Raw genomic sequence first — 226176 nt, forward strand, 5'->3', positions numbered from 1 at the left:
TTTCTGCTCGATAACCCACAGGTTCGCCATGCTCTGATCTACAACGAACAATCAGCACCGTTGCGAGCGTTTGCAGGGTTTGCTCAGGAAAACGCGCAGATCAGCCCGACGCCATTGCCCAATTCACAGCTCATCGGGCAGGTGATGGCGAGAGTCGAAGCTTGCGACGAACGCCAGGCAGCGCCTGACGCCCACGCATCGTTGCGCCATGCCAATGCATAAAAAAACAATCTGCACAACTGTCAGACCTGACAGGTGATTCTCTTGCTCATCCATGTAACAGTGCCGGCGCAGCTACCGACTCCGGGACAGACTGTTGCGGTGTCTTCGATTTTGCAGGAGTACCAATGAAGTCAGCGCTGATCGTCGATGATCACCCAGTCGTGCGCGCGGCCATTCGAATCGTCCTGCAGGCTCAAGGCTTCACGCAGATTCATGAAGCGTCCAATGGCAATGAAGTCGTGCCGTTGATCTGCGCGCATGATCCGAAACTGGTTGTGCTCGATCTGGGGCTGGGATCGATGGACGGGCTGGAAGTGCTGACGCGAATCCAGATCAAGGCGCCGACGGCGCGCTGCCGGGTTCTGGTATTCAGCATGCATGAGCCCACGCATTACCAGGAGCGCTGTCTGCGCGCCGGCGCACGGGGCTACGTGACCAAGAGCAATCAACTGACTCTGCTGCACGAAGCCATCAAGGCATTGATGTCCGGCCACACTTATTTCTCCGCATTGCCCAATACCAGCGGTCTGTACAACGCCGTGCAACGCACGGAAAAGGAGCTGATCGCGCAGCTGTCCGATCGAGAGTTATGCATTTTCGTGAATCTGGCGCTGGGCAAACCGAACAAGGCCATCGCTCTGGAAATGCACCTGAGTCACAAAACCGTCAGCACCTACAAGACCCGCATGATGGCGAAACTTGGCCTGGGTTCGCTGGTGCTTCTGCGTGAGTTCGCCAAGCGCAATCACTTGATCTGAGTACCCCGACATGACGCAGGGACTGCGGGTTTTATTGCTGTGGCTGGGGCTTGTTGCCTCGGTTGGGGCGAATGACCAGCCGCAGACGCTGGAGGTGCTGGCGCGCCTCGAACCGGGAAGTATCCAGGTGCGCCTCGATGATCGGGAGCGCCAGTGGCTGCGTGAGCATCCAGTCTTGCGCATGGGCATCTCCGGCCCGGACTACCCGCCTTTCGAAATCACCCGCCATCAGCATGAGCTGGAGGGACTGACGGCGGATTACGCCGACCTGTTGGCACAACTGCTTGGCATCAGGATCGAAGTGCGGCGTTTCGTCGATCGTCCCGCACTGATGGCGGCACTCAAGCGCGCTGACGTCGAACTCCTGGGCACCTCGAACAGTTTCGAAGCGGCGGATCCGGCCTTTGTTCTGTCGCGGCCGTATGCTGAAGATCAGCCGATGCTGGTGACGCGTCATGACGAGAAACTGCCTGCTGACCTTGCAGGCAAACGCATCGCCATGGTCGAGGATTACCTGCCACTGGCCCATGTTCAGGCGTTCTACCCCGGCGCCCACGTGCAGCTTTACGCTTCGGCCATGGATGCACTCGGCGCGGTCGCCTTCGGTGCCGACGACGTGTACCTGGGCGACTTCATCAGCGCCAACTACCTGATCAACACCAATTATCGCAACGACCTGCAACTGGCCGGGCCGTCGGGGCTTGATGCCAATCCGTTCGCCTTTGCGTTGTTGCGCAGCGATGTGGTGCTCAAACGCATCGTCGACAAGGCCTTGCTGGCCGTGCCGATGGAGCGTCGCCATCTGATCGAACAGCGCTGGAGCGTCGGCCTCGCCGAGATGGCCGAACAGTCGCGGGTACAGCTCAGCGCCGCCGAGCAGCAGTGGCTGGATCAGCACCCGGTGGTGCGGGTCGGCGCTGTCGAAGACTTCGCGCCGTTGGCGTTTTTCGATGCTGATGGGCGCTTCAACGGCCTGGCAGCGCAGTTGCTGAGCCTGATTGCGCAGCGCAGCGGGCTGAATTTCGAGATCGTGCGTGGCACCTCGCTGAACGACCAGTTCGAACAACTTCAGGCCGGCGCACTCGATATTTTGCCCGTGGTAACGCCGAGCACCGAGCGGGAAGCGCAGCTGCAATTCACCCGCGCCTATCTGAACAATCCGTTCGTGCTAGTCAGCGCAGCGAACGGACCACATCCATTGCCGCTCGACGAACTGGCGGGCAAACGCCTGGCGATCTATCGCGGCCACCCGTTGCGCGAATACCTCCTGCAACGCGTGCCCGGACTACGTCTGGTCGAAGTCAAAAGCCCCGCCGAAGGCATGGCGCTGATTGCCCGTGGACAGGTCGACGTGACGGTAAGCTCGTTGCTGGTGGCGCGTTTTCTGATCGCCCGCCAATACCGCGACCGCCTGCGTATTACCGGCACCGTAGGCGATCAGCCGGCGCGCATCGCTTTGGCCACGGCGCCGCAGTCGGCGCTGCTGCACTCGATCCTGAACAAGGCGTTGCTGAGCATCGCGCCGCAGCAAATGGATGAACTGGTCGAGCGCTGGAGCCACGATGTGGTGGTGGAGGACAGCTATTGGTCGCGCCATCGCCGCGAGATTCTGCTTGGTTTTGCCGGCGCCGCAGGCTTGCTGCTGCTGGCCCTGATCTGGATCGGCTGGCAGCGTCGGCAGATCCATCAGCGCCAGCAATGGTTGTTGCAACTGCAACAGGCCAAGGACGCAGCGGATGAGGCCAATCGGGCCAAAAGCACCTTCCTGGCGACCATGAGCCACGAGATCCGCACACCGATGAACGCCTTGATCGGCATGCTCGAACTGGCGCTCAAGCGCGCAGAGGAGGGCGTGACTGATCGACTGGCAATTCAGGTGGCGTCGAATGCCGGCCAGCAATTATTGGCGTTGATTGGCGACATTCTCGACATCGCCCGTATCGAGTCGGGGCATTTGTCCCTTTCGCCCGAGCGGGCCAACCTGCGCGAGACGGTGTTATCGGTGTGTCGGGTTTTCGAAGGGCTGGCGCGGCAGAAACGGCTCTTGTGGCGCATCGAACTTGATCCGCGCGCCGACGTGGATGTGCTGATTGATCCGACGCGCTTCAAACAGGTGCTGTCGAACCTGTTGAGCAATGCGATCAAATTCACCCAGTCAGGTGACGTCTGCCTGCGACTGCAGATCGTTGCGATATCGCACGAGCAAGTGAGTGTGCAAGTGCTGATCGAAGACAGCGGCATCGGTATAAGTGCTGAAGATCAAAAGCGCCTGTTCAGCCCGTTCGTTCAAGCGAGCAATAGCCTTCAAGCGGCGCGCAGCGGTTCCGGCCTGGGGCTGGTGATCAGCCGTAACCTCTGCGAAATGATGGGCGGCACGCTGGGTCTCGATAGTGATCTCGGGCAAGGCACGCGCGTGGAAATGAATCTGTCCTTGCCGCTGTTGACAGCTGTAACGACCACACTGGCAACGCCCGAGGCGGCGGCCGCTACCTGTGTATTAAGCGTGTTGGTGGTGGACGATCACCCGGTCAACCGCTTGCTGATGTGCTGGCAACTGAGCGAACTGGGGCATCGCACGGTAGATGTGGGCGATGGCGAACAAGGGCTGGACCGCTGGCGAACCCAGGCCTTCGATGTGGTGATTACCGACTGCAACATGCCGCGACGCAATGGCTATGAGCTGGCGCGCACCATTCGCGATGAAGAGGCCGCCAGCGGCCGCAGGCCTTGTCTTATCCTCGGTTTTACGGCCAATGCACAGGTCGAAGAGCGTTTGCGTTGTCTGGACGCTGGCATGGACGGCTGCCTGTTCAAACCGATTCGCTTGCATGATCTGGCTGAAGCCCTGGAAGGCGCTCATCGTTGCGAGCGCCACGAAGATGAACCGCCAAATGCCGAGCCCGTCGAGATTGATCTGAGTGCCCTGGAGCAGATGGCCGGTGCCGATCACTCGTTGATCGAGCGTTTGCGCAAGGAAGTCGGTAATAGCTTGCGCGACGATCTGCAGGCTTTGAATCAGACCCACGTCGGCGACCGCAACGGCCTGCGTGAGCTGGCCCATCGCATCAGGGGCGGTGCGCAAATGGTTGGGGCTGCGCGGGTTGTTGCGGCGTGCGCAGATCTGGACACGGCGTGCCGAGACGGTGAAAACGCGTTTATCGAGCGTGCCATCGGCAAGTTGCGCGAAGCCATGCACGGCCTCGCACGGTGCCTCTGAACCAATGCAGTCTGCTGTGGGAGCGAGCCTGCTCGCGAAATGCGCGCCGCTGCTCAATTGTTCTGCATATGGAACACTCAAGCCGATTTCCACCCTCTATTCGAATATTCGATATGCCTTTAGGCTTAATCCAATGCATTTACCCATTGGAGACCCCATGAAAAACATCATCGGCATTTACACCAGCCCGCGCGGCCATTGGGTCGGCGATGGTTTCCCGGTGCGCACGCTGTTTTCCTACGACAACCTGGGCAAGCACATCAGCCCGTTTCTTCTGCTCGATCACGCCGGTCCCGCCGAATTCACCCCGACCACTGAACAGCGTGGCGTCGGCCAGCACCCGCACCGTGGTTTCGAGACCGTGACCATCGTTTACGACGGCGAAGTGCAACACCGCGATTCCACCGGCAGTGGCGGCACCATCGGCCCGGGTGATGTGCAGTGGATGACCGCAGCGTCCGGCATCCTTCATGAAGAATTCCACTCGGAAAACTTCGCCCGAACCGGCGGCAAGCTGGAAATGGTCCAGCTGTGGGTCAACCTGCCGGCCAAGGACAAAATGGCCGCGCCGGGTTACCAGACCATTCTCGACCGAGACATTCCGAGCATCGCGCTCAAGGACAACGCCGGCAGCCTGCGTCTGATCGCCGGTAAATTCGATGGGCACACCGGACCCTCGCGGACTTTCACGCCAATCGACGTCTGGGATTTGCGCCTCAATGCCGGCAAGCTGCTGGCGCTTGAGCTGCACGAAGGACGCAACACCGCACTGGTGGTGTTGAAAGGTTCGGTGCAGGTCAACGGTGCGGAATCGGTTGGGGTAGGCCAGTTGGCGCTGTTCGAACGCGACGGTGATCGACTCACCCTCCAGGCCAGCGAAGACGCGGTGGTATTGCTGCTCAGTGGCGAGCCGATCGACGAACCGATCGTTGGCCACGGCCCGTTCGTGATGAACACCGAGCAGGAAATCCATCAGGCCTTCGCCGACTTCCAGTCCGGGCGCTTTGGCCGGATGCACGCCTGACCCCGAGCTTTACCGCCAACTGAAGCTTCACTGTGGGAGCGAGCCTGCTCGCGAATGCTCTGATTCGGTCGAAGAAGTAGTGACTGACATGACGCCTTCGCGAGCAGGCTCGCTCCCACAGGTTTTTCAGCGTCTGATCGTTCCCACGCTCTGCGTGGGAATGCAGCCGGGGACGCTCCGCGTCCCACAGCCTCAAGATCGCAGCCTTCGTCAGCTCCTACAGGGTTTCGCAGTGTTTTCAAGCGGCGGTTCATCCGCCGAAATCAATTGCTCCTACACTGTGCCAATCTGTGCGATCTTCTCGCGATTGGCCTTTGTCGGAGTTGTTTGATGCTGTCTCTGCTGACCGAACACCCTTTGTTTAGCGCGTTGATCCTGATCCTGCTCGATCTTGGCCTGTGGCGGCTGATCAGCTCTCGCGGCAGTGAATGGAAGCTGTTGGTGCGGGTGCTGATTTTTGCCCTGTTCAGCATTGTGCTGTTCAACGAAGGTCTCAACCCGATGGAACCGGCACCGTGGGCCGACAACGTGCCGCTGCATCTGGCGGCGACCGGGTTGCAGATCGGTTGGTGGCTGTTTGGTGCGCGGACCCTGACGGTGCTGATCGGCGCGGTGATGATGCAACGGGTCGGCCATACCGGCCGGCTGTTGCAGGACTTGCTCGGCGCGGTGATTTTCCTCATCGCGATCATTGCGGCGCTGGCGTACGTGCTCGATCTGCCAGTCAAAGGTGTGCTGGCGACGTCCGGCGCGTTGGCGATCATCGTCGGCCTGGCCTTGCAGAGCACCTTGAGCGACGTGTTCTCCGGCATCGTCCTCAACACCACCAAGCCCTATCAACTCGATGACTGGATCTCCATCGACGGCACCGAGGGCCGCGTCACCGACATCGACTGGCGCGCCACGCGTCTGCAAACCAGCCAGGGCAGCATGGCCGTGATTCCCAACTCGCTGGCGGCGAAAGCCAAAATCATCAACTTCAGCCGACCGAGCAATATGTTCGGCGTTTCCGTCAGCGTGCCCGTCAGCCCCCATGCCCGGCCCAGTTCGGTAATCGAGGCGCTGGAGCGAGCGATGCAGGGTTGTCGGCAATTGCTCGACACACCGGCGCCGAGCGTGTCGTTGAAGAGTTCTGCCAGCGGCGGCGCGGAATACGAGATCAGTGGATTTGTCGCTTCGATGGGCGAGAAGCGCGTGGTGCGCAATCAGTTGTTCGACCTCGCGTACCGGCATTTGCAGGCCTCCGGGGTCAACCTGCTGTCGAGCAACGAGACCAGCGCCGCACCACAGTTGTCGCGGCCACGGGCGCTGCTGGAAAGCTCACCGATCTTCTCGACTCTGCGTGAAGAAGAGAAAGACACCTTCAGCCAGAACATGACCCTGCAAACCTTCCGCGCCGGCGAAACGATTCTCGCGGGCGGGGAGGTCAGCGATCATTTGTTCATTATTGAGTCCGGCGTGGTATCGGTGACGCTCAAGCGCCATGGTGCGCCACTGGAATCCGGGCGCATGGGGCCGGGCGAGGTGATCGGTGAGGCCGGGATTCTTTCCGACACCGCGCTGCCGGCGGATTTTTCCGCGAAGACTTTCTGCGCGCTGTATCGCATCGAGAAGTCCTACCTGAAACCGTGCCTGGATGCGCGCCATGACATCCACGATGCGATGCAGGCATTGCTCGATTTCCGTCTGCACAAGGCGCAGTCGCTGACCGAGGAAACGCCCGTGGTCGCGCCGAAAAGAGGCTTTCTGCAATGGCTGCGTAACCGAGTCTGAGCTGGCGCTTTGTGATTCGATGCAACCTGCGCGGCGTTCTCGGGGTCACAATTTGCAATCCCACCGGGCAGGAGTTGCAGACGATGAAAAACCTGCGAATCGCCACCTTCAACGTCAACGGCATGCGCGCGCGGCTGCCGAATCTGCTGGAATGGCTCAAGCGCGAGCAACCGGACATCGTCTGCCTGCAAGAGCTCAAGTCAGTCGACAGCGCATTTCCCGCCGCCGAACTCGAGGCCGCCGGTTACGGCGCGATCTGGCAGGGCCAGGCGTCATGGAATGGCGTGGCGATTCTGGCGCGCGATGCACAGCCGCTGGAGAGTCGACGCGGTTTGCCCGGCGATCCCGATGACACCCACAGCCGTTATATCGAGGCGGCGGTGCACGGTGTGCTGGTCGGTTGCCTGTATCTGCCCAACGGCAACCCGCAGCCCGGGCCGAAATTCGATTACAAACTGGCCTGGTTCGAGCGTCTGATCAGTTACGCCAAAGACCTGCAAAGCAGCGATCACCCAGTGGTGCTGGCCGGTGACTTCAATGTCGTGCCCACCGACATGGACATCTACAACACCCGCTCCTGGCTCAAGGACGCCTTGTTGCAACCTGAAAGCCGCGAGTGCTACCAGCGGCTGCTGGATCAGGGCTGGACCGATTCCCTGCGCCACGTGTATCCCGAAGAGCGCCTCTACACCTTCTGGGATTATTTCCGTAACCATTGGCAAACCAATTCCGGCCTGCGCATCGACCATTTGCTGCTCAACCCGGCATTGAGCCCGTATCTGCACGACGCCGGTATTGACGCCTGGGTGCGCAACGAACCGCACGCCAGTGACCATGCGCCGACCTGGATTCGCATCGCTTCGCGGAAAAAGCGCTGAACGGGCGATTGGCGAAATCAATTGTCGAAAGCCGTGCCTGATCCCGTATACAGGGCAACATCAACGCAGTGTTCTGCGGCCCATGCATAAGGATCGAGCAATGAGTGTGGCACGGCTGACCAATACCAATCTGTACCTGCAACGTCTGGGTTTCGATGCGCCGCCGCCACCGACACTGGATACGTTGCGCCAGTTGCAACTGCGCCATACCGCCGAGTTTGTTTTCGAAAATCTGGCGACGATCAGTGCAGAGCCGGTGTTGATCGACTTGGTCTCCATCGAAGACAAGGTGTTGCAGCAGGGGCGGGGCGGCTACTGCTATGAACTCAATCATTTGTTCTATGCGCTGCTGCTTGAATTGGGCTTCGACGCACGGGCGATCAGCGGGCGCGTGGTGATGAATCAACCGGAAGGCAGCTGGACGGCGCGAACCCATCGTTTGAGTCTGGTGACCATCGACGCAGTGCGTTACATCACCGATGTCGGCTTCGGCGGCATGGTGCCCACCGCGCCGCTGTCGCTCGACAGCGAAGATGAGCAACCCACCCCGCACGAACCTTACCGCATCGACAAGCAAGCAGATGGCTACCTGCTGCGCGCCAAAGTCGCAGGCGAATGGCGGCCGATGTACCTGTTCGATTTGCAACGCCAGGAAGACATCGATTACAGCGTCGGCAACTGGTACGTCTCCACCCATCCCGAGTCACCTTTTGCCCAGCGCCTGATGGTCGCGCGCACCGACCCTGGCTGGCGCAAGACCCTGAACAACGGCAGTTTTGCCATTCATCACATGGGCGCGGACAGTGAGCGGCGCGAGGTGGCGGACGTCGACGAGCTGATGGAGTTGCTGCGGCGCGAGTTCGACCTTCAGGTGCCTGATTCACCGCGTCTGCGACAAGCGCTGGCTCGGGTCATCGCGCCAGCCTCCATCTAAGGCTTTACATCAGGCTCCAATACGCGACGGATTTCGCCGATGGCCGCTGACAGCTTTCGCTCGAGACTCTTGAGATCGGTGGCGGTGATGCCTTTCTTGAATTGCCCCGTCAGACCTGAATCGTCAGCGCTTTCCTGCTGGCGTGGGCCATCAAGCAAAGCATGGCGCAGGGTGTTGTTGATCACAGTCTGGTAGCCAAAGCCCTCGGTTTCTGCGGCAGTACGCGCTGCTTCGATCACCGCGTCATCTAGCATGATGGTGATGCGGGTCTTGCCCTTGTTCGGCGCTACTGCGCCGCGTTTACCTGTGGAAAAGTCATATTCGTCTTTCATCGTTCAAGCCTCCTGAAAATACGCGCGCTGTTCGCTGGGTGTGGCGAGACGTGCGGAAATGATTCGAACAACATTGGCTTCGCGATAGCTGTAGGCAACGGCAAGCACACGACCCTTGGCATCGAGGCCGAGGGTGATCCAGCGTTGTTCGTCATGGTCGTTGTCCTCAAGTGTCAGTGCGCGTTCGTCATGGAAAACCGGTTTGGCTTCGGCGAGGCTGATGCCTTTGTGCTTGAGTTTGTTGGCTGCGTTTTTGCTTTTGTCGTACTGAATCTTGAATGACTTCATTATGCATACTTTATATGTATAACAAAGAGCGCGACTGCACCGTCGGTCGCCGTGAACACTTCAGCCTAGTGGGCACTGGCGCGGACGCAGCGGGGATGTGTTGCCGGATTTGTTGGGGCAAGAAGCGCAGGCTAGAAGGTTGGATGGCTACCTAACCATTATGTGACTGACAAGTTGTATACAACTCTATGGACATTTGTCCTGAGTATTGAATACAGTGTGCGCATAACAAAAACCAGGGAACCCCCCACCATGAAAACGCCCCATGTTTCACACCAACGGCCCGAGGACGAAAACCTCGGGGTCGGCGCGAATATGGCTTACGGCCTGCAACATGTTCTGACCATGTACGGCGGTATCGTTGCGGTGCCACTGATCATTGGCCAGGCGGCCGGTCTGTCGCCGGCGGACATTGGTCTGTTGATTGCTGCTTCATTGTTTGCGGGGGGGCTGGCGACGTTGCTGCAAACCCTGGGTCTACCGTTTTTTGGCTGTCAATTGCCGCTGGTCCAAGGCGTATCGTTCTCCGGCGTGGCGACCATGGTTGCGATCGTCAGCAGCGGCGGGGAGGGCGGTTTCCAATCGGTGCTGGGTGCGGTGATTGCCGCCTCGTTGATCGGCTTGCTGATCACGCCGGTGTTTTCACGCATCACCAAGTTCTTTCCGCCGCTGGTCACCGGCATTGTGATCACCACCATCGGCCTGACGCTGATGCCGGTGGCCGCACGCTGGGCGATGGGCGGCAACAGCCACGCGCCGGACTTCGGCAGCATGCAGAACATCGGTCTGGCGGCGGTCACGCTGGTGCTGGTGTTGCTGCTGAGCAAGGTTGGCAGCGCGACTATCTCGCGGCTGTCGATTCTGCTGGCCATGGTGATTGGCACGGTGCTGGCGGTATTCCTCGGCATGGCCGACTTCTCCAGTGTCACCACCGGTCCCATGTTCGGCTTTCCGACACCGTTCCACTTCGGCATGCCGACCTTCCATTTCGCCGCGATCCTGTCGATGTGCATTGTGGTCATGGTGACGCTGGTTGAAACCTCGGCGGACATCCTCGCCGTGGGCGAGATCATTGACACCAAGGTGGATTCCAAACGCTTGGGTAACGGCCTGCGTGCCGACATGCTGTCGAGCATGTTCGCGCCGATCTTCGGATCGTTCACGCAAAGTGCGTTCGCGCAGAACGTCGGGCTGGTGGCGGTGACCGGGATCAAGAGCCGATTCGTGGTCGCTACCGGCGGCTTGTTCCTGGTGGTGCTCGGCCTGCTGCCGTTCATGGGCCGGGTGATTGCTGCCGTACCGACTTCGGTCCTTGGCGGCGCCGGGATCGTGCTGTTCGGCACCGTGGCGGCGAGCGGCATTCGCACCTTGTCGAAGGTGGACTACCGCAACAACGTCAACCTGATCATCGTTGCCACCTCGATCGGTTTCGGCATGATCCCGATCGCCGCGCCGAACTTCTACGATCATTTCCCGAGCTGGTTCGCGACTATTTTCCATTCGGGCATCAGTTCGTCGGCAATCATGGCGATCCTGCTCAACCTGGCGTTCAACCACTTCACGGCCGGCAATTCGGATCAGCAGTCGGTGTTCGCCGCAGCGGAAGAGCGCACCCTCCGTTATCGCGATCTCGCCGCGCTGCGTGAAGGCGATTACTTCAGCGACGGCAAGCTGCATGATTGCGATGGCAAGGAAGTGCCGGTGATCGAGCCGGATGACCACGACCATGGCCACGGCGCGCCGAAGGTGCAGGTGAAAAGCAGCGAACATGTCTGACCGCTGCGTCTGAAACAGAAAAGGCCGATCTGCCCAAACAGATCGGCCTTTTGGTATTTTTCGTGCACCCACAAAAAAGCCCCTGAACCTTGCGATTCAGGGGCTTTGCTATTTGGCTCCACAACCTGGACTCGAACCAGGGACCCAGTGATTAACAGTCACTTGCTCTACCAACTGAGCTATTGCGGAATTGGTGCGTATGTTACTGATTCAAAAAGAGAAGTCAAGCATCGCCTGGCAACTTTTGCGATTCGTCGGGACGGACGGCATTTTGTCAGCGATTGGCGGTTACCAGAAAGGCCTCAGAGGTCTACCATGGCAGCCCGGAAGTGGTCACACGCGCTGCCGGCCATTCGCCGCAAAGGTACGCGCCATGAATCAAATCACCCGTAACACCGAGGTGCTCGCATGAGCACTGCACAGATCAGCCTGCCCAAGGGCCTCGGCCCGCACGCCGAAAAACTCTTCGATGCAATCGCCGGGGCAAGCACCGCCGAAGAATTGAACCGCGCTGGCGGCAAGGCTGAAGGTTTCGTCCTTGGTCTTGAAAGCAGCAAGGCCATCAAAAGCCAGGTCGCCGAATCGCTGTATGTGATTTACGACGATGCTGCCACTCAACGCTCGGCCGAGCTGGCTTAACTGCCGAAGGTAATCGTGCCGAGCATCAGCTTGGCATAGACCGCCGTCGCCGCCAGTTGCACCACCCACAGGGCCAGGCCACCGAGGAATACCCCGGTGGCGACTTGCAGCACCAGGCTCTTTTCACGCTTGGCCGGAGCGCGCGGGATGAAATCATCCAGGTCGTCACGGTCAGCGCGCAGGTTGTCGTTTTTCATGTGGGTTCTCTTCAAAAATCTCGGGTGTACACAAAACCGGTAGGAGCTGCGGCACGCTGCGATCTTTTGATCTTGATCTAGAAACAAGATCAAAAGATCGCAGCCTCGTTGCACTCGTCAGCTCCTACACTTTGAATTGTGTGCAGTCTAGAGGTTGCAAGGCGTTCGCAGAGACAAATAAAAACGGGAAGCCCAAAAGGCTTCCCGTTTTTCATCACTGGCCGAAATCAGATGACCTGAACGATCGCGTCCGTCACAGCCTTGATGTTGCTCTGGTTCAGCGCGGCCACGCAGATGCGGCCGGTGTCCAGGGCGTAAATGCCGAACTCGTTGCGCAGGCGATGCACTTGTTCAGTGGTCAGGCCGGAGTAGGAGAACATGCCGCGCTGACGGCCAACGAAGCTGAAATCGCGGCCCGGGGCTTTTTCCGCCAGCAGGGCAACCATCTGCTCGCGCATGCCGCGAATACGCAGACGCATTTCGGCCAGTTCGGCTTCCCACTGCGCGCGCAGTTCCGGGCTGTTCAGCACCGCAGCAACGATGCTGGCGCCGTGGGTCGGCGGGTTGGAGTAGTTGGTGCGGATCACGCGCTTGACCTGCGACAGCACCCGCGCGCTTTCTTCTTTCGATTCGCTGATGATCGACAGCGCGCCAACGCGTTCGCCGTACAGCGAGAACGACTTGGAGAACGAGCTCGAGACGAAGAAGGTCAGACCGGATTCAGCGAACAGGCGCACAGCGGCGGCGTCTTCATCGATGCCGTCGCCGAAACCCTGGTAAGCCATATCGAGGAACGGCACGTGACCTTTGGCCTTGACCACTTCCAGCACCTTGTTCCAGTCCGCCGGGGTCAGGTCGACGCCGGTCGGGTTGTGGCAGCAAGCGTGCAGGACAACGATCGAGCCGTTCGGCAGGGCGTTGAGGTCGTCGAGCATGCCGGCACGGTTCACGTCGTGGGTGGCAGCGTCGTAGTAACGGTAGTTCTGCACCGGGAAACCAGCGGTTTCGAACAGCGCGCGGTGGTTTTCCCAGCTCGGATCGCTGATCGCCACGGCGGCGTTCGGCAGCAGTTGCTTGAGGAAGTCGGCACCGATTTTCAGTGCGCCGGTCCCGCCGACGGCCTGAGTGGTGATGACGCGACCGGCGCTGATCAGCGGCGAGTCGTTGCCGAACAGCAGTTTCTGCACGGCCTGGTCGTAGGCAGCGATGCCATCGATCGGCAGGTAACCGCGCGAAGCGTGTTGCGCGACTCGAATCGTCTCGGCTTCGATCACCGCGCGCAGCAGTGGAATTCGCCCCTCTTCGTTGCAGTACACGCCCACGCCCAGGTTGACTTTGGTGGTTCGGGTATCGGCGTTGAATGCTTCGTTGAGGCCCAGGATTGGATCGCGGGGTGCCATTTCGACAGCGGAGAACAGGCTCATTATTACGGCGGCTCTGAATGGAGAGTGGAGGGACGTGTCGCGCTCCAGCCGAATGCACTAGAGCGGTGCACAAACGGGGAGCTAGTATAGAGGCCATCACCGCGCAATGGCGACAGGCGAATCGGCTTTTAGGGTAAGTTTTTCCGATTATTTCTTGACCGTTAGTCGATTGACTTTGTCAGACTCTTTACCGGATGTAGGACGTTTGCCTTGAAAGGTCAGGCAATCGCCACCACATTCAGCACAATCCAGGTTTTTTCTTGCGCGACATCGGTCGTTTGCGGTCGTCCCCGTGGTGCTCCGTCTGACGCGGAACGCCGCGATTCCAGAGGTGTGTATGTCGGAATTCCAGCTAGTCACCCGCTTCGAGCCTGCCGGCGATCAGCCGGAAGCCATTCGCCAGTTGGTTGAGGGCATTGACGCCGGGCTGGCGCACCAGACACTGCTCGGTGTGACCGGTTCGGGCAAAACCTTCAGCATCGCCAACGTCATCTCCCAGGTCCAGCGGCCGACGCTCGTACTGGCGCCGAACAAGACCCTGGCCGCGCAGTTGTACGGGGAGTTCAAGGCGTTCTTCCCGAACAACGCCGTTGAATACTTCGTTTCCTACTACGACTACTACCAGCCCGAAGCGTATGTGCCGTCGTCCGACACCTTCATCGAGAAGGACGCCTCGATCAACGACCACATCGAGCAGATGCGCCTGTCCGCAACCAAAGCGTTGCTCGAGCGCAAGGACGCGATCATCGTCACCACGGTCTCATGCATCTACGGTCTGGGCAGTCCGGAAACCTATCTGAAAATGGTCTTGCACGTTGATCGCGGTGACAAGCTCGATCAGCGCGCGCTGTTACGGCGCCTGGCCGACTTGCAATACACCCGCAACGACATGGATTTCGCCCGGGCGACGTTCAGAGTGCGCGGTGACGTGATTGATATCTTCCCGGCGGAATCCGATCTGGAAGCGATCCGCATCGAGCTGTTCGATGACGAGGTCGAGAGCATTTCCGCCTTCGACCCACTGACCGGCGAAGTCATCCGCAAGATGCCGCGTTTCACTTTCTATCCGAAGAGTCACTACGTGACGCCTCGGGAAACCCTGCTCGACGCCATCGAAGGCATCAAGGTCGAATTGCAGGAGCGCCTCGAATACCTGCGCAGCAACAACAAACTGGTGGAAGCCCAGCGTCTTGAACAGCGCACCCGTTTCGACCTGGAAATGATCCTCGAACTGGGCTATTGCAACGGCATCGAAAACTACTCGCGCTACCTGTCCGGGCGTCCGGCCGGCGCGGCGCCGCCCACCCTTTACGACTATCTGCCGGCCGACGCCTTGCTGGTGATCGACGAATCCCACGTCAGCGTGCCGCAGGTCGGCGCGATGTATAAGGGCGACCGCTCGCGTAAAGAGACGCTGGTCGAGTACGGCTTCCGCCTGCCTTCGGCGCTGGACAACCGGCCCATGCGTTTCGACGAGTGGGAAGGGGTCAGCCCGCAGACCATTTTCGTCTCGGCAACGCCCGGCAATTACGAAGCTGAACACGCCGGGCGGGTGGTTGAGCAGGTGGTGCGGCCGACCGGCCTGGTCGACCCGCAGGTTGAAGTGCGGCCGGCGCTGACTCAGGTCGATGACTTGCTCTCGGAAATCACCAAGCGCGTGGCGATCGAAGAACGTGTGCTGGTCACCACGCTGACCAAGCGCATGGCCGAAGACCTGACCGATTACCTCGCCGACCACGGCGTGCGCGTGCGTTATCTGCACTCGGACATCGACACCGTCGAGCGCGTCGAGATCATCCGCGATTTGCGCCTGGGCGTGTTCGATGTGCTGGTCGGGATCAACCTGCTGCGTGAAGGCCTCGACATGCCGGAAGTGTCGCTGGTGGCGATTCTCGATGCCGACAAGGAAGGCTTCCTGCGTTCCGAGCGCTCGCTGATCCAGACCATCGGTCGCGCGGCGCGTAACCTCAATGGCCGGGCGATTCTCTACGCCGATCGCATGACCGGTTCGATGGAGCGGGCGATTGGTGAGACCGAGCGCCGTCGCGAGAAGCAGATCGCCTTCAACCTTGAGAACGGCATTACCCCGAAAGGTGTGATCAAGGACGTCGCCGACATCATGGAAGGCGCCACCGTGCCGGGTTCGCGCAGCAAGAAGCGCAAAGGCATGGCCAAGGCCGCCGAAGAGAACGCCAAGTACGAAGCCGAGTTGCGCTCGCCAAGCGAAATCACCAAACGCATCCGCGCGCTGGAAGAGAAGATGTACCAACTGGCGCGGGATCTGGAGTTTGAAGCGGCGGCGCAGATGCGTGACGAGATTGCCAAACTGCGCGAACGGCTTCTCACCGTTTGATCTTGATCGCCTTGCCGGGCCTCTTCGCGAGCAGGCTCGCTCCCACATAGCAATTGCATATTCCTGTGGGAGCGAGCCTGCTCGCGAATGGCCTTCACACAATCGGAAGGCCTTAGGGCTTCCGGCTTAAATACCCTGCCCGCTGGAGCGGGGCGGGTGTCGCCTGTTACCATTCGCCGCTTGATTGTTCTGCTCTTCATTTTTTCGAGACAAGCCATGACCACCGTCCGCACTCGCATCGCGCCATCGCCTACCGGGGACCCCCACGTAGGTACCGCTTACATCGCATTGTTCAACTACTGCTTTGCCAAGCAGCATGGCGGTGAGTTCATCCTGCGCATCGAAGACACCGATCAGTTGCGTTCGACCCGCGAGTCCGAACAGCAGATCTTCGACGCCCTGCGCTGGCTCGGTATCGACTGGAGCGAAGGCCCGGACGTCGGCGGCCCGCACGGCCCATATCGGCAGAGCGAGCGCGGCGACATCTATCAGAAGTACTGCCAGCAACTGGTCGACATGGGTCATGCGTTCCCGTGCTTCTGCACCGCTGAAGAACTCGATCAGATGCGCGCCGAGCAAATGGCTCGCGGCGAAACTCCGCGCTACGACGGCCGCGCGCTGCTGCTGTCGAAGGAAGAAGTCGCCGCGCGTCTGGCCGCTGGCGAGCCGCACGTGATTCGTATGAAGGTGCCGAGCGAAGGCGTCTGCGTGGTGCCGGACATGTTGCGTGGCGACGTCGAGATCCCGTGGGATCGCATGGACATGCAAGTGCTGATGAAGACCGACGGCCTGCCGACGTACTTCCTCGCCAACGTGGTCGACGATCACCTGATGGGCATCACCCACGTGCTGCGTGGCGAAGAATGGCTGCCATCGGCACCGAAACTGATTTTGCTGTACGAATACTTCGGCTGGGAACAACCGGAGCTGTGCTACATGCCGCTGCTGCGCAACCCGGACAAGAGCAAGCTGTCCAAGCGCAAGAACCCGACCTCGGTGACGTTCTACGAGCGCATGGGCTTCATGCCGGAAGCGATGCTCAACTACCTCGGGCGCATGGGCTGGTCGATGCCGGACGAGCGCGAGAAGTTCTCGCTGCAGGAAATGGTCGACAACTTCGACCTCAAGCGTGTCTCCCTCGGCGGGCCGATCTTCGACATCGAGAAGCTATCGTGGCTCAACGGCCAGTGGCTGCGCGACCTGCCGGTGGAAGAGTTTGCCGCCCGCGTGCAGAAGTGGGCGTTCAATTCCGAATACATGATGAAGATCGCGCCGCACGTGCAGGGCCGGGTTGAAACGTTCAGCCAGGTCGCACCGCTGGCGGGGTTCTTCTTTGCCGGCGGCGTGAATCCGGATGCCAAGCTGTTCGAGTCGAAAAAGCTCTCCGGCGATCAGGTTCGCCAGTTGATGCAGTTGATCCTGTGGAAACTGGAAAGTCTGCGGCAGTGGGAGAAGGACAGCATCACCGCGACGATTCAGGCGGTGGTCGAATCTCTGGAGCTGAAGCTGCGCGACGCGATGCCGCTGATGTTTGCTGCGATCACCGGGCAGGCGAGTTCGGTGTCGGTGCTCGATGCGATGGAAATCCTCGGCCCGGATCTCACCCGTTTCCGCTTGCGCCAGGCGATTGACCTGCTGGGCGGCGTGTCGAAGAAAGAAAACAAAGAGTGGGAAAAGCTCTTGGGCGCCATCGCCTGATTGCTTTTGCTTCTTTGTAGGAGCTGCCGCAGGCTGCGATCTTTTGATCTTGTTTTCAAAAGGCAAAGTCAAAAGATCGCAGGCTGCGCCAGCTCCTACAGGTCTGCCCGCGTTGCAAACCGCCCAGTTTTACGGGGGAGGGCGGTAAGTGATTGTTATCCCGGCAAAAAATTTTGAAATTTTTCAAAAATAAGTTTGACAGGCTTTCGATACGCCCTTAAGATTCGCCCCGTCCTCAGCGATGAGGGGCTATAGCTCAGCTGGGAGAGCGCTTGCATGGCATGCAAGAGGTCGACGGTTCGATCCCGTCTAGCTCCACCAATTTACACTTCGAGGTCTGGCCACACCGGCCTTGAAGCGATCAACACTCAGCGTTGATCAGTTGTATAGAAGGGTTTGCGTCCCCTTCGTCTAGTGGCCTAGGACACCGCCCTTTCACGGCGGTAACAGGGGTTCGAGTCCCCTAGGGGACGCCAGTTTTACAGAAGTGATGTTGCAAGAGATCACTCCGCCGCGAGGCGAAAAATCCGGGGCTATAGCTCAGCTGGGAGAGCGCCTGCATGGCATGCAGGAGGTCAGCGGTTCGATCCCGCTTAGCTCCACCAATTTTACAGTTCAAGGTCTGGCCACACCGGCCTTGAATCGATCAGCTCTCAGCACTGATCAGTTGTATAGAAGGGTTTGTGTCCCCTTCGTCTAGTGGCCTAGGACACCGCCCTTTCACGGCGGTAACAGGGGTTCGAGTCCCCTAGGGGACGCCACGATTACCCGCTCTGCGGGATTTTATAAGGGTCATTCAATTGTTGAATGGCCCTTTTGTTTGTCTGGCGTTTGGCCAACTCTCCTTTTTCCTTACACTGTGCTTCAGACCAGCGGTCATATTCATGACTTGCGGAATATTATTATGCGAATAATATTCTAGTCGTAATATTCGGAGGCAACGATGAACGATAAAAAAGCTCAAACCCGCGAACGCATCCTCAAGGCTGCCAGCGCCGCGTTGATTCAGCGCGGCCCGGCAGACCCGAGCGTGGGCGAAGTGATGGGCGCCGCCGGCCTGACCGTCGGCGGCTTCTACGCACACTTCGAAAGCAAGGACGCGATGATGCTCGAAGCGTTCAAGCAACTGCTGGGCCGCCGTCGCGACCTGATTGCCGACATGGACGCCGATCTGACCGGCGAAGAGCGTCGCGCTTTGGTCGCTGCGTTCTACCTGTCGCGCAAACACCGGGATTCCAGCGAAGCCGCATGCCCGATTCCGGCCTCGATTGGCGAATTGGGTCGTTTGCCGGAGTCGTTCCGCATCGCGCTGAACGAGCATCTGGAGCTGATGGTCGCGCAACTGGCCGCCAGCCCTGAAGACACCGACAAGGCTCTGGCCGATGTCGCGTTGATGGTCGGTGGTCTGGCCTTGGCCAGAGCGCTGGGTCCGGGAGAGTTATCCGATCGATTGCTGCGCGCCGCCAAGTCGGCGGTGCGTTGACCTGAAGGCAACAAGCCTGAGGAGAGTGCGATGAACGCGTTGAAGTGGGTTCGTGGCGTTAACGGTACCTTGGGCTGGTTTGCACCGAAGCTGGTGGCAAGCAAAATGCGTCTGGCATTCATGACGCCCCGCGCGCTACCGCTGCGGGATTGGGAGCTGCCGCTGTTGGCCAGCTCCGAACGCATCACGTTGCGCTTCGGCCTGTCGGCGCTGCGCTGGGGCCAAGGCCCTACGGTGCTGTTGATGCATGGTTGGGAAGGGCGGCCAACGCAATTCGCCTCGCTGATCAATGCTCTGGTCGATGCCGGTTATACCGTCGTCGCGCTCGATGGCCCGGCCCACGGTCGCTCCCCTGGGAGAGAAGCCAATGTAGTGCTGTTCGCCCGCGCCATGCTCGAAGCCGCTGCCGAATTGCCGCCGCTGCAAGCGGTTATCGGCCATTCCATGGGCGGCGCCAGCGCGATGCTCGCCGTGCAATTGGGTCTGCGCACCGAAACCCTGGTCAGCATCGCCGCACCGTCGCGGATTCTCGGCGTGCTGCGCGGTTTTGCGCGAATGGTTGGCATGCCGCCGCGCGCGCGTTCTGCGTTTATTCGTCAAGTCGAGCAGGACGTCGGCATGCGCGCCGCTACGCTGGACGTGGCCCACTATCAACTGGATATGCCCGGTCTAATCGTGCATGCCGAGGACGACAATTTTGTCTCGGTCAAAGAATCGCAATTGATTCACGAAGCCTGGTTCGACAGCTGCCTGCTGCGCTTGGAAAGCGGCGGCCATCAACGCGTGCTGGCCGACCCTCGAGTGATTGATGGCGTGTTATCACTGCTCGCCGGTCGCAGCCTTCAGGCGCGCCAATCGGCCTGAGCTCCGTTACACTGCCCCGGTTGAATACTTTGACCGGGAGTGGGGCATGGGCTGGGATCGGGCAACGCCGTTTACCATTGATCTGCAAGTAGGCGCCGAAGACATCGACGGGCTCGGGCACGCCAATAACGCCGTTTACGTGACCTGGCTCGAGCGCTGCGCCTGGCGCCATTCGCAGCGCCTCGGCCTGGACCTGGTCGAATACCGGCGGCTGGATCGGGCGATGGCGGTTGTCCGCCACGAAATCGATTACCTGGCCGCCGCCTATGAAGGTGATGAACTGCAACTGGCGACCTGGATCGTCGACTGGGATCAGCGCTTGAAAATGACCCGGCATTTCCAGCTCAAACGCCCCAGTGACAATGCCACCCTGTTGCGCGCGCAGACCACGTTTGTGTGCATCGAACTGTCGACCGGCAAGCCCAAGCGCATGCCGGCGGAATTTATCGAAGGCTATGGCCCGGCGATCCAGATTGCAGAGGCGATGTAAATCTCACCCTGTGGGAGCGAGCCTGCTCGCGAAAGCGTCAGGTCAGTCACGCATGCATGAACTGACAGACCGTCTTCGCGAGCAGGCTCGCTCCCACAGAGAGATGTGTTGTCCTGCGGTCTTCCACGATATCCAGTAAACTGCCGCACGTTTTTTCTTCAAGTAGTGTTTCCCATGCAAATTGCTCTGGCGCCCATGGAAGGGTTGGTCGACGACATCCTGCGCGACGTGCTGACCCGCGTTGGCGGCATCGACTGGTGCGTGACCGAATTCATTCGGGTCAACGACCAGTTGCTCACCCCGGCGTACTTCCACAAGTTCGGCCCCGAGCTGCTCAACGGCGCTCGCACCGCGTCCGGTGTGCCATTGCGCGTGCAATTACTTGGTTCCGATCCGGTGTGCCTGGCGGAAAACGCCGCGCTTGCCTGCGAACTCGGTTCTGAGGTGATCGACCTCAACTTCGGCTGCCCGGCCAAGACCGTCAACAAATCCCGCGGCGGCGCCGTGCTGCTCAAGGAGCCGGAGCTGCTCAACCAGATCGTCGAACATGTCCGTCGCGCCGTACCGGCGCACATCCCGGTCACCGCGAAAATGCGCTTGGGTTTCGACAGTCCTGACGGCTCGCTGGTCTGCGCCACGGCGCTGGCCGAAGGCGGGGCAGAGCACATCGTCGTACATGCGCGGACGAAAATGGACGGCTACAAACCGCCGGCTCATTGGGAGTGGATCCCGCGCGTGCAGGACGTGGTCAAGGTGCCGGTGTTCGCCAATGGCGATATCTGGAGCGTCGAAGACTGGCGCCGTTGCCGCGAAATCAGTGGCGTGGAAGACATCATGCTCGGTCGGGGTCTGGTCTCCCGCCCGGATCTCGCTCGGCAGATCGCTGCGGCGCGCGCTGGCGAAGAGGTCGTCGAGATGACCTGGGCCGAGCTGATGCCGCTGATTCAGGACTTCTGGCTGCAGGCCAAAGCGCAGATGACCGCCCGGCAATCGCCCGGTCGCCTCAAGCAATGGCTGGCCATGCTGACACGGAACTACCCGGAAGCCGCCGAGCTTTTCACCGTTCTGCGCCGTGAAACCGAGCCGGATCAAGTCTCGCGTCTGCTCGGATTGCCGCTCGTCGAAGCCGCATAAAAATCTCAAAATAATCTCTTGAAATCAAAACAGTGGTCCCTATCTAAGGGTTACGCGATGCCGAATTCGGGTCGCGGAGACACAAAACCTTGCTGATTGTTTTCAGGAGATTTGAACCATGAGTACTGCATTTTCTCTCGCGCCACTGTTCCGTTCCTCGGTAGGTTTCGACCGTTTCAACGACCTGTTCGAAACCGCCCTGCGCAACGAGCCAGGCAGCAGCTACCCACCTTACAACGTCGAAAAACACGGTGATGACCAATACCGTATCGTCGTTGCGGCCGCCGGTTTCCAGGAAGAAGACCTGGACCTGCAAGTCGAAAAGGGTGTGCTGACCATCAGTGGCGGCAAGCGTGACACTGACGAAAGCGTCACGTTCTTGCATCAAGGCATCGCCCAGCGAGCCTTCAAGCTGTCGTTCCGTCTGGCCGATCACATCGAGATCAAGGACGCTGCCCTGCGCAACGGCCTGCTGAGCATCGACCTGCTTCGTGTGATCCCGGAAGAAGCGAAAGCCAAGCGCATCCCGATCAATGGAGCGCAGCAGCCGGCGTTGCAGCATTGATTCATGTGCTGACACACAATCGCCCGAACCGGCGATGAGCCGCTGAACGAAAGGCCCCGATACGTCGGGGCCTTTTTTGTGCGCGCAGTCAAAGCGATGCAGGGTTTGCCGCTGTTGGCGGGGCTCTTTACAATCGGCGCAGTTTTGCCGGCCCCCATTTCCCAGCGGTCGGCCTGGAGCCTTTTTTCATGGACGAGATTCAACAGCGCTGGCTGTGCGCGTTGTCCGCACCAATGGCCGCGCTCAACACCGGCGCCGGGTATGACGACCCGGCGTTCTGCAACGATCGTTACATCAACCTCAAGGAAAGTTGGGGTATCGATGATCGGCAACAGTTGTTCGACATGCTCGGATGGATGACCGACGACGGCCATGCCAAACACCTCAGTGCGGCCTATCTGGCGTGGCAGCGATGCCTGCCGAGTGAATGGCAGTCGTTGCTCAATGAGCTGAGCCCGCGCGAGCGCGTCCTGCATGAATTTGCCAGCCGTACCTTCGGCAGCTGTGGTCCCGGCGGCATCTTGTCCTGGGATTACGGCCGGATGGGCTTTCTGTTGCGCTGCGCCGTACGTAATCAATGGATCGATCTGGCCGAGAGCAACTGGTTGCACAGTCGTCTGGCGTTGAGGGCGCAGTTTCATTACGGCAGCTGGATGGCTTACTTCAACGGCTTTCTGGTGGGACGAACCTTTTGGTGCTGCATGAGTAAAAGCGATGATGAACTGGCGGTCGAGATGAGTCGTGAGGGCACCAGCGCTTTCAACACCAGGATTGCCCGAGGTCTTGCGCAAAACATTCCACACTTTCTCGCTGATCTGCCTTGGCACATGGATATTGATCCGCCGTCTCGTCCGGCATCGCTTGGGGAGTTCGACTGGTCATGAGTTGCTGGATTCGACTGGGCATTGAACCGACTACTGACGAAACCCTGATTCGCAGCGCCTATCGCGCCCGTTTGCCGGCGCACCATCCGGAAACCGATCCGGAAGGTTTTCAAGCGCTACGCATGGCCTACGAGAGTGCCCTGCGTCTGGCCCGTGAAGAGGAGGAAGAGGCTGGAGACGAGATCGACGCTGCACAAGCCAATGTCGTTCGGGCGCCTCAAGCTTTCCTGGATTTCTGTGCGCTGCTGGATGATCCCGCGCGACGATTCAATCACACGGCGTGGCAGGCATTCGTCCGGACGCTGGATGAATTGTCACTGGAGGTTTTAGATGACCTCAACTGGGGCTTGTACCACCGACTGTCCGGCGCCGGTCCGTTGTCCTACCGTTGTGCGAATCTGTTGGCGCAGCGCATGGCCTGGGACCAGCAATTGCTCGATCTGGCATTCGACGATGCGCAAGCGGTAGAAGGCTTTTTGCAGCGCATCAAGACGCCCGACCCGTTCGACACGGATCTGATGAGCGCCTGGTCAGAGCCGGCACAGACCGAGTCGCTGTGGTATGCCCGTAGCCTCGATTTCATCTTTACTCAGCGTCCGCTTCACGAGTTCGCCGAGTTCGCCAGTCGGCACACGTGCTTGCCGTTGCCCAACGATGCCGCGTACCTCAAGCGGTTGCTGGTGCAGTTCACCCAAGCGGGGATGGGCGCGCCGACGTTCCTGCAATGCTGTGCCGAACAGCACGATGCCGCGCCGGATAACGTCGACTGGCTGTACCTGCTGGCGTGTCAGTACAGTCTGTTGGGGCACGACGATCAAGCGTTTCCATGCTGGATTCGGCTCTGGAGCGAACATCGCCATCCCGCGGCAGAGAGTCGCTTGCTGGAGCTGTGTGCCAAGCGTCAGCCGACCTTTCTGCCGTTGCTGATTCAGGCGTTCGATCGTCTGGAGGACTGCGCCGTTTGGCCGGACGAACTGGGTGCTGAGTGCCAAGTGTATGGCAGTCCGTCACAACGGCCCGAGACCTTGACCCGTTGGTTGGGTGTCGGACGGCTCAAGCTTGATGCACTGGCGCAAAGCTTTGTTGATTGGCGCATGGCGGGCGACGAGTTGCCATTGCTCGCGCAGTTGATCGGCGAAAACCACGACAGCCGTTTGCTGCGTCTGTACCGGCACGCCTGGGCGCTGCATCGTGGTGATTCGGCCTTGTTGCAGCAGATTGTCGACGAACCGCTGCCGGTGGACGCGCTGGAATGCCTGGTTTTGAGCGGCCTGAAGTATCAGGCCAGGCAACATCTGCATTGGCTGGCCAAGGCGCCTGTTGCGCAGGCCATGAGCGCTTTCACTGACTCGCAAACACTTTCACCGCAATTGCCGCTCGCGTTGTCCGAAGGTGCGCTGCACAAGGTTTGTCGTCTGTGGTTGCAGCGCTTACGGCCCTATAGCGACACGGCGCTTGCACGCATTGCCGACGCGTTCGAGCTGAGTGCGGTCAAAGACGGCAATGACCTCTCGGAGCTTGATCTCATGCTCCAGTTGAGTCGGCGCGCGACAGGTTTGCCGCCGATCGGGTTGGGAGCGGCCATCTGGGATTGGCACGCTCAAACCGTGTTTTTTCTGGCATTGCTGGAACAACCCGAGCGCTGGTTGCAATTGATTGATGCGCAGTGTCTGGAGCGTTTGCCGTTCAATCCTGCGCATCCTTTGAGCCGACTGCAGCCGCTATTGCGGCGCTTGCTGCGTGAGCAGGGCAATTGCGCCGGTTTGCTCGGCTGGCTGCAGGGTGACGATCCTGTGCACGGTTTGCTGGTGCAACAGTTGTTCAGTGTCGAGCAGGCTCTCGACAGCGCCAGGCTGCCCGCCAATACCCTGCTTTACACCTGCGTCGAAAGTGACCGTGCGGCGTGCGGCGATGACCTGCTGGGCTTGTTGATGTTCTGGGGCGTGCTCTACCACGATCCAGGCCTGAGCGCCGAGCAGCACCGGGCGTTGTTGCAGTCGATTGAAGCGGTCAGTTGCGAGGATAACTGGTTCGAAGGCTTTCGCGACGGTCTGATCAAGGGCGAACCGGTGTGGCCACCGCGCAAGGTGTTGACGGATTTCGGTGTCGACAAACTATTGGCCTATGAGGCGCTGGATGCGCTCAAAAGCTTGATTCGCTACGGCGCTGCCGGTGTGCCGAAAACGCGAGTGTTGCGGCAACTGCAGCAGGGTAAGGATGACGTGCAGAACAGCGTCGGTTTGCGCTTGGCACTGTGCGCGTTGCTGTCGTGGTCGGAGCGGTTGCTGTTAGCCAACAGTGATGTCCAGCCAGTACCAGCGAAAGCGTTCTGGCGCCTCGGATCACGGCTGGGGCGCAAGGCTTTCATCGCTCAGGTCCTGGGATGCGTAGTGGTAACCCCAATAGCCGGGCTGATAACGGGCACGACGATTGGCGGGATGGTCATCTTTTTGCTTGGCGTGCTGCTGTTGTTCGCGGCAGTTCTACGGCGGTTGCACGATATGGGCCGGGGCATACCGACACTGCTGATATTTCTTGGATTGTCGCCGTTTCTGCCATTCCTGCCGCTGGTGTTGTTCGGCTTTCCGGGAGACAAACTGCCTAACCGCTATGGCGTGCCGCCGGACAGTGGGGCAGATATGTTGTCCGGCGGGTTGCAGGCTGCTTTACGGCAACTGAACGGTTAAAGACGCATCTGATCCAGCGCATCATTCAGCGCTGAGCGGTGGCTGGCGATTTCGCTGGCTTGCTGGCCGGCAAGCACGGTGTTGAAGGTGTCCATCCACTCGGCAATGCGCGCACGCTCGTCGCCCAGACTTTGCATCCATGCTCGCTCCAGCCGTGCGAGCAGGGTGCGGTTGGGCAGGGCGTCGCGAGGGTGAACTTTGAGCGTCGCGAGCCGGGCATGGCTGTCTCTGCGCGCCTGTTCATCCAGTCCGGTCGGGCTGCGGTCGATGCTGTGGCCGTAACGTTCGCCGGTTTCCAGAAGCGTGACGTCTACTTCCAGCAGGCCGTTGATGTCATAACTGAAACGCACATCGAGGCTCTGCAGCTGCTCACTAGGGGTGAACTGGATGTCGAAAGAATCGATGAAGATATTGTCGCGTACCCACGGGCGTTCCCCTTGATACACCGCGATCCGGATTTCAGTCTGTTGCGCAAACGTCGTCGAGTAACGCTGCACCCGTGACGTTGGAATCACCGTGTTACGTTCGATGATCGGCGAGAACGCGCCACTGACGCCTTCGCCACGATTGGTCGAAATCCCCAGCGTATACGGACAGACATCCGTCAGAATCAATTCCTCGACCGCACCATCCCGCGCCTTGCATGCTGCCTGCGTCGCTGCGCCCAGAGCCACGATGGTGTCCGGATCAAGATGCCGATAAGGCAGGCGTCCAAACAACGTGGCGACCATTTGCTGTACCGCCGGCATGCGCGTGGCGCCACCGACCAGCACCAGGCTGTCGAGGTCGCGCGGTTTCAGTCGGGCATCGCGCAGAGCCTGTTCGATCGGCGCGCGCAAGCGGGCCAGCAACGGCTCCCATATTTTCACTGCAGCGGCTTCATCCAGTTCCCATTCGAATGTCTGCTCGGCATACCGCCAGCTCAAGTGCTGCGCGCCTTCGCCGAGTTTGCACTTCAGCTGCTCCAGGGCATCACCGAGGCTGGCCATGGCTTGTGCATCGATCGTTGAGGGTGTGAGTTGCCAGTGTTTCAGGCAGGCCTGCAACAGGGCGGCGGTGAAGTCTTCGCCGCCAAGAAAGTTGTCACCGGTGGAGGCGTGCACTTCGATCAGCGGCAATGCGTATTCGAGCACGGTGACGTCGAACGTACCGCCGCCGAGATCGAATATTAGCGTGCGTTCGAACTTCTGTTCGTGCAGGCCGTACGCCATGGCGGCAGCGGTCGGTTCATTGATCAGGCGCGTCACGGACAGCCCGGCCAGTTCGGCGGCGAACAACGTGCGCTTGCGCTGCTCGTCACTGAAATATGCCGGTACGGAAATGACCGCTTCTGTGACCGCCTGGCCGAGAAAGGCTTCCGCGTCTTGCTTGAGTGAGCCAAGTACCAGCGCCGACAACTCTTCCGGGCTGAACTGGCGAGAGCCGAGCTGGATTTGCCTGTCGCTGCCCATGAAGCGCTTGAACGCGGCGGCAGTGCGTTCCGGGTGCGTGGTCAGGCGGGCGCGGGCGGCTTTGCCGACCAGAATCGTGTCGTCTTCATCAAGGCTGACCACCGACGGTGTCAGCACATCGCCGAGGGCGTTGCGGATCAGTTCGGCGCGGCCTTCACGCCAGACGGCGATCAGGCTGTTGGTGGTGCCAAGGTCGATGCCCAGCAGGGCCGGGCGGGGAAGGGATGCATCCTGCATGGTTGATCTCGAAGCGGCGCAAAAAACGCGACCCTACAGGCTGACGCAAACCGTGGCAATTGTTGCTCTGTTGCCAGGCTGTGCGACCACCGATTCAGGGCAGCAGTTTTTTCAGATCCTCCAACCCCACTGGCCGACTGTGCAGATAACCCTGATACAAATGGCATTCCAGCCCTTGCAGAAACGCCAGTTGCGCTGGCGTCTCCACGCCTTCGGCAATCACTTCCAATTCCAGGCTGCGGGCCATCGCGACAATTGCGCGAATGATCTCCGCGACATTGGAATCGGTGGTCGCATCGCGGATGAACGACTGATCGATTTTCAAAGTGTCTACAGGCAGACGCTTCAAATAAGTCAGCGACGAATAACCGGTGCCGAAGTCGTCCATGGCGAAGCTCACGCCGAGCTTTTTCAGGCGGCGCATTTTGCTGATGGTGTCTTCCAGATTCTGGATGACGATGCCTTCGGTGATTTCCAGTTTCAGCAGCGAGCAGGGCAGGCCGTGGCTGGTCATGCTGTGTTCGATGCGTTCGACGAAATCGTTCTGGCGGAACTGCCGGGGGCTGATGTTCACGCACAGGCTGAAGTTGAGCGGGTCGACCAGTTTCAACGCGATCAGTTGTTTGAAGGCGTTGCAGGCTTCATCGAGGATCCACGTGCCGACTTCGAGAATCAGGCCGCTGTCTTCCAGTACCTTGATGAACTCGGTGGGCGATTGCGCGCCGAGTTCGGGATGATTCCAGCGCACCAGGGCTTCGGCGCCAATGATGCGGTTGTCGCGGGCATCGACTTGCGGCTGAAAGTGCACATTGAACTCGCCGCGCGACAGCGCCAGGCGCAGGTCGGTCTCCATGCGCAGGCGCTCGCTGGCCGCTTTCTGCATGGTGTTGTGATACATCTGCGTGGTGTTGCGCCCGGAATCCTTGGCCCGGTACAGGGCGATGTCGGCGCGTTTGAGCAGGTCGGTGGGGGTCGAGCCGTGATCGGGAATCAGCGCGACGCCAATGCTCGGCGTCACTTGCAGGCGCTGGCCATCGAGGAACATCGGCTCCGAGAGCAGTTCGCGAATGGTGTCAGCCAGCGCGCGCACTTGCTCGCTGACTTCACTGCGCGAACCTTCGAGGCCGCTGAGCAACACCACAAACTCATCGCCACCGAGGCGCGCCACCGTGTCTTCCATGCGCACGCTGGCTTCGAGCCGCGCGGTGATGATTTTCAGCACGGTGTCGCCGACCGGGTGGCCGAGGGAATCGTTGATGTGCTTGAAGTGATCGAGGTCGAGAAACAGCAAGGCGCCGCGCAGATTGTGGCGCTTGAGCAGGGCGATCTGCTGACTCAGGCGATCCATCAGCAGGGCGCGGTTGGGCAGGTTGGTCAGCGGGTCGTGATAGGCCAGGTGACGAATCTGCGCTTCGGCGTTCTTCAACAGGCTGACGTCGCGCGCGGTCAGCAGCAGGCACGCGGTTTCATTGAGGGTGATCGGCTCGACCGAGACTTCCACCGTGAGCAACTCGCCGCGCTTGTTGCGCCCGAGCATTTCCTGATGATGCACGCGGCCCTTGATCTGTAACTCGGCGAGTAAGGTCGAGCGCTGTTTCTCTTCGGCCCAGATCCCCACCTGATAAACGGTTTTGCCCACCACTTCGTCAGCGCGGTAGCCGGTAAGGCGACAGAAACCGTCGTTGACCTCCAGATAACGCCCGGTGTCGCGCTCGGTGATGGTGATGGCGTCGGGGCTGGAGTGAAACGCCTTGGCGAATTTTTCTTCGCTGGCCTTCAGCGCTGCTTCCGAGCGTTGTTGCTGGGTGATGTCGCGCAGGGTGGTGACGATGCACGGCTGATCGCCGACGCTGATCTGCCGGCTGGAAATCACGCAGGTCAGCGACTGGCCGTCCTTGTGCTGGACGAGAATGGCCACGTTGCTCAGGCCTTGTTCGCGAATCACCCGTTCGATGCGTTGCAGACTTTTCGCCGAGGCGTCCCACAGGCCGATTTCCTCGGCGGTGTGGCCAATCACATCGGCGGCGCTCCAGCCAAAGGTCTGGCTGAAGCTGGAATTGATCTCGATGAACTCCCCGGTTTCCTGGCGCGTGACGCAGATCGGATCGGGGCTGACCTGAAACAGCGTGGCGAATTTCTCTTCCGAGGCGACCAGACGCTGTTCGCGCTCGACCTGATCGGTGATGTCCAGCAACGTACCGGCCATGCGCAGCGGTGCGCCGTTGTCGTCGCGATAGAGACGCGCGCGGCTTTCCAGATAGCGCGAGCTGCCGTCAGGCAATTGCACGCGGTAGGTCAGTTGATAATTGCCGGCGGGGCCTTCGCGCAGGCTGCGGTAGGCGTCGCGCATGCTGTCGCGTTCCTCGCCCGGCACGCCTTCGAAAAACTCCTCGAATGATTCATGGAATGGAATCGGCTCCAGCCCGTGCAATTGCGCAGCGCGCGCCGAGCCGTAAAGCATGCCGCTGGGGATGTGCCAGTCCCAGGTGCCGAGTTGCGCCGAATCCAGCGCCAGGTCGAGGCGTTCCTGGCTGTCCTTCAAGGCCAGTTCGGCGGCTTTGCGTTCAGTGGTGTCGAGAAACGTGCTGAGCAGATAGGGCTGGCCCTCGAGCTCGACCTTCTGCGCGCTGAGGATGCCGTCGTGCACTTGGCCATTGCTGGCGCGAAACTGCACTTCCATGCTGATCAGCTCGCCCTTGGCTTTGGTTTTCTTCACCAGTTCGGCGCGTTGCTCGGGGTGCACCCACAGGCCCAGTTCCAGGGTGGTGCGGCCGATTGCGCTTTGCACCGGCCAGCCGAACAGGCTTTCGAAATACTGGTTGGCCTCGCTGATCAGACCGTCATCCTGACGGGTCAGCAGAACCATGTTCGGGCACAGGTGGAAAAGTGTCGCGAAACGTTTCTCCGAACTGCTCAGGGCCTGCTCGCGCTGGCGTTGGTGGGTGATTTCGCGAATCACCCCGATCATTCGGGGCCGGCCGTTCTTGTCTGGCAGCAGGCTGCCGCTGATCTCCAGCCAGTGCAGGCTGCCGTCGGGCCAGCGGATGCGGTGATGCATCGCCTGCTCCAGCGGCGCGCCGGCGATGACCGCGTGGAAGGCGCGCACGGTTTTCGCGCGGTCCTCCGGCGGCAACAGGTCGAGGTATTCCAAATCGGCGGGCAACGGCTGCCGTGGATCGAAACCGAACAACGCCTGGGTGCCCCGCGACCAGCTGATCTGCCCACGCTCGATGTCCCAATACCAGGCACCGAGCCGCGCGCCGTTGAGCGCGGCGAGCAATTGCGGCGCGCTTTCCCAGCTCTGCTCGGAATGGCGCGGATCGACAGCCTGGATTCGCGGCATCGGCGGAGTTCGGTCAACAGATTTCGGCATTGTCAGCGGGCCTTGAGCTGAGTGGCGTTAGGCACAGGAGCGGCTCTATAGGAGTAGCACAAGTCAGGCCGGAGTCCCTGGCCGATCGATTTGTGCGTCCAGCAAAGCCATGAAGGCTCGTGCTGCATTCGATAGCGTCCGTTCGGTGTGCAAGATATAGCCTAGCTGGCGAGTGAGCTGTATGCCCGGCAATGCGATGCTTGCCACTTGTTCGTCGAGCATGGTGCGCGGCAGCACGCTCCAGGCCAGGCCGATGGAGACCATCATCTTGATGGTTTCCAGGTAGTTGGTGCTCATGGCGATGTTCGGCGTCAGGCCCTGGGCTTCGAACAAACGCTGGACGATGTGGTGGGTAAAGGTGTTGCCGCCGGGGAAAACCGCCGGATGGCCGGCGATGTCCGCCAGACTGACGGCACCGTTGTTGATCAGCGAATGCTCCGGCGCCACGACAAAATCCAGCGGGTCGTCCCAAACCGGGGTGGCTTTGACCAGCGTGTGCGGCTCCGGCGCCAGCGTGATAACTGCCAGTTCTGCACGGCCGTGGAGAATTTCCTCGTAGGCCACTTCCGAATCAAGAAACTGAATATCCAGCGCAACCTGTGGGTAGCGGCGGGTGAACTCCCTTAATAGAGGCGGCAAGCGGTGCAGGCCGATGTGGTGACTGGTGGCCAGCGTCAGGCGACCGCTGACCTCGCCGGTCAGGTTGGTCAGGGCGCGGCGGGTGTCGTCGAGCACGTTGAGAATCTGATAAGCCCGTGGCAGCAGGGCACGACCGGCCTCGGTCAGGCCGACTTCACGGCCCAAGCGGTCGAACAGGCGCACCTTCAATTGCTGCTCAAGACCGGCGATGCGCTTGCTGATCGCCGGTTGGGTCAGATGAAGGCGTTCGCCAGCGCCGGAGAAGCTGCCGGTCTCGGCGATGGCAATAAAAGCGTTGAGGTTAGCCAAGTCCATGTCGCATTCCAGTTGGTTATCGAAAGCATAAAAAATATGAATTTGAGTTATTTAATCTAACCCCATAGGATCGGCCTCACAAGCCAAAGGGTTATCGATAAGCCCAAGGCATAGAAACAAGCTGATGAGGAACCGTCTGATGGCCGGCAAAACGCTCTACGACAAGCTCTGGGATTCGCATTTGGTCAAGCAGCGCGACGATGGCTCGGCGCTGATCTACATCGATCGTCACATCATCCACGAAGTGACTTCGCCGCAAGCTTTCGAAGGCTTGCGTCTGGCCGGACGCAAGCCTTGGCGCATCGATGCCAACATTGCGACCCCGGATCACAACGTACCGACCACTCCGGAGCGCAAGGGCGGCATCGAAGCCATTGCCGATCAGGTTTCGCGTTTGCAGGTGCAGACCCTCGACGACAACTGCGATGAATACGGCATCGTCGAATTCAAGATGAACGACGTGCGTCAGGGCATCGTTCACGTGATCAGTCCGGAGCAGGGCGCGACCTTGCCGGGCATGACCGTGGTCTGCGGTGACTCGCACACCTCGACCCACGGCGCATTCGGTGCGTTGGCCCACGGCATCGGCACCTCCGAGGTCGAGCACGTCCTCGCCACGCAGTGCCTCGTCGCGAAGAAAATGAAAAACATGCTGGTGCGCGTTGAAGGGCAATTGCCGTTCGGCGTGACCGCCAAGGACATCGTTCTCGCGGTGATCGGCAAGATCGGCACCGCCGGTGGTAACGGCCACGCCATCGAATTTGCCGGCAGCGCGATCCGCGATCTGTCCGTTGAAGGCCGCATGACCATCTGCAACATGTCCATCGAAGCCGGCGCCCGCGTCGGCCTGGTGGCGGCGGATCAGAAGACCATCGACTACGTCAAAGGTCGTCCATTCGCGCCGAAAGGCGAGCAGTGGGACATGGCCGTCGAAGCCTGGAAAGACCTGGTTTCCGATGCCGATGCCAAGTTCGACACCGTGGTCGAGCTCGACGCCGCGCAAATCAAGCCGCAAGTCAGCTGGGGCACTTCGCCTGAAATGGTCTTGGCCGTGGATCAGAATGTGCCGGATCCGGCCAAGGAAATGGATCTGGTCAAGCGCGACTCGATTGTCCGCGCCTTGAAATACATGGGTTTGACCGCCAATCAGGCGATCACCGACATTCAGCTTGATCGCGTATTCATCGGTTCCTGCACCAACTCGCGCATCGAAGACTTGCGCGCCGCTGCGGTGATCGCCAAGGGCCGCAAGGTGGCCTCGACCATCAAGCAGGCGATCGTCGTGCCGGGCTCGGGTCTGGTCAAGGCGCAGGCGGAAGCCGAAGGGCTGGACAAGATTTTCCTCGAGGCCGGTTTCGAATGGCGTGAGCCGGGTTGCTCGATGTGCCTGGCGATGAACCCGGACCGTTTGGAGTCCGGCGAGCATTGCGCCTCGACGTCCAACCGTAACTTCGAAGGCCGTCAGGGCGCCGGTGGCCGTACCCACCTGGTCAGCCCGGCGATGGCAGCGGCGGCAGCAGTGAACGGCCGTTTCATCGACGTTCGTGAATTGATCCAAGGAGCACAGTAAAGATGAAGGCATTTACTCAGCACACTGGTCTTGTCGCGCCTCTGGATCGTGCCAACGTCGACACCGATCAGATCATTCCCAAGCAGTTCTTGAAGTCGATCAAGCGCACCGGTTTCGGTCCGAACCTGTTCGACGAGTGGCGTTATCTGGATGTCGGCCAGCCGTACCAGGACAACTCCAGGCGGCCGATGAACAAGGATTTCGTCCTTAACGCCGAGCGTTATCAGGGTGCCAGCGTATTGCTCGCCCGCGAGAACTTCGGCTGCGGCTCGAGCCGTGAACACGCGCCGTGGGCGCTGGAAGAGTACGGTTTCCGCAGCATCATCGCGCCGAGTTACGCCGACATCTTCTTCAACAACAGTTTCAAGAACGGCCTGCTGCCGATCATCCTCAGCGATGCAGAAGTTGATGAACTGTTTAAGCAGGTTGAAGCCGAGCCGGGTTATCAATTGCAGATCGACCTGCAAGCGCAGACCGTGACCCGCCCGGATGGCAAGGTGTACAGCTTCGAAATCGATGCGTTTCGCAAGCACTGCCTGCTCAATGGTCTTGACGATATCGGCCTGACCTTGCAGGACGGCGATGCGATTGCGACGTTCGAAGCCAAGCATCGGGTTAGTCAGCCGTGGTTGTTTCGCGACGCTTGATTCGGGATTGATGTAGTCAGGGCGGGCCTCTTCGCGAGCAGGCTCGCTCCCACAGGGAATGTATTTCAAATAACACTGCTTACAGGATGTGATCCATGACCAGCACCGCCCAGCACACCCAGGTCGTCCAGAAGCAATTCGGCGAACAGGCCGCCGCTTACCTGAGCAGCGCGGTTCACGCCCAAGGCAGCGAATTCGCGCTGCTACAGGCTGAACTGGCCGGGCAGGGTGGTGCGCGGGTGCTGGATCTGGGGTGTGGCGCCGGTCATGTCAGCTTTCATGTGGCGCCGCTGGTCAGGGAGGTGGTGGCTTACGACCTGTCGCAGCAAATGCTTGATGTGGTTGCCGGCGCTGCCGTCGATCGCGGCTTGAGCAACATCATTACCGTCAACGGCCCTGCCGAGCGCTTGCCGTTCGTCGATGGTGAGTTCGATTTTGTGTTCAGCCGCTATTCGGCGCATCACTGGAGCGACCTCGGTCTGGCCTTGCGCGAGGTGCGCCGGGTGCTGAAGCCGGGCGGGGTGGCGGCGTTCGTTGATGTGTTGTCACCAGGCAGTCCGTTGTTCGACACTTACCTGCAAAGCGTTGAAGTGCTGCGCGACACCAGCCACGTGCGCGACTACTCCGCCGCCGAGTGGCTGCGCCAGGTCAGCGAGGCCGGACTGCATGTGCGCAGTACCACCCGTCAGCGCCTGCGTCTGGAGTACAGCAGTTGGGTCGAGCGCATGCGCACACCTGAGGTGATGCGCGCGGCGATCCGCCAGTTGCAGCAGTCGATGGGCAACGAAGTGGGTGAATATTTCGAAATTGATGCCGACGGCTCGTTCAGTACCGATGTGATCGTACTGATGGCTGAGCGATAAGAATTTTTCCCGGCGCGCCGTTCACTGGCGCACCGCTTGAAGACACGAGGAAAGCATGAGCAAGCAGATTCTGATTCTCCCGGGTGACGGTATTGGTCCGGAAATCATGGCCGAAGCGGTCAAGGTGCTGGAATTGGCCAATGACAAGTACAGCCTGGGCTTCGAGCTGAGCCACGACGTGATCGGTGGCGCGGCCATCGACAAGCATGGCGTGCCGCTGGCCGACGAAACCCTTGATCGCGCCCGCGCTGCCGACGCTGTGCTGCTGGGCGCTGTCGGTGGGCCGAAATGGGACACCATCGAGCGTGACATCCGCCCTGAGCGCGGCCTGCTGAAAATTCGCGCGCAACTGGGCCTGTTCGGCAACTTGCGTCCGGCGATCCTCTATCCGCAACTGGCCGATGCGTCGAGCCTGAAGCCGGAAATCGTTGCCGGCCTGGACATCCTCATCGTCCGTGAGCTGACCGGCGGCATTTACTTCGGCGCGCCGCGTGGCACCCGTACGCTGGACAACGGCGAGCGTCAGTCCTACGACACCCTGCCGTACAGCGAAAGCGAAATCCGCCGCATCGCCCGTGTCGGTTTCGACATGGCCATGGTTCGTGGCAAGAAGCTCTGCTCGGTGGACAAGGCCAACGTCCTGGCATCCAGCCAGTTGTGGCGCGAAGTGGTCGAGCAGGTGGCCAAAGATTACCCGGAAGTCGAACTGAGCCACATGTACGTCGACAACGCCGCCATGCAACTGGTGCGCGCACCCAAGCAGTTCGACGTGATCGTCACCGACAACATGTTCGGCGACATCCTCTCCGACGAAGCGTCGATGCTCACCGGTTCGATCGGCATGCTGCCGTCGGCCTCGCTGGACTCCAACAACAAGGGCATGTACGAGCCGTGCCACGGTTCGGCGCCGGACATCGCTGGCAAAGGCATTGCCAACCCGCTGGCGACGATCCTGTCGGTATCGATGATGCTGCGTTACAGCTTCAATCTGCACGACGCTGCCGATGCCATCGAAAAAGCCGTCAGCGTCGTGCTCGATCAGGGCTTGCGCACCGGTGACATCCACTCGGCCGGTTGTACCAAAGTCGGTACGCAGGAAATGGGCGACGCAGTAGTCGCCGCGCTGCGGAATCTGTAATCTCTCGGGCCCGCTGCGAAATTCAATACAAAGCAGCGGCCCACTTTTCAAGAAGGTGTAGTTGCGATGAAACGTGTAGGTCTGATCGGTTGGCGCGGGATGGTCGGTTCCGTGCTCATGCAGCGGATGCTGGAAGAGCAGGATTTCGATCTTATCGAGCCGGTGTTTTTCACCACGTCCAATGTCGGTGGCCAAGGCCCGTCCGTGGGCAAGGACATTGCTCCGCTCAAGGACGCTTACAGCATTGACGAGCTGAAGACCCTCGACGTGATCCTGACCTGCCAGGGCGGCGACTACACCAGCGAAGTATTCCCCAAGCTGCGTGAAGCCGGCTGGCAGGGTTACTGGATCGACGCGGCGTCGAGCCTGCGCATGAACGATGACGCGGTGATCATTCTCGACCCGGTCAACCGCAAGGTCATCGACCAGCAGCTGGACGCGGGCACCAAGAACTACATCGGCGGCAACTGCACCGTCAGCCTGATGCTGATGGGCCTGGGCGGTCTGTTCGAGGCCGGTCTGGTCGAGTGGATGAGCGCCATGACCTATCAGGCGGCCTCCGGTGCCGGCGCGCAGAATATGCGTGAACTGATCAAGCAGATGGGCGCGACGCACGCCGCTGTCGCCGATCAACTGGCCGATCCGGCCAGCGCGATCCTCGACATCGACCGTCGCGTGGCCGAAGCCATGCGCAGCGAAGCGTACCCGACCGAAAACTTCGGTGTACCGCTGGCCGGCAGCCTGATCCCGTGGATCGACAAGGAGTTGCCGAACGGCCAGAGCCGCGAAGAGTGGAAGGCCCAGGCCGAGACCAACAAGATCCTCGGTCGCTTCAAGAGCCCGATCCCGGTCGACGGCATCTGCGTGCGCATCGGCGCCATGCGCTGCCACAGCCAGGCGCTGACCATCAAGCTGAACAAAGACGTACCGATCGCTGATATCGAAGGGCTGATCAGCCAGCACAACCCTTGGGTCAAACTGGTGCCGAACAACCGCGAGATCAGCATGCAGGAGCTGAGCCCGACCAAGGTTACCGGCACCCTGAATGTACCGGTCGGTCGTCTGCGCAAGCTGAATATGGGTTCGCAATTCGTCGGTGCCTTCACCGTCGGCGACCAACTGCTGTGGGGCGCGGCCGAACCGCTGCGCCGCATGCTGCGGATCCTGCTGGAGCGTTGATCGCTTGAAGCAATGAAAGAGCCCGTGCCTTGTGAGAGGTGCGGGTTTTTTTATGCCAAGGATTTCTCCGGTATCTGTGCCGCCTTTTTTGCGAGCAGGCTCGCTCCCACATTGAAATGCGGTCCCTGTGGGAGCGAGCCTGCTCGCGAAAGGGCCGGCACAGCCGCCGCAAATCCCGCAGAAATTGCCTGTGCGCCACCCACCCGGTAAAGTGCCGCTCCCCCCGTTTTGCCAGAGGTAGCTCCATGACCCAGACTTTCGATATCGCCGTTATCGGCGCCACCGGTACTGTCGGCGAAACCCTCGTACAGATTCTCGAAGAGCGCGACTTCCCGGTCGGCAATCTGCACCTGCTGGCCAGCAGCGAATCGGCCGGCAGCTCGGTGCTGTTCCGCAACAAAAACGTCCGCGTGCGCGAGGTCGACGAGTTCGATTTCAGCAAGGTCAGACTGGTGTTCTTCGCCGCTGGCGCTGCGGTGTCGCTGAGTTACGCCGCCCGCGCCCATGCTGCCGGTTGCTCGTTGATCGACCTGTCCGGCGCGTTGCCTGCCGATCAGGCGCCGCAGGTGGTGCCCGAGGCCAATGGCGATATTCTCGCCAGTCTGAAAAGCCCGTTCCAGGTCAGCAGCCCAAGCCCGTCGGCCACTACGCTTGCCGTGGTGCTGGCGCCGTTGCTTGATCTGCTCGATCTGCAATACGTCAACGTCACCGCCAACCTGGCCGTTTCTGCGCAAGGTCGCGAGGCGGTAACCGAGCTCGCGCGGCAGACTGCCGAGCTGCTGAACATGCGTCCGCTGGAGCCGACCTTCTTTGATCGGCAGATGGCGTTCAACCTGCTGGCGCAAGTCGGTACGCCTGATGCGCAGGGCCACACGCTGCTGGAAAAGCGTCTGGTGCGCGAGTTGCGCCAGGTGCTGGCAAAACCTTTATTGAAGATTTCTGCCACTTGCGTTCAAGCCCCGGTGTTTTTTGGCGATAGCTTTAGCGTGACCTTGCAGTCGGGCAGCGCTGTTGACCTGGAAAAAGTCAACGCCGCGCTCGAGGCTGCACCGGGCATCGAGCTGGTCGAGGCCGGCGATTATCCGACCGCGGTCGGCGATGCGGTGGGGCAGGACGTGGTCTACGTCGGCCGCGTACGCACTGGCGTCGACGACCCGGCGGAACTAAATCTTTGGCTGACGTCAGATAACGTACGCAAAGGCGCGGCGCTCAATGCCGTGCAACTGGCTGAGTTGTTGATAAAAGACCTGCTGTAAAAGATACTTGGCAACAATTTGTCGACTGATTCTAGGTGAGCGCTATGCTTGCCCGAAGCGCGTCGATGACGAGTCACCCTCCGGGACTTTCCGGGGCAGCACCGAAATGATCGCGCGCGGCGACCCCCGTCGTCGCGCGCAATGCCTTACGGCAGCGGTATTCAAAAGCTTCTCGCTGGCCGAGGAACGTTCAAACAAAGGATGAGGCTATGGTTCAAGTTCGCAAACTGGTGTTAGCAATAGCGGCCGCCTCGGCGCTGTCCTCCGGTATGGCGCATGCCCTCGGGCTCGGGGAGCTGACCCTGAAGTCGACCCTGAACCAGCCGTTGGTGGCTGAAATCGAGCTGCTCGACGTCAAGGATCTCACCGCCGCCGAGGTGGTGCCGAGCCTGGCTTCCCCTGAAGATTTCGCCAAGGCCGGCGTTGATCGTCAGGCCTTTCTCAATGATCTGACGTTCACCCCGGTACTCAACGCCAGCGGCAAAAGCGTGTTGCGCGTGACCTCGAGCCAACCGCTGTCGGAACCGATGGTGAAGTTCCTCGTGCAGGTGATGTGGCCCAATGGCCGCCTGCTGCGTGATTACAGCGTGCTGCTCGATCCGTCGAAGTTCTCGCCGCAGACCGCTGACGCCGCCGCGCAACCGGCGCCGTCGCAGACCATCACCGCGCCAACCACTGGCGCCACCCATCGCAATCAATACACCACCACGCCGCGCGACACCCTGTGGGAAATCGCCGCGAAGGCGCGCAACGGCGGCTCGGTGCAGCAGACCATGCTGGCGATTCAGGCGCTCAATCCAAATGCCTTTATCGACGGCAACATCAACCGTCTGAAAACCGGTCAGGTGCTGCGTCTGCCGGACCCGGTACAAAGCACGGCGCTGCCGCAGTCGGCAGCCATCGCTGAAGTGGCGGCGCAGAACGAAGCCTGGCGTCAGGGCCGTCGTTACGTGGCCAAGCCTGGCACCGGTCAGCAGCAGTTGGATGCGACCAATCGTGGCCGTGGCAATACCGGTGCAGCGGCCAACACTCAGGACAACCTGAGCCTGGTCTCGGCGGAAAGCGCCAGGCCCGGTGCGAAAGGCCCGGCCGGCGACGCCAAGGCGCTGAGCAACAAACTGGCAATCGCTCAGGAAAACCTCGACACGACCCGTCGTGACAACGAGGAACTGAAAAGCCGCATGGCGGATCTGCAGAGCCAGTTGGACAAGCTGCAAAAGCTGATCGAGCTGAAGAACAATCAACTGGCGAAGATGCAGGCCGACGGCGCCGGCGCTGCGCCTGGCGCCACCGCTGCTGTGCCGCCGGTGCCGGCGATCACTGCCGAACTGGCCGCAACACCGCCAGCCACCCCGGCCGACGCCGCAGCGGCTTCACCGACTCCAGAGTCGGCCATCGCGCCGCCAGCGGAAACCCCGGTTGAGCCAGTCGTCGAGCCGGTGGTTGAAACCACGCCTGCTGCCGCCGATGACGACAAAGCCTTCAATGAACTGCTGACCAATCCGATTCTGCTCGGCCTGATCGGCGGCGGTGCGGTGGTTCTGCTGCTTCTGCTGTTGCTGCTGGCGCGTCGTCGCAAAGCCCAGCAGGAAGCTGAAAAGCACCTGCGCATGGCCCGCGCTCTGGCTGAAGAGCAAGAGTTCTCTGCTGAGCAGGATCTGCCGGAAAGCAGCTTCTCTGGTCTGGAAACCCCGGCGGCCAGCGTCAAACTCAATACGCCAGCTCCAGCTCCAGCTCCAGCGCCTGCGCCAACCCCTGCACCGGTCGTTGCTCCGGTGGTGATGGCCACGCCTATCGCCGCGCCTCTGGTGGCCCCGGCCGGCGAGCGTTCGGACGATGTGCTCGACAAAGCGCAATCGCACATCAATGCCGGTCGCCTCAATCAGGCCTCCGCGCTGTTGGAAGAGGGCGTCAGCCTTGAGCCGGAACGCAGCGATCTGCGCCTGAAGTTGATGGAAGTCTACGGTCAGCAGGGCGACCGCGATGCGTTCGTCGCGCAGGAGCGTCAACTCGTGGCCAATGGCGATAACTTCGCCAAGGTCGAAGCACTGAAAAGCCGCTTCCCGGCCATGGCCGTGGTTGCTGCCGGTGGACTGGCGGCTGCCGCCGTCGCTGCCGAGCTGGACGCGCAGTACGTCAAGGAACTGCTGCAAGACGAGCCGCAAGCGCCCGAGACCCCTGCTGACGACCTCGACACTGCGTTCGATTTGAGTCTGGACGATCTCGACAACATCACCCCGGTCGATCCTGCACCAGTGGCCGAGCCAGAAGCGCCGGTCGAGCTCGACGCGTTTCCGGCCGAAGACGATCTGAGCTTCGCCTCGGTGCTGCAGGAACAGACCGAGATGAAAGACAATCTCGACGATCTGTCGGACTTCGATCTGGATATGGATCTCGGCGCCGAACCATCGCCGGCCACGTTGGCTGAAGATGACTTCCTGCTGGATCTGGACGACGGCGTGAAGGACTTGCCGCCGGTCGAGACGCCGGTTGTCGCTGACGTGCCGCAGGACGATCTGGAGCTGCCAGCTGATTTCGACCTGTCGCTGGCGGACGAAATGGACAGCAATCCGGCTGCTGAGCCGGATGCCTTCGCGGCCGAGCTGGACGACGTCAATGCCGAGCTGGATCGCCTGTCGCAGAGCATGGCCGAACCGAGCTTCACCGAAGCGGACGCGGCGATGGGTGACGATCTGGGCGAAGACGATTTCGACTTCCTCGCCGGCACCGACGAAGCGGCGACCAAACTCGATCTGGCCCAGGCCTACATCGACATGGGCGACGCCGACGGTGCGCGCGACATCCTCAACGAAGTGTTGACCGAGGGTGACGAGAAGCAGCGGGGCGAGGCCAAGGAAATGCTTTCCAACCTGGCGTAAGTTCAGCGGTAAACAACAAGCGGCAGCCCGGTGGGGCTGCCGTTTTTGTTGGTGCCGGATTCGGCGGTGTCTGATCGATTGCTTTCGCGAGCAGGCTCGCTCCCACAGTGGGATGCATTGCAAATGTGGGAGCGAGCCTGCTCGCGAAGGCGGCGGTACTGCCGATAGAGAACTCTGGCATCCCCGGCCCACCACCTTATAATGCCCGCCTTTGCAGAATCAGCAGGCTGTCCCACCTTGGCAAACATAGATAACCCGGTCGCCGAAATGGCGCCCGATGGCTTTTACCGCGTCGCGCTGGGCGTTGAGTACAAAGGCTCGCGCTACAGCGGCTGGCAGCGTCAGTTGACCGGTGTGGCGACGGTGCAGGAAGAGCTTGAAAAAGCCCTGTCGAAAGTCGCCAATTCACCGGTTTCCCTGCAATGCGCCGGGCGTACCGACGCCGGCGTGCATGCCTGCGGCCAAGTGGTGCACTTTGACACCCAGGTTGATCGCTCGCTGAAAGCCTGGGTCATGGGCGCCAACATCAATCTGCCCCACGACATCAGCGTCAGTTGGGCCAGGGTCATGCCGGCACATTTTCATGCTCGGTTCAAAGCCATTGCCCGGCGTTATCGCTATGTGATCTACAACGATCAGATCCGCCCGGCGCACCTCAATGAAGAAATCACCTGGAATCACCGTCCGCTCGACGCCGAGCGTATGGCCGAGGCCGCGCAGTACCTGATCGGTACCCACGATTTCAGCGCGTTCCGGGCTGGTCAGTGCCAGGCCAAGTCACCGATCAAAAAGATGCATCACCTGCGCGTGACCCGTCACGGCAAGATGATCGTGCTCGACATTCGTGCCAACGCGTTCCTGCATCATATGGTGCGCAACATTGCCGGTGTGCTGATGACCATTGGTGCCGGGGAGCGCCCCGTGGAGTGGATGAAAGAAGTGCTGGAGAGTCGCGAGCGTCGCTCCGGCGGGGTGACGGCGCATCCATATGGGCTCTATCTGGTGCAGGTCGAGTACCACGACGAATTCCCGTTACCCGAGCGCTTTATCGGGCCACATTTCCTTACGGGTTTCTCCGAACTTGACGGCTGACGCTGTCGAACGCTTTTGTTACCATCCGGGACGTTTTCGGATTTTGCCTTGAGGTTTTCCTGACATGTCAGCTGTTCGCAGCAAGATCTGCGGCATTACCCGCATCGAAGATGCGCTGGCCGCCGTCGAAGCCGGCGCCGATGCGATCGGTCTGGTGTTTTACGCCAAGAGCCCGCGAGCGGTGAACGTGCAGCAGGCGCGGGCGATCATCAAGGCGTTGCCGCCGTTCGTCACTACCGTGGGGCTGTTCGTCAATGCCAGTCGATGCGAGCTGGGAGAAATCCTCGATGCGGTGCCGCTGGATCTGCTGCAATTCCATGGCGATGAAAGCGCGCAGGAGTGCGAAGGCTGGCATCGTCCATACATCAAAGCGCTGCGGGTCAAGGCTGGCGATGACATTGCCGCTGCCTGCGATGCCTTTCCCGGCGCCAGTGGCGTACTGCTCGACACCTATGTCGAAGGGGTGCCCGGCGGAACCGGCGAGGCGTTTGACTGGTCACTGATTCCGCAACACCTGAGCAAGCCGCTGATTCTGGCCGGCGGCCTGACGCCGGATAACGTTGCCGACGCGGTAGCACGGGTCAAGCCCTACGCGGTGGATGTCAGCGGCGGGGTAGAAGCGAGCAAAGGCATCAAGGATCACCACAAGATTCGCGCATTCATCAACGCGGTGCGCGGCAATACATCGTCGATGTGACGGCTGGCAGTCTGCCGCCGTCCATCAATGCACTTGCACAAAGCAGGCGCGGCTGAGGGTTGCTGAATCGTACGCAGGTCATGTTCCGCGCTGACCGCGACTGTTCAGCAACCATCGCCACACACATGAATTTAGCTCAAGGGCATACGCGGGGCTGCGAACCAGAGCGTTCGGGCCGCCGGTACTGGAGAAAGAAAGCATGAGCAACTGGTTAGTAGACAAACTGATCCCTTCGATCATGCGCTCGGAGGTCAAGAAGAGCTCGGTGCCTGAAGGTCTGTGGCACAAATGCCCGTCCTGCGAGGCGGTGTTGTACCGTCCGGAGCTGGAAAAGACCCTGGACGTTTGCCCCAAGTGCAACCACCACATGCGCATCGGCGCACGTGCGCGTATCGACATCTTCCTCGATCCGGAAGGCCGCAACGAACTGGGTGCTGACCTGGAGCCGGTTGACCGTCTGAAATTCCGCGACGGCAAGAAGTACAAGGACCGCCTGGTCGCTGCGCAGAAGCAGACCGGCGAGAAAGATGCGCTGATCTCGGTCAGCGGTACCCTGCTGGGCATGCCGGTAGTGGTTTCGGCATTCGAATTCAACTTCATGGGCGGTTCCATGGGCGCCATCGTCGGTGAGCGCTTCGTGCGCGCTGCCAACTACGCACTGGAAAACCGCTGCCCGATGATCTGCTTCGCCGCTTCCGGTGGCGCGCGCATGCAGGAAGCGCTGATCTCGCTGATGCAGATGGCCAAGACCTCGGCCGTGCTGGCGCGCCTGCGTGAAGAAGGCATTCCGTTCATCTCCGTACTGACCGACCCGGTCTACGGCGGCGTTTCCGCCAGTCTGGCGATGCTCGGTGACGTCATCGTTGGCGAACCGAAAGCCCTGATCGGCTTCGCCGGTCCGCGGGTAATCGAGCAGACCGTGCGCGAAAAACTGCCGGAAGGCTTCCAGCGCAGCGAATTCCTGCTGGAGCACGGTGCAATCGACATGATCATTCACCGTCAGGAGCTGCGCCCGCGTCTGGGTAACCTGCTGGCACAGATGACTGGCAAGCCGACGCCGAAGTTCGTCGCCGCGCCGATCGAGCCGATCGTGGTTCCGCCGGTGCCTGCCAACGTATGACCCAGCGCACCCTTGGTGAATGGCTCGCCTACCTCGAGCAGTTGCATCCTTCGGCCATCGACATGGGCCTGGAGCGTTCGCAACAGGTAGCGTCCCGCATGGGGCTGGGCCAGCCGGCGCCTCGGGTGATCACGGTCACCGGCACCAACGGCAAGGGTTCGACCTGCGCGTTCGTGGCTTCGTTGCTGCGTGCGCAGGGCCTGAGCGTTGGCGTCTACAATTCTCCGCACCTGCTGCGTTATAACGAGCGGGTGCAACTCAATGGCGTCGAAGCCACTGACGCCCAGCTGTGCGAAGCCTTTGCTGCGGTCGAGGCGGGCCGCGGCGACACTTCCCTGACTTACTTCGAAATGGGCACCCTGGCGGCGTTCTGGCTGTTCCAACAGTCCGCGCTTGATGCTGTGGTGCTTGAAGTGGGTCTGGGCGGGCGTCTGGATACCGTCAATGTGGTGGATGCCGACATCGCGCTGGTCACCAGTATTGGTGTCGATCACGCCGATTATCTGGGCAATACCCGCGAATCCGTAGCCTACGAGAAGGCCGGAATCTTCCGCCAGGGCAAGCCTGCTCTGTGTGGCGACCTGAATCCTCCGCAACCGCTGCTCGACAAGGCGCACGAACTGGCTTGCCCGTTCTTCCTGCGTGGACGCGATTTCGATCTTGGCATCACCGAGCAGCATTGGCAGTGGCGCGGCACCGATGCCCTAGGCCAGGTGGTCGAGTTGCGCGACTTGCCGCTGCTCGATCTGCCGATGGAAAACGCCGCGCTGGCGCTGCAAGCCTATCTGCTGACAGGTTTGCCGTGGAATGCCGAACAGATAGTCCCTGCATTGCTGGCGACGCGCGTGGTCGGACGCCTCGATCGTCGTTCGTTCGAATGGAACGGCAAGCGCCTGAACCTGTTGCTGGATGTCGGTCACAACCCGCATGCCGCTGAATATCTCGCGCGACGGCTGGCTGCGCGGCCGCCGGTTGGCAAGCGTCTGGCGGTGTTCGGGTTGCTTGCGGACAAGGATCTGGATGGTGTTGTTGGCGAATTGAATGCTAGTGTCGCGCATTGGGCTGTCGCGCCGCTGGATTCGCCGCGCGCGCGTCCCGTGGCTGAGATTGAGACAGCGCTGCAGAACCTTGGCGCTTCGGTTACGTCCTATGCCAGCGTTGCGGCCGCTCTGGAAGGGCAGTGCGCCATTGCGACCAGCGACGACGAGATTCTGTTGTTTGGATCATTTTATTGTGTCGCCGAGGCCCTTGTATGGCTGGCCCGGCGCTCCACGGAGGAAGCGGCAAATGGCTTTGCTGGATAAAGCGTACAAGCAGCGCATGGTTGGCGCGCTGGTGCTGGTGGCGCTGGCGGTGATCTTCCTGCCGATGCTGTTTTCCCGTCAGGACGAGCAGCGTCAGGTGACTGTCGAGGCCCCGGCTGCTCCTCAGCCTTCGGCCATGCCGCAAGTGCAAATGGACCCGGTCGCCGTGCCTGAGCCCCAGGCTTTGCCGCAAGAGCCGGTGCCAACGGACGAAGAGGTCGCTGAAGAAGTGGTGCCTGCTGCTCCGGCTGCTGCTCCGGCCGCCCCGGCACCGACCATCCCGGCGCAGATTGCCCGCCCGGCGACGCCGCCACCGGTGGCCAAGCCGATTCCGGCGCCGGCTCAGCCGATCACCTCGGCAACCAGCAAGCCTGACACCACGCAGAGCCGCGTCGATGCCAACGGTCTGTCGGTGAGCTGGTCGGTGCAACTGGCCAGTCTGTCGAGCCGCGCCAGCGCCGAAAGCCTGCAGAAGAACCTGCGCAGCCAGGGTTATAACGCCTACATTCGTTCGGCGGATGGCAAGAATCGGGTTTTCGTCGGTCCGCTGATCGAACGTGCCGAAGCCGATCGTCTGCGTGATCTGCTGAGCCGTCAACAGAACCTCAAGGGCTTCGTTGTCCGTTTTCAGCCTGAACGTGGCTGAAATCTATCACCTCGATTGAAAAGCACTGACAATCGCAGCTTACCGACAGCCATGCGCTCTGCTAAAATGCGCCGCCTTATCCGTCTGTAGGCTGCACTGTGCCATTTACCTGGGTTGACTGGGCGATCGTTGCAATCATCGCCATCTCCGCATTGATCAGTCTGAGCCGCGGCTTCGTAAAGGAAGCGTTATCGCTGCTGACCTGGATCATCGCAGGAGCGGTTGCCTGGATGTTTGGTGGCTCACTGTCCGAGTACCTCGCCGGATACATCGAAACCCCATCGGCTCGCGTGATCGCGGGCTGTGCCATCATGTTTGTCGCCACACTGATCGTGGGCGCAATGATCAATTATCTTATCGGCGAGTTGGTTCGCGTCACCGGGTTGTCCGGGACCGATCGATTCCTCGGCATGGCCTTCGGCGCAGCGCGTGGCGTGTTGCTGGTGGTCGTGGCGGTCGGGCTGTTGAGCCTGGGGCCGGTACAGCAGGACGGGTGGTGGAAAGAATCACAGCTCGTGCCCAAGTTTCTATTGGTCGCCGACTGGTCCAAAAACCTGATACTCGGGTGGAGCAGTCAGTGGCTTGCCAGCGGAATCAGCGTACCCGCTGAGATTCCGTTCAAGGAGCAGCTCTTGCCGACGGCGAAAACGCCTCAGTGAGTGCTGTTCAGTTCAGATCCATTAAGTAGGGGTTGCGTCGCATGTGTGGCATCGTCGGTATCGTCGGTAAGTCGAACGTCAATCAGGCGCTGTATGACGCGCTAACCGTGCTCCAGCACCGCGGCCAGGACGCTGCCGGTATCGTGACCAGCCATGATGGCCGGTTGTTCCTGCGCAAGGATAATGGCCTGGTGCGTGACGTGTTCCAGCAGCGTCACATGCAGCGTCTGGTCGGCCACATGGGTATCGGCCACGTCCGTTACCCGACTGCCGGCAGCTCGACGTCGGCCGAAGCCCAGCCGTTCTACGTCAACTCGCCGTACGGCATAACCCTGGCGCACAACGGTAACCTGACCAACGTTGAACAGTTGGCCAAAGAGATCTACGAATCCGATCTGCGTCACGTCAACACCAGTTCCGACTCGGAAGTGCTGCTCAACGTGTTCGCCCACGAGCTGGCCCAGCGCGGCAAGCTGCAGCCGACCGAAGAAGACGTGTTTGCCGCTGTGACCGATGTGCACAACCGCTGCGTGGGTGGTTACGCCGTTGTGGCGATGGTCACGGGTTACGGCATCGTCGGTTTCCGCGACCCGCACGGCATTCGTCCGATCGTGTTCGGCCAGCGTCACACCGACGAAGGCGTCGAGTACATGATCGCCTCGGAAAGCGTTTCCCTGGACGTGCTCGGTTTCACCCTGATCCGCGACCTCGCGCCGGGCGAAGCGGTTTACATCACCGAAGATGGCAAGCTGCACACCCGTCAGTGCGCAACCAACCCGTCCCTGACCCCGTGCATCTTCGAACACGTCTACCTGGCGCGTCCGGATTCGATCATCGACGGCGTGTCGGTGTACAAGGCGCGTCTGCGCATGGGCGAGAAGCTCGCCGAGAAAATCCTGCGTGAGCGTCCTGAGCACGACATCGACGTGGTCATCCCGATTCCGGACACCAGCCGTACTGCCGCGCTGGAGCTGGCCAATCACCTGGGCGTGAAATTCCGCGAAGGCTTCGTCAAGAACCGCTACATCGGTCGCACCTTCATCATGCCGGGCCAGGCGGCACGCAAGAAGTCGGTACGCCAGAAGCTCAACGCCATCGAGCTGGAATTCCGTGGCAAGAACGTGATGCTGGTCGATGACTCGATCGTGCGCGGCACCACTTGCAAGCAGATCATTCAGATGGCCCGCGAAGCCGGCGCGAAAAACGTCTACTTCTGCTCGGCGGCACCTGCGGTGCGCTTCCCGAACGTCTACGGTATCGACATGCCGAGCGCCCACGAACTGATCGCGCACAACCGTTCGACTCAGGACGTGGCCGATCTGATCGGCGCTGACTGGCTGATCTATCAGGACTTGCCTGACTTGATCGAAGCGGTCGGTGGCGGCAAGATCAAGATCGAGCACTTCGATTGTGCGGTGTTCGACGGCAAGTACGTGACTGGTGACGTCGACGAGGCTTACCTGAACAAGATCGAACAGGCGCGCAACGATGCCTCGAAGGTCAAGACCCAGGCAGTCAGTGCGATCATCGATCTGTACAACAACTGAGTTTCCACCGGCCCTGAGGGGCCGGTTTTGTATCTGATATTTATTGTTCGTGAACAAAGGAGAGACAGCATGAGTCAGGAATGGGATGCCGGTCGGCTGGACAGCGACCTCGAAGGCGTAGCGTTCGATACCCTGGCCGTGCGTGCCGGTCAGCACCGCACGCCGGAAGGCGAGCACGGTGATCCGATGTTCTTCACCTCCAGCTATGTGTTCCGCACCGCTGCCGATGCGGCGGCGCGCTTTGCCGGCGAAGTGCCGGGCAACGTCTACTCGCGTTACACCAACCCGACCGTGCGCGCATTCGAAGAGCGCATTGCTGCGCTTGAAGGCGCCGAGCAGGCCGTCGCCACGGCCACCGGCATGGCCGCGATCATGGCGGTGGTGATGAGCCTGTGCAGTGCGGGCGATCACGTGCTGGTGTCGCGCAGCGTGTTCGGCTCGACCATCAGCCTGTTCGAGAAGTATTTCAAGCGCTTCGGCGTCGAAGTCGATTACGTCCCGCTGGCCGATCTGTCGGCCTGGGGTGCGGCAATCAAATCCAACACCAAACTGCTTTTTGTCGAATCGCCGTCCAATCCGTTGGCCGAACTGGTGGATATCGCCGCACTGGCAGAAATCGCGCACGCCAAGGGCGCGCAGCTGGTGGTCGACAACTGCTTCTGCACTCCAGCGTTGCAGCAGCCGCTGAAGCTCGGCGCGGATATTGTCGTGCACTCGGCGACCAAGTTCATCGACGGTCAGGGCCGCTGCATGGGCGGCGTTGTTGCCGGTCGCGGTGAACAGATGAAAGAAGTAGTGGGTTTTCTGCGGACCGCCGGGCCGACTCTCAGCCCGTTCAATGCGTGGATCTTCCTCAAAGGCCTCGAGACCCTCAACCTGCGCATGAAAGCGCACTGCGCCAATGCTCAGGCGCTGGCCGAATGGCTGGAGCAGCAGGACGGCATCGAGAAAGTCCATTACGCCGGCCTCAAGAGCCATCCGCAACACGAGCTGGCCCAGCGCCAGCAGAAGGGCTTCGGTGCGGTGGTCAGCTTCGAGGTCAAGGGCGGCAAAGAAGGCGCCTGGCGCTTTATCGATGCCACGCGGTTGATTTCGATCACCGCCAACCTTGGCGACAGCAAAACCACCATCACCCATCCAAGCACCACCTCCCACGGCCGTCTGGCGCCACAGGAGCGTGAAGCGGCGGGGATTCGCGACAGTCTGATCCGCGTCGCGGTCGGTCTGGAAGATGTGGCTGACCTGCAAGCCGACTTGGCGCGCGGTCTGGCGGCATTGTGATCGAGTTGTCCACACCGGCGACCAATACCCATGGCCGCGTGGCGCTGGTCACTGGCGCTGCGCGCGGTATCGGCCTTGGGATTGCCGCCTGGCTGATCAGCGAAGGCTGGCAAGTGGTGCTGACCGATCTCGATCGGGCGCGTGGTTCGAAAGTGGCGAAGGTGCTCGGCGAGAATGCCTGGTTCATCGCCATGGACGTTGCCGACGAAAACCAGGTCGCGCTGGGCGTGGCCGAAGTGCTCGGGCAGTTTGGTCGCCTCGATGCGTTGGTCTGCAACGCGGCGGTGGCCGATCCGCACAATATCACTCTGGAAAGCCTCGATCTGGCGCATTGGAATCGGGTGCTGGCGGTGAATCTCAGCGGGCCGATGTTGTTGGCCAAGCACTGCGCGCCGTACCTGCGTGCGCATAACGGTTCGATCGTCAACCTGGCCTCGACCCGCGCGCGACAGTCGGAGGCGGACTCCGAGGCGTATGCGGCGAGCAAGGGCGGGCTGTTGGCGCTGACCCATGCGCTGGCAATCAGCCTTGGGCCGGAAATCCGCGTGAACGCAGTCAGTCCGGGCTGGATCGACGCGCGTGATCCCTCGGTGCGTCGCGCCGAACCTTTGGCCGATGCCGATCATGCTCAGCATCCGGCGGGCAGGGTGGGGACGGTCGAAGACGTGGCGGCGATGGTGGCGTGGTTGCTGTCGCGCAATGCGGGATTTGTCACCGGGCAGGAATTTGTCGTCGATGGCGGCATGACCAAGAAGATGATCTACACGGAATAACAAGCGAAGCCGCGTCCTGTGGGAGCGAGCCTGCTCGCGAATGCGGTCCATCGGTCGATGGCTTCTTCAGGAATGAAGCAATTTCGTCTTTTTCAGAAAAACTCCAATCCTGCTATTGACTTAGCTTCGCCACCTGCGTAAATTTCGCGGCCTCGGAGATGCAAACGGGTGATTAGCTCAGCTGGGAGAGCGTCTGCCTTACAAGCAGAATGTCGGCGGTTCGATCCCGTCATCACCCACCACTCCCGAGAAGCTTGCGCAAGCAAGAGAGTAGGCTGAAAGTGCCTGCACCGACGCGCAGCGGTAGTTCAGTCGGTTAGAATACCGGCCTGTCACGCCGGGGGTCGCGGGTTCGAGTCCCGTCCGCTGCGCCATATTTTACGAGTCAGATTCATCTGGTTCGTGATTGCCAGGCACCGAAGCCGGCAATCAAAACGAGTTACTTGAGCGCAAGCTCAAAGCGATACGCAGCGGTAGTTCAGTCGGTTAGAATACCGGCCTGTCACGCCGGGGGTCGCGGGTTCGAGTCCCGTCCGCTGCGCCATATCTGTTTCAAGGACCACTGAACGCCTTGAAGCGCCGAAACCAGTCATAGGCTGGATCGGATCGATAGCAAAGACCCTGGTCGAAAGACCGGGGTTTTTTGTGTCTGAAATTTGGTTATTCCTCTTCCTCTCTCCTTAAGTCCACGCGAATCCCTGTGGGAGCGAGCCTGCTCGCGAAAGCGCCGGCACATTCAAAATCTGTATTGCCTGGAAAAACGTTTTCGCGAGCAGGCTCGCTCCCACATAGGCTCGCTCTGTTATCTCGGCGGATCGGATGCGGTGCCACGTCGCATTGATTTTTTTGATTATTTAGTCAGGTTTTTGTAACTGGTTGTTTGCTGTGGGCGCAGAAACCTTTAAAGTTAACCTTTCGGTCAGCTTTGCACTGGCAACACAGCTCTTTGCGTCGCCAGAAAGAGCTTCTGCACGACTCGAGATCCCCAGTAGATAACCACAAGGGCGGACCTATAACCGCCCAGAGGATGATCCATGTCCAACCGTGAAATATCCCGGCGCTCGTTCCTCCAGGGCGGGCTGGTGGCGGGTGTGAGCGTTACGCTTACGCCGCTCAGCAGTCAGGCGCTGGCTGCCTTGATGGAAAACAGCGTCACCGTGCCGTCCGAGAAATGGCTCGGCAATAACGGCAAGGCGCGCCAACGCAACGATGCCTTGTCCAAGGTCTGCGGCAGCAAGGTTTTTGCCCGCGACATCCGTGCCAAGGACATGCCCGGCTGGCCTGAACAACAAGGCCACGCGATGCTGCTGAAAACCATCAAGGCCGACCGTATCTACGCAGGCTACGACCTGTCGTGGCTCGGCGCCGATCTGCAGCCGGACCGCATCGTCACCGCTGCCGATCTGGACAAGGACGGTATCGTCTTCCCCGAAGAGCACGCGCCTGATCCATTGCTGCCGGAAGGTAGAGTGCCGATGTTCATCGGTCACCCGGTGGCGATCCTGATCTGGAACGATTTCGAGCGTTTCCGTCAGGCCAAGAATCAACTCAAATTCAATGACAAAGCGATTCGGTACGGCGCCAAGGTGCCGTTCTACGAAGGCGACCCCTACGGCAGCTTCCGCTACGTGCGTGTCGGTGGCGCGACCTCGGCGGACGAAGACGAATTCGCCAGCCTCAAGGATTCGATTCTGTTCCCGATGCTGAAGAACCGCCGTCCAGTGTGGAATGCATCGCCGAACCTGCATGGCAACCTCACCGAGCGCGGCCTGTTCTACGCCGACCGCATGAAGCAGGAAATCGACACGCCGCCAGACAACTGGCTGGTGTTCGATGAGCGCTACAAGACGCCGTCGATCGAACCGGCCGCCCTCGAGCCGGACAACGGCAACGGCTGGTACGACCCGAAAACCAAAGCCCTGCATTTCGTCGTGGCGACGCAGTGCCCGCTGGAAGTCGCGACCGAGACCGCGAAGATGATCGGGCCATCGCGTTTCGGCCTGGCCAACCTGAACATGCACCCGGGCTATACCGTCGGCTATGGCTCCAAAGACCACAACATTTTTGTCTACTACGCAGCCTTGGCCGCACTGTACGGCGCCGGTGTCCCGGTGCGTCTGGCCAACGACCGCTACGAGCAGTTCCAGAGCGGCATCAAGCGTCACCCGTTCGACATCCGCTACCAGTTGGCCGTGGACAAGAACGACTACACCTTCAAGATTTTCCGCGCGGAAATGAGCGTCGACGGCGGCGGTCGGGTCAACTACAGCCCATCGGTGGCGGCGGTTGGCGCCACGGCTGCGCAGTCGATCTACTACATGCCGCAGAACGATCTGCAAGTCACCGCGTATCACTCGCGCGCGGTCGAGGCGGGTTCGATGCGCGGTTACGGCACTCTGCAAAGCATGGCGGCCACCGAAATGATGGTCGACGAGATCGCCAATCGCCTGGGTGTCGACGCCATAGACTTGCGCCGCAGAAATGCCCTGCGTTCCGGCATGAAAAACACCCAGGGCGCAATCCCGGCCGGTGCACTGCGCCTGCACGAAATTCTCGACAAGGCCTCGGTGCACGAAGTCTGGAAAAATCGCGACACGATCAAGCAGCAACGTGAAGCGGCAGATCCGGATAACTGGTACGGCGTCGGTTTCGCCATCTGCCAGAAAGACTTCGGCACCGGCTCCGAAGCGCCGATGGCCAGCATCGAATTCACCGCAGACGGGCGCATCACCCTGCGCCATATCGGTATCGAAATCGGCACCGGCATGTCCACTTCGCAAGCCTTGGTTGTCGCCGATTTCCTCGGCAGCCCCGCGCACGAGGTGAAGACCGGCGAAACCGAATGGCAGGAAATGCAGCTGATCACCAGCGGCAACCCGTACATCATGAGTCAGACCGAGCAGGACAATCTGCTGCGCAACCCGCGCTGGGTCGGCAAGCTGGCGTCGGCGTCTTCGGCGACCAACTCCGCCTATTACTTCAGCCACGCGACCCGTGAAGCGGCGCGTGTGCTGTTCAACCACGGCTTGTGGCCGGCGGCGCTGGAGATCTGGCGTCAGGGGCCGTACGGCGGCCAGGCCAACCCGTACGTGGTGCGCCGCGAAGATGCGCATTGGATCGACGGCAAGCTGACCGCCAACGGCATGCAGCCGCTGAGTTTCGAAGAGCTGGCCAAGCGCGCCCACGAGCGCGGTCTGGTGACGGGCGCTACGGTGCATGGTTTCAACCGCTGGAGCTGGGCCGAGGCTGAATACAGCATCGACGGCGTGCGCGAGCGCCTGCCGCTCGACGGTCTGGCGGTGAAATACGGCGATGGCGCGCCGCAAGCGAAGAAAGCGCAGATGAACAGCGCCGGCTTCCACTTGCTTGATCGGCAGAACGTCAACTACCCGGTAGTGCAGTTGAACAACGCTGCCGTGACCTATTACAGCCCGGTCGCGACGCTGGTCGAGTTGAAGGTCAATAAAGGCTCGGCGGAAGTTCAGGTGCTCAACCACCATTCGTGGATCGAGTGTGGTCGGGTACTGGTTGAAGAGTTGGTCAAGGGCCAGCTCGAAGGCGGTATCGCCATGGGTATTGGTCATGCGCTGATGGAAGAGATGCCGTTGTACGAAGGCGGGCCGGGGGAGGGTGACTGGAACTTCAACCGTTACCGTCTGCCGATGGCGCGTCATGTTGCCGTGTGGAGGCAGACTGCGGAGATCCTGCCGCCGCTGTCGCCGAGCGATCCGTCCAAGGGCATCGCCGAAGTGGTGATGATCCCGATTGTCGGTGCCATCGGTAACGCCGTGGCGCACGCCATCGGGAAACGTGTTCGTGACCTGCCTATCACCGCTGCGCGCATCAAGGAGGCCCTCAATGGCTAACCGTCCGCTTCAACTGACCCTCAATGGTCAATCCGTCGGCCCGGTGGACATCCCTGATGACCTGCCGATGATCGACTACCTGCACGAATACAAAAACCTCACCGGCTCGCGGCTGGGCTGCGGTCAGGGGATCTGCCACGCCTGTGTGGTGATCGTCGATAACCCCGACGGTACCAGCGAAGAAGTGCGCACCTGCATCACCGGCGCGCACTACTTCGAGGGCAAGAAAGTCCGCACCATCGAAGGCCACGCCACTCGCGACGAGCAGGGTCAGGTCACCGAGCTCAATCCGATCCAGCAGCGCTTTGTCGACGAGTTCGCCTTCCAGTGCAGCTACTGCGCGCCAGGCTTCGTCAACGCTGCCACCGTGCTGGTGGAGAAGCTGCAACGCCAGCCAACCGTACAGAGCAAGCTGGAACAGGTGATCGAGGACAGCCTCGGCCATCACGTCTGCCGCTGCACCGGGTACGTGCGTTATTACAACGCCACGCGCAACGTGCTGACCGATCTCGGCCTGGTCAAGGAGGGTTGAGCATGAAGCATTTACTGACCCGCCTGACTTTTGCGGTCGGACTGGCTGTGCCGCTTTTGGCGGTCCAGGCTGATGATCAGGTCAAGCGCGGCGAATACCTCGCCCGCGCCGCCGACTGCATGGCTTGTCACACCGCACCCGGTGGCGCGCCCTATGCCGGCGGCCTGCCGATCGTCTCGCCATTCGGCACGATCTACGGCACCAACATCACCCCGAGCAAAGAGCACGGCATCGGTCTGTACAGCGATGACGAGTTCTTCGCTGCGCTGACCGAAGGCAAGCGGCGCGACGGTGCGAATTTGTATCCAGCGATGCCGTACACCTCTTATCACCTGATGCCGCGCGCCGATTCCGATGCGATTCACGCGTATCTGAAAACCATCGAGCCGATCGAACGCGCCGCGCCGGTGACCAGTCTGAGCTTTCCGTTCAATGTGCGTCTGGGCCTGACGGGCTGGAACATGCTCTACGGCAAAGACGTCAAGCTGGAACCGGTCGAGGGCAAAAGTGAAGCGTGGAAGCGCGGCCAGTATATGGTCGACGTTCTCGGTCACTGCGGCGAATGCCATACGCCACGCGGCCTGCCCGGCGCGATGCAAATGGACAAGCGCATGACCGGCGGCATCCTCAATGGTTATCTGGCACCGAGCCTGCTGGCCACCGACCTGGCCGCGCGCGGCTGGAATCAGCAGGATCTGAGCACGTTTCTCAAGCATGGCATGAGCGCGCAAGGAACGATGTTCAACGAAATGTTCCCGGTGTTTCACAACAGCACTCAAGGTCTGAGCGATGCTGACCTGGCGGCAATGGCGACATTCCTCCTTGGCGAGCAACCGCCGCCAGCCAAAGAGCTCGTCGAGGTGCCGCTCGACAAGCTCAGCGCGAGTGCTCAGCGCGGCCGTCAGGAATATCTGAACGTCTGCGCCGGTTGCCACGCGGCTGGCGGTGAGGGCAAACCGCACATCGCAGTGGCCATGCGTGGCAACACCACGTTGCGTCTGGAAGATCCGCGCAACCTGTTGCGAGTGATCGAGGATGGCATCGGCGAACAGAAGTTCTCCGGGTTCGAACACATGCAGCCGATGCCGGGGTTTGCTGAAAAGCTCAGTCCTGAGCAATTGACCGATCTGCTTAACTACCTGCGTCAGGGTTGGGGCGGGCAGGGCGCTGAACTGGCGGTGAGCGAAGTGCAGAAGCTGCAAGCCGACGCGCCGAGCGTCGAGCACAAGGCCCACTGATATGCAGCATCTCGATCTGCAAGTGGTGCGTCGGGCGCTGGAATGGTCGGTGGCCGGGCAGCGAATCTGGCTGTGCACCGTGCTGGCCACCTACGGCTCGGCACCGCGCGCGCCGGGTTCGCTGCTCGCGGTGAACGAAGGCGGGCAGTGGATCGGTTCGCTGTCGGGCGGTTGCGTCGAGGAGGACTTTCTTCAGCGCGTCGCCGAAGGTGCGTTTCACGAAGCGGTCAGCGTCGTGCGTTACGGCGAAGGCGATGATCCGCGCTCGCGGGTCAGTCTGCCATGTGGCGGCATTCTTGATGTGCTGGTTGAGAAGCTTGATGCCGACTGCGCGGTGCAGGCGCACCTGCGTGAACTGGGATCGGCGCTGCTGGGTCAGCGTCGGCTGCTTCGCGAAGTCGATCTGGCCAGCGGTGCGCGCGCTCTGTTTGCTGATCGCGAGCAGGGCGCGCGGATCGAGCGTGAGATCGATCGGGTGCGCATCCGTGTCGGTGCAGCACAGCGCTTGTTGCTCGCTGGCTACTCCAGTGTGGCGCAGGCCTGTGCCGAGTTCGCGGTAGGGCTTGGCTTCGAAGTGATTCTCTGCGATCCGCGCGATGAAGTGCTTGAAGGTGTGGTGCTCAATGGCGTGGAAATCCGTCGGCAGTTGCCTTCGGTGTTCATTGCCGACGGAGGCTGCCATCGCGACACGGCAGTGGTGGCGCTGACCCATGATCCGCGCATCGACGATTTGGCGATGATGGAAGCGGTGCGCACCGAAGCGTTTTACATCGGTGTGATGGGATCGCAGCAGACGTCGCAGAAACGCTTCGAGCGCTTACGCCGCATTGGTGGCTTGAGTGAGGCAGAGCTGGCGCGGGTTCATGCGCCGATCGGCCTCAACCTCGGCAGCAAGACACCGGCGGAAATTGCGCTGGCGGTGCTGGCGGATATCCTGCGCATTCGCACCGGGATCGCTCGGGATCAGCTCTGATCCTAAGCCTTGCTGAATCTACTGTGGCGAGGGGATAAATCCCCTCGCCACAATGGTGTTTATAGGCCGTACTTATCGCGCAGCCCGTAATACCAGGCGCCCAGCGCGGCAAACGGTGTGCGCAGCAATTGCCCTCCGGGGAAGGGATAGTGCGGCAGGTCGGCAAAGGCATCGAAGCGCTCGGCCTGACCACGCAACGCTTCGGCGAGGATCTTGCCCGCCAGGTGCGTGTAGGTGACGCCGTGACCGCTGCAGCCCTGCGAGTAATAGATGTTGTCGCCCAGGCGCCCGACCTGCGGCAAGCGCGAAAGGGTCAGCAGGAAGTTGCCGGTCCAGGCGTAGTCGATCTTCACGTCCTTGAGTTGCGGGAAAGCCTTGAGCATCTTCGGGCGGATGATCGCTTCGATGTTCGCCGGATCGCGAGCGCCGTAAACCACGCCGCCACCGAAGATCAAGCGCTTGTCGGCGGTCAGGCGATAGTAGTCGAGCAGATAGTTGCAGTCCTCCACGCAGTAATCCTGCGGCAAAAGCGCCTTCGCCAGCTCATCGCCCAGCGGCTCGGTGGTGATCACCTGGGTACCGCACGGCATCGATTTGGCCGCCAGTTCCGGTACCAGATTACCGAGGTAGGCGTTGCCGGCGACGATGATGAACCTGGCCCTGACCTTGCCCTGCGGCGTATGCACAACCGGATTGGCGCCGCGCTCGATGCGCACGGCAGGTGATTGCTCATAGATGGTGCCGCCGAGAGACTCGACTGCCGCGGCTTCACCGAGCGCCAGATTCAGCGGATGGATGTGGCCGCCGCTCATATCGAGCATGCCACCGACGTATTGATCGCAACCCACCACTTCACGAATGCGGCGTTGATCCATCAGTTCCAGCTGGGTGTGGCCGAAGCGTTCCCACAGGCGCTTTTGCGATTCCAGGTGACCCATTTGTTTGGCGGAAAGGGCGGCGAATACACCGCCGTCCTTCAGGTCGCACCGGATGTTGTATCTGGCCACGCGCTCGCGAATGATCCGGCCGCCTTCAAAGGCCATTTCGCCGAGCAGTTGCGCCTGCTTGGGGCCGACCGTGCGTTCAATGACGTCGATGTCGCGGCTATAGCTGTTGACGATCTGCCCGCCGTTGCGGCCCGAGGCGCCAAAACCGACTTTCGCCGCTTCCAGCACGGTTACGCGAAAACCGTTCTCCAACAGGAACAGGGCGGACGACAGCCCGGTATACCCGGCGCCGATCACACAGACGTCCGTCTCCACATCATCCTGCAGCACAGGGCGTGGTGGTACGGCATTGGCCGACGCAGCGTAATAAGACTCTGGGTATTGGGTGTTCGCCATCCTGCCGCCTCTGTTTAATATATTTTACGAGTGCGTCGATCCTACCCGAGTTGAAAAACCTCCGCCAGCCACCGGAAACTCTTCGTCGCTGAGGCGAAATTAAATATTTTGCATATTCATAGGGTTAGGTGAAAAAAAGGTGTTGACACCCCTCCGGAATTCCGTAGAATGCCGCCTCACAGCAGGCACGTAGCTCAGTTGGTTAGAGCACCACCTTGACATGGTGGGGGTCGTTGGTTCGAGTCCAATCGCGCCTACCAAACAAAATCCGCTCTGCTGGGCGGTCTAGAAGGGCTCACCGAAAGGTGAGCCCTTTTTTGTTGTCTGCGATTTGCAAAACTTTTGCAAAACTTTTGCAAAACCCCCACCTCAGAACGCCAGTTCGGCACTCACCTCAACATAGTCGATCGTCTTGTCGCCGTGTCCCTCCTGGTAGTGCTTCGTCATCTTCTCGTCCGCGTGGCCCAGCAGCGCCTGGATGTATTCCTGTGGGAAGTTCTGCTGCTCGTACAGCCACGCGCCTAAAGCGCGGATCTCGTGAAAAGTGGGGCGCTCACCGGCCGGCACATGGTCATATGCGTGCGCCGCGTCCCGCGCCTTGCTGAACTCCTTGGTCAGGTAGTCCGGCGTTACCGACGTCCAGTGATCCTTCGCGTCGATCTGTTCCCTTCGCCGGGCCTTCGGCTTGTAGTGGATCAAATAAGGCGACACCAGCGGCGATCGCAGGCACTCACCGACGACTTCGCGCAGCGCTGCACCCATGGTGATCTTCAGGTGGACCGGGTTGTCGTAGCCCTGGGTCTTGCCCGGCGACACCGTCAAGGTGTTCTTGTCCATGTCGGCCGCCGACTTCAGCCAGGTCACGATATCCTCGCGGCGCTGAAGGCTGGCCAGTGCCAGGCGGATTGCCCGCTTCAGCCAGGGCGGCGTGGTCGCCGCGCCGATGATCGTCTGTAGTCCTTCCAGCGTGTGCCGCTGGCGCTTCTTCTCGGCTTCCTTCTTGACCAGCGTCAGCTCGGCGCAATTGCGCTCGGCCAACCCCTTGGCCACGGCGAAAGCGAAGATCTGCACCCACAGCCCGCGATGCTTTGTGTAGGCGTTGTTGCTGAACTGGTCCAGGTATTCAGCCATGGCCAGCACATCCATCTGCCCGATCAGTCGGTCGCCGAGATCCTGCCGGTACCGCTCGAGCTTGAATTTGATCTCTTCCAGTGTCCGCGCCGCATAGCCCTTGTCCACCAGCCATTCGTCATTGAACCGCTGCAGCAGGTTGCTCACCGTTGGCAACCGGTCGCCGGTCAGCAGGGTGAGCAGCGCCCCGTCATCGACGACCAGCGCCGCTACCTTGAGGTTTGCGGCGTGTGCGAGCTTGATTGCCTCCTCAAGTGGGCGGTTGATGCTGGTCATCAAGCCGGTAATGGGATTCCGGTACCGAAAATATTTACCATTCGGGTAAAGATTTGGCGGTAGCTTCCTGTTTTTGAGCGTGCGCGGCCGGGCAGCCATCAGCCTATCTCCAACATCTTGGCCAGCAGGGGATCATCTGACCCCATCACGGCCGCCTGCACATCCACGAAATACATCCCGCCTTTTACTTCTCCTACCACTTCGCCTTCCTCAATCCATTTTTTCAACTGCTGCAAACTCGGCTTGCCGCCGACGTAGCGGAGCTTTCTGTATTCGCCTGCCTCCATAAGGCGCGGCAACTTGACCGTGATCTGGGCCAGAATTTTTGCCATTGTGATGCTCCATGCCGCGCGTGGCGGCAGAAGGTGGTGTGGGCTACAGGTTCACTACCTGACTGTTCGGATCGAAAGGTTTGCCGTCGGGATCTACCACCAGGCGCGGCACGTTCTTTTGAAGAAACTCATCGAAACACTGAGGGCAATAACTGGCCTGAGTGGTCTGAAGCTGAGCGTGCCCGGTGTAGCCGCACTTCGGACACTTGAGTGCTGTGGGGATGATGAAAGCCATGAGGAATCCTCGCCCGCCGGACACCGGCAGGCTGTTGAGTTGGGGGAGGGGTTAGGCGGTGCCGAATAGATCGAGCTGATCAGATTCCGCTTGCAGCTCTTGCTGTCGGGTGACTTCGTGATCGATACGCGCCCGGGCGATCGCCGCGTACTGCTCGTCGATCTCGCACCCAATGAACTGGAAACCTTCGCGCACGGCGGCCTTGCCTGTGCTTCCGCTGCCCATGAATGGACCGAGCGCAACGCCGCCGGCCGGTGTCACCAGGCGCAGCAGGTAGGCCATCAGGTCAGTCGGCTTCACCGTGGGATGGCTGTTGCCGTTGCGAGTACTCCACTCAGCGGTTTCGCAGTCGCGCATGGTTGCATCCTTGGCGACAGCGGGAGCGTTCGAGCTGAGCAAACCTTCGTTTCTATCTTTGCGACTGGTCTTGGCGCAGTAGAAAAACCGCGCGGCGCTGCCGATATCGGCGTGGAATGCACCAGGTGCCCGGGCTCGCATACCGCTGTACTTCACGGATCCGCTGAATCCGTTGGCTGTCGGTTCGTTGCCAGGCACGGGCGCCGCTGCGCCAGCTTGAGCAGGGAACAGCGCGACCACCTCCGCGCTGCCGTCATGGATCAGGTTGGCAGGCCACCGCCCAGATGCCGCTGATCCACCACCAGCGCGAAGACTGGTTACACCCTGAGCATCAGCTGGTCGAGTACCCGCGGCCATGCGATCACCAGAGCAGTTACGCGCGTAATCTGCGTCGACCACGCCGACACGGCAGGCCTCAATGTTCAGCGCCCCTGTGCCATGGTTGAGGACGTTCGCCGCGACTGTGCCGGTGAAAGGTTTCCGCGCCACGGTAATTGGCTCCATTGCTGGTTTCAGCGCAGTGCCCCAGCCTTCCCATTGGGCGGCCTCGTCGGTGGCTGGCGCGGTGATAGCGGATGTATCAATGCGACTGGAAGGGTTGTTTGCGTAGTTTCCGCCGCGCATGTCCGCAACCGGTGTTGCGGCTCTGCCGCTCTTCCGGCCAACAGTTTCACGCTCAGCACCGGCAGCCTTGTCGATCGCCTTGCTCACATCCATTGACTTAGGAAATCCAGATCCATAGACCCATGCAATCATGTCGCGGATCTCGAAACCGGCGTCTTCAACGCGCACCGCCATGCGGTGCTGAGTGCGAGTCCCGGCGAATGCCAGCAAGTGCCCGCCGGGCTTGAGTACGCGCAAACACTCTACCCAAACCTCGGTTGCTGGAACGTCGTAGTCCCATTTCTTTCCCATGAAGGAAAGGCCGTACGGCGGGTCAGTGACGATGCTGTCGACGCTGCTGTCCGGCATTCGCCGGAGGAGCTCCAAGCAATCGCCGACCATGATGGTGTAGGCGCTCATCCGATCACCGCCTTTATGGTCAGCACCAATGGAAGCCAGAAGAAGAGGGTGCAGCCGAGTAAGCACTTGGTGATCATGGCGTCACCCGTTTGAACTCGACGACCCAGACCCACGGGTTGGCGTTCCACGAATCGGCGCCGTTCACCGACACCCACAACTCGCGCCAGGCGTCGAACGGGTCAGTCCAGCTTCCCGGCCCCGGCTCGCTTTTGAATGGGTGAAATGCGTACTCGCCGTCGCCTTGGTGAATTCTGTTGATGCCCTCGGCAACGTAACGGCTTTCGAAGGCGGTCTCGCCTTCGCCGTCCTGCAACCGCTCGACGCGCACGTCGGTGATCTCCAGCAGGATGCGACTGGCCCACCGAGGCATGTGGATGCTCGGCCGCGATCGTCTCGGGTAGTCCCAGTGAGCCACTGATCCGTTGTATTCAGGGTCTTCGCTGCCGGCGTACAACACGGGCGCCCGGTCAGCGGCATATCGCGAAAGAGCCACCGTGTCGCCGCGGTCCTGGTCCGCTTCCGTCGTCTCGCGCACCCACAGCCGTTCGCCGGGCTTGCCGAAGGGACAGTCTTCGATTATTTGCTGCTTGGCGTTTGGGTAAAGCCAGTGGCCGCCGCGTTTGTTTTTGAAGGTCAGCATTGGGCCGATCATGTCGACCATGCGCACTTCAGGCTGAGGCTTTACCGGTCGCCGCGTGACCGTCTTCCGGCCATCCAGAATGGCGCGCACCATCGGCGCCGAGAACAGGATTGGCCGTTCCTTGATAGCAGTCATGGCGTCACCTCGCGGCGTGCCCACCAGCAGACTGGGCCATCGTCGGTATCGTGGATTGAAAGGCAGAACCACCCTTCGCCTTCCGGTTTATCCGGATCCCAGTAGCTGCAATCCGGATCATGGGAGTCGAAGTAGCGCTCCGATATCTCGTCCGGCGCATCCTCAATACTTGTCATCTTCACGACCAGGTGCTGCTCGGCGAGCCACTTCTTGCACTTCTCACCATCACCTTCATCGAATGGCGGCAGTTCCGGGTGCCAGAACATGCCGTTTTCATCGCGCACAACCGGTACCGGCTGAATCAGTTTTATCTTTTCCATGGTCGAGCTCGTCCTTGCCGCTATAGCGGCTGACTTTGAAGGGGGAGGGAGTGGCATTGGCACTTGAGTGAATGCCGATAAGTTGTACAAAATCCGTGCTTGTGTATAGGTATGTGCCACACTGCATGGAGGAGCTTTCAATTGATAAACCGGCCCACTCCACTGCCATTGCGAATCGAGCATTACCATGGCTTCAAACGACGAATTCAGATTTCAATCACATGCGCATCTCGTTGAGCTCGACGCCGCAACGAACCAGCTGATGATGTTGGTAGTAGCAGGCGAGCTCTCAGGCAACCGCTGGAATGAAGCGCTTGCGCGGCAAAGCGCCGCCTATTCGGCTTGGTTGAGCGTTGTTGCTGGTGTTCAAATCGATCCGATGCCAGCTCTTGATGGTCGACCGCCAGAAGGTGGCAGCCCCGCTATCGAATAAGCTTGCTGCCTTCTTCGCAAAGTCTTCTGCGCATACCGCCCCCTTTTATCGGGGGCGGCTGGGTGTTGGGCGGTCGCCGGACAATCAGCTACAGTTTTACGTCTGCCAACGGAGGACGTATGGACTGTTTGATCTGCGGAGCATCGGCTCGGAAGCTTGAGACCAACTTCCACGGAGATGTTTATGACTGCGTTGAATGCGGGAGCTTTGTCGTAAGCGCTGACGTGTTGAAAGAGAGAAAATCTCTCGGAAGAGTTATGTCAGTTGAGCAAACCCGCTTGTGGCTGGTCAGCCAGAGGCTGGCGAACAAGCATCGTCCGGTGATCAACGCCGGCAACGTCCGCTGGGAAAGATAGCCTGGCTCGCCAAGACTTGGCTGTCACTCGAATGCATGTCGCTCATCACGCAATCTCCATCGATACCAGATCATTGGCGTTCACAAGCTTCATGCCGAGTTCCTTGCCGATATGAACTTCAAGGCTGGCGCAACGCGCCCTGTACCGCTTCCACCACCCGGCGCAGATAGTTGAATTCGTGATTCTCCTCGACCGCCTTGTCGCCAACCGGGTAGTGCCACTCATCGCCAAACAGTTCAGTCAGCAGCCTGTCGTGATGCCAGCATTCGTTTGGTGACTCGACGCTTCGTAGAGCGTCGATGTCGTGCCAGAGCTCACGCGCCTCATCCTTGCTCAGCTCATCCAGCTCCCAGTCATGTCGGCCGGTCTGTTGCCGGCGGCGCTGGACGATGCATTTTTTCGCTAAGGCGTGAAGGGCATTCCCGCTGAACCGCGTGCTGCTGATAGTGCGATCGAGGCAGTTCAGGACGTAGTGCCAATCACAGTCGGCCACGAACTCGGCCACCGTGCGCGGACCCATTCCACCCCAGTAGGCGTTCCAGCTGTTGTCCCAGCAATTGACCGTGATCTTGCCCTGGGCGCTCTGATAGCTCGGGTCGGATTCAGTAGGGCAGTCGCGGCGGCCGAAGTCCTCGAGGAACACGGTAATAGCGTCGAGACGCGGCGCGCCGGTGATCACCAGCTTGGTCACAGTCGAGCGCTCAATCTTCAGCGGCTCGGCCGGTTTGTTTTCTGTGGGCATGGGGCGTCCTATGCCGGGGCATGCCCGGGCGGTGAAGGGAAAAGGGTGTGCCACAACTAATCACGCAAATCGCCTCCCGCTGGTTAGCCATTGGATTAACATCGGCGGTCGCCGGTAATACCGGCTTGCTGATAGGCGAAATGCGATGATGTTTCGACTTCTCGAAGACCTGCTGTTACAGCTTGTGGCTGATCAATTGGTGAACCTTTTGGCTCGACTCATCGAGTGGATAAACGCAATGCCGTGGCAGTCTTGGTTCACGTGATTACGCTGCTGCGGCCCGGCGTTCAACTGCACGCCACGGGTCATTGGCTCGTGCCAGTGCAGCCATCGGCGGCGGGCTGACGCTATTGCCGCACATGTGAACCTGCTGTGTTTTGGTGAATGGCTTGCCGTCGGCGCCGTGGCAGATGATGTAGTCGGCGGGGAAGCCTTGAGCCTTGTACAGCTCTGCCGGTTGCAGCATCCGGAGGCAGATATCGACGATCACGTAAGGCGTGCCCTTGATGGTGACGGTGACCAGTCCCAGCCGATCCTTGGTGGTGATCGTTGGCGCTGGTGCGTCGGCGGCGCTCATGTTCTCTGTTCCGTAGTAGCTGATCAGGAATGCCGCGACCCGCAGTGCGCCGGCTTCGACCTCTGGCGAGAGCTGCAGCTCGACCAGTGAGCTCTTGCCACCGCCGCCCGCCGTGATGGTTGGTGCTGGCTCGTCCACACCCTGGCCGACGCTGGCGCCGAACTGGCGTTCCAAGAAAGCAGTGACCAGTCCGTGATGAGTGCCGCCGGCGCTGATGGTATGCAGCGGATCGTCCGCGTCTCGCGCATCGCAGTTGCCGCGCAGGTGCACCCGGTTTGCCGTCACCAGCTGCTGCTGGCTTCCGGTGTTCGTCACCGTGGTCATCGGATCGTCGACGCTCTTGGCGTCGGTGGTGTTGAACCCGCCGTTCATCTGGGCCATGAATACGGTTGAGATACCCATGGCGTGAGCGGCACCGGCCGGGCGCTTGTAGTCGCCGCCGCTGGTGATGGTCGGCAGCGGTTCGTCGAGTGCCTTGCCTTCGTCCGAGAAGCGAAACTTCACCAGGTGCGCAGCGGCGAGCGCGTGTTTCACGCCGCCGGCGACCACGGTGCCCAGCGGTTGATCGAGACCGGGCACGCGTGGCACCTGACCTACGCGCTCTCCGTAGCCTGTTTGAATCAGGGTAGGGCTGATCAGCGTCAGCTCGCCGCGATTTGCGCAGGTCACCGTTGGCAGCGGGGCGTGTGGATCGTTGACCCGGTCGCTGCCCTGATGGGTTGCTGGTGCGATGATCGGGCTCGCCATGGCGAACGATCCGCCGCGTGGCCAAGACGTCACGGTGCGCAGTGGATCATGCGCAGACTGGACACTTTCGCCGGACCAGTTCGCGATCGGCACGATGAATGGGTCAGCAGCATCAATCACGAACTTCTTCATGCCCTTGGCGATTCGGCGCAGGGTTGCCGGTGCCAGCGGTTTTGCCCGGTCGAAAATGCTTTTGCTCAGGATGGTCCAGTCGATGCACTCGGCGGCGGTGCGCCACTTCTTTTGGCCCTTGGCCGGGTTCTTCGCGTGGGTTGGCTCTGGCCACATGATCGGCTGGCCGTCGCAACGGGCGATCATGAACAGTCGCTCGCGGCTGGTCGGCGCGCCGAAGTCGCAGGCCTTGATGACCCGCCATTCAACGGCGTAGCCCAAACGCTTCAGCTCAGCGACGAATACATCCCACGTTTGCCCGCGGCGTTTCGGGTCAGGCACCAGGAACTGCTGGTGAACCGGCACGACTTCGCCAGGCTCGGCAATGGAACCGTCCAACTTCATCACGCGGCCGGTCGACTTGCAGCGCTTGGCGATCAGTGGCCCCCATTGGAGGATCTGCTTCACGTTCTCCAAGCTGATGACGCGAGGCTTTTTCTTGCCGGCCCACTTCAGGCCGATCCACGACAGGTTCCGGATCTCACGCTTGCGCGGCTGGCCGCCGGCGGCCTGGCTGTGGTGCGTGCAGTCCGGCGACATGTGGAACCAGCCCACGGCCTTGCCGCCGCACTCGGTGTCGGGGTCACCGTCGAACACGTCGGTTGTGTAGTGCACGGCGCCAGGGTGATTCACTGTGTGCATGCTGATCGCTTGCGGGCTGTGATTCTTGGCGACATTCACCGCGCGGCCCAGGCCCATCTCCAGACCGGTACCGGCGCCGCCGCCACCGCAGAAGAAGTCGACAACGATCTCATCGTCCTGAGTGCTGAAGCCGAGTCCGTATTGAGTTTTGAAATCGAAGGGGTGTTTCTTCTGTTGTGCGGACATGAGGTATCCTCAAATTAAGTTATCAAACCATTGGAATTAAAGGCATGGCGAAACAAGAATTTATCGATTCGATTAATCCTGCTGAGGCTAAAAAGGTAGGAAGAATTGACGCGGTGCTGCGGTCTGGTATTGCAATCCTTGTGATAGCTTTGGTGATATCCGGCATATTTTATTTCTGGGTGTTCAGATACGGATTGTCTAGTAATCCCGATAACTGGTCCGCATTTGGCTCTTTCTTTGGAGGTATCTTCGGACCATTGATTTCCGCTGTTACGCTTGTCGCGCTATTGAAGACTATAAGTCTTCAGAGGGAGGTGATCGATACTCAGCGTGAAGAGTATCGAAAGTTGCAGAAGCAACAAGAGTTCTCGCTTTCAGAGCAGCAACAGCAGACTGAGCTTGCTCGCATGGCTCTGATGAGTGCGAGGGTTGCAGACTATCGTGCTGGGATTCTTCAGATGCTAGAACAGCAATGTAATTATCAGCACAGCGCCGCTAATGCCTACAGTGGCAGGATTAATACATCCTTATCAATGCTTGGGCCTCTGGCTAAAATGGAAGACTCTCCTGAAAATATTAAGGCAGTGAGTGATTTAAAGGTGCTTGCAGAGCGGATGGGTGAAAGCGAAAAAAGCGCGCAAGAAATAAGTAAGCTGTCGATGAGACTCGCAATTAAAGAGTTTGAAACTGTCGATGAGTTAAAATCTTATATTGAAGTGCATATTTCAAAAATAGTCTCTCAGCGCGAATTAACAAAGTAAATGATCGTCGCCGACGCAAATACACCTGACTGGTGACACGTCTCACGATATCTAGGGGAGACTGTGCTGTTTTAGCGGACGATTAGTGAGTCGGCGATGGGCGGCCTTGCGAGCACATTGGCGACTAGGCGCCACATTAGCTGGGACATTAATAGCCTCGGCGTTATATTGAGAGATGACTTCACAAAGGGGATAGGGATGTCGATTTGTTTTGCGATCACGGATACGGACTGGGCGCTTACGAAGGATGTCTTCAGCGTAATTGGTACAGTGGTAAGCGCGGTGGGCGTAGCAGTGGCCGGTTGGGTTGGTTTCTCCGGTCTAGCGACATGGCGCAGGCAGAACAAAGGAACAGCAGATCATGACCTCGCCAGGCGTCTGTTGATGGATCTCTATCGGCTACGCGATGGTATCAGCCACGTTCGCAACCCTGTCATGCTTGGGAATGAGGGCGCCACAGGCGAGGAAGAGCCTCAGAACCTCAATTTCCAGGAGAGAAACTACAGAAACACAGCGCGCGCCTATCAGAGTCGTTTTGCGCCGATAGGCGAGGTTCGGGCACGTATTAGCACCTCTCTGTTAGAGAGCGAAGCGGTCTGGGGTAGAGAATTGAAATTCCGCTTCGATCCAATCTTTAATCTCCAGCATGAACTGTGGATCAACGTTAACGCGTACGTGACATCGATCAATCCGGATGAAACAGAAAGCCGATCCCGCTCGTATCAAAAGATTCTTGCTGAGAGAAGGGAAGTTTTGTATGAAATGCCGCCAGGAATGGATGATGATTTCCGAGATGAATTGGATGCGGCTCTTGCTCTTGTCGAAGACTATCTAAGACCCAAACTCATAAGGTAAGTCACTCGCAGAGCCCGTAGGCTGAAGAGCAACTGTTCTGGCTGTCAGAGCGTGCAATTAGGTCAACCATGTCGAACTGGCGGCCACCGCGCGCGGTGTTGCTCCAATCGACTATTCGGTCAATGCCGTGTGTGACGGCGCTGACCTTGTCATCCGATCGTACGGTAGGGTCGGTGACGGTAGCGAAGAACGTAGCCGCTCCGCGCTTGCTGGCGATGCTCACCAGTCTCTCCCACTCGCGCACCCGGTCAACTTCCGCTGGCCACCTGGCCGCAATCTGCCGCAGTTCGTCCTTCGCGCACATTATGCAGGGCATGCAGCCAACGCGATTGCAGCCTTGCAAGTACAACGGGTTCGGCTTGATACCAGCCGCGCGGTGAGCTTCGAACACTGAGTCGACGGTCCATTTCAGGATCGGCCGGTAGTTGAACAGGCCGCCTCCGACCTCATCGCACTCTGGTAAGTACTTGCGGGCCGGCGACTCATCAGCCCGCACGCCTTGCCAGGACAGCAGCATGTTCTCGCCGTCCATAAGTGGCAGGTACACCTGCTCGATGATGGGGTTGCGCTTCAGTTCATCGGTGCAGAAGCGGGCTTTGGTGCTCGGGAATCGGCCTTTCCATAAGCACAAGTCCAGGAACGGATTACCGGTTGGGTGCAGGACTTGCAGAGCGCCAAGAACCACAGATTCCGGCACACCCTTTTCGCGCCATTTCGTTTCGATGAATTTGCGCTTGCCGGCGATCTGCTTGGCGAAGTCTGCCTTCACCCACCGGATGGGTACGCCAGTGGCTTCGGCCAGGTAGTGGATGTAGTCGTACGTTTCTGGATGCTCATGCCCGGTATCAGCCACTACTGCGCTGAGGTTCGGCACCTCCAGCTCGCGAGCGACCAGCAATGTAGCCGTGCTATCTTTACCGCCGCTCATGCTGACGATGTTGTGAATAGGCATAGGGGATCCTCGCCGGCTGGCGTGATTCGAAGAAGTGGGGTATTTGTGTTCGGCCCGGCATGGAGCCGGAAGGAGAAAAAAGTGGGAAAAATCAAGATAGAGCGTCTGACTATCAGCTCTGGATCAAACCTCGCTACCTACGACCGCGAGAAAAGCACTGAGGATCTTTTCTTGGAGGACACCGACGAGCTCAATGTTTACAAGGTGACTCTTCGAGAAGGTACCTACGGTCACACTGGAGAGGTGCGCGCACAAGGTGAGTTCGAAGCAACTCTATCAATCGGCAGCAGCATGCATGGCCAAGTAGTTTCGCAATTGCCGGGCCTTACTCAGGAAGGTGAGCCGGAGACAATCATTCTTACGCTTGAGGCTGAGCGTTAAGGCTCGATGATTTCGTCGTCAGGCTCTGGCGGATCATCGGCGAGCGACTTCATGCCGGCGGCCTGAATAATGCGCGACACCTTTTCCGTAACAACAAAAGGTGTCGTGACACAGCGAAGCATCTTGGCCTGGGTTTCGAAGTCGGCGGCGATCAGGTTCATCAGCAGCAGTTGGTAAACCTCCTGCTGGTTGTTGATGCCGTGAGCGGCCATGACGCGCTTGAGGTCGGGCTTGAACACCCCAGCCACTTCAACCGTAAACTTCTCGACGCCCAATGCAGCGTCCTTTGCTGCTGCCTTCTCGCGCTTTTTCTTCTGCTTGATGGCTTCCTTCGTCGGCTCCGTTACTTCGGCCATGGCCTACCTCTTCAATTCCGCTGGCCGGCAAGTCCAGCCAGGTCTGTCGTTTGCGTTGTTGGGGTCTGGAACGTCTCACGCAGCTACCTTCACCTGATGCCAGGCGCCGGCGGCATAGAACAGCTTCGCGGCTTGAGCTTCGTCCATCGAGATCTCGTCGGGAACAGCGATCCAGCCTGACGCGACCAGATGGTTCGGGTTCGCGCTGTTGCGCAGCTCCAGGTAGTAATGCTCGATGGCATCGGTCAGGCGCTCGACCTTGTAGATGCCCTCCGGCGAGATCTCCACCGACTTGATGTACTCGGCGCCGCGCTCGTCTCGACACATGGCGGCGATGTAGATCGTCCAGCGGTAGGAGAAGTCGAAGATCGCGTTGGCGATCGCCAGACTGCGGATCTGCCGGCAGCTCTTCCAGTTCGCCATGATCTGGCTGCCGCTGGGATCGATGTTCACGACCGCGACGTGGTTGGTGCGCAGCAGCGCCCGGCAACTGCGTTCAGCCCGGGCGAAACCGTTGTTGGGTTTGCGTTTCGACTTCATAGCGAGTCCGCCATTTTGCGCAGCGCCTTGCGTTCGGCCGCCGATATCGGCTTCGGCCGGCGCTTGAGGACCGTTTCAGGGTCTATTTTCTTCGAGCGGGGCGGCGGCAGCGGATTGCGCGGCGGGCTTTTCAACTGGTCGATCCGTCCGCCGGCGGCCAGATACTGCGCGATTCGTTCAGCGATCGACTCGGCGTCCGGTCGGTGCTGCTCGACGAGGTTTAGGTGGTTGCTGATCATGCTCAGGCTCCTAATCGATGGGCTTGCGCCCGCGCTCTGTCGGCGACTTCATCAACCATCCTGCCGAGTTCCAGATTGAACTGAACCAGCTCTTGATGAAGCATTGCGATGTACTCGTCATCGCGCTTGATGGTCTCGATGTATAGGCGGCAGTCTTCGTCTTGGCGCGGATCGAACGACAGGAAATCCCACCACTCCCTGCCCGTGACGAACATGCAGCCCTGAACCTGCGGCTTGTGTTCGTCGGGCATGCCTTCGAGCCAGGTACGGACGTGGACGGCTTCATTGAATGGACACTTCGACTCAATGCCACCGTCCTCGCCAATCAAGCCGTCCGGCGAGCAGCCCAACCAGTCGTATTTTGGATGAACCAAGAAGCCCGACTTGATGACGGTATTGCCGGTCAGGATTTCGTAAAAGTCGTGACTCGACTGCTCAACTTCAGTCCCCCAGGCCATCGACTTGCTGCTGACCGAATGCTTTGATCGGTTGGCCAGTCTCTCGAAGGCCAGCTCGCGCATGTAAGTGGTGCGAGCCGCGAGCGGCTTGCGCTTTCCGTGCTTGTCACGATCACCCCAAGCAATCACATCCTTGAACCTGCTTGCCGTTAGGCGCCCGCTGCGTTCTTGATGCCACTGCTCGGTGCGTTGAAGGTCTACTGAGGCGTTCATTGCTCGCCGCCCTGAACATCGTCGCTCGCATTGCCGTTTGCGCTTTCGTTGAGGGTTGTGAACTCTGCCTCAATTGTCTGTGCAATCGACTTCAGCTCACCGTGACGTGTCACGCCAATAGCGCCGCGCTGCTGCGGCTTCAACGCCTTCCAGGCCTTTTCGTAGCCATCAATCCCTTGTTCTTGAGCGATCTTTTTCAGCTGCTCGAACAGGTCCGCAGTTGCGTCGGTTGCGTCGCCCTGAGGAACCGACGCAGCTCCAACATCTGCTGGTTTTTCGTTGGTAGATCGTGGGGTAACATCCGTTTCCGGAAGCGCGTAGCCGTCGTCCAGCTCGTCACGGGTGTACACGCCCAGAATCACGTCGGGGCAATATAGACGAGCCCATTTTTTAAGCGCCAGATACGCGATCTGCTGCTTCGGATCGTCCGCCCATAGCGTAGAGTTCCGGGTTCGCGCCTGAGTCATCAAGGTGGTCAGTTCGCGTGGAGCGTCTTCGCCAACGAACGTAGCCCAAACGCGGACGCCGAGGCCTTTCTCGTCGTTTATGTTCCAGTTTGGGACGCGGTATTTCTTCGGCTGTCCGTGATCATCCATTTGCTTTTTGCTTTCGATTTCACGGAAGTTGCCAATGATCTTGTCCCAGTCGCCGAACCACTCATAATGGATTCGATCAAGGGTCGGCGCTCTCGTGGTAATCACCGCGTTGACGAGCTGTGCTTCATAGCTGAGCTGGCCGCCATTGACGATGAATGTCTTCTGCGCCACCTGGAAGGGGTTCATGCCCCATTGCATAGACTGCATGATCACTGCCATGCAGTCGGCAGTGTTGCCGTGGAAATGCTTCGGCAGGGTGGTTTTGCCGCCTGCCATGATGCCCGCGAGTTCAGTCATCGATTGCATGCTGTCGCGATTGAGGATCAGCCCTGTCGGGCTGGTGTCCATTGGTACAGTAGCGATCTGGGTTTGAGCGTTCATTCCTAACTCCATAGCCGACGACTTTGGCCGGCCTCCGGGGTGATTTCAGGGTTTGTTAGAACGACAGGGCGCGCAGCCAGGCCGATGCCTCGTCATTGGTGACGCAGAAGGCCATGGCCACGACCTCGACCACTTCGCTGGCGCTCGGCATGTTCGAGTCAGCGACTTCGTCAGCCACTGGAACCGGATCAGCTCCCGCTGCAGTTGTTGACGATGTGTCGGTAACGTCGGGTGTCGTGATTACGTCTGCAACCGCAGCGGGCGCTGCAGCCAGTGCGCGCAGGCGAGCCAACTCTTCTTGGTCGCGCTGATACTGCGCATCGCGTTCGCGCTGCTGGCGTTGCTGTTCTTCTTGCTGCTCACGTTGCTGGCGTTGTTGCGCTTCCATATCGCGGCGCTGCTGGTCGAGTTCATCCTGCTGCTTCTTCAAACGCAGGCGATCTTCCTCGGCGCGCTGCTTGCGCAACTCTTCTGCTTCAGCATCGGCGATGCGTTGCTTCTCACGCAGTTCATCCAGCTCTTTTTGTTGTGCCAGCAGCTTGGTTGCCGCCTCTTCGCGGTCAACAGCAGCCCTTTGCAGTACTTCAAGCTGATCAATAGCGTTGTCGCGGGCAATGGTGGCTTCCGCTTCGAACTCGGCGTATTCGTCTGGCAGGATTACCGACTCTTTGACGCTCAGAAGGACGTTGGCAACATCGGCAGCGCTACGGCTTGCATATGCAGCGGCGACTGAGCTGAATCGGGTGATTTTTGCTCGAATGGCTTCGATGCGCTCAGCTTCGATGCGCTCGCGTTCGGCCTTGGCGTCAGCTGCGCGCTTTTCTTCGGCCTTGATGGCTTCGTCGACAGGCGCTTCGATCGCAAGTACGCGATCCTTCAACGCCTCACCGAATTCCTTCACTTGGTTGACGCGAGCCTGGGCGTCTTTAACCGCCTGTTGATAGGGAATCAGCGCCGTTTTCGTGGTATTGGCCAAGGCGTAGCGGACATCGCGAATATCAACGCGAACTTCCTTCGCATTCGCCAAGCCCTCACTTGTAGAGCAGTCGACAACGAGGTTCGCGTAGGTCGTTTCCAATCGGACGATTTGCTCTTCATGCGGCCGATATTCGGCGATATCGGTGACAGCTACTTTTGGCGCTACAGCGGTCATTTCGATGGACTCTTGCAAAGGTGCTTGTTGGGCTTTTGCGGACATGACGGTTCCTTGCCGCGCCGAGCGCAGCTTGTGGTGGTGTTGTTTATTGAGTGATGCGATCGGCGAGGGCGCTGAGCAGCATCAGGAAGGTGTAAATCGAGAGGACTCGAAACGAGCCGCGCCGAATCAGGATGCGGCGTGCACGCTGAAGGCTGGTCATCGGAACACGTTGTAGGAGGTGGAGCGCGGCATCTGGCACACGCCGGACGAATATTGAGCCGCGCTGTAAGCAGCCATAACCACCAACAGGCCAGCGGCAAGACACCAGAACATGATTTTCATGACCGAGCCCTCACAGCGATGCGGCCTTGTTTGATGGCCGCCACCAGCGGAGGAGGGAGCGCCGAAACAGGGAGCTCACGAGGGATACCAGCGCCGACAACCGCGAGGCTGCGTTCAATTTCCTCCAGCTGCTCATCGAGAAGCGTTTTTACCGGTGCGGTTGTCATGCTGCAGCTCCTTGCGAGGTGGAGGCGTTGTAGGAGGCGTAAATCTGGTCGATGCGAGCGCGGTAGTGGCGGTGCTCGTTGTCATCAATGGCACGAAGCATGAAGGCCAGGGTGATGCAGGATGTCGCTGCGGCGCTGGCGTTGGGCTTGCCGAGGTCGCGGATCATGTTGCTGATCTCGCCCTCGATCCACGTCACCGCCGTTTGATGGTCACGCTGCTGGATGTTCATTTGAGCCCCCAGAATTCGCCATAGGCGACCACTGCTGCCGCGACTCGCTTGGCCCGCGCCTTGCGGTCGACCAACTCTTGAGCGGCCATCAGCGCCTGACGCTGTGTGAGTTCTTGCGCTGCGGCTTCGTAGTCGTGGAAGTCTTCAACCTGCGGCGCTTTGGGCCGGCCCCATTCATCAAAGCGCCGATCCCACTCTCGGGCCTGCGCACTGTCTGCATAGCTGGTTGCCATGGTCGCCTCCGTGGTGGCGGGTGTTGATCCAACAAAACTCGGATGCACTCAGCCGCTCCGCTGGTTGCCGTTGGGCGCGGAGGGGAGTGCATTCGGGGTTGGTCGGGGGAGGGTGGCCCGGTCTCGCTGCTGGCGACAGACCGGGTTTGCAGCGTCAAGTTGTCTTCGTGCGCTGGGGTGGCCTACCTCATTCGGCCGATGCGCGGTGACATCGACGGCCTACTGTCCGCTGCCTGTATGAGTGATGGGCGCCGGCCTTCAGGCTTGCCGCGCCGCGCAGGTGAATCGGTCACTGTTACATGATGGTCATCCTCCTATGGCTCGCTCACTGGGCAGGCAGTGGCCACCTATCGAATGGGTTGCCGGTCTTTCCCGGCTGTCGCGGCGCTTGTGCCAGATCAAGGTAGCTCGCCAATACCAGGTTGGCGCTGACCCTGCGCAATGCGGGTTGAGCTATTCGCCGAGTGATGCAGGTGGGCGGTTATAGGCCGCAGTTTCGTCCGCATCGGGGTGTGATCTACGCGAGGTCGTCACCTCTGGCTTTGCCTGCCGCCGCGCTTTGTCGACGGTGCTCAGTGGCTGGCCTGATTACGAGTCAGGTGCCTTGCTCCGCTGTAGATCACACCCCGATTCGCTCTCATAGAGAGGATCGGGCAGTTAACGACAGGCTGTCGTGGCGCTGGTTGTCCTATTTGAGGAAGGCAGAAAGGCACAGCGCTTTCAATTTCTTGGCCTTGATACCTTTGCGACGGCTTCTGGTTTCGAATCGCGTCTGTTTTTCTGGGCGCTGCGGGTTGCTGGTGAACATCGAATTTCTCCGGTTGTTTTCCCAATACACCCGTCACCAGGTGCATCAGTGAAAAATTCCGTGTTTCTCCGCACCCGCTTACCAGGTCATTCACTCAGTTCGGTCAACACCTCGTCCGCCGTCGCAGTGGGCTGCGCGTGGGCAGGCTTTCGGGCCTGTCGGATCGCCGGTCGCCGGTAGAGGCAAGTGCGGTTTTGTTCATCGGTTTACTGACCTCCCACCGATGGAGCCGGGAGTGACCTAACCGGACTGGCCGGGTAGTCGTTCATGGCGCTGGTTGTTAAAGAGCGGCGCGGCTTTCACTGCTGGGCCGTTGCTGTCATGGCTTGCGAATAAAAGTAGCAGCGCTGCTATTCAAAGTAAATAGCGCTGCTAATAATAAATTCTTTGGGCGTAAAAAAGCCCGCACATGGCGGGCTTGGGAAAAGCGGGGTTCAGTCGAGAATTGGCGGGTATTTCCCGCTTACGGAATCCCGGTACATGATTTCACTGAAAAGCCTCGGCTCATTCCGTAGGAGCGCTGAGGCTTGTTTGGCTTCGTCCTTCGTTTCAAAAGGGCCGGCTCCAATTGCCGCGCCAATCATTGGAACCACAGGAAGTCCGAGCGACTTGATCGCCTCGATGGTGCTTAACTGCTCTTCACCAGCCTTGCACGGCACAGACGCAACCCACCCGTTCTTAAGGCGCGGCACCTGAATAGCATCAACATCAGCGCCGCAGTGCTTGCACTTGATGGCTGCGCTCTTGATCGTTTCGGCGCAGAAAGGGCAGGCCCGCTCGGCGGCCGCACCGGATGCTACCGCCGAATTGCTTTTCGGTTCCTTTGTGTTTGCGGAGGAGGCCCAGACCAATGCTACGACCCAGCCTAGAAACGTCCATCCAAGGAAAAGATTGACTAGGAAAATGGACGTTCCGTTGAGGTGCTTCCGATTCGAGGCAATGAATGTGGGAAGGAAATAGATGACGAAGCCGACCACCAGAAACAAAAAGCCAGCCATAGGACTTCCACTATCCATATCGTAAAACCTGATCCATTGAAGGGGGTGGGGCGCGTATTTTACCATTCGTGGCGGTACGCCACCATTGACTGGGAGGGAGGAGGGGGAATGAAGAAGCCCGGCGCTAGCCGGGCATCAGTTCTGTTCGCGCCACTCTTTTGCTAGGTGAGCCAAATATCGCATAACTACGTTGTTTCTTGCTTGTTCGTGAGCGTCCGGCCAGAAGAATGCAAGAATCAAATAGTGATCTTCCTCAAGCTCCCCCTGCACGTAAACCAATGCTGCGTCCTCGTGAGGCTTCTTAAAGTCGCACACCCGGTAATATTGAGCGCAGTCCTGGCGAAACCTGCCCGGCGGAAGCTTGATGTGGATATGAGATAGGTGAGCGTTGAGCGCTGCCTGCGGCTGGGTATAGGGGGCGTCTCTGCCAAAATACAAGGGCGTTCTGGTTTGTCTCGATTCCATGTAAGCCAGAAAGTCAGAAGCAATTTTCGCGGATAAACCTGGATATTTTTTATCAATCGGCTCGAAAAACTCTGCGAACGTCGCCTCGTGGAAGCTTACAGAAGCCATTTTCTCCCTTAGGCGATATGCGCCAAGCGGGCATTCGTGAAACTTGCCAGCTCTTTCAATCCATTGAAATTTACTTCTGTATCTATGTATTCAGGCATGCGAGTAGCTTGACGATAGAGGCTGTCTAGCTCAGCAAGCCTGGCGCGAGTTCCGGCTACAACACGTCGAAATTTCAGGTGGTCAGCGGCCAACTGCACCGGTGGCTGCGCACTCTTAAGAGCCGACTCTAAAGCTCGAGTTGCGTTTAGCAGCTCTGCTACTCGAGAAAATTCCTGATGAGCAATGTTGTCACGTTTGAGGCAAGCCCTCAAAGCGCTCGCAAATATTCCATCGAGCGCAGACCAACCTTCAGCTAATTCCTTTAGCTCTTTCCGCATTTCCGCAAGCTCCAGATGGTTGCATTCCACCTCCAAGCGAGGGGGCGGGCTCTGATGTGTTGCGGCTTCGGAGTAGCTACCCATCAAAGCGAGAGCTGCAACCATCATCTGTGATGCTGCGCGATAATCCACGATGAGGATCTCCAAATTTAAAAACAACCGGATGTCGCTTCGCAGCGAGAAAACTCCGGATCAGTCGTTAGACGTTAAGCTTTTTGGAAAACGTCACACACAATGATCATACGGCAGTTTATTTTTTTTTCCGATGGAATCCGATGTGCGCCATGACCGTGTATCGGTGTAAGAGATCTCTTACAAGGATGCATGGTGCATGGCTTTCCGCGTTTCGCACAACGGCATCAGCGGCTGGAGCTGGGGGGGTACCGGGCAATTAAGCCTATATTGTTGGTGGTCAATATATTGAAAAATACTGGATACTCGACGGTTGCGAAGATTCAACGGCGGAAGTGTCAATTTATGGAAAATGCCTCTATCGCGAGTACATCGCCCACCAAAAAACATGTCCAAGGATCGATATCTGCTGCTCCTGGATCTGCTGGAATGTGTAGTCCTCATCCGGATGCTCGTCACGGTTGAAGCTACGCAGGCGAAGACCGGTAGGGATGCGATAGACCTGCTTCACGCGAAGCTGGCCGTTGTGGTTTATTGCGTACATCTCGCCGTCGACGATATCGCTCAGGGAGTTTTTCCCCACGTTCACGCCGACGGTGGCGCCGTCGCGCAGCACAGGCACCATGCTGTTGCCACCGACCTTCACGCACTTCGCATTGCTGAACTGAACGCCGTTGTGGCGCAGGTCCTTCTTGTTGAAGCGCAAGCGTGAGTTGGCGCTTTCCTCAATCGCAAACCTGCCAGATCCGGCCGCCAGTTCGACTTCATGAAGGAAGGGGACGTAGACCTCATCGTCATCGAGCGGGGTTTCGTCGTCCCAAGTCTCGATGCTTCCTAATTTTACGCTTGGCTGTACGCGGTCCTGCTGCACGCTGGCAACAGTGGATAACAGTCGAGAGCTGACCTCGCTTGCGTCGAAGTTGAGCGCCTTTGCGAGCTTCAGCAGCGCTTCCACATTTAGTGGCACCTTCCCGGTGGCGTATTGGCTGAATGCGCTTTGCCCAGACCATCCGCACGCTTCGGCAACGTCCGCCTGCGTCAGGCTGCGCCCGGCAGCTTTTGCAGCTGACTTCCGCTGTTCGTAGATGGCCTTGAGCCTGGCGCTCTCGGCGACTTCTTCGGTGGTTAGGGGGCGACGTATTTTCATACGAATAAGAGTATTAGCAGAGCTGATATCCAAGCAAACAGCGCTGCTAGTATTTTGTTGCTGATAAAAAGCAGCGCTGCTACTATCCATGGCAGATATCAAGCCGTGGAAATTCCATGAAAAAGATCCCTTTGAGCAAATACCTAGAAGAGCACGGCACCCAAGCCGCGCTTGCTGCTGCTCTCGGCGTGAACCAGAGCGCGATCTCGCAAATGGTTAGAGCCGGTAGAAGCATCGAAATCACCCTTTATGGCGACGGCCGTATTGAGGCGAATGAGATTCGTCCGATCCCGGCGCGCCCAAAGCGCACAGCAGCCTGAGGCAGTCATTGCTTGCTGCCTAAACAAATGATCGCCCACGCACTGGCAGGGCGCCACGGAAACAAATTAGAGGTTTTACGAATGGAAGATTTTCTGCGGGCCTGCCAGAGCGCTGTCCTGGATAACGAAGCCAAGACCCTTGCTGCAAAGATGGGCGTTCCACACGTTGGCCTGCTTCAGCGCGCCAATCCGGACAACGATGCTCACCACCTGACGGTGGAGCACCTATTCGGAATTTTGTTGCACACCGGTGATATGCGGCCTCTGGCGGCACTGGCGAACGAGTTCGGTTTCGACCTCGTTACGAAAACCGCGCCCGCGCCACAAGCGCTGACCAAGTCACTAATCAATGTCGGCAAGGAAGTAGCCGATCTGACGATTGCGGTGCACCAAGCACTAGATGACAACCACGTCAGCGCTTTCGAGAAAAATCTGATCCGTCAGGAAATCAACCACGTCCGGCAAAGCCTTGATGTGATGGATGCCTCGGTGAAGGCCGCCTGAATCCCGGGCACAAAAAAGCCGACGGAGAAGGTCGGCTGATTCGCAAAACTAGAGAGGCCCGATTATGCAGAGCCAGCCAAATTCCAGCAATACCCCTAACAATGTCGCGACACGTTTTAACAAATCGCAAAACGTGTCGCGCACCTCATCAGTAATTCCTTTCGACTTCGATGGTGGCGCCATCCGCGTTATCACCGACGGGCTCGGCGATCCGTGGTTCGTTGCCCGTGACGTAGCCGACGCCCTGGGTTATGCAAAGCCAGAGAACGCTATCTCCCGTCACTGCAAGGCCGCGACCACTACCCCGAAACAGGGTGGTGGATTCATGACGGTTATTCCTGAGCGCGATGTCTACCGACTGGTGATGCGCTCCAAGCTTGTCGGCGCCGAGCGCTTCGAAGAATGGGTGGTTGGCGAGGTGCTGCCAAGCATTCGCAAAACCGGGAAGTTCGAAGCCTCCAGCCCTAGCAGCTCGAAGGTTGTCGGGGAATTGGCGCTAATGGAGTGCTATACGCGCCTCCTAAAGCCGTCGCCCTCAAGCCAGGTGATGATGCTGGCGAAGATCGCCACCAACAACGGTCTGGAGTCGAGCTTCCTGCCGGCCTACGCGATTGATGCCGCGCCAGATGCCTCAGGCGGCAGCTCGATGCCAACCAAGGCCATAACCGCGCTGATCAAAGATCACTGTATCGCCAGTACCGCACGCACTTTCAACATTGCACTGGAAGCTCACGGCTTTCTCAAAGTCCTTCAGCGCAAAAACTCCAAACAAGAGATGGTCGACTTCTGGTCGGTGACTGACAAGGGGCTGGCCTACGGCAAGAACCTCACCAGCCCTCAATGCCCCCGCGAAACACAGCCTCACTGGTACGTCGATCGCTTCCTCGAACTGGCCAAACTGGTCGGGAAGGCCTGATATGCAATTCACCGTCACGATCAATCAGGTGAAGGCGTTGGAGTGGGGGCTGAACTCTCAGCAGGCCCTGCTGTTCGCCTTCGTCTACGGCTGCCCGAGCTGGACCAAGCCAATCAAGACCGACGACGGGATCTTCTTCGCGCTGAGCAAGGCCAAGATCATCGAGGAGCTGCCGCTGCTCACCGACAAGCCAGACACTGCTTACCGCATGCTGAAGGCCCTAGAAGAGGCCGGTCTGATTGAGCTTTCCAGCACTTCGAACATCACGCTGTTCCGCCTGACCGAGAAGGCGATTGAGTGGAATCAGAAGCTGGACGGGTCGGAAAAATATCCGACCCCACCAAAGAACGAAGGTCGGAAAAAAATCCGATCTACCTCGGAAAAAAATCCGAGCAAGGTCGGAGAAAAATCCGAACAAGGGTCGGAAAAATCTCCGACAAATCAGGATACCAATCATCAGGTTACCAATCAGGATACCAGTCAGGACTTGCAACGCAGCCCGGACAAGCCGGCCCGCAATCTGGTTCTCGTGGTCGATCGCACCGATGCGCCACGGGTCGAGATCCCTGCCGACATGCCAGGCCCAAAAGACCGGTCCTGCAAAACCTTCAAGGTCTGGGCGAACTACGCCATGGCCTACCGCAAGCGCTACAGCACCTGGCCGGTGTGGAACGCTAAGGTCGGTGGCCAGCTCGGTCAATTGGTCGACCGCCTCGGCGCCGATGTCGCCCATCACGTCGCCGCCCACTTCCTGAAAACCAGCGATGCCACCGTTCTGCGCAAATGCCACAGCCTTAACGAGTTGCTGGCCAATGCCGAGAGCTACCACACCCAGTGGGTGACCGGGCAGCGCATCAACGGAACAACCGCGCGCCAGATGGAACGTACCGAAGCGAACGTCTCCGCCGCCGAGCAGGCCGCGCAAATGGTCTTGGCCAAGCGCCAAGCAGGGGAGCGCAATGAGTACCTTTGAAATGAATGACCAACAGGTTGCCGGGCTCGCTGCTGCGATCTGCGCCACTGCTGAGGCCATGGGGCAGGAAATGAACCCAGGCACTGCGGCGATCATGGCCGAAGACCTCTGTGCTTACCCGGTGCCGGTCGTGAAAGCCGCACTGAAGGCCTGCCGCTTTGAAGTGAGAGGCAAGTTGGCAATGGCTGACATTCTTCAACGCGTTCAGGTCGCCGATGGCCGCCCCGGCAAGGACGAAGCATGGGCGATCGCGATGACCACCAACGATGAATTCGAAACCGTAGTGCTGACGGACGAAATTCAGCTCGCGCTGGCAGCCGCGAAACCTGTCCTCGACGCCGGCGACAAGGTCGGTGCGCGCATGGCATTCAACAGTGCTTACGAGCGTCTGGTGGGGCAGGCCCGGGAGGACAGCAAGGAAGTGAACTGGCATGTGTCGGTCGGCTTCGACGCCAACCGCCGCACACAGGCGATCGCCAAGGCCGTGCAGATGCAGCGAATCCCTCAGGAGCGCGCTCAGCAGTACCTGGCCGACTTGAGTGTCGTGCCGGTCACTGAAGACGGTCGGGCCGTCGTTGCGCTGCTCACCGGTGTGGTAGCGCGGCCTTCGCCAAAGCTGCGCGAAAAGCTCGCCGCGGTGAAGGACTCGATGCTCGCCATGCGCCAGGCATCGGCCGAGGAAAAAACAGAACTGCGAATTCTGGCAGCCAATGAGCTGGCGGATCGCCGGGCGCTGCTCATTCAGCAGGCCGAACAATTGGAAGCAAGGAGTGCGGCTCATTGACTATCGACAAACAAAAACTCCAGAAGCTGCTGTGGAGTGAAGTCGCCTCCTGGAAGGCTGACTGCGGAGAGTGGAAGCAGAACGCTGAAGCGCTCGGCGAATTCCTCGGGGAGAAGACCGTGGAGGAGGTGGCGCTGGACCTGCTGGCGGAGAACGATCGCCTCGGACGCATCGAGCAAGCATTTTCTGAGTGGATCGAAAAAACCGAATGGGTGCAGGAGTCCGTTCAAGCGCTGGAACTGGGTCGTCACCGAGCGGATGTGCTGCGCACACGTATTGACCAGCTCAATGCCGAGGTTGATTCGCTTACCCGAGAAGCTGACAGGCAATACACGACCATTGAAGCGTATCGCAAGGACGCCGAGCGCTACCGGTGGCTTCAGCACGGTCACAGTGGCTACATCGAAGTCGTCGAGTGGATCGGACCGCACGCTACCGGGATGACCGGCGAAGACCTCGACGCGCTTGTGGACGGCGCGATGGCCAAGACGGTGCAGCCATGAATGAGTTCGCAATCCGTAGCCAGCGCGATATCAGCCGCCTCATGGGCGTCCTGCACGCATCCGACTTCACCAAACCCAAGATCGTGGTCATCAAGGACGAAAAACGCCCGGACGTCTGCAACCGCAAGATGTGGGCAATGCTCAAGGACGTTTCCGAGCAGGTGGTTTGGCATGGCAAGAAACTGACCAGCGAAGACTGGAAGTGCCTTTTCAGTGCCTCGCTGGAGAAGCAGCGCGCAGAGCCTGGCCTCGACGGTGGCTTCGTCGTGATGGCCGTATCGACCCGCAAGCAGTCGCAGAAGTGGTTCAGCGATCTGTTCGAGCTGATGCACGCCTTCGGCGCCGAGCATGACGTGCGCTGGACAGAGAAGGACAAGTGGGGAGGGCGGTATTGATGCGAACCGCCATCAAGGAACAGAAGGCCCCGAAGCCGAAGAAGTGCAAGAACCCAGCGTGCGGCATCAGCTTCCAGCCGCAGCGCTTGGGGCAAGCGGTTTGCAGTCCGAAGTGTGCGCTGGCCATTGCGCCGGCGAATAGCGAGAGAGCCAGTAAGGCGATCGCCCAGCTCGGTCGCCGCGAGATCAAGGTCCGCAAAGAGGCCCTGAAAAGTCGCGGCGATCACCTCAAGGATGCCGAGAAGGCTGTGCGCGACTATCGGCGCACCTATGAGCTGAGCATCGGCAGCGGTTGCATGAGCTGCGGCGAGTCGCAGGAATCGATTCTGGCGACGCAGGGCTGGAAGACTGGAGGTGCGTTCGATGCCGGCCACTTCCTTGGCAAGGGCGCACGGCCCGAGCTGCGGCTGGTGCCGAACAACATCTGGTTGCAGTGTAAGAGCTGCAATGCCGGGTCATCCAAGTACGCCAGAAAGGGCCAGACGGTTTCGCAAGGATTCCGCACCGGTTTGATTGCCCGCATCGGTCTGGAGGCTGTTGAAGCGCTCGAAGCAGACCACGAACCGCGCAAGCACACCGTAGAAGAACTCAAGGCGATCACCGCCGACTACCGGGCCAAGACCCGCGAACTGAAGAGGGCTGCAGCATGACCTATCGCAACGTGATTTCCGCCGTAGTCCGCGCGCTGGCCGCCGAGACGATCAGCTCTGCAGGTGGCTGCGACTTTGAGCCCAAGGTGCAGTGCGCCAAGCAGAAGGGGGAGATCGTAGGCAAAGAGGCGGCTCTGCTCCAAGATTGTTGGGTGTTCGGACGCCTGCACAAGGCGCTCACGCCGGTGCACTGGCGCGCACTGGTAGCGAAGTATTCAACGCACGAAGAGCGAAAGCACAGCGCGATACTCGAGCTGCTGAGTTCCGTGAAGTCGCCGGCACCGCAACGGTTCCGTGAGTGTGCCGTGCTGACCTGGGCAATACCGCAGGTTGGCGGCACTGATGGGAAGCGCTCATCTGCGGTGCTGCCTGCCGCCTGGTATGACATCACTAACTGGGACAACGACGGCAGGCCTGAATCGACCCGGTACCGGTGGAGATCTTCGATCCGGAGGGCGCTAGACGATCAGGTAAATGAGGCGCTCACAGCGGCGCAGGAACTGCTCGATGCGGAGGGCTTGATCGAAAGTTGCGCGGCGTAGCAAAAAGCCATTGCAATGAATGAGAAAGTGAGAGAATATTTACCCATCCTGTCGATCTTGCGCGTTAGGGATTGACATGAAAAACCCGGCCAACGTGCCGGGTTTTTTGTTGCTTATTTCAAGCGTATCAAGCCTGCAGGAACACCGGACTGCTTCGGAATATGTTCGATTTTCCCGGTCGCGACCAAGTCGTCAATAACTTCTCGGACGGCCTGCATCGTGTCTGGTCGCTTCGCGTAGCGGGTGCGCAGGAAATAGTCGAGCGAGTCGGGATTGACTGTGCCCAAGACTCCCGCAACCGCGCCGACTAGCATTTCGCCGCGTGGGCGCTGTTGAAGCTCATCAATCAATCGACCTACGTAGAATCCGGCTTGCCCGCCCCCATAGGGCAGGTTGATCCATTCTGGATCGGCGGGGCTCACGCGAATAGAGGCGTTCAATGCGTCCAAGGCTTTCTCCAATTGTTCCATTTTCGAAGTGTGAGTGAAGTCAACCAGGCGGTCTCCGATTGTCTGGGAGACGCCTAGGCGTCTGCATAACTCAGCCTTCTTCATCCCGAGACGCATCATCTCGTTCCAAATGGCGATTTTAGCGACTGTAACGGCTGGAAGATGAACAACGTGCTCACCCTCTTTAGCAGGACTTGCCTCAGGGATAGGCCGGCGCAAGTCCACATAGAGTGAAAGTGTCGTTTCAATGGCGTCCGACGCTTCACGAATCGCGTGCTCCCGGTCATCGCCGTAGCTATTCAGCTCTGGCAGGTCGCGGCAGAAAACGGCAATACCAGTGGCGTTATCGTCCTGTTCAAATCGAATTGCATAGTCGTACATGGCCACTCCTTAGAGGTGATAGTCCAGCATCAGATATGGTGTAGGGGCTCATCAGAGCCCCAGTTGTTTAATGATCGCCTTGCGGGTCGGTTCCGGCATTTCCTTGGACCCGTGATCCGCGAAGGTGCTTCTATTGCCGTTTGGGGCGATGATCTTGAAGTGGCTTCCTTTGCCGGCTTCGAAGGTCACCCCTTGGGCCTTCAACCATCGTCTGAACTCGCTGAACTTCATCACCTCGCCTCGTTGTTTGGATGAGTCCATTCTACAACACTTATGTGTTGATACAACACTTTTGTTTTATTGGTTTAGCACCTATTCAGGGCCTCTGCATTCGCGGAGGCTTTTTCGTTTTCGGCTCCCCACACCCATAGCCCCGAGCTGGGAGTGCAGCTGGAGCTGACTTATTTGTACGGGTCGTACGTCGGCCACCTTTCTCTATGGAGTGGCGATGGATCCTAACGACCTGGGGCCTGGCACGTTCGCGTGGCTCGGCGGTACCGGCACTGTGTTGCTCGGTGGCCTGTTATGGCTGAGGAAATTTCTCTCCAAGGATGCGACTGACCGGGCGATGGATAACGCCGATATCGGCACCGTCCGCCGGTTGAATGAGCTGCTCGATACCGAGCGTGCTCGCGCCAACGCCGCCGAGGCCCGTGCTGACCAGTTCGCCAAGGAGCGCAACGAGCTTGCCGCTACCGTCGGACGCATGGAGGGCAGGGTAGAACTTTTGGCCGGCCAGATTGCGACCCTCACTGAAAGGGTGACCACGCAGAGCGCAGAGATTGCGCGTCTGCGGGCACAGCTCGGAGGTATCAACTGATGGACAGATGCGCAATCAACTTTATCGCCCGCCACTGGTGGAGACGCGCCGAGGTGTGGGTGATCGCACTGTTACTAGTCGCCGGTGGATCGATCCTTGGCTACCAGGCCGGCGTCTGGTCCGCCAGCAGTGAGCACACAAAGCAGCTCACCGAAGTTCGCCGCGCTTATGACGCTGCACTGGGCAAGCGCGATGTCCGACTGAACAGTTTGGCCGAGAAGACTCAGGACGCAGCAGTGAAGGTGCAAGAGGCCTCGCACTCAGTCGTCCAGGCCGCTGACACCGCGAGCAAGGCGGCAGAGAAGGTCAACGAAGCCGTCGAACGGCAGACGCCATGAACGCCTTGCTGAAGTTGGTCCCTGTATGGTTGTGGGTGGTGCTGGCAGCGCTCGCAGCCGTCGGTTATCTGTCACTGCGACTGGATAGCGTGAAGGACGATCGAGCAGCAATTACCGCCCAGTTCGATACCGCCAACGCCCGGGTGGATTCGCTCACCAACACGCTCCGCATCCAGCGCGAGATCACCAATGACATCAATCGAGTCTCCGACGATGCGAAAGCCAAAACTGAGCATGTATCGGCTGCCGTTGTTGTTGCTGATAACCGGGCTCGCAGCCTGCAGCAGCAAATCACCGACCTCCTCGCCAAGCGAAAGTCTTGTGCTGCCGAGGTTGCCAGCGGAAGCCAGGCAAGAGCCGACCTTACCGTTTTGCTCGCCGACCTGCGTAGAAGCGCTGACGAAGAAGCGGGAAGACTGGCAGAAGCGCTTGATCGAAGCCGAATAGCCGGCTTTGCGTGTGAGGCTGCATACGCGGCAGCGCAGAATAACAGGTAGGTCGCGACACGTTTCGCGAGAGTGCAAATTGTGTCGCGACACTAAGCAGCCAGTCAGGACTCCGGCGAAGTCAATTACTTGACCTTAAGGGCTTCCTGGATTTTATCTGCGTAGTCAGAAAGGTTAGCCATTTCCTCCTTGAGCATCGAAGCGCGCTCTGGAGTGTTTCCTACTTTCGAGTTGATAAGGGTGAGGGCAGCAGATACCGCTGCATCCCTCCTAGCCGCAGCTGAGCCTTCTGCGAGGCCGTTATTGCGGAGAAGGTTTTTGAAGTTCTCGGACATGTTGCTTTCCTTGCTGTGAGTTGAATCCCACCAATACCGGCATCCAGCCATCATTACAAGTGCAAGGTGAGCCATGAACAGGCCGATGCCTCCGGAGTCGTTGCTCGACCTATCGGATCTGTCCAGCCTGGGTATTCGCCTGATCCCTGCTCCTGAGGTGTGGGAGTGGCTCCAAGCCGAGATCCTCGCCGACACCGGAAGCATCCACAACGAAGACCATGCCCATCTGATCGATGCGGACGTGAGAGTCATGTGGGCGTCTGCCGCATTCACGAAGAAGGGTCGCACGGTGGTCGGTCAAGCCGAACAGGTAGCGTTCCGCGCCGGCGGCTGGCAGAAGGCTCGGATAGAACAGCAGATGCTGGATTGGTTCGGCAACGTGCCGGCCTACATCATCACTCTTGCTGCTGACTACTGTGCCCAGTGCAGTGACGCTGACTTCTGCGCACTGGTCGAGCATGAGCTGTACCACATCGCTCAGGCGACCGATCAGTACGGCGCACCCAAGTTCACCCCGGAAGGATTGCCCAAGCTTGAAATGCGCGGACACGACGTTGAAGAGTTCGTCGGTGTGGTGCGCCGCTACGGGGCAAGCCCTCAAGTGCAAGAGCTGGTGGACGCTGCAAACAATCCTGCCGAGGTGGGGAAATTGAACATATCGAGGGCCTGCGGAACCTGTCTGCTCAAGTCGGCCTGACTTTGACAGTACTTTGACGGATGCCCACTTATGGCCGCACTCAGAGACGAGGTGAAAGCCTTTGTCGTACAGGCTCTCGCCTGCTTTGACACGCCATCGCAAGTCGTGGCGTCCGTCAAAGAAAGATTCGGGCTCGAAGTGACCCGCCAGCAATGCGAGGCATACGACCCAACCAAGTACGTTGGACGCAACCTGCACGTGAAGTGGCAGACGCTGTTCAACGACACCCGCAAGAGGTTTCGCGAAGAGACGGCAGAGATCCCGATCGCCAACCGAGCATATCGACTTCGCACCCTGGGACGCATGGCCGAGAAGGCCGAGAACATGAAGAACATGGCGCTGACTGCCCAGTTGCTGGAGCAGGCAGCCAAAGAAGTGGGCGACGTTTATGTGAATCGTCGCCTCGAACCTGAAAAACCTCTGGGCTCCCAAGCGGACCAGCAGCACGCCGTTGCTGAGTACACCCTGGAGCCTGATGAGAATGTCCCCGCTACCCCGTACCTATGATCCGCCGGTAAAGCTGACGCCGAAACAAGCGAACATTTATTGTTGGGGCTTCCAGCCTCAGGCGCGCTTCCGCGATGCGGTGTGTGGTCGCCGGTTCGGCAAGACGTTCTTGGGCAAAGCTGAGATGCGCCGAGCTGCTCGACTTGCTGCTGAGTGGGGTGTGAGCGTTGAGGACGAGATCTGGTACGGCGCGCCGACGTTCAAACAGGCCAAGCGTGTGTTCTGGCGACGGCTGAAGCAGGCGATCCCTGAGGCCTGGCGTGCACACCGTCCGAACGAAACGGAATGCTCGATCACACTCAAGTCTGGCCACGTCATGCGCGTGGTAGGGCTCGACAACTACGACAATCTGCGCGGCTCCGGTCTGTTCTTCGTCCTGGTGGATGAATGGGCTGACTGTCCATGGGAGGCTTGGGAAGAGGTTTTGCGGCCGATGCTTTCGACCTGCCAATACTCGATACCGGGCATCGGCATGCGGAAGGGTGGTCACGCGCTACGCATCGGCACGCCCAAGGGATTCAACCACTGCTACGACACGTTCCAAGACGGCCGGCCGGGGCATGAGCCTGATCACAAGAGCTGGCTCTACACCTCGCTCGATGGCGGCAACGTTCCGGCTGAAGAGCTGGATGCGGCCCGTCGCAAGATGGACCCTCGAACCTTTCGACAGGAATACGAGGCCAGCTTTGAGAACTACGCGGGTGTCGTCTATTACACGTTCAATCGTGAGGCGAACCGCACCAGCGAAACCATTAAGCGCGGTGAAGCCCTGCACATCGGCATGGACTTCAACGTCATGAAGATGGCGGCAGTTGTGCACGTCATTCGCGATGACCTGCCACTGGCACTCAGCGAGTTTTCAGATGTACGGGACACGCCTGAAATGATCGAGAAGATCAAGCTCCGCTTTCCTGACCACAGCATTGCGATCTACCCGGACGCCAGCGGCCAGAACACAAGCAGTAAGAGCGCGAGCGAATCTGACCTGTCATTGCTCAAAAAGGCAGGATTTACCGTAGTGGTGGATTCGACCAACCCCGCTGTGAAGGATCGGGTCAACGCCATGTGCGCGATGTTCGCCAATACGTATGGTGAGCATCGATATCTGGTCAACGTCGAACAGTGTCCGAAATACACGCAGTGCCTGGAGCGCCAGATTTACACGGACAAGGGCGAGCCCGACAAGAAGGCCGGCTACGACCACCTGGTGGATGCCCCTGGCTACTTCATTGCCAAGCGGTACCCGATCAAAACACGCACAGGCGGAACACGCCGAATTGGAGGCTTGGCCTGATGCCAGTGCAATCGACAAACCCCGACTACGATGCGCACATCGCCGAATGGGAAATGATGGACGACGCCCTCGAAGGCGAATGTGCCGTGAAGCGTAACGAGCGCAACCTGCCCAAGCCGAGCGGCATGGTCGAAGCTGAGAAGATCGACACCGCTGGGAACAAGTACCTCTACGAGAACTACACGAACCGTGCCCAGTACGAGCACTGGGTGCGTGACTCTCTGCGGTCGATGATGGGGCTGGTTTCCAGGCTGATTCCCGAGATTGAGCTGCCCGCTGGCCTGAAGGGGCTGGAGAACAACGCCACCTCAGACGGCTTCGGCCTGAAGCAGCTGTTCTTCCGCATGGTGCGCCAGGCCATCTCTCACGGCCGCGTCCCGCTGGTGGTGAACATTGATGAGCGCGGCGAACCGTACTTCTCGACGTACGCCACTCGAAACGCCATCAACTGGGAAACCGCTGATCAAGGTGGCCGGCAAGATCTGGTCCTTTCGGTTTTCCGGGAGTTCCGCAAAAAGGGTGGCGACCGCTACAGCCATGACTGCGACACGGTGTTCCGTGAGTTCTTCATGCAAGGCGAGACCTGTTACACCGCTGTGCGGAACGAAGGTGGGGAGATCGTCGAGGAAGAAAAGCCCCTAGGCACTATTGGCACCGACAACCGACTGGTCAAAGGCCTGTACTACCTTCCGGTGATCTATTGCGGCTCGACCGACAACTCGCCGGAAGTGGACGAGGTGCCGCTGCTCACAATGGCGCGGGCCGCGCTGAAGTCCTACCAACTAAGCGCTGACTACTTCACTGCGCTACACCAGACCAGCCATCCGCAACCATGGGTGTCTGGCCTTGATGATTCTGTAGAGCTGAGCGTGACCGGACCATCTGCAGCATGGGACCTCGGTCCATCCGGTCAATGTGGCTATCTAGAGTTTCAAGGTGCTGGCATTGAAGCAGTCCGCAAGGCGATGGACGACCAGAAGAACGCCGCCCTTGAGGCGGGCGCCAAGGTCATGGATGTCGGCGGTACCGAGTCGGGTGAGGCACGCAAAACACGCCAGAACGACCAGCACGCCACGTTGCACAGCATTGTCGTCACGGTGGCAGAGGCAGTGGAGCAGGGGCTGCGGTACGCGGCTGAGTGGAAGGGCTACGACCCCAAGCAGGTCAAGTTCAAGGTGAGCCCTGAGTTTGTGACCCCAGTGGTCGATGCCCAGGTGCTTGCCGAGCTGCTCAAGGGCGTGATGGCTGGCACGATCAGCGCCGACACCTACTGGCAGTACCTGACCACTGCCAAACTGCCGGATCGCCCATACGAAGACGAAGCCGACCTGATCAGCGATGAGCGCGAGTCGGCCGGCATCAACCTGGATAAAGACGATGCCATTGACAAACCTGGCGCAGGCGGACAGCCAACTGCTGGAGCAGACGACGCGCCACTCGGTAATGCTGGAGCGACTTAAAGCCGGCGAGGTCAAGAAGTTCGAGAAGTACCTGCGCCAGATCGACACGCTTGTGCGGGTGCAGTTGACCCGCAAGGAGCTGACCACCTACAGCCGGGACCGCCTTGAGCAGTTCTTGGCTCGTGTGGACGGTAAGCTGCTGGAGATCTACAAGGCCTACGGTGATCTGGTTCAGGCGGATCTTGTGGATATCGCGCTATACGAGTCGACCTTTGAGGCCAACAGCCTGAGCAATGCGCTGTCCATCGATGCGGTGGTGCCGAGCAACACAGTGATCCGCGCGGCGGTGTTTTCCTATCCTCTACAGGTGAAAGGCATCGACGGCGGCAAGTTGCTGAAGAGTTTCGTCAGTGGCTGGACGCGCACGGAGACGATGCGCGTGACGAACACCATCAGGCTTGGTTTCGGCCAGGGTCAAACGAACGCCCAGATCATTCAGGCGATTCGCGGCACTGCGGCACAGAACTTCACGGACGGCGTTCTCGCGGTGAGCAATCGCAATGCTGCTGCCGTGGTGCAGACGGCAATCCAGCACGTGGCCACGACGTCGCGAATGGAGACACTGAAAGCCAACAGCGACGTGGTGCTGGGTTATCGCTGGGTATCGACGCTCGACCGCAAGACGTCGCAGCAGTGCAAGGGACTGGATGGCATGCGTTTCGACTTGGGCAAAGGGCCGCTGCCGCCGGCGCATATCAACTGCCGGTCAACCACCGTACCGACAACCCGTCTTTCCGAGATGTTCGCCAAGGACTCCACGCGTGCTTCGGTGGGCGACAATGGCGGGGCGCAGGTCGATGCCAGCCTGAACTATTACGAGTGGCTGGCAACGCAGCCGGCGAGTTTCCAAGATCATGCGCTCGGCCCGGTGCGGGCCAAGTTGTTCCGTGATGGAGGATTGACTCCGGAGAAGTTCGCCAAGCTTCAGCTCGACAAGTCGTTCAAGCCGCTGACGCTGGCGCAACTGAAAGCAGCTGAGCCGGACATGTTCATCCGTGCAGGCGTTACACTCGGCGCTTCACCGGGTTGAGAAAGCCGATGCATATCATTGTTGAAGACGGAAAGGGCAGACCGGACGCAAATAGCTTCGTGCCGCTGGAGAAGCTGACCTTTTACCGCGACTACTACGGGTTCCGGATACCTGAAGCAGAGGTCGAGCAGGTCGAACTGCTGCTGCGCGCCGCGGCTGACATCAACGGTCGACAGTGGAAGGGTCGAAAGGCCAATCCTAATCAGGCAATGGCCTGGCCACGGCGTGACTGCAAGATTGAATACCAGACACTGTCCGAGACGTTCGTGCCCTTTGAGCTTGAATGGGGTCAGGTGCGGTTGGCAGTTGAGTTGTACGCCGCTGAGCGTGGCTTCCGGATCGAAGAGCCGACGCATTGCACAGAGCCAAACGGGCGACGAACTCGTCTCAATCGCGAGACACCGGGTATTCGCATGCGACCGCCGCCATATGCTCCAAGCAGGACGCAGTTCGCTGATTACCTTAAAATGCGCGGCTTGCACTTGGTGGCTAAGGAATAGCTGATGTTCAAATTGCTACGTTGGACGTTTTGGTTCGTGGCTTTATCGGCCGTAATTGGTTTGGCCTTTTTGCTGGGACTCTCATTTGGCCTGGGAAATAATCACCACGAGTTCATTGCCGAGACCGTTCCAGTCCTCTCCATGCTTGGCGGATGGGTATCGGGACTTGGAGCTCTAGCGGCGGTCTTCACAACATTGTGGTTGGCAGACAAGCAGCGTAGGGAAGATGTTGAAAGCCTCCGAATATCTGTTCGTTCGGCCATAGCAGACACGGGAGAAGGTGGGTGGTTTATCGCGATTGGTATTACGTCGGATGGCAAGCGCCCGGTGAGGGTCACAAGTCTGTCCGTGCAGTCGCCGCACGCGAAAAGCTATCTTCATGTAAGCCAATTTTGGTGGGGCAGTGATTCTCTGCCGGCCCCGATGACTTACGGTGACAGTATTTCCCTACACCTCCCGCCCGGCTTTGATCGACAGATAAATGAGTACGTCAGTAGGCATTGCCGGGGTAATACGGCTGGCTTGAAATTTGTTGTCAGCACCACGCTCCACGATTTCCCAGGATCGATACACCGAAACCTGCTCACGTTGAGCGACTGAATAAAGTCTCAGATTCACACAAACCTCGGCCATGCCGGGGTTTTTTTATGCCTGCAAAGCGGGCCGACCAAACCCAAGGGGTGCACCAAGTGGCAGACGATAACCACATTGATCTTGAAGACCCGGCAGTTCAGACCGCCATTGCTGCAGCTGTTGAGGCTGCAACGTTGGGCCTCAAGAACAAAAACACCGAGCTGCTTGGCTCGCTCCGGACCACCAAAACTGAGCTGGACGGTTTCAAGTCCCAGTTCGAAGGTTTGGATATCGCAGCCGTGAAAGGACTGCTGACCAAGGTCGGTCAGGACGAGGAAACCAAGCTGATTGCCGAGGGCAAGCTGGACGAAGTTATTACACGCCGTACCGAGCGCCTGCGCACCGACTACGACACCAAGCTGGCCGCCGAGAAAGCGCGTGCCGACAAGGCCGAGCAATTCGCGGCCAAGTACAGCGACAAGGTTCTGGCTGATTCCATCCGTGCCGCCGCCATCAAGGCCGGCGCGCTCCCTGAGGCTGCCGAGGACATCATCCTGCGCGCTCGGGGCACTTTCAAACTCAGTGAAGACGGTGAGGCAATTGCCACCGACCGTGACGGCGAGGTCGTTTACGGAAAGGACGGGAAAACCCCGCTGTCGCCGCTCGAATGGGCGGAGTCGCTGCGTGAAACAGCAACACACCTGTGGCCAAGGGCTCAGGGTGCCGGTCCGACCGGCGATCAAGGTGGCAAGGCCACGAAAAAATGGGGCGAGTACACGGAAACCGAGCGCGCTGCGATCGCCCGTGACAACCCCGAGCTGTTCAAGAAAATCCAGGCCACCAAAGGAACCTAATTCATGGCGACTACCCAACTGACCGACATCTTCGTCGGTGACTACTATGCCTCGCTGGAGCCGGTAAACAGCCCGGAAAAAACCGCTGTCTACGAGTCGGGCATCGTTACCCGCTCGCCTGTCCTGGACGCTATCGCTTCCGGCAGCCAAGGCACCGCCGAGATCAGCTACTGGCAGGATCTCAATGCTGATGAAGCCCCGAACATCAGCAACGATGACCCGAACGACCAGGGCGAAGTCGGCAAAGTCACTCAGGACAGCATGCGTGCTCGCGTCCTATACCTCAACAAAGGTTATGGCGTAGCCGACCTGACCGCCGAACTCGCGAACAGCGAGCCTCAGCAGCAGATCCGTAACCGCTTCGGCACCTACTGGACTCGCCAGTGGCAGCGTTACGCTCTCGGTGCAGCGCGCGGCATCATCGCCTCGAACATTGCCAACAACGGCGGTGACATGGTCATCGACGCTGGCGCCGCTATCAGCGCGAACGCGTTTCAGGATGCCGCTTTCACTGCCGGCGATGCGGCCGACCAGTTCGGCGCGATCGGCGTGCACTCGGTGGTGATGAACCAGATGGTAAAGCAGGACCTCATCGAGTATCTGCGCGATTCCGACGGCAAGATCATCCTAGCCACCTATCTGGGTAAGCCAGTGTTCATGGACGACGGCTTGGTGTACGGCGCCGGCAAATATCTGTCGGTGTTCTTCGGCCAAGGCGCGTTCGGCTACGGCGAAGGCACGCCGAAGGTGCCGGTAGAGATCGAGCGCAAACCGGGCGGCGGTAATGGCGGCGGTGCTGAGGTGCTGTGGGAGCGGAAGACGTACATCCTCCAGCCTGCGGGCTTCAGCTGGAAAGGCTCCGAGGCTCAGAACCTCAGCCCGACCGCGACCCAGTATGCCGCTGCTGCGAACTGGGAGCGCGTGTTCAGCCGCAAGCAGGTCCCATTCGCCGCCGTCATCAGCGGTACCACCACGCCGTAATCCGGCCTTCATTTACCCTGGCGCCCGCAAGGGCGCCGGGCTGCATTGGGGTGACTCATGAAAGTTATCTACACGGACAAGCCAGGAAAAGAGCGCGGCGTTTGCTACCGCCTGTTGAGCGAATTCTTCGGTGTCATTGGCACTGCCACTGAGGTGGTCATCGAAGGTGATGCGCCTGAAATTTACGATGCATACGAAGCGGCGGGCATCGAAGTTTCGGACGGCAAGGAGCCTGAAAATGCTGAAACCGACCCTCTGAAAATGAAGGTCCCCGAGCTGAAAGACTGGCTGACGGCGAAGGGCATCACCTTCGACCCGACTGCCAAGAAAGAAGACCTGCAGGCCCTGGTGCCAGCGGAATAAGGACAAGCACATGACCGACTTCATCACCGTTGCCGATGTTGACGCTTCGCTGGGTCCTGGCTGGGCCGGCGCCGGTGATCCGGTCCTTGCTGTGACCATGGCCAACGCCTGGCTCACGGCCAAGATCAAGCGGGTTGTTCCGGATCCGGTTCCTACCGAGATCAAGACAGCCGGCGCTCAGATCGCCAAAGAGGCGGCGGCGGGCAAGTTGTACACGGCCACGCAGAAGGAAGTGCAGAGCAAAACGGTTTCGGCTCAGTCCGGCACGTCCGTGAGCAAGACCTACGTGGCCGGATCTACTGATCAGTCGGCGGGTGTGAACTTCGCCCTGGCGCTGCTGGAGCCTTGGATCAAGCGCTCCGGCGTGATGATGCTGAAAAGGATCTGATCATGGGCATGCGCGAAGAGATTCAGGCCGAAATGGCTGAGGCGTTCGATGACCCTGACGGACTCGCTGACGCGGTCCAGCCGGTGACTGGTGTGCGTAAGGTCGCGGGCGAGTATGACCCCGACCTAGGCGGCGAGACGCCGGAGACCACCATCACTTACATGGGGCGCGGCGTTTTGGGTAGCTACCTGTCCAAGGAAATCGATGGGTCTCTCATCCAGACCACCGACAAGAAGCTACTGGTGCTGCAAAACGAGCTGTTCGTTTCGGAGGCGGGCTCGCCAACAGCTGCACCCGCCGAGCCCGCCATCGGCGATATCGTCAACGGGTTGCGGGTGATGAACGTGTCTGCGGACCCTGCTGATGCAACGTGGTCGGCGCAACTGAGGAAATGACATGGCCGCTCAATCCGGCAGCTTCGCCCTGAGCCTGGCCGAGTTCGCGGCGCATACCAGCGAAGCGATCGATGCCAGTGTGCGCGAGATCATCATCGAGGTCGGTAGCAGCCTGATCCGCATGTCTCCCGTGGGCAACCCGGAGATCTGGGCGCAGAATGCGATTGCGACCGAGTGCAACAAGGCTGTCGACGAACACAACACTGCGCTGCGCAGCGACCCGTCCAACCTGACTAAGGGTGGCAGGCTCAAGAAAGGCCGCAAGCTCAACGATGGCATGGACATCAAGGCGCCCGAAGGCTACGTCGGCGGCCGGTTCCGCGCGAACTGGCACATCTCTCTCGGCGTGGTCGAAAGCGTCACCTTCGACGAGGTAGACCCGAGCGGAGCCGAAACCACTGCCGCGCTGGTCGCGGCAATGAGCGACTTCACCGCCGGCCAGATAGCCTACATCATCAACAACTTGCCTTATGCGATTCCGCTGGAGTTCGGCCATTCGACCCAGGCCCCCGGCGGAATGGTTCGGGTAACCGTGGCTCGCTTCCAGCAAATCGTGTTGGAGGCCATCAGGAACAACCAGGTATGAGTCACGCCATCATCGCCTCGATCTACGAGGCAAAGCTGATCGCCTGGAACAATGCTAGGCAGGAGAGGCTGAAAATCGTTTTTGAGAACATGGCCTACACCCCGGCGGCAGGTGAGACCTATCTGCGGGCGTTCACCATTCCGGGCGACACGGCGAGCAACACGCTCGGCGGCGACCACCGACTGTATACCGGTGTGTTTCAGGTGAGCATTATTTGCCCGGCAGGCACAGGTAAAGCAAAAGCCAACCCCATTGCCGCCGAGATCGTCGCGTTATTCCCGCTTTATGTGCGCGACGTGAAGAACGGTTTCGTAGTTACGCCGATGACGCCTGTAGATGTCGGCCCAGGCATAACTGGCGATTCAACTTACACCGTCCCGCTGTCGTTCTCATACCGATCCGACACCACGCCATAACACGCCCGTTGGGCAAATCCTGAACCCGCCTCTGAGCGGGTTTTGTCATTTCTGCAAAGAGGAAAACCCATGTCTGTTTACTTCCCCAACGGGGCGACGCTTTCGATCTCCAGCGGTTTCGCCGCCGCCAAGCTGATTTCGGCCATCAGCAACGCGAACCCGGGTGTCGCTACCAGCGCCGCAAACGGCTTCGCCAATGGCGATATTCTTCTGATCACCTCCGGCTGGGAGGACATCAACGAGCGCGCCGTGCGCGTATCCAACGCGGCGGCAGGCGCATTCACCCTTGAAGGCATCGACACGTCCAACGTGGCTTTCTTTCCCGATGGCATCAGCGGCGGTACCGCCAAGAAAGTGACCGGCTGGGTAGCCGTCAACCAGGTTATCGGCAACTCCATGTCCGGCGGCGAGCAGCAGTACTGGACTTACGCGCCGCTCGAAGCGCGCCGTGACAAGCAGATCCCGACAACCAAAAATGCGCAGGCGTTCGCTTTCCAACTGGCTGACGATGACAGCCTGGCCTGGTACGAAGAACTGGATAAGGCCGATCGGGAGAAGGAAGTGCGCATCTTGCGTATGTCGCTGCCCAACGGCAAAACGATCTACTACGCAGGCTATGCATCGTTCAACAAAACCCCGACGCTGGTGCGCAACGAAGGTGCGGCCGTTTCCTTTGGCTTCACCATCAATGCTGAAATCACAGCGTATCGCGCGCCGGTTGCCGCTGGCGGCGGGGCCTGATCATGGCGAAGTTCAAGATTGCGCAAGCGCCCACATTCACCGATGCGGTGATGGTCCCGGTAGTTGGCCAAGACGCGGTGAAGGTGGAATTTACCTTCAAATATCGAGACCGCATCGAACTTGCCGCGCTGTTTGATGAATGGAATCAGCGACAAAAGCAAAGCCTCGAGCAGGTCGGCGACAAGCCTACGATGTCTCAAATCGTTGCGGTCGACACCGAAAACCAAGTTCAGCAGATCAAGGATCTGGTTGTTGGTTGGGAGTTCGATGACAAGTTCGACGACGAGGGCATCAAGGCGCTGGTGACGTCTTGCCACGGTGCAACCGAGGCCGTGGTAAATGCCTACCAGGCGGCCTACGCCAAGGCCCGCACGGGAAACTGATTCGCGCCGCCCGAGCCATGTATGAGCCCCCTCCGAATGCGGAGCAACTTGCCGCATTCGGGTTGGATGCAGAGGACATCGAAGAGGAATTCGAAGTTTGGCCGTGCCTTTGGCCAGCCTTCCTCCTGTTCAACAGGATGTCCACTCAGTGGCGTGCAGGCACCGGCGGCGCTATCGGTCTCGACTACAGCAGCATCCGCGATGTGGCCGGACTCCTCGGCATCAAGAAAAAGAAACTCGCCGCGATCTTTCCTGACCTGCAGGTGTTGGAAGGCGAAGCCCTGCGCGTCATGGCGGAGGAAAGGGAAAACAGCCCGTAAACGCGGGCATCAATACAAGGTGAGTCGATGAACATTGCAGAACTCGGCGTCAAGATCGACTCGGCCGACGCTATTCAGGCCAAAACCAGCCTGGATGAAATGGCGAAGGCCGGCGGCCGCGCCGAGCAGTCCGCCGTTTCGTTGATGAACGAAATGCAGGCGCTGGAGAAATCGCTGTCTACCAACGCCAAGACCACGCAGGATCTCGCAAAACAGCGGGAAGCATTGGCGAAGCTGACCAAGACCGGTGCCTATGGCGAGGCTGAGGCCGCCAAGATTTCTGCGCAGCTCGACAAGCAGCAGGTGGCGCTGGCCAAGTCAGCCATGGATGAACAGAAGGCACTGACCAGCCTGCTGGGTGCCATCGACCCGGCCCGCGCCGCACTGGCGAAGCTGGAGACTCAGGTAGAGCAACTGGGCAAGCATCTGGACGCCGGCCGCATCAGCCAGGATGAGTACAACGCCGCGCTGGGCAAGATCGATAAGGATTACGACAAGCTCAATAAAACCACCACCGGCTTCGAAAAGTTGCGCCTCGGCTCGCGCCAGGCGCAGGAAAATGTGGTTCAGCTGGGGAACGCGCTGTCGTCCGGCGACTGGGGAAGCGGTGTTCGTGCCGTTGCTCAGTTGGGCGCCGGAGCGGGTGAGGGCGCGGCGGGCCTGCTGGCGATTCTCGGCCCGCTGGCGCTGGCCACTGCCGCGGCGGGTGGGTTGGCATACGCTTTCTACAAGGGGAGCGAGGAGCAAGACAGCTACAACAAGTCGCTGATCCTGACCGGCAATTACGCCGGTGTGAGTGCTGGGCAGCTCGGCGATATGGCGCGTCAGGTGAGCGCGACTGTAGGCACAACCGGGCAAGCCGCTGAGGTTCTCGCGCTGCTGGCCGGCAATGGAAAGATTGCTGGCGAAAGCTTTACGGGCATCACTCAAGCAGCGGTGTCGATGCAGGAAGCGACCGGCAAGGCCGTTAGCGAGACTGTCGCGGAGTTTGCCAAGCTCGCCGACGACCCGGTCAAGGCATCTGCTGCGCTGAATGAGCAGTACCACTATCTCACCGCGTCGGTTTACTCGCAGATCACAGCACTGGAGAAGCAGGGCGACCATGCCGGCGCCGTGAAGCTGGCTACTGAGTCGTTCGCCGATGCGATCAACGAGCGCACGCCGCGGATCCTCGAGAATCTGAGCTTTTGGGAGAGGGGATACAACGCAGTTGCTCGCGCTGCTGATGGATTGAAGAATATCGGGCGCAGCGATATCGGTGCTGATATCGAACAAGCCCGCCGTGACTTGGCGGGCGCTCAGGCGGGCGACGTAGGCCTGTTCCAGAACAAGCAAGAGATGATCGATCTCTATCAAAATCGCCTCAACATGCTGGAGGATCAGCAGGCTGCAGAAGCCGATATCGCCAAGTGGCAAGGTGAGCAGGCAAAGGCCCAAGGTGATGCCGTCTCATCCATGGCGAAGGTCGACGCTCTCACCAAGTCGGCGTGGACGAATGAGCAGAAACGTAACGACGCGATCAAGGAGTACAAGCGGCAACTGGAAGACATCCGCGAGGTAGCGCCGAACGATCCTCGCCTGAATCAGGCGGCGATCGACAAGAACCTGGCAAACATCAACGACCAGTTCAAGGATTCAAAAACGGCCAGTTCACAGGTCGATCTGACCAGCTTCAACAACGCCAAAAACAACCTGGTAGCCATCGGCGCTGAATACAAAAACGCCCAAAAGGAATTGGACGCAGCACAGAAGGCTGGACTCGTTTCCCAAGCCGACTACGCCCTGAAGCGTGAAGCGCTGATCGGCAACGAGCGCGACGAAGTGACCGCAGCCTACGAGGCTGAGATCGCTGCGCTGGAAGCCGCTAAGGCGAAAAAGACCACATCTGCCGCGCAAAGCATCCAGCTGGATCAGAAGATTGCCGATGCTCGCGCCGGCATGGTCAAGGCTCAAAAGGAAGCTGACAGCCAGCTCGAAGTGCTCGCTACCAGCGAAACCGGAAGGCTGGCGAAGCAGGATCGAGCGATTTCCTCCTACGTTCAGGCTTTGAGCCAGCAGCAGAGAGCACTGGAGCTGGCAGGGCAGCGGGCGGTAGTTGGCGTTGGCCAGGGTGATCGGCAGAACGCACTGAACGGCGAACTGAACAGCCAGCAAGATCGGTTCGCTCAGCAATCGCTCGAGCTGGAAAATCAGCGATCTGACCCATCCCGCAACATGTCGGAAGAGGAGTTCTCTCGGAAGTCGCAGGCGCTCGCGGATGCGAACAAGGCCGCAACCGATCAGATCCGGCAAAACTACGCAGATGTTGAGAAAGCTCAAGGGGACTGGACCAAGGGCGCAACGTCGGCCTGGGCCAATTACCTGGAATCGGCGAGCAACATCGCCGGCCAGACGAAAACCCTGTTCGGCAACGCCTTCAGCTCCATGGAAGACGCAGTCGTCAACTTTGCCATGACCGGGAAGCTGTCGTTTGCTGACTTCACCAAGTCGATTCTGGCGGATATGGCGCGCATCGCGACCCGTCAGGCCAGTTCGGCGCTGCTGAGTAGTCTTGTTGGTGCGGCTACCAGCTACTTCACTGGTGGTGGTGGTGGTAATGGCTTGGCGGCTGGGTCTGCGGGTGCGGCGTCATCGAAACTCGGTGCGTCCTCGGCAGGGTACTCCGGCAGCTACTTCCCGCAGGCGCTCGGCGGCGCCTGGTCGTCGGGTGTGCAGATGTTTGCCAATGGCGGCGCCTTCACCAACAGCATCGTCAGCACGCCGACAGCTTTCGGGATGGCCGGCGGCAGGGCGGGCGTGATGGGAGAGGCGGGACCGGAGGCGATCATGCCACTTACCCGGACTTCCAGCGGCAAGCTGGGCGTTCTCGCTGCTGGTGGCGGTTCCGGGACTACGATCAGCATCAGTGCGCCGGTCACGGTGGTAACTGAGGACCGTGGATCTGAAGGCATGCAGATTGACCAGCAAGCGCTATCGAAAAACCTTCAATCGCAAATGCAGGCCGTGGCCGAGAAAGCCGTCGCTGACTCTTGGCGAGCCGGCGGCACCAGCTTTCGTAATGCCAATGGGAGGGCCTGATGGCCATCGAAAAATTCACCTGGCCAACCGAGCGCGGTGAAACACCCGAAATCACCTATCGGGTGCGCACCTCTAAATTCGGTGGCGGATACACGCAGAGCGTTGGCGACGGCCCGAACAACAAGGAGGACTCGTATCCGATCACCTGCTCCGGTCGAAAGGCCAAGGTGCTGGAGATCATGGGGTTCCTTGACCGGCACGGCGGCGCAAAGGCGTTTCTGTGGACAACGCCGCTCGGCGAACTTGGGCTGTTCACCTGCAAAAATCCCGCTCCCACGCCAATGGGCGGCGGGGTCTTCAAACTCACCGCCACGTTCGAGCGTGCATTCCATCCATAAGGGGCAACCATGCCGCTGATCAGTGACATCCAAGTGCTTGAGCCTGGCAGCGAAGTGCTGCTCTTTGAACTGGACGGGACGGACTATGGCGCGGACGTTCTGCGCTTCCACGGGCACGCGATACCGCACACGCCGACCGAGTTGATCGCCGCTGGCGACAATGCCGACCAGTTGCCGGCGAAGGCTATCTACTGGCAGGGCAACGAGTACAGCGCCTGGCCGATGCAAATTGACGGCATCGAGGCGAACGGCGACGGCACGGCAGTTCGGCCGACATTGTCGGTGGGCAACGTCAACGGGCGCATCACAGCGCTCTGTCTTGCTTTCGAGGATCTGCTCGAGTTCAAGCTGACGATGCGGCACACGCTCGGCAGCTACCTCGACGCGGCGAACTTCCCGGCTGGCAACCCGACCGCCGACCCAACTCAGGAGACGATCGAGGTCTGGTATATCGACCAGAAGACGAACGAGGACGGGGAGACGGTCAGCTGGGAGTTGGCCAGCCCGGGCGACGTCGGCAATGAGTCGATCGGACGGCAAGCGACAACGCTGTGCCACTGGTGCCTCACCGGTGGGTATCGCGGGCCGAACTGTGGGTACACCGGCCCGTATGTCACGAAGGACGGCGTCATCACTGATAACCCTGAATTGGACCAATGCGACGCCACGCTGGGCAAGGGCTGCATCCCGCGCTTCGGCGAGGGTAACCCGCTGCCGTTCGGTGGCTTCCCGGCCGTTTCCCTGATCGCACGGAGCTGACATGCGAAAGCACATCTTGAATGCGATCCAGGCGCACGCGGCGGCCGAGTACCCGAAAGAATGCTGCGGTCTGCTGCTGGCGATCGGACGCAAGCAACAATACTTCCCCTGCATCAATGTCTCGACGGAGCCGAACGAAGAGTTCCGAATCGATCCTGAGCAGTACGCCGCGGCCGAGGATGTCGGCGAAGTTATCGGCGTGATGCACTCGCATCCGGACGCCACCAGCAGGCCGTCACCGCGCGACCTAGCCATGTGCGAAGCGACGGCGATGCCTTGGCACATTCTGAGCTGGCCGGAAGGGGATCTGCGGACCATCGTGCCAACCGGCCAAGTCCCGCTGCTGAAGCGCCCATTTGTGCACGGCGCCTGGGACTGCTGGCAGGTCTGCGCCGATTGGTACAAGCGTGAGCGGGGGCTGGAGTTCGAAGCTTTCAAGCGCACCGATGGCTGGTGGGAAAGCACGGACAACACCAGCCTGTACGAGGCGAACTACGAAGCCGCTGGCTTCTACCGCGTCGACCAGCCACAGCGCGGTGACATGATTGTGATGGAGGTAGGGCGCACCGTTTACCCGAACCACGCCGGGATATTTCTCGGCTCCGATCCGGCGCTGCCGGGTGAAGATGCCGCGACTTTCGGCCCTGGTCCTTTTCTTTTGCACCACCTGTATGGCAGGCCGTCGGAGGTTATCGTTTTCGGTGGCCCATGGTTTGATCGTACCCGCCTGATCCTTAGGCACAGAAAAACTAATGCTGAGCGTTATCTGGCTTCATCGCAGCACACCGTCTTACCTGAATTGCAAGAGATGCAATCATAGTGTTATCGGCAGGGTCGGTTATATTGGCCGATGTCTTCAGGTATTTTTGGTAGACGCTATCATCAAGATAGGCTAGTGCCTGTATCTGTAATTTTGACTTTAATTTTAATGCTGGGGATCTGACTTCTCGATCAATGTCTTGAGCGGCTATAGTGGCGTCGCCAAGTTGTTTGTATATAGCTAAGGCATCACTGCAATATTTTGACCTGGCTTGGAAATCTCTATCTTGCAAAAGTGATTCTCTTTCTTTGGCTGATTTCAAATTCTCTAATGCTACTGATTGTTCCTGCCTAATTCGCTCAATCGATAGCGTGCTTTCTAGCTTTAGTTTTTCAAGTACTTTATTCGTTTGGTTGTTTTCGTAAGTTGCGTATCCCGCCGTAAGCGATGTGAAAATAACCGATACCACTGCGACCCAGTTCGCCCCGCTCATTGAACGCTCCCTATTGTCAAAGGTCGCGATCATAGCGAACGGCCACATTCTGTGCACCTTCAGGTTTTGGATCGCTGAATAGAGCAATTTCTCTCTACGGTTTCAGGTGGTAGAGTTCTGCTAAAACAGAGAGGGAAGGAAATGCGGATTTTGATAGTGGCGTTGGCGGTAACACTGTTGGCGGGGTGCGTGTCGCCCGGCGACCTGCAAAAAAATGATCCAAGCTTCAAGGCAGCCACAGCGAAAGACCCGAAGCGCTACGCGCTATGCGTGTTTCCGAAATGGCAGGACGCCAGAAGCGATGCCTCAATGTCCGAGACAGAAAACGGATACAGATTGCTGGTCGCGAGCAACAATATGACCGACGAGCTGCTGGATATACGAAAAGCACCGAAGGGCAGTACTGTAACGCTGTATCAGCGCATGGCATGGTCGCCGGGCTATGGTCGAGGAGACATGAAGCAGGCGATAAAAGATTGCCTCTGAATATCAATAAACAGCCACCGAAAGGCGGTTTTTTATGCCTGGAGAAAACCGTGACAGAAACTGCACACTGCGGCCCGATGATGACGACCATTCTTCTATCGGGTCCGCTGATTAAACTGTTCGGGCGAGTTCACTACCGCGAACTGGGCAGCCGCTCCGTAGGAGAGGCGTTCAAGGCGCTGAAGTGCACGCTGGAGGGGTTCGACGCAGCGATCAAAGACTTGGAGCGGCGCGGTCTGCGCTTCGCCATTTTCCGAAACAGAAAGAACGTACCTGAGAAGGATTTCGCGCTGGGCGGCGCTCAGGAAATCCGCATAGTGCCTGTGGTTGGTGGCAGCAAACGTGCTGGATTGCTTCAAACCATCATTGGGGCAGTTCTGATTGCGGCGTCGTTCATTCCGGGGTTTCAAGCTTTGGCCCCGGTGGGCATTGCACTCGTAGCAGGCGGCGTGATCCAAATGCTCAGCCCGCAAGCCTCAGGCCTAAAGCAGAGCGCATCCCCCGAAAACTCCCCGTCCTACGCCTTCGGCAGCGCCAAGAACACCACCGCCAGCGGCAACCCAGTACCGATCTGCATCGGCGAACGCCGGTGGGGCGGGATGATCATTTCGGCCTCGATCCTGGCTGAAGACAAAGTGTAATCAGGACAGCAGCACACCGACCGCCCGCGAGGCGTTTTTTTTATGCCTGGAGGAAAGCATGGGCGCAGCAGCACAGATCGACATCCACGGCGAGAAGGGCGGCAGCAGCAAGCCGAAGTCGCCGACCGAAGCCAGCGACAGCCTGCGCTCGACCAACTTGGCCAAGCTGCTGATTGCCGTGGGCGAGGGTGAATTCGACAGCGTCCCGACCGATTACGACATCTACCTGGATAACACGCCGATCCGCGATGCCAGCGGCAACTACAACTTCCCGAACGTGAAGTGGGACTGGCGCCCGGGCTCGGTGGATCAGACGTACATCCCCGGCATTCCTTCCGTCGAGAACGAGACGTCGCTGAACATTGAGTTGCGCAGCGATTCGCCATGGGTGCGCTCGATCACAAATACCCAGCTTTCCGCCGTGCGCATGCGGTTGGCGTGGCCAGCGCTGCAACGTTCCGATGACCAGGGCAATGTCGGCGGTTACCGCATCGAGTACGCAATCGACGTGGCCACTGATGGCGGCGCCTATCAGCAGGTACTGGTGGACGCAGTCGACGGCAAGACCACCACGCGCTACGAGCGCTCCCGCCGCATCGATCTGCCCGACGCCACTACTGGCTGGCAGATCCGCGTGCGCCGGCTCACGCCAAACCAGAACACCAACAAGATCGCCGACACCATGCTGGTTGCCGGCTATACCGAAGTCATCGACGCCAAGCTGCGCTACCCGAACACCGCGCTGCTCTACATCGAATTTGACGCCGAGCAGTTCACCAACATCCCGGCCGTCACCGTGAAGTGTAAGGCGCGCCGCTGGATGGTGCCGAGCAATTACGACCCGATCCTGCGCACCTATACAGGGACGTGGGACGGCTCGATGAAGTCGGCCTGGACCAATAACCCGGCGTGGATCACCTACGGCATCTGCACCGAAGACCGCTTCGGCCTGGGCAAGCGCATCAAGCCGTTCATGGTCGACAAGTGGGAGCTGTACCGCATCGCTCAATACTGCGACCAGTTGGTGCCGAACGGACTGGGCGGCCAGGAACCGCGCTTCCTCTGCGACATGAATCTGCAGGGCAAGGCCGATGCCTGGTCGCTGCTGCGCGACATCTCGGCGATTTACCGGGGCATGACGTACTGGGCTCAGGGCCAGCTGGTGATGCAGTCGGACATGCCGCGCGCGCAGGACTTCGACTACGTGTTCACCCGGTCCAACGTCATCGACGGCAAGTTCTCCTATGGCAGCGCCTCGGCGAAGACCCGTTACACCCGAGCGCTGGTCAGCTACGACAACCCGGCGAACAATTACGACACCGATGTCATCCCGTTCGCTGACCTGGATCTGCAACGTCGCTACGGCGACCGGCCCACCGAGCTGAGCGCCATTGGCTGCACCCGCGCGTCTGAGGCCCAGCGCCGTGGCAAGTGGGCGATTCTCAGCAACAATCAAGACCGCACCGTCTCGTTCAAGACCGGTATGGAAGGGGTCATCCCGCTGCCCGGCCATATCATCCCGGTGGCTGATTCTCTTCTGGCTGGCCGTGAAGTGGGCGGCCGGATCTCGGCGGTGGCGGGGCGGGTTATCACGCTCGATCGCGACACCCAGGCCAAGGCCGGCGACCGGCTGATCATCAACCTCCCCGGCGGCCGCGCCGAAGGTCGGACCGTGCAGAGCGTCAATGGCCGCGCCGTGACTGTCACGGTTGCCTACAGCGAACCGCCGGTGGTGCAGTTGCAATGGGCGCTCGACGCGGACGATCTGGCAATCCCGCTGTATCGCGTGCTGCGCACCAAGCGCACCACCGAGGGCGATTACGAAATCAGCGCGCTCCAGTTCGAGCCGAGCAAGTTCGCTTTCATCGACACCGGCGCACGCCTGGAAGAACGCCCGATCAGCGTGATCCCGATCACCGTTGTGCCGGCTCCGGCGAGCGTGTCGCTGTCGTCGACTTCATCGGTCGTGCAGGGCCTGGCCGTGGCCACCATGACAATCACCTGGCCTGCGGTGGACGGCGCGGTCGGCTACGACGTCGAATGGCGCAAGGACAGCGGCAACTGGATCAAGCTGCAGCGCACCGGCATGACCAACGTTGACGTGGTCGGCATTTACGCCGGCGCTTATGTGGCCCGGGTGCGCGCGGTGAGCGCGTTCGACATCACGTCGCCGTGGCGCAACTCGATCCTGACCAACCTCAGCGGTAAGCAAGGGCTGCCCCCGGCGCTGGCGTTCCTGACTGCCACGCCGCTGCTGTTCGGCATCTATCTCAAGTGGGGATTCCCTGCTGGCGCCGAGGACAGCCAGCGCACGGAGATCTGGTACGGGCCGACGACCGATCTTAAGGCTGCGACCAAGCTGACAGACCTGGCTTATCCGCAGACCGATTTCTCCATGCTCGGCCTGCGCGCGGGCGTGACCTTCTATTTCTGGGGACGCATCGTAGACAAGATCGGCAACATCGGTCCGTGGTATCCGATCGGGCTTGGCGTGCAGGGGCAATCCAGTTCCGACGCAGCAGCCATTCTCGAGATGATCGCCGGGCAAATCACCGAAACGGAACTGGGGCAGGACCTGCGAGACGAGATCGACAAGATCCCGGGCCTTCAGGCGCAGATTGATGCGCTCGACGGCCTGAAAGGCTACGACCCGGAAGCCACCTACCAAGAGTACGACTTGGTGGTGCAGGGCAAGCGGATCTACCAGGCCACCGGGCCGGTGCCTATCGAAACCCCACCGCCGAATCCGCTCTACTGGCTCGACGTTGGGCAGACAGTGGAGACGGCGAACGGTCTTGCCCAGCAGGTGGCGACAAACACCGCCGAGATCATCGAGATCGATGGCGTTGTTACTGCCCAAGCCACGGCCTTCGAAGCCCTTCGCGCCTCCTACCGAGACGATGACGGCGCTGGTGATCTCGCGGACGTAATTAAAAGCTACACCAGCACCGCAGCGATCGCTTCCGAATCGAAGGTTCGAGCCTCCGAAAACGAGGCAATGGCAAGGCGTGTGACGACCTTCGACGCAAAAATCGGAGAGAACGCGGCGAACATCACCGAGTTGGAAGAGGTGGTGGCCACGAACGAATCGGCGACCGCGACGAAGATCGATCAGCTAAATGTTTCGGTCGGGGAAAACTCGGCGGCCATTCAGCAGACGTCCACAGCTTATGCGGAAACGGCCGGGAAGCTGAGCACCATGTGGTCGGTGAAGATGCAGGTCACGTCGAATGGGCAGTACGTCGCAGCCGGCATCGGCCTCGGCATCGAGAATACCGGTGCCGGCTTGCAAAGCCAGTTCTTGGTAAGCGCTGACCGCTTCGCCATCGTTAACACCATCGCCGGCGGCGCGATCGCGGTGCCGTTTGCGGTGCAGGGCGGACAGGTGTTCATGAACTCGGCGTTCATTCAGGACGCCTCGATCGGAAACGCCAAGATCGGTTTCTTCATCCAGTCAGACAACTACATCGCAGGTGTTCAGGGCTGGCGCATCGACAAGGCCGGCAACTTCGAGTTGAACAGCCCGCTGGGTGGTGGCGCTCGCCAAGTCATCAACAACAACGGCGGCAAAGTGTTCGACGAGAACGGCGTGAAGCGCTATCAGTGGGGGAACTTGAACGCATGAGCTTCGGCATAAGGATATGGGACGCCGATGGGGCGCTCCAGCTGGACGAGAACTCATTCACGATACGCGTCGTGCTTTCGGTGCAGGTGACGTTCGCGCTTGGAGCCAGCAAAGGAACGCAGGATTTCGCCGTTCCCGGCGTAGGTCCTGGCAACGGAACCGCAATCGTGATCCCGATCGGTACCTATTCGCAGAACCAAATGCAGTTCGAAACCGAGATGCTCGACGGAGTCGTCCGCGTCTACAACTACACCCGGACTTACGCGGCGAGTACCACGTCCTCCGGAACCATGCGCTTGATAGTAATGAGGTGGAGCTGATGAGCTACGGCGTTCAGTTCACAAACAACAATAACGTCGTCACTTTGGATTCAGAGTATGCACGGCTGATGGTCATTGCTTCAGGGCGATATGCACCAAACCAAGAGTCTGGGCTTGGCTCGGTTACCACGTTTGCACGCCCCGTCACCTCGCAAGAGCCTCCGCTCGTATTCGTGCGACCTGACACTATCAACGGGGTAGCAGGACTTTGCCGGATGAGTCTTCTCGGCTCTGCGGGTAACTGGACTGGCTTTTATGTCAGGGCGTACGACGTCAGCGTTGCCGGCCTGAATGGGCGTTATTTCGTCGCCGCCTTTGGTGCCCAGCCTGTTGCTCAATACGGGATGCGTTTGTGGGACGGCGCCGGAAAGCTGCTATTTGACTCCGGCACTCCGAACGCAACGTTTACTCGCGCGTTTCAGAACTGGACGTATGTTCGCTATGACACCACCCCTCAGGGCCTGACGCGAATCTTCTACAGCGTTCCGTTCAACTTCCCTGAGAACGAGTACATGTTGCTCAACACATTCGGCATGCCGATGACTTCCGGAAGCGGTATCCCTCGCGATCTTTATTGCTGGTGGGATTTCCCAAACAACACGCTCTACGCCATCACCATTGCGGCATCGAACCCCTTCGCTTTCTTCCTGCCGGCCGTGTTCGCCAAACAAGCCGCATAACTCTTTTATAGGATGCACCCATGCCCTGGTACAAAACGGGAACGGTCTCTGTCACCCAAAATTCCAATGCGGTGATCGGCACAGGCACTGCATTTATCGCAAACAGCCGGGTAGGCGACGGATTTCGCGGCCCGGATGGCCGTTGGTACGAGGTGACGAACATCGCCAGCAACACCGCTCTGTCGATCTCGCCTAACTACGAAGGACCGACAGCGGCCGGCGGCTTCTACGCGATCATGCCGGTACAGGGCTACCAGAAGGATCTGTCCGACCAGGTGCGCGCAATCCTCAACGACTATGGCGAAAAGCTGGCGGCACTCGGAATCACCGGCAACTATGAAATTTTACCGGTCAACAAAGGCGGTACCGGGAGCACAACGCCTTCCAGTGCTCTTACTGAGCTGGGCTTTTCGGATTTCACAAAAACGCTGATTGATGACGCTAACGCAGGGGCTGCACGCTCTACGTTGGGGGCAGCAAAATCTGGCGCTAACAATGACATCACGTCCATTACTGGGATGACCGTCGCCCTCTCTGTTGCTCAAGGTGGCACAGGTGGCAAGACGCAGGCAGAAGCAAGGACCGGGCTGGGATTGGGTGGAGCTGCTGCTCTAGAGGTGGGCACGACCGCCGGTACCGTGGCTGCCGGTAACGACTCCCGTATTACTGGCGCCGTGCAGACTGGCTCGGCAGCAAACGTTCTCACATTGCGCCTTAACAATTCCACGACGCTTTCGAGTTCTGCAGGTTATTTAATTTCCAGTTCTGTTTTCTTTCCGCCAGGTTATCGGTCGAGTAGCGGTACCGGGCAATCTGGATCGAACCAATGGAATCTTTTCTGGGCTGGGTCTGGGATGCAGGTTTGGGTGGATGGATCGAACACCGGCACGATCCAATACACCGCCTCGGATGAGCGCATCAAGGAGGAAATCAATTACATTCAAGACACCTCAGGCGACCTTTCGCTAGTCGAGTCCTTGAGGCCTGTTACTTACAGATTCTCACAGCGTGGGCCGGTTTCTCAGTCGAGCGTAAAACGAGGTTTCATCGCTCAGGACGTGATGCTTTCGGATTCTTCATTGGTAACGGGTGATATCATCGAGGGCGAAACGAAGGATAACATTACGTCAATTCTCTCCCTTGATTCGCTCGGTCTCGTTTCTTACTTGGTTGGCGCGGTTCAAGAGCTTTCATCGAAAAACCATCAGCTCGAAAGCCGAATCAGGGCGCTTGAACAAGTCCAATAGATTACCGTTTTGATACGCCCGCCATCGACGAGCAGGTCGAAGTGATACGGGGATGGGCGGCAGCGTGAGTGGGTTATTAGCCCATATGTACCGCCGCCCCTCACCTGAAAATAGAAATGACAACAAAATATTGGGCGAGTACCATCCACTGAATTTGAAATCAGGGATTGAGCATGGACACAAGAAGCAGACAATTTTCCGTAGGCTTAGATATAGCTCGAGTGGTCGCTTGCATACTGGTTGTAGTTGTACATATATCCGCAAATGATTTTTTTGTGTTCGGTGAAAAATGGTTTTCGGCCAATTTCTTTGATTCTCTGGCGAGGGCTTCTGTACCCATATTCTTCATGATTACAGGAGCATTGCTCGTGTCGAGAGATGAGGGGGTATTTCCATTTTATAAGAGTCGGGTTGGTAGGATTCTTCAACCATTGATTTTCTGGTCAGTCATTTATGCTGCGGTATATTGGAAAGAATATCCAGGGGTTTTCGGCAGCATTAAGTTGCTGCTGACTGCGCCTTCGAATGGGCATCTTTGGTATTTTTACTCTCTTCTCGGCATTTACGTATTACTGCCTTTCTTGGGGAAGATATTTAGAAATTCAACTAATAATGAGCGGTTGATGTTTCTCGGTGCTTGGTTCCTGTGTAACTGTGTTTGGGGTACGTTCGGGCAGTTTTTAGCCCCCGGAGCAGACCCCATAAAGCTCTACTCACTATTCAGCTTTACTGGGTATTTCGGTTTTGTGTTTCTCGGGGCTTATCTCTTCGACCGAAACAAAAACAAAGGGGGTATGGGTTGGCTGGCTCTAAACCTGTTCCTAGCTTTTGTTGGGTCCGCAGGCACGTGCTATCTGACATATCTCGTTTCCGTACGAGCCGGTCACCCTTTGCAAACCTTCTATGTTTACCAGTCACCACTCATAGTTCTCGCGGCTTGCGCTGTTTTTAATATTGCTTTGATGGTTCGGTCGGTTCCTGATCTCATTAAGCCAATTGTTTCTGCGATCTCTGCTTGTTCACTTGGGATATATGCATTTCATCCGCTCGTGATGGACGTACTAATACGATATTTCGATCTCAACAAGGCGGATGTTTCCGGCTGGATAACGATCCCGGGATTGGTTTTCCTTACAATGGCAATTTCGCTTGTTATCGTGTGGGGGTTCCGAAAAATCCCAGTTTTTAGAAGAGTCTTTTAACGACTTAATTAACGGTTGAGTACCCGCCATCGAGCGGGTATTTTTTTGCCTGGAGAAAACCATGCCCATCACCCAGCAGCAGTTGCTGCAGATCCTCCCGAACGCCCGCACCCAAGCGGGCGTTTTTGTTTCCGCCTTGAATACCGCTATGCAGCATTACCAGATCGTCGGGGCCAAGCGCGCAGCGGCGTTCATTGCGCAGATTGGCCATGAATCTGGCCAGCTGGGCTATGTCCGTGAAATCTGGGGGCCGACCGCTGCCCAGCGCGGGTACGAAGGTCGTGAGGACCTGGGCAATACCGTGCCGGGCGATGGCCGGAAGTATTGCGGTCGCGGCCTGATTCAAATCACAGGCCGGGCGAACTACGCCAAGTGCGGCGAGGCGCTGGGGCTCGACCTGATCAGCCATCCCGAGCTGCTCGAACTGCCGCAGCATGCCGCGATGTCGGCAGCGTGGTTCTGGAAACAGAAGGGGCTGAATGATTTGGCCGATCGGGATCAATTCAACACCATCACCCGGCGCATCAATGGCGGGCTGAACGGTCTGCCCGATAGGCTGGCGCTGTGGGAGAAGGCGCGCAAGGTGCTGGCTTGAGCGCGCCGTGCTGAAATTGATGGCTCTGAGCCACACTTGCGGGGCCTTTGGTCTTGAACCATCATTCCTTTTTGATGATGGCGTTATGTACGTGGACAAGCGACTTGCAGGGCTTTCGTTCTTGATGACCCTCGTTTGGGTTACGGTCGTCCTGGCAGTGATGTATTGGATGTCGCGCTGAATATAAAGGGTAAATAGTTGTGCAAGGCGTAGTGATGGGCGACAAAATGCAGCGAGAGGCCGATCGCCTGCTGGCACAGATCGTCCGGACAGATTCGATGATCACTGCAGTGAAGGCGGGAGCACGGGCTGAAGGTTTCGTGCTTGGGCTGGAAACCGCCGGCGCATTGCGCTCCGGCGATGCTGAAAGGCTCTACATCATTTTCGAAGCTGCTCTGGTGGAGCACCTGAAAACCTTGTCGCAACGATGAATCATTCGGCCGGCTTGATCAGTTCCGGCCCCTGATTGCGTACGTTACCCACGGCGCGGTCAACCTTGAACCATTCGAAAGCCTCGGATGGCTCGCCCTCATGCAGCACCATCTGTTCGGCGCGCTCTTTGGGCGTGGCTGGGTCCAACCATTCACGCGCGAGCTCTGGCGGAAGAACGACCGGTCGCCGGTCATGAACGTCCACCATTCCGCCAGCGCTGTCGGCGGTGATGATCACGAAACCGTCATGTTCGCCGGGGCCGTGCTCTTCGTTCGGGTATTGGCCGATCGCGGCGCAGAGAACCGGGGATTGGTCCCGATGCCTGATCAGGTAGGGCTGCTTCTTCGGTCCACCTTCATCGACCCACTCGAACCAGTTGTTGATCGCGATGATTGCCCGGTGCGGCCAGATCGCGCGGAAGAACGGGCCGTGGGCGACTTTCTCTACGCGGGCGTTGATTGGCGCGGCGCGGTCTTTTGCCCAGTGCGGGCGCCATCCCCAGCGAACCATGTCTGCATGCAGAAACTCGCCCTCCTGGTGGAAGAGGGCGAGCTGAGTGGTCGGCGCGGCGTTGTACCGCTCGAATGGCTGCTTGCCGGTCGAGTTGATGAGCGCGTTCGGCATGCTGAGCGCCGCCACGAAGTCGTGGATGCCACTGTATTGGGAGAGTCGTCCGCACATTGCCATGCCCTCAGCTGGATCTGATTCAGCGTAGACCCGCCAGCGCTGGCTTCGTCACAAACCTTTTTCGGCGCAACATTCGCAATGACCTGCCAGCTCCTCGCGATCTCGAGCTTCTCGGAGCAGGCGCTGGTTTTCATTGAACAGATGGCTTCTGTTGTGCTCGACGTTGGCGAATCTGCGCTTCTCGCTCAGTAAATCTCCTTCGGCGTACTGAAGCTTTGCCCTGAGAGAGTTTCTCTCCTCCGTGAGCGCGTCATTGTCTCTGACCAGGCCTTCGATATTCGCCAGCGCTCGATCGAGCTTGAGAGTGAGCGCTTCGAATTCGTTCTCGTACATCCTGAGCTGGTGTCGGCAGGTTTCGAGCGGGGTCGGGTTGCCGAGCCAATCGTCGGTATCTTCTATATAGAGGGGGTCCACGGGCACGCCTTACTGAATACTGTTTGCATATACAGTAATCGAGGCTGTGCCAGCGGGCGAGGGTGAGGCGACGAGCTGTCAGTCGGGCGTCATCAAAACAGCCAAGGTCATTTTGATGAATTCTTCATTCCGATCAAGCGCGGCCAGAGAGCTTCGGACATTTTCGGCGACATCGGCTGATCCGCGCTGCTCGACCCAGAGGGTGAGTTCCATGATGGCGGCTTCAAGGGCAAGTTGGTTTTCGTTGATCTTGGCGAGCAGGGAAGGGAGTAGATCTGAGTTCGGCATTGGGTGTCCTCCATGGAAGAACCCAGAATAGCAGAGGGAGATTTGATTGGCAGAACGCCGGGGAAGGGCAGAGCACTGTAGGAAAATACAGCGCTAAGTTGTTGATTCTTATAGCGAGTAAGGTCAGTTTTTCACCCTGCCAATTTCGGTGGGTTTCCTTTGCGCATCAATAGGTTGCGCGTGTTTCGTGGTCACCTTGACATGGTGGGGGTCGTTGGTTCGAGTCCAATCGCGCCTACCAAACAAAATCCGCTCTGCTGGGCGGTCTGGAAGGGCTCACCGAAAGGTGAGCCCTTTTTTGTTGTCTGCGATTTGCGCAACGCCTGTTACCGGTCATTTCCGCTTCGCTCTGATAAGCGCTCCATTCATTACTGTTTGCGCAAAATGATCAAGCGCCATTTTGGTGCATTCTTCTTCCATTTCGTTGTTGAAAACACCTGAATATCCAAAGGCTTACAGCTCTTTTTCTCCAACCGGTTATCGAAAAAGCCTTGTTGCATGTTGGGAATTTAAGTAACATCCGTTCCGCGTTCACCACCACGGTTTATGCATTTTTAAATCCCAAGCTTCCATCAGCTGCTTGGGATTTTTTTTGCCTGCGATTTGGCGTTTGGGCGCTTGTCCCTCCCTCACCTCCAAGCGAGGCGCGGTTTTTTCGTCTACTACTGACTGGCCGATTTTCAACTCTTTATAAAGGAGTGCGTCGATGCTGAGTCAGTGGGTCCTTGCCGCTATTCATCTATTCGCGTTTGCCTTGGCTTTCTGGGCGGCGCTGACGCGCGGCACAGCTTTCCGAAAACTCTCGGCGGGCACGGGAGAGGTCAAGCGCGTTCTGCTCGCGGATAACCTTTGGGGGCTTTCAGCTTTGACGCTGCTTATCACCGGAGCAATGCGTGCGTTTGGTGGTTACGAGAAAGGCTCTGGCTATTACCTGCATCAGCCGCTGTTTCATCTGAAGATGACGCTGTTCTTGCTGATACTACTGATGGAGCTTGCACCGATGATCACGCTGATCAAATGGCGCATCGCATCCTCGCGCGGTGTGGCGCTTGATAGCGGACGTGCGAAGTTGTACGCGCGAATCAGTCATGTTGAAGCGCTGCTGCTGATCCTGATGATGGTCGCGGCGACAGGCATGGCGCGTGGCGTGATATTCGCTTAGAAGGCGAAATTCGCCGTGCTCTATCGGAAACGTCCGACAGCCAGCTCCAGGAGTGAAAGGTAATATCGGCGCAAGAAAGGAGGGGGGGGCAAGTGAAAGGAGTCAGCATGCTTCAGGCGCCGTGCCCAGCGGGGTGAAATGCGGATGGCTAAACGGCGCGTGAATCTTTAGCCAGTCTTGCGCGACGGCAATAGGACTGGCTACGTAATGCAAAGTGGCTCAGGGCGTTTGCGGCTTGTCCGGAGCGGTCAGGCCGGCCTGGATGCGTTGATAAATTTCTTCACGGTGCACTGCCACGTTTTTCGGAGCGTTGATACCGATGCGGACTTGTTGGCCGCTGACTCCGAGGATGGTGATCGTGATGTCATCACCAATGTTTATGCTTTCACCGACTTTGCGGGTGAGTATCAGCATGGTCTTCTCCTTGATTGCTTTGTAGGGCACCTGATTCAGACAGTGCAGAGGTCGGTGGTATCTATAGATTAGTGCGAAGTCTCACGGTTTGGGTGCCTCTTTCTGACGCGCAGAAGCGGCATTAATTCCCAGGGCGTAACTATACAGAGGCTGCAATCATCATTCTCGTTGTTTTGTGCCCATTTTGCGGGGCTCGCGAAGTATTTTTGAATGATAAGATCGCGGCTTTACGAATTCCGAGGAAAGCGTTGTGCGCAAATTGGTTTGGCTGGTAGCGGCACTGGCATTGGCAGGCTGCGGTGAAGGCAAGAATGTAGATGCGCCGAAGCCTGAGACGAAGGTCGCGGCAGCGCCGGGGGCCGCCGCGCCACAGTGGGATCTGGAAGTGCGTGGCGAGACTCCTCAGGCCGTCAGTGACCTGAGCGGCTGGTTGATCGAGCATGCTTTCGTTCCGACGGTCGTCAAGGACGGCAGCGGTAAAACACGAATTCTGATCGGTCCGTTCAATTCCCAGGCTGATGCCGAGGCGCGAAAGGTGCAGGTCGATGCAGCGCTGGTCAAAGCCAAGAAACAAAATATCGAATCCGTGGTGATCGAGCATCCGCTAACGCCATAAGCGAAGCGCCTTCAAAACACGCGGAACAGACATTAAAAAGGCCTCGAGCATAACGCTCGAGGCCTTTTTATTTCCGCTGCAATCAGCCGCAGGCTTTCAGATTTACCGAGCCGACAAACTCGTTGCCGCGCCCCATCACGCACGCCACGCTCTGGTTGCGCTGACGTTCCCAGTCCTGCACTGGATAGGTCTTGTCCCACGCTTCGTACAACTGCCGATCCTGCTTCGATAGGCGAAGTCCGTATTGTTTGCTCATATAAAAATAAGTGCGGGCGATCATGCCGCGAATCGAAGGGCGGGGCATGACCTTCTTGGCCTTGAAGTCGACCTGTGTCAGGCAAGAGCCATACTGACCGGACTGCACCGGCAACCAGCCGTAGCTGAAGTTGCTGCGGTCACCGTTGACCTCACCGATGCTTGGTACCAGGTTGTGCAGATCAGCTTCGGCTTTTTGATACACCGGATCGTAACGCGTGCAATTCTTGCGTCCGCCTTGCTGCCAGCACTGTCGCTGATGTCCGATCTGCCAGGCCGGCACGATGTGCTCCCATTCGATTCTCGATGCACGCTTGGCGTTCTTGCGCGGCACATAGCCGCAAGCCTTCAGGTCGACCTTGTTGCCGGTGTACTTGCAGCCGCAGTAAAACTCGGTGGATTGCGGCGCATAAAGTTTCCACGCGGCTTTCTTGGCTTCGGAAAATGTACGTGGGGCGCCAGCCTGGGCACCCATGGCGAAAAACAACAACAGCAAAGCAACACAGCGGACACTCATTGAATCAATCTTCCTTCGGCACAACCCAAAAAATCTGCACGCCACCGTCATCGCGATAAGCGAGGGTAACGTTGTCGTTCTCGTCGATTTCCTCGAGCAAGCGCTCCCAGTCGTCCATCGGCTCATCCGGCAGACGGAAAATCAGTGCGGCTTTGGCTTTTTGTGCGGTGGGGGAATTGATGATTTTCTGAACGCGCATACCCATGCGTTCGTAAGCGTCAGGAGCAGCAGGAGAGGTGGCCACGAGGTTATCCTTATTAAGCTGTACGTGCATACAGTATTTAACTGTAAGCGATTTCGCAACTGCTTAAAATTCAAGAAAATCCTCTGACAGCGTGTTTCCGGTTTTGGTGTAGGACTCGGCAAGTTTTTTGTGGGAAAAATGCTTGAAGGGTGTAAGCCGGGCACCACCTGCCACGCTGGCAGGTGGTGCGCAATTGCCCGATCGAGACGTGATCAGGCGAAGGACAATCAGTATTCCCAGAACATCCGTTGCAGCTCTTTGCTGTCGTTGGTCTTGGTCAGCGCGACCATCGCCAGGATGCGGGCTTTTTGCGGGTTCAGATCGTGAGCGACAACCCAGTCGTATTTGTCGTCAGGCTGTTCGGCGTTACGCAGGACAAAGCCGCCGGCGTTGACGTGGGACGAGCGAATGATCTGCACGCCATCCTTGCGCAGCGCTTGCAGGGATGGAACCACGCGAGAGGATACCGAACCGTTGCCAGTGCCGGCGTGGATGATGGCTTTGGCGCCGGCTTGCGCCAGTGCCTTGTAGGCGGTATCGCTGACGTTGCCGTAGGAGTAGGCAATTTCTACGTCAGGCAGGCTCTTGATGTTTTTAATGTCGAATTCCGAATCCATGGTGTGACGCTTGGCCGGCAGGCGGAACCAGTAGGATTTGCCTTCGACCACCATGCCCAGTGGACCCCAGGCGCTTTTGAATGCTTCGGTCTTGATGTTGATCATTTTGCTGACGTCGCGGCCGGACTGAATCTCGTCATTCATGGTGACGAGTACGCCTTTGCCGCGCGCGTCTTTGCTGCTCGCCACGGCGACGGCGTTGTACAGGTTGAGCATGCCGTCTGCCGACATGGCAGTGCCCGGGCGCATCGAGCCGACGACGATGATTGGCTTGTCGGTCTTCTCGACCAGGTTCAGGAAGTACGCGGTTTCTTCCAGAGTGTCGGTGCCGTGGGTAATGACAATACCGTCGACGTCCTTGCTGTCAGCCAGTTCGGCAACCCGGCGGCCAAGTTGCAGGAGGTTGTCGTTGGTGATGCTTTCCGATGCGATCTGCATGACTTGCTCGCCACGCACGTTGGCCAGTTTGCTCAACTCGGGAATACCGGCGATCAGTTGTTCGATGCCGACTTTTGCCGCTTGATAGGTCGCACTGTTGGCAGCGCTCGCGCCAGCGCCGGCGATGGTGCCGCCGGTGGCGAGTACAACGACGTTGGCCAGTTTGGTCTGGGTTTCGACTTCTTTTGCCTGAGCGGCGGTTGGCAGGAGCAGGAGGAGGGCCAATGCGCCCGGAATCAAGGTATTGAAAGCAGATTTCATTATTTTTCTCTCTAGTCGTGAGACGGTGCTGATGCAGGTTCATCTAGATGCGCCACAAGCCGATCTGGATGCTTGGGGTGCAAGGAGGGGAGCAGGATTCATACCATGCGTAATGCGCCTGCGGAAAATGTTTAACTTGATGATTTAAATCAACATTTGTCGAGAGTCAGAGCATTGCTGCGGTCTCGTCCATCCGGGATTCCGAACGACGGACGGATTCTTGTTCGGCTCACCGATAGGCGGTGTTGTGAAATGCCAGCCTGTGAAAAATCCCTGCTAAAGAAAAGTGCTCTCAGGCCGATGCGTCCTCAAGGAAACCAAATCTTAGGAGTTCACATGTCACTGACGGTCGGTTTTGCCAATCCCGCTGCTGTCACCATCGGCGGTAAAACTGCAGCGACGATCAACACCCTGAACGAAGCCGACGAGGCATCGACGCAGGCGCTGGGTGCCGAGAAGACTGAGAAGAATCAGGTCAGAACCGGTGGTGGTCCTGTGCAGGAAAACAGTGAAACCGAGGCCGACAGCAATCTCAGCATTACCGTCAAGACACTGCTCAAGCGGATGAAGGAGTTGCAAAAGCAACTTCAGGAGCAGCAACAGCAACTGGCTGCGGCTCAGGCTGCAAGCTATCCGACTCCCGAAGCGAAGTCCCAGGCAGTGATGTCGATTCAGGGCCAGATCGCGCAAACCAGCGCCGCACTGGCGGAAGTGGCGGGTGCGTTGGTCAAGGAGATGTCGAAAAGCGCTACCAGCGGCGGCTTGGTCAATACGACTGCCTGAAGCGCCAAATTGCCAATTCGGCGATTCGGCCTACAACAAAAGACGATTTCTGATTGTTGACAAATGCCGGCGGGATTCTCATAGTTCGGTGTACGCAAACGTTTGCGCGGCTTGGAAGGGCATTTCCTCCCGGAGCCGTGACGTAGCTTACGTCAGCGCAAACGTTGCTCACAATAATCATAAGATCGGAGTGAACCCATGAAGCTGCCATTCGCCGCACGTCTTCTTGCTGTCGCTATGCTGGCTGCCACAGCCGCCGCACTACCTGTCTCCTCGGCTTTCGCCGAATCCGCAGAAAAACCCAAAGTCGCGCTGGTCATGAAATCCTTGGCCAATGAATTCTTCCTGACCATGGAAGACGGCGCCAAGGCCTACCAGAAAGAACACTCCGCCGATTTCGATCTGATCTCCAACGGTATCAAAGACGAAACCGATACCGCCGGCCAGACTCGCATCGTCGAACAGATGATCCTGGCCAAGGTGAATGCACTGGTGATCGCGCCTTCTGACTCCAAGGCCATGGTGCCGGTTATCAAGAAGGCCGTAGACGCCGGTATCACGGTCATCAACATCGACAACCAGCTCGATCCCGCCGTTGTCAAAAGCAAAAACATCAACGTGCCTTTCGTAGGTCCGGACAACCGCAAGGGTGCGCGTCTGGTTGGCGAATACCTGGCCAAGCAACTGAAGGCGGGCGACGAGGTCGGCATCATCGAAGGCGTGTCCACCACCACCAACGCACAGGCGCGCACGGCCGGTTTCAAGGACGCGATGGAAGCCGCGCAGATCAAAGTGGTCTCGCTGCAATCCGGTGATTGGGAGATCGACAAGGGCAACAAGGTTGCCGCTTCGATCCTCAGTGAATACCCGGATGTCAAAGCGCTGCTGGCCGGTAACGACAGCATGGCGGTCGGCGCCGTTTCCGCAGTCCGTGCCGCTGGCAAGGCAGGGCAGGTAAAAGTCGTCGGTTACGACAACATCAATGCGATCAAGCCAATGCTCAAGGACGGTCGTGTGCTGGCGACGGCTGACCAGTTTGCAGCCAAGCAGGCCGTGTTCGGCATCGAAACCGCACTGAAGATCATCAAGGGCGAGAAAGTCGACAGCGGTGCCAACGGCGTGATCGAAACACCGGTCGAGCTGGTCACCCAGTAAGTCATCTGGCGACACAACGGCGCTCGTCCGTCCGGGCGAGCGCATGGAGATTTCTATGTCAGTTTCCGCCCCGAACGCTGTCCTCTCGGTCAGCGGTATCGGCAAGACCTATGCGCAACCGGTGCTCACCGGCATCGATCTGACGCTGATGCGCGGTGAAGTACTGGCGCTGACCGGCGAAAATGGTGCCGGCAAAAGTACCCTGTCGAAGATCATTGGTGGTTTGGTCACGCCCACTACCGGCCAGATGCAATTCCACGGCAAGGACTATCGTCCGGGCAGCCGTACCCAGGCTGAAGAGCTTGGCGTGCGCATGGTCATGCAAGAACTCAATCTGTTGCCGACGCTGTCGGTGGCGGAAAACCTGTTTCTGGATAATCTGCCGAGCAGCGCTGGCTGGATCAGCCGCAAGCAGTTGCGCAAGGCCGCGATCGAAGCCATGGCGCAAGTCGGCCTCGATGCGATCGATCCGGACACGCTGGTCGGCGAACTCGGTATCGGCCATCAGCAGATGGTCGAAATCGCGCGCAACCTGATTGGCGATTGCCACGTGCTGATCCTCGATGAGCCGACCGCGATGCTCACGGCGCGCGAAGTCGAAATGCTCTTCGAGCAGATCACCCGATTGCAGGCTCGCGGCGTTTCCATCATCTATATCTCTCATCGTCTCGAAGAACTGGCGCGGGTGGCGCAGCGTATTGCTGTGCTGCGTGACGGCAATCTGGTCTGCGTCGAGCCGATGGCCAACTACAACAGCGAGCAACTGGTCACCTTGATGGTCGGTCGCGAACTGGGTGAACACATCGACATGGGGCCGCGCAAGATCGGCGCTCCGGCGCTGACGGTCAACGGCCTGACGCGTTCGGACAAAGTCCGCGACGTCTCCTTCGAAGTGCGTGCCGGGGAGATCTTCGGTATTTCCGGATTGATCGGGGCAGGGCGCACGGAATTGCTGCGGCTGATCTTCGGTGCCGATACCGCTGATAGCGGTACCATCGCCCTCGGCTCGCCGGCCAAAGTCGTGAGTGTTCGCTCGCCAGTGGATGCCGTGCGCAACGGCATCGCGTTGATCACCGAGGATCGCAAGGGCGAAGGGCTGCTGCTCAGTCAGTCGATCAGCGCCAACATCGCCCTGGGTAACATGCCGGAAATCTCCAGTGGTGGTTTCGTCAACAACGGCGACGAAATCTCCCTGGCGCAGCGTCAGATCGAAGCCATGCGCATCCGCAGTTCGAGCCCGACGCAGCTGGTCTCGGAACTGTCCGGCGGCAATCAGCAGAAGGTCGTGATCGGTCGCTGGCTGGAACGCGACTGTTCGGTACTGCTGTTCGACGAGCCGACTCGCGGGATTGATGTCGGCGCCAAGTTCGATATTTACGGTTTGCTCGGCGAGTTGACCCGCCAGGGCAAGGCATTGGTCGTGGTGTCCAGTGACTTGCGTGAGTTGATGCTGATCTGCGACCGGATCGGCGTGCTCTCGGCGGGACGCCTGATCGACACCTTCGAGCGCGACAGCTGGACCCAGGATGATTTGCTTGCCGCCGCTTTCGCCGGCTACCAGAAACGTGATGCGTTGCTCAATGAAGCAGCGCCTAGGGATCTCCCATGAAAACTGCATCTTCTGCCAGTAAACGTAGTGGCAATTTCTTTGGCCTGGGTACTTATCTGGGCCTGGCCGGTGCCTTGCTGGCGATGATTGCGCTGTTCTCGGTCCTGAGCAGCCATTTCCTCTCGTACAACACCTTCAGCACCCTGGCCAACCAGATTCCCGACCTGATGGTGCTGGCGGTGGGCATGACCTTTGTGCTGATCATCGGCGGCATCGATTTGTCCGTCGGCTCGGTCCTCGCGCTGGCCGCATCGACGGTCAGCGTTGCGATTCTCGGCTGGGGCTGGAGCGTTTTGCCAGCGGCGCTGCTCGGCATGGCGGTGGCGGCTCTGGCCGGGACCATCACTGGCTCAATCACCGTGGCCTGGCGGATTCCGTCGTTCATCGTCTCCCTCGGCGTGCTGGAAATGGCCCGTGGTGTGGCGTATCAGATGACCGGGTCGCGCACCGCGTACATCGGCGATGCGTTCGCCTGGCTGTCGAATCCGATCGCGTTCGGCATTTCCCCGTCGTTCATCATCGCTTTGCTGGTGATCTTCATTGCGCAGGCGGTTCTGACCCGCACGGTTTTTGGTCGTTATCTGATCGGCATCGGCACCAACGAAGAGGCCGTGCGGCTGGCCGGGATCAATCCCAAGCCCTACAAGATTCTGGTGTTCAGCCTGATGGGGCTGCTGGCAGGTATCGCTGCGCTGTTTCAGATTTCCCGTCTGGAAGCAGCTGACCCGAACGCAGGTTCGGGCCTGGAACTGCAAGTGATCGCAGCGGTGGTCATCGGCGGCACCAGCCTGATGGGCGGGCGCGGTTCGGTGATCAGCACTTTCTTTGGTGTGTTGATCATTTCCGTGCTCGCGGCCGGTCTCGCGCAGATTGGTGCGACTGAGCCAACCAAGCGCATCATCACCGGTGCGGTGATCGTCATTGCCGTGGTGCTCGACACCTATCGCAGTCAACGCGCCAGTCGCCGGGGCTGAACCATGGCAACGATCAAGGATGTAGCGGCGCTCGCGGGCATTTCCTACACGACTGTGTCGCACGTGGTGAACAACACCCGCCCGGTCAGCAAGGAAGTGCGCCTGAAAGTCGAAGCAGCAATCAAAAGCCTCGACTACGTGCCCAGTGCCGTGGCGCGCTCGCTGAAAGCCAAAACCACGGCGACCATCGGCCTGCTGGTGCCTAACAGCCTCAACCCGTACTTCGCGGAATTGGCGCGCGGAATCGAGGATTACTGCGAGCGCAACGGCTATTGCGTGATCCTCTGTAACTCCGACGACAACCCGGACAAGCAGCGCAGCTATTTGCGTGTCTTGCTGGAAAAGCGCATCGACGGTTTGATCGTCGCCTCCGCCGGCGGTGATAGTGGTCTGGCGCAAGGGCTGGCGGGCGTGAAGACGCCGATGGTCATCGTCGACCGGGGTCTGGAAGGTGTAAATGCCGATCTGGTGCGCATCGACCACGAATACGGCGCTTATCTGGCAACCCGTCATCTGCTCGAGTTGGGGCATCGCGACATCGCCACGATCGGCGGTCCGGCCAGTACCAGCGTGGCGCAAATGCGTCAGGCCGGTTATTGCCGAGCGCTGCAAGAGGCGGGAATCGAGGTGCGCGAAGAGCGCATGCTGGAAAGCGACTTCACCAGCACCGGCGGTTACAACGCCGCTGCCCGGCTGCTTGAAAGCAATCCGCCCAGTGCGATTTTTGCCGGCAACGACATGATTGGTATCGGTGTGCTGCGTGCGGCGGCCGAACGTAACGTCCGGGTGCCCGCCGAGCTGTCAGTGATCGGCTTCGATGACATTCAGATGAGTCGTTATGTCTATCCGGCGCTGACCACGGTCGGCCAGTCGATCCTGCAACTGGGCGAGATGGCCGCCGAAGTGCTGTTGCGCAGAATTGCTGCGCCGGACTCGGACACCGATCAACGCATCGTGACCCCGAGCATTGTCCTGCGTGAATCGACCGCGCCGCTGTCCGGCGTGTTCACCGAATATCGCTGAAACCGAATTGATGAGTAGTGATGTATGCCAGCAAATGTAGTGGTAATAGGCAGCCTGAACATGGACCTGGTCACCCGGGCGCCACGGCTGCCGCGCGACGGTGAAACGCTGATCGGTCATTCCTTTGCCACCGTGTCGGGCGGCAAGGGCGCCAATCAGGCGGTTGCCGCTGCGCGGTTGGGTGCGCAGGTGGCGATGGTTGGCTGCGTTGGCAATGACGACTATGGTGTGCGATTGCGCGATGCCTTGCTCGCTGAGCAAGTCGACTGCACGGCCGTCAGTGTTGTGGAGGATTCCAGCGGCGTAGCGCTGATTGTGGTGGATGACAACAGCCAGAACGCCATCGTGATTGTCGCCGGTGCCAACGGCGCGATGACGCCGGCAGTGATCGACCGCTTTGACGCGGTTTTACAGGCCGCCGATGTGGTGATCTGTCAGCTCGAGATTCCCGATGCGACGGTCGGGCATGCGCTCAAGCGTGCGCGTGAACTGGGCAAAACCGTCATCCTCAATCCGGCGCCGGCGAGCCGCCCACTGCCGGCGGACTGGTTTGCCGCCATCGACTACCTGATTCCCAACGAGAGCGAAGCCGCCGCGTTGAGCGGGCTCGCTGTCGACTCGTTGCAGTCGGCAGAAGCGGCTGCCACCCAATTGATTGCCATGGGCGCCGGTAAAGTCATCGTCACCTTGGGCGCGCAGGGTTCGTTGTTCGCCAATGGCGAAGGCTTCGAACATTTCCTCGCGCCGACCGTGAAGGCGCTGGATACCACGGCTGCGGGTGACACCTTTGTCGGCGGTTTCGCCGCAGCGCTGGCCAATGGCAAATCCGAGGATGAGGCGATCCGCTACGGTCAGATCGCCGCTGCGCTGTCTGTCACCCGCGCCGGTGCGCAACCGTCGATTCCAACCATGTCCGAAGTACAGGCGTTCAAACCCGTATGAAAAAGACTCCTTTGCTCAACGTCGCGCTGTCGCGACTGATCGCTTCGCTTGGCCACGGTGACATGGTCGTGATCGGCGACGCCGGTTTGCCCGTGCCACCGGGTGTCGAGTTGATCGATCTGGCACTGACCCATGGCATCCCTGATTTCGTCAGCACGCTGAAAGTCGTACTCAGCGAGATGCAGGTGGAAAGCCATGTGTTGGCCAAAGAGATCTTCGATAAGCAGCCCTCGGCGCTGGCCGATCTGGACGCGTTGAACGAAGAGGGCGCGCTGGGCCGTAGGGATCTGCTCACTCACGAGCAGTTCAAGGTACTGAGCCGACAAGCCAGGGCGATCATTCGTACAGGAGAATGTCAGCCGTACTGCAACATCGTTCTGGTCGCCGGGGTTACATTCTGATTTCCGATTTCACCTGCACAAGGAATGCGCCATGCAACGCTATGCTGAAAAAATTCACCAACTGATCCGGAGTCTGCTGCTCTTGTCCGTGATAACTGCGACCGGCGCCCAGGCGGCGGAAAAGATCGACCTGATCATCGACACCGATCCGGGCGCTGACGATGTGGTCGCCTTACTGTTCGCTCTGGCGTCGCCGGATGAATTGAATATTCGCGCTCTGACTACCGTGGCCGGCAACGTGCGCCTGGACAAGACTTCGCGTAACGCGCGGCTCGCTCGCGAATGGGCAGGGCGCGAAGATGTGCCGGTTTACGCTGGCGCACCGAAGCCGCTGATGCGCACGCCGATTTACGCCGAGAACATTCATGGCAAGGAAGGCTTGTCGGGCGTGACGGTTCACGAGCCGAAGAAAGGCCTGGCGAAAGGAAATGCGGTCAATTATCTGATCGACACTCTTAAATCGGCCAAACCGCACAGCATCACCATCGCCATGCTCGGCCCGCAGACCAACCTGGCTCTGGCGTTGATCCAGGAGCCGGAGATCGTTCAGGGCATCAAGGAAGTGGTGATCATGGGCGGGGCGCATTTCAACGGTGGCAACATCACCCCTGTGGCTGAATTCAACCTGTTCGCTGATCCGCAGGCTGCCGAGGTGGTGCTCAAGAGCGGGGTGAAACTCACCTATCTGCCGCTGGACGTGACCCACAAGATCCTGACCAGCGATGCACGCCTGAAGCAGATCGCCGCGCTGAACAACAATGCGAGCAAGATCGTCGGCGACATTCTCAACGAATACATCAAGGGCGATATGGAGCACTACGGCATTCCCGGCGGCCCGGTGCATGACGCCACCGTTGTGGCGTATCTGCTCAAGCCTGAGTTGTTTACCGGTCGGGCGGTCAACGTCGTGGTGGATAGCCGTGAAGGACCGACATTCGGCCAGACCATCGTTGACTGGTATGACGGCCTGAAAGCGCCGAAGAATGCATTCTGGGTCGAAAATGGCGACGCCCAGGGATTCTTTGATCTGCTGACCGAGCGCCTGAAACGCCTGAAATAAGTCGTCGACCCGCAGGCAGTTTGCCTGCGGGTTTTCACTGCGGCTGTTCGGCCTGGCCGATCGGATAGCGTTCGAATACCTGGTTGATAAAATGCTGCGCCGCTTCTATCCCCAACTCCTTGACCAGTAGATCGATGCCGATCAGCGCCAGTTCTTCCGTCGTGCCGGGGCTGTAAGAGCTGTGTCCTTCGGCCCATTTGGCGTTGATGGCGGCGTCGATGCTTACACTGGTCATGGGAGGCTCGAAAGGTCAGGATGTCTGTTTTTCGAGTTAACCATTTTGCGCGGCGTTTGGCACTGCGACTTAGGCATGAGCGGAGCGCTATGCGACACTTGGTCTTTTCCGGCTTACCAAGGACCCTGTTGTGCAGATCGATCTGAATAGCCCTGACGGCCTCACACTCGATGCCGTGCGCCAATTGCTCGCCTCGGCCTGTGACGACGTACACAACCAATTGCGCGTGACCAAAGACGGCATCGCCTATCTGTCCACCGTGACCGGTGGACAGGATATCGACGGTCTGCTGTTTCGCTTGGAAACCTGGGCAAAGGGCTCCGGCTATGTGGGTAACGTCGCAGCCAGCGATGAAGTCTGGGTGATGCAGATTTACAACGCGCTCAGGGACAACTGGCCGAATCCGCCGTATGACTACATCGACGTTTATTGAGGTCGTTAATATTCAGTCACGATTGTTTGCTGAGTCGCCGCGCGCAGCTCAGGCACACTCGGCATTTTTCCGCTCGTGGGGCAGGGCATGGCTTGAGCCTTGAAACCAAACGCCGCATTGGCGGTCGCACGATCTCTGCTTAAACATTTGAAAACAAGGAGGCTTCATGCCTTTGAAGTTCGCGACACTGGGTGCACTGATGGCCGCTGCGCTGTTGGCTGGTTGCAGCACAACCTCCAGCGAGTCGGCAAAGGAACCCGTGGCTGCTGAATCGGGGAACAGCCGCTGCGAAGCATCGGCAGCGCAATTCGCCATCGGCAAGAAGGCATCCCCTGAATTGCTGGATCAGGCACGTGCCAAGGCTGGGGCGCAAAATGCGCGCTTCCTCAAGCCGAACGACATGATCACCCTGGAATACCGCTCCGATCGCCTGAACCTGAACACCGACAACAACCTGATAGTCACCCGCGTCAACTGCGGCTGAGTCCTTTTGTCTCAGGCATAAAAAACCCCGTCACTTGGACGGGGTTTTTTTAGTGCGCCGAGAAATTACTCTGGGCGAACCTGTGCAGCTTGCATACCCTTTTGGCCTTTCTCAGCCACGAAAGAGACGGTCTGGCCTTCTTTCAGGCTTTTGAAACCGTCGGATTCGATAGCTTTGAAGTGTACGAACAGGTCGTCACCGCCACCTTGAGGAGTGATGAAGCCGAAGCCTTTTTCATCGTTGAACCATTTAACGGTGCCGGTTTGGCGATTAGACATGGTGTATCTCCAAGAAACATATATTTTCAGTAGTACTGTGCTGCTCAGGCCAACTGGGCACACCCGGGTATCATAGTCGAAATGTTCGCTTTGGGAGCCCCCCGGACGTGCTGTTTGCCAATCAGTCGCGTTTTCTTTACCACCCGTTTCTGCTGAAAGCCCCGGTTTGAAAGGCTTTCAGCGAAACGTAAAGACGATAAAAAAACCTGTAAAACCTGCATAAATCGTCTGAAAAGGCTCATTTCCAGCACTTTTTTCCGCCTTTCAGCCGATGTTAATACCCGATTTTATTATTTTTTCGGGGCGGTATTTGCCTTGCATTTGGCGATCTGGCCAAGGGCTTTCTGTTGCAATTCAGGAGTCGCCTTGTTGTCCATCAGCGCCTGAATGTCGCTGGCCGGATAGGACTTGATGGCGTCAGCTCCGCAAGCGCAGTGGGATTTCGCCGCTGCAGCACCGATCTGCTGGGTCGCAGCCTGAGTGCACTGGGCCATGTACTTCTCGCGCTCGCCTTTCGGCCAGTCGGCATGGGCGCTCAGTGGCAGCAGCAGAACGACGGGGGCGACGATGGCGAATAAGCTTTTCAGACGCATGCGAGGATGCTCCTTGTGGGTCAATGTCTTGTTATCTGAGGGCGCAAGGGCCGATCAAGTTCAGCACTCTGGCATAAAATCGGACATTTCGCCTTCTGCCAAATCAGGGCGTGAGCGACCGCTCATCTGTGCTAGCATGCCGGGCTCAAGCGTTCTCAGGCTTCGGATGACCTTCAGTCCCGAGGCGGTCGGCGTGCGAATTTTTTCGATTTGAATCCCAGTCACTCTGGTTCGGTTTTCCGGTTGGCCGCAAGGCTCCTGCCGCTGTAAGGCAGGCGTTCGTCATTGAATGGCCTGGATCGGATCTTGTACTGGCTCATCCCAACCCACGTGACCTTTGGTAGGGGTCACCACTAGGAGAGGAGGCGCCATGCCAACTATTACTCTTCCCGACGGCAGTCAACGTTCATTCGATCACCCGGTTTCCGTAGCCGAGGTCGCCGCATCCATTGGTGCAGGTCTGGCCAAGGCCACGCTCGCCGGCAAGGTCAATGGCCAACTGGTCGACGCCAGCGACATCATCAGCAGCGACGCGACCCTGCAAATCATTACGCCAAAGGATGAAGAGGGGCTGGAGATCATTCGCCACTCTTGCGCGCACCTGGTTGGCCACGCGGTCAAACAGCTGTACCCGACCGCGAAGATGGTCATCGGCCCGGTCATCGACGAAGGCTTCTATTACGACATCGCCTACGAACGTCCTTTCACGCCGGAAGACATGGCGGCCATCGAACAGCGCATGCAGCAGCTGATCGAGAAGGATTACGACGTCATCAAGAAAGTCACTCCGCGCGCCGAAGTGATCGAAGTGTTCAAGGCCCGTGGCGAAGACTACAAGCTGCGCCTGGTCGAAGACATGCCGAACGAGCAGGCCATGGGTCTGTACTATCACGAAGAATACGTCGACATGTGCCGCGGTCCGCACGTGCCGAACACGCGCTTCCTGAAATCCTTCAAGCTGACCAAGCTGTCGGGCGCCTACTGGCGTGGCGACGCCAAGAACGAGCAATTGCAGCGCGTTTACGGCACTGCCTGGGCCGACAAGAAGCAACTGGCGGCATACATCCAGCGCATCGAAGAAGCCGAGAAGCGCGATCACCGCAAGATCGGCAAGCGCCTGGGCCTGTTCCACACTCAGGAAGAGTCGCCGGGCATGGTGTTCTGGCACCCGAATGGCTGGACTCTGTACCAGGTGCTCGAGCAGTACATGCGCAAGATCCAGCGCGACAACGGCTACCTTGAGATCAAGACTCCTCAAGTCGTCGACCGCAGCCTGTGGGAAAAATCCGGGCACTGGGCCAACTACGCCGACAACATGTTCACCACTCAGTCGGAGAACCGCGACTACGCCATCAAGCCGATGAACTGTCCGTGCCACGTGCAGGTGTTCAACCAGGGCCTGAAAAGCTACCGCGAGTTGCCGATGCGTCTGGCCGAGTTCGGTGCCTGCCACCGTAACGAGCCGTCGGGTGCGTTGCACGGCATCATGCGCGTGCGAGCGTTCACTCAGGACGACGCGCACATTTTCTGCACCGAAGAGCAGATGCAGGCCGAGTCCGCTGCGTTCATCAAGCTGACCATGGACGTCTATCGCGATTTCGGCTTTACCGAAGTCGAGATGAAACTGTCCACTCGTCCGGAAAAACGCGTCGGCTCCGATGAGCTGTGGGATCGCGCTGAAGCAGCATTGGCTGCAGCCCTTGATTCTGCTGGCCTGCCGTACGATCTGCAGCCAGGCGAGGGTGCTTTCTACGGGCCGAAGATCGAGTTCTCGCTGAAAGATTGTCTCGGTCGCGTCTGGCAGTGTGGTACCTTGCAGCTCGATTTTAACCTGCCTGTCCGTTTGGGCGCTGAATACGTCTCCGAAGACAACAGCCGCAAACACCCAGTGATGTTGCACCGCGCGATCCTCGGTTCGTTCGAGCGTTTCGTCGGGATTCTGATCGAGCACTACGAAGGTGCCTTCCCTGCGTGGCTCGCGCCGACCCAGGCGGTGATCATGAATATCACTGATAAACAGGCAGATTTTGTTGCAGAGGTTGAAAAAACTCTCAACGAAAGCGGATTTCGTGCCAAGTCCGACTTGAGAAATGAAAAGATCGGCTTTAAAATCCGCGAGCATACTTTGCTCAAGGTTCCCTATCTTTTGGTTATCGGAGATAAGGAAGTCGAGATGCAGACTGTCGCTGTGCGTACTCGTGAAGGTGCTGACCTGGGCTCGATGCCCGTCGCCCAGTTCGCTGAGTTTCTCGCGCAAGCGGTTTCCCGGCGTGGTCGCCCAGATTCGGAGTAATTATTATTAAGCGTGAAATGAGACAAGATAAACGAGCTGCACCGAAAGCCCCGATCAACGAGAATATCTCGGCACGCGAGGTTCGGTTAATTGGCGCTGATGGCGAGCAGATTGGCATCGTCTCGATTGATGAAGCGCTTCGTATCGCTGAAGAAGCAAAGCTTGATCTGGTGGAAATCTCCGCAGATGCAGTCCCGCCTGTTTGCCGGGTGATGGACTACGGCAAATCGATCTTCGAGAAGAAGAAGCAGATTGCCGCGGCGAAGAAAAACCAGAAGCAGATTCAGGTTAAAGAAATCAAGTTTCGTCCAGGGACGGAGGAAGGGGATTACCAGGTAAAACTGCGCAACCTGGTACGTTTCCTGAGTGACGGGGACAGGGCCAAGGTATCCTTGCGATTCCGCGGCCGTGAGATGGCCCACCAGGAGCTGGGGATGGAACTCCTCAAGCGGGTTGAACAAGACCTGCTCGAGTACGGTTCGGTCGAACAGCATCCTAAGATGGAAGGACGCCAGCTGATCATGGTCATCGCCCCGAAAAAGAAGAAGTAATCAACAGGGCACGGCAGGCCTTCTGATTATGTTTATCAACTGAATGCGGAGTATCCGAACATGCCAAAAATGAAAACCAAAAGTGGTGCTGCCAAGCGGTTTCTGAAAACTGCTAACGGCATCAAGCACAAGCACGCTTTCAAGAGCCACATCCTGACTAAAATGTCGACCAAGCGTAAGCGTCAACTGCGCGGTAGCAGCTTGCTGCATCCGTCTGACGTGGCAAAAGTCGAGCGCATGCTGCGCCTTCGTTAATTTAGTCAAGAATAGAGGAAGTAACTCATGGCTCGTGTAAAGCGTGGCGTCATTGCCCGTAAGCGTCACAAAAAAATTCTGAAACTTGCTAAAGGCTACTACGGCGCACGCTCCCGCGTATTCCGTGTTGCCAAGCAAGCGGTAATCAAGGCAGGCCAGTACGCCTACCGTGACCGTCGTCAGAAAAAACGTCAGTTCCGCGCTCTGTGGATCGCTCGTATCAACGCTGGTGCTCGTGTTAACGGTCTGTCCTACAGCCGTTTCATCGCTGGCCTGAAAAAAGCGTCCATCGAGATCGACCGCAAGGTTCTGGCTGATCTGGCAGTGAACGAAAAAGCGGCGTTTGCTGCGATTGTCGAGAAAGCTAAAGCCACCTTGGCTTAAGTACCCCCGACAGTCACCCGGCCTCACCTCTGTGGGGGCGGGTGTTAAACGTCATAAATAGGGGAAGAGCCTTCAAGCTCTTCCCCTATTTTGTATCTGGAGTCTGTACATGGAAAACCTGGATGCGCTGGTCTCTCAAGCACTAGAGGCTGTGCAAAGCGCTGAAGATATCAATGCCCTGGAGCAAATCCGGGTTCAATACCTTGGCAAGAAGGGCGAATTGACTCAGGTGATGAAGACCCTGGGGAATCTGCCGGCCGAAGAGCGTCCGCAAGTCGGTGCGCTGATCAACGTTGCCAAGGAACGTGTTACAGGCGTTCTCAATGCGCGCATGGCATTGTTTGAAGAAGCCGAGCTGGCTGCCAAACTGTCTGCCGAATCCATCGACGTGACGTTGCCGGGCCGTGGCCAGACCTCTGGCGGTCTGCATCCGGTCACCCGGACTCTGGAGCGCGTTGAGCAGTTCTTCACCCGCATTGGCTACGGCATTGCCGAAGGCCCAGAGGTCGAAGACGACTACCACAACTTTGAAGCGCTCAACATCCCAGGCCATCACCCGGCCCGGTCGATGCATGACACCTTCTATTTCAATGCCAACATGTTGCTGCGCACCCATACCTCGCCGGTACAGGTCCGCACCATGGAATCGAAGCAGCCGCCGATCCGCATCGTCTGCCCAGGCCGCGTGTATCGCAGCGACTCCGATATCACCCACTCGCCGATGTTCCACCAGGTCGAAGGCCTGCTGGTCGATCGCGATATCAATTTTGCCGATCTCAAAGGCACCATCGAAGAATTCCTGCGGGTGTTCTTCGAGAAAGAACTGGCCGTGCGTTTCCGTCCTTCGTACTTCCCGTTCACCGAGCCATCCGCCGAAGTCGACATGGAATGCGTGATGTGCAGTGGTAAAGGCTGCCGCGTCTGCAAGCAGACTGGCTGGCTGGAAGTGATGGGCTGCGGCATGGTTCACCCGGACGTGCTGCGCATGTCCGGCATCGACCCGGAAGAGTTCTCCGGCTTTGCCTTCGGCATGGGCGTCGAGCGTCTGGCCATGCTCCGTTACGGCGTGAACGACTTGCGTCTGTTCTTCGACAACGACTTGCGGTTCCTCGCGCAATTTCGCTAGTCGTAACGAATTCTTAGGAGAGCAGGATGAAATTCAGTGAACAATGGCTGCGTGGCTGGGTTAGCCCGCAGGTAGATCGCGATGAGCTGGTTGCTCGTCTGTCGATGGCCGGTCTTGAGGTCGATAGCGTTACTCCGGCCGCCGGTGTATTCAGTGGCGTGGTTGTGGGCGAGGTGCTGAGTACCGAGCAACACCCGGATGCCGACAAATTGCGCGTGTGCCAAGTCAGCAATGGCGCGGAAACCTTCCAGGTCGTGTGCGGAGCGCCAAACGTGCGCCCGGGCCTGAAGATTCCGTTCGCCATGATTGGCGCCGAACTGCCGGGCGACTTCAAAATCAAGAAAGCCAAGCTGCGTGGCGTCGAGTCGAACGGCATGCTGTGCTCGCAAGCCGAATTGCAGGTCGGTGAAGGCAACGACGGTCTGATGGAGCTGCCGGCTGATGCGCCGGTGGGCGAAGATTTCCGTGTGTACCTGGATCTGGAAGATGCCAGCATCGAGGTCGACCTGACCCCGAACCGTGGCGACTGCCTGTCCCTGGCCGGTTTGGCCCGTGAAGTCGGCGCGCTGTACGCCGTGCCGGTAGCCCGTCCTGTGGTGCCTGCCATTGCAGCGGTGCACGACGAAGTGCGTTCGGTCGAAGTGCTGGCGCCAGCTGCCTGCCCACGTTACCTGGGTCGCGTCGTCCGTAACGTCGACCTGTCCAAGCCAACTCCGCTGTGGATGGTTGAACGCCTGCGTCGCGCCGACGTGCGCAGCATCGACGCTGCCGTCGACATCACCAACTACGTGATGCTCGAGCTCGGCCAGCCACTGCACGCTTTCGATCTCGCCGAAATCAATGGCGGCATTCGCGTGCGCATGGCTGAAGAGGGCGAGAAGCTGGTTCTGCTCGACGGTCAGGAAGTCAGCCTGCGTAGCGATACGCTGGTCATCGCTGACCACACTCGTGCACTGGCGATCGCCGGCGTCATGGGTGGCGAGCACAGCGGTGTTTCCGCGACCACCCGTGATGTGTTCCTCGAATCTGCGTTCTTCGATCAGATTGCGGTTGCCGGCAAGGCACGTTCCTACGGCTTGCACACCGACGCTTCGCATCGCTACGAGCGTGGCGTTGACTGGCAGTTGGCCCGTGAAGCCATGGAGCGCGCCACTGGCCTGCTGCTGGAAATCACTGGTGGCGAAGCTGGCCCGATCATCGAGACCGTCAGCGAGCAACATCTGCCATCGATTGCACCGATCACTCTGCGTGCGCAGCGCATCACCCAGATGCTCGGCATGGAAATGGATTCGGCACAGGTCGAGCGTCTGCTCAGTGCCTTGGGCCTGAGCATTACCGCTGACGGCGAAGGTCAATGGCGCGTTGAAGTGCCAAGCCATCGCTTCGATATCAGCCTGGAAGTCGATCTGATCGAAGAGTTGGCCCGCTTGTACGGCTACAACCGTCTGCCGGTTCGCTATCCCCAGGCGCGTCTGGCACCGCAAGCCAAGGCCGAAGCGCGTAGCGATTTGCCTGAGCTGCGCCGTTTGCTGGTTGCTCGTGGTTATCAGGAGGCGATCACCTACAGCTTCATCGATCCGAAACAGTTCGAACTGTTCAATCCAGGCGTCGAGCCGCTGTTGCTGGCCAATCCGATTTCCAATGACATGGCGGCCATGCGTTCGTCACTGTGGCCAGGTCTGGTCAAGGCGCTGCAGCACAACCTCAATCGTCAGCAGGATCGTGTGCGTCTGTTCGAAAGCGGTCTGCGCTTCGTCGGTCAGCTTGAGGGCTTGAAGCAAGAGCCGATGCTATCCGGGGTTGTCTGCGGTAGCCGCTTGCCGGAAGGCTGGGCGCAGGGTCGCGATACCGTTGACTTCTTCGACGTCAAAGCTGACGTTGAGGCGGTGCTCGGTTTTGCCGGTGCCCTGGATTCGTTCACCTTTGCTCCGGGCAAACACCCGGCGCTGCACCCGGGTCAGACCGCGCGCATCGAGCGTGAAGGTCGCGAAGTGGGCTTCATCGGTGCTATCCATCCTGAGTTATCGAAAAATCTGGGTCTGGATCGTCCGGTTTTCGTCTTCGAACTGGTTCTGGCAGAAGTGGCGCTCGGTAAAATGCCGAAATTCCATGAGTTGTCGCGCTTTCCTGAAGTGCGTCGTGACCTTGCACTGATTGCGCACAAAGACGTCGCGGCCTCGGCTGTGCTGGACGTAATCCGTGAAAATGCAGGCGAATGGCTCACAGAGCTCAGGCTGTTTGACGTGTATCAGGGTAAAGGTATTGATCCTGATAGAAAAAGCCTTGCAGTCGGCTTGACCTGGCAGCATCCATCGCGCACTCTTAATGACGATGAGGTGAATTCGACGACGCAAAATATCCTCACCTCGCTCGAACAAAGGTTGAACGCCACGTTAAGGAAGTGACGTATGGGGGCTTTGACGAAAGCTGAGATGGCGGAACGTCTGTATGAAGAGCTGGGCCTGAACAAGCGGGAAGCCAAGGAATTGGTAGAACTGTTTTTCGAGGAAATCAGGCACGCTCTTGAAGACAACGAGCAGGTCAAATTGTCCGGTTTCGGCAATTTCGACCTTCGGGACAAACGCCAGCGGCCTGGCCGCAACCCGAAAACGGGGGAAGAAATCCCGATCACGGCTCGCCGTGTGGTCACCTTTCGTCCAGGGCAGAAGTTGAAGGCCCGAGTTGAGGCTTATGCTGGAACCAAGTCATAACGACGAGCTACCCGTCATCCCAGGCAAACGCTACTTCACCATTGGTGAAGTCAGCGAGCTGTGTGCCGTAAAGCCACACGTGCTGCGCTATTGGGAGCAGGAGTTTCCTCAGCTCAACCCCGTCAAACGCCGCGGGAACCGCCGGTATTATCAGCGCCAGGACGTGCTGATGATCCGGCAGATCCGCGCGCTCCTTTACGATCAGGGTTTCACCATCGGTGGCGCACGTCTGCGTCTGTCCGGCGACGAAGCCAAAGACGATACCACCCAGTACAAGCAGATGATTCGGCAGATGATTGCCGAATTGGAAGATGTTCTAGTGGTACTCAAGAAATAAAAAGCGGCGTTTGAATACTTCCAGTTTTCAAACGCTTGCGATATATTCTTGAGCGCTCTTCGAGGTGAAGAGCGAGATGCAACATCAGTCGGGGCGTAGCGCAGTCCGGTAGCGCACTAGCATGGGGTGCTAGGGGTCGAGTGTTCGAATCACTCCGTCCCGACCATATTTTTCAATGATTTAGGCCAATGTTCACAGCATTGGCCTTTTTCATGTGTGTGAGATTTGCGGGGCTACTCGATCACGCCTGCGACTCGCATCACCAAGTGTTTGGGTTAGTCAGAATGTCCGCTCGTCGAGCAAATAGCACTCTCTGTGCGCCGATCTCCTCTCACTTATTAAGCGCAGCCCCTGCGCCACTGATGGGAGAGAATGATGATCGACGACAACAATGGGCCTGAAGCACCATATCCGGGACCAGGCGAGCAAACCCCTGATTCTGGCGAGGGTCATGACTCCGGCCTGGAGCAAGCTGACTCTGAGCCAAAGCAAGGTACTGACGAACGACCAGAGGACTGGAATCCGCCACCCGGCAACCCTGGCTCTGATCAAGACGCCCAGACGGGCCGAGATAACGGCGGCGCGAAGTAGGTCTGATTGACTCATATCGTTCACGAAACCCGGCCATCGCGCCGGGTTTTTATTGCCACCCAAACCGGTAACGATGTGCCCGAGAGCAATTCGGAAACCGGAATCTGGTTTGAGGGGGCGAAGCCGAGCGGCGCCGGCACCTGAATGATCGATCCAGGCGCCGGCAACAAGCATGTTTACTCGACTATGCAGATCCAGCGATGGTTGTATCGGTACGGCGCGCGAGTGAAATGAACATCTGAAACCATCTTCATGCCGCGCTCTTGAAGCGCTTCGGTCAGTTGTACGAGTGTCTCTGCCTGGATAGTCATTGCTGTCACCTCGTCAGATTTACTGCGTTCATAATTCTTGACCGAGGGATCAGGCGGCTAATTCATTTTTTCTACAGCAGTCATTGGCGCCGTGAGCGTGAATGTCGTGTCACTTCATGCCCACTACTCCGCCCCACTCAAGCCCGAACCGCCCCAGATACTTCCTCAAGCGATCGGCATCATTGGGTTGCGCCTTGGCCTGCCGGGAAACACTGAACAGCTGTCGACCGGCATCCGAGAGGCTGTCCGCCTGCTGGCACACCTCAATGACAGCTTTCAATTGCAAGCGATCGAACAAGTCCATGCTCTCGCCATCTCCTGGCAACTCAGTCGATAGCGCAGAGGGTTGCGCCAAGCTCCATGCATACCGCAATCGATCGATCTCATCATCTACCTGCGCTTCATCGATGCGCCCGCTGTCGGCCAAAGTCGCCATCCGCGTAATCGATGCGGACAGTTCGCGAAAGTTGCCCAGCCAGGCTGCTGCGGGTGAGCTGGCGAAGGCCAGGTAGCGTCGGCGTGCTTCGAGATTGAAGCGCACCCGCTCACCCTGTTCGCGAGCATGGCGTTCCAGTTCGAAATCGAGGTTTGGCTCGATATCCTCGCGACGGCCAGCGAGGCCGGGTAGATCGAATGTCCAGAGGTTGATGCGTGCATACAAATCTTCGCGAAACAGCCCTTCGGCGACACGACTGCGCAAGTCGCGGTGGGTGCCGGCAATGATCAGAAAATCGCTCTCGACTTCCTTGTCCGAGCCCAGCGGGAAGAAGCGTTTCTCTTCGATCGCCTTGAGCAGCATCGCTTGTTCGTCTGCGCCGAGCTCACCGATTTCATCGAGAAACAACATGCCACCATTGGCGGCGCGCAGCAGGCCATCGCGAGAGCTCTGCGCGCCGGTGAATGCGCCTTTGACGTGGCCGAACAAGGCCGACATCGCGCCGTCGCCACGCAAAGTGGCGCAGTTGACTTCGACAAAGCGTCCCTGCATCTGATGGCGATTGCGTTTGAGTTCGTAGATGCGCCGCGCCAGGAAGGATTTGCCGGCGCCGGTCGGGCCGATCAGCAGCATGGGGGCTTTGGAGCGCAGCGCAACGCGCTCGATCTGTTCAATGGAGCGGTTGAAGGCCGGGTTGCGCGTGGCGATGCCGGACTTGAGAAATTCCAGGCCTTCAAGACGTTTGCTGGCGAAGCGTGAGGCAATCCGATCATAGCGCGACAGATCGAGATCGATCAGCGCATGAGTGCCGCAGGCGGGCTCGTTCTCGCTCTTGCGCTTGGCGGGGGAGGTCTGGATCAGTCGGGCCGGCAGATAGCGCGCCTCGGTGAGCAGGAACCAGCAGATCTGTGCGACGTGGGTGCCGGTGGTGATGTGGACGAGGTAATCCTCGTGCTCGGTGTCAAAGTTGTAAGCAGTGGTGAAGTCGTGCAGGGCGCCGTACACCTCTTCGAAATCCCAAGGGTTACGCAGCGACATTGGATGCAGGCGCACTTCGGTGCTTGGAGAAATCTGCTGAATGTCCGCTCGGACGCGCTCGGCGAGGCTGACGTCGCGCGCGTCGAGGCCGTGAATCAATTCAAGCCGATGGATAGGGAGGTCTGTTTGTTGGCACAGACCTACGCTTGGCCGCCAATAATTCCAGCGACTGGCGCCCTTGCCGACGCGATCCAGGGTGGCTCCGATAAATCCGATGGCGACCGTGCGTTTGCTGGGCATGCTTATCTCATAAGATAAATGACGATATTCAATGATAATTTTGCTGGTCTGATTTGTCTTCCATAGATTACCGAGACTCGTCGCATCAGAGAATAAAAGCTAATAAAACCAAAAACATAGCAGAAACAACCATAGCCGCATCCAAAGCTGGCACAGCGGCTGCAATGCTGATGGAAACGAACATGGACACCAAGATATGAAAGACCAAACCTACCAGCTTCTCGAAGTCGCCAACGGCAAACCCATCAAACTCTGGACCGAAGGTGTCCCGGTTGAAAACGAAGCCCGCGCGCAGTTGATGAACACGGCAAAAATGCCGTTCATCTTCAAGCATCTGGCGGTCATGCCCGATGTGCACTTGGGCAAGGGCTCGACAATTGGCAGCGTGATTCCAACGGTCGGCGCGATCATTCCCGCAGCGGTGGGCGTCGACATCGGTTGCGGCATGATCGCTGCGCGTACGTCGCTGACGGCTGCAGATCTGCCAGACAACCTGCATGGATTGCGTACTGCAATCGAACAAGCGGTGCCGCACGGCCGCAGTTCGAATCGTTCGCGGCGAGACAAAGGCGCCTGGGACGAGGTTCCGCAGCAAGCCGATCAGGCCTGGGCGGGGTTGCAGCCGCGCTTCAAACTGATCACCGACAAGTATCCGAAACTGGCCAATACCAACAACCGGGCGCATTTGGGGACGCTCGGCAGTGGCAACCACTTCGTCGAAGTGTGCCTGGATGAAGCCAACCGTGTCTGGTTCATGTTGCACAGCGGTTCGCGTGGCGTCGGCAACGCTATCGGCAACCTGTTCATCCAGATGGCCCAAGCCGATATGCGTCAGCACATTGCCAACTTGCCGGACCGAGACCTGGCCTATTTCGAAGAGGGCAGTCAGCATTTTGATGATTACGTGGAGGCGGTTGGCTGGGCGCAGGATTTCGCCAGACAGAACCGTGAACTGATGATGCGTGCAGTGATTCAGGCCACGCGGCAGATCATCCGCAAGCCTTTCGAGGTCGCGCTCGAAGCGGTCAATTGCCATCACAACTACGTGCAGAAGGAACGGCATTACGGTGAAGACGTGCTGATTACCCGCAAAGGCGCCGTGTCTGCGAAGAAGGGCGAGCTGGGGATTATTCCGGGCTCGATGGGCGCCAAGAGCTTCATCGTTCGCGGTCTGGGCAATGAAGAGTCATTCAGTTCCTGCAGCCATGGCGCCGGGCGCACCATGAGCCGCACGAAGGCCAAGAATACCTTCACCGTCGCCGATCAGATTCGCGCAACCGCCCACGTGGAATGCCGCAAGGACGAAGCGGTGATTGACGAAATTCCGATGGCCTACAAGGACATCGACAAAGTCATGCACGCCCAGCGTGAGCTGGTGGAAGTGCTGCACACCCTGCGTCAGGTGGTGTGCGTCAAAGGATAAGGAAAGAGGTCATGGAATTCGAAGAGCGTCACCCGCTGTGCGGCACGATGCGCACACGGGTGCTGGCCGAGCTGACGCGTTTGGAGCGCGAGCGCAATGTCACTGTTTTATATGCGTGTGAATCCGGTAGTCGGGCCTGGGGCTTCGCCTCCACCGACAGCGATTACGACGTGCGGTTTGTGTACGTGGAAAAACCTGAGTGGTTCGTCCAGGTCGATACGCCTCGTGATGTAATCGAGCGACCGCTGGACGATGAGCTCGACGTCAGCGGATGGGAATTGCGCAAGACCCTCGGTCTGTTGCGCAAATCCAATCCGACGTTGCTCGAGTGGCTCGATTCGCCGCTGGTCTATCGCAGCGAGAGCGCTCAGGTGGCGCAGTTGCGCGAACTGGCCGAAGCGTTCTATAGCCCGCCAGCGGCACGTAACCACTATCTGTCGATGGCGAAGAAGAACTTTCGTGGTTACCTGCAAGGCGAAACTGTTCGCTTCAAAAAGTATTTCTATGTGCTACGGCCCTTGCTCGCGGTGCGCTGGATCGATCAGGGGCGAGGCCGACCACCGATGGTCTTCGCCGACCTGCTGAGCACAGTCGATGATCGCGCGCTGCTCAGCGAAGTCGACGAGCTGCTGGCGCTCAAGCGCAATGCCGACGAGAGCGCTTACGGGCCGCGTCGTCCGGCGCTGCACCGGTTCATCGCGGCTGAGCTTGAGCGCGAAACGCCAACATTACCCAGAACTCAGGCAGACTCGCGGCGGCTGGATCGCTACCTCAGGGACGCCGTCGGGCTGTACGCGTAAGGAATTGCAATGAAAAAGGATGTAATTGAACTGGACGGCGCCATTGGTGGTGGCCAGGTGTTGCGCAGTGCGCTGAGCCTGTCGATGGTGACAGGCCGGGCGTTTCGTATTAAACAGATCCGCGCCAGACGCAGCCGTCCGGGATTGCTGCGTCAGCATCTGACAGCCGTGATGGCGGCGGCCGAGGTTTGTGGTGCAGAGATATCTGGTGCGCATCTGGGGTCGCAAGCCCTGAGCTTCGAACCGGGCGAGATTCGCGGAGGCAACTTCCAGTTCGCTATTGGCACGGCGGGCAGTTGCACGCTGGTGCTACAGACGCTGTTGCCAGCCTTGTTGCAGGCGCCGCAGGCCAGCCGAGTGACGATCTCCGGTGGCACCCACAATCCGCTGGCACCGCCGACGGATTTCCTCTCGCGCAGTTGGCTACCGCTGCTGCGGCGCATGGGCGGCAATGTCGAGCTGGAGTTGCTGCGTCATGGTTTCGTACCGGCTGGCGGTGGCGAGCTTGCCGTGACGGTGCAGCCGTCGCGCCTGACGCGACTGGATGTGTGTGAGCGCGGCGAGGCGATTTCACGGCAGGCTCTGGCGCTGACTGCCGGACTTGCGCCTACCGTCGCTCAGCGAGAACTCAGCCAAGTGGCCAAGCGGTTGAACTGGCCAGCGGAGGCGCTGCAAGCGGTGGCGCTTGATCCGGCACGCGGTCCGGGAAATGTGCTGTTGTTGGAATATGCTTTTGAGCACCTCACTGAGGTGTTCAGCGCGTTTGGCCAAGTGTCATTACGCGCCGAAAAGGTCGCCGATGCCGCGATCAATCAGGCAGTCGATTGGTTGCGCAGTGATGCCGCAGTCGCTGAACATCTCGCCGATCAGTTGCTGTTGCCAATGGCGCTGGCGGGTGGCGGATCGTTCACCACGCCGCGAATGACTGACCATCTGCGCAGCAACATTGAAGTCATCCAGCTGTTTCTGCCCGTCCGTATCGATTGCCAGGAGGAGGGCAGTGATCGCTTGCGGATAGCAGTTTCACAAACTCATTAGTAGCGACCTGCGATCCCGAAGGCAGTCGCAAAACTTCACTGAGAGCGCCACTAGCCTTCAGCCATTAGCACATCCGACCTAATTGCCCCTGTTCCGGCTCGACCTTAAAGTCCTGTCGCTTGGCAGCTGACTGTCAAATTTTTCCGGTACAAAATCAAAAAGGTCGATCTGCAATGAACTCATCAAGGACTATTCCGGTTCTCGCTTTATTCGCAACAATGGCGCTCGCAGTTACTGGATGCCAGACCGTAAAGCCGGGGGAGAGTGATCTCAAGAATCGCGCACAGACCACCATCGGCAAACCCGTGATCAAGGTTTCCAACATCCGCAGCGACTTCAATACAACGTTCTACACCGCTCAAACCGAGAATGGCGCATATACCTGCGAACTACCGAGCGGTCCGATGGTAGCTCTGGGTTCCATGGGCATGGGACTTGGCGCTCAGTGCACCAAACAATGACGAACCAGTCTCTTCGCCGCTAAAAAAAAGGCCAATGTCGATGACATTGGCCTCTTCTCTTTAACGAATACTCGGCGCAGATCAGTTGGTTTTCGAGTTCAACTTGCGCAGTTCTTCATAGGTCGCCGATTGCACGAACCAGAAGCCGGAGACGATGCACCAGCCCAGGGTGCCGCCTACGAACATACCGAGACCCGAGAGAAAGCTCTGGCTCATCATGAAGAGGGAAACGATCAGGATGACCGCCAGTGCGATGTAGAGAACGATGTTGTTGACGCCGATGACGAAATCTTTCATTTGCATTCCTTGGATGTATTTTCCTCTGGCCGCCCTCTATGGCGGCCAGTGCGCGCATCATATTGATATCACCCGGTGTTGCGCTAGTTTCGGTGTCGGATTTTCGTTACTAAAAGCGAATCCACCATTACTGAGCGGGTTTTTTATTCAGGTCTTTGGAATCGCTCGACGTCGCCGCATCCTTCTCTGTCTCATGCGGCTCTGATCCCGCGTTGGCGCCTGAGGACTCTTCGCCTTTCTTGTTCGCCTTCTCGTCATGGTCGCGAGAGCTTTCTGCATGATTGACGCCGGGCAAGGCCGTGGCAGGGGTTGCTGCGCCCGCCGTGGATTCGGCTGCCGAAGCGTGAATCGGGCCGATCAGGCACAGGCTGAAAAACGACAGGGCGAAAATTTTTTTGTTCATCACTTGGGCCTTCTGCGCGGTGAGATGTACAGCGTTGGATAGGCCTGTCTGGCAAAGGTGCGCGGTACTGGACGAGCGGCGAATTTCACCCTGATGAGAAAAATCCTGAGAGCAGGCAAATTGCTGGCCCCCAGAGACATTTCGCCCCGGCAAAATCGCCTTTTTTCAAAAGGTTAGGTTGGCTATATGCGGACGATTGTCATCACCGTTGCGACGCTTTCCCTGGCTTTGATCGCCTCGGGAGTGCAGGCAAAAGAGTTAAGCAAGGGCCATCGCTTTGCCTGCACCTGGGGCTCGGACATTGCTGCCGGTGCGCAGCAATCCAAGCTGTCCGGAGTCTCGCTGTATGGCGCGCGCAAGCAATTGCAGGTTCGCCGGTTCCAGCAGCCCTGGATGCGCATGACCGCGATGGGGATTACCGAGCAGACCTACAACAGCAGCTCGAAGCTTAAACCGGCAGCGGTCAAGCAGACTTATTACGAACAATGCGTACGGCACGAATTGGCCCGGCGTTGAGGCAGGTTGACCAAGGCTGACCGGACAACTCAGGAGTCTCGAGAGCCCTTGGCGACTGCCGGCCCGGCCACCCGCGGCAACGGTTTGCTCTGCATCAACGCATCCAGTGCCTTGCGATACCCCTGACCGCCAAGCGCCATGCTGTTGTTGTGCGTTGCTCCGGGCACCAGCAACAGGCGCTTGGGCTGCTCAGCGGCATTGAACAGCTGCTCGCTGAAGCGCGGCGGCACGAAGGCATCAGCCAGGCCATGCACCACCAAAAGCGGCATATGAATATCGGCGATCTTGTCGATGGAATCGAATTTCTGCGACAGCAACCAGCGCACCGGGAGCGAGGTGTTGGCCACGGCGGCAGCTACGTCGGCGAGAGAAGTGAAGGTCGATTCAATGACCAGACCGCGAACCGGCAGAGGTGTGTGGTTGCGCGCCGCGTTCTGTCCCAGTTCGGCCGCCAGATCAATTGCCACCGCGCCACCGAGAGAGTGGCCGTAGATCAGGCGCTTGTTCGGGTCCGGTTGCAGCAGTTGGAAGCGCTCCCAGGCCACGCGGGCATCTTCATAAACGCTGCTTTCGGATGGTAGATCACCCTTGCTTAGGCCGAACCCTCGATAATCGATGGCCAGCACTGAATAACCCGCCGCTCGCAGTTGTTCGATGCGAAACAGTTGCCCGGTGAGGTTCCAGCGCACACCATGCAAGTAAAGGATTGCCGGGGCATTGGCACGTTCCGCCGGCCACCACCAGGCATGGATGTTCTGCCCCGCCTTGAAACTCTTCGGTTGCAGATCGAGTTCCTGAACGCTGCCGGGCAGTCCGCGATACCAGCCGGCAGTGCCCGGCTCAATGCGAAAAAGCAGTTTGCGCTCGGTGTGTTCCAGCACCGCACAACTCGTCGGCACGCCAATGATCAGCGCGGCCATCATGGCGAATGCCAAGCGGCGGCGTCGCAGACGAGTCAGCAAGGACAGGAACATTAATCGTTTCACCACGGCGCAGACAAAGAACGCTTTTTACCAGATGCCTCGGTCTGCGCGTGATTATTTTCGACCACCGTGCATGTGCAACGATTACAAGATGCTGCAATCACTCACGCCACTTGCAGGACGATCTTGCCGATATGATCGCCGCCCTCCATGCGGGCATGGGCCTGAGCCGCGTCAGCCAGCGGGTAAACCTTGTCGATGATCGGCAGACAGCGCCCGGCACTAAGCGCAGGCCAAACGTGTTCTCGCAGTTGATCGGCGATGGCGGCTTTCTCCGCAGCGGTACGCGCGCGCAGCAACGAACCGGTGACCACCGCGCGTTTGCCGAGGATCGCCAGCAGATCGATGTCGTTGGCGCGGGCGCCGCCGAGGAAACCGAGCATCACCAGTCGGCCGTCCATCGCCAGTGCGCTGATGTTGCCGTTCAGATACGAGCCACCCATGATGTCGAGAATCACGTTCACGCCTTGATCTGCGGTCTTCTCGGCAATGACCTTGGCGAAGTCCTCTTCTCGATAGTTGATCGGTTGCCCGCCAAGTTTGCTGATTGCGGCGCATTTTTCAGGACTGCCGGCGGTGGCGAACGCCTCAATACCGAATTCACGGCAGAGCATCAGCGCGGTGGTGCCGATGCCGCTTGTGCCACCGTGAATCAGTACGCGCTGGCCTGCCTTGGCGGCGCCGAGGCCGAACAGGTTGGCCCAGACGGTGAAAAAGGTTTCCGGAATCGCAGCGGCCTGGACCCAATCGACTCCATCCGGCACAGGCAAAGTCTGGCCGGCTGGTACCGCGCAATACTCGGCGTATCCGCCGCCATTGGTCAGTGCGCACACACGATCGCCCACAGCGAACCGCGTAACTCCGGGACCCAGTGCAACCACTTCGCCAGCCACTTCCAGGCCGGGAATCGGGTCCATCCCGGGTTTCATCGGATATTTTCCGGCGCGCTGCAAGGCATCCGGACGATTGATGCCGGCAGCGTGAACGCGGATAAGCACTTGGCCTTCGGCAACGGTTGGCAGCGGCACGCGCCTGGCTTGCAATACTTCAGGGCCGCCGGGTTCGGTGATTTCAATACGGGTCATTTCGTTGGACAGTGACATTGTCGATTCCTGTGAGAAAGGTCGTGTAGATGGGAACGCTGGCAGCCCGCAATGATTCCCTTCAGTTCGCCGCGCAACGGGGTTCAGTTGTAGAGGGCAGCCAGCGCATGGCTTGCTCCAGCAGTAGAGCGACGACGATCGCGCCAGCAGCGATCACAAACAGCAGCGTGTGCTGGCCGCCCGAGGCATTGAACAATGCCGAATAGGCAAACCCGGCCAGCGCCTGAAAGGTTGCGAATGACACAGTGGCACGGCTCCAGGCGATCTGCTGACGGTGATGCGACGGCACCAGTTCATGCACCCGGGCCAGGGCCAGCGGCACGATGCCCGGCGGGAACGAGCCGAGAATCACCGCCAGTAAAGCCAGCGCCAGAAATGAATGGGAGACGGCCAGCAAACCGAGGGCGATGGCTTGCACTACCAACACCAGTCGAATACCAGTGCGGGCGCCGAGCTGGTCGACCAGGAAGCCGTAAGTCACCGGCCCGACAATCGCCCCCAGGCCATAAATGACCCAGACCATTGCGCCGATATGCGCCCCGGCACCCAATCCGCGCGCTACGTAATCCACCAGAAACACCATGGCAGGCACCAGCCCGGCGGCCATGAACGCGTATTGAGCGAATAACAGGTAAACGCCCGACGGTGTTGGCTCATCAGCCGACGTTGCGTGCGCAGCCACGGCATGCGTGGTATCCGCAGGCCAGCCGAACCAGCTCACCGCGGTCAGCAACAACGCCAGCGCGCCCAGTCCCAGCCATGTTGCCTGCAAGCCAAGAGCCAGCAGTGGCGGCACGATGGTGCCGGAGCCGGCAATCCCCAGGCCGATGCCAAGGAAGATTGCGCCACTGGCCAAGCCTCTGCGAGCAGCCGGAACGTGAGGCAGCACGGTTGCCGCCACCAGCACCATGATCGCGCCACCAGCAATCCCGGAGAGCAAACGCCAGCCGAAGAACCAGCTCACCGACAGCGGATAAGCACAGGCAAAAAATGCCGCCGTGACTGCCAGCATCATCAGGCGCAAGGCGTTGCGGTTGCCTGTTCGGTGAGCCATGGGCCGACCGAGCAGGGCGCCGATCAAGTAGCCGACCAGATTGGCCGCGCCGAGGTAGACGACATCATTGGCCGAAAACCACTGCGCCTGAATCAGCGAAGGGATCAATGGCGTGTAAGCGAAACGCGCCAGACCAATGCTGACCAGACTGGCGCAAAGTCCGGCGAAGATCGGCAGCCAGATGCCGGTAGAGTTTGCAGTACGCATGATCGCGATCTCACGAGAGGTGTATGGCGCTCAGCTTATCGGCTATCGTTGCTGCGTATATGCAGCGATTAAGCGGCACGATGATGCAAAAATGCTTCAAAGAGGATCAGTATGAATTGGGATGATGCGCGAGTGTTTCTGGCGGTCTGTCGCGAGTCGACATTGCGCGGGGCTGCGCGTGTACTCGGCGTCGATCAGGCCACGGTCGGACGGCGCATTACTGCGCTGGAGAAGGCATTGAGCGCGACGCTGTTCCTGCGTACCTCCGACGGTTATGCGCTGACCGCCGTTGGTGAAGCGGCGCGTAAAAGTGTGGAAAAAATGGAGCATTCGGCGCTGGAACTGGAGCGACACATCCACGGGCTGGATGACCGTCTGACCGGTAACGTACGGGTCAGCACCACCGACTCGATGGCCATTGACTTCATCATTCCAGCGATGGCGCGCCTGCATGATCAACATCCAGATGTGCAGATCCAGCTGGATGCGTCGACGCAAATCCTCAGTCTGGCCAAGCGCGAGGCCGATATCGCGGTGCGCAATACCCGGCCGGATAACCCTGATCTGATCGCTCGTCGGATCGCCCGTTGGCCTGTAGGACTATTCGCTGCGCAGGCCTATGTCGAGCGCCATGGCGAACCGCAGCCCGGCAACGCTTTCGAGGGCCATGATCTGGTGGTGTATCAGCCGTACCTGCAGAGCAAAAAAGACCTCACGCTGGTCTCCGAACCGTTAAGCCGGGGGCGCATCGTCGCCACGCTCAGCTCCAGCCTTCTGGTGCGCCGCTCGATTGCCGCTGGCCTCGGGGTAGGCGAGATACCTGTTTACATGGGCGAACGCGATGGTCTCGTCAGACTCTGGCCGGAGCGGACCCGGCCGCTGCCGTATGAAGTCTGGCTGGTCACCCACGCCGACCTGCGTCACACCGCGCGGGTACGGGCGGTCATCGAGCAGATCGTTGAGGCTTTTGCGCTGGAAAACCAATAAGAGGTTCAGGGTTTTGCCAAGGCTACAACGTCTGACGAAACGGCCTACGTCCGAGGCAGAATGGGCCGGCTTGTTGTAGGCAGTGATGAGTTCTATTGTGACTGCAGCTCGATGCGAACCTCAGTTACGCATCGAAACGAAGAGCCAGGGAAGGCCTCGGTAGCCAGAAAAAGGTGTCGGATTGAAAATCAGGGAAGTGAATCAATATGCAGGCACGGACAGATCGGACGCAGGTCGGGACAGACAAATCATGAGCAGCATAAGTCGCGAAGAGTTCGAGGCCAGGATTGAAACCATCGAGACCAGAATGGACGGCCGCGTGGCAGAAGTGCGCGCCGACATTCGTGGGTTCCTCGCTGCTCAGGCAGAGCAGAACAAGGCCCTACAGGAACGAGACAAACGTTATGACATGATGTGGATGGGCGTGCAGAAAATTGCCGAAGAATCGCGGGAAGCGATCAGGCAGGCATCGACGGTAAAGGCCAATTACTGGGCGGCCACCACTGTGCATTTTCTCGGCGTGGCTTCCTTGCTGGTTGGCGCACATTTCGCCAATCAGGCGGTGGTGTTGACCACGATACAAACCACGTTGGCGGCGATTCAGATTGGCAAAGAGGTCTCGTCACCCAAACCGGTCGTACAACCCTCAACAGTGCCGCCGCAATAAAAAACGGCCTTCAGTGGAAGGCCGTTCTGCATCGAGCCAGATCATGGCATTTGCGGCAACTCCTGAGGGCGCAAGTCGAACACCAGCACTTCGGCATCGATACCGTTGCTCAAAGTGAGCAGCTGTTCTTCACGAACCCGCACGCCGTCGCCTTCCTGCAAGGCTTGGCCATTGAGTTCGACGCTGCCACGCGCAACGTGGACGTAGGCGTAACGATTGGCCGGCAATTTCAGCGTGGCACTCTCGTCGCCGTCGAATAATCCGGCATAGACCCGCGCATCCTGACGGACTTTCAGGGAACCGTTGCTACCGTCCGGCGAGATGATCAGTTGCAGGCGACCACGTTTTTTCTGCGCGCTGAAGTGTTCCTGTTGATAGCGCGGCTTGGCGCCACTGACATCCGGCACGATCCAGATTTGCAGAAAGTGCACGGGCTTGGTGGCCGAGTGGTTGAACTCACTGTGCGCCACGCCGCTGCCGGCACTCATCAATTGCACGTCGCCGGGACGGATCACCGAGCCAGTGCCAAGGGTGTCCTTGTGTTCCAGCGCGCCTTCGAGCACATAGGAAAAGATCTCCATGTCGCGGTGCGGGTGCTGGCCAAAACCTTTGCCGGCGGCGACCCGGTCATCGTTGATCACCAGCAGATCGGAGAAACCCTGTTCACGCGGGTTGCGGTAGCTGGCGAAAGAAAAGGTGTGAAACGACTTCAACCAGCCGTGATTGGCGAGGCCGCGATCGGAGGCTTTGCGAAGAGTCAGCATGATGAAATCTCCTGGCGGGACGTGAATTCGTCCGAGTGAGGAGAAGGTTACTGGTTACCTTGGGAGGCAATAAGTAGATGGAAATTGAAAGACTGTCCGGCTCAGGTTGACAGTTTTGCGTTATGGTTCACGCATTCGAACACGCTCATGACGACACAGTCGGCCATAATGCCCCGGCTGTAGCGTGCGTATTGACCCTTGAATATGTGTGATGCCTCCCATGAAAACCGTGGCAATGGTGCTGTTTCCCGACTTTCTGATGCTCGACATGGCCGGGCCACTGGAAGTATTTTCAGTCGCCAACCGTTATCTGAAACCTGATGTGCACTATCAACTGACGACACTAGGGACGGAGCGCGGCTTGCTCAAGGCTTCCAATGGTGTACAGGTTCAGGCTGATCTGCACATCGACGAGGCGGCCGAGTGCTATGACCTGTTATTGGTGCCCGGCGGCCCCGGCGCTTATAACCAGAGATTTCCCGAGCTGTTTGGCTGGCTGAAGAAAGCCGTGCCGCGTGCGGAGCGTTACGGTTCGATTTGTACCGGCGCATTCATCCTCGGCCATGCCTGCCTCCTTGATGGTTATCGCGTCACCACGCACTGGAACTACACCGAGCGCCTGATCAAGGCTTTCCCGAAAACCACGGTGACCACCGACCAGATCTACGTTGAGGATCGCAATCTCATCACTTCGGGGGGCGTAACCGCTGGCATCGATCTGGCGCTGGCGGTGGTGGCCAGGGATCACGGCAAGAAAATCGCCCAGGACGTCGCCAAGGTCTTGTTGGTGGTCATGAAGCGTCAGGGTGGGCAAGCGCAGTTCAGCCCGTTGATGGCGGCCGTCTCACCGCAAGAAACGCCTATCACCCGCGCGCAGAATTACGTCCTTGAACATCTGGATGAACCCTTTACAGTCGAGCGAATGGCCGGATTGGCCAATATGAGCGCACGGCACTTTGCTCGCCTGTTCGCCCGTGACGTCAACATGACTCCCATGGAGTTTCTGCAGAATGCCCGCATTGACTGCGCGCGAAACCTGTTGGAAACCAGCGATCTGCCGCTCAAGACCATCGCCTACAAAAGCGGCTTCGGCAGCGTCCGGCACATGCGCTCGCTGTTCGCCGAAAAGCTCGGTCTTACGCCGTTACAATACCGCGAACAGTTCAGCTAGAGCGGTTCTGTCCGTCTGACGCAGTCGGATGTCCGTGCTGCGTCGGCTCCGGCGGTTGTATCGTCACGCAACAGTGCCAAGATGTTTGGCATGAATAATCACAACGACACAAGCCAAGGTTCGGTGCTGCGTTTTGGCCCCTACGCCTTTCATGTGCGCCAGCGTCTGGTCCTTGCAGGGGAGCAGCCGCTACGCATGGGCGGGCGCGCCATGGACATTCTGCAGGTGCTGCTCGAACACGCGGGCGAGGTAGTCAGCAAAGAGCAGTTGATTGCTCGTGTGTGGCCGACATCGATCGTTGAAGAGATCAACCTGCGGGTGCACATCGCGGCGTTGCGCCGCGCGCTGGGCGACGGCACCAATGGCCAGCGTTACATCATTCACGTGGCGCAGTGCGGCTACAGCTTTGTCGCCCCGGTGGAGCAGGGCACAAGTGATGCGCTGACCATGCCCGCTGCCGCGCTCACGCCCCTGCACAATCTTCCCGCACGACTGACGCCAGTCAGTGGGCGCGACGCCCTGATCGGTAGTCTGGTTCGACAAATGCCTGTATGCCGCTTGATGACGATTACCGGTGCGCCGGGTGTTGGCAAGACCACTGTGGCATTGCGCGTGGCGGAATTGCTGCTGCAATACTTTCGCGATGGCGCCTGGTGGGTCGACCTTGCCAGGCTCGAAGATGACAAGCTCTTGCTCGACCACCTGTTGCACACCCTGAACACAGACTTTTTCACACTGACGGGCCGGCACGCCTTGTTGGTGCTGGATAACTGCGATCACCAGCGCGACAACTGCGCGGCTCTGGTAGAGACCCTGTTGCATGCCGCGCCTCGCCTGTCGATTCTGGTCACCGGCCGCGAAGCCTTGCACATTCCACAGGAAGCCGTTCATTACGTGCCGCTGCTGGCGATTCCCAAGCGCTCGACATTGAACTCCGTCGAGGAAGCCATGGGCTATCCGGCGGTGCAGTTGTTCGTCAATCGCGCGCGAGCGCGGCAACAGGGCTTCAGTTTGCGTCAACAGGATTTGTCAGGCGTGCGCGAGATCTGCCGTCAACTGGACGGTCTGCCGCTGGCGATCGAGCTCGCCGCTGCGCAGATCGATGCGCTGGGCTTGATCGGCTTACAGGCCCAGGTTGAAAACGGTCTGCAGTTGCTTGGCCAAGGCCGGCGCACCGCGGAACCACGCCATCAGTCGATGGCCGCTGCGATCGATTGGAGCTTTCAGTACCTGACGGAAATGGAACAGCGTGTGCTGCTGCGTCTGTCGGTGTTCAGCACGGGCTTTGCTCTGGAGGCTGCGCTTAGCGTGATCAGCAGCGTGGATCTGGCGGGATCCAGGTTGAGCGCAATTATTGAAGGGTTGGCGCGCAAGTCATTGCTCATTCAAGAACCCAACCGAGCAACGGCGCGCTATTGGATGCTCAACACCGTGCGCCGCTATGCCCGTGATCGCTTTGAGCGCAGCGACGACAGGCTCGAACTGCAACAGCGTCATGCGCGCTATCTCAGCCGCACGCGCAATGCGTCAGGCCAGGCACTGCTCGCGCAGGCTGTCGAGTAGCAGGCGGACCTTGCGCAAGTCCGGTGTGGCGTAGCCTTCGGTGAAGCGCTGGTAGAGGGGGCTGAGCAAATCCAAAGCCTCGCGATGGCGGGACTGGCGTTGCCATAACTGCGCAAGGTCCGTGGCGCTGCGCAGTTCCCAGGCCAACGCGCCTTGGCTTCTGGCAATGACCAGAGCTTGTTGCAGGGTTTGTTCGGCTTTTCGGGTTGCAGCGGTGTCTGAGCAGGCCGATTCGCGAGCAGGCTCGCTCCCACAGGAAACAGCGCACAACTCGGAATTTGCGCCCGACACCGACCCCTTGTGGGAGCGAGCCTGCTCGCGAAGGGGCCACTCCGAACCCTTCACTAATGCCGCCGCCCGCGCCCGCAGTATTTCCGCTGCACTCCAACCCGCGTCCCCATTGCGCGCGCGCTCCACCAGTGCCTCATCGACAAAGCGCTCATTCAGCGTAACCATCACTTCCCGGATCAAACCGCTGCTCTGCGTCGATACCGGCGCGGCATTATCCGGATCGATCACCTGCGCGTAGTGCCGCGCCCAATTATTGAACAGCAGCACCGAATGCTTCTGCGACTGCTCCAGCAACAATTGCAGGAGCGCGCGGGCGTTGGCGGCGTCACCGTTGTAATGGGCGATCAGACAACTGGCCAGCGCCAGCGTGTAGCAGATCGATGTGCCATGGTCGATCTGCACGGCAATATCCAGCGCCTGCCGTGCCGCGCGCCATGCCTGTTCTGGCAGACCCTGCAGCCATAGCACGCGGGCCAGTACCGTCAGCGAAGCGACGCTCTGGTCGTACTGCACGCCAAAGCCATGGGTGAAACGATTGAGATGGCCGCTGTGGGCCATGCGTTGCAGCACCTGCTCGGCATGTACGCGGGCCTGCGGTTGGTCGCCGGCATAATGCAGGGCCAGCACGCGCAAGCGATGCGTGCTCAGCGACAGCAGTGGCTCGCCGTGCACGCCGATGCGGTCGAATTGCTCACTCTGCGCGAGCGCCATGCGGTAATGCCCGCAACTCAGATTGACCGCCATATGCCCCGATATCGCACGCAGTTGCCCGGCCAAGTCACCGTGTTCTTCGGCTAAGCGGCAGGCGTCGATGAAGGCCTGGATGGTCTGTGGCGTGCCGCCCCAGGTGTGATAGCTGGCGCTGCCGAGCGCCAGTTTCAAGGCGATTTGCAGGCGAGGGCAGGGCGGCAGGAGCGAGCCTGCTGGCGAAGCCTCCAGCAGACTCAGTGCCCGGCGCACGTAGCGGCTGTAATCGCGCAGCAACGACAGCTCCTGCCACAAAGGCGCCGACGCGGCTGCCAGTTGCACCCCCAGCTCATCCGGTCCCGGCCCGTTGAGGCTCCAGTCCAGCGCCGCGCGCAAATCCTCCAGCCCCCTGGCATAGCGCTCCATCCACAATACAGTCGGCGTGTTGTCCCAATCCGCCTGCGCCTGCTGCATCAGTGTCAGGCAGCGCTCGGCGTGGCGTTGACGGGTTGCGCTGAGCTCTTCAGCCTGTTCGAGTTTTTCCAGTGCGTAGTGGCGCGTGGTGTCGAGCAACCGGTAGAAAACATCTTCGTCACCCACTTCGACGCTCAGCAGGGATTTGGCCACCAGTTGCGTGACTGCGGTGAATACCGCGCCGGGATCGATCTGTTGGCCGATGACCACCGCTGCCGCCGAGGCGAGGGTGAAGCTGCCGCGGAAAATTCCCAGTCGCCGCAGACAGGTTTGCTCGCAGGCGTTGAGCAGGTTGAAGCTCCAGTCCATCGTTGCGCGCAGGGTCAGGTGGCGCTCGGCGCTGCTGTGGTGTCCGGCCGACAATGGCGGCAAACCCTCGCGCAATTGCTTGAGCAATCCGTCCATGCCCAATTCGCTGACCTGCGCGGCGGCCAGTTCCAGCGCCAGCGGAATGCCGTCCAGGCGCTGGCAGATTTCAATCGCTTGCGGCAGCTGTGCAGGGCTCAGTTCAAAGTTTTCCCGCGCCGCGGTCGCGCGCTCGACAAACAGTTGCAGCGCAGCAAAGCCCAGCGCCTGAGCCGGCTCCATCGGCGTCGACATGGACGGGCATTCGAGCGATTCCAGACGCTGCACGAATTCGCCCTCAGCGCGCAGGCTCTCGCGGCTGGTGGCGAGGATATGCACCTTTGGCGCCCCCCGCAGAATCTGCTCACTGAGCGCGGCGACCGCATCGATCAAGTGCTCGCAGTTGTCGATTACCAGCAGCATTTGCCGGTTACGCAGGCCATCGACCAGACCAGCCTGCGCATCGCCTTCTGGCGCGGACAGATCAAGCAGCGTCGCCAGATGCGAGCCGATCAGCGCGGGATCGGCGATGGGCGCCAAGTCCACCAGGCGGATGCCGTCGCGATACTGGTCGAGCAATTGTTCGGCGACGCGCAGGGCAACGGTGGTCTTGCCGATGCCGCCGGGACCGACCAGAGTGATGCAGCGTCGGCGCGGCAGTTGCGTAATCAAGTGATCGATCAGGGGTTGGCGACCGATCATCCGCGTACTACGCAGTGGCAGGTTGTGCCGGGGCACGGCGATCGCAGGCTTTGCTTCGATGCTATCGAGCAGGATGGGTGCGACAAAGCTGTAGCCGCGCTGCGCCACGGTGACGATGTAGCGCTGACCGTTCTGTCCGTCGCCCAGCGCCTTGCGCAGCGCCGCCATGTGCACGCGCAGGTTGATGTCTTCGACGACGCTGTCTGGCCAGACCCCGGCCATTAATTGCTGTTTGCTCACCACTTCACCGGCGTGGGCCAGCAAAATCAGGAGGATATCCATCGCCCGCCGTCCCAGGCGCATAGGTTGTTGGCCTTCAAGTAGCAATCGTTGCCCGGGATGAATCCGATAGGGGCCAAAGGCAATGGCCTGATTCGGGGAGAAACTCAACAGCGCGCTCCTGCGGTGATGCGGCGGACAGGGCGAATCAGTCCCTGGCGCATGCGCAGGCCGTCTGATCCGGGGTGTCCGGGCATAATCCTCAGGTTTGAGCATCAGTGCAACGGGTGGCGTAACGGCAGCAGTCAAAACACCGCAGGCTGCGCTGCGTTGTTTTTCGGTCTGCCCATGACTCGACAGCGCCAGGCGAAGGGATTGATGCCCTCGCTGCGGGTGAACATGTGGCAGAAGTGCGCCTGATCGCAGAAGCCGCATTCGAGGCTGATTTGCGTGAGGCTGAGGTCGGTGTGCTGGATCAGCAACTTGGCCCGGGCCAGGCGCTGGGCGCGGATCCAGTCCTGTGGCGACACGCCGGTGCTGCACTTGAATGCGCGGGAGAAATGACTGCGTGACAGTGAGCAGGCGCGGGCCAGTTCCGCCACTTCCAGACTTTCGCCCAAGCGATCGAGGATCAACTGTTTGATCTGGCGTTCGCGCTGCGGACTGAGTCCGCCAGTCGTGTTTTTCCGCGGTTCGCAGGCAGGGGCGAAGGCGACGGTTTGCTGTAGATAAGCCATGGCCAAGGTCCGTGTCGGTGGGGAATACACGGTCGGCGCATTCCCTCAGGTCAAAAAAGCAACGCTGCGCAGAGGGCTTCATTGTTGGGCGAGGGCGTGAGGCTGACGAGTTAATCGTTGTTAATTTCCTCGCTCAGGCTGGAACTCAGCACATCCTTGCAAGTCACCGCCCCGCGCTTTGCGCGACGATGTCGACAAAGCGCGGCCGCCGTTGGCCAGGATCAAAGGGGAATGCAATGAAAGGCTTGATGAAAGGAGCAACGACCCTGGCGGTCATGCTGGCAATGTCCGGCGCGATGGCGCAGGCACCGCAGATGGGCACTCAGGCGCCGGGGTATTTCCGCTTGGCGCTGGGCGATTACGAAGTCACCGCGTTGTTCGACGGTTACAACGATTTGTCGCCGAAGTTGTTGCAGGGCATGAGCCAGAGCCAGATTCGCGCGCTGCTCGCACGCCGTTCGATTGAAACCCCGGGCGTGCAGACGGCGTTCAATGCCTTTCTGGTCAACACCGGCACACAACTGATTCTGGTCGACACCGGCGCAGGGCAATGCATCGGCGCCACCGCAGGCCAACTCTCGGCCAACATGCAGGCCGCCGGCTACAAGCCTGAGCAGGTCGACACGGTTCTGCTGACGCACCTGCACCTCGATCACGTCTGCGGTCTGGTCGATGCACAGAAGAAGCCGCTGTTCGCCAATGCCACCGTCTTTGCGGCCAAGGCAGAGGCCGATTACTGGCTTGATCCGGCAGCGCTGGCCAAGGCCCCGGCGGGAGCCAAAGAATTTTTCAAAATTGCCCAGGATTCGACGGCACCCTACGTTGCCGCCGGTCGCTTCAAGACGTTTGCCGCCGGGCAGTCGCCATTGCCGGGACTGGTCGAAGCAACCCTCGAAGCCGGCCACACGCCGGGCAGCACCACGTACCGCTTCACCTCGCAGCAGCAGAGCATCGTGTTCATGGGCGATCTGGTGCACAACCTCGCTGTGCAGTTTTTGCACCCGCAAGTGTCGATCAGTTTCGACGTCAACAGTCAGAAAGCGATCAGCAGTCGGCAGGCAGTGTTCAGTGCTGCCGCCGCGAGCAAGACCTGGGTAACAGCAGCGCATCTGCCGTTCCCCGGCATCGGTCACATTACCGCTGAGGGCAAACATTTCCAGTGGGTGCCGGTGGAGTACGGCCCTTACAAACGCGCGGCGAAAGTGCCGTTGATCGAGTAAAGTGCCCAGCGCCAGTGGCAAAACGCGTCTGACACCGATAAGGAAACCACGCCCATGAACCGTAACGATCTGCGCCGCGTTGACATGAACCTGCTGGTGATTTTCGAAGCGTTGATGTTCGAAAAGAACCTGACCCGGGTTGCCGAAAAACTGTTCATGGGCCAGCCAGCGGTCAGTGCTGCGCTGGGGCGCTTGCGTGATCTGTTCGACGATCCGTTGCTGCTGCGCAACGGTCGCGGTATGGAGCCGACGGCGCGGGCGCTGGCGATCCTCAAGGAGCTGCAACCGGCGATGGACGTGATTTCCGGCGCAGTCAGCCGCGCCAAGGAGTTCGAACCGGCGAGCAGTTGCGATGTGTTTCGCATCGGTCTGTCGGACGACGCCGAGTTCGGTCTGTTTCCGCCGCTGTTGCGCCAGCTTCAGCAGGAGGCGCCGGGGATTGTCGTGGTGGTACGCCGCGCCAACTACCTGTTGATGCCGGCGCTGTTGGCCTCTGGAGAAATCTCCGTGGGCGTCAGCTACACCACGGATCTGCCGGCCAATGCCAAGCGCAAGAAGCTGCGTGATATTCCCTGCAAAGTGCTGCGCGGCGACGACCGTCCGGGGCCGCTGACGCTGGACGAATATTGCGAGCGTCCGCATGCAATGGTGTCGTTCTCCGGTGATCTGAGCGGCAACATCGACCTGGATCTGGCCAAGATCGGCCGCTGCCGCCGGGTGGTTCTTGGTGTGCCGCAGTTCAGCGGCTTGCGCGCCTTGCTCGCCGGTACCGAGATGATCGCCACGGTGCCGGATTACGCCGCGTGTGCCTTGGTCGAAGGCTGCGCCCTGCGTGCCGAAGACCCGCCATTCCCGATCGATGCCGCGCAATTGTCGATGGCCTGGAGCGGGGTGCACGACAACGACCCGGCAGAGAAATGGCTGCGCTCGCGGATCAGCCAGTTCATGGCGGCGCCGCTGGACATTCCTGCGCTTTAACCGCTCTCTATTACACGAGCAGTTTTCATGTGGGAGCGAGCCTGCTCGCGAAAGCGGTGTGCCAGTCAACGTGGATGTGACTGAGCTGACGCCTTCGCGAGCAGGCTCGCTCCCACTTTGTTTTTGTGGTGGTCTGCAAATTGAATGCACGCCGCCAAACCCTGTGGGAGCGAGCCTGCTCGCGAAAGCGGTGTGCCAGTCAACGTGGATGTGACTGACCCGCCGCCTTCGCGAGCAGGCTCGCTCCCACAATGTTTTGTGGCTGGCAGCAGAACGTCAGTGACCTGGAAAGCAACTAAGCACACCCATCCAATTTCTTCCGCCCCGGCGTTGGCATGATTCCCGTCAATGACATTCAAAGGGTCGGGTCATGATTGCTACAAGGGATGAACAGGCGCGCGACTTGGGGTTGCTGTTCCTGCGGGTCAGTGGCGGGTTGTTTCTGTTGTGGGTGCACGGCTTGCCCAAGCTGCTGGACTTCACCGCACAGCTGCGACTGATCGAAGACCCGTTCCACCTCGGCGCCCACCTGACCCTGATCCTCGCGATTTTCGCCGAAGTCCTCTGCCCGTTGCTGATCGTCGCCGGTGTGCTGGCGCGTTTGGCCTGCTTGCCTATTCTCTTTGTACTGCTCGTGGCGCTGCTGGTCGTGCATCCGCAATGGAGTGTGGCTGAAGGGCAGTTTGGCTGGTTGCTGTTGATTCTTTTCACCACTGTCTTGATTGCCGGGCCCGGACGGCTGGCGATTCCTGTTCGTTTGCCCGGAGTGCTGCGTTATGCCTGAAGTCCTCAATTCACAAGTACCGGGGGCCGATGAGACCGTCACGTTGATCATCAAACACTCGGTCAAGGCCGGTTTCGAATCGGCCTATGAAGCATGGCTGCGCAACATCGTGCGCGTTGCCGGGCAGCGGGAAGGGCATTTGGGTGTGGACGTGGTGCGCGGCAAGCGCGGGCGTCTGGATTTTTACACTTGCGTATTGCGCTTCAGCTCCACCGAAGCGATGCAGGGCTGGCTGGAATCCTCCGAGCGTCAGGCGCTGGTGGCTGAAGCCGCGCCGATGCTGGCTGACGGCGATCAGACCGAAGTCGCGCCGGTTAATGAGTTCTGGTTCACACCGCTGGCCGAAGCCGGCTCGCCACCGCCGCGCTGGAAGCAGGCTGTCGTCACCCTGTTGGTGATTCTGCCGCACACCCTGCTGGTGCCGCTGATCTGGGGCCCGTTGCTGGCGCTGCATCCGTTTCTGTCCAACTACGTGGTCGCCACGTTCCTGATCACCCTGACCATCGTCCTCTCGGTGGTCTACGTGGTGATGCCGCCCGTGACCCGTTTGTTCACGCCTTGGCTGGAAGCCAGCCAGGCCCACGAACACCTCGATTCCCAAGAAACCTCGCCGCGTTGAGCGGGGTTTGCTTCTTTTCACTTTTGCTTGAGGAACTGCGATGAGCGCCGATCTGATTCTGTTCAATGGCCAATTTCATACCGTAGACCGGGAAAAACCACTGGCCAGCGCCGTGGCGATCAAGGACGGCCGCTTCGTCGCCGTCGGTAACGACGCCGAAGCCATGGCCCTCAAGGGCAGCGCCACGCAAGTGGTCGACATGAAGGGCCGTTGCGTCATCCCTGGCCTCAACGACTCGCACCTGCATCTGATTCGTGGCGGTTTGAACTACAACCTCGAACTGCGTTGGGAAGGTGTGCCATCGCTCGCCGATGCGCTGCGCATGCTCAAGGACCAGGCCGATCGCACGCCGACCCCGCAGTGGGTGCGCGTGGTCGGTGGCTGGAACGAATTCCAGTTCGCCGAAAAACGCATGCCGACTCTGGAAGAAATCAACCAGGCCGCGCCGGACACCCCGGTGTTCATCCTGCACCTGTATGACCGCGCATTGCTCAACCGCGCCGCTCTGCGTGTGGCCGGCTACACCCGCGACACGCCGAACCCACCAGGTGGCGAGATCGTGCGCGACAGTAATGGCAACCCGACCGGCATGCTGGTCGCTCGGCCGAACGCGATGATTCTCTACTCGACGCTGGCCAAAGGGCCGAAGCTGCCGCTGGAATATCAGGTCAACTCTACTCGTCAGTTCATGCGCGAACTCAATCGCCTCGGCCTGACCAGTGCGATCGACGCCGGCGGTGGTTTCCAGAACTATCCGGACGATTACCAAGTAATCGAACAACTGGCCAAAGACGACCAGTTGACCGTTCGCATCGCCTACAACCTGTTCACCCAGAAGCCGAAAGAAGAGCTGACCGATTTTCAGAACTGGACCGGCAGCGTCAAGTTGCATCAGGGCGACGACTACCTGCGCCACAACGGCGCCGGCGAAATGCTGGTGTTCTCCGCCGCCGACTTCGAAGACTTCCTCGAACCGCGTCCGGACCTGCCGCAAACCATGGAACAGGAACTCGAGCCGGTGGTGCGCCACTTGGTCGAACAGCGCTGGCCGTTCCGTCTGCACGCCACGTACAACGAATCGATCAGCCGCATGCTCGACGTGTTCGAGAAGGTCAACCGCGACATTCCGTTCAATGGTCTGCCGTGGTTCTTCGACCACGCTGAAACCATCACCCCGCAAAACATCGAACGTGTGAAAGCGCTGGGCGGCGGCATTGCGATTCAGGATCGCATGGCGTTCCAAGGCGAATACTTCGTCGATCGCTACGGCAAACAAGCCGCCGAAGCCACGCCACCGATCAAGCGCATGCTCGCTGAAGGTGTGCCGGTTGGTGCAGGCACCGACGCCACGCGCGTGTCCAGTTACAACCCGTGGACCTCGCTGTACTGGATGGTCAGCGGCCGCACCGTTGGCGGTCTGGCCCTCTACGAAGAAGGTTTGCCACGCAGCACCGCGCTGGAACTGTTCACCCACGGCAGCGCCTGGTTCTCCTCGGAGCAGGGCAAAAAAGGCCAGATCCGTGTCGGTCAACTGGCAGACCTCGCTGCACTGAGCGCGGACTTCTTCAGCGTTGAAGAAGAAGCGATCAAGTGGATCGAGTCAGTGATGACCGTGGTCGGCGGCAAGATTGTCTACGCCGCCGGCGACTTCGAAGACCTCGGCCCGCGCTCGATTCCGGTGCTGCCGGACTGGTCGCCGGTAGTCAAAGTCCCGGGCCACTGGCGCCCGAACTCGCCGCTGCAAGCGCAGGTTCACCAGTGCAGCGGGCCATGCGCCGTGCACACCCACAGCCATGAAAAAGCGCGGATGTCGAATGCGCCGGTCAGCGATTTCGCCGGTTTCTGGGGCGCGTTCGGCTGTTCCTGCTTCGCGTTCTGAGTTTGAAAAAAGCGCCGGTCATCAGGACCGGCGCTTACCGCAACAACCATCCATCCAGGAGTTTTGCCATGAGCGTTCCTTACAAGCGTCTGAACAAAGATGATGCCGTCGTCCTGCTGGTCGATCACCAGACCGGTCTGATCTCGCTGGTGCAGGATTTCTCGCCGAACGAGTTCAAGAACAACGTGCTGGCACTGGGCGACATCGCCAAGTTCTTCAAGCTGCCGACCATTCTGACCACCAGCTTCGACGCAGGTCCAAACGGCCCGATCGTGCCCGAGCTGCTCGAGCAATTCCCCGACGCGCCGTTCATTCAGCGTCCAGGCCAGATCAACGCCTGGGACAACGAAGACTTCGTCAAAGCGATCAAGGCCACCGGCCGTAAACAACTGATCATCGCCGGTGTAGTGACCGACGTTTGCGTAGCTTTCCCGACCCTGTCGGCGATCGCTGAAGGCTTCGAAGTGTTCGTCGTCACCGACTCGTCGGGTACCTTCAACACCACCGTGCAACAAGCAGCGTGGGCGCGGATGTCCGCCGCCGGTGCACATCTGATGAACTGGTTCGCTGTGGCCTGCGAGCTGCAGGGCGACTGGCGCAACGACATGGAAGGCCTGGCGCATCTGCTGTCCGAGCGTCTGCCCAACTATCGCAACCTGATCAACAGCTACACCAAGTTCACTGCCAAGTAATCTGGTCGAAAGTCAAAAGCCCCTCACCCTAGCCCTCTCCCGGAGGGAGAGGGGACTGACAGCGTTGTTTGCTAGAGTTGCATCGACCTGCAATACCGAGCCGAGCTCCGCTCTTGAAACGCATGGAGATCGGCTCCCTTTCACCCTCGCCCCCTTAGGGGGAGAGGGCTGGGGTGAGGGGGTGAGCTTTTGATCTTCAAAGTTTCAGATCAGCGTTTTTGCAACCAACCCAAGAAACCACCTTTTTTCACCGCCACCGGTTTGGCCATCAACGCGAGGCGACTGTTCTGCTGACGCACCGCCTGCAACTTGTTCAAGGCCCGGCCGACTTCGCTGCGCTTGTCCATGCACTCACGGGTCAACTGTTTGTCGAGACGATAGATGATGCTCGACGTCAGCGCTGTGAACGTCGCCTGCGACGGTGTATCGGCAAGAATGCTCTGCTCACCCATGACTTCGCTCGGCCCCATGCGCCCGGCCTCGGTCTGGCCATTGCCGTCCGGCACCGTCGCGCTGACCACGCCCGTGGCGATCACGAACAGACTGTCCGGCACCTCGTCCAGATCCAGCACCACCTGACCGGCCGTGTACTGCTGCGCGACCATCGACTCAGCGAGGCGATCGCGTTCTTCACTGCTCAGCGAGCGGAAAATCTTCACCTCGTCCAGCAACACACGAGCACGGCTCGACGGTTCGATCACGCCGTCGGGATGCCGGGAAATACCCGCCGCTTCGAGATGGCGGTGGGCGAGGTCGAACAGTTGATTGCGCACTTCGCTCTTCTTGCCCAGCTCGGCGATGAAACCGCTGGCAACGTATTCCGACATGGTTTCGCCGGCCTCTTTGAGTACGGCTTTCGGCGCCGGGCTGAGCAGCAGAGAACTGCTGCCCTGCAAGGTGCGATCAAGGGCATCCAATACCCGCCGCGGACGAATGTGGTTCGGCACCTTGATACTGATCGAGACGCCGTGCATGTTGTTCGGCCGGCTGAGGTTGACGATCTTTGCCTTGGCCGCCACCGAGTTCGGTACGACGGCCATGGTGCCGGCGCTGGTCAGCAGGTGCGTGGCGCGCCAGTCGATATCGAAGACCTTGCCTTCGACGCCGTCGATCATCACAAGATCGTCCACCTGATACGGCTTGGTGGTGTTAAGGACGATGCCGGAAAACACGTCGGCGAGGGTGCTTTGCAGCGCCAGACCGACCACGATGGCGACCACCCCGGAAGTGGCCAGCAGACCTTTGACTGGCAGCTCCAGCACGTAACCGGCTGCCGCAACAATGGCGACCAGAAACACCAGCGCGCCGATGACATCCTGCAACAAGCGTCCGCTGTGACCGATGCGGCGCATCAGCGCCAGGCCGATCACTTCGGTCAGCACCCGTGCTGCGTACAACCACCAGAGAATCCCCAGCGCCGTCGCCCCCAGTTGTGCCACGCGATCATCAGCGAACAGCGGAGCCTGCAACGGGCTGACACCGGCATTGATCACCAGCGCGCTGAACGCCAGAAACAGCGCCAGACGCACGCCGACTCGCGGCGCGCGGTGGCTGAAGGGCGAGAAGTGCCAGAGTGCGGCGTCGAGCAGGAGCAGGACGGCGCTCCAGGACAGCAGGTGGGCGTAGAAAAGAGTCATGACCGGTACTCCGCGACGCTGGTGAGAAAAAAGATCGCAGCCTGCGGCAGTTCCTACAGGGAATCGTATTCCAGGGTAGGCGCTGCCGCAGGTTGCGATCTTTTGCTTTTATGGATTCAGATGAGTCTTCAGTTCAGCCGCCGCCTGACGCACCGCGGCTTTGACTTCCGGAATCTGGCTCAGCGGATTGAGCAGACCAAAGTCATGAATCATCCCGTTGTAACGCACCGAGGTCACCGGCACGCCGGCCGCATCCAGATGCCGCGCATAACCTTCGCCTTCATCACGCAGCACGTCGAACTCGGCGGTCTGCACCAGGGCAGCGGGCAGGCCCTTGAGCTGTTCGGCGCTGGCTTTGAGCGGCGAGGCATGGATCTGCGCACGCTCGGCCGGGTTGGTGGTGTAGTTGTCCCAGAACCACTGCATCATGCCTTTGGTGAGGAAGTGGCCCTCGGCAAATTGCTGGTACGACCCGTCGTCGAACTGCGCATTGGTCACCGGCCACATCAACAGCTGGAAGCGCAGGGCAGGGGTTTTCTGCTCTTTGGCCATCAACGCTACGACCGCTGCCATGTTGCCGCCGACGCTGTTGCCGGCCACCGCCAGACGCTTGCCGTCGACACCGATGTCCTTGCCGTGCTCGGCCACCCATTTCGTCGCAGCGTAAGCCTGATTGATCGCGGTCGGGTACTGCGCTTCCGGCGATGGCGTGTAATCGACATACACCGCAACAGCGCCCGAGCCGACCACCAGATCACGAATCAGGCGCTGGTGCGTCGGGAAGTCACCCAGTACCCAGCCGCCACCGTGGAAGAACATGAACACCGGCAACTCGCCTTTGACCTTGGTCGGGCGCACCACTTTCAGGTTGAGGGTCTGGCCATCGACCTTGATCGCCTTGTCGCTGACCTCCACACCGGACAGATCAACCTTCACCGAAGCCTGCGCACCGGTCAGCACCGCACGGGCGTCTTTCGGGCTCAGTTGCTCCAGCGGACGACCACCGCCAGCGGCGAGGGCATCGAGGAACGCTTGGGTGTTGTGTTCGACGCCAGGGCTGCCAGCGGCGAAAGCGCTGCTGACGGACAGGGCGAGGAGGGACGCGGCGAGGGTTTTCTTGACGATGTTCATGGTGGAAATCCTTTTGAATGATTTTGATTTTCTGATCGTTCCCACGCTCTGCGTGGGAATGCAGCCGGGGACGCTCCGCGTCCCAACGATCAGATGGCTGCCTTCGGCAGCTCTTTGTGTTCAGGGTTGTTTTCAAACCGTGAGCACAGATTAATGGGCTGCTGAAAAGCGAAAAAGCGGCTATAAAGCGTTTAACTGTCCACCAGAGAGTGACAATGAACCCGTTCGAAGACATGCGTATTTTTTGCCAGGTGATGGACTCCGGCAGCTTCACCGCTGCGGCCGATCAGTTGGGCCTGTCCAAGCAATTCGTCAGCCGCCGTTTGATGCAACTGGAAGAGCGCCTCGGTGTGCGCTTGTTGAATCGCTCGACCCGCCGCCTCGACGTGACGCCGCTGGGGCAGAGCTATTACGAATCGGCGTTGCGTTTGCTCGGAGAAGTCGAGCAGGTCGAGCAGGGCATCGCCGGCGAAACCGCCGAGCCGCGCGGCACGATTCGCCTCAGCGCGCCGCTGTCGTTCGCGGTGGCGCATCTGGGTTGTCTGCTGCCGCTGTTCCTGCAGCGTTATCGCGAGGTCACCGTCGAGGTCGACCTGAGCGATCGCCCGGTCGACCTGCTCGGCGAAGGTTACGACCTGGCCCTGCGCATCGGCGTGCTGGAAGACTCGACACTGATCGCCCGGCGCATCGCCAGCATCGAACGGGTCTACTGCGCCAGCCCGGCCTACCTCGCCGAACGCGGCACACCACTCAAACCCGAAGACCTGCACAGCCACGATTGCCTGCCTTACGGCCACGGTCGCTCGGTGCAATGGCGCTTCAACGAAGCACCGGGCAAACCGCTGCTGATCAACGTCACCGGGCGCATGCGCGTCAACAACGGCGAACTGCTGCGAGACGCAGCGGTGCAGGGGATGGGCATTACCTATCTGCCAACCTTCATCGTCGGTGCGGCGTTGAAGGACGGGCGGCTGGTGCCGGTGCTGGATGACCTGCGCCCGGAGCCGCTGACCCTGTCGGCGGTTTATCCGCAGCATCGCCAGGCTTCGCGGCCGGTGCAGGCGCTGGTGGAGTTTTTGCGTGAGCGGCTTAACCAGAGTCATGTGAATCTTTGATAGTGGTGCCTACCGGGCAAACAAACGGCGTGTTATCGATCGGGCGAACGTCACACCGTTTTTTCCTGCTATGTCTTTATGGATATTCCTGTCGGGTATGCAAAACGCTAAGTATCTCGATTCGATCCGTCACCTCATAAATCACTACGTAGTTAGGATGTATAACGATTTCCCGGGTGCCGGGAGATCGACCTTTACGGTAGAGATGGGGATGAACGGAGAGTGAGGTTGTGGATTCTTCGATGGATTTCGAGAGACTCACTGCGGCTGCAAAGTTTCTCTAGCCAATGTATCTGAGGATGTTCGAAAGATCGGCCTTGGCTTCGGGCCGCCACTCAATCTGCATCGGCCTTTTTTCGCATGGATTCGATCAAGGCATGCATGTCCGCCATCACGTCCTCATGGGGGAGACTCGGATGGGGATCATCTCTGGACGCCTGCACCTTGGCTCGCAACCAGCGATCATGACTGGCAGCCTGCTCGTCGTTTTCAAACCCTGAATCGTCGGGAAAGATTTTGCCGTCCATAGTGCCTCCGGGATCAATGCCTGGCAGTCTATTCGGTGCAGGGATTGCTGTCGTCGTTGTCTGGATGAACTGCATCTGGGTCGAGCTCCATGAGTACTTGTAGTTCGACAAATCCTAGACTGAGCGCTTCCGACGGCCAACCGACGGAAGATGTAGGAAAACGGTTGGGGTATCCCGAGTTCCTTCCTTTTTCTGTAGGACTCGCTGAAGAGGACTGCGCAGTGTGATTACAACATTGGAACAACCGCCACCCCGGGTCTGTTCTAGACTCACGCAGCTCAATCACGAGCCTCACCCGGAGTAGCGCCATGGAAGTGCCCACCCCCAAAACCGCCATCGAAAGCAATCGACAGGCGTGGAACGATTCTGCCCGTCATCATCAGGATTCGCCGGACTGGCAGGCATTGCTCAACGATGTCGCGCAGGCAGAGTTTTGCTGCCTTGATGACACTTTGCGCGGCTTGCTGGACGTCGACGGCAAAGACGTGATTCAACTGGGCTGCAATAACGGTCGGGAGAGCCTGTCGCTGTTTGCGCTGGGTGCGCGCAGTGTCCTCGGCGTCGATCAATCGGCAGCGTTTCTTGAGCAGGCCCGCGAGCTCAACAGCCGCTCGCCGCATACTGCCGAATTCGTCGAGAGCGACATCCACCATCTGCCCGCATCGCTGCATAACCGCTTCGACGTAGCCCTGATTACCATTGGTGTACTCAACTGGATGCCTGACATCGGCGAATTCTTCCATCATGTCGCGCAGGTGCTGAAGCCGGGCGGCAAACTGGTGATCTACGAAACCCATCCTTTTCTGGAAATGGTTGATCCGCAGGCTGAAGATCCCTACCGCCTCGCCAGCTCGTATTTCCGTGCCGAGCCGTTTGTGCAGCAAGAGCCGATCGTTTACGTAGGTAAAGTCGAGCAGCCGGCGGCAAAGTCGTACTGGTACGTGCATACGCTGGGCGCGATCTTCAGCGGCGCCATTGGAGCGGGGCTGAGCATCGTTGATTTTCAGGAATATGCGCATTCGAACCGGGAAGAGGTGTATGACTGCTACCTGAACCAGCAGGCGCAGTTGCCGATGTGCTTTAGCCTGGTGGTGAGCAAGGCCTGAGAACCTTTTTTGCGACGGCTGGCCTCTTCGCGAGCAGGCTCGCTCCCACAGGGAAACGCATCCCAATGTGGGAGCGAGCCTGCTCGCGATGGCGGCCTTGTGACCGCCAGAAAATTCAGGGAACGGCGTGATTGACTACGTGCCCCGGCTGCGCATAAAGATCAATGCCCAACGCATGAATCACCTTCAACACTGTGTCAAAGCGCGGCTTCGCTCCGGGAGCAAAAGCTTTGTACAAACTTTCGCGACCCATGCCTGAATTCTTGGCGATCTGCGTCATTCCTCGCGCCTTTAACACGTAGCCGATCGCGCGAAGGAATTCTTCGCTGTCTCCGTCTGCAAGCACCTGTGACAGGTACTCACTGATGGCTTCATCACTGTCCAGCAGCGCGACCATGTCGAAATTCGTCAAAGTCTGGCTCATGGTTAAACCTCCTTTGCCATTTTTTGTGCGCGTCGGATGTCTGCGCTTTGTGAGGATTTGTCGCCTCCGGCCAGCAGAATGATTACTGTGCCATTGCGGATTGTGAAATACACCCGGTAGCCCGCGCCAACATCCAGACGCATCTCAGAGACTCCATCGCCCACCGATTTGGCGTCGCCTAGATTGCCTGTTGACGCCCGATCAATACGCCGGGCGATAGCCACTTTGGCGCGCAAGTCTCTAATCGAACGGTGCCAAGCCTGGAATATTGCGGTTTGCTGGATAAGATAAGTCATTGCTCGACTGTATCCAAGTGGATACGGAAAAACAGTCGGCCAAGTCTTTACTGGATGTTGGAAGTGTCGTCACAGTTTGTAGTCAACCAGCCAATCGCTTGTGAGAGCTGCGGGTGCAGCTACTGGCCTCTTCGCGAGCAGGCTCGCTCCCACAGGGAAACGCATTCCAGTGTGGGAGCGAGCCTGCTCGCGATGGCGGTATCAAAACCGCCGCAAATATTCAGCCTGAATCAAGCCTGCGCCGGCGCACTGACTACCGGTCTTTCCGGCTTGCGCAGCGCCTCCAGCCTTGACTCGCTGTAGCGCGTTTCGCGGAAGAAGCGCCAGTGGCCGAACAGGTCGTAAACATGGGTGATACGCCCTTGTTCCTTGTAGCCCAGACGCACATGCATCTTCAGGGCCTGGATATTGGCGTTGTCGCAGATATCCACCACTTTTTTGTACCCACCGGCGTCCATGACTTGCCAAAGTGCGGTCTGTGCGTCGACGGTCAAGGTGCTGCCGAAATAGGGGCGGGCAATTTCGGCACCGAACTGGAAGTACTCACCGGGCTCGATCGTGAACGTGTAGCGGTAGAAGTGGCGATCGTAATAGTCGCGGGTGCTGGCCCAGACGAACCCGACGGTGTGGCCTTCCTGGTCCAGGTACATGTGCCCCGTGTGCCCTTCAGCGGCCAATTCGGCCATGGTCTGCACACGGTCACCAAAGTACTTGCCGAAAGCCTTGGCGTTGTCCTCGGTGATGTCGACTCTATGTAAACCTTCACAGGGGCGCAGTTTGTTTGGCGCGATCGGCGTGACCAGATCGCGCTCCATCCACAGCAATTCACGGTGAGCGAAGACATAACGTTTGCCGAACGCGCCAAGGGTGCGGCGCAGGCCTTTTTGTTTGATGCGCAGAAGCAGTTTGTCGATGACGTTCATGATGCTCTCCGAGGCGCTAGCCCAGGTGTGGTGGATGAAGTTGCAGGTTGTGTTGCGGATGTATTTGCCGCTTTCGGTTTGCCGGCACGCTGTGCGCGCCATTTTTGCAGGGCCGGTTTGACGCAGTACCAAAGACGCAGCCCCAGGCCCAGCAGCAAGCCACTGGGGCGCCATGAGTAGAAGCTCCAGCGCCAGTGTTCCAGTTGTCCGGTCATGCGCTCGTGCAGTTGATGACTGGAGTTTTCCAGGCTGACCCGCGAGGCATCGATCCAGTGCCATTGCTCGGCCAGGCCCCAGCGAATCCATTCCTCCAGCAGCACCCGACCGCTGCCCAGATCGGCATGTTGCGGCAGGAACGCCAGGTTGTAGTCGTAGAGTCGGCCCTGCTCGAGCAGGCCCAGCCGATAACTGATGCAGCGGCCGTCCAGCTCCAGCGTCACCACTCGCACCAGCCCTTGAGCGGCGAGGGCGGTGAAGGCGTTCTGTATCCATTGACGACTGTGGTCAGTTGCGAAAATGCCGACGCCCTCGTCACCTTTCCAACTGACCGACTCGACTTCTTGCAACGCCTGTAAAACCGTAGGCATCGACAGCGCATCGGGAGTGATTCGCCGTACTTGAGCGCCGCACGCGGCAATCCGTTTGCGCGCCCGACGCAGTTTGTAGCGCGGGTCGCCGGAGACTTCCTGATGGTCGGCGTCGCTGATCAGATGCACCGGCACCCGGCAACTCAGGCGCCGTTCAGCAGTAGAGCTAAGCGCCATCCAATCGGTGAGGGCGCTTTCTTCCCCAGCAGGTTCCGACAGTTCGTTGAGTTGCAGCAGCGCATGGGGCAGGCGCTGACGGATCAGCATCAGCGCATCGCGCATATCCTCTGCGCCGAGCAACGACAGCAGGGCCAACCGATCGGCCAGCGGATAACCCAAGTGGCGCAAGACGCGAAATGGCACGCCCGCGAAGCGTTCGCGGCTGGACACCAGGGGCAGGCACAGGCGCAAAGCCTCTGCTTCCCAGCCGAGCAGAACGTGCAGGCACTGATTCTCTTCCAACGCCTGCTCTGCTGCGCACAACCAGCCGAGGTGGTTGAACGGCGTGTGATCGGCTACGTGAAGGCGCAGCGTTTCATACGCGGTTGCCGGGAAGTCGGCAGCGCACAGCGAGGTGCGCCATTCAAATCGCATCACCATAGGTTCAGGCCGCCGTTGCTGGGACAGGTGGACGAGAATTTTTCCGCAGTGCCTCCAGGCGCGAGCCGCTGTAGCGGGTTTCGCGGTAAAAGCGCCAGCGACCGAACAGCGTGTAGATATTCATGATCCGCTGTTGTTCGGTATAGCCCATGCGCAGGTGCAGCTTGAGCGCCGGGATGTTGCTCGAGTCACAGACATCGACCACTTTGCGGCAGCCTTTCTCAGCCATGGCTTGCCACAGGCGCACTTGCACATCGACTGACAATTCGCTGCCCCAGTAGGCACGGGTCATTTCGCCACCGAATTCGAAGAACTCGCCAGGTTTCACCGGGAACCGGCAACGGTAGTAATGCCGATCAAAATAGTCGCGCGGCGTACCCCAGATGAACGCAACGGCATCGCCTTGCTCGTCGACATGCATATGCCCGGTATGACCCTCACTGGCCAGCTCGGCCATGACGCCGACACGGTCGCCGAAGTAACGGGTGAAGGCGCTGGCGTTGTCTGCGGTGATCTCCATTACGCGCAGCGGCGGGTAGGGTTTGAGGCTATGCGGCGGCACGGGGCTGACCAGATCACGTTCCATCCACAGCAGTTGCTGATGGGCAAAAATGTACATTCTGCGGATCTTCGCCAAGGTCGCTCGCAGACCTTTGCGACGGATATGTCCGCTGAGTTTTTGCAAGATTTCCATGGTCTCTTCTCCTGATGAAAGTGCCGCGCGCAGCATCACGCTCGCAGGGCGGAGGGGCGGTTCATGAAGCGTTCCAGTTCAGGGCAAACAGGGTTTGCCCGGGTAATTCGAAACGCACGCGCCCGTGTTCGCAGGCAAATGGTGCGTCGCGGGCGCGATTGTCAGCGCCGAAGAAATGCAGGGCGCCTTGGTTGAGCGGGCACTTGGCACCGCTCAGAGCAACGCGTTGCAGGCGCGTGCCTTTGTTCACCCCGAGCAACGTGCGCTGCTCGTCGCCGGCCATCGCCAGTACGTCCACTTCGAAGGCGTCGTTATCCAGTTGCAGCACGTGCGGCAGCCAATGCCGGGCGATGAATTGCTGGGCCAGGCCCACCGGTTTCAGCTCGAAGCGATCGCCGGCCAACACGCGCACCATGCCCTTGGCGTAGGGCGGTTCGTCGGCCGCCTGAAACCAGTTGAGCATGCTCAGCAAACCGTCCTGAGAAGCATTGATGACCACCGATGCCCACCACAGCGCGGCGTAATGAGTTTCCTGGTCGTACGGGCTCAGGCTCGAGCCACTGGACAGATTGGTCTGATCGAGCAGCAAGGCTTTGCGCGGCTGACCCTTTGCGTCGAGGCCGACCAGTTGCGCGGCGCGGCGCACGCTGTCGCGGTAGACGCGAGTGGCGAGCAGGTCGCGGATCATCCATTCGTGCCAGGCCAACGCGTCAATCTGATCGGGCGCTTCACTGAGCAGACGCCGTGCCCAATCGATCCCGCGTTTGTCTGCGGCGTTATTGGCGAACGGGCCGTTGACCAGGCGCGAACTGGCCGGCATGGCGATGCGCACGCCGGCCCTGGCGTTGGCGGGATCGCTGCGCACCTGGCGGGCCATGCTGACGAAAATCGAGCGGTATTCGTCGTAGCTCGAATAGTTGAGGTTCGGCTCGTCGGCGAAGCCGATGTAATGCGTGCCTTGACCACCCAAGGCACGAGTGCCGGCGAGCCACGTCTCAAGGCCGTTGCTGCTTTGCACATCGGCGCGCAGATTGGCCTGACGCCCGGTGCCGGCCAGCAGGGTGATGTCCTGGCGGATGCCGAAGCGCGTCTGATAAAGCTGACGAACCGGGTCTTCGAAGCGGGCACTTTTCGACGTTATGTCAACGTAGCTGTAGTAGCTCGCCGCACTCGGTTTCAACGCATCCAATGCGGCATGACTGCTCGCGGGCGGCATCAGATTGGGCAGCGCGATGCCCAGATCCGGAGTGCGCCCGAGCACCATGGCGTGCAGGGTCAGGCGGACCTCACCCGATTCTTCATGCACTGGCTGCAGCTGCTGCGGATTCTGCGCAAACAGGTTGTCCGTGCCATCGAGCCAGAACGCCGCTTTGCCGCTGCCCTGCAGGCGCAAGCGCCAGACCTGAGGCCGGTCACTGACCGGCAAGGCCACTTGATCGAATTGCCAATAGGCGCGGTGGGGCTTGAGGGCCAGCGACAGCTGTTGTCCATCGTCCACCCGCTGTGCTTGCAGCGCGTTGACGCCGCCATGGTATTTGCCGTTCAGCACCGCATGCTCTCCCGGTGCGACCTGGAAAAACAGCTCAGTACCATTGCGGGTTTCGACGCTGAAATGCACTTTGGCCGGACTGAACAGCGCCACGGTGGTTGCGTCATGCTCGACGCAGTAACTACGGAAGCTGTAGCCGGGAATCTCCAGGCGATAACCGGCAGCTCCCGGCACCAGCGGCCAGCTTTGCGAACCGCGAACCTCACTGGCCTTGATGAAGCGATCACCTTGCAAGCGGCCATGGCCGTCAAGCAGGTAGATATGCTCTTCATTGGCCTCGGCCTGCCACGCCGGAACCCAGCGCACGGTGACTGTATCCGGGCGGTCGGCTTGCAGATACAGGCTGCCATCGCGGATGTCGCCCCACTGCATGGGCGCAGCGAAGGCATTCAGCGTCATGCCGAGTCCGAACAGCAGGGCCAGGCGCTTCATGCGGCTTTCCTGCGGTGCAGCATCAGCCACATCGGGCTGAGATCGCCGGGCAGAATGAACAGCGTGTGCCAGAACGGTACGCCGCTCAGCCTGCAATAAAGCACCAGCATCGCCAGGGTCACTGCCAGATAGGCAATCGAGGACGCCGCCGCTGCGCCGACGATGCCGTAGCTCGGGATCAGCAGCAGATTCAGGCCCAGATTCAGCAACGCGCCCACCCCCATCATCAGCGAGACGGTGGCAGGGCGATTCTTGCCGATCAGGTCCAGGCGCAGAATGCTTGCGTAGCACAGGCCCAACAGCCCCGGCAGCAAAGCCAGCAGCGCCGGATACGCGGGTTGGTAGGCGACGCCGAACAGGATGATGATCAGCCATTCGCCGATCAGCGCCATCGTGACGCAGGCGCAGAGCATTACCGTCGCGGTCAGGCGCAGCGCCAGCGGCGTGACCTTGTCCATGCCCTTGTCCTGTTGCAGCAGACGCTTCATCAGCGGTGTGGTGACTGCTTCCGGAACGATCAGCAACAGTTCAGCAGCGGCGCTGGCCATGGCGTAATGGCCGAGCGCGCTGCTACCGAGCAGGGCGCCGATGAACAAGTAATCGGAGCGCAGGATCACCTGTTGGAACAGCAGGTCCGGATGGCTGCGTGCACTGAATTTCAGCAGCTCCTTCTGGCTTGCACGATCCCATTGCAGTTGCAGCGGCTGTGCGCGTTTGAGCCACATCCAGCCCACCAGTACCACCAGGCTGATACCGGCCAGCCAACTTATGAGCGCCGCTTCGAGTGCCGCCTCTTTCCACATCCAGAACAGCGCAACAAAAAGCAGTAATGGCGCCAGCGATTCGATCAGACGCAGGACATTGAAGGCGACCACGCCACCCGACGCGTTGTGCAAGGTCAGCAGGCCGCTTTTGAGCACGGTCAGCGGTACCGCCAGCAGCAACAGCCACGCCAGCAGACCGAGCTGCATCGTGACGTCGAGTTCGCTGCCGAATTCTCGCGCCAGCGCCACCACCAGCAACGTCAGCAGCCCGGCCAGCAGACAACCGAACACCAGCACCTGGGCGAGCAACAGCCCCATCGGCCGCTGGTTAGCCGCTTGATAACCGACCGCTGAATTCAGGCCGCCGCTGGTCGCCGCACTGATCAGATCCGGCAGGGTGCTGAGCAGCGCGAACAGACCGCGTTCGCTCGGCCCGAGAATCCGCGCCAGCAACACATTGCGCAGCAGGCGCAGGGCGATCATCGCCAGTTTGGTGCCCATGCTCAGGGCGAGGTGCTTGATGTAGCTGCCGCGACTCATGGCCGTGCCCCGCGAAAGATCCGTAGCGACAGCAGCTCCGGATTGCGCGCGGTACGTTGGCTGACGCCGAAGCGCGGCAGGTTCAGCGGGTCGCCGGCGCCGCGATAGAGTCCGGTGGACGTGCCAAGCGCAAACGGATAATCGTGATTGGCGACCTGCTCGCGCACGCGCTCATCGTTGTCGCCGTTGGGGTAGCAATACACCGGCAGTGGCCGATTGCAGCCGTTGTGCAGGGCGTCGCGGCTGCGGCTGATTTCTTCGTGCAGACGCATGTCATCCAGGCCAGTGAGGATCGCATGACTGGCGCCGTGGGGGCCGAAGCGCACCAGACCGGACGCTTCCATGGCGCGCACCTGATGCCAGTCCAGCGCTTGTGGCAGAGAATCCGGCGGACACTCATTGGTCAGACGTTCGAGTTCCTGCGGATCGAGGCTCTTCAGCCCTTGCAGGTAATGCAGCAGTGCCAGGCTGCGCCGGTCGACATCGATATCGTCGAGCAGCACCGGCAGCGGATGACCGGTGATGCGCAGGTGCTCGATCAGGTGCATGCGCGCCTTTTCGCCATGGCTGCCCCACAGCGTTTCACCGACGCTTTCCCACCAGAACCGTTGCCGACTGCCAATGAAATCGGTGGAAAGAAAAATGCTCGCCGGCACCTGATATTTTTGCAGCAGCGGATAGGCATTGACCGCGTTGTCACGCCAGCCGTCATCGAAGGTCAGCGCCACGCGCGGGCGCTCGGTGCGCAGGGCGTTGGGCTGCAACAACTCCATTAGCGGCACGCAATCGAAATGCTTGCGCAGCCATATCAGCAAGTGTTCGAACGCCTGCGGGCCGACACACAGTTCATTGCGGTGTGGCAGGTTGGCGGCACGGTCGTTGGCCAGCACTCGGTGGAGCATCAGGATGACTCCGGCCCCGTGCAACTGGCTGCGCCCCACGGACGAGTTGAGATAGAGCCAGCCGCTGGTGCGTTTTATCAGTTGTTTGATAGCCATGGCATGCGCCCTCTCAACGATTCTGGTCAGGATTCCACTGTGCGTACCGTTGCCCGCGCAGGAACTGCCACAGGCCGACGCTCATGCCTGCCAGCGTCACCAGCAGGAAGGCCGCGAGGCGGAACGGTTTCGGTAAACGGTGTTGCGAATCCAGCAGGCCGGCGATGGCAATCGAGTAACCGAGCAATTGCGCGAGCAGGCTCAGGCGATAGAAACCGTGCTGGTTCCACAGCCAGAAATTGCTCAGCAGCAGCGGCAACAACAGCACCGGCGCCAGTCGACGAATCAGTTTGTGGCTGATCAACGCGATCGAATACAGGCCGTGCTTGAAGGGATTGAGCAGTTCACGGCGTTGCGCCAGGCTCTGCAGGCCACCGACGGTGACCCGCTGGCGGCGACGCCATTGCTTGTCCGCTTCGTCGACGCCCTGATCGATCACCTGCGCCTCGGGCACGTAGACGATGCGTTTATGCGCCACCGGTGCGCAGGTACTGATGAAGAAATCATCGTTGACCTCGGCCGGCACGGTCTGGAACAGCTCGCGACGCAAGGCGAGCAGGGCGCCGTCGGCGGAGACCATGCAGCCGGTGCGATTCTCGACCCGGCGCAACCAGCCTTCGTAATGCCGATACAGGCTGTCGCCGATGCTCAGGCCGCCACCGGTAACCGGGATCACCATGTGCCCCGCGCAGGCGCCTACCTGTGGATCGCTCAACGGCGCGAGCAAGTGGCCGAGGGTGTCGCGCGACCACTGGTTGTCGGCATCGGTGAACACCAGAATGTCGCCGCTGCTCAGGGCGGCGCCGGCATTCAGCGTGGCGGCTTTGCCCTGGCGCGGCAGGTCGAGCACGGTGATGTGCGGATCAATCACTTTGTGCGCGCAAGCCACGGTGTCATCGGTCGAACCGTCGCTGGCCAGAATGATCTGCAACGCGGCCGGCTGATAGTCCTGAGCCAGCAGCGTGCGCAGCTTGTGCTCGATATGGCGTGCCTCGTTGTGCGCGGCAATCACGATGCTGACGTTCAGCGGCGGTGCGGGGGCATGTCGCCAGGCCGGGAACAGTGGCGCGAGCAAGGTGAGCAGCAGCGGATAGCCGATGTAGGCGTACGCTGGCAACAACAGGCACAGGCAAAAAATGAGTTCAGCCACGGGCAGGCCTCCTTGCATTCCAATGACACAGACCGAGAATCAATGCTGCGCTTGCCAAGTGCAGGCGCACCCAGTGCAGGCCCCAGAGCTGCAAGGTCAGGCTGAGGTTATGCTGGCGAATGCTTTGCCGCAGGCTGAGCAGCAGACTGGGCAGCAGGCCTGCCATCAGCAGCAGTAACGCCTGCTGCGCGTAGCCGCCCAGCAACGCAAGAATCGCCAGAGCATCAATCAGCCACACCAGTAACGAGAGCAGCGGAAACCGCAGCAGACGCAAGCTCATGCCGTGGGCCCGGACCAATTGCAGATGACTGCCCTGACGCCACAGTTCCTTGCCGACCCATTCGCGCCAGGTCATTTCGTAGCCCCAATGCAGAGCGACGCTGGTATTGACCGACAGCAGACGAGCACCGTGTCTGTGCAGACGCAGGGTGTATTCCTTGTCCTCGCCGGTGCGCAGGGTTTCGTTGAATCCGCCGACGTTGTCGAACCACTGCTTGCGCATCAGCAGGTTGGCACTGGGCAGCCATTGCACAGTGCGCGTGGCGCCACCCGACGGGCGCAAAGAGCGGCGCTGCCACGCGGCGGCGAACCATGGCGCGGCAGCAGGGGTGTGCAGGTCGAGGCCGAAGACGTCGCCCTGGTCGCCCGCAGCCAAAGCCAACATCTGCTTCAGCCAGTCTTCCGGCATCTCGATATCGGCATCAATGAATGCCAGCCATTCACCACGGGCAACCGTTGCGCCACGATTGCGCAAGGCGCCGATCAGCAGGCCGGGCAGCAGCAGAACCTGCGCGCCGAATGCGCGGGCAATCTGCGGCCCTTCGTCGGTGGAGCCGTTGTCGACGACTATCAATTCACAGTCGATGTCGGCTGCGTGCGCGGCCTTGCTGGCGGCCAGCAGCGTTCGGCCGATATGCCGGGCTTCGTTGAACATCGGAATGACAATGCTGATCCGGCTCATGCTTTGGCCTCCGTCAGCGCTGCCTGCTCGGCTTTCAGGCGCAGCACCCAGGTCAGCGCCAGCATGATCCACAGGTATTTCAGGTTCGGCGCACTGAGGAACATCAGGAACAGCGTCAATGACAGAAAGCTCATGCCCAGATGGGTAACCATGCCTGCGTGCTGCCACTCGCGCCGTTGCAGCCACGTGCGTCGTGCACGGATCAGGTTATAGAAACCCTGCACCAGCATGCCGACAAACAGCAGGCCGGCGGGAATCCCCAGTTCGCTGAAGATCTCCAGATAAGTGTTATGCGCCCGGCGATACAGGTCGCCGATCTTGCGGTTGGCCGAGAACGCCTTGGCATAACCGGTGGTCGCGTAGTGCAGCGGGAAGGTGCCAGGGCCGGAGCCGAGCAGCGGATGCTCGCGAATGATCTGGCTGCCAACGACAATGTAGGAGGCGCGACGGCCGAGGGATTCGTCCTGGGCCTTGGCCCCGGCGCTGAGGATGCTCAGCGATTGAATGCGTGCCAGATAACCGGCCGGCATCGCATAGATCGCCAAGGGCAGGATGATCGCAGCACCGAGCATGGCGAAGCCGAAATGCCGTGGACGAATGCGGGTCAACTGCTGGCGGTAGTGCCAGACCCCGATTGCCAGACTCAACGCCAGTACGACCAGCCCTGAGCGCGACTCGGTTTTGGTCATGCCGCCGAGCAGCAACAGACAGCAACCAGCCCAGAACAAACGGTGCAGCAGGTTCGGGCTGCGAATCACCAGCAGTAGGCCCAGCGGCACGGCGAAAGCGATCAGCAGGGCAAAGGCATTCGGGTCTTCGAGCAGGCCGGCGGCGCGGCCCTTGTCCTGGAATCGGCTGGAAAACATCGCCATCGCGCAGGTCGTGCTGACGCTGAGGGTGACCAGTCGGGCGAACAGATCCAGATTCAACTCACGGCCGATCAACAGGGTGATCACGAACAAGACCAGGCCCACGCTCAGTTCACGCAGATGAGTCTGCGACATGCCCAGATTGTCGCTGGCGAACAGGCTCAGCAGGTACAGCGCCATGAAACCGATCAGGTAACGCCACAGATTGCTGCGCAGGCGTTGCGACGGGATCTGGTGCAGCGCCAGTTGCAGCATCACGATTACTGCCAGCGAGGCACCGATCAATTTGCTGCCCGATACCGAGCTGTCCTTGAAGAAACCTTCGAACGGCACCAGCGCGGCAATGCCGAGCAGGCCCCAGGTCGGCTTGCGGTACAGAACGGTGAAACCGACCAGACCAATAACCGCCCCCGGCGCCAGATACGGCCAGGGACTGGCCAGCAAACCGAGGCTGACCAGGGCGAACAGACTGACGATCGAGAGCGGGAAAATCATGCGCGTGTCTCCCGTGCCGTTTGGATGTACAGCTGCGACCAGCGTTCGGCCAGAGCCTTGAGGTCGTAGCGTTCCTGTTGGGTGCGTCTGGCGTTGTCGCGCAACTGCGCGGCCAGCTTCGGTTCGGCCAGCAGTGTGTCGAGCTGGCGGGCGAGGGCGGCGGTATCCGTCGGCGCCGCGAGCAGGCCGTTGTGACGATCCTGCAAGACATCCGGAATACCGCCGACCGCGAACGCCACCACCGGCACGCCGGCCTGCATCGCTTCGAGCAGAATCATCGGAGTGCCCTCGGTGCGCGAGCTGATCACCAGCGCATCGAGTTGCCGCCACCAGCCTTGCATCGCCGTCTGGTAGCCCGGTAGGCGAACCCGCTGCTGCAACCCGGCAGCGTCGATGCGCGCCTGCAAGGCCTCGCGTTCCGGTCCGTCACCGAGCATCACCGCGTCCAGTTGCGGATGCTGGTGACACAACGCAATCAGCGCATCGAGAAACAGGTCCGGGCCTTTTTCACTGCTCAACCGCCCGACGTAACCGGCCAGCCAGCGTTGCCGCTCTGCCAGCGGCGGCATCGCTGGCGCCGCTGGCAGACCGTTGGGAATCACCTGCAACTTCTCCGCGCGCACGCTGGCCTCAAGGTGCAGCGTGGCGATGCTTTGCGCCACGCAGACCACCCGTTTCACCGACGCCGTGCGGCACAGTTGCAGGCTCAGCCAGGTGTAGAACTTCTGCTTGCGACTGCGTGGAGTGAAGCCGTGCTGGGTGATCACCAGCGGCAGGCGCAGCAGCGTGGCGCCGACCCAGCCGAACAGCAGCCCTTTGAAGTTGTGCGTATTGAGCAATGGTTTGTCGCCACGGCGCTGACGCAAGTGTCGCAACAGCTCGCCCAGCCCTGAACAAACGCGAGCGTCCACCCCGGCTTCACGAAAGCGCGCGATCAGTTCTGGCGGCGCGTCAAGGAACAGCACCTGGTGCTGCCCCGGCGTGGCCAGGCAATGATCCAGCAACATCCGCTCGGCCCCGTAGAAGCCGCCGCTGCTGAGCAAATGAATGATCGGCAGGGCGACGATTGGGGTGGACACCGCGTTCAATTGCGCACCCAGTGAACCAGGCTCGGCATGGTCCAGTTCTTGTGCGGATTGCCCGGCTGCGACGTTTCTTCGTTGAGCACCAACAGCACCGGCACGCCCAGTTCATTGCTGATTTGCGCCGGATGCTTGAAGCGATGGTCGAAGAACTCACGCACATAGACAAAGGCGATTGCCAGCAGCAGTCCGGTGAACAGCCCGAATGGAATGATCAGCATCGGCTTTGGAAAAGCCGCCTCGGTCGGCTCGAACGGTGGACTCAATACCCGGGCGTTGGACAGGTCGTTGTCCAGCGCGCGTGTCGTGCTGCTTTCGGCAAAGCGTTGCGCATAGGTGGAAAACGCTGCGTGCAACGCGCCGATCTCGGTGTCCATCTGGCGCAGCTTGCTTTGGGTCTGCTGCAATTGATGGATGCGATTCTTGAACTCGGCAATGCGCGCGGTTTTCTGCTCGATGACCTGGCTCACCACCGACAGGTCGATCGTGCGTTCCTGGATGCGGTTGTTGACCACTTTGAGGAACTGTTGGCGCGTGCGGGCAATTTGCTCGCGGGCCAGCAACATCGGCTCGCTGCCAGGCTGGAATACCGCCAAGTCATTCATATAGCGGCTGACCTGAGTGGTCAGCGCCTCGCCCATCTGCCTGATCTCGCGATCCTCGAACGCAATGTTGTCCACCGTCGTGGTGAAGGTGAACGGGAAGGTGTAGTCGTTGAGCTTGTTGGTGTTGGCGGCGGCCAGGCTGGTTTTCAGGTAATCGAGCCAGCGTTGGCTCTGCAGCAAGCGATCGCGATACAGGTTGAGTGCCTGCTCTTCGGTGTTGATCGCGTTGAGGCGAAAGGTGATTTCCTCTTTCGGGTCGGAAGAACCGACGCTTTCCAGCAGGCTCAGCCGCGCGCCTTCAAGACCATCGAGCCGCACCTGATACTGATGCTTCTTGGTTTCGTAGAACGAATGCGGCAGCTCGATCGATTGCAACGCCTGACGATCGACCAGATAGTTCTGCAGCAACGCGGCAACAAACGTTGTGCCCTGGGCCGGATCGGGGAAGCTGTAGACGATCGAGATCACATTGGAACCCGGCAGGGTTTCGATCTTCAGGTTGTCGATGGCGTCCTGGGTCAAACCGTCCAGTGCCGTGTCGCGCACCGGATCGGTTTGCATGCCCAGCGCATCACGCAGCGGATTGATCACGTATTCGCGCAGCGGCGTGCTGACGTAACGCTTGAATGGCTCGCCCGCCAGCTTGCTGAGCATCCCCGGCGGCGGGTTGTACTGACCCATGTCGCGCAGTTCGCTGATGGTCTGACGGATCAGCGCCGGCGAACGGAGGATGTTGCTTTCGGTTTCCATGTCCGCCAGCGACGGCGGAATGAAGGTGGCGCTGTCCTGGGTCAGCGAGGTGGTCGCATCGCCCTGAGACAGCTTTTTCGACTGCACGATGACCTGCGCGGTGATATCGAAGCTCTGTTTGAGCAGCAACGGCAGGAGCAGGGCGATCACTGCAAAGGTCAGGAAGATGCGCTTCACCGTTTGCTTGTTGGCGAAGAAAATCCTGAAGAACTCATGCAGGTAATTTTCTTTTGGGTTCATGTCGGTCACCTGAGAGTCAGTTGTCACTGCCTTTGTTGTCGACGCGGTAGCCGAAGCTGAAACCGACGCCCTGGAACAGCACCACATCAGCCAGTTGGCGGGCGAGTTCGCCGGCGCTGGCCAGTTTGGTTTTTGGCACGTAGAGCATGTCATCCGGCTGCAGATAGGCGATTTGTGGCGCGTCCCCGGACAGTGCTTTCTCGACGTCGTAGTTCATCGCCTGCACCTGATTGCCGTTGCGCCGCATGATCACTACCGAATCCAGCCGCGCCTTGACGTTGGTACCACGCGCCAGGGTCAGTGCCTCGAGTACCGACACCGGCCGCCGGATGGGGTAGGAGCCCGGTTGAGCGACTTCGCCGAGGACGTAGATCTCGTTGCCGGCGGTGGACTTGAGCAGCACGTCCACCGTCATCCGCCCCGGCAGTTGCGCGTATCTCTGATTGAGGAAGGTTTCCAGCTGATTGACGGTCATGCCTTGCAGCGGCACGGCGCCGATTTCTGGAAAACTCGCATAGCCGTCGGTGCCGACGGTGATCTCGCGGCTCATACCGGTGGCCGGATGGTTCAGCGCACTTTTAAGGTTCTGCTCGTTGCTCAGCGGGCTGAGAATCTGTACCGAGAGCTGATTGCGGTTGGGCTGGAACAGCTGCTTGCGCTGATACGCACGCTGAATTTCCTGACGGGCTTCTTCGCTGGTCAGCCCGGCGATTTTCACCGAAGTGTTGGCGCCCGGCAGTTCGATGGTGCCGTCGGGCAGCACCAGTTGCGTGCCGTTGAGCTGGCTGGCGGCGGTGAAATTCAGGCCGATCTGGTCACCTGATTGCACGCGGTAAGCGTCCGAACCGCTGGTGCTGATGTGAAAGATCACATCCAGCACGTCTTTCGGGCGCAGGGTCTGTTCGACCCGCGGCATGTCGGTGGCCTGCGCATTGGCCGGTGTGGCGGTGAGAATATTCACCGGCATGTTGCGGGTCTCGGAAGTGCTGGTGCAGCCCGCAAGCGGCAGCAACAGCAGGACAAGCATTCTGGCGTTCATGGCGTCATCCTTTGCGTTCGCTTACAGGTTTTTGTAAAGCCATTTGGGCATGTAGTACTTGCGCCGGTTGAACACGCTGCCGACCACTTTCGCCCCGGCCTGAGTCAGGCGTTGCACAGCGGCCTGGGCGACTTCCCAGCGGGTGTCTTCGGCGCGCACGACAAACACCACGCCGTCGACCTGAGTACTGATGACCAGGGTGTCGGCGGCGGAATACACCGCGTCGCCGTCGATCACCACAAAGCGGTACTGGCTGCCCAACTGGTCGAGCAACGGGCTCAGGCGCTCGGCGGTCAGGTGTTCCAGCGTGCGGATCGGCCGGCCGTTGGGCAGCACATGGAAGGGCAGGCTCGAAACCTGCACCACGCAGTCCTGCAACAGCGGCGGGTTGCCCGGGTTGAACAGCAGGTCGCGCAGGCCGCGCTCCTTGCCGAGGTTCATCTGCTGGGTGAGGTTGTTCGCCGACTGGCTGGCATCGACCAGCAACACCTGGCCGCTGCTCATCTGCGCCAGTTGACTGGCCAGTGCCAGCGCGCTGGTGGTAGTGCCGGCGCCGGGGTTGGCGGCGGTCAGGAACAGAATGCGCAGGTCGAGATCCAGCACGGTCGAAGTCAGATTCGATTCGCTGGGGCTGGCGATGCTCAGGCTTTTATTGGTTGAACCGTCCATTAGCTTGCTCCGTGGCCGCTGAATACTTTGAAGGGGGTTTTCAACAGAATCTTCAGATCAAGCAGAAGGCTCTGCTCGGCGATGTAGCTGAGGTCCAACTCAACGCGCTGGTCGAAGTCGATGTTGCTGCGTCCGGAGATCTGCCACAGACCGGTCATGCCGGGGTAGATCGCCAGACGCGCGAGGTGATTGTCCTTGTAGCGGTAAGCGTTGAACGAGGTCGGGCGAGGGCCGACGAGGCGCATGTCGCCGGTCACCACGTTGATCAGATTCGGCAGCTCATCGAGGCTGGTGCGCCGCAGAAAACTGCCGATGCCGGTGACGCGCGGGTCCTTGTCGATCTTGAAGTCGATGGCGTCTGCCCCGTGCTTGTTCAGGTGGCGCAGCGACTCTTTGAGTTCTTCGGCGTTGCTGACCATGGTGCGGAACTTGAACATGCCGAACTTGCGCCCGCGATAACCGGTGCGTTTCTGCACGAACAGCACCGGCCCCGGGCTGGTGAGCTTGATGGCCAGGGCCAGACCCAGCAGCACTGGCGAGATCAGCACGAGAATCGTCAGCGCGCCGAGGCAGGCGACCACCCGATTGGTCCGCGACAGCTGCCATGGGCGGCCGCCATCGCGGCCGCTGAGCCAGCCGCGACCCTGACGGTGGATCGCTGCGTCGAGGCGCATGCGATGTTCCGGGTCGACGCGCTTGTCAGGGCGCATCTGTGCAATCGACACACTTCTTTCATGTCCAGTCATGGCGTCCTCCGCATTCAATCAGCCGCAAGCGGCGCACGGGCAGTGGGGTAGTAGTCGCGGAACCAGGCGATGAAGCGGCCCAGTCCTTCATCCAGTTCTATCCGGGGCTGGAATCCGGTGGCCTGGGCCAGATCGCTGGCCTCGGCGCAGGTGTTGAGCACGTCGCCCGGTTGCAGTGGCAGCAGCTCGACAATGGCTTGCTGATCGAGATGTTTTTCCATCAGCGCGAGGTAGGTTTTCAGTGCAACCGGCTGCTGCCCGCCGATGTTGAACAGGCGCCACGGTGCCATGCTGCTGGCGGGGTCGGGCTGCTCGCGATCCCACTGCGGATTGGCTTGTGGTGGCTGATCGATGAGGCGAGCGATGCTTTCGATGATGTCGTCGATGTAGGTGAAATCGCGCTGATGCTCGCCGTAATTGAACAGCTTCAGCGGCTCGCCTTCGCTGATCGCCCGGGCGAACTGGATCGGCGACATGTCCGGCCGGCCCCAAGGCCCGTACACGGTGAAAAAGCGCAGGCCGGTGCAGGGAATGCCGAACAGATGGCTGTAGCTGTGCGCCATCAGTTCATTGGCTTTCTTGGTCGCGGCGTACAGCGACAGCGGATGGTTGACGCCATCCTTGACCGAGTAAGGCGTGTGCTGATTGGCGCCGTACACCGAACTCGACGAGGCATAGATCAAGTGCTCGACCGGGTGATGCCGGCAGCTCTCGAGGATGTTCAGGAAACCGTTGAGGTTGCTGTCCAGATACGCCCGTGGATTGTCCAGCGAATAACGCACCCCGGCCTGTGCGGCGAGGTGGATCACCACTTGCGGCTGCTCGCGGGCAAACAATGCGTCGATCGCCGAAGCGTGGGCCAGATCCACCGTGGCCAGCGGAAAATCGCCAACCTGCTCGCGCACCCACTGCACGCGGTCGTGCTTGAGCTGCGGGTCGTAGTAGTGGTTGAAATTGTCCAGGCCGACCACCGAATGCCCGTCACGCAGCAAGCGCAGGACGCAATGGGCACCAATGAAACCGGCGGCACCGGTCACCAGAATCTTCATGGCCGCAGCCCTTCAGGGGCGATGTGGCGCAGACCGATACCGCTGTAATGCAGGCCGGCGGCGGCAACCTGTTCCGGGTTGTACAGGTTGCGCCCGTCGATGATCACCTTCGAACGCAGCTTCTCGGCGAGCAGTTCGAAATCGACTACGCGGAAGTTTTTCCACTCGGTGCAGATCACCAGCGCGTCGGCGTCTTCGAGGGTGTCGTCGCGGGTCGCGCACAGGTGCAGGTCGTTGCGGTAGCCGTAGATGCGCCGGCATTCGGACATGGCTTCCGGATCATAAGCCTGCACGCTGGCGCCTTCGGCCCACAACGCGTCCATCAGGTAACGGCTGGGGGCTTCGCGCATGTCGTCGGTGTTCGGTTTGAACGCCAGGCCCCAGACGGCGATGGATTTGCCGGCCAGGCCTTGCGGAAACTGCGCGCGCAATTTGCTGAACAGGATGTGCCGTTGGCTGTCATTGACGTCGGTGACGCTGCGCAGCAGTTTCAACGGCATGCCGTTGTGTTCGGCGGTGTGCAGCAGGGCACGCAGATCCTTGGGAAAGCACGAGCCACCGAAGCCGCAGCCCGGATAAATGAAGTGGTAGCCGATGCGCGGGTCGGAGCCGATGCCTTTGCGCACCGCTTCGATGTCGGCGCCGAGCAATTCGGTGAGGTTGGCCAGTTCGTTCATGAAACTGATGCGGGTGGCGAGCATCGCGTTGGCCGCGTACTTGGTCAGCTCGGCGCTGCGGTTGTCCATGAACATCAGTTTTTCGTGGTTGCGGCAGAACGGCGCGTAGAGCTCGCTCATCTGCTCGCGGGCAGCGTCGTCGCGGGTGCCGATGATGATCCGGTCCGGGCGCATGCAGTCGGCGAGGGCGCTGCCTTCCTTGAGAAATTCCGGATTGGATACCACGCGCACCTGCAGCTCGGTTTTGCCGCGCAACAGCAATTCGCTGGTGGCCGTGGCCAGGACTTGATCGGCAGTCCCGACCGGCACCGTGGATTTGATGATCAACGTGCGATCGGCTTCCATCAGGCCGGCAATTTGCCGGGCGACGTTGAGCACATGGCTGAGGTCGGCAGAGCCGTCTTCGTCCGCCGGGGTGCCGACGGCGATGAAAATCAGCTCGGCGTGAGTCACCGCATCACTGGCCTGGGTGCTGAACAACAAGCGCCCGGCCTTGATGTTTTCTTCAAGTGTTGCGGACAGGCCTGGTTCACTGATGGGCGGCACCGCTTGTTGCAGTTGTTTGATCTTGTTCGGATCAATATCAATGCATAAAACCCGATGGCCGACATCGGCAAGTGCAGCGGCTTGTATAAGTCCGACATAGCCAGTGCCAAATACGCTCACGTCCATCTGCGCACCTCAATAAAACCAGAAAAGTTAACTGCGGAATGAGATTGTTAAAGGGGTATAGCGCAGGCTTTGGAAAGCGTGTCAGCAAAATGACATGTTGCGCGGGTATAACACTTGAGGCGTTTTTGGCGATTGGCCATCAAGTCATTGCTGCGATTGAATTTGTTGTTTTCCTGCAGATTTGTTCAGATTTTATTTAACCGACAGACGGTCTAAGTCCCCGAAATTAAAGGTTTTAATCGCTACAGCTGTGTCAGATTTGAGTCACCGTTTTTTTGACGCTTTACCCGCCTATCAGTCATTTCTTGCGCTTTGATGGCTGGGTGCTAGTGTCAGGTTCTGACCGACAAAGCTTTGACAACCTCCCATTTCGGACGGCCGGTATCGCAATGTTCAAATACGCCAAGGAACTGCTTTTAGTTACCTATCTATTGCTCTTTTCCGACTACTACCTGGATCGGTTAAATGCTATCGGGTGGGGTTTGAATGTACTTGTTTTTGGCGCGATGTTTTTGGCGCTTACTTTCGCGTTATATCTAACTGCCTATATACGTCAGGCTCTCGTTCGACATGCATTCGCATTAACGATGTTTGCCGCAGCGGTTTTTTTTGATGTTTACACACGGGTTACCGCGGATTACCTGAGGTACAGCGATTTCGTTTCGCTGGTGTACTCCGGCGGCTTCATTCAGGAAGCGGCTTATCAGTATCGCGATGCGATCCTGCGCGCGGTGCTCAGTGGCTTGCTGCTGTTGTTCGGCATCGGACTCAAGCCGCGTCATGCGCTGTTCATACCCAACACGTTGCGGGTCGCGGCGCCCCTCGTCGGCGTATTGATGCTCAGCGGATTGTTGTTTCTACGAGCGGGTGAGGGCGCACGTGGGTTGCCGATCATGTACACGCCGCTGGCCTACCTGAATCTGTTTGCCTACGAAGCGCTGCACGATACCGTTGGCCCCCGTGAAGCGGTGACGCTTGCGCGCGCCACGCCAGCCGTCGGCCACGACATCGTGCTGATCATCGACGAAAGCATTTCCGGCAATTACCTCGACATCAACGCGCCGTTCGGCGTGCACAGCAACCTCAAGCAAGCGCCGGCCGGGGTCGATGTCTTCAACTTTGGCTACGCCGCCTCCATTGCCAATTGCAGCGCCGACACCAACGTCACCTTGCGCTACGGCGGCACCCGCGCCGACTACAGACGCATCAACAGCACGTTGCCGTCGATCTGGCAGTACGCGAAAAAGGCCGGGCTCGGCACGGTCTACATCGACGCCCAGCGCACCGCCGGCAACCTGCAGAACCTGATGACCGCCGCCGAAAAAAACGACATCGACAGTTTCGTGCAATTCGACCAGACCAGCGTGCGCGACCGCGACATGGCGGCAGCGGCGAAGCTGATCGAACTGCTCAACAACAATCGCCCCGAGCTGATCGTGATCAACAAGGTCGGCGCGCATTTTCCGGTGCATGACAAATACCCTGATGTGTTCATGGCTTACCGGCCGACGCTGCCCCGCGGACAGTTCACTGAAGTCGCCGACACTGGCGAACGCACCGGTTTCAACGGCCAGCCGGATGACTGGGTGCTGTATCGCAACGCCTACAAGAACACGCTGTTGTGGAACGTCGGCGAGTTCTTCGCCAGGGTGTTTGCCCAGGCCAACCTGAACAATGCGCTGCTGATCTACACCTCCGATCATGGCCAGGATCTGCATGAACGCGGCAACCCGGGCTTGAATACTCATTGCGGCGGCGACCCGGTGGAAGAGGAGGGGCTGGTGCCGCTGGTGGTGATCCAGGGTCGTGGATTGCAGGCGCCGGACTGGGCAGCGAATCTGCCGGCAAACAAGGACCGCTCCAGCCACTACAACATCTTCCCGACGCTGTTGCAGGTGATGGGCTACGACTTGGGCGCAATCGAAGCGGTGTATGGCAAACCGCTAAGCGTGCCGACGGCGGATGAGTTCACGTTCAACTACCGCTTCAATGCGCGTTTGGGGGCCAAGCCTGAGTGGAAGCATATTGATCTGGGCAGCATCGTTACGCCTGAGCGGGCGCCGGCGAGTGTGGCTGCGGGGCAGTGAGTTTTGGATTGCTCGGGCGGGCCTCTTCGCGAGCAGGCTCGCTCCCACAGGGGATTGCATTCCAAGGTGGGAGCGAGCCTGCTCGCGAACAAGTCGGGACAGGCTGCGACAGTCTCAACCCTTGTTGAACCGCGCCCGATACTCCCCAGGCGCGCAGCCCAGCCAGCGCGCGAAAGCCCGGTTGAATCCCTGCACATCGCTGTAACCCAACCGATCCGCCACTTCGACCAGCTCCAGCGCCCCGGACTGCAACAGGTCCTCGGCACGATAGCGCCGATGCTCATCAAGCAGTTCGCTGAAAGTCCAGCCCAACGCCTTCAAACGCCTTGCCGCCGTGCGCTCAAGCACATGCTGCGTAGCACAGAACTGCTGCCAGTCCGCTGAAGCCAGATCTTCGATCAGATAATCGCTGAGCTGTCCGAGCAAGGTCGATTCACTGAGACATCGGGTCTGCTCCAGCAGATCGACAAGCGTTGTTTCCAATGCCGGATTGCCCGGTGTCAACGGCATCACGAACAGCTGAGGATCCAGATAAATCGCCGCGCATGACTGCTCTGCGCTCACCGGGGTGCGCAATGCCGATTGATGCTGCTCGCGGCTGGCCGACACCAGCGCCACACCCAGCACCGGATCACGATTCACACCGCTGGCGAGCAACTTGCGCCGCACCAGGCTGCACAGGCTGACAAGGATGTAATCGGTCAGCGCCGCCGGAGCACCAAGACTGCCGGCTTCGACCAAGCGCAGTTTTACGCCGCCATCTTCACGCAGGATTTGCACACGGAAATGTCCGTTGAAAAACGCAAAGTACTCGGCGAAAAACTCACAGGCACGTTCCAGCGACACGGCGACATCGAACAGATAGGTCAGTCCATTGGTGGCCGTCGAAACGAAGCGTTCACCCGCCGCCAGACCGATCAGTGGATCGCCGCTCTGTTCCACGGCAAACGCCCAGAAGCGCCGCGACATCAGCAGCGGCATGCGCGTGAACGGCGTGCGCAGATCGAACAGGCTGCGGCGCAGTTGTGCTTCGATTGCGCCTTGGCTGATGCCGCGCGCGAGCAATTCTTCAATGGCCGGCAGCAGGGTCGGCGCGTAAAAAGCGTTGACGGATTGCGGATGGGGTTTGCTCATGTTGTGCGCGCGTCTCCCGTCGCTCCGTTAGCCGCCAGCAAACGCCGATCGACGCTGAGGATCGCCTCGATCATCGCCCGCGCTGCTGGCGTCAGGGTAAAACCGGCGCGGCTGACGATGCCATAACCCAGTTGCAGCGCCGGCTCGTCATGGGGGACGTCGACAAAGTCGAGCAGCTCGATCAGGCCGCGATCAAGTTGTTCACGCAAGGCCTCAAGCGTGGCCAGCCCCACCGCGTCGGAGCGCAGCACTACGCGCTGGATTGCGTCAAATTGTGCGCACTCGACGCTCGGGTTGAAGTCCTGCTCACCAAGGATATCGGCGAGCACCTTGCGGATCATCGGTGGAATGCGCGTGCCGACGATCGGGTAATCGAGCAGGGCGCGCAATCGCAGGTCTCGTTGCGCGAGGAGCGGATGGCCGGCGCGACAGAAAAACCGTCCCGGCCGCGTGCGCAGCAGGTGCACCTGATACTGCGGATCGCTGACAAAGTGCCGCGCGTCCGCGACGAAAAACTCGATCTGCTGCTCGCGCAACCACAGCGTCAATTGCTGCCAGTCGCCCTGATGAAACCGCGTGCGAATCGCCGGATGCGCATCAATGAAGTCGGCCAGCGCTTCCGGCACCAGCACCTGCGCCGGATACGGACCGCAACCGAATTGCAGTTCGCCGCCGGTGAGGCCGTTGTATTGCGTCAATTCGTTGTGCAGCGCCTGACTGCCAGCGAGCAGGCGCCGCGCATGTTGCAGCACCAGTTCGCCTTGCCCGGTCAGGCGAAATTCGCGGCTGCTGCGCTCGACCAGCGCGCAGTCAAGATCACGCTCCAGAGTCTGGATGCTGCGGCTGAAGGCCGGTTGGCTGAGGTTGATCGCCTCGGCGGCGCGACCGAAGTTGCGGTAATCAGCGAGGGCGACCAAGTGGCGAAGCTGGCGAAGATCCATCATGCGTCTCCTGCATTTCGCGGATAATTTTAATGCATTGGATCGATAGCACGTCCGCTGGCATAAGTACACGCCTGTTCTTCGATGGCACGCCTTCATGTCTCAGTCTCTGTTCGCCTCCAGCGCGTTTACCCGCACGATTCTCGCGCATGCTCGCCAGTCCGGACTGTGCCCGCAACGCTTGATGGCGCGCGTGGGGATCTGCCCGTCAGTGCTCGCCGGGCAGCATCAATTGATCGCCGCACAAGCGGTTGAACAGTTGTGGCGTGAGTGTGAATGGTCAGGGGTAGCGCCGACGTTTGGCTGTGAACTGGCCGACGGAATGGCGACCGATTGCCTGCAAGGACTGAATATCCTGCTCGACTCGTCCGCGACCTTGCGGGCCAGTCTGAAGTGCTTCATCGACTGCTTGCCAAGGGTGATCAGTTACGTTGCGGTGGAACTGGTCGAGGCGGGCGATTTCGCTCATTTGCGCCTGCGTTCGCAGCAGGGGCATTTGCATCATTTCGCTCTGGATGCGGCAGTGATAACGCTGGTGCGCAACATTGCCCGTCGATTGGGCGGGGCGCCTGGAGATTCGTTTGTGAGTGTCAGCCTGCGCCCGACGCAAATGGCCGGTGGCTGGCTGCGTGGAGTGGGTATCGCGGTGGAGCAGGGCGAACATCTGTGCCTGACCTTGCCGCGATATAACCTCGATCAGGTCTTGCTTGGCGCCAACCCGTTTCTGCACCAGAGCATGCTGCGCCACTGGCACGCTGAAACTCGCGCACCTGCGCGTGAGGACAATCTGACAATGGCGCGGCATTGGCTGACGGCGGGTGATCAACCGATCGAACGGATAGCTGAGCGGCTGGGTTATCGCCAGCCGAGCAACTTTATCCGCGCGTTTCGCAAACAGTTCGGGATTACGCCGAAGCAGTTCCGGTTGAATCCGGGGCAGGTTTGTTGAAAGCAGGATTGAGGTGATTGATCGTTATCGAGGGTGCCAGCAAGATTTACCCCCTCACCCCAGCCCTCTCCCCCAAGGGGGCGAGGGGGAAAGGGAGCCGATCTTCATGGCGTTCGGAATCTGAGTTCAACTCGGTATCCCACCTCGGCGTATCTCGTACATCCAACGCGGTCAGCCCCTCCCCCAAGGGGTGAGGGGGAAAGGGAGCCGATCTTCGTGGCGTTCGGAATCTGAGTTCAACTCGGTATCCCACGTCGGCGTATCTCGTACATGCAACTCGGTCGGTCCCCTCTCCCTCCGGGAGAGGGCTAGGGTGAGGGGCTTTTGACTTACGGCGTGACGATATTGAACTGCGGCCCGAAGGTATCCAGGCTGCCCATCAATAATCCGAATTTCTGACCATTGCCCTGCAACTTCACCAGTCCTTTTTGCATCGCCGTCGGGAAATCCAATTGTTTCAGGCTGATCTTCTCCAGCGTATCGCGGCTCAGGCTGACGCTCGCATCCGCCGCCGGATTCATACCGGCACGGTGAGTCAGCACGCCGTTGCGCAAGGTCAGGGTGAAATCCTTTTGCACATCGTCGAACGTCCAGTTCAGCGTCAGGTCATGGGCCACGGCTTTGTCGCTGTCCAGGCGTACCGCGAGGTAATCGAAGAACATTTCCGGACTCATGGCCCGGACCATATCCACCGACACGGTATTGGCTGACTGCGGCGGCACGCCGTTGCGCAGTTCCATCGCACCGGTCAGGTACATGTTGCGCCAGGTGGCGTTCTCGCTTTGATAACCCAACTGCTCCAGCGTCTCGGCTTGAGCCTTGCGTGCATCCGCGTTGTCCGGATCGGCGAACAGCAACTGGTTGCCCAACTGCGCGGCCCAGCGGTAGTCAGCGCTGGCCATCGCACTGCGCATTTTCTCCAGCACCGACGCGGTACCGCCCATGGCCTCGACCGAACGTTTGGCCGCATCGACCGGGGGCAGCGGATTGAGGTTGGCCGGGTTGCCGTCGTAGAAACCCATGTAGCGCTGATACACCGCGCGCGTATTGAAACTCAGCGAGCCGTAATAGCCACGGGTGTACCACTTCTGATCGAGCGAGCCGGGCAGTTTCTTGATTGCTTCGGCAATTTCCAGCGGCGTCAGGCCCTGGTTGAGCAAGTGCAGGGTGCGGTCGTTGATGAACGCGTACATGTCGCGCTGATCGGCGAGCAAAGTACGAATCCGCTCGCCACCCCAGGTCGGCCAGTTGTGCTGAGCGAACAGCACGTCGGCCTTGTCGCCGTAGCGCATGAGGCTGTCGTCGAGGTATTGCGACCAGGCTTTGGCATCACGCACTTGCGCGCCGCGCGGGGTGAGGATGTTGTGCATCATCTGCGTGGCGTTTTCGGCCATGCACAAGGCTTTCAACTCCGGTAGATAAAGGTTCATTTCTGCTGGCGCTTCGGTGCCCGGCGTCAGCTGGAATTCGACTTGCAGACCAGCGATGGTGCGAGTTTCCAACGGCTCGGCAATCAGATCGGTAGGCGCGATCAGTGTGACCGTGCCACCGCTGGGCGCACTCTTGCCGAGGCCGGCATCGACCTGACCTTTTTCACTGCGCGGCAATAGGCTGCCGAACTGGTACTGCGCGCGGCGGCTCATGGCGTTGCCGGCCATGACGTTCTCGCTCATCACGTGTTCCATGAAGCCGACCGGCGCGTAGACCTTGACCTTGCCGGACTTGACATCGGCCTCGTCGATCACCCCGCGCACGCCGCCGAAATGATCGACATGGGTGTGGCTGTAGATCACCGCGACGACCGGTTTGCGCGGGCGATTGGCGTAGTACAGGTCCAGCGCCGTCCTGGCGGTTTCGGCCATGGTCAGCGGATCGATGATGATCAGCCCGTCGTCACCTTCGATGATGGTCATGTTGGCCAGGTCGAGACCGCGTACCTGATAGAGCTTGGGGCTGACCTCGAACAGACCGGCGTGGGCATTGAGCTGGGCCAGCCGCCACAGGCTCGGATTGACCGATTCCGGCGCCTTGTCTTTGGCGAGGAAGTCATAGGCGTTGACGTTCCAGATGACTTTGCCGGCGGCATCCTTGATCTGGCCCTTGAACGGTGCGATCAAGCCTTTGCTGACGGATTCGAAATCGGTGCGGTCGCTGAAAGGCAGGGTTTGCAGCACGGCAGCGTTGCTTGCAGCGGTTTGCACGCTCGGCGCCACCGGACCGTCAGCAGCGAGCAACGGCTGGCTCAGGCAAGTGGTGATCAGGCAGGTCAGCAGGCCACGCGGGCTCAGGATGAAACGGGGCATGGGTGTCTCCGGTTTTTTTATCGTTATGGCCGAACAGCCAGCAGCTTAGGGCGCGTCCCGGAGTTGGCGATGATCATCAGCGGACAAAAACCATTCAGGGCCGCTATCCTAGGCCCAGGTTCACTGATCGGGTTTGCCCATGCTTGAGGTTCGCGACGTTTTCAAAAGCTATGCCACGCCACAGGGATTGTTGCCGGTGCTGCAAGGCGTCGACCTGACGCTGGAGGCCGGTGGCAGCCTGGCACTGATGGGCGAATCGGGCAGTGGCAAAAGCACGCTGCTGCATCTGGTGGCGGGGCTGGACAAGGTCGACAGCGGCAGTATTCGCAGCGGCGAACATCGCCTGGAAGCCATGAGCGAAGCGCAACTGGCCAACTGGCGACGCACGGAAATCGGTCTGGTGTTTCAGCAGTTCAACCTGATCGGCAGTCTGCGCGTGGAAGACAACCTGGCCTTTCAGGCGCGCCTCGCCGGGCGCCATGAGCCGCGCTGGCAAGCGCATCTGGTGCAGCGTCTGGGTCTGGGCGATCTGCTCTCGCGGTATCCCGAGCAACTCTCTGGCGGCCAGCAGCAACGAGTCGCATTGGGCCGCGCATTGGCTTCGCAGCCGAAATTGCTCTTGGCCGATGAACCCACCGGCAGCCTCGATGAAGCGACCAGCGATGAAGTGCTGCGGCTGTTGCTGGAGTTGCTCGATGATACGCCGACGACCCTGCTGATGGTCACCCACAGTCAGCGCGTGGCGGCGCGATTGGCCCAGCGTGTAGTGTTGTCGAACGGACGGGTCGCCTGATGATCTGGCGGCAGACCCTGCGCGCGCTGCTCAGCCACTGGCGGCGCCATCCCGTGCAGTTTTTCAGTGTGCTGACCGGGCTGTGGCTGGCCACCAGTCTGCTCACCGGCGTCGAGGCGCTGAACAGTCAGGCGCGCGACAGCTACGCGCGGGCCAGCCAGATGATCGGCGGTGAACCACAGGCCAGCCTGAGCACGCCAAATGGGGCACTGTTTCCCCAGCGCTGGTTTATCGAATTGCGCCGTCAGGGCTGGCCGGTGTCGCCGGTGTTGCAGGGCCGGCTGACGCTCAAGGGCCACGAAGACCAGCGGATTCAGGTGATGGGCATCGAGCCGGTGTCGCTGCCGACGGATTCGGCAGTGGCCGGGCAGGCGATGCCGATCGAGCGCATCGTCGAATTTTTCAGCCCGCCGGGCGGCACCTGGATTTCCCCGGACACGATGCAAATGCTCGGCTTGCGCGAAGGCGATACAGCGCAAACCGTGAACGGCCAGACCCTGCCGCCGCTGCTCGCGCAGAAGGACATGGCGCCGGGGTTGTTGCTGGTCGACATCGGCGTAGCGCAACGCCTGCTCGAACAACCTGAGCAACTGTCGCGACTGCTGCTGCCCAAGGACTTTCATCAAGAATTACCAGCGAGTTTCACCGATCGCTTGCAGCTCAAAAGCAGCGGCGAAGAAAACAATCTCGCGCGGCTGACCGAGAGCTTTCACCTCAATCTCGATGCCCTTGGATTTTTGTCGTTTCTGGTCGGCCTGTTCATCGTCCACGCTGCCATCGGCCTCGCTCTGGAACAGCGCCGAGGCTTGCTGCGCACGTTGCGTGCCTGTGGCGTCAGTGCACGAATGCTGATCGCGTGTCTGGTGGTTGAACTGGGCGTGCTGGCGCTGATCGGTGGATTGTTCGGTGTGATCAGCGGCTATTGGCTGGCCAGCGTGCTGCTGCCGGACGTCGCCGCCAGCCTGCGCGGTCTGTATGGCGCGGAAGTGGCGGGGCAGTTGCGTTTGAGCCCCTGGTGGTGGTTCAGCGGCATCGGTCTGAGCCTGCTTGGCGCGTTGCTGGCCGGGGCCAATAGTCTGCTGCGGGCGGCGCGCTTGCCGTTGCTGGCGGTGGCCGATCCGCAGGCGTGGCATCAACAGTATTCGCGCTGGTTGCGCCGGCAGGGTTGGTTGGCGACAGCGCTGCTGGCGATTGCGCTGGCGGCGCTGATCTGGGGCGACAGCCTGAGCAGCGGTTTCGTGCTCATGGCCGGGCTGTTGCTCGGTGCCGCGCTGGCCTTGCCGGTGTTGCTCAGCGCGTTGTTGAACCCGTTGCTCGGGCGCAGTCGTTCGGTGCTCGGCCAGTGGTTTCTCGCCGACTGCCGCCAGCAACTGCCAGCCCTGAGTCTGGCGCTGATGGCGCTGCTGCTGGCGCTCGCCGCCAATATCGGCGCCGGCAGCATGACCGCCGGTTTTCGGCAGACCTTCAACGACTGGCTCGAACAACGCCTGAGCGCCGAGTTGTACATCAACCCGGCCAATCCGGCGCAGGCCCGCGAGATGCACAGTTGGCTCAAGCAGCAGCCCAATGTGACCGCTGTGCTGCCCAACTGGCAGGTTTCGGTGACGCTGCAAGGCTGGCCGGCCGATGTCTACGGCATCATCGACCACTCTTACTATCGCCAGCATTGGCCGTTGCTCGACAGCAGTGGCAGCGATCCGTGGGGCAAACTGGCCACGGATGATGCGGTGATGCTCAGCGAACAACTGGCACGACGCCTGAAGTTGCGGCCGGGCGAGCATCTGAACATTCCCACGCCGAACGGCACGTGGTCGCCGCGCATCGTCGGCATCTACGCCGACTACGGCAATCCGAAGGGGCACCTGCTGATCAGCAGTGAGCACCTGCTGCGCGGCTGGCCGCAACTCACGCCCAACCGCTTCAATCTGCGTATCGATCCAGCACAGATTCCGGCGCTGCTCACCGCCTTGCAGGCGCGTTTTGCGCTGGATGACAACCGCATCGTCGATCAGGCGCGGCTCAAGGGCTGGTCGGTGCAGGTCTTCGAACGCACCTTTGCCGCGACGGCGGCGTTGAACAGCCTGACCTTGGCCGTGGCTGGCGTGGCGCTGTTCATCAGTCTGCTGACCCAGAGCCAGAGTCGCCTCAGTCAACTCGCACCGCTGTGGGCGCTGGGCGTGACGCGCAAACAGTTGATGCTGCTTAACCTCGGCCAGACCTGGCTGCTCGCCGTATTGACGTTGCTGTTGGCGCTGCCGTTGGGCATCGCTTTGGCGTGGTGCCTGGATGCGGTGATCAATGTGCAGGCGTTCGGCTGGCGCTTGCCGTTGCGGGTGTTTCCGTTGCAGTTGTTGCAACTGATGGGCCTGGCGTTGCTGGCGACTCTGTTGGCTTCGGCATGGCCGCTGTATTCGCTGTACCGCACGCAACCGGCGGACTTGCTGAGGACGTTTGCCCATGAGGACTAAATGGCTCGTGCTGATGATTGCACTGCTGCTCGGTGGCTGCGATCAGCCTGCACCTGAGGAAAAGGGCTTTGCCGGCATGGGCGATCAGGCGCAATCCTTCACCCCGGTGGTGCCCGGTCGGGTGTTCAGCTTCCCCGCCGATCACGGCGCGCATGATGGTTTTCGCATCGAGTGGTGGTACGTCACCGCCAATCTCAAGGATCAGCAGGGCAATGATTTCGGTGTGCAATGGACGCTGTTTCGCAGCGCCCTGAAACCCGTCGCTGAGCAGGCCGGTTGGGGCAACCAAACGATCTGGCTGGGCCATGCGGCAGTCACTTCGCCCTCGGTGCATCACGCCGCCGAGCGCTACGCCCGGGGCGGAGTAGGCCAGGCCGGCGTGCGCCTGGTGCCGTTCGAAGCGTGGATCGATGACTGGATGTTTGCCAGTCAGGCGCAGGATCCGTTGCGCGATATGCAACTCAGTGCTCGTGACAAGAATTTCGCCTATCAACTGCGCCTCACCTCCAGCCGCCCGCTGGTGCTGCAGGGCGATCAGGGTTTCAGCCAGAAATCCGAAGAAGGCCAGGCGTCGTATTACTACAGCCAGCCATTTTTCCAGGCCAGCGGCACGCTGCAGATCGACGGCCAGACCTATAACGTCAGCGGCCCGGCATGGCTCGATCGCGAGTGGAGCAGTCAGCCACTCACCGCCAATCAGACTGGCTGGGACTGGTTCTCGCTGCATCTGGACAGCGGCGAACACGTGATGCTTTATCGCATGCGGCAGAAGGACGGCGCGCCTTATCTGACCGGCACCTGGATCGCCGCTGACGGGCAGATTCAGACGTTGCACAGCGAGCAGATCAGTCTTGTGCCGCAGGACACTGCCAAGGTGGCTGATCGACCGATGCCGGTGAAATGGTCGATCCGCATTCCAGACAAGAAACTCGATATCAGCGTTGACGCGATCAACCGCAATGCCTGGATGGATTTGCGTATTCCGTACTGGGAAGGGCCGGTGAAAATCAATGGCAGCCATCCTGGCCAGGGCTATCTGGAAATGACCGGGTATTAACGGTAGGTGCAGTTTCCCTGTGGGAGCGAGCTTGCTCGCGAAGGCTTTTTGTCGAGCGATGATTTGTTCTGCTTGACCGGGTACATATCCGTTGCTGCGGTAACGGCTGCTTAGGGTTTCGCCCTTACGGCGACTTACTTTTTTACAAGCGCCAAAAAAAGTAAGCAGAAAACGCTAGCTCCTACGTTCGGCCCTCGCAGGCTCGGGTTCCTTCGCTGCGGGATCGATCCGGGCGCAGCGGCTACGGTTTGCTTCGCTGCACCTCCTTCCGCTGTGTCTGGCTTCGCCAGACGGTCGCTGCGCTCCCACGCCCGGATCAATCCCTCCACTCAGCCTTCCGACGTCGCCGGTGGATCAAGATCAAGAGCAGGCGAGCTGACATTCGGCCTATAGGTGAACGTGGGACTGTAGGAGCTGCCGAAGGCTGCGATCTTTTGCTTTTGCTCTTGCTCTTGCTCTTGTAGGAGCGAGCCTGCTCGCGATGGCTATCTCAAAGACACCGATGATTAACAGCTTAACCCCAATCCCTGTGGGAGCTGGCTTGCCAGCGATGGCGTCAGCAAGGTCGCCACTAATCAAACCGCTCGGAACTCTCCCTTCGCCAATAGGCTCTACCCAGAAACCCGCCATTTTCGGACTCACTCATGAGCGACGACGTGCAACTCCCGGACCTCAACACCTGGCAACGCCTGTTCGACGATCAGACCCTATGGCAGCAATCGCCCGACGCTCACTATTTCGATCTGCAGCGCATCGCCGATGACCTGCTCGGCCAAGGCGCGATTGATCTTGAGCAATGGCAGTTGTTGCGCGCCAAAGCCGATGATCTGCACAAGCAGTCACCCGAGGTCAACGTCGCCCGCGAACTCGACGATCCCGAAGCCTGAGGACTCCTGCCATGAATACCACCAGCAACCATAACGACAATCCCGACGAACCACGCCCGGCCGGCGAAACCGAGCGCGACAACGACGCCCTGCGCCCGACCGATCCCAAGCAGCGGCAGGACAGCGGCAAGGGCACGCCGAGTGGCGAATCCACCGCGCAAGAGACCGCCAAGCCACACACCCGAGGGCCACAAACCCAAGTCAAGCCCTGAACAGCGTCTATGCTCACTGGCACGCCCGCCGCTGAAGTCGTTTCGGTGGCGGGCGTCGCCATTTCATCACAGGGAAAGTAATGCATATGAAGCTCGACGCTCTGGCCAAGGCCATTACCCTCGCAACGCTGCTTTCTGTCACGAGTTTCGGCGCTCTGGCTGCCGACATTCCGTTATCCGCCGTCGTTGAGGCCGATTCCGTTAACACCAAAGTGCTCGCCGTCGACCCGGCCAATCACCAGGTCGTGCTGGAAGGCCCCGAGGGACGTCAGGTCCACGTTCAGCTCAGCGACAAAGCGAAAAACCTCGCCAAACTTAAAGTTGGCGATTCGGTGACGATCGAGGTGCAGCGATCTGTCGCCGCTTATCTCGATACGGATGTGGATAAAGGTCTCCCAGGCACCACCGAACGTACCGGCGAACTGCGCAAGGCTCCGGGCAGCGATAACCCTGGCGGCGAGGCTTATCGTCAGGTTCAGGTGCAGCTGAAAATCAGCAAAATCGATTTGAAGACCAATCAGGTCACTCTCCAGAATCCGTCCGGTCAATCGAAGACGCTCGATGTGAAGAAGCCGGAGATTCAGGCCAAGTTGAAGGATCTGAAAGTAGGGCAGAGCGTTATTGTCACTTATACCGATATCCTGAAAGTGACCAGTCAGCACGATAGTTGAGTATTAGCTCTACAAGTTTATTGCTCTTGTACAACTTTATGTATGAGAGCAATCATATAAAGTTTTTTGTAAGACAATTCCCGGGGAAAATCGGTAAAACACAGTTTTTAACTTTTCAGTTCAAAAATTTCATGTTTCCCCATGACGACATGTCCACTTGTTTGAATTAAAATCCTCGGCGTTCGCCCAGTGTCAGGGCTCTTTACCGGTGCATGGATTGCCAGGCCATTACACTGGGCGAACTCCACTACTTGCAAAAGTTGTATACAGAATCTGCAAACAAAAAGGGCGACTTTGCAGTCGCCCTTTTTTATTGTTTTCGATCAAGTCGAAGCTTGCATGCCGGCTTTGCCGTGCTGCCCCTGCAAGCGTTTGAGGGTCTGCTGGTACATTTTTGTCCGGCGATGATCCTTGCCATACGTGCCCGCAGCCGCGACGGTACCGGCCTGGATGTGATCAAGGTAGCGGAAGATCTTCCGCGGCGAGAGGAATCTGACGCCATAGCCCAACCCGACCATTCGATCCTGAAGCGTGTAACCCGGCACCTCCTCATCCATGCAGAAGTGCAAACCCAGCGACTTCATCAAACGCGCATTCCACAGCGTGCAGAAACTTTTCAGATGCGTTTCTTTATACGGGCGTGGCGGTTTCGAACGCAGGCCGAAATGAACTTTTAGCCGACGAACATGATGTTTGCAGAACCGCGAAGTTAAACGCCAGGTATCACGCAGTAACCCACGATCAAGTTGCTCAACACAACCGACCGCCGCCATGTCCGCACTTTTCGTGCATTCGCGCATCATCATCGCGAACACTTCCATGTCGTAGACAAAGGTGTCGGTGTGCAGCAGAAACAAGTAATCGGTCTCAACTTTCGCCAAGGCCAGATCCAACGCCTTGCCATGGGCAATATGCCCCATTTCCTTGCCCGGCGACGGCCGCTCGATCAGATTGATCCAGTCCAGCGAACGCAAATAATCGAGGCTGGCATCCGCCGAATCGTTGTCCACCACCCACACTGCAATGCCCTGCGCCTGAACATGCTCGCGCAACAGTTCCAGACACATGCGGGTGATGTCCGGGGTTTTGTAATTGACCAGGACGAGGCTGAAGTTGGATTGCGGCTGGGAGGGTAGATCGAAGGCTTTCATGTCGGAGGGACTCATCCACGGCTCAAGACGACAGGTTGATGAGCCGGGATGCTAGCGGGGGAAGCTTAGGTGAAGCTTAATTTGGCAGGGTCGGACACTGGAGAAGTGTGAGGACGTAAAACGGTTGGGATGCGTACCGGATGTAGCCATGCGTTCATCAGGTTGCGAAGTAAAGCTCATCCAGTTGGCGCTTGCGGATTGCCAAGTATTCCTCCCACAAATTGGGAAAATCCTCATCTCTGGTTAGCGGAAAGGTCAGATAGATGTGTTTTCCGACAACACTGATGTACTGGCGCGCACGTTTGAAGGCGGGCTGCTCGTACAGCGCAAGGGTCTCGTCGTAAGCGTCGTGATGGTGGCGAATCGTTACTCGATGAGGAGCAATCATCCCTCGCTCAAAATCGATCACCCAGTCGCCGTCTACGGCCGTATGCAAACAGCCGTAAACACCATCGACCGAGAGCAGGATGCAGGTGTTGGCCTGGTTGCCGTCCTCGTCGTTCGCTAGAACAATCTGGTCTGCGAAGTATTTGATCGTCCGGTTATCCGGACCCTTTAGAAGCAAGCCCCAGCCCTCGACGCCCATGCGAAACTCGCCGATGTTATGAAAGGTTGCGGTCCATCGATTGGCAAGCGTTATCTGACGGGTATTCATTTGGGTCCTCAGTCTCAAATTCCCTGGTTTATTTTTTTCTAGCGATGCTAGCGAGTTCGCTGAGTACAGCGTCGCGAGATTATTGTAGGCCGGGTACTTCACGACCACATGATCTTGCCGGTGTAGCAGATGAGTCCTTGAGGGACACCGACGTGCTTGAGTTGGTAGTAGACGAGCCGGCTTTCCACGGGCCTTCGCCGTCGAGCAGCGCCAACGGGCGGAAGGTGCCCGGTTCGTAAATGTAGCTGCGGTAGCGGTTCTCGGCGCTTTCGGCGATCAGGCGTTCGCCTTGCCAAGGGAACTCGGTGGTGCGGCCGTCGACTGTTTTCTCGATGCGACGGCCGAAAGCGTCATATTTATAAATTTCGATGCTGCCTCCCGGCAGGCTGACGCCGATCAAGCGGTGTTGGCAGTCGTAGCGGTATTCGGTGACGAGCCTTTGGCCGGTGCCGCGACGTTCGCGGATCAGGTTGCCGTAGGCGTGGTAGTCGTAGTGGCGGTCGCCTTGCATCAGCAGGCGATTACCTTATACGTCGGCGAGGTTGGCTGCGGGCAGGTCATTCTGGCCGAGGAGGTTGCCTGCCGGGTCATGGGCGAAGCTCTCCGGCATAGCGCCGCGTACGCTGATCAGCCGATCCAGTGGATCGTAGTGAAAGCTGCGGCTGCCTTTGCGGCTGTCGTTAATACCGGCGAGGTTGCCGTTGGCGTCGTAGTTGTAGCGACGCTGGAACAGGTATTTGTCCCGCTGACTGACGCTGTGAACATGCAGTTGTCCTTGTTCATCGTATTGGCATTGGCTGAGCAGCAAGCCTTGTTGGCGTTGTTGCTCGCGACCGGCGCTGAACTGTTGGCTGGTCAGGCGCGAGCCGTTGAGGTCGCCGCTGCTGAGTTGCCCGCGATAGGCAGTCACCGATCAAAATCCAAAAGCAGTCTAGATTTAATTCAATGCCGCCCATCGATCATTATTAAAGCGGGTATTCGCACCGCCATGGAGGTGTGAATGATTCTGAGTCTATTCCTAGTTTTCCTAGGGTAGTATAGATCTCCTCTTCAGAATTCATTGTGTGTAGGTCGGAAATGTTGATGTCGCGATCGTCAATGCCATCGTTTGTATCGATTATCTCGCTAGGTATAGTGAATATTATTAATGCATATTTTGAATTTTTTGATTTGTGAATAAATTCATAATATTGATGTGGGTCGTTCGAAAATTTGTACTTGTAAATTGCATATATTGAGGCCCATCTTCGTAGCAATGGGTCTTCTGAGGGGAGTTCCTGTGCAATGTTGTCGTAGCTCGCTCCGTCGAGTCCATGCCATACACTCCGAGGAATTTTCTTTTGTTCTGTCATTTTTGACCTGCAAATGAGTTTGGCCAGTAGATTCGAATTACTTTTCCGTCTTTAGGGTGCAGTTGTAAATGTGGCATGGCAGCATGTGGGTCGGTAGGGCTGTGATTGGCCATGTAAACCTTCCGAGTTTCAATATCAGACACTGGAGTGTCATCCCAGTGGTAATAGGATTCTTTTCCTTGAGGTGTTTGGAAGTAATCCTTGGCTGTTACGGAGTTAAATTCTTCAGCATTTCTATATCCCTGCCCTACATATTTTCCTCTAAACAATTCTTCAGCTTCCGCTCGACTGTTTACCGTAACGTCCTTAGCGCCTTGGTCAAGTTGTGCAGAGGCTCTTTTGACGCTAGGACTTGACCAGTCCACATCCGGTGGAAGCGGTTCTTTGGTATCGACCTTTGCATTTCCAGTCGTTGTCGTTGGACTTCCTTTTCCATCTCCATCTGGCGGGCACCCGTTCAGCCCCAACGGATCCACCCACCCCGTAGGGTTCGTCACGTACTGGTAGCTATTCAACCCACCCGCAAGCTTGATCGGATCGGGCGTCAAAAACCGTCCAGTTCCCGGATTGTAGTAGCGGTGACGGTTGTAATGTAAGCCTGTCTCCGCGTCGAAATACTGACCTTGGAAGCGCAGCGGATTATCGATTTCGCTGACATCCAGCGCAGCGAGGTTGCCGTACGCTCGGTACCTCGCGGACCACATGATTTCGCCGCTGTAGTCGGTGAGCTCTTGCGGAGTGCCGAGGTGGTCGAGTTGGTAGTAGAACGGGGCCGCTTTTAGCGGGCCTTCGCCGTCGAGCATTGCCAACGGGCGGAAGGTGCCCGGTTCGTAGATGTAACTGCGGTAGCGGTTCTCGGCGCTTTCAGCGATGAGGCGTTCGCCTTGCCATAGAAATTCAGTGGTATGGCCGTCGACGGTTTTCTCGATGCGGCGGCCAAAGGCGTCGTATTTGTAGCTTGCGGTGCTGCCACCCGGCAGGCTGACGCCGATCAGGCGGTGCTGGCAGTCGTAGCGGTACTCGGTGACGAGCTTTTGGCCGGTGCCACGGCGTTCGCGGATCAGGTTGCCGTAGGCGTCGTAATCGTAATGGCGGTCGCCTTGCATCAGCAGGCGGTTGCCTTTGACGTTTGCGGGGTTCGCAACGGGCAGGTCATTTTGTCCGAGGAGGTTGCCTGCCGGGTCGTGAGCGAAGCTCTCTGGCATGGCGCCGCGCACGCTGATCAGGCGATCCAGCGGGTCGTAGTGATAGCTGCGGTTGCCTTTGCGGCTGTCGTCGATGCCGGCGAGGTTGCCATTGGCGTCGTATTGGTAGCGGCGCTGGAACAGGTGTTTGTCCCGCTGGCTGACGCTTTGCGCTTGCAGTCGGCCCTGTTCATCGTTATTGGTACTGACTGAGCAGCAAGCCTTGCTGCCGCTCTTGCTCGCGACCGGCGTTGAATTGGTGAGACGTGAGGCGTGAACCTTGAGGCCGATGCTAGTCAGGTGACCGCCAGCTGGCGGTTATACAGTTTTCATTTGATCTGCGTGAATGATTTAGTTTGTATCCCTAAATTCGTAGGGGTTGAAGCCTCTCCGAAGCCCAAGATTTTGTAGGTAACAGTGTTGAGGTTGGTTTTGTTTTTGATGAAAAATAGCATGCGTAGTTTATTAATGATTGGCTCGTTGTTTTCAATTTTCGCGCATGTATTGCTCTATTTTCTCAATATATTTTTTTTTGCATGTTGTTCGGAATATTTCCAAGGTTTTGGCAGAGTCGCCGATTGGTTCGCCTTTTCGATCGTATTTAATTGTAAGAAACTCTACCACGAACTCGCCCTTTGGGTCTCCCTCAGGTTCTACTCTAGAATCGAAGCAATAGCCTGTGCTTTGTCTTGCACCACCTAATAAAACAGAACTGCTAAACCAGTGCGCGGTTTCCGGTGTTAGTTCTATTTCGTACAAATTATTTATGGTTATTGTCCAGTCACTAGGCACTCGGAGTGGCTGTAGTTCGAATTCTAGTTTTTTCATTTTGCTTTACCCATGTATTTTTTCACTTGCTGTGGTGATGCCGGAAAGCTGTGGATCACAGGCTTATTTCCTCCATCAGTTAGTTCAATTCTTATCCAGTTTGTAAGTTGTCCCTCGTTGTAGCCCACAGGGTGTTCGGATCTGTAAAACATGAATCGAGTGCCACCGTGGTCGAATACGTTTCCATCTTTTATCGCCCCATATGCAGCTTGTTTTTCGAATCCTTTAACATTGTTTGCGATGTCGGGCAGATAAGAAGCTTCGGGTTGACCACCACGTGATCCATTACCCAAACTCAATTCTCTGGCTTGGTCGGCAGATTTCGCATTCAGATGTTTCGTTTTATGGAAACCTCCTGGCCTCTGCGCGTTATAGACGTCGGATCTTAACTCTTTCCGCGTCTGGTAATCGCTAGTGTCAACGCGCTTGGGAGGGCAGTTATTGCTGCTCAGCCCCAACGGATCCACCCACCCAGTAGGGTTAGGCACGTACTGGTAGCTATTCAACCCGCCCGCAAGCTTGATCGGATCCGGCGTTAAGAACCGGCCAGTCCCGGGATTGTAGTAGCGGTGGCGGTTGTAATGTAACCCTGTCTCGGCGTCGAAATACTGCCCTTGAAAACGCAGCGGATTATCGATTTCGCTCACATCCAGCGCCGCGAGGTTGCCGTAGGCGCGGTATTTTGCCGACCACATGATTTCGCCGCTGTAGTCGGTCAGTTCCTGCGGCGTGCCGAGGTGGTCGAGTTGGTAGTAGAACGGGGCCGCTTTTAGCGGGCCTTCGCCGTCGAGCATTGCCAACGGGCGGAAGGTGCCCGGTTCGTAGATGTAACTGCGGTAGCGGTTCTCGGCGCTTTCAGCGATGAGGCGTTCGCCTTGCCATAGAAATTCAGTGGTATGGCCGTCGACGGTTTTCTCGATGCGGCGGCCAAAGGCGTCGTATTTGTAGCTTGCGGTGCTGCCACCCGGCAGGCTGACGCCGATCAGGCGGTGCTGGCAGTCGTAGCGGTACTCGGTGACGAGCTTTTGGCCGGTGCCACGGCGTTCGCGGATCAGGTTGCCGTAGGCGTCGTAATCGTAATGGCGGTCGCCTTGCATCAGCAGGCGGTTGCCTTTGACGTTTGCGGGGTTCGCAACGGGCAGGTCATTTTGTCCGAGGAGGTTGCCTGCCGGGTCGTGAGCGAAGCTCTCTGGCATGGCGCCGCGCACGCTGATCAGGCGATCCAGCGGGTCGTAGTGATAGCTGCGGTTGCCTTTGCGGCTGTCGTTAATGCCGGCAAGGTTGCCGTTGGCATCGTAGTTGTAGCGACGCTGGAGCAGGTGCTCGTCCCGCTGGCTGACACTGTGTGCTTGAAGTCGGCCCTGTTCGTCGTATTGGTACTGGCTGAGCAGCAAGCCTTGTTGGCGCTGTTGTTCGCGGCCGGCACTGAACTGGTGGCTGGTCAGGCGCGAGCCGTTGAGGTCGATGCTGCTGAGTTGCCCGCCAGGTTGGTGGCGGTAATCGAGTTTGCTGCCATCGGGCAAACGGCAGTGCTTGAGCTGGCCGACGCTGTCGTATTCGTAGCGCAGAGTGCCCCAGCCTTGGTGTTCCTCGATGAGTCGGTCTTGGAGATCGTATTTGTAGGCGAGCGGCCAATGGCCGTCGTCAACGTTAACGAGGCGGCCAAGCGCGTCGTAGCTGTAGTGAATCTCTTCGCCGTCGGGTAGCGTTTTTACAAGCAGACGACCTGCGGCGTCACGCTGATATTCGGTGACCAGTTCGCTGCCGTCATCGCCGAACTCGGCTTTCTTCAGCAGTTGGCCGTTGAGGTCGTACTCGTAGGCGGTCCGACGACCATCGAAGCCTGTTTCCTGTTGGATCAGGCCGTTGGCGTAGTAATCGAGGTGGTAGTGCTCGCCGCGCTCGTTTTCGATTTCAGTGAGCAGCAGGCGCGAGTTGTCGTAGCGATAGCGCAGTTGGCTGCCGTCGGGATTGATGCGGCGGCTGACGAGGTGAAGATTGTTGGCATATTCATAGCGGGTGATACGGCCAAGTTCGTCACGTTCAGCAGTGACATTGCCGTAGGCGTTGTAGCTGAATGCGCGAGTGGCGCCGCCGGGCAGCGTAACTTGGGCAAGGCGATTGGCAGCATCCCATTGGTAATGAGTGATCGCGCCGGACTCTTCCTGGCGAGTGATCTGCCTGCCTAGTGCATCGTAACGGTACTTGCGCTGACCGCCGTCGGGAAGACGTTCTTCAAGCAGTTGACCGAGATTGTTCCAACCGAGTTGATGACGGCTGCCGTCCGGGTGACGGATTTCCAACAGACGACCCTGCGGGTCATAGCTGTAATGGGTGGCATTGCCGTCCGGGTCAATCTGCGCAGTGACATCACCCTGTCGGTTGCGTTGATACTTCCAACTGGCTTTGCCGCGACGAACGTCGCTGACGAAGCCGTTGATATATTCGTAAGTTGTAGCTTCGTCTTCTGGGGGGATGACAGCGGTCATCAGTCCGTTGTCGTCGTAGCGGTATTCGGTAACGGCGCCCAATGGGTCCTTTTCCGCGATCAATTGACCCTTGTCGTTATAGGCTTTTTGATGCTCGGCACCATCGGGATCAATTTTGCTGATCAGTCGCGCCTGATCATCGTGGGTGTAGACCTCTTCGCTACCATCGGCGTTGGTAACGGTAACGCTGCCTTTGTCGTCCCAGGCGTATTGCGCTTCCATCTGGGAAAAGTTGGCCCAGTGACGTGTACACCGAGACAGTTTGCCTTCGTTTTCCCACTCCCAGTAGAACGCCGCGCCGCCTGCCAATTGCCGCTCGAGAATGACGTGCTGGTCGTTGTAGCGATAGCGTTCGGCTTCGTCGGCGGCATTCTTCGCCTCGATCAGGCGATGCTGCGTGTCGTAGCTGTAAGTGACCAGCGTCTGCACTGTGTTCCATGCGGCCTCAAGATTGTCCGCTGGCAGGAACTGTTGATAGTCGACGGCGATGATGTGCTTGCGATCGTAGCGCAGGAGCAGGGCGCGGCCGGCACCGTTGTCGAGACGTTTGATGCGCCCATGGATGTCTCGAGTAACGTGCAAGCGGTTGCCATAGCTATCGCTGATGGCGATCAGGGTCGCGCCTTTGCTGTCGAAGCGGAAGTGATAGAACGATGGTCGCTTGCCAGCCTGCGCGAGAATCAGCTCGGATGGATCGTCACCTAGAAAAATGGCCGCGTGCGATAGGCTGTTGGTGATGGCGGGACGCTGCTCGCTCGGAAGTGGGAGAACGGTGGAGCGGTTTTCCTGATCGGTCCAGATGACTTCATCGCCATTGATCTCGATGCGATGAGCGAGCGCGTGGCTCCAGCCATAGCCGAGACCGCAGTCGATTTCCACAGCACTGGTGCGATAGAGGCGGCTCCATTCAAACGGGAGCAGGCCGTCGAGGTGGCCGTCAGTTAACGTCAGTAATTCTTCGCCAGTGACCATCGAAACAGGGCAGCCGCTAGTGCAAGTCTTTGCAGCAGGCTCTGCGCTCTTTTCGGCGGGATTTGTCGCCTGGGTCGATACATCATCAGCGACTCTGCCTTCAGCAAGTCTGGCGTTTCTCTTGCCATCAAAACGCAACTCGGAAATCCCGTTCCTGACCTTCGCCGTCACCCCTCGGGCCGCCACTGCGGTGTACTTGGCGACATACTCCATAAAGCCGTTGATGATCTTGAACACCGACTTCACGAAGCCGATCACAGCCTTGATGACAAGCTCTCCGTACTTCTTCAGTCGGGCCGCAAGGTAGATGACGCCGGTACCTTCTGCCGCGATGGTCAATACCACGCCGATCACGATGTCGATTGCAATGCCTACGACAATGGCCGTGGTCATCTTCGCTACATCACCCGCCATCTTCATCGGCGGCAAGCCCGCCAGCCAGATTACCGCACTGCGTACCAGCAAAAACAAAGCCGCTTCGTCACTGGCCAGCAACATGGCTTTTTTCATGATGTCAGGCGAGCTTTTGGCGACTTTGATCAGCTCGTCTGCGCCAGCGCCGAGATCTTTCGCAAACTTTCCTGGGTCCTGGAGGATGTCGAGCACGAGACTGATGCCGTCCCACACGCCCTTGATCGCTTCCCAGCCACCTTCAAGAATGCCGTTGCCGATGGCCATGGCTGTGCCGGAGGTCGAAAGATTCGACCATTGCGGTTTGAAGCCGGCCCATTCCTTGCGCAGGAAACCTTCAAGGTCCGCAGTCACGCCGCTGTAAGAACTGAAGAGGGCGTTGATCTGCGCCGGGGTCACTTCGTTATGGACGCGAATTGTGTAGAACTTGCCGGGCATACCGCCGGTCCATGCGGCTTTGCCTTGGGCGTCGAGTTTGACCTTGCTGACAGCACCACCGTCCACGGCCACGATTTCGACTTCGATATCGCCGACGGGAATGTCGTAAACCGATTCGAATTTGCTTTCGATCAGCAACGGACCCTTGAGCGGACATTGAGCTACGTTCGAGGTGAAGTTACCGTCGGTCATGCTCACTGCTTTACTGGTGTTGCCCACCTTGATGGCACGCTCCATACCCAACAAGGACGGCATGTCAGCGGCACGGCTACCCTTGTCGAGGGCCTGTGCGTACCAGGTTTTGGTTTGTTCCTGATACAGCTTCAAACTGTCCTTGAAGGTGTTCAGTTGGTTGTCAACAAAGGCAACGCGATCCATCAGCCTTGCTCCAGAATCAGGTGGTTTATCAATGCTTCTTTAAGATTTTGCGGCGCATCCGGGCGGCGCACGAAGCGGGTGATTTTCAGCTTCAGATTGTTCTCGGGCCACGCGGTGTAGAGGTCCGGACGGTCTTCTTCCAGCCATTGCATCAGGTTGCTGACCAGCGTCGCCGGATTGTCCTTGCTCAACCCTTCCAACAACCCCTTCGGCACCTCCCACCACGGCCAGTCCCGCACCTTTGGCACCACCCGCGTGCCCACTTCCAGCGCCTGCCCATTGATCAGATACCGCTCAAACACCGGCAGCACTTCTCCAGCCTTCTCCCCAAGCCCCCGCAGAATCGGATAAATATGCCGCCCATCCCAAAACCGGAAAAACACCTCGGTGCCATCCGGCATTTTCACCTGCGTCAGGCTGCGCAGATGTTCGAACACTTCGTTCGGCTCTGAACGCGACACCGCCAGCCAGCCCCAGTCGAGGGCGTCGGTTTCGGCGATCCATGGCAGGAAGGCGGAGTTGGCTTTGAGCTCGGTGAGGTAGGGCATCACCGGTTGCCAGGTGGAGTAGGGCGTGCCGCCCCAGATCGGGATGAGCTGGGCGGTGGGTTCGGTGAGGTACAGGGTTTTCAGGGCGTCTGCATCGCTGGCCGCGCTGACGATCAGGTACAGGCGCTCGCCGCTTTGCAGCGGCTGGCGCGCCAGCCAGTCCTTGGGGGTGATTCGTTCAGATGGCACAGGCACCTGCCTTGCATTTTTCGCATTCTTCACAGAATGGCGCGTTACGTTTTAGGGTGTTGATCTGCGCCGGGGTCAGGACTTGGCCAGCCTTGTCGGCATCCGCCTGTTTCAACACGCCGGGCATCAATGGCGCGGCGCCCGTACCAACGCCCGGGCTACCACCAGAGTTCATGTTGATCACCGGCCCGCTCAGGGTCACGCCGCCAGCATCGATCTTGATAAAGCTGCCACCACCCACCAGCGTGAGTTCCGCACCAGCTTCCATCACCACTTTCATGCCGCTGCTCAGGTGGATTTCTTGACCTGCGTCGATGAACTGGCCGGTGCCGATCTTGATGTGCTGGTTGACGCCGACGGTGAGGTGGTCGTTGGCGCGGGTTTCGACTTTGCGATCGGCGTAGACGGTGTGGTGTTCTTCGGCTTTGAACTCGGTGTAGCTGTTCTTTTCGACGGTGTCGTGGCGTTCGTTGCCGACGCGGATTTTCTGGTCGTGCTCGATGTTTTCGTCCCAGTCGCGCTGGGCGTGCAGGTAGATCTGTTCCTGGCCTTTTTTGTCTTCGATGCGCAGTTCGTTGTAGCCGCCACCACCCATCGAACTCAGGGTCTTGAAGGTGCTGCGGGTCTTGTTCGCCGGCAGTGGATAGGGGACGGTGTTTTCCTTGTGGTACAGGCAGCCGCTGATCAAGGGCTGATCGGGGTCGCCTTCAAGGAAGGTCACCAGCACTTCCATGCCGATGCGCGGGATGGCGATGCCGCCGTACTGGGCGCCGGCCCAGGCGCTGGAGACGCGCAGCCAGCAGCTGGTCTTGTCGTCGGCCTGGCCTTCGCGGTCCCAGTGAAACTGGACTTTGACCCGGCCGTATTCGTCGCAGTGGATTTCTTCGCCTTTCGGGCCGGTAACCACCGCGCTCTGGCTGCCGAGAATGCGCGGTTTCGGATGGCGTAGCGGCGGGCGATTGGGCACGTCCCACGGCGTGGCCTGGAAGCGGTTGCGGTAACCCTGATGGAAATCGTCTTTCAGCGCGGTGGTGTCGCTGGTCACCGACTCCTCGAGCACTTGCGGTTGCTTGCCTTCATGCAGGACTTCAGTGAGCAGCCAGAGGTCGTTCCATTTGGCTTTCGGGTGTTCGGTCAGGGCGAGGAAATGGCCGCTGACCAGCAGTGGCTGATCACTCTTGCCTTCGGCCAATTGGAAGTCGCTGCGATGGCGTTCGAGGGCGCGTTTGGCCAGGTGCTTGCCGCGCTCGCGGTCGATGAAACGGCCCGGGTAATCGTAGTCTTCGAGGTCGGGCAGGGCGTCGCCACGGTTTTCGCTTTCCAGGGTCAGGCGCGGTTTTTCGAAGTCGTAGTCGCGGCGCGTGGTGCGGCTGGTGCGGGTTTCCAGGCGCAGGTCGAAACGCTTGATCACCGGGTTGCTGGCGACCATGCCGGAGTCTTGCTGATAGGGCACCGGGGCGAGTTTCGGGAACACCGTCTGGTCATCGCCGAAAACGAGCTTGTGCGCGTTGGCGCTGTGCTGGAAGTGGAAGTGAATGCCTTCTTCTTCACACAGGCGCTGGATGAAGTGCAGATCCGACTCGTCGTATTGCACGCAGTAGATGCGTTCGGGATAGATCGAGCCGGTCTTGAATTCGTAGGCGTTGCCTTGAATGCCGTGCTCTTCCAGCACCATGCCGATGATTTTCGGCACGCTGAGGTTCTGAAAGATGCGCTGGTTGATGCGGTGCGCGAGGTAGGACAGTTGCGGGCGCAAGGTCACCGAATAACGGGTCAGGCGCTTGCCGGAATCGCCTTGCGCGGCGCGGTAGATCTGGCCATGGATGCCGCTGCCGTCAGGCGACAGCTGCAGAAAGGCCGGTTTGTGCAGCAGGGTTTCGAGGTCCAGCGACGGCTGCTCACTGACCAGCTCCACCTCAAAGACAAAAGGCTGGCTGATGGCTTCCCGGCCGGTGAGGGTAAACACCTGAAAGTCGGCGGAAAGCCCTTCGATGGTCAGGGCAAAGTGGGTTTCATTGGCCGGCGCGAACATCCCTTGTTCCTCGTGCTGTACAGCGGCGCTCGTCGACGACCGCAAAAAAGCGGCTCAACGTACGCGAAATTCTGGAGGGGCGTAAACAACATCGACCAGCAGAGCTGGCCGATGCGTGTAACGGTCAGCCGTAATTAAACGACTGGAGCACGCCAGTCATCGGAACCCGAAGTACCGGATACTTCGTGGGTCCAGGTGATTTTGCGGTAGGTGAACTGCACTTCTTCCAGGTGGGTGAAGTGCGCGTTGCCTGGATCCTGGCAGTTGTGCATTTTGTTGTTGATGGCGACGATGATCGCGTCTTCCAGTTTGGTGGTGTAGTAGTGCTCTTGGGTGCCTTGAGCCGAAGTGCGGTACCACTGGATAACGATTTCGCTCATGCGCTCGCCGGAAGTCAGTGCTGCTTGCAGCAGTGGCGAAGCCTTGTCGTAGACCTTGGTGATCACGACTGGCTTGTGTACGCGCTGACCGGTTGGCTGACCGGATTGCGGGTCACGCGGGATGATCACGTCGTGGGTGAAAGCCTGAACCATGACCTGGTCTTCGTGGCCTTCCTGGTAGGTGTTGCCAACGGAGTCGGCGGTGAAAGCGCCGGCAGTGATCAGGCCTTGTTTTTCGCCGGTAACCGACATGTACGCTGGTGTTGCCATGGGGTGCTCTCCTTGCGGATAAAGTTAGGGTGCCCGGAGGCGAAATCGCCCGGTGGGTGGCTGAGGGTTATCAAGGAGCGTGCCAGGTTTTGCGCGGTGCCCGGATGGCGGGGGCGCGACGTTGGTTGGTCATCATTCGGGGCGATTTTCAGCGGAAAAGTCGGGAGGAAGTGCGCAAGAAGTTGCGCAGTACTGCGCAACTTCTTGCGCACTTGGCTGCAGGCCCTGACCCGCTTGGGCTACGGGGGATTTAGGCCCTGAAATATTACGACCTACTGCGCAACTTCTTGCGCACAATGGCCAGATGCCTTTGTGGAGGCAAAGATTGCTATGGAGGCAAAGATTGCCTCATAGCTTCAGATCAAAAGATCGCAGCCTGCGGCAGCTCCTACATTTGGAATGCGTTTCCCCTGTAGGAGCTGCCGTAGGCTGCGATCTTTTAATGTTTTAACGCGCGAGTCGGGTCAAACACTCCTCAACCGACCGCCGTTGCGTCTCGGCGTACAACCCCAACTCATCAATGGTCGAACGCCCCAGCGCCTGTTCGAAAGCCTGGCGATTGGAATGTTCGGCGTAATGCGTCTGCGCAGAATCGCCGAGGTTCGACTGAAAAATCCCCGCTGCGCTCACCGGCAGGAAATCTTCGTACACCAGCGGCTCCGCTTTCACGTAGCCATCGCGCAGCAAGTCCTCCAGGGACGACTCACCAAGTCCTCCAGCGGCCAAACCCTTTTCCGTGAGGAAATAACGAAAGTACGCCAGCCCCTGTTCGCGCATGCCCTCAGTGCTGTCAGGAAATTCGGCAAAGTGCTGAGTCATCAGCGCGTCGTAGCGTGCGGCATTGGCTTCATTGGGGAAGTCGCCCAGTTCATCGCGAGCGGCATTCAACAAGCGGTCATACAGCGCTCGGCCCTTGGGCGTGAGGGCGGCGCCGCGTTGTTCGATTTCGCCGAAGCGCGCGCTGTGGCTGCCACGGGTTTCGGGCTGATCGGTGAAGGCGATCGGCTCGTCCAGCGCTTTGAAGCTGGTCTGGCGCAGCAGGATCGGGCAGTTGCGACGCGGTGGGCCTTCGATCACCGCTTTTGGTGTAATGCCATGGGCAGGCATCTGTTGCTGCACGGTGTCGATGTCCAGCGTGCGTGGGGTCAGGTGGTTGATGTGCGGGCCTTTGAACGCAACGACATCGGCGATCAAGCGGTGCTGAGCGCTGAGTTTCTGGTACTGCGCGGCGCTGACGGTGGCGCTGTGGTGCCAGCGAAAAGTCTCCAGTGCCTGTCGGACGAATTCCACGGCCTCCGCTTCATTCAGTCCGCCCGCCGTTTCCGCCTGTTCAATCAGGCGCAACGCCTCTTCAGTAAAAATCGAACGACGGGCCAGTACCGACTCGGCAAACGAACGCAATTCAGGATCTTCAATCAGCTCCAGGCGCAGCAACGAGGTAAACACGCGAAACGGGCTGACCTGCAGCGCCTCTTCATGCACCGCGCGAAACGCCGTTGAATGCACCGGCACGCCCGCCGGGGTCAGGTCGTAATAACCCACCGGTTGCATGCCCATCACCGCGAACAAGCGGGCGAGGGTGGCCAATTCGGTCGCGGTGCCTACCCGGATGGCGCCGTGGCGTTCCATGTCCAGGCGTTCGATTTCGCCGGTGCGCTTGAGTTGACCGGCAATGTCAGGCTGACGTGCCAGCACTTCGCAATTGGTTTTCTCCACCAGTTCCATCAGCGCGCCGTACAGCGGCACCTCTTCGCGGTACATGTCGGACATCGCTCGGGAGAAGCGTTGGCGGATCAGGTCGGGGCTGACGAACGGTTGCACGGTCATGAAAAAAATTCCTGCCACGGTGACGAAATGGATGCCGGAAAAGATCGCAGCCTTCGCCCACGCGGGCAAACGAAGAATCCTACGAACTTCATTCTGCCAACGACTGATCCATCAGTTCGATCCAGTGCCTGACCGGCGTGCGCCCGGCGCTCGCCAGATGGCTCTGACAGCCCACGTTGGAAGTGACGATCAACTCCGGCCGGCCGCTTTCCAGGGCGTTGAGTCGATGGTCACGCAGTTGCCGCGCCAGCACCGGTTGGGTCAGCGAGTAAGTGCCCGCCGAGCCGCAGCACAAATGGCCATCCGGTACCGGCGTGAGGTTGAAGCCGAGTCGGGTCAGCACTGTTTCCACGGCGCCGCCGAGTTTCAGCGCGTGCTGCAAAGTGCACGGGCAATGCACGGCGATGCGTCGTTCGCTGGCGGCGCAGACCTGTTCCAGCGGTTCCTGCGCGATGACTTGCACCAGGTCCCGAGTCATTTCGCTGATCTGCCGAGCCTTGTCGGCATAGACCGGATCGTCCGCAAGCAAATGCCCGTAATCCTTGATGAACGCGCCGCAACCGCTGGCCGTCTGCACGATGGCTTCGGCGCCGTTCTGCAGATGCGGCCACCAGGCGTCGATGTTCTGTCGAGCGCGGTCGAGACCTTTGCCCTGAGCGTCGAGGTGATAGTCGAGGGCGCCGCAGCAACCGGCCTCGCTCACCGGGGTGACGCTGATGCCCAAGCGATCGAGCACCCGCGCGGTCGCGTCATTGGTGTTCGGCGACAGGCCCGGTTGCACGCAACCTTCGAGCAACAACACCCGGCGCGCATGCCGAGGAGCAGGGCGCGACCCCATAACATCCAAGCGCTGCGGCAGTTTGCTTTCCAGCAGGCGCGGCAGCAGCGGCCGAAAGGTCGCGCCGATGCGCAGCAAGCCTTTGAACACAGCCGGATTCGGCGCCAACGCGCGCAAGCCTTCGCGCAGCAAGCGCTGGGCGGCGGGGCGCGGCACCGCGCTGTCGACTACCGCGCGGCCAATGTCGAGCAGGTTGTGATAATCGACGCCGGACGGGCAGGTGGTTTCGCAGTTGCGGCACGACAGGCAACGATCCAGATGCAGTTGCGTCTGCTCGGTGGCCGGTGCGCCTTCCAGCACTTGCTTGATCAGATAAATGCGTCCCCGCGGGCCATCGAGTTCATCGCCGAGCAATTGATAGGTCGGGCACGTCGCGTTGCAGAAGCCGCAATGCACGCAGGTGCGCAGGATCTTTTCCGCTTCGCCAGCGCGGGGCAATTGCCGCGATTGCTCGCTGAGGGTGGTTTGCATGGCTAGACCTCCGCGTACATTCGTCCGGGGTTGAACAGCCCTTGCGGGTCGAGTTGCGCCTTGAGTTGCCGGTGGTAGCGCAGCAGGGTTGGCGCCAAGGGTTGAAACGGCGAGTCGGTGGCACCGTGGGTAAAGCACGTTGCATGGCCGCCCAAGGAATGGGCGAGTGCGTGAATCTCAGGGCGTTCGGATTTCACCCAGCGTTGCGCACCGGCCCAATCGATCAGTTGCTCGCCGGGCAGTTCGAGCGGGCCGAGATTGTTCGGCAATGACAGGCGCCACAACGGCAAACCTTCGTCGAAAAAACTCAGGCGCTGTTCGTTGAGGTCGCGCCAGAAAACCGAATCCAACGGCTCGCCGCCGAGGCGTTGATGCGCCGCCGTTACCGAGCCTTCGCCACCTTCCAGACGCAGGTACAGGCTCCGGCCATCGTGGCACGCGGCGCTGATCGGCAGCGGTTGCTGGCCCCATTCGGCAAGTTTGCTCAAGGCCCGAGCGCAGTCGATATCGAGGCGAATGCTCAGGCACTGGCGTGGTTTCGGCAGGACTTTCAGCGACACTTCGGTGAGCACGCCGAGGCAACCGAAACTGCCGGCCATCAGCCGCGACAGGTCATAACCGGCGACGTTTTTCATCACTTCGCCGCCGAAGCGCAGATGTTGACCGAGGCCGGTGATTACCCGCGTGCCGAGAACGAAGTCGCGTACCGAGCCGGACCACGGCCGGCGTGGCCCGGACAACCCTGCGGCGACCATGCCGCCGACCGTGGCGCTGTCGGCAAAGGATGGCGGTTCGCAGGGCAACATTTGCCCAGCGTCATCCAGCGCCGCGAGCAGCTCGGACAACGGCGTGCCGGCACGTGCGGTGACCACCAGTTCGGTCGGGTCGTACTGAACGATGCCGCGATGGGCGCGGGTGTCGAGCACTTCGCCGGCCACCTCGCGGCCGAGAAAGGCCTTGCTGTTGCCGCCCTGAATCTTCAGCGGCGTGGCATTGGTCCGCGCGGCGTTGACCTGGTCGAGCAGGGCCGCGGCGGCGTCGAAATCAGCCATCAGAATCGCTCCAGCTCGGGGAAGGGCAGTTGCCCGGCGTGAATGTGCATCGCGCCGAATTCGGCGCAGCGGTGCAGGGTCGGAATGTTCTTGCCGGGATTGAGCAGGCCCTGCGGATCGAACGCGGCTTTCACCGCATGAAACAGCAATAACTCGTCGCTGTTGAACTGCGCGCACATCTGATTGATTTTCTCGCGACCGACGCCGTGCTCGCCGGTGATGCTGCCGCCTACCTTGACGCACAGTTCGAGGATCTTGCCGCCCAGTGCCTCGGCCCGATGCAGCTCCCCTGGCTGGTTGGCGTCGAACAGAATCAGCGGATGCATGTTGCCGTCGCCGGCATGGAACACGTTGGCCACGCGCAAGCCATATTCTTCGCCGAGGCTGGCGATACCTTGCAGCACAGCGGGCAATTCGCGGCGCGGGATGGTGCCGTCCATGCAGTAATAATCCGGCGACAACCGGCCGATCGCCGGAAACGCGTTTTTGCGCCCGGCCCAGAAACGCGCGCGTTCAGCCTCGTTCTGGGCCTGGCGCACTTCAGTGGCGCCGGCCGCTGTCATGACTTCCCGTACGCGCTGGCAATCGTCGTGCACGTCGGCTTCGACACCGTCCAGTTCGCACAGCAGAATCGCCTCGGCGTCGACCGGATAGCCGGCGTGGATAAAATCTTCGGCGGCGCGGATGGCCAGGTTGTCCATCATTTCCAGACCACCCGGAATGATCCCGGCTGCGATGATTTCGGCAACCGCGCGGCCGGCCTTTTCCACTGAATCGAAACTGCCGAGCAGGACCTTGGCGACTTGCGGTTTGGGCAATAACTTCACCGTGACTTCGGTGATGATCCCCAGCAGGCCTTCGGAGCCGGTGAACAAGGCGAGCAGGTCGAAACCGGCTGAATCGAGCGCCTCGGAGCCTAGCGTCAGGCGTTCGCCCTCAATGGTCAGCACTTCGATTTTCAGCACGTTGTGCACGGTCAGGCCGTACTTGAGGCAATGCACGCCACCAGCGTTTTCCGCGACGTTGCCGCCGATCGAACAGGCGATCTGCGATGACGGATCCGGTGCGTAATACAAGCCGAACGGGGCCGCCGCCTGGGAGATGGCGAGATTGCGCACCCCCGGCTGAACCCGCGCGATACGTGCAGCGGGGTCGATGTGCAGGATGCTGTTGAACCGCGCCATCACCAGCAACAGGCCCTTTTCCAGCGGCAGCGCGCCGCCGGACAATCCAGTGCCGGCACCCCGCGCGACCACGGGCACGTTGTTCTGATGGCAGAGTTTCAGCAGGGTTTGCACTTGCTCCAGACGCCGGGGCAGGGCGACCAGCATCGGCGTGGTGCGGTAGGCGGAGAGGCCGTCGCATTCGTAGGGTTTGAGTTCATCTTCGCGCCAGAGGATGTCCAGGTCCGGCAGGGCGTGTTGCAGAGCCTTGAGCAATTCGCCCTTGTTCACCTCGGGCAACGGACCGTCGAGGCGTTCGTCGTAAAGGATGTTCATGGGAACGCCAACCTTCTGTCTCCGCTGATCGTTCCCACGCTCTGCGTGGGAATGTAGCCCGTGACGCTCTGCGTCACTGGACGCACAGCGTCCCCTGAGGCATTCCCACGCAGAGCATTGGAACGATCAGTTGCGCCACCTGAGGCATCGCGAATATCTATCTTCATCGCTTTCGTTCCAGAAATTCCCCGTACAGCCGCGCGGTATTTCCCGGCTGTTCGACCATCGGCATGTGCCCGACGTGATCCCACACATCCACTTCGAGATTGGCGATGCCTTTGCTCCACACCGGCACGCTGCTGACGTCGATCAGGCGATCCTTGCGCCCCCACAGCAACAGCGCCGGGCATTTGATCTCGGCCAGTTTCGGCTCCATCGGCGGGCTGGCGCGGAAGTCGCGGAAGATTTCTTCGAGCTCGTCACGTTGTTGCTCATAGCGCTGGGCGACGGCGTCCAGCACCAGCTTCGGTACCCACGGCGGCGACTCCATGGTCATCGCATAAAAGCGCTGAAATTCTTCGCGGGAGTTGATCAGGAACGGATTATGCCCGCGCGCCAGATGGCGCTCCATGTCGCTTGGCTCCGGTGCGGTGACGCCGGCCGGGTCGATCAATGCCAGCGAGGCGATTCGCTCCGGATAGGTCGCCGCCAGCCACGCGGCAATGTAGCCGCCCATGGAGTTGCCGATGACGTGGACTTTCTCCACGCCGCAGACGTCGAGCAGTTGAATCATGCGTTTGGCCTGAACCGCAATGTCGTAACCGCCGCCAGCCTTGAAGCCAGTCTCACCGTGGCCGGCCAGATCCGGAATGATCACCCGATACTGACGGACGAAGTGCCGGGCGCAGCGCAGCCAGAGGTTTTTATCGGCGCTGAAGCCGTGCAGCATCAGGATCGCGCTGGACGCCTCATACGGCCCGCCTTGCCAGGTCGACACGGTCATCTCGGCGATCGGCACTTCGATCTTGTGCAATTTGTACAACCTGGCCTCGCTGGCCATGGCCAGGTTGTACAACCAATGGCCGACCGCCGGGTAACTCAACCAGCTCCAGGCCACGAAAACCGCGAGTGCGACAAACAGCAAAAGCATCGACGTCTTCCTTTTACGTGTTCAGGACAAAATATGGTCGGCCGGTTTCAGCGCCCGGGTCAGCAGGTGATAGCTGAAACTGAAGCCGGGAAACATCGCGATCACATGACCGCTCTTGCTCTGGTACCAACTGTGGCAACCACCGGACTTCCACACCGTGCGCTGCATTTCCCGGTGGATCATTGCAGTGTAGGTACGTTCTGCGTCACGGCGCACTTCGATGCTGCGCAGGCCTTTGGCCCGTACGGTGCGGATGCAGTCGAGGATGTAGTTCATCTGCGATTCGATGATGAACAGCGCCGAGGTGTGGCCAATGCCGGTGTTCGGCCCGGTGACGATAAACAGGTTGGGGAAATCCGGCAGGCTGGTGCCGAGGTACGCGCGCGGGTATTCGGCCCAGACATCTCTGAGTTGCACCGCGTTTTTACCGCTGACCGGGTAGGAAATCACCCCGTCGGTGGCGTCGTAACCGGTGGACCAGACGATCAGGTCTACATCGAGATGCTCGCCGTCCACGGTGTTGATCCCGCTATCGTCGATCGAAGCGATGCCGTGCTCGCGACTGTGCAACGTGACGTTGGCGCGGCTCAGCGCCGGGTAGTACGTGCTGGAGACCAAAACGCGTTTGCAGCCGATGGTGAAGTCCGGGGTGAGTTTCTGTCGCAGTACCGGGTCTGGAACCTGGCGCTTGAGGAACCGCAGCGCATGTCGCTGGACCAGATGAATCGCTGGTCTCGAGTATTTGAAGGCGATCACCCGGGTTTCGAATTGCCAGTAAATCAGCCAGCGCAGCAGCTTGTACGCCGGCTTCAGGCCAAGCAGCCAGCGCTGTAAACGGCCGAATTTGCGATCGGCACGCGGCAGCACCCAATGCGGCGTGCGTTGGAACACATGCAGATGTTCGACCTGGGGTGCAATCGCCGGGATCACCTGGGCGGCGCTGGCCCCGCTGCCGACGATCGCCACGCGTTTACCGCGATAGTCGTAGCTGTGATCCCAATTATTTGTGTGAAAAGTCTTGCCTTGAAAGCGATCCATCCCAGGAAAGTGCGGGATGACCGGCTGACTCAACGGCCCGGAAGCATTGATCAGGAATTGGGTATGGAAGATGCCCTTGGCGCGGGTTTGCACCGTCCAGTGTTTTTCCGCTTCGTCCCACTCGACGCGCTCGACATCGGCCCCCAGTTCCACGCGCTCGCGTAAACCGAACTGCTCGATCAGCTGTTCGGTGTAGCGCCGCAGTTCCGCCTGTTCGGCGAACATCTGCGACCAGCGGTAGGGCGCGAATGACAGCGAATAGAGCGGCGACGGCACGTCCACCGCTGCGCCGGGGTAGGTGTTCTGGCACCAGGTGCCGCCGAAGAAGTCGCGTCTTTCCAGGATGCGAAAATCGTCGATCCCGGCCTTGAGCAGGTTGACCGCCGCGCACTGGCCGCCGAAACCGCTGCCGATGATCAACACAGCGTAGGTATGCATGTGCCCCCTTTTTATAGTTGTTTTTCCATTTCCCCTCTTTCATTTATAGCCAACTCCTGGCCATGTGTGCGGCGCTGATGGCGCTCTATTCAGGCCGCTGGCCGGTGATGGCTATTTAACGGCGCCCTGATAGACTCCGGACACATCCTTGTCGGGATGTAACCATGCATCGCGCGGTCGAGGCCCTTATGGGAAATACGCGGGGAAAGGGACTTTCACTGGCCAGGAGGCTGTACAGGTCGCGGGTGTTCGGGCTGCTGCTCGGGCTGATGTGTGTCGGCGTGGCGATGTATGCCCTCGATCCGCCGCTGTGGGTGTGGGGCCTGATGCTGTTCAACGGCCTGATCTGGCCGCATCTGGCGTTTCAATGGGCGCGCAGCTCGAGCGTGCCGTTTCGCGCCGAACACCGCAATTTGCTGATCGACGCATTCATGGGCGGCTTCTGGGTCGCCGCCATGCAGTTCAATCCCTTGCCCAGCGCGACCACGATTTCGATGATGGCAATGAACAACGTCGCCATTGGCGGTGGGCGGTTTCTACTCGCCGGGACGGCGGCGCAGCTATTGGGCATCGGCGTCGGGCTGGTGGTGTTTGCGCCGACGTTCATCCCGCCAACAACGCCGCTGCAGTTGTACGCCTGTTTGCCGCTGCTGTTGCTGTATCCGCTGGCGCTGGGCTGGATCTGCTTTCGTCAGGCCTCGACCCTCGGTCGGCACAAGCGTGAGCTGTTGGCGTTGAGTCGCACCGACAGCCTGACCGGCCTGCTCAATCACGGCGCGTGGAAGGATCAACTGAACCTCGCGTTCCAGCGCTGCAAACGCCAGCAGCAGGGGGCGGCGATTGCGCTGATCGACATCGACCACTTCAAAGCGATCAATGACACCTATGGGCATGTCGCTGGCGATATCGTCCTGCGCCAGTTGAGCAAACTGCTCAAACATAATCTGCGCGCCACGGACGTGGCCGGGCGATACGGCGGGGATGAGTTCTGCGTGATCCTGCCGGAACTGCCGCTGTTCAATGCCGCTCAGGCCATGGAAGCCTTGCGCGAGCGTTTTGCGGTGATGGGCTACGAGCAGAACCCGGCGTTGAAGGTCAGTCTGAGCATTGGCCTGGCCGCCTACGACCCGAGCCATGCCGACGCCACGCGTTGGCTGGATGAGGCCGATCAGGCGTTGTACGAAGCCAAGGCCAGTGGGCGCAATCGGGTGATCTGCAACAGTGACAACAAACCGAGGCAGGCGCTGCTGGATTCGGTTTGACGAGGGTTGCTGATGCCTGTGGGAGCGAGCCTGCTCGCGAAAGCGCTGGGTCAGTCGGTATCAATATGGTTTGCCACGACGCCTTCGCGAGCAGGCTCGCTCCCACCGGGGGTATGTGTTGTCGGTTAGATCAGTGTCGCATCCGCTATAGAGCCTCGCGCCGATGTCGGTTACGGTTGAAGTCCCCCGACACGAAACAAGGACTGCTTCATGACGTTCTCATTTCCCCGCTCTCTGCTGGCCGCCAGTCTCGGTCTGTCCCTCGCGTTCTCGGCCGTGAACGCTTGCGCCGAACCGCATAAACAAGTGCTCGCCGATGCCGAGCAGTACCAGCCCGAAGCCCTGAAGTTACTGGAACGGCTGGTCAATATCGACTCCGGCTCAGGTTATGAGCCGGGCCTGAAACAGGTCAGCGATATCGCCATCGATGAGCTGAAAAAAATCGGCGCCACCATCGAACTGGTACCCAACACCCCGGAAAAATCCAACCACGTGCTGGCCACGCTCAAAGGCACCGGCAAGGCGAAAATCCTGCTGATGGCGCACATGGACACGGTGTTCAAGGAAGGCTCCGCGGCCGAGCGGCCATTCCACATCAAGGACGGGCGTGCCTACGGGCCGGGGGTGATGGACGACAAGGGCGGCATCGTCGCCGGCATCTACGCGCTTAAAGTGCTGAAGAACCTCGACTTCAAAGACTACGCGCAGATCACCTTCCTGCTCGACGCCAGCGAAGAAACCGGCTCGGACGTCGCCACCGACCTGATCAAGAAAACCGCCAAACAGCACGACGTCACCCTCAACCTCGAACCGGGCCGCCCGGCTGATGGCCTGGTGGTGTGGCGCAAGGGCAGTGCGACGGCGCTGGTCGAAGTCAAAGGCAAAGCCGCCCACGCCGGGGTCGCGCCAGAGCTCGGACGGAACGCGGCGATGGAAGCGGCGCATCAGATTCTGCAACTGGGCAAGCTTGGCGACGAGGCGAAGAAGACCACCATCAACTTCACCGTGCTCAAGGCCGGCGATCGCACCAACGTAATTCCTGATCAGGCCACGGCCAAGGCGGATGTGCGTGCGGCGGTGCCGGAGGAGTTTGATCGCATCGAGAAGGATCTGGCGCGGGTGTCGCAGGACAAGTTGATTGCCGAGACCGAAGTGAAAACGTCCTTGCAGCGCGGTTTGCCGCCGATGCCGCAGACCGCTGAGTCGGATCGCCTGATGGCCATGGCCCAGGGAATTTACGGCGAGATTGGCCGCAAGCTGACCGAGGAGGGCAGTGGTGGCGCGGCGGATGCCAGTCTGTCCGCAGGCGTCGGGACGCCGACGCTGGATGGCTTCGGGATCGTCGGCGGCAATATTCACACGCCTGAGGAATATGCCGAAGTGGCGAGCGTGGCGCCGCGGATTTATCTGTTGTCGCGGATGATCATCGAACTGGCCAAGCCGCGTTGAAGCTACGGGTGTCTTGATTGTAGGTACGATCAGAACACCAGTCGGTAAAAAACAGAGCGCGGCTGCTTGAGTGAGCTGCGCCTGTGCTTGAGACGGTTCCGGGCGCACTGGAAAACCGGCACAAGCGCTGAGATTGTGCCTGTTGTGCCAACCTCGCTGCGCTTCAATCCCATTAAAGCTACACACCGCTCATCGGTTTTCAGTGCAAAAAAACCGAAGCTTCCTGATTGCTTGCTTGTCATCTCCATGAGACCGCAGCCCTTTCAATACGGCCGTTTCGCTGTATCACGCCGCCCGTCGACGCAGAGGAATGAGCGCACGATAGGCGCAGTCGACTTTGCACGGTGAGCCTCGACAGGCGCTGCGTGTTGACTGATGAGGAGAACGACAGATGACAAGTCTTGAAATGGAACTGAAAGCGTGGCGTCTGTTGCTGGAGGACGACGCCTATCGCCTGGATTTCCCCGAGGATTATCACCGCACCCTGATCCAGCGTGCCGACGAATTGCTGCTGCACGAATGGATCACCCGTGACGATTGGCAGTTGCTGATAAACGTGGCGGATGACGCGCGTGAATTTACCCTCGAGAGCCTTGCGCGTGAGCAGCGCGATTGTTTGAAAATCTCGTCGCTTCGACTACCGAAAGGCCACGAAGACGAACAGCCTCAGCGATCGCAAGGCGCCGCACGTGTAGCAACCAACGGGAGCGTCATCATGACTGATGAAAAGAAAGATCAACCGAACAACCCGCCGAACAATCAGCCGAACGACACCTTGCCTGCGCATTCCACCGAACAGGAGCGCGAGCGCTTTAAGGACTTCAACAAGGACGGCATCCCGCCGGGAAGCTGCTGATTGCCTCTCAAGCCCAGAGCACGCGGAGTATTTCACCATGCAAGTACAAGTAGACAGCAACCATATCGAAGGCAGCGCCGAACTGCAGGACTGGGTGGGCAGTACGGTGGTCGATGAACTGGACCGCTATACGTCTTTTCTGACCCGATTGGAAATTCACGTTGGCGACGTCAACGCACAGAAATCCGGTGCGCAAGACAAGCGCTGCCAGATCGAGGCGCATCCCAAGGGGCACACCTCGCTGTCGGCCAGCCATCATGCCGAAAGTCTGGAGCTGGCCGTCGCAGGAGCGGCAAAAAAGATTGCCCATGCGCTGGAGCACCTGGTGGGGCGCCTGTCGCCGCGCGTCGAATCGACCGGACGCCTGACGGCACCGCCGGTACGGGAGGATTCGCCAGCGGAAATCGACGCCATGCTCGAAGACGAGTTTCTCGCCAGACAAGTTGACCTGGAGAAAGAGTAAGGAGTGTCGTCATGGCCCGGATTCAAACCTTTACCCACGAAACGCTGAGCACACTGTTGGCCCTGAATGACCGTCTCAACCTCAGCCTGTACATGCCGGCGCATCGAACCTTTCCGGAACGCTCGCAAGACCCGATCCGTTTCAAGAATCTGGTCAGGCAACTCGAAAGTTTGCTCGAACAACATTCTCCCGAGTCGCCCAGGGACATCGTGCTCGCGCCATTTCATGAGCTGCTGGACGATCAGTCCTTCTGGAACACCTGCCCCGAGTCCATCGCAGTTTTCGGCGGCGAGGAGCATTTCATCGTGGTCGGCCTGCATCAGGCGGTTCGCGAAGCGGTCATCGTCAACAGCCATCCGTATCTCAAGCCGTTGCTGCGCCTGGCGCCGGTGATTGATCGTTGCCAAGTGCTGTGCCTGTCCCGTGACAGCGTGCAGATGTATCAAGGGACGGGGCAGCAGATGCAGGAGGTCGAGCTGCCCGAAGCGGTGCCCACCCGACTGGCGGATGCGCTCGGTAACGAGCTCACGCCACGCGATCAGCAGGGCCATCCCGATGGCTTCAGCGGTGGGGGGGAGCGTGGTGATCCGATGATCCACGAGTCGGGCGGTGGCGGTAAGCAGGATGAAATCAACCTCGATCGAGAGCG

General features: G+C 59.4%; 225 protein-coding genes, 11 tRNA genes and 3 pseudogenes (2 of these 239 running past the window's edge). 144 read left to right on the forward strand and 95 right to left on the reverse strand.

Annotated elements, in window-relative coordinates:
* From HU724_RS10065 to HU724_RS10095, 7 genes are all read left to right on the forward strand, one after another.
* Nucleotides 1-222: the 3' portion of an ANTAR domain-containing protein gene (locus HU724_RS10065; protein ID WP_186565666.1), read on the forward strand. 213 nt of this gene lie to the left of the window's left edge; only the last 222 of its 435 coding nucleotides appear in the window; its start codon lies off the left edge, out of view; it ends in the stop codon at nucleotides 220-222.
* 125 nt (nucleotides 223-347) lie between these two features.
* Nucleotides 348-980: a response regulator transcription factor gene (locus HU724_RS10070; RefSeq protein WP_186565664.1), complete on the forward strand. Its 633-nt coding sequence runs from the start codon at nucleotides 348-350 to the stop codon at nucleotides 978-980.
* 10 nt (nucleotides 981-990) lie between these two features.
* On the forward strand, nucleotides 991-4197 hold the full coding sequence (locus HU724_RS10075) for a transporter substrate-binding domain-containing protein (protein WP_186565662.1): 3207 nt from the start codon (nucleotides 991-993) through the stop codon (nucleotides 4195-4197).
* A 157-nt stretch (nucleotides 4198-4354) separates the two neighbouring features.
* Nucleotides 4355-5221 (forward strand): pirin family protein, encoded by an 867-nt coding sequence (locus HU724_RS10080; protein ID WP_186565660.1) that lies wholly within the window; start codon nucleotides 4355-4357, stop codon nucleotides 5219-5221.
* A gap of 330 nt (nucleotides 5222-5551) precedes the next feature.
* Nucleotides 5552-6994, forward strand: coding sequence for a mechanosensitive ion channel family protein (locus tag HU724_RS10085; protein WP_024012372.1), 1443 nt, complete (start codon nucleotides 5552-5554; stop codon nucleotides 6992-6994).
* An 83-nt stretch (nucleotides 6995-7077) separates the two neighbouring features.
* Entirely contained in the window at nucleotides 7078-7872 is a 795-nt protein-coding gene (gene xth, locus HU724_RS10090) for an exodeoxyribonuclease III (RefSeq protein WP_186565658.1), read from the forward strand.
* A 100-nt stretch (nucleotides 7873-7972) separates the two neighbouring features.
* Nucleotides 7973-8806, forward strand: a complete 834-nt coding sequence (locus HU724_RS10095; protein WP_186565656.1) for an arylamine N-acetyltransferase family protein — start codon at nucleotides 7973-7975, stop codon at nucleotides 8804-8806.
* Here HU724_RS10095 and HU724_RS10100 read toward each other — a convergent pair.
* Together HU724_RS10100 and HU724_RS10105 are read right to left on the reverse strand one after the other, a co-directional pair.
* Nucleotides 8803-9138, reverse strand: a complete 336-nt coding sequence (locus HU724_RS10100) for a BrnA antitoxin family protein (protein ID WP_186565654.1) — start codon at nucleotides 9136-9138, stop codon at nucleotides 8803-8805. The genes HU724_RS10095 and HU724_RS10100 overlap by 4 nt on opposite strands.
* Nucleotides 9139-9141: 3 nt before the next feature.
* Nucleotides 9142-9426 carry a BrnT family toxin gene (locus HU724_RS10105; RefSeq protein WP_186565652.1) on the reverse strand — a complete coding sequence of 95 codons (285 nt, stop codon included), beginning with the start codon at nucleotides 9424-9426 and terminating at the stop codon, nucleotides 9142-9144.
* A 252-nt stretch (nucleotides 9427-9678) separates the two neighbouring features.
* Between HU724_RS10105 and HU724_RS10110 the strand changes: the two genes are divergently transcribed.
* Nucleotides 9679-11202 carry a nucleobase:cation symporter-2 family protein gene (locus tag HU724_RS10110; RefSeq protein WP_122506463.1) on the forward strand — a complete coding sequence of 508 codons (1524 nt, stop codon included), beginning with the start codon at nucleotides 9679-9681 and terminating at the stop codon, nucleotides 11200-11202.
* 113 nt (nucleotides 11203-11315) lie between these two features.
* On the opposite strand, the gene HU724_RS10115 is transcribed toward HU724_RS10110, so the two are convergent.
* Nucleotides 11316-11391: transfer RNA gene (locus HU724_RS10115), tRNA-Asn, on the reverse strand.
* 219 nt (nucleotides 11392-11610) lie between these two features.
* On the opposite strand from HU724_RS10115, the gene HU724_RS10120 reads away from it, so the two are divergent.
* Complete coding sequence (locus tag HU724_RS10120) at nucleotides 11611-11841, forward strand: hypothetical protein (protein ID WP_186565650.1); 231 nt, start codon at nucleotides 11611-11613, stop codon at nucleotides 11839-11841.
* Here the strand turns inward: HU724_RS10120 and HU724_RS10125 are convergent.
* Both HU724_RS10125 and HU724_RS10130 read right to left on the reverse strand, forming a co-directional pair.
* Nucleotides 11838-12038 (reverse strand): hypothetical protein, encoded by a 201-nt coding sequence (locus tag HU724_RS10125; RefSeq protein WP_186565648.1) that lies wholly within the window; start codon nucleotides 12036-12038, stop codon nucleotides 11838-11840. The genes HU724_RS10120 and HU724_RS10125 overlap by 4 nt on opposite strands.
* A gap of 227 nt (nucleotides 12039-12265) precedes the next feature.
* A complete protein-coding gene (locus tag HU724_RS10130; protein ID WP_186565646.1) occupies nucleotides 12266-13462 on the reverse strand; it encodes an amino acid aminotransferase in 1197 nt (398 codons plus the stop codon).
* 337 nt (nucleotides 13463-13799) lie between these two features.
* Here HU724_RS10130 and uvrB point away from each other — a divergent pair, with 337 nt between their 5' ends.
* From uvrB to HU724_RS10195, 13 genes are all read left to right on the forward strand, one after another.
* On the forward strand, nucleotides 13800-15815 hold the full coding sequence (gene uvrB, locus HU724_RS10135; protein WP_024012378.1) for an excinuclease ABC subunit UvrB: 2016 nt from the start codon (nucleotides 13800-13802) through the stop codon (nucleotides 15813-15815).
* Between the two features lie 216 nt (nucleotides 15816-16031).
* Complete coding sequence (gene gltX, locus HU724_RS10140) at nucleotides 16032-17513, forward strand: glutamate--tRNA ligase (protein WP_016773920.1); 1482 nt, start codon at nucleotides 16032-16034, stop codon at nucleotides 17511-17513.
* A 245-nt stretch (nucleotides 17514-17758) separates the two neighbouring features.
* Nucleotides 17759-17834: transfer RNA gene (locus tag HU724_RS10145), tRNA-Ala, on the forward strand.
* A gap of 79 nt (nucleotides 17835-17913) precedes the next feature.
* Nucleotides 17914-17989 (forward strand) — tRNA-Glu (locus tag HU724_RS10150).
* A gap of 53 nt (nucleotides 17990-18042) precedes the next feature.
* Nucleotides 18043-18118 (forward strand) — tRNA-Ala (locus HU724_RS10155).
* Nucleotides 18119-18198: 80 nt separating this feature from the next.
* Nucleotides 18199-18274 (forward strand) — tRNA-Glu (locus HU724_RS10160).
* A gap of 182 nt (nucleotides 18275-18456) precedes the next feature.
* The gene (locus tag HU724_RS10165; RefSeq protein ID WP_016773921.1) at nucleotides 18457-18996 is read left to right on the forward strand and encodes a TetR/AcrR family transcriptional regulator; all 540 of its coding nucleotides are present in this window, start codon (nucleotides 18457-18459) and stop codon (nucleotides 18994-18996) included.
* 30 nt (nucleotides 18997-19026) lie between these two features.
* Nucleotides 19027-19860, forward strand: a complete 834-nt coding sequence (locus HU724_RS10170; protein ID WP_186565644.1) for an alpha/beta fold hydrolase — start codon at nucleotides 19027-19029, stop codon at nucleotides 19858-19860.
* A gap of 46 nt (nucleotides 19861-19906) precedes the next feature.
* Nucleotides 19907-20350, forward strand: a complete 444-nt coding sequence (locus tag HU724_RS10175; RefSeq protein ID WP_016773923.1) for an acyl-CoA thioesterase — start codon at nucleotides 19907-19909, stop codon at nucleotides 20348-20350.
* A gap of 174 nt (nucleotides 20351-20524) precedes the next feature.
* Nucleotides 20525-21484, forward strand: a complete 960-nt coding sequence (locus tag HU724_RS10180) for a tRNA dihydrouridine synthase (RefSeq protein WP_016773924.1) — start codon at nucleotides 20525-20527, stop codon at nucleotides 21482-21484.
* A 118-nt stretch (nucleotides 21485-21602) separates the two neighbouring features.
* On the forward strand, nucleotides 21603-22049 hold the full coding sequence (locus HU724_RS10185) for an Hsp20 family protein (protein WP_016773925.1): 447 nt from the start codon (nucleotides 21603-21605) through the stop codon (nucleotides 22047-22049).
* A 188-nt stretch (nucleotides 22050-22237) separates the two neighbouring features.
* Nucleotides 22238-22933, forward strand: a complete 696-nt coding sequence (locus HU724_RS10190) for a DUF1266 domain-containing protein (protein WP_016773926.1) — start codon at nucleotides 22238-22240, stop codon at nucleotides 22931-22933.
* Nucleotides 22930-25620 (forward strand): DUF805 domain-containing protein, encoded by a 2691-nt coding sequence (locus HU724_RS10195; protein WP_186565642.1) that lies wholly within the window; start codon nucleotides 22930-22932, stop codon nucleotides 25618-25620. Before HU724_RS10190 ends, HU724_RS10195 begins: the two co-directional genes overlap by 4 nt.
* On the opposite strand, the gene HU724_RS10200 is transcribed toward HU724_RS10195, so the two are convergent.
* From HU724_RS10200 to HU724_RS10210, 3 genes are all read right to left on the reverse strand, one after another.
* Entirely contained in the window at nucleotides 25617-27308 is a 1692-nt protein-coding gene (locus HU724_RS10200) for a molecular chaperone HscC (protein ID WP_186565640.1), read from the reverse strand. The genes HU724_RS10195 and HU724_RS10200 overlap by 4 nt on opposite strands.
* Before the next feature lie 94 nt (nucleotides 27309-27402).
* Entirely contained in the window at nucleotides 27403-30681 is a 3279-nt protein-coding gene (locus HU724_RS10205; protein WP_024012383.1) for a PAS domain S-box protein, read from the reverse strand.
* Nucleotides 30682-30744: 63 nt separating this feature from the next.
* Complete coding sequence (locus HU724_RS10210) at nucleotides 30745-31635, reverse strand: LysR family transcriptional regulator (protein ID WP_042609424.1); 891 nt, start codon at nucleotides 31633-31635, stop codon at nucleotides 30745-30747.
* Between the two features lie 139 nt (nucleotides 31636-31774).
* Between HU724_RS10210 and leuC the strand changes: the two genes are divergently transcribed.
* From leuC to HU724_RS10325, 23 genes are all read left to right on the forward strand, one after another.
* Nucleotides 31775-33205, forward strand: coding sequence for a 3-isopropylmalate dehydratase large subunit (gene leuC, locus HU724_RS10215; RefSeq protein ID WP_041478531.1), 1431 nt, complete (start codon nucleotides 31775-31777; stop codon nucleotides 33203-33205).
* A 2-nt stretch (nucleotides 33206-33207) separates the two neighbouring features.
* Complete coding sequence (gene leuD, locus HU724_RS10220; RefSeq protein ID WP_186565638.1) at nucleotides 33208-33852, forward strand: 3-isopropylmalate dehydratase small subunit; 645 nt, start codon at nucleotides 33208-33210, stop codon at nucleotides 33850-33852.
* Between the two features lie 95 nt (nucleotides 33853-33947).
* The gene (locus tag HU724_RS10225) at nucleotides 33948-34715 is read left to right on the forward strand and encodes a class I SAM-dependent methyltransferase (RefSeq protein ID WP_186565636.1); all 768 of its coding nucleotides are present in this window, start codon (nucleotides 33948-33950) and stop codon (nucleotides 34713-34715) included.
* A 55-nt stretch (nucleotides 34716-34770) separates the two neighbouring features.
* Complete coding sequence (gene leuB, locus HU724_RS10230; RefSeq protein WP_016773933.1) at nucleotides 34771-35853, forward strand: 3-isopropylmalate dehydrogenase; 1083 nt, start codon at nucleotides 34771-34773, stop codon at nucleotides 35851-35853.
* Nucleotides 35854-35919: 66 nt separating this feature from the next.
* Nucleotides 35920-37032, forward strand: a complete 1113-nt coding sequence (gene asd / locus HU724_RS10235; protein ID WP_071171651.1) for an aspartate-semialdehyde dehydrogenase — start codon at nucleotides 35920-35922, stop codon at nucleotides 37030-37032.
* 245 nt (nucleotides 37033-37277) lie between these two features.
* Nucleotides 37278-38288, forward strand: a complete 1011-nt coding sequence (locus HU724_RS10240; RefSeq protein WP_186565634.1) for an aspartate-semialdehyde dehydrogenase — start codon at nucleotides 37278-37280, stop codon at nucleotides 38286-38288.
* A 209-nt stretch (nucleotides 38289-38497) separates the two neighbouring features.
* Nucleotides 38498-41167, forward strand: a complete 2670-nt coding sequence (locus HU724_RS10245; RefSeq protein ID WP_186565632.1) for a motility hub landmark protein FimV — start codon at nucleotides 38498-38500, stop codon at nucleotides 41165-41167.
* A 267-nt stretch (nucleotides 41168-41434) separates the two neighbouring features.
* Nucleotides 41435-42259 carry a tRNA pseudouridine(38-40) synthase TruA gene (gene truA, locus HU724_RS10250; RefSeq protein ID WP_016773937.1) on the forward strand — a complete coding sequence of 275 codons (825 nt, stop codon included), beginning with the start codon at nucleotides 41435-41437 and terminating at the stop codon, nucleotides 42257-42259.
* 64 nt (nucleotides 42260-42323) lie between these two features.
* Nucleotides 42324-42956, forward strand: coding sequence for a phosphoribosylanthranilate isomerase (locus tag HU724_RS10255; protein WP_186565630.1), 633 nt, complete (start codon nucleotides 42324-42326; stop codon nucleotides 42954-42956).
* Nucleotides 42957-43155: 199 nt separating this feature from the next.
* The gene (gene accD / locus HU724_RS10260) at nucleotides 43156-44076 is read left to right on the forward strand and encodes an acetyl-CoA carboxylase, carboxyltransferase subunit beta (RefSeq protein WP_016773939.1); all 921 of its coding nucleotides are present in this window, start codon (nucleotides 43156-43158) and stop codon (nucleotides 44074-44076) included.
* A complete protein-coding gene (folC, locus tag HU724_RS10265) occupies nucleotides 44073-45380 on the forward strand; it encodes a bifunctional tetrahydrofolate synthase/dihydrofolate synthase (protein ID WP_186565628.1) in 1308 nt (435 codons plus the stop codon). Before accD ends, folC begins: the two co-directional genes overlap by 4 nt.
* Complete coding sequence (locus HU724_RS10270) at nucleotides 45364-46026, forward strand: SPOR domain-containing protein (RefSeq protein ID WP_024012393.1); 663 nt, start codon at nucleotides 45364-45366, stop codon at nucleotides 46024-46026. Before folC ends, HU724_RS10270 begins: the two co-directional genes overlap by 17 nt.
* Nucleotides 46027-46124: 98 nt before the next feature.
* Nucleotides 46125-46685 carry a CvpA family protein gene (locus HU724_RS10275; protein ID WP_016773942.1) on the forward strand — a complete coding sequence of 187 codons (561 nt, stop codon included), beginning with the start codon at nucleotides 46125-46127 and terminating at the stop codon, nucleotides 46683-46685.
* A gap of 41 nt (nucleotides 46686-46726) precedes the next feature.
* Nucleotides 46727-48232, forward strand: coding sequence for an amidophosphoribosyltransferase (gene purF, locus HU724_RS10280; protein WP_016773943.1), 1506 nt, complete (start codon nucleotides 46727-46729; stop codon nucleotides 48230-48232).
* Between the two features lie 69 nt (nucleotides 48233-48301).
* The gene (locus HU724_RS10285) at nucleotides 48302-49513 is read left to right on the forward strand and encodes an O-succinylhomoserine sulfhydrylase (RefSeq protein WP_041478539.1); all 1212 of its coding nucleotides are present in this window, start codon (nucleotides 48302-48304) and stop codon (nucleotides 49511-49513) included.
* Nucleotides 49510-50286 (forward strand): SDR family oxidoreductase, encoded by a 777-nt coding sequence (locus HU724_RS10290; RefSeq protein ID WP_186565626.1) that lies wholly within the window; start codon nucleotides 49510-49512, stop codon nucleotides 50284-50286. The genes HU724_RS10285 and HU724_RS10290 overlap by 4 nt, the downstream gene beginning before the upstream one ends.
* A 166-nt stretch (nucleotides 50287-50452) precedes the next feature.
* Nucleotides 50453-50528, forward strand: a tRNA-Val gene (locus tag HU724_RS10295).
* 55 nt (nucleotides 50529-50583) lie between these two features.
* Nucleotides 50584-50660 (forward strand) — tRNA-Asp (locus tag HU724_RS10300).
* A 93-nt stretch (nucleotides 50661-50753) separates the two neighbouring features.
* Nucleotides 50754-50830 (forward strand) — tRNA-Asp (locus HU724_RS10305).
* A gap of 490 nt (nucleotides 50831-51320) precedes the next feature.
* On the forward strand, nucleotides 51321-54152 hold the full coding sequence (locus HU724_RS10310) for a xanthine dehydrogenase family protein molybdopterin-binding subunit (protein WP_186565624.1): 2832 nt from the start codon (nucleotides 51321-51323) through the stop codon (nucleotides 54150-54152).
* On the forward strand, nucleotides 54145-54684 hold the full coding sequence (locus HU724_RS10315; RefSeq protein ID WP_186565622.1) for a (2Fe-2S)-binding protein: 540 nt from the start codon (nucleotides 54145-54147) through the stop codon (nucleotides 54682-54684). The genes HU724_RS10310 and HU724_RS10315 overlap by 8 nt, the downstream gene beginning before the upstream one ends.
* Nucleotides 54685-54686: 2 nt before the next feature.
* The gene (locus HU724_RS10320; protein ID WP_186565620.1) at nucleotides 54687-55922 is read left to right on the forward strand and encodes a c-type cytochrome; all 1236 of its coding nucleotides are present in this window, start codon (nucleotides 54687-54689) and stop codon (nucleotides 55920-55922) included.
* Nucleotide 55923: 1 nt separating this feature from the next.
* The gene (locus tag HU724_RS10325; protein WP_186565618.1) at nucleotides 55924-56895 is read left to right on the forward strand and encodes an XdhC family protein; all 972 of its coding nucleotides are present in this window, start codon (nucleotides 55924-55926) and stop codon (nucleotides 56893-56895) included.
* Between the two features lie 59 nt (nucleotides 56896-56954).
* Here HU724_RS10325 and HU724_RS10330 read toward each other — a convergent pair whose 3' ends face one another.
* Nucleotides 56955-58238, reverse strand: a complete 1284-nt coding sequence (locus tag HU724_RS10330; RefSeq protein WP_122700521.1) for an NAD(P)/FAD-dependent oxidoreductase — start codon at nucleotides 58236-58238, stop codon at nucleotides 56955-56957.
* 183 nt (nucleotides 58239-58421) lie between these two features.
* Here HU724_RS10330 and HU724_RS10335 point away from each other — a divergent pair.
* Nucleotides 58422-58498, forward strand: a tRNA-Val gene (locus tag HU724_RS10335).
* 109 nt (nucleotides 58499-58607) lie between these two features.
* Here HU724_RS10335 and HU724_RS10340 read toward each other — a convergent pair.
* The 6 genes from HU724_RS10340 to HU724_RS10365 form a co-directional block, all read right to left on the reverse strand.
* On the reverse strand, nucleotides 58608-59744 hold the full coding sequence (locus HU724_RS10340) for a tyrosine-type recombinase/integrase (RefSeq protein WP_186565616.1): 1137 nt from the start codon (nucleotides 59742-59744) through the stop codon (nucleotides 58608-58610).
* On the reverse strand, nucleotides 59744-59977 hold the full coding sequence (locus HU724_RS10345) for a hypothetical protein (protein WP_016773953.1): 234 nt from the start codon (nucleotides 59975-59977) through the stop codon (nucleotides 59744-59746). Before HU724_RS10345 ends, HU724_RS10340 begins: the two co-directional genes overlap by 1 nt.
* Before the next feature lie 43 nt (nucleotides 59978-60020).
* Entirely contained in the window at nucleotides 60021-60212 is a 192-nt protein-coding gene (locus HU724_RS10350; RefSeq protein WP_125926743.1) for a hypothetical protein, read from the reverse strand.
* 51 nt (nucleotides 60213-60263) lie between these two features.
* The gene (locus tag HU724_RS10355) at nucleotides 60264-61592 is read right to left on the reverse strand and encodes a DNA-methyltransferase (RefSeq protein ID WP_186565614.1); all 1329 of its coding nucleotides are present in this window, start codon (nucleotides 61590-61592) and stop codon (nucleotides 60264-60266) included.
* A 73-nt stretch (nucleotides 61593-61665) separates the two neighbouring features.
* Complete coding sequence (locus HU724_RS10360; RefSeq protein ID WP_186565612.1) at nucleotides 61666-62367, reverse strand: hypothetical protein; 702 nt, start codon at nucleotides 62365-62367, stop codon at nucleotides 61666-61668.
* Entirely contained in the window at nucleotides 62364-62687 is a 324-nt protein-coding gene (locus tag HU724_RS10365; RefSeq protein WP_186565610.1) for a hypothetical protein, read from the reverse strand. The genes HU724_RS10360 and HU724_RS10365 overlap by 4 nt, the downstream gene beginning before the upstream one ends.
* A gap of 187 nt (nucleotides 62688-62874) precedes the next feature.
* On the opposite strand from HU724_RS10365, the gene HU724_RS10370 reads away from it, so the two are divergent.
* Entirely contained in the window at nucleotides 62875-63120 is a 246-nt protein-coding gene (locus HU724_RS10370; protein ID WP_130888985.1) for a hypothetical protein, read from the forward strand.
* A 474-nt stretch (nucleotides 63121-63594) separates the two neighbouring features.
* Here HU724_RS10370 and HU724_RS10375 read toward each other — a convergent pair whose 3' ends face one another.
* Nucleotides 63595-64218: a phiTE_072 family protein gene (locus HU724_RS10375; protein ID WP_186565608.1), complete on the reverse strand. Its 624-nt coding sequence runs from the start codon at nucleotides 64216-64218 to the stop codon at nucleotides 63595-63597.
* Nucleotides 64219-64483: 265 nt separating this feature from the next.
* A complete protein-coding gene (locus HU724_RS10380; RefSeq protein ID WP_186565606.1) occupies nucleotides 64484-66541 on the reverse strand; it encodes a DNA cytosine methyltransferase in 2058 nt (685 codons plus the stop codon).
* Between the two features lie 44 nt (nucleotides 66542-66585).
* Here HU724_RS10380 and HU724_RS10385 point away from each other — a divergent pair, with 44 nt between their 5' ends.
* Nucleotides 66586-67302 carry a hypothetical protein gene (locus tag HU724_RS10385; protein WP_186565604.1) on the forward strand — a complete coding sequence of 239 codons (717 nt, stop codon included), beginning with the start codon at nucleotides 66586-66588 and terminating at the stop codon, nucleotides 67300-67302.
* Nucleotides 67303-67500: 198 nt separating this feature from the next.
* On the forward strand, nucleotides 67501-68157 hold the full coding sequence (locus HU724_RS10390; RefSeq protein WP_186565602.1) for a hypothetical protein: 657 nt from the start codon (nucleotides 67501-67503) through the stop codon (nucleotides 68155-68157).
* Between the two features lies 1 nt (nucleotide 68158).
* Here the strand turns inward: HU724_RS10390 and HU724_RS10395 are convergent, their stop codons facing one another.
* Nucleotides 68159-69109 carry a phosphoadenosine phosphosulfate reductase domain-containing protein gene (locus tag HU724_RS10395; RefSeq protein WP_186565600.1) on the reverse strand — a complete coding sequence of 317 codons (951 nt, stop codon included), beginning with the start codon at nucleotides 69107-69109 and terminating at the stop codon, nucleotides 68159-68161.
* Between the two features lie 81 nt (nucleotides 69110-69190).
* Between HU724_RS10395 and HU724_RS10400 the strand changes: the two genes are divergently transcribed.
* On the forward strand, nucleotides 69191-69490 hold the full coding sequence (locus HU724_RS10400; RefSeq protein WP_186565598.1) for a hypothetical protein: 300 nt from the start codon (nucleotides 69191-69193) through the stop codon (nucleotides 69488-69490).
* On the opposite strand, the gene HU724_RS10405 is transcribed toward HU724_RS10400, so the two are convergent.
* The 14 genes from HU724_RS10405 to HU724_RS10465 form a co-directional block, all read right to left on the reverse strand.
* Entirely contained in the window at nucleotides 69487-69846 is a 360-nt protein-coding gene (locus HU724_RS10405; RefSeq protein ID WP_186565597.1) for a hypothetical protein, read from the reverse strand. The genes HU724_RS10400 and HU724_RS10405 overlap by 4 nt on opposite strands.
* Before the next feature lie 75 nt (nucleotides 69847-69921).
* Entirely contained in the window at nucleotides 69922-70386 is a 465-nt protein-coding gene (locus tag HU724_RS10410; RefSeq protein ID WP_186565595.1) for a hypothetical protein, read from the reverse strand.
* Nucleotides 70383-70625, reverse strand: a complete 243-nt coding sequence (locus HU724_RS10415; RefSeq protein ID WP_090283103.1) for a hypothetical protein — start codon at nucleotides 70623-70625, stop codon at nucleotides 70383-70385. Before HU724_RS10415 ends, HU724_RS10410 begins: the two co-directional genes overlap by 4 nt.
* Before the next feature lie 2 nt (nucleotides 70626-70627).
* Entirely contained in the window at nucleotides 70628-71296 is a 669-nt protein-coding gene (locus HU724_RS10420; protein ID WP_186565593.1) for a lambda exonuclease family protein, read from the reverse strand.
* Nucleotides 71293-72273, reverse strand: a complete 981-nt coding sequence (locus tag HU724_RS10425) for a RecT family recombinase (protein WP_186565591.1) — start codon at nucleotides 72271-72273, stop codon at nucleotides 71293-71295. Before HU724_RS10425 ends, HU724_RS10420 begins: the two co-directional genes overlap by 4 nt.
* A 55-nt stretch (nucleotides 72274-72328) precedes the next feature.
* Complete coding sequence (locus HU724_RS10430; RefSeq protein ID WP_225927675.1) at nucleotides 72329-73471, reverse strand: hypothetical protein; 1143 nt, start codon at nucleotides 73469-73471, stop codon at nucleotides 72329-72331.
* Nucleotides 73472-73627: 156 nt separating this feature from the next.
* A complete protein-coding gene (locus HU724_RS27760) occupies nucleotides 73628-73753 on the reverse strand; it encodes a hypothetical protein (RefSeq protein WP_264082174.1) in 126 nt (41 codons plus the stop codon).
* Entirely contained in the window at nucleotides 73750-73920 is a 171-nt protein-coding gene (locus HU724_RS10435; protein WP_186565589.1) for a hypothetical protein, read from the reverse strand. The genes HU724_RS27760 and HU724_RS10435 overlap by 4 nt, the downstream gene beginning before the upstream one ends.
* Nucleotides 73917-74150: a hypothetical protein gene (locus tag HU724_RS10440; protein WP_186565586.1), complete on the reverse strand. Its 234-nt coding sequence runs from the start codon at nucleotides 74148-74150 to the stop codon at nucleotides 73917-73919. Before HU724_RS10440 ends, HU724_RS10435 begins: the two co-directional genes overlap by 4 nt.
* Complete coding sequence (locus HU724_RS10445; RefSeq protein ID WP_150635493.1) at nucleotides 74147-74383, reverse strand: hypothetical protein; 237 nt, start codon at nucleotides 74381-74383, stop codon at nucleotides 74147-74149. Before HU724_RS10445 ends, HU724_RS10440 begins: the two co-directional genes overlap by 4 nt.
* Before the next feature lie 1242 nt (nucleotides 74384-75625).
* Entirely contained in the window at nucleotides 75626-76189 is a 564-nt protein-coding gene (locus HU724_RS27520) for a superinfection immunity protein (RefSeq protein WP_225927676.1), read from the reverse strand.
* Between the two features lie 135 nt (nucleotides 76190-76324).
* Nucleotides 76325-76762, reverse strand: a complete 438-nt coding sequence (locus HU724_RS10455) for a type II toxin-antitoxin system YafO family toxin (protein ID WP_186565584.1) — start codon at nucleotides 76760-76762, stop codon at nucleotides 76325-76327.
* Nucleotides 76763-76770: 8 nt separating this feature from the next.
* Nucleotides 76771-77271 (reverse strand): hypothetical protein, encoded by a 501-nt coding sequence (locus HU724_RS10460; RefSeq protein ID WP_186565581.1) that lies wholly within the window; start codon nucleotides 77269-77271, stop codon nucleotides 76771-76773.
* A 358-nt stretch (nucleotides 77272-77629) separates the two neighbouring features.
* Nucleotides 77630-78418, reverse strand: a complete 789-nt coding sequence (locus HU724_RS10465; protein WP_186566059.1) for a LexA family transcriptional regulator — start codon at nucleotides 78416-78418, stop codon at nucleotides 77630-77632.
* A gap of 116 nt (nucleotides 78419-78534) precedes the next feature.
* Here HU724_RS10465 and HU724_RS10470 point away from each other — a divergent pair, with 116 nt between their 5' ends.
* The 9 genes from HU724_RS10470 (at nucleotide 78535) to HU724_RS10510 (ending at nucleotide 84005) form a co-directional block, all read left to right on the forward strand.
* Complete coding sequence (locus tag HU724_RS10470; protein WP_186565579.1) at nucleotides 78535-78738, forward strand: Cro/CI family transcriptional regulator; 204 nt, start codon at nucleotides 78535-78537, stop codon at nucleotides 78736-78738.
* Nucleotides 78739-78819: 81 nt separating this feature from the next.
* Complete coding sequence (locus tag HU724_RS10475) at nucleotides 78820-79242, forward strand: phage regulatory CII family protein (protein ID WP_186565577.1); 423 nt, start codon at nucleotides 78820-78822, stop codon at nucleotides 79240-79242.
* A 64-nt stretch (nucleotides 79243-79306) separates the two neighbouring features.
* A complete protein-coding gene (locus HU724_RS10480) occupies nucleotides 79307-80158 on the forward strand; it encodes a BRO-N domain-containing protein (protein ID WP_186565575.1) in 852 nt (283 codons plus the stop codon).
* Nucleotide 80159: 1 nt separating this feature from the next.
* Nucleotides 80160-81131, forward strand: coding sequence for an SIR2 family protein (locus tag HU724_RS10485; protein WP_186565573.1), 972 nt, complete (start codon nucleotides 80160-80162; stop codon nucleotides 81129-81131).
* The gene (locus HU724_RS10490) at nucleotides 81118-81915 is read left to right on the forward strand and encodes a hypothetical protein (protein WP_186565571.1); all 798 of its coding nucleotides are present in this window, start codon (nucleotides 81118-81120) and stop codon (nucleotides 81913-81915) included. The genes HU724_RS10485 and HU724_RS10490 overlap by 14 nt, the downstream gene beginning before the upstream one ends.
* Nucleotides 81912-82418, forward strand: a complete 507-nt coding sequence (locus tag HU724_RS10495; protein ID WP_130927934.1) for a hypothetical protein — start codon at nucleotides 81912-81914, stop codon at nucleotides 82416-82418. Before HU724_RS10490 ends, HU724_RS10495 begins: the two co-directional genes overlap by 4 nt.
* A complete protein-coding gene (locus HU724_RS10500; RefSeq protein ID WP_186565569.1) occupies nucleotides 82415-82813 on the forward strand; it encodes a recombination protein NinB in 399 nt (132 codons plus the stop codon). Before HU724_RS10495 ends, HU724_RS10500 begins: the two co-directional genes overlap by 4 nt.
* Nucleotides 82813-83463 carry a recombination protein NinG gene (locus tag HU724_RS10505; protein ID WP_186565567.1) on the forward strand — a complete coding sequence of 217 codons (651 nt, stop codon included), beginning with the start codon at nucleotides 82813-82815 and terminating at the stop codon, nucleotides 83461-83463. Before HU724_RS10500 ends, HU724_RS10505 begins: the two co-directional genes overlap by 1 nt.
* Entirely contained in the window at nucleotides 83460-84005 is a 546-nt protein-coding gene (locus HU724_RS10510) for a hypothetical protein (RefSeq protein WP_186565565.1), read from the forward strand. The genes HU724_RS10505 and HU724_RS10510 overlap by 4 nt, the downstream gene beginning before the upstream one ends.
* A gap of 113 nt (nucleotides 84006-84118) precedes the next feature.
* On the opposite strand, the gene HU724_RS27930 is transcribed toward HU724_RS10510, so the two are convergent.
* Nucleotides 84119-84835 carry a type II toxin-antitoxin system HicB family antitoxin gene (locus HU724_RS27930; RefSeq protein WP_186565563.1) on the reverse strand — a complete coding sequence of 239 codons (717 nt, stop codon included), beginning with the start codon at nucleotides 84833-84835 and terminating at the stop codon, nucleotides 84119-84121.
* Nucleotides 84836-84886: 51 nt separating this feature from the next.
* Nucleotides 84887-85066, reverse strand: coding sequence for a type II toxin-antitoxin system HicA family toxin (locus tag HU724_RS10520; protein WP_085646738.1), 180 nt, complete (start codon nucleotides 85064-85066; stop codon nucleotides 84887-84889).
* 217 nt (nucleotides 85067-85283) lie between these two features.
* On the opposite strand from HU724_RS10520, the gene HU724_RS10525 reads away from it, so the two are divergent.
* The 3 genes from HU724_RS10525 to HU724_RS10535 are packed head-to-tail and all read left to right on the forward strand — an operon-like array spanning nucleotide 85284 to nucleotide 86490.
* A complete protein-coding gene (locus HU724_RS10525) occupies nucleotides 85284-85655 on the forward strand; it encodes a chemotaxis protein (RefSeq protein ID WP_150594750.1) in 372 nt (123 codons plus the stop codon).
* Nucleotides 85655-85993: a hypothetical protein gene (locus HU724_RS10530; protein ID WP_186565561.1), complete on the forward strand. Its 339-nt coding sequence runs from the start codon at nucleotides 85655-85657 to the stop codon at nucleotides 85991-85993. Before HU724_RS10525 ends, HU724_RS10530 begins: the two co-directional genes overlap by 1 nt.
* A complete protein-coding gene (locus HU724_RS10535) occupies nucleotides 85990-86490 on the forward strand; it encodes a DUF2514 family protein (RefSeq protein ID WP_186565559.1) in 501 nt (166 codons plus the stop codon). The genes HU724_RS10530 and HU724_RS10535 overlap by 4 nt, the downstream gene beginning before the upstream one ends.
* 74 nt (nucleotides 86491-86564) lie before the next feature.
* On the opposite strand, the gene HU724_RS10540 is transcribed toward HU724_RS10535, so the two are convergent.
* Nucleotides 86565-86774, reverse strand: a complete 210-nt coding sequence (locus HU724_RS10540; RefSeq protein ID WP_186565557.1) for a hypothetical protein — start codon at nucleotides 86772-86774, stop codon at nucleotides 86565-86567.
* 73 nt (nucleotides 86775-86847) lie between these two features.
* Here HU724_RS10540 and HU724_RS10545 point away from each other — a divergent pair, with 73 nt between their 5' ends.
* The 21 genes from HU724_RS10545 to HU724_RS10645 all read left to right on the forward strand — a co-directional run bounded on the left by HU724_RS10545 (nucleotide 86848) and on the right by HU724_RS10645 (nucleotide 103257).
* Nucleotides 86848-87471: a putative metallopeptidase gene (locus HU724_RS10545; protein ID WP_186565554.1), complete on the forward strand. Its 624-nt coding sequence runs from the start codon at nucleotides 86848-86850 to the stop codon at nucleotides 87469-87471.
* A gap of 30 nt (nucleotides 87472-87501) precedes the next feature.
* Nucleotides 87502-87978: a DUF2280 domain-containing protein gene (locus HU724_RS10550; protein ID WP_056785392.1), complete on the forward strand. Its 477-nt coding sequence runs from the start codon at nucleotides 87502-87504 to the stop codon at nucleotides 87976-87978.
* Entirely contained in the window at nucleotides 87953-89272 is a 1320-nt protein-coding gene (locus HU724_RS10555) for a phage terminase large subunit family protein (RefSeq protein WP_186565552.1), read from the forward strand. The genes HU724_RS10550 and HU724_RS10555 overlap by 26 nt, the downstream gene beginning before the upstream one ends.
* Nucleotides 89272-90732: a DUF4055 domain-containing protein gene (locus tag HU724_RS10560; RefSeq protein ID WP_186565550.1), complete on the forward strand. Its 1461-nt coding sequence runs from the start codon at nucleotides 89272-89274 to the stop codon at nucleotides 90730-90732. The genes HU724_RS10555 and HU724_RS10560 overlap by 1 nt, the downstream gene beginning before the upstream one ends.
* Complete coding sequence (locus tag HU724_RS10565; RefSeq protein ID WP_186565548.1) at nucleotides 90650-91762, forward strand: minor capsid protein; 1113 nt, start codon at nucleotides 90650-90652, stop codon at nucleotides 91760-91762. The genes HU724_RS10560 and HU724_RS10565 overlap by 83 nt, the downstream gene beginning before the upstream one ends.
* 8 nt (nucleotides 91763-91770) lie before the next feature.
* Nucleotides 91771-92262 carry a DnaT-like ssDNA-binding protein gene (locus HU724_RS10570; protein WP_186565546.1) on the forward strand — a complete coding sequence of 164 codons (492 nt, stop codon included), beginning with the start codon at nucleotides 91771-91773 and terminating at the stop codon, nucleotides 92260-92262.
* A 3-nt stretch (nucleotides 92263-92265) separates the two neighbouring features.
* Nucleotides 92266-92862 carry a hypothetical protein gene (locus HU724_RS10575; RefSeq protein ID WP_186565544.1) on the forward strand — a complete coding sequence of 199 codons (597 nt, stop codon included), beginning with the start codon at nucleotides 92266-92268 and terminating at the stop codon, nucleotides 92860-92862.
* An 89-nt stretch (nucleotides 92863-92951) separates the two neighbouring features.
* Nucleotides 92952-93689 carry a hypothetical protein gene (locus HU724_RS10580; RefSeq protein WP_186565542.1) on the forward strand — a complete coding sequence of 246 codons (738 nt, stop codon included), beginning with the start codon at nucleotides 92952-92954 and terminating at the stop codon, nucleotides 93687-93689.
* 3 nt (nucleotides 93690-93692) lie between these two features.
* A complete protein-coding gene (locus HU724_RS10585; protein ID WP_056785404.1) occupies nucleotides 93693-94670 on the forward strand; it encodes a major capsid protein in 978 nt (325 codons plus the stop codon).
* A 57-nt stretch (nucleotides 94671-94727) separates the two neighbouring features.
* Nucleotides 94728-95033, forward strand: coding sequence for a HeH/LEM domain-containing protein (locus HU724_RS10590; protein ID WP_186565540.1), 306 nt, complete (start codon nucleotides 94728-94730; stop codon nucleotides 95031-95033).
* Nucleotides 95034-95043: 10 nt separating this feature from the next.
* The gene (locus HU724_RS10595; RefSeq protein WP_186565538.1) at nucleotides 95044-95421 is read left to right on the forward strand and encodes a hypothetical protein; all 378 of its coding nucleotides are present in this window, start codon (nucleotides 95044-95046) and stop codon (nucleotides 95419-95421) included.
* Between the two features lie 2 nt (nucleotides 95422-95423).
* Nucleotides 95424-95816 (forward strand): hypothetical protein, encoded by a 393-nt coding sequence (locus HU724_RS10600; protein WP_186565536.1) that lies wholly within the window; start codon nucleotides 95424-95426, stop codon nucleotides 95814-95816.
* A 1-nt stretch (nucleotide 95817) separates the two neighbouring features.
* Nucleotides 95818-96402: a hypothetical protein gene (locus tag HU724_RS10605; protein ID WP_186565534.1), complete on the forward strand. Its 585-nt coding sequence runs from the start codon at nucleotides 95818-95820 to the stop codon at nucleotides 96400-96402.
* Nucleotides 96399-96818, forward strand: a complete 420-nt coding sequence (locus tag HU724_RS10610; protein ID WP_186565532.1) for a phage tail terminator-like protein — start codon at nucleotides 96399-96401, stop codon at nucleotides 96816-96818. The genes HU724_RS10605 and HU724_RS10610 overlap by 4 nt, the downstream gene beginning before the upstream one ends.
* A gap of 42 nt (nucleotides 96819-96860) precedes the next feature.
* Nucleotides 96861-97559 carry a phage tail tube protein gene (locus HU724_RS10615; RefSeq protein ID WP_186565530.1) on the forward strand — a complete coding sequence of 233 codons (699 nt, stop codon included), beginning with the start codon at nucleotides 96861-96863 and terminating at the stop codon, nucleotides 97557-97559.
* A 2-nt stretch (nucleotides 97560-97561) separates the two neighbouring features.
* A complete protein-coding gene (locus HU724_RS10620; protein ID WP_186565528.1) occupies nucleotides 97562-97942 on the forward strand; it encodes a phage tail assembly chaperone in 381 nt (126 codons plus the stop codon).
* 17 nt (nucleotides 97943-97959) lie between these two features.
* Complete coding sequence (locus HU724_RS10625; RefSeq protein ID WP_186565526.1) at nucleotides 97960-98262, forward strand: DUF1799 domain-containing protein; 303 nt, start codon at nucleotides 97960-97962, stop codon at nucleotides 98260-98262.
* A gap of 27 nt (nucleotides 98263-98289) precedes the next feature.
* Nucleotides 98290-101340: a phage tail tape measure protein gene (locus HU724_RS10630; RefSeq protein WP_186565524.1), complete on the forward strand. Its 3051-nt coding sequence runs from the start codon at nucleotides 98290-98292 to the stop codon at nucleotides 101338-101340.
* Complete coding sequence (locus tag HU724_RS10635; RefSeq protein WP_186565522.1) at nucleotides 101340-101678, forward strand: phage tail protein; 339 nt, start codon at nucleotides 101340-101342, stop codon at nucleotides 101676-101678. The genes HU724_RS10630 and HU724_RS10635 overlap by 1 nt, the downstream gene beginning before the upstream one ends.
* Nucleotides 101679-101687: 9 nt before the next feature.
* Nucleotides 101688-102437 (forward strand): phage minor tail protein L, encoded by a 750-nt coding sequence (locus HU724_RS10640; RefSeq protein ID WP_186565520.1) that lies wholly within the window; start codon nucleotides 101688-101690, stop codon nucleotides 102435-102437.
* A 1-nt stretch (nucleotide 102438) separates the two neighbouring features.
* Nucleotides 102439-103257: a C40 family peptidase gene (locus tag HU724_RS10645; RefSeq protein ID WP_186565518.1), complete on the forward strand. Its 819-nt coding sequence runs from the start codon at nucleotides 102439-102441 to the stop codon at nucleotides 103255-103257.
* Here HU724_RS10645 and HU724_RS10650 read toward each other — a convergent pair.
* Nucleotides 103187-103738: a hypothetical protein gene (locus HU724_RS10650; RefSeq protein WP_217847185.1), complete on the reverse strand. Its 552-nt coding sequence runs from the start codon at nucleotides 103736-103738 to the stop codon at nucleotides 103187-103189. The two genes, HU724_RS10645 and HU724_RS10650, sit on opposite strands and share 71 nt — an antisense overlap.
* 93 nt (nucleotides 103739-103831) lie before the next feature.
* On the opposite strand from HU724_RS10650, the gene HU724_RS10655 reads away from it, so the two are divergent.
* From HU724_RS10655 to HU724_RS10695, 9 genes are all read left to right on the forward strand, one after another.
* Nucleotides 103832-104176: a hypothetical protein gene (locus HU724_RS10655; RefSeq protein ID WP_186565514.1), complete on the forward strand. Its 345-nt coding sequence runs from the start codon at nucleotides 103832-103834 to the stop codon at nucleotides 104174-104176.
* A gap of 77 nt (nucleotides 104177-104253) precedes the next feature.
* A complete protein-coding gene (locus HU724_RS10660; RefSeq protein WP_186566057.1) occupies nucleotides 104254-104817 on the forward strand; it encodes a tail assembly protein in 564 nt (187 codons plus the stop codon).
* Between the two features lie 58 nt (nucleotides 104818-104875).
* Nucleotides 104876-108442, forward strand: a complete 3567-nt coding sequence (locus HU724_RS10665) for a TipJ family phage tail tip protein (protein WP_186565512.1) — start codon at nucleotides 104876-104878, stop codon at nucleotides 108440-108442.
* Between the two features lie 8 nt (nucleotides 108443-108450).
* The gene (locus tag HU724_RS10670) at nucleotides 108451-108762 is read left to right on the forward strand and encodes a hypothetical protein (RefSeq protein WP_186566055.1); all 312 of its coding nucleotides are present in this window, start codon (nucleotides 108451-108453) and stop codon (nucleotides 108760-108762) included.
* Nucleotides 108762-109442 (forward strand): hypothetical protein, encoded by a 681-nt coding sequence (locus tag HU724_RS10675; protein WP_186565510.1) that lies wholly within the window; start codon nucleotides 108762-108764, stop codon nucleotides 109440-109442. The genes HU724_RS10670 and HU724_RS10675 overlap by 1 nt, the downstream gene beginning before the upstream one ends.
* A gap of 20 nt (nucleotides 109443-109462) precedes the next feature.
* Nucleotides 109463-110689 carry a tail fiber domain-containing protein gene (locus HU724_RS10680; protein WP_186565508.1) on the forward strand — a complete coding sequence of 409 codons (1227 nt, stop codon included), beginning with the start codon at nucleotides 109463-109465 and terminating at the stop codon, nucleotides 110687-110689.
* Nucleotides 110690-110862: 173 nt separating this feature from the next.
* On the forward strand, nucleotides 110863-111891 hold the full coding sequence (locus HU724_RS10685; RefSeq protein ID WP_186565506.1) for an acyltransferase: 1029 nt from the start codon (nucleotides 110863-110865) through the stop codon (nucleotides 111889-111891).
* A 61-nt stretch (nucleotides 111892-111952) separates the two neighbouring features.
* Nucleotides 111953-112486: a glycoside hydrolase family 19 protein gene (locus HU724_RS10690; protein WP_186565504.1), complete on the forward strand. Its 534-nt coding sequence runs from the start codon at nucleotides 111953-111955 to the stop codon at nucleotides 112484-112486.
* A 200-nt stretch (nucleotides 112487-112686) separates the two neighbouring features.
* On the forward strand, nucleotides 112687-112917 hold the full coding sequence (locus HU724_RS10695; RefSeq protein WP_186565502.1) for a hypothetical protein: 231 nt from the start codon (nucleotides 112687-112689) through the stop codon (nucleotides 112915-112917).
* 1 nt (nucleotide 112918) lies between these two features.
* Here the strand turns inward: HU724_RS10695 and HU724_RS10700 are convergent, their stop codons facing one another.
* From HU724_RS10700 to HU724_RS10710, 3 genes are all read right to left on the reverse strand, one after another.
* Nucleotides 112919-113599, reverse strand: coding sequence for an SOS response-associated peptidase family protein (locus tag HU724_RS10700; protein WP_186565501.1), 681 nt, complete (start codon nucleotides 113597-113599; stop codon nucleotides 112919-112921).
* Nucleotides 113600-113653: 54 nt separating this feature from the next.
* Nucleotides 113654-114019: a hypothetical protein gene (locus HU724_RS10705; protein WP_186565499.1), complete on the reverse strand. Its 366-nt coding sequence runs from the start codon at nucleotides 114017-114019 to the stop codon at nucleotides 113654-113656.
* A gap of 78 nt (nucleotides 114020-114097) precedes the next feature.
* Nucleotides 114098-114307: a hypothetical protein gene (locus tag HU724_RS10710; RefSeq protein WP_186565496.1), complete on the reverse strand. Its 210-nt coding sequence runs from the start codon at nucleotides 114305-114307 to the stop codon at nucleotides 114098-114100.
* A 171-nt stretch (nucleotides 114308-114478) separates the two neighbouring features.
* Here HU724_RS10710 and HU724_RS10715 point away from each other — a divergent pair.
* Together HU724_RS10715 and HU724_RS10720 are read left to right on the forward strand one after the other, a co-directional pair.
* Nucleotides 114479-114548 (forward strand) — tRNA-OTHER (locus HU724_RS10715).
* 465 nt (nucleotides 114549-115013) lie between these two features.
* Nucleotides 115014-115469, forward strand: coding sequence for a DUF2214 family protein (locus HU724_RS10720; protein ID WP_110598877.1), 456 nt, complete (start codon nucleotides 115014-115016; stop codon nucleotides 115467-115469).
* A 219-nt stretch (nucleotides 115470-115688) separates the two neighbouring features.
* Here HU724_RS10720 and csrA read toward each other — a convergent pair whose 3' ends face one another.
* The gene (gene csrA / locus HU724_RS10725; RefSeq protein ID WP_003179932.1) at nucleotides 115689-115883 is read right to left on the reverse strand and encodes a carbon storage regulator CsrA; all 195 of its coding nucleotides are present in this window, start codon (nucleotides 115881-115883) and stop codon (nucleotides 115689-115691) included.
* Between the two features lie 250 nt (nucleotides 115884-116133).
* Here csrA and HU724_RS10730 point away from each other — a divergent pair, with 250 nt between their 5' ends.
* A complete protein-coding gene (locus HU724_RS10730; protein WP_186565494.1) occupies nucleotides 116134-116499 on the forward strand; it encodes an SPOR domain-containing protein in 366 nt (121 codons plus the stop codon).
* 82 nt (nucleotides 116500-116581) lie between these two features.
* Here HU724_RS10730 and HU724_RS10735 read toward each other — a convergent pair whose 3' ends face one another.
* The 3 genes from HU724_RS10735 to HU724_RS10745 all read right to left on the reverse strand — a co-directional run bounded on the left by HU724_RS10735 (nucleotide 116582) and on the right by HU724_RS10745 (nucleotide 118831).
* Nucleotides 116582-117271 carry an endonuclease gene (locus HU724_RS10735; protein WP_024012402.1) on the reverse strand — a complete coding sequence of 230 codons (690 nt, stop codon included), beginning with the start codon at nucleotides 117269-117271 and terminating at the stop codon, nucleotides 116582-116584.
* A 4-nt stretch (nucleotides 117272-117275) separates the two neighbouring features.
* Nucleotides 117276-117545, reverse strand: a complete 270-nt coding sequence (locus HU724_RS10740) for a DUF1654 domain-containing protein (protein WP_016774035.1) — start codon at nucleotides 117543-117545, stop codon at nucleotides 117276-117278.
* 197 nt (nucleotides 117546-117742) lie between these two features.
* Entirely contained in the window at nucleotides 117743-118831 is a 1089-nt protein-coding gene (locus HU724_RS10745; protein WP_186565492.1) for an asparaginase, read from the reverse strand.
* A 336-nt stretch (nucleotides 118832-119167) separates the two neighbouring features.
* On the opposite strand from HU724_RS10745, the gene HU724_RS10750 reads away from it, so the two are divergent.
* The 8 genes from HU724_RS10750 (at nucleotide 119168) to HU724_RS10785 (ending at nucleotide 126778) form a co-directional block, all read left to right on the forward strand.
* Nucleotides 119168-119614, forward strand: a complete 447-nt coding sequence (locus tag HU724_RS10750; protein WP_186565490.1) for a hypothetical protein — start codon at nucleotides 119168-119170, stop codon at nucleotides 119612-119614.
* A gap of 198 nt (nucleotides 119615-119812) precedes the next feature.
* Nucleotides 119813-120769: a sugar ABC transporter substrate-binding protein gene (locus HU724_RS10755; protein ID WP_024012403.1), complete on the forward strand. Its 957-nt coding sequence runs from the start codon at nucleotides 119813-119815 to the stop codon at nucleotides 120767-120769.
* A gap of 55 nt (nucleotides 120770-120824) precedes the next feature.
* Nucleotides 120825-122378: a sugar ABC transporter ATP-binding protein gene (locus HU724_RS10760; protein ID WP_186565488.1), complete on the forward strand. Its 1554-nt coding sequence runs from the start codon at nucleotides 120825-120827 to the stop codon at nucleotides 122376-122378.
* Entirely contained in the window at nucleotides 122375-123352 is a 978-nt protein-coding gene (locus HU724_RS10765; protein ID WP_016774040.1) for an ABC transporter permease, read from the forward strand. Before HU724_RS10760 ends, HU724_RS10765 begins: the two co-directional genes overlap by 4 nt.
* 3 nt (nucleotides 123353-123355) lie before the next feature.
* Nucleotides 123356-124375, forward strand: coding sequence for a LacI family DNA-binding transcriptional regulator (locus HU724_RS10770; protein WP_186565486.1), 1020 nt, complete (start codon nucleotides 123356-123358; stop codon nucleotides 124373-124375).
* A gap of 24 nt (nucleotides 124376-124399) precedes the next feature.
* A complete protein-coding gene (gene rbsK, locus HU724_RS10775; RefSeq protein WP_186565484.1) occupies nucleotides 124400-125317 on the forward strand; it encodes a ribokinase in 918 nt (305 codons plus the stop codon).
* Nucleotides 125314-125718 (forward strand): D-ribose pyranase, encoded by a 405-nt coding sequence (rbsD, locus tag HU724_RS10780; protein ID WP_130899501.1) that lies wholly within the window; start codon nucleotides 125314-125316, stop codon nucleotides 125716-125718. The genes rbsK and rbsD overlap by 4 nt, the downstream gene beginning before the upstream one ends.
* Before the next feature lie 31 nt (nucleotides 125719-125749).
* Nucleotides 125750-126778: a nucleoside hydrolase gene (locus tag HU724_RS10785; RefSeq protein ID WP_133338749.1), complete on the forward strand. Its 1029-nt coding sequence runs from the start codon at nucleotides 125750-125752 to the stop codon at nucleotides 126776-126778.
* 34 nt (nucleotides 126779-126812) lie between these two features.
* On the opposite strand, the gene HU724_RS10790 is transcribed toward HU724_RS10785, so the two are convergent.
* On the reverse strand, nucleotides 126813-127013 hold the full coding sequence (locus HU724_RS10790) for a hypothetical protein (protein ID WP_016774045.1): 201 nt from the start codon (nucleotides 127011-127013) through the stop codon (nucleotides 126813-126815).
* 130 nt (nucleotides 127014-127143) lie between these two features.
* Here HU724_RS10790 and HU724_RS10795 point away from each other — a divergent pair, with 130 nt between their 5' ends.
* Both HU724_RS10795 and HU724_RS10800 read left to right on the forward strand, forming a co-directional pair.
* Entirely contained in the window at nucleotides 127144-127446 is a 303-nt protein-coding gene (locus HU724_RS10795; RefSeq protein WP_186565482.1) for a hypothetical protein, read from the forward strand.
* A 166-nt stretch (nucleotides 127447-127612) separates the two neighbouring features.
* Nucleotides 127613-127930, forward strand: a complete 318-nt coding sequence (locus tag HU724_RS10800) for an I78 family peptidase inhibitor (RefSeq protein ID WP_095179508.1) — start codon at nucleotides 127613-127615, stop codon at nucleotides 127928-127930.
* Nucleotides 127931-127995: 65 nt separating this feature from the next.
* Here HU724_RS10800 and HU724_RS10805 read toward each other — a convergent pair whose 3' ends face one another.
* Nucleotides 127996-128208, reverse strand: coding sequence for a cold-shock protein (locus tag HU724_RS10805; RefSeq protein WP_003179963.1), 213 nt, complete (start codon nucleotides 128206-128208; stop codon nucleotides 127996-127998).
* 290 nt (nucleotides 128209-128498) lie between these two features.
* A complete protein-coding gene (locus HU724_RS10810; protein ID WP_130899498.1) occupies nucleotides 128499-128801 on the reverse strand; it encodes a hypothetical protein in 303 nt (100 codons plus the stop codon).
* Nucleotides 128802-129171: 370 nt separating this feature from the next.
* On the opposite strand from HU724_RS10810, the gene thrS reads away from it, so the two are divergent.
* The 9 genes from thrS to HU724_RS10855 all read left to right on the forward strand — a co-directional run bounded on the left by thrS (nucleotide 129172) and on the right by HU724_RS10855 (nucleotide 136624).
* The gene (gene thrS / locus HU724_RS10815) at nucleotides 129172-131094 is read left to right on the forward strand and encodes a threonine--tRNA ligase (protein ID WP_024012407.1); all 1923 of its coding nucleotides are present in this window, start codon (nucleotides 129172-129174) and stop codon (nucleotides 131092-131094) included.
* Nucleotides 131094-131645 (forward strand): translation initiation factor IF-3, encoded by a 552-nt coding sequence (gene infC / locus HU724_RS10820; protein WP_169432615.1) that lies wholly within the window; start codon nucleotides 131094-131096, stop codon nucleotides 131643-131645. Before thrS ends, infC begins: the two co-directional genes overlap by 1 nt.
* A gap of 60 nt (nucleotides 131646-131705) precedes the next feature.
* Nucleotides 131706-131900, forward strand: a complete 195-nt coding sequence (gene rpmI, locus HU724_RS10825) for a 50S ribosomal protein L35 (RefSeq protein WP_002553160.1) — start codon at nucleotides 131706-131708, stop codon at nucleotides 131898-131900.
* A 27-nt stretch (nucleotides 131901-131927) separates the two neighbouring features.
* The gene (rplT, locus tag HU724_RS10830) at nucleotides 131928-132284 is read left to right on the forward strand and encodes a 50S ribosomal protein L20 (RefSeq protein WP_002553161.1); all 357 of its coding nucleotides are present in this window, start codon (nucleotides 131928-131930) and stop codon (nucleotides 132282-132284) included.
* Between the two features lie 109 nt (nucleotides 132285-132393).
* Nucleotides 132394-133410: a phenylalanine--tRNA ligase subunit alpha gene (gene pheS, locus HU724_RS10835; protein WP_186565480.1), complete on the forward strand. Its 1017-nt coding sequence runs from the start codon at nucleotides 132394-132396 to the stop codon at nucleotides 133408-133410.
* Between the two features lie 26 nt (nucleotides 133411-133436).
* The gene (pheT, locus tag HU724_RS10840; RefSeq protein ID WP_186565478.1) at nucleotides 133437-135815 is read left to right on the forward strand and encodes a phenylalanine--tRNA ligase subunit beta; all 2379 of its coding nucleotides are present in this window, start codon (nucleotides 133437-133439) and stop codon (nucleotides 135813-135815) included.
* A 3-nt stretch (nucleotides 135816-135818) separates the two neighbouring features.
* On the forward strand, nucleotides 135819-136121 hold the full coding sequence (gene ihfA / locus HU724_RS10845) for an integration host factor subunit alpha (protein WP_002553164.1): 303 nt from the start codon (nucleotides 135819-135821) through the stop codon (nucleotides 136119-136121).
* Nucleotides 136102-136458 carry a MerR family transcriptional regulator gene (locus HU724_RS10850; RefSeq protein ID WP_003179985.1) on the forward strand — a complete coding sequence of 119 codons (357 nt, stop codon included), beginning with the start codon at nucleotides 136102-136104 and terminating at the stop codon, nucleotides 136456-136458. The genes ihfA and HU724_RS10850 overlap by 20 nt, the downstream gene beginning before the upstream one ends.
* Nucleotides 136459-136547: 89 nt before the next feature.
* Nucleotides 136548-136624: transfer RNA gene (locus HU724_RS10855), tRNA-Pro, on the forward strand.
* 845 nt (nucleotides 136625-137469) lie between these two features.
* Here the strand turns inward: HU724_RS10855 and rtcR are convergent.
* Complete coding sequence (rtcR, locus tag HU724_RS10860; RefSeq protein WP_186565476.1) at nucleotides 137470-139074, reverse strand: RNA repair transcriptional activator RtcR; 1605 nt, start codon at nucleotides 139072-139074, stop codon at nucleotides 137470-137472.
* 196 nt (nucleotides 139075-139270) lie between these two features.
* Between rtcR and HU724_RS10865 the strand changes: the two genes are divergently transcribed.
* From HU724_RS10865 to HU724_RS10880, 4 genes are all read left to right on the forward strand, one after another.
* Nucleotides 139271-140497 (forward strand): RtcB family protein, encoded by a 1227-nt coding sequence (locus HU724_RS10865; RefSeq protein WP_186565474.1) that lies wholly within the window; start codon nucleotides 139271-139273, stop codon nucleotides 140495-140497.
* Between the two features lie 11 nt (nucleotides 140498-140508).
* Nucleotides 140509-141297, forward strand: a complete 789-nt coding sequence (locus tag HU724_RS10870; RefSeq protein WP_186565472.1) for a nucleotidyltransferase domain-containing protein — start codon at nucleotides 140509-140511, stop codon at nucleotides 141295-141297.
* A 9-nt stretch (nucleotides 141298-141306) separates the two neighbouring features.
* Nucleotides 141307-142335 (forward strand): RNA 3'-terminal phosphate cyclase, encoded by a 1029-nt coding sequence (gene rtcA, locus HU724_RS10875; RefSeq protein WP_186565470.1) that lies wholly within the window; start codon nucleotides 141307-141309, stop codon nucleotides 142333-142335.
* A gap of 173 nt (nucleotides 142336-142508) precedes the next feature.
* Complete coding sequence (locus tag HU724_RS10880) at nucleotides 142509-142796, forward strand: hypothetical protein (RefSeq protein ID WP_186565468.1); 288 nt, start codon at nucleotides 142509-142511, stop codon at nucleotides 142794-142796.
* Between the two features lie 81 nt (nucleotides 142797-142877).
* On the opposite strand, the gene HU724_RS10885 is transcribed toward HU724_RS10880, so the two are convergent.
* The gene (locus HU724_RS10885; protein WP_016774063.1) at nucleotides 142878-143093 is read right to left on the reverse strand and encodes a hypothetical protein; all 216 of its coding nucleotides are present in this window, start codon (nucleotides 143091-143093) and stop codon (nucleotides 142878-142880) included.
* 127 nt (nucleotides 143094-143220) lie between these two features.
* Nucleotides 143221-143496 (reverse strand): hypothetical protein, encoded by a 276-nt coding sequence (locus HU724_RS10890; protein WP_186565467.1) that lies wholly within the window; start codon nucleotides 143494-143496, stop codon nucleotides 143221-143223.
* A gap of 186 nt (nucleotides 143497-143682) precedes the next feature.
* Between HU724_RS10890 and HU724_RS10895 the strand changes: the two genes are divergently transcribed.
* Nucleotides 143683-144012, forward strand: coding sequence for a hypothetical protein (locus HU724_RS10895; RefSeq protein WP_186565465.1), 330 nt, complete (start codon nucleotides 143683-143685; stop codon nucleotides 144010-144012).
* Nucleotides 144013-144041: 29 nt separating this feature from the next.
* Here the strand turns inward: HU724_RS10895 and HU724_RS10900 are convergent, their stop codons facing one another.
* The 3 genes from HU724_RS10900 to HU724_RS10910 all read right to left on the reverse strand — a co-directional run bounded on the left by HU724_RS10900 (nucleotide 144042) and on the right by HU724_RS10910 (nucleotide 147359).
* Nucleotides 144042-144986 carry an alpha/beta hydrolase gene (locus HU724_RS10900; protein ID WP_186565463.1) on the reverse strand — a complete coding sequence of 315 codons (945 nt, stop codon included), beginning with the start codon at nucleotides 144984-144986 and terminating at the stop codon, nucleotides 144042-144044.
* 113 nt (nucleotides 144987-145099) lie between these two features.
* Complete coding sequence (locus HU724_RS10905; RefSeq protein WP_186565461.1) at nucleotides 145100-146098, reverse strand: NAD(P)H-quinone oxidoreductase; 999 nt, start codon at nucleotides 146096-146098, stop codon at nucleotides 145100-145102.
* Between the two features lie 61 nt (nucleotides 146099-146159).
* Nucleotides 146160-147359, reverse strand: a complete 1200-nt coding sequence (locus tag HU724_RS10910; protein WP_186565459.1) for a YbfB/YjiJ family MFS transporter — start codon at nucleotides 147357-147359, stop codon at nucleotides 146160-146162.
* 111 nt (nucleotides 147360-147470) lie between these two features.
* On the opposite strand from HU724_RS10910, the gene HU724_RS10915 reads away from it, so the two are divergent.
* Nucleotides 147471-148346 carry a LysR family transcriptional regulator gene (locus tag HU724_RS10915; protein ID WP_186565457.1) on the forward strand — a complete coding sequence of 292 codons (876 nt, stop codon included), beginning with the start codon at nucleotides 147471-147473 and terminating at the stop codon, nucleotides 148344-148346.
* Nucleotides 148347-148596: 250 nt separating this feature from the next.
* Complete coding sequence (locus tag HU724_RS10920) at nucleotides 148597-149013, forward strand: hypothetical protein (RefSeq protein ID WP_186565455.1); 417 nt, start codon at nucleotides 148597-148599, stop codon at nucleotides 149011-149013.
* A 41-nt stretch (nucleotides 149014-149054) separates the two neighbouring features.
* On the opposite strand, the gene HU724_RS10925 is transcribed toward HU724_RS10920, so the two are convergent.
* Nucleotides 149055-149777 carry a pirin family protein gene (locus HU724_RS10925; protein WP_186565453.1) on the reverse strand — a complete coding sequence of 241 codons (723 nt, stop codon included), beginning with the start codon at nucleotides 149775-149777 and terminating at the stop codon, nucleotides 149055-149057.
* 220 nt (nucleotides 149778-149997) lie between these two features.
* Here HU724_RS10925 and HU724_RS10930 point away from each other — a divergent pair, with 220 nt between their 5' ends.
* Both HU724_RS10930 and HU724_RS10935 read left to right on the forward strand, forming a co-directional pair.
* A complete protein-coding gene (locus HU724_RS10930) occupies nucleotides 149998-150948 on the forward strand; it encodes a GlxA family transcriptional regulator (RefSeq protein WP_186566053.1) in 951 nt (316 codons plus the stop codon).
* A gap of 90 nt (nucleotides 150949-151038) precedes the next feature.
* Nucleotides 151039-152511, forward strand: coding sequence for an ATP-binding protein (locus HU724_RS10935; protein WP_186565451.1), 1473 nt, complete (start codon nucleotides 151039-151041; stop codon nucleotides 152509-152511).
* Here the strand turns inward: HU724_RS10935 and HU724_RS10940 are convergent.
* Together HU724_RS10940 and HU724_RS10945 are read right to left on the reverse strand one after the other, a co-directional pair.
* Nucleotides 152476-155400 carry an ATP-binding protein gene (locus HU724_RS10940; protein WP_186565449.1) on the reverse strand — a complete coding sequence of 975 codons (2925 nt, stop codon included), beginning with the start codon at nucleotides 155398-155400 and terminating at the stop codon, nucleotides 152476-152478. The genes HU724_RS10935 and HU724_RS10940 overlap by 36 nt on opposite strands.
* A 134-nt stretch (nucleotides 155401-155534) precedes the next feature.
* A complete protein-coding gene (locus HU724_RS10945) occupies nucleotides 155535-155966 on the reverse strand; it encodes a helix-turn-helix domain-containing protein (protein WP_186565447.1) in 432 nt (143 codons plus the stop codon).
* Nucleotides 155967-156202: 236 nt separating this feature from the next.
* Between HU724_RS10945 and HU724_RS10950 the strand changes: the two genes are divergently transcribed.
* From HU724_RS10950 to ycaC, 6 genes are all read left to right on the forward strand, one after another.
* On the forward strand, nucleotides 156203-157186 hold the full coding sequence (locus HU724_RS10950) for an MBL fold metallo-hydrolase (RefSeq protein WP_186565445.1): 984 nt from the start codon (nucleotides 156203-156205) through the stop codon (nucleotides 157184-157186).
* Nucleotides 157187-157240: 54 nt separating this feature from the next.
* On the forward strand, nucleotides 157241-158164 hold the full coding sequence (locus HU724_RS10955; protein ID WP_039762138.1) for a LysR family transcriptional regulator: 924 nt from the start codon (nucleotides 157241-157243) through the stop codon (nucleotides 158162-158164).
* 370 nt (nucleotides 158165-158534) lie between these two features.
* Nucleotides 158535-158948, forward strand: a complete 414-nt coding sequence (locus tag HU724_RS10960) for a DoxX family protein (protein ID WP_186565443.1) — start codon at nucleotides 158535-158537, stop codon at nucleotides 158946-158948.
* On the forward strand, nucleotides 158941-159567 hold the full coding sequence (locus HU724_RS10965; RefSeq protein ID WP_186565442.1) for an antibiotic biosynthesis monooxygenase: 627 nt from the start codon (nucleotides 158941-158943) through the stop codon (nucleotides 159565-159567). The genes HU724_RS10960 and HU724_RS10965 overlap by 8 nt, the downstream gene beginning before the upstream one ends.
* A 40-nt stretch (nucleotides 159568-159607) precedes the next feature.
* On the forward strand, nucleotides 159608-161446 hold the full coding sequence (locus HU724_RS10970) for an amidohydrolase (protein WP_042609477.1): 1839 nt from the start codon (nucleotides 159608-159610) through the stop codon (nucleotides 161444-161446).
* Nucleotides 161447-161514: 68 nt separating this feature from the next.
* Nucleotides 161515-162138, forward strand: a complete 624-nt coding sequence (gene ycaC / locus HU724_RS10975) for an isochorismate family cysteine hydrolase YcaC (protein WP_016774080.1) — start codon at nucleotides 161515-161517, stop codon at nucleotides 162136-162138.
* 209 nt (nucleotides 162139-162347) lie between these two features.
* On the opposite strand, the gene HU724_RS10980 is transcribed toward ycaC, so the two are convergent.
* On the reverse strand, nucleotides 162348-163775 hold the full coding sequence (locus HU724_RS10980) for a mechanosensitive ion channel family protein (RefSeq protein WP_186565440.1): 1428 nt from the start codon (nucleotides 163773-163775) through the stop codon (nucleotides 162348-162350).
* Between the two features lie 108 nt (nucleotides 163776-163883).
* Entirely contained in the window at nucleotides 163884-164906 is a 1023-nt protein-coding gene (locus HU724_RS10985; RefSeq protein ID WP_186565438.1) for an alpha/beta hydrolase, read from the reverse strand.
* Between the two features lie 215 nt (nucleotides 164907-165121).
* On the opposite strand from HU724_RS10985, the gene HU724_RS10990 reads away from it, so the two are divergent.
* Nucleotides 165122-166021, forward strand: a complete 900-nt coding sequence (locus tag HU724_RS10990; protein WP_024012435.1) for a LysR family transcriptional regulator — start codon at nucleotides 165122-165124, stop codon at nucleotides 166019-166021.
* Nucleotides 166022-166097: 76 nt separating this feature from the next.
* Here the strand turns inward: HU724_RS10990 and HU724_RS10995 are convergent.
* Together HU724_RS10995 and relB are read right to left on the reverse strand one after the other, a co-directional pair.
* Nucleotides 166098-166367: pseudogene (locus HU724_RS10995) on the reverse strand (type II toxin-antitoxin system RelE/ParE family toxin).
* Nucleotides 166357-166548 (reverse strand): type II toxin-antitoxin system RelB family antitoxin, encoded by a 192-nt coding sequence (gene relB / locus HU724_RS11000; protein ID WP_038862015.1) that lies wholly within the window; start codon nucleotides 166546-166548, stop codon nucleotides 166357-166359. Before relB ends, HU724_RS10995 begins: the two are co-directional and overlap by 11 nt.
* Nucleotides 166549-166856: 308 nt before the next feature.
* Here relB and HU724_RS11005 point away from each other — a divergent pair, with 308 nt between their 5' ends.
* Nucleotides 166857-167654, forward strand: a complete 798-nt coding sequence (locus HU724_RS11005; RefSeq protein WP_186565436.1) for a class I SAM-dependent methyltransferase — start codon at nucleotides 166857-166859, stop codon at nucleotides 167652-167654.
* A gap of 115 nt (nucleotides 167655-167769) precedes the next feature.
* Here HU724_RS11005 and HU724_RS11010 read toward each other — a convergent pair whose 3' ends face one another.
* The 18 genes from HU724_RS11010 to HU724_RS11095 all read right to left on the reverse strand — a co-directional run bounded on the left by HU724_RS11010 (nucleotide 167770) and on the right by HU724_RS11095 (nucleotide 186465).
* Complete coding sequence (locus HU724_RS11010; RefSeq protein ID WP_039762818.1) at nucleotides 167770-168078, reverse strand: addiction module antidote protein; 309 nt, start codon at nucleotides 168076-168078, stop codon at nucleotides 167770-167772.
* A 2-nt stretch (nucleotides 168079-168080) separates the two neighbouring features.
* Complete coding sequence (locus HU724_RS11015) at nucleotides 168081-168374, reverse strand: type II toxin-antitoxin system RelE/ParE family toxin (protein WP_186565434.1); 294 nt, start codon at nucleotides 168372-168374, stop codon at nucleotides 168081-168083.
* Between the two features lie 230 nt (nucleotides 168375-168604).
* A complete protein-coding gene (locus tag HU724_RS11020) occupies nucleotides 168605-169297 on the reverse strand; it encodes an N-acetyltransferase (RefSeq protein ID WP_186565432.1) in 693 nt (230 codons plus the stop codon).
* Nucleotides 169294-170484, reverse strand: coding sequence for a GNAT family N-acetyltransferase (locus HU724_RS11025; RefSeq protein WP_186565430.1), 1191 nt, complete (start codon nucleotides 170482-170484; stop codon nucleotides 169294-169296). Before HU724_RS11025 ends, HU724_RS11020 begins: the two co-directional genes overlap by 4 nt.
* Nucleotides 170485-170488: 4 nt before the next feature.
* Nucleotides 170489-171178, reverse strand: coding sequence for a GNAT family N-acetyltransferase (locus HU724_RS11030; RefSeq protein ID WP_186565428.1), 690 nt, complete (start codon nucleotides 171176-171178; stop codon nucleotides 170489-170491).
* Between the two features lie 61 nt (nucleotides 171179-171239).
* Complete coding sequence (locus HU724_RS11035; RefSeq protein WP_186565426.1) at nucleotides 171240-173159, reverse strand: hypothetical protein; 1920 nt, start codon at nucleotides 173157-173159, stop codon at nucleotides 171240-171242.
* Nucleotides 173156-174463, reverse strand: a complete 1308-nt coding sequence (locus tag HU724_RS11040) for an oligosaccharide flippase family protein (protein ID WP_056784521.1) — start codon at nucleotides 174461-174463, stop codon at nucleotides 173156-173158. The genes HU724_RS11035 and HU724_RS11040 overlap by 4 nt, the downstream gene beginning before the upstream one ends.
* Nucleotides 174460-175461, reverse strand: coding sequence for a polysaccharide deacetylase family protein (locus HU724_RS11045; protein ID WP_024012445.1), 1002 nt, complete (start codon nucleotides 175459-175461; stop codon nucleotides 174460-174462). Before HU724_RS11045 ends, HU724_RS11040 begins: the two co-directional genes overlap by 4 nt.
* Nucleotides 175462-175474: 13 nt before the next feature.
* Nucleotides 175475-176611: a glycosyltransferase gene (locus tag HU724_RS11050; protein ID WP_186565424.1), complete on the reverse strand. Its 1137-nt coding sequence runs from the start codon at nucleotides 176609-176611 to the stop codon at nucleotides 175475-175477.
* The gene (locus HU724_RS11055; protein WP_186565422.1) at nucleotides 176604-177572 is read right to left on the reverse strand and encodes a glycosyltransferase; all 969 of its coding nucleotides are present in this window, start codon (nucleotides 177570-177572) and stop codon (nucleotides 176604-176606) included. Before HU724_RS11055 ends, HU724_RS11050 begins: the two co-directional genes overlap by 8 nt.
* Nucleotides 177569-178936, reverse strand: a complete 1368-nt coding sequence (locus tag HU724_RS11060) for an O-antigen ligase family protein (RefSeq protein WP_122602587.1) — start codon at nucleotides 178934-178936, stop codon at nucleotides 177569-177571. The genes HU724_RS11055 and HU724_RS11060 overlap by 4 nt, the downstream gene beginning before the upstream one ends.
* Entirely contained in the window at nucleotides 178933-180024 is a 1092-nt protein-coding gene (locus tag HU724_RS11065; protein WP_186565420.1) for a glycosyltransferase family 4 protein, read from the reverse strand. The genes HU724_RS11060 and HU724_RS11065 overlap by 4 nt, the downstream gene beginning before the upstream one ends.
* Entirely contained in the window at nucleotides 180021-181613 is a 1593-nt protein-coding gene (locus HU724_RS11070; protein ID WP_186565418.1) for a GumC family protein, read from the reverse strand. Before HU724_RS11070 ends, HU724_RS11065 begins: the two co-directional genes overlap by 4 nt.
* A gap of 16 nt (nucleotides 181614-181629) precedes the next feature.
* Nucleotides 181630-182652: a polysaccharide biosynthesis/export family protein gene (locus HU724_RS11075; RefSeq protein WP_016774099.1), complete on the reverse strand. Its 1023-nt coding sequence runs from the start codon at nucleotides 182650-182652 to the stop codon at nucleotides 181630-181632.
* Nucleotides 182653-182673: 21 nt separating this feature from the next.
* The gene (locus tag HU724_RS11080; protein WP_024012451.1) at nucleotides 182674-183321 is read right to left on the reverse strand and encodes a CpsD/CapB family tyrosine-protein kinase; all 648 of its coding nucleotides are present in this window, start codon (nucleotides 183319-183321) and stop codon (nucleotides 182674-182676) included.
* Nucleotides 183321-184067, reverse strand: coding sequence for a sugar transferase (locus HU724_RS11085; RefSeq protein WP_016774101.1), 747 nt, complete (start codon nucleotides 184065-184067; stop codon nucleotides 183321-183323). The genes HU724_RS11080 and HU724_RS11085 overlap by 1 nt, the downstream gene beginning before the upstream one ends.
* Nucleotides 184068-184081: 14 nt before the next feature.
* Nucleotides 184082-185116 carry an NAD-dependent epimerase gene (locus tag HU724_RS11090; protein ID WP_076567416.1) on the reverse strand — a complete coding sequence of 345 codons (1035 nt, stop codon included), beginning with the start codon at nucleotides 185114-185116 and terminating at the stop codon, nucleotides 184082-184084.
* Nucleotides 185113-186465, reverse strand: coding sequence for a UDP-glucose dehydrogenase family protein (locus tag HU724_RS11095; RefSeq protein ID WP_016774103.1), 1353 nt, complete (start codon nucleotides 186463-186465; stop codon nucleotides 185113-185115). Before HU724_RS11095 ends, HU724_RS11090 begins: the two co-directional genes overlap by 4 nt.
* Nucleotides 186466-186854: 389 nt before the next feature.
* On the opposite strand from HU724_RS11095, the gene HU724_RS11100 reads away from it, so the two are divergent.
* Complete coding sequence (locus tag HU724_RS11100) at nucleotides 186855-188552, forward strand: sulfatase-like hydrolase/transferase (RefSeq protein ID WP_186565416.1); 1698 nt, start codon at nucleotides 186855-186857, stop codon at nucleotides 188550-188552.
* A gap of 114 nt (nucleotides 188553-188666) precedes the next feature.
* Here HU724_RS11100 and HU724_RS11105 read toward each other — a convergent pair whose 3' ends face one another.
* Complete coding sequence (locus HU724_RS11105; protein WP_186565414.1) at nucleotides 188667-189686, reverse strand: AraC family transcriptional regulator; 1020 nt, start codon at nucleotides 189684-189686, stop codon at nucleotides 188667-188669.
* Nucleotides 189683-190627, reverse strand: coding sequence for a LysR family transcriptional regulator (locus HU724_RS11110; RefSeq protein WP_186565412.1), 945 nt, complete (start codon nucleotides 190625-190627; stop codon nucleotides 189683-189685). Before HU724_RS11110 ends, HU724_RS11105 begins: the two co-directional genes overlap by 4 nt.
* A gap of 97 nt (nucleotides 190628-190724) precedes the next feature.
* On the opposite strand from HU724_RS11110, the gene HU724_RS11115 reads away from it, so the two are divergent.
* Complete coding sequence (locus HU724_RS11115) at nucleotides 190725-191576, forward strand: AraC family transcriptional regulator (RefSeq protein WP_186565410.1); 852 nt, start codon at nucleotides 190725-190727, stop codon at nucleotides 191574-191576.
* Between the two features lie 329 nt (nucleotides 191577-191905).
* Here the strand turns inward: HU724_RS11115 and HU724_RS11120 are convergent, their stop codons facing one another.
* Nucleotides 191906-193879 carry an alkyl/aryl-sulfatase gene (locus tag HU724_RS11120; RefSeq protein ID WP_186565408.1) on the reverse strand — a complete coding sequence of 658 codons (1974 nt, stop codon included), beginning with the start codon at nucleotides 193877-193879 and terminating at the stop codon, nucleotides 191906-191908.
* 139 nt (nucleotides 193880-194018) lie between these two features.
* Here HU724_RS11120 and HU724_RS11125 point away from each other — a divergent pair, with 139 nt between their 5' ends.
* From HU724_RS11125 to HU724_RS11150, 6 genes are all read left to right on the forward strand, one after another.
* A complete protein-coding gene (locus HU724_RS11125) occupies nucleotides 194019-194672 on the forward strand; it encodes an ABC transporter ATP-binding protein (protein ID WP_016774109.1) in 654 nt (217 codons plus the stop codon).
* Nucleotides 194672-197140, forward strand: a complete 2469-nt coding sequence (locus HU724_RS11130; protein WP_437180349.1) for an ABC transporter permease — start codon at nucleotides 194672-194674, stop codon at nucleotides 197138-197140. The genes HU724_RS11125 and HU724_RS11130 overlap by 1 nt, the downstream gene beginning before the upstream one ends.
* Entirely contained in the window at nucleotides 197130-198197 is a 1068-nt protein-coding gene (locus HU724_RS11135; protein WP_186565406.1) for a lipocalin-like domain-containing protein, read from the forward strand. Before HU724_RS11130 ends, HU724_RS11135 begins: the two co-directional genes overlap by 11 nt.
* 644 nt (nucleotides 198198-198841) lie before the next feature.
* Nucleotides 198842-199084 (forward strand): hypothetical protein, encoded by a 243-nt coding sequence (locus HU724_RS11140; protein ID WP_016774112.1) that lies wholly within the window; start codon nucleotides 198842-198844, stop codon nucleotides 199082-199084.
* 11 nt (nucleotides 199085-199095) lie between these two features.
* Nucleotides 199096-199296, forward strand: coding sequence for a hypothetical protein (locus tag HU724_RS11145; RefSeq protein WP_186565404.1), 201 nt, complete (start codon nucleotides 199096-199098; stop codon nucleotides 199294-199296).
* 86 nt (nucleotides 199297-199382) lie between these two features.
* Nucleotides 199383-199967 carry a hypothetical protein gene (locus HU724_RS11150; protein ID WP_186565402.1) on the forward strand — a complete coding sequence of 195 codons (585 nt, stop codon included), beginning with the start codon at nucleotides 199383-199385 and terminating at the stop codon, nucleotides 199965-199967.
* 323 nt (nucleotides 199968-200290) lie between these two features.
* On the opposite strand, the gene HU724_RS11155 is transcribed toward HU724_RS11150, so the two are convergent.
* From HU724_RS11155 to HU724_RS11225, 15 genes and pseudogenes are all read right to left on the reverse strand, one after another.
* Nucleotides 200291-201118 (reverse strand): glycosyltransferase family 2 protein, encoded by an 828-nt coding sequence (locus HU724_RS11155; RefSeq protein ID WP_186566049.1) that lies wholly within the window; start codon nucleotides 201116-201118, stop codon nucleotides 200291-200293.
* A gap of 157 nt (nucleotides 201119-201275) precedes the next feature.
* Nucleotides 201276-201773, reverse strand: a complete 498-nt coding sequence (locus tag HU724_RS11160) for a hypothetical protein (protein WP_186566047.1) — start codon at nucleotides 201771-201773, stop codon at nucleotides 201276-201278.
* A gap of 66 nt (nucleotides 201774-201839) precedes the next feature.
* A pseudogene (locus HU724_RS11165) lies at nucleotides 201840-202668 on the reverse strand (type IV secretion protein Rhs); the annotation flags it as partial.
* Nucleotides 202669-203571: 903 nt separating this feature from the next.
* Nucleotides 203572-204618: pseudogene (locus tag HU724_RS11170) on the reverse strand (RHS repeat domain-containing protein); the annotation flags it as partial.
* A gap of 177 nt (nucleotides 204619-204795) precedes the next feature.
* Nucleotides 204796-205137, reverse strand: coding sequence for a hypothetical protein (locus HU724_RS11175; protein ID WP_129999829.1), 342 nt, complete (start codon nucleotides 205135-205137; stop codon nucleotides 204796-204798).
* Nucleotides 205134-209825, reverse strand: a complete 4692-nt coding sequence (locus tag HU724_RS11180; protein ID WP_225927678.1) for an RHS repeat-associated core domain-containing protein — start codon at nucleotides 209823-209825, stop codon at nucleotides 205134-205136. Before HU724_RS11180 ends, HU724_RS11175 begins: the two co-directional genes overlap by 4 nt.
* Nucleotides 209825-210562, reverse strand: a complete 738-nt coding sequence (locus HU724_RS11185; RefSeq protein ID WP_217847186.1) for a DUF4123 domain-containing protein — start codon at nucleotides 210560-210562, stop codon at nucleotides 209825-209827. The genes HU724_RS11180 and HU724_RS11185 overlap by 1 nt, the downstream gene beginning before the upstream one ends.
* On the reverse strand, nucleotides 210552-212594 hold the full coding sequence (locus tag HU724_RS11190) for a type VI secretion system Vgr family protein (RefSeq protein ID WP_217847187.1): 2043 nt from the start codon (nucleotides 212592-212594) through the stop codon (nucleotides 210552-210554). Before HU724_RS11190 ends, HU724_RS11185 begins: the two co-directional genes overlap by 11 nt.
* A gap of 134 nt (nucleotides 212595-212728) precedes the next feature.
* On the reverse strand, nucleotides 212729-213244 hold the full coding sequence (locus HU724_RS11195) for an Hcp family type VI secretion system effector (protein WP_007949952.1): 516 nt from the start codon (nucleotides 213242-213244) through the stop codon (nucleotides 212729-212731).
* Between the two features lie 447 nt (nucleotides 213245-213691).
* Entirely contained in the window at nucleotides 213692-215071 is a 1380-nt protein-coding gene (hglS, locus tag HU724_RS11200; protein ID WP_186569198.1) for a 2-oxoadipate dioxygenase/decarboxylase HglS, read from the reverse strand.
* 88 nt (nucleotides 215072-215159) lie between these two features.
* Nucleotides 215160-216380 carry a glycolate oxidase subunit GlcF gene (gene glcF / locus HU724_RS11205; RefSeq protein ID WP_186569199.1) on the reverse strand — a complete coding sequence of 407 codons (1221 nt, stop codon included), beginning with the start codon at nucleotides 216378-216380 and terminating at the stop codon, nucleotides 215160-215162.
* Nucleotides 216381-216382: 2 nt separating this feature from the next.
* Entirely contained in the window at nucleotides 216383-217432 is a 1050-nt protein-coding gene (gene glcE / locus HU724_RS11210) for a glycolate oxidase subunit GlcE (protein WP_186569200.1), read from the reverse strand.
* On the reverse strand, nucleotides 217432-218931 hold the full coding sequence (gene glcD / locus HU724_RS11215) for a glycolate oxidase subunit GlcD (RefSeq protein WP_186569201.1): 1500 nt from the start codon (nucleotides 218929-218931) through the stop codon (nucleotides 217432-217434). Before glcD ends, glcE begins: the two co-directional genes overlap by 1 nt.
* Before the next feature lie 163 nt (nucleotides 218932-219094).
* Nucleotides 219095-220021, reverse strand: coding sequence for an alpha/beta fold hydrolase (locus tag HU724_RS11220; protein ID WP_186569202.1), 927 nt, complete (start codon nucleotides 220019-220021; stop codon nucleotides 219095-219097).
* A gap of 21 nt (nucleotides 220022-220042) precedes the next feature.
* Complete coding sequence (locus tag HU724_RS11225; RefSeq protein WP_186569203.1) at nucleotides 220043-221497, reverse strand: flavin-containing monooxygenase; 1455 nt, start codon at nucleotides 221495-221497, stop codon at nucleotides 220043-220045.
* A 188-nt stretch (nucleotides 221498-221685) separates the two neighbouring features.
* Between HU724_RS11225 and HU724_RS11230 the strand changes: the two genes are divergently transcribed.
* From HU724_RS11230 to HU724_RS11250, 5 genes are all read left to right on the forward strand, one after another.
* Nucleotides 221686-222759: a diguanylate cyclase gene (locus HU724_RS11230; protein ID WP_186569287.1), complete on the forward strand. Its 1074-nt coding sequence runs from the start codon at nucleotides 221686-221688 to the stop codon at nucleotides 222757-222759.
* Between the two features lie 210 nt (nucleotides 222760-222969).
* A complete protein-coding gene (locus HU724_RS11235; protein WP_186569204.1) occupies nucleotides 222970-224208 on the forward strand; it encodes a M20/M25/M40 family metallo-hydrolase in 1239 nt (412 codons plus the stop codon).
* Between the two features lie 391 nt (nucleotides 224209-224599).
* Nucleotides 224600-225064 carry a hypothetical protein gene (locus tag HU724_RS11240; RefSeq protein WP_186569290.1) on the forward strand — a complete coding sequence of 155 codons (465 nt, stop codon included), beginning with the start codon at nucleotides 224600-224602 and terminating at the stop codon, nucleotides 225062-225064.
* Between the two features lie 37 nt (nucleotides 225065-225101).
* Nucleotides 225102-225527: an HPF/RaiA family ribosome-associated protein gene (locus HU724_RS11245; protein WP_186569205.1), complete on the forward strand. Its 426-nt coding sequence runs from the start codon at nucleotides 225102-225104 to the stop codon at nucleotides 225525-225527.
* Nucleotides 225528-225538: 11 nt separating this feature from the next.
* A protein-coding gene (locus HU724_RS11250) for a baeRF3 domain-containing protein (protein WP_186569206.1) crosses the window boundary here: on the forward strand, nucleotides 225539-226176 show its 5' portion. The gene runs 538 nt beyond the window's last position; the window shows 638 of its 1176 coding nt (coding positions 1-638); its start codon is at nucleotides 225539-225541; the stop codon falls past the right edge of the window.

Origin of the sequence: Pseudomonas iranensis, from assembly GCF_014268585.2 — a bacterium.
Taxonomy (GTDB): domain Bacteria; phylum Pseudomonadota; class Gammaproteobacteria; order Pseudomonadales; family Pseudomonadaceae; genus Aquipseudomonas; species Aquipseudomonas iranensis.

Bases quoted from the DNA above. Each gene is read 5' to 3' on its own strand.
- HU724_RS10760 (WP_186565488.1), top strand. From the start codon at position 120,825: ATGTCAGTTTCCGCCCCGAACGCTGTCCTCTCGGTCAGCGGTATCGGC.
- HU724_RS11115 (WP_186565410.1), top strand. From the start codon at position 190,725: ATGTCTCAGTCTCTGTTCGCCTCCAGCGCGTTTACCCGCACGATTCTC.
- HU724_RS10625 (WP_186565526.1), top strand. From the start codon at position 97,960: ATGTATGAGCCCCCTCCGAATGCGGAGCAACTTGCCGCATTCGGGTTG.
- accD (WP_016773939.1), top strand. From the start codon at position 43,156: ATGAGCAACTGGTTAGTAGACAAACTGATCCCTTCGATCATGCGCTCG.
- HU724_RS10395 (WP_186565600.1), bottom strand. From the start codon at position 69,109: ATGCCTATTCACAACATCGTCAGCATGAGCGGCGGTAAAGATAGCACG.
- HU724_RS11195 (WP_007949952.1), bottom strand. From the start codon at position 213,244: ATGGCAACACCAGCGTACATGTCGGTTACCGGCGAAAAACAAGGCCTG.
- HU724_RS11110 (WP_186565412.1), bottom strand. From the start codon at position 190,627: ATGGATCTTCGCCAGCTTCGCCACTTGGTCGCCCTCGCTGATTACCGC.
- HU724_RS10770 (WP_186565486.1), top strand. From the start codon at position 123,356: ATGGCAACGATCAAGGATGTAGCGGCGCTCGCGGGCATTTCCTACACG.
- HU724_RS10190 (WP_016773926.1), top strand. From the start codon at position 22,238: ATGGACGAGATTCAACAGCGCTGGCTGTGCGCGTTGTCCGCACCAATG.
- HU724_RS10935 (WP_186565451.1), top strand. From the start codon at position 151,039: ATGAATAATCACAACGACACAAGCCAAGGTTCGGTGCTGCGTTTTGGC.
- HU724_RS10560 (WP_186565550.1), top strand. From the start codon at position 89,272: ATGCCAGTGCAATCGACAAACCCCGACTACGATGCGCACATCGCCGAA.
- HU724_RS11150 (WP_186565402.1), top strand. From the start codon at position 199,383: ATGAAGCTCGACGCTCTGGCCAAGGCCATTACCCTCGCAACGCTGCTT.
- HU724_RS10545 (WP_186565554.1), top strand. From the start codon at position 86,848: ATGAACAGGCCGATGCCTCCGGAGTCGTTGCTCGACCTATCGGATCTG.
- HU724_RS10655 (WP_186565514.1), top strand. From the start codon at position 103,832: ATGCGGATTTTGATAGTGGCGTTGGCGGTAACACTGTTGGCGGGGTGC.
- HU724_RS10125 (WP_186565648.1), bottom strand. From the start codon at position 12,038: ATGAAAAACGACAACCTGCGCGCTGACCGTGACGACCTGGATGATTTC.
- ihfA (WP_002553164.1), top strand. From the start codon at position 135,819: ATGGGGGCTTTGACGAAAGCTGAGATGGCGGAACGTCTGTATGAAGAG.
- HU724_RS10985 (WP_186565438.1), bottom strand. From the start codon at position 164,906: ATGAACATCGTCAAGAAAACCCTCGCCGCGTCCCTCCTCGCCCTGTCC.
- HU724_RS10170 (WP_186565644.1), top strand. From the start codon at position 19,027: ATGAACGCGTTGAAGTGGGTTCGTGGCGTTAACGGTACCTTGGGCTGG.
- HU724_RS10420 (WP_186565593.1), bottom strand. From the start codon at position 71,296: ATGAACGCCTCAGTAGACCTTCAACGCACCGAGCAGTGGCATCAAGAA.
- HU724_RS11025 (WP_186565430.1), bottom strand. From the start codon at position 170,484: ATGGTGATGCGATTTGAATGGCGCACCTCGCTGTGCGCTGCCGACTTC.
- HU724_RS11145 (WP_186565404.1), top strand. From the start codon at position 199,096: ATGAATACCACCAGCAACCATAACGACAATCCCGACGAACCACGCCCG.
- HU724_RS10085 (WP_024012372.1), top strand. From the start codon at position 5,552: ATGCTGTCTCTGCTGACCGAACACCCTTTGTTTAGCGCGTTGATCCTG.
- HU724_RS11085 (WP_016774101.1), bottom strand. From the start codon at position 184,067: ATGACTGGACATGAAAGAAGTGTGTCGATTGCACAGATGCGCCCTGAC.
- HU724_RS10365 (WP_186565610.1), bottom strand. From the start codon at position 62,687: ATGGAAAAGATAAAACTGATTCAGCCGGTACCGGTTGTGCGCGATGAA.
- HU724_RS10255 (WP_186565630.1), top strand. From the start codon at position 42,324: ATGTCAGCTGTTCGCAGCAAGATCTGCGGCATTACCCGCATCGAAGAT.
- HU724_RS11235 (WP_186569204.1), top strand. From the start codon at position 222,970: ATGACGTTCTCATTTCCCCGCTCTCTGCTGGCCGCCAGTCTCGGTCTG.
- HU724_RS10210 (WP_042609424.1), bottom strand. From the start codon at position 31,635: ATGGACTTGGCTAACCTCAACGCTTTTATTGCCATCGCCGAGACCGGC.
- HU724_RS10330 (WP_122700521.1), bottom strand. From the start codon at position 58,238: ATGGCGAACACCCAATACCCAGAGTCTTATTACGCTGCGTCGGCCAAT.
- HU724_RS10100 (WP_186565654.1), bottom strand. From the start codon at position 9,138: ATGAAAGACGAATATGACTTTTCCACAGGTAAACGCGGCGCAGTAGCG.
- HU724_RS11040 (WP_056784521.1), bottom strand. From the start codon at position 174,463: ATGAGTCGCGGCAGCTACATCAAGCACCTCGCCCTGAGCATGGGCACC.
- HU724_RS10110 (WP_122506463.1), top strand. From the start codon at position 9,679: ATGAAAACGCCCCATGTTTCACACCAACGGCCCGAGGACGAAAACCTC.
- HU724_RS11010 (WP_039762818.1), bottom strand. From the start codon at position 168,078: ATGAGCCAGACTTTGACGAATTTCGACATGGTCGCGCTGCTGGACAGT.
- HU724_RS10130 (WP_186565646.1), bottom strand. From the start codon at position 13,462: ATGAGCCTGTTCTCCGCTGTCGAAATGGCACCCCGCGATCCAATCCTG.
- HU724_RS10950 (WP_186565445.1), top strand. From the start codon at position 156,203: ATGAAAGGCTTGATGAAAGGAGCAACGACCCTGGCGGTCATGCTGGCA.
- HU724_RS10910 (WP_186565459.1), bottom strand. From the start codon at position 147,359: ATGCGTACTGCAAACTCTACCGGCATCTGGCTGCCGATCTTCGCCGGA.
- HU724_RS10930 (WP_186566053.1), top strand. From the start codon at position 149,998: ATGAAAACCGTGGCAATGGTGCTGTTTCCCGACTTTCTGATGCTCGAC.
- folC (WP_186565628.1), top strand. From the start codon at position 44,073: ATGACCCAGCGCACCCTTGGTGAATGGCTCGCCTACCTCGAGCAGTTG.
- HU724_RS11155 (WP_186566049.1), bottom strand. From the start codon at position 201,118: ATGAAAGCCTTCGATCTACCCTCCCAGCCGCAATCCAACTTCAGCCTC.
- HU724_RS10195 (WP_186565642.1), top strand. From the start codon at position 22,930: ATGAGTTGCTGGATTCGACTGGGCATTGAACCGACTACTGACGAAACC.
- HU724_RS11140 (WP_016774112.1), top strand. From the start codon at position 198,842: ATGAGCGACGACGTGCAACTCCCGGACCTCAACACCTGGCAACGCCTG.
- thrS (WP_024012407.1), top strand. From the start codon at position 129,172: ATGCCAACTATTACTCTTCCCGACGGCAGTCAACGTTCATTCGATCAC.
- HU724_RS11045 (WP_024012445.1), bottom strand. From the start codon at position 175,461: ATGGCTATCAAACAACTGATAAAACGCACCAGCGGCTGGCTCTATCTC.
- pheS (WP_186565480.1), top strand. From the start codon at position 132,394: ATGGAAAACCTGGATGCGCTGGTCTCTCAAGCACTAGAGGCTGTGCAA.
- HU724_RS10530 (WP_186565561.1), top strand. From the start codon at position 85,655: ATGGACAGATGCGCAATCAACTTTATCGCCCGCCACTGGTGGAGACGC.
- HU724_RS10590 (WP_186565540.1), top strand. From the start codon at position 94,728: ATGAAAGTTATCTACACGGACAAGCCAGGAAAAGAGCGCGGCGTTTGC.
- HU724_RS10430 (WP_225927675.1), bottom strand. From the start codon at position 73,471: ATGTCCGCAAAAGCCCAACAAGCACCTTTGCAAGAGTCCATCGAAATG.
- HU724_RS10455 (WP_186565584.1), bottom strand. From the start codon at position 76,762: ATGGCTTCTGTAAGCTTCCACGAGGCGACGTTCGCAGAGTTTTTCGAG.
- HU724_RS11160 (WP_186566047.1), bottom strand. From the start codon at position 201,773: ATGAATACCCGTCAGATAACGCTTGCCAATCGATGGACCGCAACCTTT.
- HU724_RS10970 (WP_042609477.1), top strand. From the start codon at position 159,608: ATGAGCGCCGATCTGATTCTGTTCAATGGCCAATTTCATACCGTAGAC.
- HU724_RS10650 (WP_217847185.1), bottom strand. From the start codon at position 103,738: ATGTGGCCGTTCGCTATGATCGCGACCTTTGACAATAGGGAGCGTTCA.
- HU724_RS10635 (WP_186565522.1), top strand. From the start codon at position 101,340: ATGGCCATCGAAAAATTCACCTGGCCAACCGAGCGCGGTGAAACACCC.
- HU724_RS10990 (WP_024012435.1), top strand. From the start codon at position 165,122: ATGAACCCGTTCGAAGACATGCGTATTTTTTGCCAGGTGATGGACTCC.
- HU724_RS10285 (WP_041478539.1), top strand. From the start codon at position 48,302: ATGAGTCAGGAATGGGATGCCGGTCGGCTGGACAGCGACCTCGAAGGC.
- HU724_RS10360 (WP_186565612.1), bottom strand. From the start codon at position 62,367: ATGACTGCTATCAAGGAACGGCCAATCCTGTTCTCGGCGCCGATGGTG.
- pheT (WP_186565478.1), top strand. From the start codon at position 133,437: ATGAAATTCAGTGAACAATGGCTGCGTGGCTGGGTTAGCCCGCAGGTA.
- HU724_RS10485 (WP_186565573.1), top strand. From the start codon at position 80,160: ATGCAATTCACCGTCACGATCAATCAGGTGAAGGCGTTGGAGTGGGGG.
- HU724_RS10245 (WP_186565632.1), top strand. From the start codon at position 38,498: ATGGTTCAAGTTCGCAAACTGGTGTTAGCAATAGCGGCCGCCTCGGCG.
- HU724_RS10610 (WP_186565532.1), top strand. From the start codon at position 96,399: ATGAGTCACGCCATCATCGCCTCGATCTACGAGGCAAAGCTGATCGCC.
- HU724_RS11095 (WP_016774103.1), bottom strand. From the start codon at position 186,465: ATGGACGTGAGCGTATTTGGCACTGGCTATGTCGGACTTATACAAGCC.
- HU724_RS10405 (WP_186565597.1), bottom strand. From the start codon at position 69,846: ATGGCCGAAGTAACGGAGCCGACGAAGGAAGCCATCAAGCAGAAGAAA.
- HU724_RS10355 (WP_186565614.1), bottom strand. From the start codon at position 61,592: ATGAGCGCCTACACCATCATGGTCGGCGATTGCTTGGAGCTCCTCCGG.
- HU724_RS11120 (WP_186565408.1), bottom strand. From the start codon at position 193,879: ATGCCCCGTTTCATCCTGAGCCCGCGTGGCCTGCTGACCTGCCTGATC.
- HU724_RS10440 (WP_186565586.1), bottom strand. From the start codon at position 74,150: ATGAACATCCAGCAGCGTGACCATCAAACGGCGGTGACGTGGATCGAG.
- HU724_RS10945 (WP_186565447.1), bottom strand. From the start codon at position 155,966: ATGGCTTATCTACAGCAAACCGTCGCCTTCGCCCCTGCCTGCGAACCG.
- HU724_RS10810 (WP_130899498.1), bottom strand. From the start codon at position 128,801: ATGCGTCTGAAAAGCTTATTCGCCATCGTCGCCCCCGTCGTTCTGCTG.
- HU724_RS10575 (WP_186565544.1), top strand. From the start codon at position 92,266: ATGTTCAAATTGCTACGTTGGACGTTTTGGTTCGTGGCTTTATCGGCC.
- HU724_RS10175 (WP_016773923.1), top strand. From the start codon at position 19,907: ATGGGCTGGGATCGGGCAACGCCGTTTACCATTGATCTGCAAGTAGGC.
- HU724_RS10675 (WP_186565510.1), top strand. From the start codon at position 108,762: ATGAGCTACGGCGTTCAGTTCACAAACAACAATAACGTCGTCACTTTG.
- HU724_RS10750 (WP_186565490.1), top strand. From the start codon at position 119,168: ATGTCACTGACGGTCGGTTTTGCCAATCCCGCTGCTGTCACCATCGGC.
- HU724_RS10920 (WP_186565455.1), top strand. From the start codon at position 148,597: ATGAGCAGCATAAGTCGCGAAGAGTTCGAGGCCAGGATTGAAACCATC.
- HU724_RS10880 (WP_186565468.1), top strand. From the start codon at position 142,509: ATGAACTCATCAAGGACTATTCCGGTTCTCGCTTTATTCGCAACAATG.
- HU724_RS11035 (WP_186565426.1), bottom strand. From the start codon at position 173,159: ATGAAGCGCCTGGCCCTGCTGTTCGGACTCGGCATGACGCTGAATGCC.
- gltX (WP_016773920.1), top strand. From the start codon at position 16,032: ATGACCACCGTCCGCACTCGCATCGCGCCATCGCCTACCGGGGACCCC.
- HU724_RS10960 (WP_186565443.1), top strand. From the start codon at position 158,535: ATGATTGCTACAAGGGATGAACAGGCGCGCGACTTGGGGTTGCTGTTC.
- HU724_RS10320 (WP_186565620.1), top strand. From the start codon at position 54,687: ATGAAGCATTTACTGACCCGCCTGACTTTTGCGGTCGGACTGGCTGTG.
- HU724_RS10510 (WP_186565565.1), top strand. From the start codon at position 83,460: ATGACCTATCGCAACGTGATTTCCGCCGTAGTCCGCGCGCTGGCCGCC.
- HU724_RS10315 (WP_186565622.1), top strand. From the start codon at position 54,145: ATGGCTAACCGTCCGCTTCAACTGACCCTCAATGGTCAATCCGTCGGC.
- HU724_RS10905 (WP_186565461.1), bottom strand. From the start codon at position 146,098: ATGTCACTGTCCAACGAAATGACCCGTATTGAAATCACCGAACCCGGC.
- HU724_RS11090 (WP_076567416.1), bottom strand. From the start codon at position 185,116: ATGAAGATTCTGGTGACCGGTGCCGCCGGTTTCATTGGTGCCCATTGC.
- HU724_RS10075 (WP_186565662.1), top strand. From the start codon at position 991: ATGACGCAGGGACTGCGGGTTTTATTGCTGTGGCTGGGGCTTGTTGCC.
- HU724_RS10350 (WP_125926743.1), bottom strand. From the start codon at position 60,212: ATGGCTTTCATCATCCCCACAGCACTCAAGTGTCCGAAGTGCGGCTAC.
- HU724_RS10745 (WP_186565492.1), bottom strand. From the start codon at position 118,831: ATGAAATCTGCTTTCAATACCTTGATTCCGGGCGCATTGGCCCTCCTC.
- HU724_RS10105 (WP_186565652.1), bottom strand. From the start codon at position 9,426: ATGAAGTCATTCAAGATTCAGTACGACAAAAGCAAAAACGCAGCCAAC.
- HU724_RS10385 (WP_186565604.1), top strand. From the start codon at position 66,586: ATGGCGAAACAAGAATTTATCGATTCGATTAATCCTGCTGAGGCTAAA.
- leuD (WP_186565638.1), top strand. From the start codon at position 33,208: ATGAAGGCATTTACTCAGCACACTGGTCTTGTCGCGCCTCTGGATCGT.
- rplT (WP_002553161.1), top strand. From the start codon at position 131,928: ATGGCTCGTGTAAAGCGTGGCGTCATTGCCCGTAAGCGTCACAAAAAA.
- HU724_RS10425 (WP_186565591.1), bottom strand. From the start codon at position 72,273: ATGAACGCTCAAACCCAGATCGCTACTGTACCAATGGACACCAGCCCG.
- hglS (WP_186569198.1), bottom strand. From the start codon at position 215,071: ATGACCGTGCAACCGTTCGTCAGCCCCGACCTGATCCGCCAACGCTTC.
- HU724_RS10735 (WP_024012402.1), bottom strand. From the start codon at position 117,271: ATGAGTGTCCGCTGTGTTGCTTTGCTGTTGTTGTTTTTCGCCATGGGT.
- csrA (WP_003179932.1), bottom strand. From the start codon at position 115,883: ATGCTGATACTCACCCGCAAAGTCGGTGAAAGCATAAACATTGGTGAT.
- HU724_RS10915 (WP_186565457.1), top strand. From the start codon at position 147,471: ATGAATTGGGATGATGCGCGAGTGTTTCTGGCGGTCTGTCGCGAGTCG.
- HU724_RS10640 (WP_186565520.1), top strand. From the start codon at position 101,688: ATGCCGCTGATCAGTGACATCCAAGTGCTTGAGCCTGGCAGCGAAGTG.
- HU724_RS11190 (WP_217847187.1), bottom strand. From the start codon at position 212,594: ATGTTCGCGCCGGCCAATGAAACCCACTTTGCCCTGACCATCGAAGGG.
- HU724_RS10605 (WP_186565534.1), top strand. From the start codon at position 95,818: ATGGCCGCTCAATCCGGCAGCTTCGCCCTGAGCCTGGCCGAGTTCGCG.
- xth (WP_186565658.1), top strand. From the start codon at position 7,078: ATGAAAAACCTGCGAATCGCCACCTTCAACGTCAACGGCATGCGCGCG.
- glcD (WP_186569201.1), bottom strand. From the start codon at position 218,931: ATGAACATCCTTTACGACGAACGCCTCGACGGTCCGTTGCCCGAGGTG.
- HU724_RS10380 (WP_186565606.1), bottom strand. From the start codon at position 66,541: ATGTCCGCACAACAGAAGAAACACCCCTTCGATTTCAAAACTCAATAC.
- HU724_RS10570 (WP_186565546.1), top strand. From the start codon at position 91,771: ATGCATATCATTGTTGAAGACGGAAAGGGCAGACCGGACGCAAATAGC.
- HU724_RS10980 (WP_186565440.1), bottom strand. From the start codon at position 163,775: ATGACTCTTTTCTACGCCCACCTGCTGTCCTGGAGCGCCGTCCTGCTC.
- HU724_RS10555 (WP_186565552.1), top strand. From the start codon at position 87,953: ATGTCCCCGCTACCCCGTACCTATGATCCGCCGGTAAAGCTGACGCCG.
- HU724_RS10585 (WP_056785404.1), top strand. From the start codon at position 93,693: ATGGCGACTACCCAACTGACCGACATCTTCGTCGGTGACTACTATGCC.
- HU724_RS10895 (WP_186565465.1), top strand. From the start codon at position 143,683: ATGCGGACGATTGTCATCACCGTTGCGACGCTTTCCCTGGCTTTGATC.
- HU724_RS11245 (WP_186569205.1), top strand. From the start codon at position 225,102: ATGCAAGTACAAGTAGACAGCAACCATATCGAAGGCAGCGCCGAACTG.
- HU724_RS10475 (WP_186565577.1), top strand. From the start codon at position 78,820: ATGGAAGATTTTCTGCGGGCCTGCCAGAGCGCTGTCCTGGATAACGAA.
- HU724_RS10535 (WP_186565559.1), top strand. From the start codon at position 85,990: ATGAACGCCTTGCTGAAGTTGGTCCCTGTATGGTTGTGGGTGGTGCTG.
- HU724_RS10660 (WP_186566057.1), top strand. From the start codon at position 104,254: ATGATGACGACCATTCTTCTATCGGGTCCGCTGATTAAACTGTTCGGG.
- HU724_RS10370 (WP_130888985.1), top strand. From the start codon at position 62,875: ATGGCTTCAAACGACGAATTCAGATTTCAATCACATGCGCATCTCGTT.
- HU724_RS10620 (WP_186565528.1), top strand. From the start codon at position 97,562: ATGGCGAAGTTCAAGATTGCGCAAGCGCCCACATTCACCGATGCGGTG.
- HU724_RS11105 (WP_186565414.1), bottom strand. From the start codon at position 189,686: ATGAGCAAACCCCATCCGCAATCCGTCAACGCTTTTTACGCGCCGACC.
- HU724_RS11175 (WP_129999829.1), bottom strand. From the start codon at position 205,137: ATGAAAAAACTAGAATTCGAACTACAGCCACTCCGAGTGCCTAGTGAC.
- HU724_RS10790 (WP_016774045.1), bottom strand. From the start codon at position 127,013: ATGACCAGTGTAAGCATCGACGCCGCCATCAACGCCAAATGGGCCGAA.
- HU724_RS10490 (WP_186565571.1), top strand. From the start codon at position 81,118: ATGAGTACCTTTGAAATGAATGACCAACAGGTTGCCGGGCTCGCTGCT.
- HU724_RS10600 (WP_186565536.1), top strand. From the start codon at position 95,424: ATGGGCATGCGCGAAGAGATTCAGGCCGAAATGGCTGAGGCGTTCGAT.
- HU724_RS10165 (WP_016773921.1), top strand. From the start codon at position 18,457: ATGAACGATAAAAAAGCTCAAACCCGCGAACGCATCCTCAAGGCTGCC.
- HU724_RS10595 (WP_186565538.1), top strand. From the start codon at position 95,044: ATGACCGACTTCATCACCGTTGCCGATGTTGACGCTTCGCTGGGTCCT.
- HU724_RS10680 (WP_186565508.1), top strand. From the start codon at position 109,463: ATGCCCTGGTACAAAACGGGAACGGTCTCTGTCACCCAAAATTCCAAT.
- HU724_RS10390 (WP_186565602.1), top strand. From the start codon at position 67,501: ATGTCGATTTGTTTTGCGATCACGGATACGGACTGGGCGCTTACGAAG.
- HU724_RS10310 (WP_186565624.1), top strand. From the start codon at position 51,321: ATGTCCAACCGTGAAATATCCCGGCGCTCGTTCCTCCAGGGCGGGCTG.
- HU724_RS11070 (WP_186565418.1), bottom strand. From the start codon at position 181,613: ATGAACCCAAAAGAAAATTACCTGCATGAGTTCTTCAGGATTTTCTTC.
- HU724_RS10965 (WP_186565442.1), top strand. From the start codon at position 158,941: ATGCCTGAAGTCCTCAATTCACAAGTACCGGGGGCCGATGAGACCGTC.
- HU724_RS10470 (WP_186565579.1), top strand. From the start codon at position 78,535: ATGAAAAAGATCCCTTTGAGCAAATACCTAGAAGAGCACGGCACCCAA.
- HU724_RS10375 (WP_186565608.1), bottom strand. From the start codon at position 64,218: ATGCCCACAGAAAACAAACCGGCCGAGCCGCTGAAGATTGAGCGCTCG.
- HU724_RS10240 (WP_186565634.1), top strand. From the start codon at position 37,278: ATGACCCAGACTTTCGATATCGCCGTTATCGGCGCCACCGGTACTGTC.
- HU724_RS10410 (WP_186565595.1), bottom strand. From the start codon at position 70,386: ATGAAGTCGAAACGCAAACCCAACAACGGTTTCGCCCGGGCTGAACGC.
- HU724_RS10630 (WP_186565524.1), top strand. From the start codon at position 98,290: ATGAACATTGCAGAACTCGGCGTCAAGATCGACTCGGCCGACGCTATT.
- HU724_RS10665 (WP_186565512.1), top strand. From the start codon at position 104,876: ATGGGCGCAGCAGCACAGATCGACATCCACGGCGAGAAGGGCGGCAGC.
- HU724_RS10080 (WP_186565660.1), top strand. From the start codon at position 4,355: ATGAAAAACATCATCGGCATTTACACCAGCCCGCGCGGCCATTGGGTC.
- HU724_RS10270 (WP_024012393.1), top strand. From the start codon at position 45,364: ATGGCTTTGCTGGATAAAGCGTACAAGCAGCGCATGGTTGGCGCGCTG.
- rtcA (WP_186565470.1), top strand. From the start codon at position 141,307: ATGAAAAAGGATGTAATTGAACTGGACGGCGCCATTGGTGGTGGCCAG.
- HU724_RS11020 (WP_186565432.1), bottom strand. From the start codon at position 169,297: ATGAACGTCATCGACAAACTGCTTCTGCGCATCAAACAAAAAGGCCTG.
- HU724_RS27930 (WP_186565563.1), bottom strand. From the start codon at position 84,835: ATGTACGACTATGCAATTCGATTTGAACAGGACGATAACGCCACTGGT.
- HU724_RS10890 (WP_186565467.1), bottom strand. From the start codon at position 143,496: ATGAACAAAAAAATTTTCGCCCTGTCGTTTTTCAGCCTGTGCCTGATC.
- HU724_RS10740 (WP_016774035.1), bottom strand. From the start codon at position 117,545: ATGCACGTACAGCTTAATAAGGATAACCTCGTGGCCACCTCTCCTGCT.
- HU724_RS27520 (WP_225927676.1), bottom strand. From the start codon at position 76,189: ATGGCTGGCTTTTTGTTTCTGGTGGTCGGCTTCGTCATCTATTTCCTT.
- HU724_RS11240 (WP_186569290.1), top strand. From the start codon at position 224,600: ATGACAAGTCTTGAAATGGAACTGAAAGCGTGGCGTCTGTTGCTGGAG.
- rtcR (WP_186565476.1), bottom strand. From the start codon at position 139,074: ATGCCCAGCAAACGCACGGTCGCCATCGGATTTATCGGAGCCACCCTG.
- HU724_RS10710 (WP_186565496.1), bottom strand. From the start codon at position 114,307: ATGCCGAACTCAGATCTACTCCCTTCCCTGCTCGCCAAGATCAACGAA.
- HU724_RS11060 (WP_122602587.1), bottom strand. From the start codon at position 178,936: ATGATTTTCCCGCTCTCGATCGTCAGTCTGTTCGCCCTGGTCAGCCTC.
- HU724_RS10345 (WP_016773953.1), bottom strand. From the start codon at position 59,977: ATGGCAAAAATTCTGGCCCAGATCACGGTCAAGTTGCCGCGCCTTATG.
- HU724_RS10865 (WP_186565474.1), top strand. From the start codon at position 139,271: ATGAAAGACCAAACCTACCAGCTTCTCGAAGTCGCCAACGGCAAACCC.
- HU724_RS10550 (WP_056785392.1), top strand. From the start codon at position 87,502: ATGGCCGCACTCAGAGACGAGGTGAAAGCCTTTGTCGTACAGGCTCTC.
- HU724_RS10500 (WP_186565569.1), top strand. From the start codon at position 82,415: ATGAATGAGTTCGCAATCCGTAGCCAGCGCGATATCAGCCGCCTCATG.
- HU724_RS10325 (WP_186565618.1), top strand. From the start codon at position 55,924: ATGCAGCATCTCGATCTGCAAGTGGTGCGTCGGGCGCTGGAATGGTCG.
- HU724_RS10525 (WP_150594750.1), top strand. From the start codon at position 85,284: ATGGATCCTAACGACCTGGGGCCTGGCACGTTCGCGTGGCTCGGCGGT.
- HU724_RS10520 (WP_085646738.1), bottom strand. From the start codon at position 85,066: ATGAAGTTCAGCGAGTTCAGACGATGGTTGAAGGCCCAAGGGGTGACC.
- rpmI (WP_002553160.1), top strand. From the start codon at position 131,706: ATGCCAAAAATGAAAACCAAAAGTGGTGCTGCCAAGCGGTTTCTGAAA.
- leuC (WP_041478531.1), top strand. From the start codon at position 31,775: ATGGCCGGCAAAACGCTCTACGACAAGCTCTGGGATTCGCATTTGGTC.
- HU724_RS10465 (WP_186566059.1), bottom strand. From the start codon at position 78,418: ATGAAAATACGTCGCCCCCTAACCACCGAAGAAGTCGCCGAGAGCGCC.
- HU724_RS10870 (WP_186565472.1), top strand. From the start codon at position 140,509: ATGGAATTCGAAGAGCGTCACCCGCTGTGCGGCACGATGCGCACACGG.
- HU724_RS10480 (WP_186565575.1), top strand. From the start codon at position 79,307: ATGCAGAGCCAGCCAAATTCCAGCAATACCCCTAACAATGTCGCGACA.
- HU724_RS11225 (WP_186569203.1), bottom strand. From the start codon at position 221,497: ATGCATACCTACGCTGTGTTGATCATCGGCAGCGGTTTCGGCGGCCAG.
- HU724_RS10185 (WP_016773925.1), top strand. From the start codon at position 21,603: ATGAGTACTGCATTTTCTCTCGCGCCACTGTTCCGTTCCTCGGTAGGT.
- HU724_RS11100 (WP_186565416.1), top strand. From the start codon at position 186,855: ATGTTCAAATACGCCAAGGAACTGCTTTTAGTTACCTATCTATTGCTC.
- asd (WP_071171651.1), top strand. From the start codon at position 35,920: ATGAAACGTGTAGGTCTGATCGGTTGGCGCGGGATGGTCGGTTCCGTG.
- HU724_RS10805 (WP_003179963.1), bottom strand. From the start codon at position 128,208: ATGTCTAATCGCCAAACCGGCACCGTTAAATGGTTCAACGATGAAAAA.
- relB (WP_038862015.1), bottom strand. From the start codon at position 166,548: ATGGACGGCAAAATCTTTCCCGACGATTCAGGGTTTGAAAACGACGAG.
- HU724_RS10700 (WP_186565501.1), bottom strand. From the start codon at position 113,599: ATGTGCGGACGACTCTCCCAATACAGTGGCATCCACGACTTCGTGGCG.
- ycaC (WP_016774080.1), top strand. From the start codon at position 161,515: ATGAGCGTTCCTTACAAGCGTCTGAACAAAGATGATGCCGTCGTCCTG.
- HU724_RS10900 (WP_186565463.1), bottom strand. From the start codon at position 144,986: ATGTTCCTGTCCTTGCTGACTCGTCTGCGACGCCGCCGCTTGGCATTC.
- HU724_RS10690 (WP_186565504.1), top strand. From the start codon at position 111,953: ATGCCCATCACCCAGCAGCAGTTGCTGCAGATCCTCCCGAACGCCCGC.
- HU724_RS10765 (WP_016774040.1), top strand. From the start codon at position 122,375: ATGAAAACTGCATCTTCTGCCAGTAAACGTAGTGGCAATTTCTTTGGC.
- purF (WP_016773943.1), top strand. From the start codon at position 46,727: ATGTGTGGCATCGTCGGTATCGTCGGTAAGTCGAACGTCAATCAGGCG.
- HU724_RS10925 (WP_186565453.1), bottom strand. From the start codon at position 149,777: ATGCTGACTCTTCGCAAAGCCTCCGATCGCGGCCTCGCCAATCACGGC.
- uvrB (WP_024012378.1), top strand. From the start codon at position 13,800: ATGTCGGAATTCCAGCTAGTCACCCGCTTCGAGCCTGCCGGCGATCAG.
- HU724_RS11015 (WP_186565434.1), bottom strand. From the start codon at position 168,374: ATGACTTATCTTATCCAGCAAACCGCAATATTCCAGGCTTGGCACCGT.
- HU724_RS11135 (WP_186565406.1), top strand. From the start codon at position 197,130: ATGAGGACTAAATGGCTCGTGCTGATGATTGCACTGCTGCTCGGTGGC.
- HU724_RS10070 (WP_186565664.1), top strand. From the start codon at position 348: ATGAAGTCAGCGCTGATCGTCGATGATCACCCAGTCGTGCGCGCGGCC.
- HU724_RS11030 (WP_186565428.1), bottom strand. From the start codon at position 171,178: ATGGAAATCTTGCAAAAACTCAGCGGACATATCCGTCGCAAAGGTCTG.
- HU724_RS10955 (WP_039762138.1), top strand. From the start codon at position 157,241: ATGAACCGTAACGATCTGCGCCGCGTTGACATGAACCTGCTGGTGATT.
- HU724_RS11055 (WP_186565422.1), bottom strand. From the start codon at position 177,572: ATGAGCCGGATCAGCATTGTCATTCCGATGTTCAACGAAGCCCGGCAT.
- HU724_RS11220 (WP_186569202.1), bottom strand. From the start codon at position 220,021: ATGCTTTTGCTGTTTGTCGCACTCGCGGTTTTCGTGGCCTGGAGCTGG.
- HU724_RS10340 (WP_186565616.1), bottom strand. From the start codon at position 59,744: ATGGCTGCCCGGCCGCGCACGCTCAAAAACAGGAAGCTACCGCCAAAT.
- truA (WP_016773937.1), top strand. From the start codon at position 41,435: ATGGCGCCCGATGGCTTTTACCGCGTCGCGCTGGGCGTTGAGTACAAA.
- HU724_RS10225 (WP_186565636.1), top strand. From the start codon at position 33,948: ATGACCAGCACCGCCCAGCACACCCAGGTCGTCCAGAAGCAATTCGGC.
- HU724_RS10415 (WP_090283103.1), bottom strand. From the start codon at position 70,625: ATGATCAGCAACCACCTAAACCTCGTCGAGCAGCACCGACCGGACGCC.
- HU724_RS10685 (WP_186565506.1), top strand. From the start codon at position 110,863: ATGGACACAAGAAGCAGACAATTTTCCGTAGGCTTAGATATAGCTCGA.
- rbsD (WP_130899501.1), top strand. From the start codon at position 125,314: ATGAAAAAGACTCCTTTGCTCAACGTCGCGCTGTCGCGACTGATCGCT.
- glcF (WP_186569199.1), bottom strand. From the start codon at position 216,380: ATGCAAACCACCCTCAGCGAGCAATCGCGGCAATTGCCCCGCGCTGGC.
- HU724_RS10095 (WP_186565656.1), top strand. From the start codon at position 7,973: ATGAGTGTGGCACGGCTGACCAATACCAATCTGTACCTGCAACGTCTG.
- HU724_RS11180 (WP_225927678.1), bottom strand. From the start codon at position 209,825: ATGGATCGCGTTGCCTTTGTTGACAACCAACTGAACACCTTCAAGGAC.
- HU724_RS10200 (WP_186565640.1), bottom strand. From the start codon at position 27,308: ATGCAGGATGCATCCCTTCCCCGCCCGGCCCTGCTGGGCATCGACCTT.
- HU724_RS10435 (WP_186565589.1), bottom strand. From the start codon at position 73,920: ATGACAACCGCACCGGTAAAAACGCTTCTCGATGAGCAGCTGGAGGAA.
- leuB (WP_016773933.1), top strand. From the start codon at position 34,771: ATGAGCAAGCAGATTCTGATTCTCCCGGGTGACGGTATTGGTCCGGAA.
- HU724_RS11130 (WP_437180349.1), top strand. From the start codon at position 194,672: ATGATCTGGCGGCAGACCCTGCGCGCGCTGCTCAGCCACTGGCGGCGC.
- HU724_RS10205 (WP_024012383.1), bottom strand. From the start codon at position 30,681: ATGCCGAAATCTGTTGACCGAACTCCGCCGATGCCGCGAATCCAGGCT.
- HU724_RS11075 (WP_016774099.1), bottom strand. From the start codon at position 182,652: ATGAACGCCAGAATGCTTGTCCTGCTGTTGCTGCCGCTTGCGGGCTGC.
- HU724_RS10720 (WP_110598877.1), top strand. From the start codon at position 115,014: ATGCTGAGTCAGTGGGTCCTTGCCGCTATTCATCTATTCGCGTTTGCC.
- HU724_RS10505 (WP_186565567.1), top strand. From the start codon at position 82,813: ATGCGAACCGCCATCAAGGAACAGAAGGCCCCGAAGCCGAAGAAGTGC.
- HU724_RS10850 (WP_003179985.1), top strand. From the start codon at position 136,102: ATGCTGGAACCAAGTCATAACGACGAGCTACCCGTCATCCCAGGCAAA.
- glcE (WP_186569200.1), bottom strand. From the start codon at position 217,432: ATGGCTGATTTCGACGCCGCCGCGGCCCTGCTCGACCAGGTCAACGCC.
- HU724_RS11005 (WP_186565436.1), top strand. From the start codon at position 166,857: ATGGAAGTGCCCACCCCCAAAACCGCCATCGAAAGCAATCGACAGGCG.
- rbsK (WP_186565484.1), top strand. From the start codon at position 124,400: ATGCCAGCAAATGTAGTGGTAATAGGCAGCCTGAACATGGACCTGGTC.
- HU724_RS10180 (WP_016773924.1), top strand. From the start codon at position 20,525: ATGCAAATTGCTCTGGCGCCCATGGAAGGGTTGGTCGACGACATCCTG.
- HU724_RS10885 (WP_016774063.1), bottom strand. From the start codon at position 143,093: ATGAAAGATTTCGTCATCGGCGTCAACAACATCGTTCTCTACATCGCA.
- HU724_RS10540 (WP_186565557.1), bottom strand. From the start codon at position 86,774: ATGTCCGAGAACTTCAAAAACCTTCTCCGCAATAACGGCCTCGCAGAA.
- HU724_RS10800 (WP_095179508.1), top strand. From the start codon at position 127,613: ATGCCTTTGAAGTTCGCGACACTGGGTGCACTGATGGCCGCTGCGCTG.
- HU724_RS27760 (WP_264082174.1), bottom strand. From the start codon at position 73,753: ATGAAAATCATGTTCTGGTGTCTTGCCGCTGGCCTGTTGGTGGTTATG.
- HU724_RS10565 (WP_186565548.1), top strand. From the start codon at position 90,650: ATGCCATTGACAAACCTGGCGCAGGCGGACAGCCAACTGCTGGAGCAG.
- HU724_RS10445 (WP_150635493.1), bottom strand. From the start codon at position 74,383: ATGGCAACCAGCTATGCAGACAGTGCGCAGGCCCGAGAGTGGGATCGG.
- HU724_RS11080 (WP_024012451.1), bottom strand. From the start codon at position 183,321: ATGGACGGTTCAACCAATAAAAGCCTGAGCATCGCCAGCCCCAGCGAA.
- HU724_RS10755 (WP_024012403.1), top strand. From the start codon at position 119,813: ATGAAGCTGCCATTCGCCGCACGTCTTCTTGCTGTCGCTATGCTGGCT.
- HU724_RS10120 (WP_186565650.1), top strand. From the start codon at position 11,611: ATGAGCACTGCACAGATCAGCCTGCCCAAGGGCCTCGGCCCGCACGCC.
- HU724_RS10785 (WP_133338749.1), top strand. From the start codon at position 125,750: ATGCAACGCTATGCTGAAAAAATTCACCAACTGATCCGGAGTCTGCTG.
- HU724_RS10645 (WP_186565518.1), top strand. From the start codon at position 102,439: ATGCGAAAGCACATCTTGAATGCGATCCAGGCGCACGCGGCGGCCGAG.
- HU724_RS11230 (WP_186569287.1), top strand. From the start codon at position 221,686: ATGGGAAATACGCGGGGAAAGGGACTTTCACTGGCCAGGAGGCTGTAC.
- HU724_RS11125 (WP_016774109.1), top strand. From the start codon at position 194,019: ATGCTTGAGGTTCGCGACGTTTTCAAAAGCTATGCCACGCCACAGGGA.